Below are 192,892 nucleotides of genomic sequence, written 5' to 3' on the forward strand. Positions count from 1 at the left end.
CGCGTGGTCAGGGTGTGTTCATACAGGGAGATGGCACGATCGAGGTCTCCGGCGCTTTGGTAAGCGTGGGCGAGGTTGTTGCGTGTGGTCAGGGTGGCGGGGTGGTCGTCACCGAGCACTCGTTCCTGCGTGGTCAGGGTGTGTTCATACAGGGAGATGGCACGATCGAGGTCTCCGGCCAGTTCGTAAGCGCCGGCGAGGTTGTTGCGTGTGATTAGGGTGGCGGGGTGGTCGTCACCGAGCACTCGTTCCTGCGTGGTCAGGGTGTGTTCATACAGGGAGATGGCACGATCGAGGTCTCCGACGCTTTGGTGAGCGGAGGCCAAGCTAATGCGTGTGTTCAGGGTGTCGGGATGGTTATCGCCGAGCAGTCGCTGGCACGCGGCATGCGCGCGTCTATGGCAATCGATGGCGCGGATGAGGTCACCTTGGTTGCCAAGGAACAGTCCGAGCTGGTTGAGCAAGTGGGCTGTGTGGAGGGTATCGCTATCGGGGGATGAGTGGATGGTCAGGTCGGTGATGTGCGGCAGGAGAGCCCGCCAAGTGGGCCAGCCGGTTGGATCGGCATAGGGGGTCGTGGGGCGGGCGGCGTCGAGAAGGGCTGTGGCCTGTTGAAGGGCGGTGCGGATGTCGGTGCGTTGACGGTGCGGATCATCAGGGTCTGGGGTGCGGGCGATGGTTTGAACCAGGCGGTGGACGGTGATGCTGGTGTTGTCCAGGGTGATCATGCTGTAGGCGGCCAGGGTGCCAAGGGCCTGCTGTAGCTGCGGAGGCTCGGCGAAGCCACTGAGGATGCCGCGAGGGATCGCCTCTGGGGCATACCAAGCCAGGATGCGTAGCAGATCAATCCCCAAGGGCGTGTCGGTGAACTGTGAGAGGGTGAGCCGCCAGATTCGCGCGATGGTGCGATTGGCCTCGGTACCAGGGGCGGCCTGGCCGTACATGGCCGCCGGGTGCTCGGTGAGCAGGTTCAAGTAGGCGCGGGGGGACAGCGAAGTTTGGTGCAGGTAGGCCCCCGCCTGCTCGATGGCGAGGGGCAGGCAACCCAGTTCCCGTACCAGTTCGGCCGCGCCGTCGAGGTCGGGGCTGTCGTTGCCGTTGGCGGCGAGCCGGGTCAGCAGGTCGATCGACTCGTCCTCGGTCAACACGTCCAGGCGTAGTAACGAGGCGTTCAGTTGGTGCCAGCCGGTGCTGAGTCTGCTGGTCACCAGTACGTGCCCAACCAAGGTACGGCCCAGCAGGTCGGTGATGTGGTCCGGGTGGGTGACGTTGTCGAGCACCAGTAGCCAGTCGGGATGACAGGCCAGCCAGCGGACCGCCCGTTGGGCCAGCACGGGCGAGGGTAGCGCCGCTGCCAGTTCCGGCTGCAGCTCGGTTGCGAGGGCGGCGAGTCCGGCTTCGATCGAGGCAGGTGTGTCGGCAGTGATCCACCACACCGGGTTGAACCTTCCGGTCTGGGCCTGCTCGGCGGCGTAGTGGGCGGCCAGCGTGGACTTGCCGATGCCTCCCAGCCCGTGTACGGCCGCCACCACCACTCGTCCGGAACCGGCCAGCGACCGTTCGAGCTTGGACAGTTCCTCGCCGCGTCCGACGAAAACCTGCTCGTGCTTGGGCACATTTACCAGGCGCGGCGGGGCGGTCACCTGTTCAAGCGGCCGTAACGCCTCCGCCGGTAGCACCGTCTGCTGATTGATCGTGTGGTCGCCGGTGGAGATGATGCCGGGGTTGTTTCCGCCCACTTCGACCGAGCGGGGTCCGGACGTGGGCGCGGCCTCCCGAGCCACTGGAGGCGTTTCGTGTGTGCTGGTGGATGGCGCATCCGCCGGTTTGGCATCTGCGGTGTCGTTCGGCGCTGATCGACGCCACCATCGTTTACGTGGTTTCACCGCAGTTGAGTGTTGGTCGTGTCGTCTCCGGTGGAGACGATTCCGGTGTTGTCACCGCCAATTGCGATCGACCGCTCGCCCGAGGCCGTGACGTTCGGCCTGTCCTGCGGGCTGGGCGCTTCGTGGCCGCCGTTGCCGCTCTTCCGGTCCGTGACCAGCCCGTATATCGTCACGCCGAGTCCGGCCACCCCCACGAACAGGCTGAGCACGCTGGCCAGCTTGTCCGCATCGTCGAGGCCGACCCAGGCGAGGTGGACAGCCAGGCCCGTCAGAGCCGCCATCGTGACCGTGGCCCCGACCCATATCCACATGCGCCCTCGCATGATGGTCATCATCGGCCGCGTACGAGGATCACGCAATGTGAATGCCTAATGGCGTATCGAATGTATCTTTCTGTCCTGAAATAGGGGTATGTGGCCCTGGGATGGGGAGACGCTGGTGGGCGCGTCGTAGAGAGACCCGTCGTGGCGGTGGTTCCTTTTCTTGGTGTGGGTGGGGGCGTAGGCTCGCTGGTCGTGAATCCGGACTTGGACTTTGTGAGCAAGCACTCGGGGCGGCCCGTGGGTGAGCTGACTCGGCGGGACGTGGCGCGGGCGTTGCTGGCGGTGCCGTCGGGGCAGGCTTTGGTGGCGTTGCCCGGGTTGCGGCGGGAGATGGAGGACGCGGGGCGGGCGTTGACGCCGGTGTTCTGGGAGTCGGCGCGGGAGGCGTTGCGGAGTATCGAGTCCGGGAAGGCGACCGTTGGGGATGTGCAGCGGTGGCTGGAGTCGACGGGGACCGAGCCGATGTTGCTGACCCGTGGGTACTTCGTGTGGGCCGATGAGGATGAGCGGGGGCCGGTGGCCCGCGAGATGCATGAGCGGCTTGTGCGGTACCTGGAGGAGCAGGTGGCGGCCGGGGTGGTGGATCCCGATCGGCTGGCCGCGGGGGACGCGGACGCGCGGGCCGTGTATGAGCAGTTGCAGGAGCGGTGGTTGCGGACGGCGCTGCCGGATGGGCGGGTGCCGGGGGTGGCGGTCACCGACGAGCAGGATGATGAGCTGTTCGCGGAGCGGGACGAGCAGGAGGCGTTCGCGCTTGCCGAGTTGCGGCGCATTCTCGCCGAGTTGCCGCAGCCGGTGCGGCCGGACGCGGAATTGAGGGAGGCGGCCGTACGGCTGCGCGCCCTGCTGGGCGAACCGGGGTATCCGGGGAACGTGTTGCGGGCCTGCGCGGGGTTTGACGACGAGCCGGTGCCGGAGGGCGACGAGGAGCTGTGGCTGGCGGTGGCCGCGGGGATCGCGGGGCCGATCTCGGATCTGCCCGAGGATCAGGACACCGTGGAGGAGTTCACCGACCTGGACGCGGAGCTCAGCACGGAGGACTCGGTGCTGGCCTCGCTGTGCGCGATCGACTACCCGGACTGGCTGGCGGCGGTGGCCGCGCTGGCGCGGCGGGGGCCCGGGGTGCTCGCGTCGCCCGAGCGGATCGCCCGGATGATCGCCGAGTCCGAGGATGTGGACACCGACATCGACGAAGTCGGCGATGATCTGGACGGGTTGGGCGATCTGGACGCCACCGAGACGCTGTTCGCCGCCGTCACGCCCTTGTGGCAGGTGCTCGGCGTCGTGGACGACAACGAGGTGCTCACGCCGCTCGGCTGGTGGGGTCTGCCGAAGGCGCTGGAGCGTTCGTGGTCCTCGTAGTCGGGGTCGGCGCAGGAGGGAGGTAGTGGGCGGCTACCCGGCAAGGGGGACGGGAAGCACATCCGTGCTGCTTGGGAGTCGTGCGGGTCGATGGTGGGGCGTGCGCATTTCGTGCGCATTTCGTGCCGAGGTGTCTCCTTGGCTTTGATCTTCAGGACTCGCTTGTGGAGTCCTTGGCGGAGCGGGCGAGGAGGTCGGCGTATTCGGGGTGGCGCTCGATGTAGGAGGCGATGTACGGGCAGCGGGGGATGACGGTGAGGCCGGCGTCGCGGGCGGCGTCGAGGGCGGTGCGGGCCAGGCGGGCGGCGAGGCCCCGGCCCTCGAACTCGGGCTGCACTTCGGTGTGGGTGAGGATGATCGTGCCGCCCTTGAGGATGTAGTCGGCGAAGCCGACGACCTTGCCGTTGAGTGACAGCTCGAAGCGGGTCGCCTGCGGGTTGTCGGCGACCTCGATGGCGTCGGACATGTCTTTCTATTCCTTCTTGCCCGGCGCGACCGGCCGGTCATGGTTGCCGGTGGCGGCTTGGCGGGCGGCCTGGTTCTCGCGGGCGAGGTCGGCCTCGTGCGGAACCTCGATCTTCGAGATCTGCTTGTTCATCGACTTGATCAGGAAGTACAGCGCCAACCCGATCGCGGCGACCACCAGGAACCCGAGGACTCCCGGGGTCACCAGGTTGGTGTCGAGGTTGTATGCGGTCACCCCTCAAGTCTGCCACCAGCCACCGGTGGTGCCGCCGCCGAGCCGGTCAACGGCAAGTCCGTAAATGCCGGGAAACGGCAGATGGAAACGGTGAACCCAAAACGGCAGATAAAACGGCAAGTGACGGTATGGGGGGGTCTCGCGGCGGTCGCCGCCGGGCTCGTGGAGCGGGCGAGCCCGGCGGGTCGTCCCTGTTTCGCCGACGACCTGCGGGCCGTCACGGCGGCGGCCGACGCCCGGCTGCAGTCGTCGCCGTGTCGTCCCCGTGGCGTCGCCGTGTCATTGCTGTGGCGTCGCTGTGGTGTCGCTGTGTCGTACCGCCGCAGGATCAGTGGCAGGCGGGGGACACCTCGTCGGCGTGGATGCCCGTGAACAGGTCGTCCTCCGGGAGTTCGGTGTCGACCAGCGAGCGGGCCAGGTGGTAGTCCTCGGTGGGCCAGATCTCCTGCTGCAGCTCGCGCGGGCACACGAAGAAGAAGCCGTCGGGGTCCACCTGTGTGGCGTGCGCGAGCAGCGCGCGGTCGCGGACCTCGAAGTACTCCTCGCACCGCACCTTCGTGGTGACCGGCCACTTCTGCGGGCGGTCCTCCCAGCGGGCGATCCAGTCCCCGTACGGCGAGCCCATGCCGCGCTCGGTCATCGCCGCGTGCAGCGCCTCGAAGCGCTCCTTGCTGAAGCCCATGTGGTAGTAGAGCTTCAGTGGTTGCCACGGCTCGCCCAGGCCGGGGTAGCGGTCGGGGTCGCCCGCCGCCTCGAACGCCTCGACCGAGACGCGGTTGGTCATGATGTGGTCGGGGTGCGGGTAGCCGCCGTCGTCGTCGTAGGTGAGGATGACGTGCGGCCGGAACTCGCGGACCGCGGCCACCAGCGGCGCGGCGGCCTTCTCCAGGGGTTGCAGGGCGAAGCAGCCGTCGGGCAGCGGCTCGGACTCGTCCTCGGGCAGGCCCGAGTCGATGAAGCCGAGGAAGCGCTGCTGGACGCCGAGGATCTCGCGGGCCCGCTCCATCTCCTGGCGGCGGATCTCGGTGATGTTCGCGGCGATCTCTGGGCGATCGAGTTTCGGATTGAGGATCGAGCCGCGTTCCCCGCCGGTACAGGTGGCGACCAGGACCTCGACGCCTTCGGCCACATAACGCGCCATGGTGGCGGCGCCCTTGCTCGACTCGTCGTCGGGGTGCGCGTGAACGGCCATCAACCTCAGTGGTGCACTCACGCCTGGTGTCTCCTGTCCTGGGCATCGCCCGGAGCGGCTACGTTTGCATGTGGGGGTGTGTCGTCCCCCGTGGGGGACAATTGTCTCTGACAACACCGACAGACCACAGGGAGATTCCACCATGGCGGCGGAGGAGTCCGACTCGCAGATGATCACGGGTCCGATCCTCGGCAGGCCCGAGGATTTCCCCGAGCGTCCGCGCCGCGAGCGGAGTGGTGGGCGTTTCCTGGCATATGCCGCCATCGGGGCAATCGTCATCGCGCTCAGCGCGGGCTGGGGGTACGTCATGGTGCTCGGCCGCGGCAATCCGGACGTGCGTGGCCAGTTGATCAGCTTTGATCTCGGCGACCCGCATGCCCTTCCGATGACGTTGCAGGTGAGCAAGCCCGCCGACCGTACGGCGGTGTGCCGGTTGCGGGCGGTGGACGCCTCCGGGGCGGAGGTCGGCAGCCGGGAGATCGAGATCGCGGCGGGTGAGGACAATGTCACCCTTACCCAACGGCTGGAGACGAGTGCACCGGCCGCGAACGGCCAGATCCAGTACTGCTATCTCGTACAATGAGTCTTTTGAAATAGTCGCCGAGGGGTTAGCCTCTCGGCAATCGCATGACCCGCAACCCTGAGTGGCAGCAAGGAGAACCCGTGGCCGACTCCCACACCGACAACGTCACCTGGCTGACCCAGGAGGCGTACGACCGCCTGAAGGCGGAGCTGGAGTATCTTTCGGGCCCGGGGCGCACCGACATCGCCAAGAAGATCGAGGCCGCCCGCGAAGAGGGCGACCTGAGGGAGAACGGCGGCTACCACGCCGCCAAAGAGGAGCAGGGCAAGATGGAGGGGCGGATCCTCCAGCTTCGGCAGCTCCTCGACAACGCCAAGGTCGGTGAGGCGCCCCGCACGGAGGGCGTGGTCGGTCCCGGCATGACGGTGACGATCCGGTTCGAGGGCGACGACGAGGAGGTCACGTTCCTGCTGGCCTCGCGTGAGGAGAGCGGCGCCCCGATCGACGTCTATTCGCCGAAGTCGCCGCTCGGCGCCGCGATCAACGGCAAGAAGATCGGCGAGAAGGCGACGTACACCATGCCGAACGGCCGACAGAACACCGTGGAGATCCTCCTCGCGGTGCCGTACGTGGGCAACTGAGCCGATCGGGACGACCGGTCGGGCCGGGAATTCCCCTGGTGCCGCGCGTCTCGCGGCGTGCGAGGCGGCTCACATTCCGGATCACATCCTGACTCGTTCGACGATCCGTCGGAGCATGCGCTCCGGCGGATCGTTGTTGTGCGGTAGCGATTCGATGACAACCGTGGACGGATCCGGGTGATCTACGGCAGTCTCGTTGGGCGGTTCCTTACCGGGCGAAAGGGGTGGTGTGGTGCTCGATCCGCGAGCGCGCATCTCCCCCGATTCCCCGCAGGAGCCGACGCCGCAGCAGTTTGCCGGATTTGTGCTTCAAAGCGGATATCCGGCGCATATCGCGTATCCGCATCCGGGGTATCCCCCCGGCGCCTTTCCGTCGTACGTCTATGACGAGCACGGGTTCCTGCGCGTCGCCTATCCGCAGCAGGCGACGCCGCCCGCCCGCAGACGGTGGCCGACGCCGCGCAGGCTCGTGCCGGCCCTCGCCGTACTGCTGGTCGGCGTGCTGACCGCCGATCTGATGGTGCTCGGCGAGTTATCGGCCCGTGAGCGGCCCCCGGCGGCGGCCGACGGCGTCGCGGTGCGCCAGGAGGCGGAATCCAACCGGTACGTGGCCTCCGTGCGGCAGGACCCCGGCGGCACCGTGCCCTCCGGAGACGGCACGGGGGCCGCCGGATCGGCGGGAGGCGCGGGAGCGGGGGCAGGGGCGTCGGCGGCGGGGAACGCGTCGGCTTATGTGGCGCCGCTGGAAAGGCAGCGCGAGCCGCACCTGTTCGTGGTGGCCAACCGCCCGCTGTCCCGCGCGGCCGTGAAGCGGGTACGCCGGGTGCGGGGCGTGACGGCGACGGAGGTGGTCGACGCCGCCGAGGTGACGATCGACGGCAAGCGGGTGCACACGATGGGCGTGAACCCCTCCACGTTCCGGTCGTACACCCCGAAGATCACCGCGACGGCGGACGGGTTGTGGCGCAACGTGGCCGGTGGCGACGTGGCCGTCTCGTTCGTGCTCGGCAGGGACGGCGGGGTCAAGCTGGGGTCCACGGTGGACGCGGGCGGGCGGCGGCTGCGGGTCGGGGCCTGGGCCACGGTCGGCATCGGCTCGATCGACGCGGTCGTGTCCCGGCAGACGGCCCGGTCGCTCGGCATCCCCGAGGGGAACGCGCTGATCGTGAGCGCCCCCAAGACCGACTCGGCCCGGCTGCGGCTGCGTCTGCTGCGGGTCCTGCCCAAGGGCACGCAGATCGTCACGATCAATCCCGTGCTCATCGAGCCGCGGCGTCCGGCGGGGGACGGCACCGGGGACGCGAACGGGAACAACCCCGCGGGCGGCGGCGGAACCGGTGGCGGGGGAAGCGGGAACGAGGGATCCGGGGGCGGGGGATCCGGCGGCGTCGCGCCGGAGCAGCGCACGGACTGGCCGACGGATTCGCTGATGTCGGCCGATCAGATCCGCACGGCCCTGACCGCCGCCGCCGGGAAGATCGGCAGCCCGTACGTGTGGGGCGCCGAGGGGCCGGACGCGTTCGACTGCTCGGGGCTCGTGCAGTGGGCCTACGCCCAGGCCGGGGTGCGGATGCCGCGCGTCACCAACCAGCAGTGGGCGACCGGGCCGCAGGTCCCGCTCTCCGAGGCGCGGCCGGGCGACCTGCTGTTCTGGCGCGGCGACCCGACCAACCCCGGCTACATCTCCCACGTGGCGATCTACTGGGGCGATGGCAAGATGCTGCACGCCCCCCGCACCGGCGACGTCGTCAAGATCGCGCCGATCTACACGACCAATCTCGCCGGCGTGGTCCGCGTCAGTCCGGAGGTCGCGGCCCGAGTGCGCTGATCGGGTGCGTCGGTGTCAGCCGCCGAAGCCTTCGACGAGGTGTTTGAGGGCCTCGTCCACCATTTCGCCGAGGGGGCGGTGGCCGTCCTGGTTGACCCAGGCGAGCAGCGTGGTCACCAGGACCCCCATGATCGCTCCGCAGAGGGCGCGGATCTCGGGATCGTGCGGCTCGCGCCCGGAGCGCTCGGCGATTCCCGCCGAGAGGGTGGCCACCGTGCTGAGCAGGTTGTCGAGGGTGCGGGCGCGTAGCGCCGGGATGGACATCTGGAGCCGGGCCCTGGTGAGGATGTCCTTCTCCTCCTCCGCCGAGATCTGGGCGAAGGACTGGCGGAACATCTCGCGGAGGGCGACGCCCAGGGGGGCGTCGGCGGGCTGCCCGGCCAGTGCGGCCTGCAACAGGACGTCGTAGTCGTCCTGAAGGACAACGTCTTCCTTTGTCGGGAAATAGCGGAAAAAGGTGCTAGGCGATACCTCCGCCGCCTCCGCGATCTGCTCGACGGTCGTCGCGTCGTACCCCTGCTCGGCGAACAACCGCAGCGCCTGCTCCTGAATCGTCCGCCGCGTCTTGGCCTTCTTGCGCTCACGCAGCCCGTCAGGGCGCCCGGCTGACACGGGTGTGGTCATATCCGCCATTCTCCCGTCTCGTTCGAGCAGGTCACACGGTCGGCCGACGTGCCGCGCGGCCGACGGCAGCGTCGGCGGCAGCGGCAGGAAATGACTCTATCACACAAAAGAGAGTATCTATCAAAAAGGAGCGAAGGGATCGTTCGTTCTGGGCGAAGGCCGACGGGTGGATCGCGCCGTGCATTGCTGTAATCATGATTACATGACAAATGACGAAGAGATCATCAAGGGCTGGTTCAACGGGCGGTTGCCGGAGGAGTGGTTCGGCGGGCGGCACGAGATCGTGCTGGACCGGGAGGAGATCACGATCCTGGGCACGCTGCCGGAGCCCGAGTTCGCGCAGGACGCGTCCGAGGCCGAGCGGGCGGCGACGATGGAGGGGCTGGTCGCCCGGTTCCGGGAGGAGACGCGGCAGCGGCGGATCGAGATCGCCCGGGAGGCCGAGCACCGGTTCCGCCGCAAGGTGTCCTGGGGCGTCGTCGCGGGCGGGGAAACTGTGATGTTCACCACCCTGTCGGTGCCGGTGATGACCCGGTTGCGGCAGCCCGAGCGACGCGTTCTCGACACCTTGGTCGCGGCGGGGGTCGCGCGCAGCCGCAGCGACGCGCTCGCCTGGTGCGTACGCCTGGTCGGCCAGCGCACCGACACCTGGCTCGCCGACCTGCGCGATGCCCTGCACCACGTGGACCGGGTGCGCGCGGCCGGGCCCGATCTGACGGACTGAACCGCCCGGTCCAGTGGACTAAACCAATCGCCCCGGCGGACTAGACCAACATCATTGGCCTATACCAATCATCCTCCCACCGGCAACCGAGTGTAGCCCAAATCACTGGGAGAAGTTTTTTTAAGAATCATTCCGATGGGTAGGCTCCACCGAAGCCATCGCGGCCCCGAGCCGCTGTGCCGTCACCGGAATGCCGCTTGACGTGCAGGTGGTCGGGGTCACGACAGGCACCGTGCCGCTCAAATTTACCGGTCTGGAACATCTGCGAAACAGCTCCCGCACGGCGGCTCGATCGCCGTCGGAGAGACTCCATCCAAACTGGTCTAAGCCAATTGGATTCGGTGCGGGTTCTTCGATGAAATGTTTTTGCCGGAGAAGCTTAAGGAGCCGCCGTCGTGTCCGTGACCGCAGAGGCAACCAGCAAGACGACCCGCGCCGACCTGGCCGCATGGGTCAACGAGATCGCCGAGCTCACCCAGCCCGACAGGATCGAATGGTGCGACGGGTCCGAGGCCGAGTGGACGCGCCTCACCAACCTGCTGTGCGACCAGGGAACCTTCACCCGCCTCGCCGCACGGCCCAACAGTTTTCACGCCTCCTCGGACCCGAGCGACGTGGCCCGGGTGGAGGACCGCACGTTCATCTGCTCGCGTGACCCCGAGGACGCCGGTCCGACCAACAACTGGATCGACCCCGACGAGATGCGCCGCACCTTCGGCGAGCTGTTCAAGGGCTGCATGCGCGGCCGGACCATGTACGTGGTGCCGTTCTGCATGGGCCCGCTGGGCGGCGAGATCTCCCAGTTGGGCGTCGAGATCACCGACTCGGCGTACGTGGCCGTGTCGATGCGGATCATGACCCGGATGGGCGACGACGCACTGCGCCTGATCGAGGAGGGCGGCGAGTTCGTCAAGGCCGTGCACTCGGTGGGCGCGCCGCTTGAGCCCGGCCAGAAGGACGTGCCCTGGCCGTGCAACTCCACCAAGTACATCAGCCACTTCCCGGAGACCCGCGAGATCTGGTCCTACGGGTCCGGGTACGGCGGCAACGCCCTGCTCGGCAAGAAGTGCTACGCGCTGCGCATCGCCAGCGTGATGGCCCGCGACGAGGGCTGGCTCGCCGAGCACATGCTGATCCTCAAGCTCACCCCGCCGAAGGGCGAGGCCCGCTACATCGCCGCCGCGTTCCCGTCGGCGTGCGGCAAGACGAACCTGGCGATGCTCCAGCCGACCATCCCGGGCTGGAAGGTCGAGACGATCGGCGACGACATCGCCTGGATGCGCTTCGGCGAGGACGGCCGCCTCTACGCGATCAACCCCGAGGCGGGCTTCTTCGGCGTCGCCCCGGGCACCGGCATGTCGACGAACGCCAACGCGATCGAGACGTTGTGGGGCAACAGCATCTTCACCAATGTTGCCCTCACCGAGGACGGCGACGTGTGGTGGGAGGGCCTCACCGACGAGCCCCCGGCGCGGCTCACCGACTGGAAGGGCCGCCCGTGGACGCCCGACTCGCCCGAGCCGGCCGCGCACCCGAACGCCCGATTCACCACCCCGGCCGGGCAGTGCCCGACGATCGCCCGCGAGTGGCAGGACCCCAAGGGCGTGCCGATCTCGGCGATCCTGTTCGGCGGACGCCGCGCCACCGCCGTGCCGCTGGTCACCGAGTCGTTCGGCTGGGAGCACGGCGTGTTCATCGGCGCGAACGTCGCCTCGGAGAAGACCGCCGCGGCCGAGGGCAAGGTCGGCGAGCTGCGCCGCGACCCGTTCGCGATGCTGCCGTTCTGCGGCTACAACATGGGCGACTACTTCGGCCACTGGATCAAGATCGGGCAGTCGGCCGACCGGGACAAGCTGCCCCGGATCTACTACGTCAACTGGTTCCGCAAGGACGCCGAGGGCCGGTTCGTGTGGCCGGGCTACGGCGAGAACAGCCGCGTGCTGAAGTGGATCGTGGAGCGGCTCAACGGCGAGGCCGAGGCCGTCGAGACGCCGATCGGCCTGCTGCCCGCCGAGGGCGCGCTCGACGTCGAGGGCCTCGAGCTGTCGAGGGAGGACCTGGACCTGCTGCTCACGGTCGACCGTGACATCTGGCGGCAGGAGGCGGCCCTGATCCCCGGGCACTTCGAGACCTTCGGCGACCATCTGCCCAAGGAGCTGTGGGAGGAGTACGACCGGCTGGTCAAGCGACTGGGCTGATTCCGCAAGGCCGGCGTGCCCGCCAACGGCGCCGGGCACGCCTTTGCGTGTTCCGCCTGGCCCGGTCCGGCTCGTTCCGTTCTCGTCGCGCGAGCCGTACCGGGCCGGGGGAACGCGGTGTCCGGCGGGCCCGGAGACGCGAGCGCGCCCTGGGATCGGATGTCACAGACGCGGGACGAGCCGGAACCGAACAGCAACCTGGTTCGGGGCCACCACACGGGCCCGAGGCGGTGATAATGGCTCGTTGTGTTCGGACGGGGAGGAAGGGAACCCATGGGCCTGCGTGATCTCGTCTACCGCTTGTACGAGCGCCGGCTTGAGGCCAAACTCGCGACCGCCCCGATCCCCAAGCACGTCGGCGTGATCGTGGACGGCAACCGGCGCTGGGCCCGCGCGATGGGCATGCAGGACGTCAGCCGCGGCCACCAGAAGGGCGCCGACAAGATCTCCGAGCTGCTCGTGTGGTGCCGCGAGGCGGGCGTCGAGATCGTCACCGTCTGGCTGCTGTCGAGCGAGAACATCAGCCGCGCCAAGGAGGAACTGGACCCCCTCATCGAGATCATCGAGAACACCGTGCAGCGCCTCGTCGACGGAGGCTGGCACATCAACCCCATGGGCGCCCTCGACCTGCTGCCCGATCACACCGCCCGCGTTCTCAAAGACGCAAAGGAACTCACTTCCCATCGTCCAGGCCTGATTGTGAACGTTGCGGTTGGGTATGGAGGAAGACGTGAGATCGCTGATGCGGTGCGCTCTCTCCTTCAGGAGCACGCCAGCACGGGCGCGAGCATCGAGGAGCTTGTCGAGGTCCTCGATGTGGAGCACATCGCCGAGCATCTCTACACGCGCGGTCAGCCCGACCCCGATCTGCTTATCCGGACCTCCGGCGAGCAGCGTCTGTCGGGATTCCTGCTGTGGCAGAGCGCTCACTCGGAGTTCTACTTCTGCGAGGCCTACTGGCCCGACTTCCGCAGGGTGGACTTCCTGCGGGCGCTTCGCTCGTACGCCGCACGTCACCGGCGGTACGGTTCCTGATCAGGCCGGTAAACACCCCGTTACGGCCACAATCGGACACTGGGCAACTTTTCCTTCAGGACGTACCGTAAGAAGTAGGCATGACCTATCGCCTACCTCGGGAGAGGGCCCGTCCTTGCGCTACGTCCCAGCGAGGAGGGCCGGACCCCGGCGCCGCCTCCTGGTGCGGGCGCCGAGCGGGTCCGGTCCGATAAGCACCTCATCTGGCAGGGCGTCCAGCGAAGGCGCCCGGGGGAGAACGCGTGGCAGTGTCCTCGATGTCCTTCGACCCATCCGACCCGACCTACCCGCCCACCGGAGCGCCTGACACCCGGCGCACCTATGTGGTGGACACCTCGGTCCTGCTGGCGGACCCGGCCGCGATGACCCGGTTCGCCGAGCACGACGTGGTCCTTCCGATCGTCGTCATCACCGAGCTCGAGGCCAAGCGCCACCACCCCGAACTCGGCTACTTCGCGCGCAAGGCGCTGCGATTCCTCGACGATCTGCGGACCAGGCACGGGCGGCTGGACGAGCCGATGCCCATCGGCGAGGGGACGATCCGGGTCGAGCTCAATCACAGCGACCCCACGATCCTGCCGGCCGGGTTCCGGCTGGGCGACAACGACACCCGCATCCTGACCGTGGCGAAGGCGCTCGCCGTCGAGGGACACGACGTGGTGCTGGTGTCGAAGGACCTGCCGATGCGGGTGAAAGCCGCCTCGATCGGCCTGTCCGCGGAGGAGTACCGCGCCGGGCAGGTGATCGAGTCCGGCTGGACGGGCATGGCCGAGCTGCAGGTGGCCACCGAGGACATCGAGCGGCTTTTCGAGTACGGCGGCGCCGACATCGAGGAGGCCCGCGACCTGCCCTGCCACACCGGCCTGCGGCTGCTGTCGGCGAAGGGCTCGGCGCTCGGCCGGGTGCTTCCCGACAAGTCGGTACGCCTGGTGCGCGGCGACCGCGAGGTGTTCGGCCTGCACGGCCGCTCGGCCGAGCAACGCATCGCCCTCGACCTGCTCATGGATCCCGAGGTCGGCATCGTGTCGATGGGCGGCCGGGCCGGCACCGGAAAGTCCGCCCTGGCGCTGTGCGCGGGCCTGGAGGCCGTGCTGGAACGGCGGCAGCACCGCAAGGTCATCGTCTTCCGGCCGCTGTACGCGGTCGGCGGGCAGGAGCTCGGCTACCTGCCCGGATCCGAGAACGACAAGATGGGGCCGTGGGCGCAGGCCGTCTACGACACGCTCGGCGCGGTCACCACGCCCGAGGTGATCGAGGAGGTCCTCGACCGGGGCATGCTGGAGGTGCTGCCGCTCACGCACATCCGCGGCCGGTCGCTGCACGACGCGTTCGTGATCGTGGACGAGGCGCAGTCGCTGGAACGCGGCGTGCTGCTCACCGTGCTGTCGCGGATCGGGGCGAACTCGCGGGTGGTGCTCACCCACGACATCGCCCAGCGCGACAACCTGCGGGTCGGGCGGCACGACGGCGTGGTCGCGGTGGTGGAGAAGCTCAAGGGGCATCCGCTGTTCGCGCACGTCACGCTCACCCGCTCGGAGCGTTCCCCGATCGCCGCGCTGGTGACCGAGATGCTGGAGGACATCACGCCATAGCGTGACCCCTGAAATGTGATTTCGGACGCCGGGTCGTGCCTTTTCGGTACGGCCCGGCGTCGTCGTCTCCGGGGTCACGGCGGCAGTTGCACGTCCTTGGCGGCGAGCGGCCAGTACTCGCGGCAGGTGTGCTCCCCGGCCGCCACCGGGCCGTCCGGGGTGGTGTGGGTGAGTTTGACGGCCCAGATCTCCTGGCGGAGCATCGCCGTACAGGTGATCTGGGCCTTGGCCGTCTCGGTGAGCTTCGCCGAGCCGTTCACGATCACATGCAGGCGCAGGCCGAGCGGGTTGTCCGGCCCGTTGCGCCCGCCCGCCTTGACGTCGTAGCGGGTGACGTAGGTCTGCTCCAGGCGCAGGCCGGTCAGCGCGGTGGTCACCCCGTCGTGGGAGCGCTCGCCGGCCTGGAACAGCGCCTTGACGGTGTCCTCGACCGAGCCGGAGGCGACCACGATGTTCTTCGGCGCCAGCCGGTCGTCGCGCAGCAGGTAGACGGTGGTGAGCGTGGACCTGGCTCTGATCACCGGCGCCGGGCCCTCGTCGATCACGTCGGTCGGCTCGATGCCGCACCCGGCGAGCAGGACGAACGGGACGGCGAGCATGATCGGGGCGAGCAGGGCCGCGGCGGCGACCTTGAGTCGTCCGCCGGCGCGCGGCCCTGGCGTGGTCTGGTTCGTCATCTTCGTCGTCATGATCACGGCCAGGGGATCCAGAGGGTGAACCGGGCGCCGGGGTTGGCGTTGCGTACGGTGAGCGTGCCGTGGTGCAGTTCGGCGTTGGCCTTGGCGATGGCGAGGCCGAGGCCGCTGCCCTCGCTGCGGCTGCGGCCCGCCTCGGCCTTGTAGAAGCGGTCGAAGACGTGCGGCAGGGCCTCGGCGGGGATGCCGTCGCCGTGGTCGCGCACGGTCACCTCCAGCCCGTCGGAACGCTGCCGCGCGTTGATGATCACCGGGGGCGCGCCGTGCCGCAGCGCGTTGCCGACGAGATTCGCCATGATCACGTCGAATCGGCGGGGGTCGAGCGAGAACGCCAGCCCGAACGGGACGTTGAGCTTGACCTGGTCGCTCCAGCCGCGCGCCCGCAGGCACTCGGCGAGCGCGTCGCCCACGTCCACGGCATCGGTGCTGAGCACGGCCGTGCCCGAGTCGAGCCTGCTGGTCTCGATCAGGTGCTCGACCAGCACCCGCAGCCGGTCGATCTCCTGCACGACCAGGCGTACCGCCTGCCCGGTGTCCTGCGGCAGCCGTTCCGCCTCCTCCGAGAGCATGTCGGTGACGGCCGTCATCGCGGTCAGCGGCGTGCGCAGCTCGTGCGAGACGTCGGCGACGAACCGCCGCGACATCGACTCCAGCGTGCGCAGCTCCGACACCGTCTGCTCCAGGGCCGCCGCCGTCTCGTTGAAGGTCGCCGTCAGCCCGGCCAGCTCGTCGCTGCCGTGCACCGGCAGGCGGGTGTCGAGCTTGCCCGCGCCGAGGTCGCGGGCGGCGGCGCCGAGCCGCCGCACCGGCAGCAGCACGCTGCGCGCCGACAGCAGCGCGACGCCCGCGGCGATGGCGAGGGTGATCGAGCCCGCCTGGAGCAGCGCGGTGCGCAGGTTCGCCAGCGTGCGCTCCTCGTCGAGCAGCGAGACGAACACGAACACCGCGATGTCGGTGGGGTGCTCCCTGCCGCGCGTCTCCCGCTGCACCTGGGTGCCGATCACCAGGTACGGCACGCCGTCGATGATCTGCCGCTGGTGGACCAGCCGGGTGACGGCCTGGCGGCGCAGGTCCAGGGGGATCTGGGAGACCCGGAAGGTGCTGTCGCGGGTGGCGCGCTCCTTGGTGCCGTACCGGACGACCACCTGGCGGTCGGGGGCGGCGAGGGACTCCACGATCGCGTTGAGGTCGGCCTCGGTGACCGAGGCGCCGCTCGGCCACAGCAGGTCGGTGGTGCCGATCGGCAGCGTGATGCGCTCCAGCACGGTCCGCACGCCGGTCACCTCGGCGTGTTCGGTACGGCGTAGCAGCTCTTGGCGTACGAGCTGGTAGGCGATGCTGGCGACGAGCACGGACGCCATCACCGCGACGACGGTGAACGTGATGACCAGCCGGCCGCGCAGGCCGGTCGGGCGGAGTTTGCGGAGGCTCACCTGGCTCATCACAGGCTCGCGGGGTTCATCGCGGCGTCACGGCGGGCTCATGGCGGGCTCACGGCGCGCTGAAACGGTAGCCGAAGCCGCGCACGGTGTGGATGTAGGTCGGCTCGGCCGGCACGGGTTCGATCTTGGCGCGGATGCGCTGCACGCACGCGTCCACCAGCCGGGAGTCGGCCACGTGGGTGTGGTCCCACACCGCGCGCAGCAGGTAGCGGCGGTTGAGCACTTGGCCGGGGTGGCGGACCAGCTCAAGCAGCAGCCGCAGCTCGGTCGGGGTGAGGTGGATCTCGCGTCCGGCGAGGGTGACCTTGAGCGCGCCGCGGTCGACGACGAGGTCGCCGAAGGAGATGCGGTCGGAGATGGCCGACTCCACGCGGCGCAGGATGGCCCGGATGCGCGCGTCGAGCACCCGCGGCTCGACCGGCTTGACCACGTAGTCGTCGGCGCCGGCCTCCAGGCCGACGACCACGTCGAGGTCGTCGCCGAGGGCGGTGAGCAGCACCACCGGCAGCATGTCGAGCTTGCGGATGCGGCGGCACACCTCGACGCCGTCGATGCCGGGCAGCATCACGTCGAGGATGACGATCTCGGGCCGCCGGGCGCGGATGTGGTCCAGGGCCTCCTCACCGGTCGCGTACGAGGTCACGGTGTGGCCCTGGCGGGTGAGCGCCAGCTCCAGTCCGGTGCGTACGGCGGGGTCGTCTTCGACGAGGAGAATGCCTGCCACTCGCACATTATGGGGTGATATAAGCGGTTTCTTGGCCACATGCCGGGACGGCGAGGCGGTCAGGCCGGGGACGCGGGGGCCGCCGACCGGGCCACGCATACCCGCTGACCGGCTCATACGAGCACTATTGTGGTGAAAATCACATCCCAGGGGTGGGTGTGGGAATGTCGCTGTAACCAGCGGGTTAGGTAAAGAGCGGCGTGAGAGGCCCTCGTCGCCCGCCCAATCAAATCTCCCGTTTCGGTTGCGGACCACCCCCCTGTTCACCAAGCTCGGAGACCGTGAGCATAGGCGAGCAGGTCCGGGAGACACGGGCAACCGACCAACCCCCAGCCCCCCGCCGTTCCCGTGGCCGGCGGCGTCCGCCCCGGCGTACCAACAAGACCCGGCGGATCCGGCCCAAGGTCGTGCTCGCCACCGCGGCCTCGCTCGCCTTCGTCGTCGGCGTGACGGCCTTCGTCGTGGACACCCACATCCGCAACTCCCAGTCCACGGTCACCCCGCTCACGCTCGAAGAGATGATGCGCATGGCCAAGGACCCCTTCGCCCCCGACCCCGAGGTCGACGCGCTCAAGGCCCAGGCCGCCCAGCGCGCCCGCGCGGCCCAGCTCGCCGCCGAACGCGACGGACGCAAGAAGCTCAGCCCGATCTACACCGAGGACAAGGCGCCCGGCGGCGCCGGCTTCCAGCCGCAGCCCTTCCCCGCGGGCTCCAACCCCGACCCGGGCAGCAACAAGGCCATCGGCAAGGAGCTGAACGCCGCCCGCGGCTGGGACGCCGAGTGGGGCTGCCTGGAGAAGCTCTGGATGAAGGAGAGCGGCTGGAACGAGCGGGCGGCGAACCGCTACAGCGGCGCCTACGGCATCCCGCAGGCGCTGCCCGGCTCCAAGATGGCGAGCGCGGGCGCCGACTGGCAGACCAACGCCGCCACCCAGATCAAGTGGGGCCTGGACTACATCGCCGGCCGTTACAAGTCCCCGTGCGGCGCCTGGGCGCACTCGCAGCAGACCGGCTGGTACTGATCGGCGTTTGACCCGTTACCTGCGATCGCCGGGGTACGGGCCGGATCGGGTCACGCCACGGGTTGGTAGCGGGAGAGTCTTGGTCAGTCTTGGCTGACCGTTCGGCAAGTCGCGTCCCCCCTGCCGGGACAGGATCGCACGCTGGGCTTCATGGGTGTGAAGGTCAGCGTTGTGGTGCCGGTGTTCAACCCCGGGGACGGGGACGACGCCTTCGACGCGTGCGTACGCGCACTGCTGGAACAGACCCTGCCGTCCGACGAGTATGAAGTGATCTTCGCCGACGACGGCTCGACCGACGGGACGCGGGCGCGGCTCGACGCCGTCGCCGCCGCCCGCCCGAACGTGCGCGTGCTCCATCTGGACCATCGTGGCGCGCCGGCGCGCGGGCGCAACGCCGGTCTGTCGGTGGCCAGGGGCGAGTACGTCTACCTGCTCGGCCAGCGGGACCGGCTGGAACGCGACGCGCTCGAGCACATGCACCGCATGGCCGTCGAGACCGACGCGGACGTGCTGATCGGCCGCCTGGTGTACGAGGACCGGCCGCCGCTGGCGGTGTTCGACCGCAACCGGGAACGCGGCGACCTGCTCAGGGACCACCTGCTCAGCCTGCTCACCGCGCACAAGCTGATCCGCCGCAGGTTCGCCGAGAGCCAGTGGCTGTCCTTCCCCGACCTGGAGGGCGAGCTCTCCGAGCACGCCTTCGTCGTACGCGCCTACCTGTCGGCCAAGGTCGTCGCCGTGCTGTCGGACCGGGTCTGCTGTCACGTCGGCAGGACGCCGGAGCGGCCGATCGATCCCGCCGCCTACGCCGACGGCGTACGCGTCGTCCTGGACACCCTCGACGACTTCACCGAGCCGGGCGAGCGGCGCGACCGCCTCTACGCCCACTGGCTGCGCGTGTGCGTGCTGCGCCGGCTGGGCGGGCGGCGGCTGCTCGCCATCCCCGCCGAGGACCGCGGGGCGCTCTTCGCCGAGCTGCGCGAGCTGGTCCTGGAGCGGTTCCCGGCGCGGCTCGACGTGCACCTGCCGGTGCGGATGCGCGCCAGGGCCGCCCTCGTCCGCACCCGCGGCCTGGCGGACCTGCTCGCCCTGGCGGAGGGCGGGCGCGGCACCCGGCTGCGCGCCGAGCTGCGCGGCCTGCGCTGGGACGGCGACGAGCTGCTGCTGGACTTCTCCGGGGAGATCGTGCGCGGGGACGGGTCGCCGGTCTACTACCGGCGGATGGGCGGGCGGGTGCTGTGGACGCCGCCGGAGGGCGTCACCGGCCCGGTGCTGAGCCCACGGCTCGCCGAGATCGCGGCGGACGCGCCGGGCACCGGCCTGAGCGTCTACATCCGCCACACCGAGTCCGGGGCCGTGTACGTGCTGCCGGTCAGCGGCGAGGTCACCCAGACCAGGGAGGGCGACCGGGTCCGCATGCGGGCGACGGGCACGGCCCGGCTCGACGTCGGCACGGCCGCGCTCGGACGGCCGCTGGGGGCGGGCCTGTGGGAGGTGCATCTGCGGCTGAACACCGGCGCGCACCTGGTGCGCGCCCGCGCCCGCGGGCCCCGGTCCCCGCTCAACTGCGTCGGCGGGCTCGCGGACGACGCGCGCCGGCTGGTGATGCCCTACTGGTCGGAGCGGGGCGAGCTCGGGCTGTGCGTCGAGCCGCGGTCCTTCGCCGACTCGATCGCGCTGGTCTCGGCCGGGGCGAACATGGCACGCCGCGACGGGCACGTGTTCGTGGCGCTGCCCGTGCCGTACGTGCCGCCGAGCGGCGGGCCCGCCATGGAGCTCGTCCTCGCCGGGACCGACGCCCGCGCGCGGAAGGTGAGCGCCCCGGCCCTCGTCGAACCCGGGGTGCCGGGGAAGCTGGCCGGGCAGCTCGTCGCCAAGCTGCCGGTGCGGCGGCTGCCCGCGCCGGGGGCGCTCAGCCCCGGCGCCTGGGCGCCCTACCTGCGGGTGGACGACCGGGAAGTGGAGCTGCGGTTCGGCCTGCAGGTGCGGTGGTCGGGGAGGCTGCGGCTGGTCCTGCCCGGGGAGCCCGGCGACGCGTCGCCCTCCCGGTTGTCGAGGCTGGCGGCCCGTGTCCCCGGGGCGCGGCTCGCCGTACGGCTGGGCAGGATGCTGCGGGACCGGTACGTCCCGTAGACCGGCCGCCCTCACTCCGCCTTGGGGGCCTTGGGGGTTTTGGGGGCTCTGGGGGCGTTCCTCGGACGGGTCATGGACAGGACGTCGAGGGCGGCGTCGAGTTCCTCCTCGGTGAGGGCTCCGGCGTCCACGTGGCCGCGTTCCAGGACGACCTGGCGGAGGGTCTTGCGTTCGGCGAGTGCCTGCTTGGCGATGCTCGCCGCCTCCTCGTAGCCGAGATGCCGGTTGAGCGGGGTGACGATCGAGGGGGACGACTCGGCGTACTCGCGCAGGCGCTCGACGTTCGCCGTGATGCCCGCGACGCACCGGTCGGCCAGCAGGCGGGACACGTTCGCCAGCAGGCGGATCGACTCCAGCACGTTGCGCGCCATCATCGGCATCATCACGTTCAGCTCGAACGCGCCCTGCGCGCCGCCGAAGGCCACCGCCGCGTCGTTGCCGATGACCTGGGCGGCGACCATGGCGACCGCCTCGGGGATCACCGGGTTGACCTTGCCCGGCATGATCGAGGAGCCGGGCTGCAGGTCCGGCAGGTTGATCTCGCCGAGCCCGGCGCGCGGGCCCGAGCCCATCCAGCGCAGATCGTTGGCGATCTTGTGCAGGGCCACCGCGACGACCCTGAGCTGGCCGGACAGCTCCACCAGCGCGTCGCGCGCGCCCTGCGCCTCGAAGTGGTCGCGGGCCTCGGTGAACGGCAGTCCGGTCTCCCGCGCCAGAATCGCGATCACCTCGCTCGCCCAGGACGGGCTCGGCGTGTTGATGCCGGTGCCGACCGCGGTGCCGCCCAGCGGCAGCTCGGCGACCCTCGGCAGCGTCGCGGCGAGCCGCTCCGCGCCCCGCTCGACCTGCGCCGCGTACCCGGTGAACTCCTGGCCGAGGGTGACCGGGGTGGCGTCCATCAGGTGCGTACGGCCCGACTTGACGACCTCGGCGAACTCCTCGCCCTTGGCGGCGAGCGCGCCGCGCAGCCGTTCCAACGCGGGCAGCAGCTCCCGCGAGACGCCAAGCGCGGCGGCCAGGTGGATGGACGACGGGAACACGTCGTTGGACGACTGGGCCGCGTTCACGTGGTCGTTGGGATGCACCGGACGCCCGAGGCGCTCGGCCGCGAGCGTCGAGATCACCTCGTTGGCGTTCATGTTCGAGGAGGTCCCCGAGCCCGTCTGGAAGACGTCCACCGGGAACTGGTCGTCCCACCGTCTCTCCGCGACCTCCTCGGCGGCGGTCGCGATCGCCTCGGCCATCTCCTCGTCCACCAGGCCGTATCGGGCGTTCACGCACGCGCACGCCGCCTTGATCAGGCCCAGCGCCGCGATGTGCGCCCCTTCCAGCCCGCGCCCCGACACCGGAAAGTTCTCCACGGCCCGCTGCGTCTGCGCCCGCCACTTCGCCGTGGCGGGAACCCGCACCTCGCCCATAGAGTCCCGTTCGATCCGAAATTCGCTCATATTTCCAGTGTCGCCCTGGCCGAAAATCGCGCTTTCGCGACCTCCTGCCTGGCATCACCGGGTGAGCGGGGCGAAGGGTCAGGAAAGGGTTAGGAGCCGCCGGGGGAGTCGGCGCGGGCGGGGGAGAAGGAGTCCAGGACCATGGCCCGCCCGGGGGCGTCGTCGTTCCAGGAGGCGTGCGGGGCGGACCAGTGGATGACGTAGGACTTGCCGGCGGGAACGGTCACCCAGCGGGTCAGGATGTGGAGGACCTGGCCGTCCGCGGTGTGGGTGAACTCCCAGTCGGCGACGTCGGTGCCGGGGTAGGGCGGGGGCGTGACGAGGCCGAGCTTGACGAGCCGGTAGTCGGGATAGGAGCCCTTCGCGATGGCGGCGTCCTCCGCCGCCTGCGCGGCTCGCAGGACGTCGGGCCGCGGCTTCGCCAGGGTTTCCACGGTGATCTGACGGCTCGGGTCGCCGGCGCTGAACGACAGCTTGCCGCCGTGGACGCTCGCCTTCATGCCGGTGGGGACGTCGATGGTGAAGCCGGGCCCGGTGTGCTTGCGCAGGCCGTCGGCGGTCGGGCGGTCGGACGGGTCGCCGGTTTCGGGGGAGCCGGACGCCTGGACGATCGTGCCGGTGGGCGAGGAGGTCGGGGCGACCGCCTTGGCCGAGGAACCGGCGGTGGGGGGCGCGGCGACCTGGCCCTTTCCGATGGACGCCGAGGATCCGGTGGGCTTGGCGTCTCCGCTGCTCGACAGGGCGGACGCGACCAGGATCACGATCACCGCCAGGCCGGCGAGGGCGATGCCCATCAGGAGGAACATGCCCGTCCGGCTCTCCACCCGGGCGGGGCGCTTCGGCTTGTCGCCGACGCCGGAGAGCTCGAAGATCTCCGTGCCCAGGCCGGGCGGGTCGGTGTCCGGGCCGCCTGGGCCGCCCGGACCGGTGCCCTGCCAGCCGAAGGGGGCGGCCTGCGGGGAGGACGCTTCGGGGTAGGGCATGCCCTGACCCGCGCCGGGGCCTGCCTGGCCCGGGGCCGCCATGCCCGGCCGCCCGGCACCTCCGCCGCCGATGCCCGGACCAGCCGCTCCCGGACCGCCTACTCCGGGACCAGCCGCTCCTGGACCGCCCACTCCTGGACCGGCCGCACCCGGTACGGCCACGCCGGGGAACCCGCCGCGTCGGTGGTCGATCGTGGCCTCGTCGAGTCCGGACGCCGACCGTTCCTGCCGTGCCGAAGCGCCCTGCGGCGGCTCGTGCGCGGGCCGGTCGAACAGCGACTCCGCATGGTCGTGCGGGCCGCGCCCGAGGTGCGGGTGTCCGGGCTGCCCGGCGTCCGGGCGGCGGGTGGGGCCGCTGGAGCCGCCCATGCCGTACGGGGCCGCGCCTCGGACGTGGCCGGGGCGGCCGGACTGGGCGGAGCCCGGCATTCCGGGCTCGTCCTGGCCGGGGAACGCGGGACCGTAGGGGGCTTGCCCTGGGCGGTCCTGTCCTGCCGGGCCCGGCCCGAACGCGGACGCCGGAGCAGGCCAGTCCTGCTGTTGCGCGCCGAATCGGCCCTGCCCCGGCTGGTCGTGGCCTGGCTGGGGCATGCCGTACCGGCCTTGCCCCGGCTGCTCTCGGCCCGGCTGCGATGCGCCGTACTGGCCCGGCCCGGACTGCCCCTGGCCGGAAGGCTTGCCGAACCAGCCCTCTCCGGGGGCACCCTGACCGGGCGGTGGGCCGAACGGATCCGGTCCCGCCTGGCCTGGCCGTGGCTGGTCCTGCCAGGGGTGACCGGGCTGCGGACGGTCCGCTCCGGCCGGGCCGGGGCCGAAGGCGCCCTGTCCGGGTCCGCCGGGGGCGAACCGGGAGGATTCGGGGTAGGCGTTTCCCGGCTGTCCGGCACCGGAGGCGGGGGAGCCGAAGTCCGCCCTGGGCGGATAGGGGCCGTCAGACTGAGATGCGGCGAAATGTCCCTGGCGTGCGGGGCCGGAAGCGCCGTCGGCGGGTCGGGGGCGGCCCGTGGGACCCGAGGACGGGCCCCGGGGATCGCCGCCGAAGACGTTGCCGGGCGGCACGGAACCGGCGGGCGGCTGCGCGTACTGCGGGGGCCGGGCGACGAACATGGTCTGGTCGCCGTCGATCTCCGCCTCGGCGGCCGGTCCGCGACCGGCGCCCGCCGCAGAGCCCGCGGGAGAGACGCTGGGCCGTCCGCTCTGCGCGCCGCGCCGCTCGTACGGCCCGCCGGGCTGGTCGTACGGCCCGCCGGGCTGGTCGTACGGCCCGCCGGGCTGGTCGTACGGCCCGCCGGGCTGGTCGTACGGCCCGCTCGCCTGACCGTGGCCACGGGCCTGGCCCTGGCCGCCCGGGCGGCCGTACGGGTCATCGGACCGGTCGTACCCGGTCTGGCCGTAGGGTTGATCGGCCTGGCCGCCGGGTCTGTCGCCTGGTGCGCCGGGGCGGTCGTCGCGTACCTGGGGACGGCCGAGCACGCCCCCCAGGGCCGCCGCGGCTCCGACCATCTTCGGGCCGGTGTCCGTGTCGCCTCGCCGCATCCTGAACGTTTCATCCGCCCGCGGCCCGTCCGACTGGTCGCCGAAGTGCACCGGCCGGGCCGTACCGGACAGGTCGGGCGCTCGGCCGGCGGCGACGGCGCGGAGCATGGCGTCGGCCTGGTCGGAGGTGAGGCGCAGCGTGTGGTCCTTCTCCAGCAGGCCGTCGAGGATGGGGCGCAGCGGGCCCGCCTGCGTGGGCGGGTCGGCGGTCTCGGTCATCAGCGCGGCGAGGGTCGCGGCGACGGAGCCGCGCTCGTACGCGGGCCGTCCCTCGACGGCGAAGTACAGGGTGGCGCCGAGCGACCACAGGTCGGACTCCGGGCCGGCGTAGTCGCCGCGCGCACGCTCGGGCGCGGTGTAGCCGGGGGAGCCGATCACCATGCCGGTCTTGGTGAGGTTGCTGTCGCCCACGCCCTTGGCGATGCCGAAGTCGGTGAGCACCACGCGCCCGGTCTCGGTGAGCAGCACGTTGCTCGGCTTCACGTCGCGGTGCAGGATGCCCTGCCCGTGGGCGGCGCGCAGGGCGCTGAGCAGGTCGACGCCGATCTCGGCCACGAGCCGGGGCGGCAGCGGGCCCTCCTCGTCGATGACCTGCTCCAGGGAACGGCCCTCCACCAGCTCCATGATGATCCACGGGCTGTCGTCGACCACGATGGCGTCGTGCACCGTGGCGACGGAGGGGTGGTTGAACCGTGCGGCGATGCGCCCCTCACGGATCATGCGTTCGCGCAGCTCGGTCTGCTGCTCGGGGGTCAGGCCCGGCTCTTGGCGGATCTGTTTGACCGCTACCTCGCGTCCGAGCGAACGGTCCCAGGCACGCCAGACGGTACCCATGGTCCCCCGGCCAACGGGGGCCGTCAGCTCGTAGCGGTCTGCGAGCAGCCGCGTGTGCTCTTCCGGCATGAGGAAGACGATATCGGCCGAACCTTGAGTCTGGCTTTCCGGTTACTTGCGGAAGTTGGGCGGCCAGAACCTCCGGGGGAGGATGGACCGGACAAAAGTAGACAATTGCCGCACTAGCGGATGACTTGGGCTATGTGGGGGTGCTTCGGTCGGGCGGCGGTGCACGCCCTCGGTCTGCCGCTTGCCGGCGCCCTCGGGACCGCGCCGCGGCCAGACGCGCCCGCCCGGTGGTTGATCGACCGACGGCCCGGGTTCCTGCGTCGGCCCGTACGGCAGGCGCAGCGGGTTCGCGCGATGCTGCCCGCGATGCTGCGGCCTGCGCTGGCTCGGCGTCGCGGCCTGCGGCAACCGCAGGGAACGGTGCGCCGGGCCGCCCAGCGGCTCCTCGGCCGAGCCGCCCGCCGCCACCCGGGCGAGCATGAGCGCCGCCCGCACGCCGTCGAGCCGCTGGCGTGGGTCGATCTGCAGCAGGCCGTTCAGCACCGGGGCCAGCGGCCCCGCCTTCGGCATCGGGATCGGCTCGCCGCTGGTCAGCGCGGCCAGGGCCGCGGCCGCCGTACGCCGCCCGTGCAGGCCGCGCCCCTCCACCGCCGTGTAGAGGGTGGCCCCGAGCGACCACAGGTCCCCGGCGGGCGAGGCCTTGTCGCCCAGCACCCGCTCGGGCGCGATGTACCCGGCCGAGCCGAGCACGATGCCCGCCTGCGTGATCGAGGCGTCGCCTTCCAGCGCGGCGAGGCCGAAGTCGGTCAGCACCACCCGGTCCTCGGTGACCAGCACGTTGCTCGGCTTGACGTCCCGGTGCAGGATGCCCTTGGCGTGCACGGCGCGCAGCGCGCCCAACACGTGACGGCCGATCTCGGCCACCCGGCGCGGCGGCAGCGGGCCGTCCTGCCGGATGACCTCCTCCAGGGACCGGGCCCGCAGCAGCTCCATGACGATCCACGGCCGGTCGTCCTCGGTGACCACGTCGTAGACCGTGATGACCGAAGGATGGGCCACCATCGCCGTCGCCCGGCCCTCGCGCTCGGTGCGGGCGCACAGCTCGGCCCGCAGCTCCTCGTCGAGGACGAGCGGGAGCCGTACCTCCTTGACCGCGACCTCGCGGCCCAGAAGCTCGTCGTACGCCCGCCACACGGTGCCCATGCCGCCACGCCCGACCTGCGCCAAAAGACGATAGCGCGCGGCAAGCTGGTATCCGGAGGGCGCACGCATGGGTGGCAGCTTACCGATTTGTTCCTTGCGGCCTGTAGGGACCGGGCCGAATCTTTGTTGGGATCTTCTGTCAAACCTCTGACTGTCGTCAGTCATGGGGCCCGCTGTCCCAATAGTTCAGCCTGATACGTCACGACAAGTCTCACCCCGGCCTGAACCTCGGGCCTCACCGCCCTCGAAAGCGATCCCCACCTTACCGACTGCGGCCGAGACGTCCAATGTTCGCAGGCCCTACGCCGTAGACGATGCGGCGTTTCCAGGGTGTCCAGGGCGTCTGCAGGGCGTCTGCAGGGGCGTCTTCAGGGCTTCCCGGACGTCTCCGGCACCCCCGCGCGGCGGCTCCCGCCGAAACGGCGGGCGGCGCGCGGGGGGCGGGCCGGGAGTCGGCTACACGCGCCGGCCGATGGTGAGGACGGGGCCGGTGGTGTCTTCGAAGAAGTCGTTGCCCTTGTCGTCTACGACGATGAAGGCGGGGAAGTCCTCGACCTCGATCTTCCAGACGGCCTCCATGCCGAGCTCGGGATACTCCAGCACCTCGACCTTTTTGATGCAGTCCTGGGCGAGGCGGGCGGCGGGGCCGCCGATGGAGCCGAGGTAGAAGCCGCCGTACTTCTGGCAGGCCTCGGTGACCTGGCGGGAGCGGTTGCCCTTGGCGAGCATGACGAACGAGCCGCCCGCGGCCTGGAAGCGCTCGACGTAGGAGTCCATGCGGCCGGCGGTGGTGGGGCCGAAGGAGCCGCTGGCGTAGCCCTCGGGGGTCTTGGCGGGGCCGGCGTAGTAGACGGCGTGGTCGCGCAGGTACTGCGGCATCTCCTCGCCCGCGTCGAGGCGCTCGGCGATCTTGGCGTGGGCGATGTCGCGGGCGACGACGAGGGGGCCGGTGAGGGAGAGGCGGGTCTTGACCGGATATTTCGTGAGCTCGGCGAGGATCTCGCTCATCGGGAGGTTGAGGTCGATCTTGACGACGTCGTCCGAGAGGTGTTCCTCGGTGGTGTCGGGGAGGAAGCGCGCGGGGTCCATCTCCAGTTGCTCAAGGAACACGCCCTCAGCGGTGATCTTGGCGAGGGCCTGCCGGTCGGCGCTGCACGACACGGCGATCGCGACCGGGCAGGACGCGCCGTGCCGGGGGAGCCGGATCACCCGCACGTCGTGGCAGAAGTACTTGCCGCCGAACTGCGCGCCGATGCCGAGCCTCTGCGTCAGCTCGAAGACCTTCGCCTCCAGCTCCAGGTCGCGGAACCCGTGCCCGTTCGGCGACCCTGCCGTGGGCAGCGCGTCCAGGTAGCGCGCCGAGGCGTACTTGGCCGTCTTCAGCGCGAACTCGGCGCTCGTGCCGCCCACCACGATCGCCAGATGGTACGGCGGACAGGCCGCGGTGCCCAGCGAGCGGATCTTCTCCTCCAGGAAGGCCAGCATGCGCTTCTCGTTGAGCACCGCCTTGGTCTCCTGGTACAGGAACGACTTGTTCGCCGACCCGCCGCCCTTCGCCATGAACAGCAGCTTGTAGGCGTCGGCGTGGCCGTCCGGGTCCTCGGCGTACAGCTCGATCTGGGCGGGCAGGTTGTTGCCGGTGTTCTTCTCCTCCCACATGGTCAAGGGGGCCATCTGGGAGTAGCGCAGGTTGAGGCGCGTGTAGGCGTCGTACACGCCCCGGGAGATGTGCTCGCCGTCGCGGCCGTCGGTGAGCACGTGCCGCCCGCGCTTGCCCATGACGATCGCGGTGCCGGTGTCCTGGCACATCGGGAGCACGCCGCTCGCCGAGATCGAGGCGTTCTTCAGCAGGTCGAGCGCGACGAATCGGTCGTTGCCGCTCGACTCGGGGTCGTCGATGATCTTGCGGAGCTGGGCGAGGTGGCTCGCGCGCAGGAAGTGGGAGATGTCGTGGATCGCCGTCTCGGTCAGCAACCGCAGCGCCTCGGGCTCGACCTCCAGGAACGTACGGCCCGCCGCCTCGACTTTCCGCACCCCCTCCGCGGTGATCAAACGGTATTCCGTCTCATCGGGTCCCAGCGGAAGCAGGTCGGTGTAGTCGAACTCGGGCATCGATCCTCCTAGGTTTTCCTAGAGGGTACGACTCCGCCGTTCAGGCCTATCACGATGCCCAGGATCACGAGCCCGGCCCCGGCGAGATCCGCGGGGCCGGGGACGCCCAGGCCCAGCACGGCCGTGGTGACGAGCGCGCCGACCGGGATCAGCCCGGCGAACAGGCCCGCCCGCTGGGGGCCGAGCCGGGGCAGGCCGGTGTACCAGAGCAGGAACGCGATCGTGGTGATCACCAGGGACAGGTAGGTCAGGCCCAGCGCCTCGGCGGCCGTCGGCATCCGCAGGAACCCGTCGCCGTCCACGGCCAGGCCGATGACGACCAGCATCGGCACGGCCAGCGCGCAGGAGTAGGCCGACACCCGGACCGCGCCGAGTTTGGGCAGCAGCGGGAGGGCCAGCAGGGAGAAGCACACCTCGCAGGCGAGCGCGACCAGCGCCCACGCGAGCCCGGCCGCGTTGCCGCTGCCGAGGCCGGTGGCGAGCGTGGTCCCGGCCACCACGACGGCCGCCGCGGTGACCAGGCGCGGCGACGGCCTGCCGCCGCCCGTCAGCGCGAGGATGAGCGGGACCGTGCCGAGCACGGTGCCGGCCAGCGTCGGCCCGGCCGCCCGCGCCGACTCGATCATCGCCACGTTGAAGATCACCAGCCCGGTCGTCGCCAGCGCGCCCAGCAGCGCCAGCTCCCGCGCCGTCAGCCGCTCGGCCCTCGTGTGCCGTTCACCTGCCGCGAGCCGACCACGTGCTCTGAGCCGTCGAAGGTGTGCCGTCAGCCGCCCACGTGCCATGCGCCGATTCGGCGCCGCCGGTCGTCCCCACGCTGATTCGGGTCCCTGCGCCGGGCCGGGCTCTGGTGCTGGGCCGGGCTCCCGTGCTGGGCCGTGCTCCCGTGTGGGGCCGTGCTCCCGTGTGGGGTCGGGTTCTCGTGCAGGGCCGAGCCTTCGTGCCACGATGAGCAGAATCGCCGCCGCCACGGCGTACCGCACCGCCTGCCCGCCGTATACCGGATAGTCCGTGATCAGCGCGGACACGCTCGCGAGCGTCCCCACCAGGAACATGGCCGCCGCGGCGTACACCACCCCGCCCACGAGCCATCCGCGGCCCCGCTCTTCCTGGATGTCCGGGGTCGTCCGGATTTCCTGGTCTACGTTCATGCGGGAGATGCTAGGAACGGAATGGCCCTTATCTTTGGTCCATTCAAGCGGCGAAATCGAGGACCAATGGTCGATCTCCATCTCCCCATCGACCGAGCCAAGGGCGGCCTCGCGGCGCAGGTGTCCCGGGCTCTGCGCGACTCCATCCGGTCCGGCCGGCTGCGGCCCGGCGAGCAGCTTCCCGCCACGCGTGAGCTCGCACGCGACCTTCGCCTGTCCAGAGGGGTGATCGTCGAGGCGTACGAACAGCTCGTCGCCGAAGGCTTCCTGGTGTCGCGGGTCGGCGCGGGCACGCGGGTGGCGGAGACGGTTGCGGGTGCCCGTGGCGGCGAGGACGACGACGGCGCGGACGCGAGCGGATTGGATGGCGGCCATTCGGGCGCGGAGGGCCGTGCGACCACGTACTACGGCTATCGGCCGACGTCGCCGGACCTGTCGATGTTCCCCCGGCAGCGCTGGCTGGCGGCGTTGCGGCACGTGCTGACCACGGTGCCGCACGACGCCTTGGACTACGGCGACCCGGGCGGGGCGCCCGAACTGCGGGAGGAGCTCGCGGCCTACCTGCGGCGGGTGCGGGCGGCGGACGCGTCGGCGACGAACCTGGTGATCGTGAGCGGCGTGGCGCAGGCGCTCAGCCTCACCGTGCGGGCGCTGGCGGGGGAGGGGCGGGTGCGGCTCGCCGTGGAGGACCCGACGACGCCTCGCCCGCTTCCGCTGCTCAGGTCGGCGGGCGCGGAGCTGGTCCCGGTGCCGGTGGACGAGGAGGGGATGGACGCCGGGGCGCTGCGCCGCAGCGGGGCCGAGGCGGTGCTGCTCACGCCCGCCCACAACTATCCGACGGGCGTGGTGCTGTCGCCGCGCCGCCGCGCGGAGATCGCCGCGTGGGCGGCCGAGACGGGCGCGACCGTGCTGGAGGACGACTACGACGCCGAGTTCCGCTTCGACCGCGACCCGGTCGGCTGCCTGCAGGGACTCGCCCCCGACCGCGTCGTGCTCGCCGGCAGCGTCAGCAAGTCGCTCGCCCCGGGACTGCGGCTCGGCTGGCTCGTCGCCCCGGCCCCGATCGCCGAGGCCGTACGGAACGCCCGCGAGGCCCAGGACCTCGGCTCGCCGGTGATCGACCAGTACGCGCTGGCCCACTTCGTCGCCACCGGCGCGTACGACCGGCACCTGCGGCGGATGCGGCGCGAGTACCGGACGCGGCGCGACGCGCTGGTCCGGGCGCTCGCCGAGCACCTCCCGCAGGTCCGCGTCCCCGGCGTCGCGGCGGGGCTGCACCTGTACGCGGAGCTGCCCGAAGGCTGGGACGAGCGGAAGATCGCCGACATCGCGTGCGCGGCCGGGCTCACGGCCGAGCCCGTCGCCCCGACGCGGCACGTCCCCGGCCCGCCCGCCGTCGTGATCGGGTTCGCCCGGCTTCCCGCCCACCGCATCGCCGAGGCCGTACACGACCTGGGCAGAAACCTAGGTCCGGATGTCCTGACATGAGCGTTGACGGCACGCCGCGCCTCACCTAGAACTGGACGAGCGGGGGTTTTCCCGACGGTGGAGGCCGATATGACACATATCCCGTTCGGCACGGCGCGGTCGGAGCCGTGGGCCGTGGAGATCACCCCGAAGTCCGCCGGGTGGTCCTACTGCGGCCTGCGCGTGCTCGACCTCGACGGCGTCGCGGAGTTCGGCACCGGCGAGGAGGAGATGCTCGTCCTGCCGCTGTCGGGCTCCTGCGCCGTCGAATGCGACGGAGAGCGGCTCGAACTCGCCGGACGCCCGTCCGTCTTCACCGCCGTCACCGACTTCGCGTACGTCCCCATCGAGGCGTCGGTGCGTCTCACCGGGCGGGGCAGGATCGCGTTGCCGTCGGCGTGCGCCACCCGCAGGCTCCCGGTCCGGTACGGCCCCGCCGACGCCGTGCCCGTCGAGATCAGGGGAGCGGGCCGGGCCACCCGCCAGGTCAACAACTTCTGCGCCCCCGACGCCTTCGACTGCGACCGGCTCGTCTCGGTCGAGGTGCTCACCCCGTCCGGCAACTGGTCCTCCTACCCGCCGCACAAACACGACGCCGAGGGCGAGAACGAGGCGATCCTGGAGGAGATCTACTACTTCGAGGTCGCCGGCGACGGCGTCGGCTACCAGCGCGTGTACGGCTCGCCCGGCCGGCCGATCGACGTGCTCGCCGAGGTGCGCGGCGGCGACGTGGTCCTGGTGCCGCACGGCTACCACGGCCCGTCGATGGCCGCCCCCGGCTACGACCTGTACTACCTCAACGTGCTGGCGGGCCCGGCGGACCAGCGGTCGATGGCGTTCAGCGACGACCCCCGGCACGCCTGGATCCGCGCCACCTGGCATGATCAACCGGTGGACCCGCGTGTGCCGATGACCTCGGGGAAGGAGCGGCCATGAGCGTGGGACGGTCCGGACGCACCGTCCGGCTCACGACGGCGCAGGCGCTGACGCGGTTCCTGCCACGGCAGTGGACCGAGCGCGACGGCGTACGGCGGCGGCTCATCCCCGCCTGCCTGGGCATCTTCGGGCACGGCAACGTCGCAGGGATCGGCCAGGCGCTCGCCGAGCAGGGGGCGGGCGTCGGGGACGCGCTGCCGTACCATCCGGTCCGCAACGAGCAGGCCATGGTGCACACGGCCGCCGCGTACGCGCGCACGCTGAACCGGCTGTCCACCCTCGCCTGCACCAGCTCGATCGGGCCGGGCGCGACGAACCTGGTCACCGGCGCGGCGCTCGCCACGATCAACCGGCTGCCGGTGCTGCTGCTGCCCGGCGACATCTTCGCCACCCGCGTCGCCGACCCCGTGCTCCAGCAGCTTGAGGATCCGCGCACGTACGACGTGAGCGTCAACGACTGCCTGCGTCCGGTGTCGCGGTTCTTCGACCGGATCCACCGGCCCGAGCAGCTTTCGTCGGCGCTGCTGGCGGCGATGCGGGTGCTCACCGACCCGGCCGAGACCGGCGCGGTCACGCTGGCGCTGCCGCAGGACGTGCAGGCCGAGGCGTACGACTGGCCGGAGGAGCTGTTCGCCCACCGGGTGTGGCACGTGCCCCGGCCGGTGCCCGAGCCCGGCGCGCTGGAACGGGCGATCCTGGCGATCAGGGAGGCGCGTCGGCCGCTGATCGTGGCGGGCGGCGGCGTGGTGTACAGCGAGGCGTGGGAGCGGCTGCGCGGCTTCGCCGAGAGGTACGGGATCCCGGTGGGGGAGACGCAGGCGGGAAAGGGCGTCATGCCGCACGACCACCCGCTCGCGGTGGGCGCGATCGGCGTCACCGGCACCGCCGCCGCGAACGCGCTGGCCCGGCGGGCCGACCTGGTGATCGGCATCGGCACCCGGTACAGCGACTTCACCACGGCCTCGCGCACGCTGTTCGCCCAGGCGGCCGGGTTCGTCAACGTGAACATCACCGCGTTCGACGCGGCCAAGCACGCGGGGCTGACGCTCGTCGCCGACGCGCGGGCCGCGCTTGAGGCGCTCGACCTCGGCGACTGGAGGGCCGATCCCGGCTGGACGGCCGGGGCCGTACGGCTCGCCGACGACTGGCGGTGGCGGGTGGACGCGGCCTATGCGGCGGAGGCGCTCACCCAGCCCGCGGTGCTCGGCGCGGTCAACGAGGCCGCCGGGGCCGACGGCGTGGTGGTGAACGCGGCCGGGTCGATGCCCGGCGACCTGCACCGGCTGTGGCGGGCGCGCGACCCCAAGGGGTACCACGTCGAGTACGGCTACTCGTGCATGGGCTACGAGATCGCCGGCGGTCTGGGGATCAAGATGGCCGCGCCGGACCGCGAGGTGTTCGTGCTCGTCGGCGACGGCTCGTACCTGATGATGGCCCAGGAGATCGTCACGGCCGTGCAGGAGGGCGTCAAGCTCGTCATCGTCGTCGTGGACAACCACGGCTTCGCCTCCATCGGCGGGCTGTCGGAGTCGGTCGGCGCCCGGCGTCTCGGCACGGCCCACCGGCTGCGCGGGCCCGGGGGCGGGCTCGACGGCGACCATCTCCCGATCGATCTGGCCGCCAACGCCGGGAGCCTCGGCGCGGACGTGCTGCGCGCCGACACCCTGGCGGAGTTCCGCGCGGCGCTGGCCAAGGCCCGCGAGGCGACCCGCACCACGGTCGTGCACGTACGGACGGTCGCCGGGGACGCGCCGGACTCGGAGGCCTGGTGGGACGTCCCGGTGGCCGAGGTGTCCGGCACGCCGGTCGCGCGGCAGGCCCGTGAGCGGTACGAGGAGGGCAAGAAGGAGCAGCGTCACTACCTTTGAGTCACCTGAGTCACCCGAGTCACCTGAGTCACCGCCTTTGAGGCGCCGCTTCCCCTTGCGCACCCGGGGCACGCGCCTGCGTCGGCTCGGTGGCGCCGCGGCCTGCCCTCCGCGGCGAGGCCGCCCCGGCGCGGCCGGGCGATGGCGGCGTCACCCCTGCGGGTCGGCGGGTTGCGGCGTGGCGGCGGGGCGGTCCTGCGGCGAATCGGGCGAGTCGGTTTTGGGCCGGAACGCGGGGGCCAGGGCGATGAGGACGGCGGCGAGCACGAGCGGGGCGAGCAGGCCGACGCGGAAGTTCCAGGCGTCGGCGAGGCCGCCGACCACGGCCGCGCCCACGATGAAGCCGATGTAGTTGAAGAGGTTGACGCGGGCCACGGCCACTCCGGTGCCGGCCGGGTCGAGCCGACCGGCGGCCGAGAACACCTGGGGCGCGATGACCGACAGGCCGACGCCGGTCAGGGCGAAGGCGGCGATGGCCACGCCCTCGTTGGGGCCGACCACCAGGCCCGTGAAGCCGAGCGTGGCCAGGGCGCCGCCGAGGCGGACGACGGCGGCGGGGCCGTACCGGCGGACGGCGAAATCGCCGAAGACGCGCACCAGGAGCGTGGTCGCCTGGTACGCCCCGAGCGCCAGCGGCACCACGGCGGCCGACGCGCTGAGGACCGAGTCCATGTAGACCGAGCCGAAGTTGGACACGGTGGCGTCGCCGACGTACAGGAAGGCCATCGCCAGGCACAGCGGCAGGATCGGCCCCCACGGGACGTGCGGACGCGCCGCGGGCGTGTCCGGAATCGCCTGGCTCGTGTGCTCCTCGGCGGCGGTGTACAGGCCGGGGACCGCGGAGAGCTGCACGGCCAGCGCCAGGACCATCGCCGGGACGATCGTCACCAGCAGGCTCAGCCCGAGCAGGCCCGCCAGCGACGCCCACCCCGATCCGATCACCGCGCCCACGCTCCACAGGCAGTGGAAGCCGTTCAGGATCGCCCGGCCGTACGCCCGCTCGGTGGCCACCGCCTGCATGTTCATGCCGGCGTCGACGGCGCCCAGGCACAGGCCGAACAGCGCGTTCCCCACCAGCAGCGTGGGGATGTTCGGGGCGGCGCCGACGAGCAGGACGGCCGCGCAGGCGAGCGGCTGGGCGACGCGCAGCACCGTGCGGCTGCCGAGCCGGGACGCGAGGGCGCCGGCGAGCACGCTTCCGACCCCGGCGATGACGGGTACGACCAGCAAAAGCAGGGTCAGCTCGCCCTCGCCGAGGCCGTGCTTGCGCTGCAGCGTGGCCACCTGCGTCAGGAGGGTGGAGAGGGTGAGACCTTGGACGAGGAAGACGGCGAACGTGGCGAATCTCGCGCGGAGGTCACGAGCGGTGGCCATCCGGACCTCCCCTGGGGGTGAAAGATGAGGAAGGTTCAGGTTCCGTCAGGCTAGGACGGGCGTCCCATGCGGTCAATGGCGAGCGTAGACGGACCTCGGCGGGAGGAGAAGATCATGCCGCACACGCATCAGCCGACGGGGGGCCTCCATCGCGTCCGCCGACTGCTCGCCGTGATCGCTCGGCGGGTGCTGGGTCCCCGGTCTCGGCGGTCGGGCTCTGCTCGCCGTTCGACGCGCGGTCGGATGGGGCGTGGGGCCTGACATGTACCGGTCACCCGTGAAGTGACCTACTGTCTGGGGTGTGGAGAGCAATCCTCGGCCCTCGTCGTCGCTCAGCCGTAACCTGTCCGCCCTGTGGTCGGCGTGGGAGCAACGTCGTACCACGACGACCTCCGGCCCGGTCACCCGGTCGACCGAGTTGCGCGCCGCGGACAGCGACCGTGAACTCGTCGTGTCCGTCCTGCAGGACGCCTGCGCCGACGGACGGCTGACGATGGAAGAGCACGAGGAACGGGTGGAGCGGGCCTACCAGGCCAAGACCCTGGGCGAACTCGCCGTGCTCACCGCCGATCTGCTGCCTCCGGACCAGCAGCCGGTCAACCTCGACGACAGCCCGGTCACCGCGCTGTTCCGCGCCGAGCGGCGGGAGGGCCGGTGGGTCGTGCCGCCGCGCTACTCGGCCGCCGCGATCGGCACGTCGGTCACCCTAGACCTGCGCGAGGCCCTGCTGCAGAGCAATCACGTGACGCTGGAGGTCACCGTGATCGGCGGGACGCTGACGCTCATCGTGCCCGAGGGCGTACAGGTGATCATGCCGGCGAACACGATGCTCGGCGGCAAGAAGAACCAGGTGCGGACGCCGCCGAGCCCGGAGGCCCCGCTGATCGAGATCACCGGGCGGGTGGTGCTCGGCAACATCATCGCCAAGTCCCCCAAACCCCCGAAGAAGGGTTTGTTCCGCCGCTCTCGGTAGGACGGCGGCGGACCCGGACGGGCGGGGCCGTCGCGGGTCCGCCGAGGCACGTCAGGCCCCTGTCAGGCCCTCGCCAGGTTCTCGCTAGGCCCCCATCAGACCGCAGTGTCGAAGTTGATGGCGCTGTAGGCGCGCAGCTTCCACAGGCGGTGCTCGCTCTCGATCTTGCGTACGGTGCCGGAGCGGCCGCGCATGACCAGCGAGTGCGTGACGGCGCTGCCGCCGCGGTACCGCACGCCGTGCATGAGCTCGCCGTCGGTGATGCCGGTGGCGGCGAAGAACACGTCGTCGGAGCGGACCAGGTCGTCGATGGTGAGCACCGCGTCCAGGTCAAGACCGGCGTCGAGGGCGCGGCGGCGCTCGTCCTCGTCGCGTGGCCACAGTTTGCCCTGGATGACGCCGCCGAGGCACTTGAGCGCGCACGCCGCGATGATGCCCTCGGGCGTACCGCCGATGCCGAGCATCAGGTCGATGCCGGTGTCCGCGCGAGCCGCCATGATCGCGCCCGCGACGTCGCCGTCGGTGATGAACTTGATCCGCGCGCCCGTCTCGCGGATCTCCTTGACGATCCGCTCGTGCCGGGGGCGGTCGAGGACGACCACGGTGACATCCTGGGTGGAGGACCCCTTCGCCCTTGCCACCGCCTCGATGTTCGCCGCCACGGGAGCGTTGATGTCGACGGCGGACGCGGCCTCCGGGCCCGTCACCAGCTTTTCCATGTAGAACACGGCCGACGGGTCGTACATCGAGCCGCGCTCGCTCACCGCGATCACGGAGATGGCGTTCGACATGCCGAGCGCCGTCAGGCGGGTGCCGTCGATCGGGTCCACGGCCACGTCGCATTCGGCGCCCTGCCCGGCGCCGACGCGCTCGCCGTTGTACAACATGGGGGCGTTGTCCTTCTCCCCCTCGCCGATCACCACGACACCGTCCATCGACACCGTATTGATCAACTGGCGCATCGCGTTCACGGCCGCGCCGTCGGCGCCGTTCTTGTCGCCGCGGCCCACCCAGCGCGCCGCCGCCATCGCCGCGGCCTCGGTCACACGTACCAGTTCGAGGGCGAGGTTCCGGTCGGGTGCGTGTTCGGCGGTGGCCAGCGGGGGAGGTACGGAAGTCTGGTCGGACATGATGAGCCCTTCTCTGCGAACTGCCGCCAACAAGAATCTCAGGCGCGTTACATACGACTTCAGGGTGGTACGTCCCTCCGCCTGGATCTCAGAATCCTTCCCCGCAGAACACTTCCCGGACCGTGTCGCGAGGAGCGGTTGCCCGATGGATGACGGACACTGAACGATGACCGACGTGAAATGGCAACGGAGGATAATGTCGCCACCATGAGCAGCGATACCCAGCGACCGGTCGTGCGCACCTCGGAGCGGGGGGCCGCCACGCGCGGCGCGCTCTTGGAGGCCGCCAAGGAGATATTCGTCACCAGCGGTTTCGCCGAGGCGGGCGTGACCGAGGTCGTGGCGCGCGCCAACGCCAGCGTCGGCAGCCTCTACCACCACTTCTCGGGCAAGGCCGAGCTGTACACGGCCCTGTTCGACGAGTTCCAGGACAGGCAGATCCAGCGCACCAAGCAGGCGACGCAGGCGGCCCGCGCCGCAGGCGTGACCGAGCCGATGCCGCTGCTCATCGCGGGCGCCCGCGCCTACCTGGAGGGCTGCTTCGAGGAGCGGGACCTGGCGGCCCTGTTCCTGCGCGGCGACGGCCCGCCCGGCTTCGAGGTCTACATGCGCGACCGCCTCGGCCAGTGGGTCAAACGCAACGCGGCGCTCTTCGAGGAGGACGAGGGCGCGCTCGCCATCGTCATCACCGGCGCGCTCGCCGCCGTCGTCCAGCGGGTCGCCCTCTCCGAGGACGTCACTCTCGCACGCAAGCTCGCCGAACAGGCGCTGGACATCATCGCCGGCATCCGCGCCCCCTCCACCTCTGACACCGCCTCCGGTTCCGGGGAGGCGGACGGCTGACGGTCCCAGGCGGGGGCGTTTCCGGTGTGCGCCCGGCCGTACCGGCGTGAGGTGGGCGGTGTGGTCGGGGGCGGGGGCCGCAGGCGGTAATCTCGCGTGTCGTGGGCCGATTCACCCAAGGATTTGTGGGATACGCGTTCGCGTTGGTGGTGTGCCTCGCCGCCGTCGGGCTGTTTCTGCTTGTGACGCCGCAGAGCCGTACCGAGCGGATTCCCGAGGTGAACTACTCCATCGACCTGGTGAACGCGCGCCGCCAGGCGGCGTTCGACGTGTGGGCGCCCCCGACGCCGCCGCCGAACTGGATTCCCAACAGTTCGCGGATGCCGCAGGACGGCGCGACCCTGACCTGGCGGCTGGGGTTCGCGACCGCGCAGCGCAAGCACGCCATGCTGGCCCAGAGCGACGAGAAGCCCGCCGCCGAGTTCGCCAACCGCATGGCCAACAGCGACAAGACGATCGGCACCGTGCAGGTGGGCGGGGCGACCTGGGAGCAGCGCTACCGCGAGGACAAGAACCAGCGCTCCCTGATCCGCTTCCTCCCCGACGTCACCCTGGTCGTCACCGGCTCGGCCGACTGGCCCGAGCTCACCACCCTGGCCGCCTCCCTCCAGCCGCACCCCAGGATCACCGGTACGCCCGGCCCAGCGGGGACGGTCACCCCATCGTCCTCGCCATCGTCCTCCCCATCGTCCTCCCCATCGGCCTCCCCATCGGCATCGCCGTCCCCCTCCTGACGATCGCTCCCAAGGGCTGCGGCGCGCTTGCGGCATTCGCCGATGCCGTCTACTCGGCCGTCGAATCTCAAGAACCTTCGCGAGCGGAGCCGCTGTTCGTCAGACGGTCGGCGTGATGCCGCTGCCACAGCGAATCGGGCTCCCGAGACAGTCGCCCTGGTCCATGCCGGGACGGCGCATGCCGTCGTTGTTCGTCCTGGTTCGTTCGTCATGGTTCCCCGGCCGCAGCGGGTCGATGATCGGCTCAGAAGGGGGCCTCGGCGGAGTCGCCGGGTTTCTCCTCGGCGCGTTCGCCGCGTTCGGCCATCGCCGCCGCGAGCCTGACGCGGGCGCCCTGCAGCCACTCCTCGCACACCGCCGCGAGCCGCTCGCCGCGCTCCCACAACTGGATCGACTGCTCCAGGGTGAGTCCACCGGCCTCCAGACGGCGCACGACCTCGGTCAGCTCCTCGCGGGCCTTCTCGTAGGAGGGCGCCTTCTCCTGCTCCGCCTTCTGCTCTGCCACGCAGCCAACCTTACGGCGGCGGGCGGACAAATTAAGTGGCCCGCCGGCCGGACAGCCGCTACTTGTTGGGGCATGAGGGTACGGACCGCGACCATCGACGACATCCCCGAGTTGGTACGGCTGCGCGAGGTGCTGGCGGCTCGCATGAGCGCCGACGCGAACGGATATCCGGCCGTGGCGGGATGGCAGGACTCCTACGCGCGCAGCCTGCGAGAACGGCTGGGTGCCCCGGATGTCGCGGTTTTCGTCATCGACCGTCCGGAGGGCGGAGGATTGGCCGCCTGTGGCATGGGCTTCATCTACGAGCGGTTCCCCGGCCCGGTCCTGCTCGACGGAAGGTTCGGCTACGTCCTGGGCATGGCCACGGATCCCGAATTCCGCCGCCGCGGCTACGGCAGGGCCATCATGGAGGCGTTGCTCGGCTGGTATCGGGACAACGGCGTACGGCGGGTGGACCTGCACGCCACCTCCGACGGGGAGCCGCTCTACCGCGAGTACGGCTTCACCGCCCGCTACCCCGGGCTCACCTGGGTGGATCCGTCGCCGTGACGGCCACCCCGGCGGGGCGGGGGCTCAGCTTGGCGGGTCGGTCACGGTGATGACGCGGACGCGGTCGTCGGAGAAGCGCACGCTCAGCTCCTCGCCCGGCTTCACGTCCGCGGCGAGCCGTACGACGCCGCCGGAGGGGCGCTGCACGATCGCGTAGCCGCGCTCCAGGGTGGCGGCGGGGGAGAGGGCGACCAGACGGGCGCGCAGGTGCCCCAGCGAGTCCTCGGCGCGGTCGAGCGAGGCGGCGAGGCAGCGGCGGGCCCGGTCGCGCAGCGCGTCCACCTGCTCGGCTCGGCGCTCGATCTCCCGCACCGGGTCGGCGAGCGACGGACGGCTGCGCACCGCCGCCAGCCAGGCGGTCTCCCGGTCGAGCCACCCGGTGATGACCCGGCGGCCCCGGTCGCGCAGTTGCCGTATCAGGGCGAGCTGCTCGCCCACGTCCGGCACGACCTTCTTGGCCGCGTCCGTCGGCGTCGAGGCCCGCACGTCGGCGACGAGGTCGAGCAGCGGACTGTCCTGCTCGTGCCCGATCGCGCTCACCACCGGCGTACGGCAGGCCGCCACGGCGCGCACCAGCGCCTCGTCGGAGAACGGCAGCAGATCCTCCAGCGAGCCGCCGCCCCGCGCGATGATGATCACATCGACCCGCGGGTCGGCGTCGAGTTTGCGTAGGGCCTCGGTGACCTCGCCCACGGCGTACGGCCCCTGGACGGCGACCTCCTCCACGGTGAACCGCACGGCGGGCCAGCGCCGCCGGGCGTTCTCCAGCACGTCGCGCTCGGCCGCCGACTCGCGCCCGCAGATCAGCCCGATCGTGCCGGGCAGGAACGGCAGCCGCCGCTTGCGGTCGGCGTTGAACAGCCCCTCGGCGGCGAGCACCTGGCGCAGCCGCTCCAGCCGGGCCAGCAACTCGCCGATGCCGACCGGCCGGATCTCCAGCGCGGTGAAGGCGAACGATCCCCGGTTGACGTAGAAATCCGGCTTTAGGTGCAGCACCACCCGCGCGCCGTCCGCCGGGCGCGGCACGGCCGCCTCGTACACGTTCCGGGGGCACATCACCCGCGCGGACACGTTCGCGACCGGGTCGCGCAGCGTGAGGTACACGGTGCCGCCGCGCACGCTCAGCTCGGTGATCTGGCCCTCCGCCCAGACCATGCCCAGCCTGCCGATCCACTGCGCCACCATCTGCAACACGCTGCGGATCGGCAGAGGTTGCTCAGGCGTACTCTTCGCGGCCATGCCGGGCAGCCTACCGAGGCCGCCCGACAGACAGCGGCTACTCGGCGGCCTCCAGCTTGGCCAGCCGGTTCTCGAACATCTTGATCACGACCGCGCGGCCCTGGGTCGCCCGCTCGTACTCCAGCAGCTCGCGCATCTGCGCGGCCGACTTGCCGCGCATGCGGGCGCGCAGCGAGGCCACGGTCAGCGTTTCGTACCCGGGCAGCGGCTCGACCGGAGCGGTCGTCTTCGGCGCGTCGGAGGTATCGGCGGCGGCGGTCACGGGCGTTATGTCCTCGTGCGGGGCCTCTTCGGTAACCTTGACGGCCTTGGCCAGCTCCCCGCCCTCAGCAGCGGCCGGCTGCGCACCCTCGGCCTCCTCCACCTTCTTCTTGGCCCGCGTCTTCCCGGGCGCGGCGACCTTCTCGGCCGTCACCGGCTCCTCGGCCTTGACGGCCTCCGCGGGCTTCGCGGGCTCCTCGACCTCGGCCGCTTCCGCGGGCTCCTCCGCCGTAACGGGCCCTGCGGGCTCCTCGGCCTTGACGGGCTCTTCGGTCTTGACGGCCTCCGCAAGCTCGGCCGCCTCCGCGGGCTTCGCGGGCTCCTCGACCTCGGCCGCCTCCGCGGGCTCCTCCGCCGTAACAGGGCCTGCGGGCTCTTCGGCCTTGACGACCTCCGCAAGCTCGGCCGCCTCCGCGGGCTTCGCGGGCTCCTCTGTCACCTTCGCCGTGGCCTCGCTCGCCTCTACTGCCTCTACCGCCTCCACCGTCGACTCGGCGGTCGCGGCCTCGACGGCGCTCGCCTCTGCCGGCTTCTCTACGGCGGGCTTCTCCTCGGCGACGGGCTCGCCGACCTCGGCCTCGACCGGAGCCGTCTCCTGAGCGACCTCCCCGGTGCCCTTGGCCTCTTCGGCGGCCTTCTTGTCCTCTTCCTTCTCCTTGCCCGTGGCCTTGGCCTCCTCCTCGGCCTCCTCCTCGGCCTCCTCCTTGGCCTTGGCGGGGGCGAAGATGACCGGCTCGGGCCGCGCCTTGCCGCCGTTGGCCTCGGGGGTCTCCGGCGCCTCGGCCGGGCGACGCGGGGCGAAGATGACCGGCTCACGCCGTACGGTCTTCTCCGGCTTCCCCGGCTCGGCGGTCGCGGTGCCCGCAGCGGCCGCGGCCTGCTCGTCGGCCTTCGCCTCGCGCGTCTCCTCCTCCTTCTCCTCCCCGCCCATCCGCTTGAGGTTGTTGCGGACGCGGTCGCCGAGCAGCAGCACCTGGCCGATCCCGCTCAGCGCCGTCTGCACCAGGTAGAGAGGAAGGTCCTTGGCCTTCTCCTTGAGCTCCTCGCGGTCCCCGAGCTTCTCACGGACCGCCTTGCCGATGTTTTTGACGATGTTTGGGAGGGACATCTCGGGCTCCTTGGGCGGACAATTAGACAGATTGTCTGGCAATTCGCAACTCTATGCGGTCAAGGATGACGTGAATGGCCAGCGTGGCGTTCCCCGTAGCATAGAGACATGACTGCAGAGATCCCCACGACACGACGTGTTCTCGTGGCCCGGCCACGCGGCTACTGCGCCGGCGTGGACCGAGCCGTCGTCACCGTGGAGAAGGCTCTGGAGCAGTACGGCGCGCCCATCTACGTGCGCAAGCAGATCGTGCACAACACCCACGTGGTGCGCACCCTGGAGAAGCGCGGCGCCATCTTCGTCGACGAGACCGAGGACGTGCCCGAGGGCGCGATCGTCGTCTTCTCCGCCCACGGCGTCTCGCCCGCCGTCCACGAACAGGCGGCCCGCCGCTCCCTCAAGACCATCGACGCCACCTGCCCGCTCGTCACCAAGGTCCACAACGAGGCCAAGCGCTTCGCCGCCAAGGACTACGACATCCTGCTCATCGGCCACGAGGGCCACGAGGAGGTCGAGGGCACCGCCGGCGAGGCCCCCGGGCACATCCAGCTCGTCGACGGCCCCGACGGCGTCGCCAAGGTCGAGGTCCGCGACCCGAGCCGCGTCGTCTGGCTCTCCCAGACCACCCTCTCGGTCGACGAGACCAAGCAGACCGTCGCCGCCCTCCGCGACCGCTTCCCCGACCTCATCGACCCCCCGAGCGACGACATCTGCTACGCCACCCAGAACCGCCAGGTGGCCGTCAAGGAGATCGCCGCCGACTCCGATCTCGTCATCGTCGTCGGCTCGAACAACTCCTCCAACTCCAAGCGCCTCGTCGAGGTCGCCAAGGACGCCGGCGCCTCCGCCGCGTACCTCGTCGACGACGCCTCCTACATCGAGGACTCCTGGCTCACCGACGTCACCACCGTCGGCGTCACCAGCGGCGCCTCCGTCCCCGAGGAACTCGTCGAGGGCGTCCTCGCCAAGCTCGCCACCCACGGCTTCACCGACGTACAGGAAGTCGAGTCCGTCCCCGAGCACATGCGCTTCGCCCTCCCCCACGAACTCCGCAAGGACCTCCGTACGCCGACGGTCGCCTGATCCTCCGGTGACACGCCGAGGTCATGGCGCGGCTCCGCGCATGATCACACCCACCAGATGATCGTCAGCGTCATTCCCTTTCGCCTGCCGGCCCAGGACACCGACGGACGCTGACAGAGCCACTCCCGCTGCTCAGGGGAGAGGAACGCGGCGGCGACCGAGCTGAATTGTCCGTGCCACGCGTCCGCTTCGAACAACGCGCCGCTTCCAGTTAGCGGCTTGCTTCACGGCGGTGCGCATGCAGCGGCGTTTAGCTGATCACTGTGTCCTCTCGATCCTGATCTCGATGTCGGCCGGGGTAGGGGTACCGGGGCGGCAGCAGTTGTCGGAGCATTCGGCTTGCGCCGGTGCGGCGGCGGTATCGGCGAAGAGCGTGGGCCGGCAGCAGGTGTCTCCTCGCCAGGCTTCGCGGCCTTCCTTGACCGCGACGGCGGCGATCACCAGAGCCGTGATCGGGTCGGCCCAGGACCAGTCGAACAGGCTGTTGAGCGCCAGGCCCGCGAGCAGTACGGCTGACAGGTAGGTGCACAGCAGGGTCTGCTTGGAGTCGGCCACCGCCGACGCGGAGCCGAGTTCGCGGCCGGCGCGGCGCTGGGCGTACGAGAGGAACGGCATGATCACGAGGGACAAGGCGGCCAGGATCAGCCCGGGGGTGGAGTGCTCGGCCTCGTCGATGCCCAGCAGGGAGCGAATGGCGTCGAAGGTGACGTAGGCGGCCAGGGCGAAGAACGAGATCGCGATGATCCGGAGCGCGACTCGTTCCCGCTTCTCGTGGTCGCTCGCGGCGAACTGCCAGGCCACCGCGGCGGCGGAAGCGACTTCCACTATGGAGTCCAGGCCGAACCCGATGAGCGCGGCTGAGGAGGCGGCGGCTCCGGCGGTGAGGGCGACTGCGGCTTCGACGACGTTGTAAGTAATGGTCGCTGCCACTAGGAGCCGGATTCGGCGCCGCAGCAACGTGCGGCGGGCGGCCATGGGCAGGTTCAGGGCGGTCACGACACCGCCTCTCCTTCGATTTCCGGCTGGAGGCGGTCGTGACCGGGGTCAAGAATGGGGCCAAGAACGCTGCGGGCGGTGCCCAGGTCGGCGGGTGCGATGTCGAGGGCGGGGCGTAGCGCCACGATGTGGCCGGTGGCGGCCAGGAGTTGCTCGGCGGAGGCGAGCAGGTCCATCAGTTCGGGTCTGGTCAGGCTGTAGAAGGACTGTCGGCCCTCCGCCCGGAACTCGACCAACCCGCAGCCGCGTAGGCAGGCCAGATGCTTGGACACGGTGGACTGGGCCAACCCGAGTGTGCTGGTCAGATCCACTACACGGGCCTCACCCTGGGCGAGACGCTGCACTATGCGCAGGCGGGTCTCATCGGCCAGGGAGTGGAACAGTGCCGCAGCCGGGGTGACGCCGGCGGCGATGTTCGCGCTGACGCATCGGTCGCTCTGGTCAACAATCGCCATTTGGCGATGTTATCCTATTTCCAGAATTTTGCGTCAGGCTCGTGTGCTGAGCAGGCCGACGTTGTACGCGGCAATCGAGCCCAGAGGGTGACCAGCGAAGACCGGAGCGGTGGTGTTCCTGTTGAAGGGGTGATCCACGTCGGGTGGCTCGAAGCGGCAAAGGTGCAGAGGTGCCTGTGGTGCGGCGACACCCTGGAGTGCCTGGGCGTTCAGTCTTCGAGGAAGACGGAGGTGTCGAGGGTGAAGTTCACAGGCTCGGGGATGGGGAGTTTGTCGCCCATTTCGACGGTGGTAGTGGTCTGGTAGCCATCTTCGGTGGGGTTGCTGTAGATCGTCACTGTTTTGGGGTTCGCTTCGGGATCGACGACGAGGAGAAGTGGAAGCCCGCCTCGGGCGTACATCAGGGGCTTGTCCTCGCGGTCTTCGCGGATGCTGTTGCTGGAGACGACCTCGGCTCCGAGGACCAGGCCGTTGGACAGCAGTTCGCGGTCGCCCCATCGAGGGGCGTCCTTGGGTCCCATGGAGAAGTCGGGGATTACCGGTTCGCGGGTCCAGGCGATACAGACGTCGACCTCGGGCCAGACCCGCCAGTCGTGGTCGTCGGCAACGGGCCCGAAGACTCTCACCAGTTGGCCGATCATCCACGACTGCCGGGGGTTGCTGCGTGGGCTCACTATGACTCTCCCATTGATGATCTCTACCTTGAGATGCGGCATTTCGGGGAGCCAGTCATAGAACTCCCGAGTTGTCGTGGGCAGCCTGCGCGCACGCTCGGGGGTTGATCCACTGGGTGGTGTCTCTGTCTCTTGGGGCCCGCTCTCTTCGTCGACTTTCGTCTCTTCGGCGTCCCCGGCCTCCTTGATCGGCTCCGCGCTTCGGGCGACTCGCCTGGATGTCATGACCATTGGTCTACCCCGTTCCGCTTGGGCGGCTGGTGCCACGGAAAGTATCGCATGCATCGCTCATAGTGATGATAGGCAATCGAAAGTCTGTTGCACCTTGTCGGCGGATCGGGGAAGACGGTCCGCGACGTTCGGGCTAGCGGCCCTGCCAGTTAGGCTCGCGGCGTTCGAGGACGGCTCGAATACCTTCCTTCTGGTCTTCGGAGAGGTAGACGCCGGGGTCGGCGTCGAGGCGGATGGCGGTGTGGCCGCGTGGCGGGGCCGCTAACCGATCAGGTAGGGCTCGGTGATGTGGACGCCTTCGATCAGGCCACGGCTCTTGAGCTGCTGATCCGCGGTGAACAGAACCTCGGCCTCCGCATACAGTGCCGATGCGATGTGAATGGCGTCAGGGTTCTTCAGCCGATAGGTGTGAGCGATCTTGCGAGCTTTCAGCGCCACCCCGCGGCTGAACTCGACAAGGGTAAGACTTGGGCTGTCCAGCAGCTCCGTGGCAATCTTGTCCCGCTCCGCAGGGTACGGTTCGTCGTTGCCGTATCCCCGAACCTCGACATAGCTCAACGTCGAGATATAGAGATTGAGCTTGCCGTCCATCGCCAACGCCAATGCATGCAGCACATCCCCATGGCCCGGCCCTCCCTGCAGGAGGTAGATCAGGGCGTTGGAGTCCAGGTAGACCGACGAGGGGTTGCTAGGAGGCGTCATGTAGCCGCCTCACGTGTTCGGCGGCTTCAAGTCCTCCGGTCAGATCGGGATCGGCTCCGGCGATCCCCTCCAGCGGCAGGTGCTGTTCGGGGAGTTGCTCGATACGCCTCATTTTGATCGATATGGCGCGGTCCCGCGCGTCACGTGTCAGCATGCCGGATATCTCGACACGCTTGCCGAGGGCGTGTTGCACCGACTCCTTCTGCTCCCGGGTGAAGCCGACCTCCACTCGGCGGCCACCCCGTTCCGTCCATAGGCCCGCCTTGAGGGTGTTGTGGACGGTGATGCTTTCCAGCCTGCCGATGACGGATCCGATGGACGTGCGCCTGCGCCGTACCACTTTCTGGAGGTTGTCGGCGCTTCGGCGGGTGACGACGACCCGCCGTCGTGTCCGGCCGTCGGTCAGCAGTTCCAGCGTCATGCCGTCGCTCTCCAGCAGACCAAGCTGCTTCGACAGCTCCACTCCGGTGTCTATCGCCGCCGGCGGCCAGTGTTCCGGAAGTGACTCGCCCTCTTCGGTGGCGGAGAATCCGCTGATGGCCCACTCGGCGAGGTCGGCCATCAGATCGCCCGTCGCGTCTTCGGCGAGACGGTTCGGCGTGAGGACGGTCATCACGCTGCCGAGTTGGAGCCGCTCGATGCCCCAGGTGCTGCCCGCCGAACCGAGGGCCCCGGCCTCCAGTTGCGCCAGCAGCGTCATCAGCCGTTCCAGGAGGGTGAACGAGCGTCGTGCGTCGGTGGTGCCGCCTTCCCCCGGAATCATGACCTTGAGCTCGATGTGCGGAATCCTGCCCGCCACGCCGACACCTCCCTTCCGACAAGGTCCATCAAGGTCCATCATTGCCCATCCTCAAGGGACGCGCATGATGACCGGCGTCTTGAGATTAAGGAGTCATTCGAACGGCTGACCAGGCTGTTCCGCAGTGCGGGATATTTCACGTTATTTCAGTAGTCCGCCTCGAGCTCGGCGGCGAGGTCCGGCCGAACGTGAGCAGGCTGGGGATGACGGCGTCGAGGTCGGCGTCGTCGGGGACGACGGCGGCGGGCTGGGCAAGAAGATCACCCCTGACCCAGCGTTCCGCGCTTGCCGAGGAGCTGCAGGTGGAGCTGACCAAGTGGCTGCCGACGGTACCGCTGATCGAGTACACCGGGGCGTACCTCGTGGGCCCGAAGATGGGCGGCTTTTCCGGCCAGGGCTCGGGGGCACCGTCTTCGACGCCCGGAAGGTGTGGGTGGCCCAGAGCTGATCCGCCACCTGGGCGCGCCGAGGGTCCTTTGTGGGGGACCCCCTTCTTGTGCCGTGAGCTGCACGGGTTTTCGGGATATATGCGCTTTGGTACTGTTTCGGGTGATCGACACTACCTCTGCGAAAAACAGGCAACACCTGGCGGCCATCCCATGGAGCGGCCAGGCCGCCTGCGGCGCTCGGCCGCACGCCGAGGAGCCCGCGCGTCGGCCCGTCGCACGCTCCGCCCACCGAAGGACGCGCAGATGACCGAGACTCCCCAGATCGATCCGTCGACACCGCATTCCGCGCGGGTCTGGAACTACTGGCTCGGCGGCAAGGACAACTACCCCTCCGACCGCGAGGTCGGCGATCAGATCGCCGGGTTCTTTCCCGACATCATCGACTCCGCCCGCGCCGACCGGGCGTTCCTGGGTCGCGCCGTCCGCTATCTGGCCGGCGAGGTGGGCATCAGGCAGTTCCTTGACATCGGCACCGGGCTGCCTACCGCCGACAACACCCACGAGGTGGCCCAGCGGGTGGCTCCGGAGTCGCGGGTCGTCTACGTCGACAACGACCCCCTCGTTTTGATCCACGCCGAGGCGCTGCTCACCAGCACTCCGCCGGGCGTCACCGAGTACATCCAGGCCGACATCCACGACCCCGGCACGATCCTGCGCGAGGCCGCCAAGACCCTGGACTTCGACCGGCCGGTCGGGTTGATGCTGCTGGCCATCGTGCAGTTCATCCTCGATGACGACGAGGCGGCCCAGGTGATGCGGCGACTCATCGACGCCCTCGCGCCGGGCAGCCATGTGGCGATCAGCCACGGCACCAACGAGATCAACACCGAGGCGTCCGACGCGGCCGTGGCCTATTGGAACCAGTACGCCAAGCCCCCGATGGTGCTGCGCGACGCCCGGCAGATCGCGAAGCTCCTCGACGGGCTGGAACTGCTGGAACCCGGCGTCGTCAGCTGCTCACGTTGGCGTCCCGAGGCCATCCCCTGGGGGGAGCCCACGCCGGTGCCGCACTACTGCGCGGTGGCCCGCAAGAATTAGGCGCTGCGCGGGCGGCGGCGTAGGGCCGGAAAGGCGCGGAACCCGAAGGGCACGGCGCAGGAGAACGCGGGGCCGGAGAACGCCGCAGGGGCCGGAAGATGGTGCCCCTCCGGCCCCCGTCCCCCACGGGCGCGATCGGTCACACGGTGATCAGACCTCGGGCTCGTTCGGGTCGGAGGGCTTGTGGCCGCAGAAGGCCACGCGCCGAAATGGTCGCGTAGCCGAGGCCTCTCACGGCGGCCGTGACATCCCCTCCTTCGTTCTCGTCCCCGGTGCGATGCCCGGTCAGTTGTGCGTGATGAAGTCGTCGACCAGGCGGTTGAACTCGTCGGCGTGCTCAAGCTGCGCCCAGTGGCCGCAGCGGTTGAACAGCACCAGGCGCGAGTTCGGGATCACGGTGACGAGCTTGAGCGAGTGCTCGAAGTGAACGACGCGGTCGTCGCGGCCGTGCACGAGAAGCGCCGGGATCTGGCAGCGGCTCAGGGCGTCCATGTCGATGAACGGCCGCATCCGGTCCAGCCCGGCCAGGAAGTTGGCCAGGTGCTCGGGGTTGGCTGCGGCGGCATCGGCGCGCTGCCGTACGACCTCCTCGCCGGCATCGCCCGCGCTGTACGACATGATGTCGACCAGTTTGCGCATGGTCTCCGGGGTCGGGTTGCGGTAGCCCTCGACGAGGATCTTCAGGCCCTCGCTCGGGCCGTCGCCGGCGCTGAAGATGCTCGGGCCGCCGGAGCCGGGGCCCATGGTGATCAGGTGGGACATGCGGTCGGGGTGCTCGCAGGCGAACCGCAGCGCGGTCATGCCGCCCATCGAGTTGCCGACGAAAGCGGCCTTTTCGATCCCCAGCTCGTCCATGAGGTCCACGGCAGCGGCGACGTGGTCGCGCTCCTCGGCGCTCACCGGGTCCGACTTACCCCAGCCCGGCATATCGACCGCGAGCACCCGGTACTTCTCGGCCAGCACCTTGAGGTTGGGGCCGAAGTTGCTCCAGCCGGTGGCCCCCGGACCGCTGCCGTGCAGCATGATGATCGGGTGGCCCTCGCCGGCCTCGTTGTAGTGAATTCTCCACCGCTTCGTCTGCGCGAAGCGGCTGGTGCCCTCTTCGGTCAGGTCCAATGCCATCGTCGTCCTTCCGCCGCGCCTCGCCGGCGCCTGTGTTCCGAGACGGCCCCGGCCGCCCGTACGCCGGCGAGATCGGCGCACGGCGGCATGGGCCGACTCCTAGCAGGTTCTCCTGTCGGCGTGTGCTGCGGAAACGTCCCGGTTCCGCCTGACGGCACGCGTCAGGCGCCGTGGTAGTCGGCGGCGATGCTCTCGGCCGTACGGCGGACCAGCGGGATGTTGGTGACCGGGTCGAAGCGGTTGCTCGGCAGCGAAAGCGACACCGCGCCGATCATCCGGCCCTTGACGATGATGGGCGCGGCCACGCAGGACAGCCCCAGCACGGCCTCCTCGCGGTCGAAGGCGATGCCGCTCTCGCGCACCGCGGCCAGCTCGGTAGCGAGCCGGTGCGGGTCGGTGATGGAGTACGGCGTGCGCCGGGCGAGCCCCTCCCTGAGCACCTGCTGCACGACCTGCCGGTCGCTCAGCGCGAGCATCGACTTGCCCAGCCCGGTGCAGGCCGCGGGGACCCGGCCGCCCACGTTGGTGGGGGTGCGCACGGAACGCTTACCGTGGATCTTCTCCAGGTAGATGATGTCGTTGCCCTCCAGCACGGCGAGGTGCACCGTGTGACTGGTACGCGCGTGCAGGTCGCTCATGTGCGGGACGGCGACGTCCCGCAGGCCGCGCGGCCGGCAGTGCTGGACCCGGTTGCCGAGCTCGAACAGACGCCAGGCCAGCCGGTAGTTGGTGCCGGCACGCTCGACGTACCCGCCCTGCTCCAGGTAGGCGAGCAGGCGGAAGGCGGTGGACTTCGGCACTCCGGCGCGGCGTGCCAGCTCCGTGACGCCGAGCGTGGGCCCGGCGTTGCGGAAGGAGTCGAGCAGGTGCAGGGCCTTGCCGACCGAGGTGCTTGACAGGTCCCGGCCGGCCGGGCCGAAGTTGAGGGATTCGCGGTCCGGCGTGCCCTGAGTGCCGGGAAGAGCGGTGGGGTTGGTTCGGGTTGTTGCGCTCATTCGGGCTGCCCTCTCGTTCTGGGGCGCGGTGGTGCGTGGCCGCGTCCCACCCTTCGACGCACGCTCGTGATCTAGATCACAGATGTACGCGCCCCTTCACTGTAGTAATCGCTACAGAAATTTGTCACCTGGACTACGGGCACGTAAAGGACACATTTCAAGTGTCACGGGCGGAGCCGTACACGCGGGGCTCGAAGTAGCCCTCGGGCTCGGGCGCGTAGCCGGTGCGCCCGCCGCGCCGGGGCCGGGGCACCTCGGGCGTCTCGGGCACCCGCTGCCCGCGCCCGCGGGACGGCCGGGAGGGGGGACGCTCCGGGCGGGCGGCGCGCAGCTCGTCGCGCAGCTCGCGGACGTTGGCGGGCAGGCCGCGGAACCAGGCGACGGCGAGCACGAGCGCCGACCCGGCGAACAGCCACGGCGCGCCGCCCGACAGCGAGGTGAACATCCCCAGCCCGAACGCCTGCAGGAACGACGCCGCGCCCAGCGACCGGATCAGCTCGTTGACGAGCATCGCCACGAAGAACGTCAGCGGCGGGGTGACGACGAGCGCGAGCAGCTCTCGCGGCTGGATGAGCATCACCCCGGCCAGGCAGGCCACGACGAACGCGGCGCCGATGACGGCCGACGAGCCGGTGACGCAGGCGACGAGGGTGACCGTGAACACCAGCGCGATCGCGCCGCGTGCCGTCAGCCTGATTCCACTCACCGCTCGCTCACCACCCGCCTCGGCCTACCTGGACAACTTACCGTTCACAGGGTTGGCGGGGAGGTTACTTCCCTGCTCCTGACCGAACCGCTCGCCCACGGCGTCGTGCTCGACCGTCGCATGGGCCGCGGAAGACCTGTCGAGGGAGCCGAGCAACTCGGGCGTGACCAGGCCGCGGGGGTGGTCCTCGACCAGGTCGGGCCCGTGCAGGGGGCGGTCGACGAGGCCGAGGTCGTGCAGCTTGCGCGCGGTGACCAGGACGCGGCTCTCCAGGGAGCCGACGGTGGTGTTGTACGAGGTGACGGCGCGGGACAGCGCCCGCCCCAGGGCGTCGATGTTGCGGCCCATGCCGCCGAGGCGCTCGTACAGCTCCTTGCCGAGGTCGAACACGGCGCGGGCGTTCTCGCTGAGCGCGGCCTGCTGCCAGGCGTAGTGCGCGGTGCGCAGCATCGTGATCAGGGTGGTGGGGGTGGCGATGTGCACGCGGCGGCTCATCGCGTACTCCAGCAGGCCGGGGTCGCGCTCCAGCGCGGGGGCGAGGAACGCCTCGCCGGGGATGAACAGCACGACGAACTCGGGGGCGGGGGAGAACGCCTGCCAGTACGCCTTGGCCGCCAGCCGGTCCACGTGCTCGCGCAGGTGACGGGCGTGCGCGTCGAGGCGGGCCGTGGTGAGGTCGCCGTCGCCCGACTCGGCCGCCTCCAGGTACGCCGCGAGCGAGACCTTCGAGTCGACGACGATGTTCTTGCCGCCGGCGAGCCGTACCACCATGTCGGGGCGAACCGCGCCGTCGGCGGTGACGGCGCTCGCCTGCTCGTCGAAGTCGCAGAACCGCGCCATTCCGGCGATCTCCGCCACCCGCCGCAACTGCAGCTCGCCCCACCGGCCGCGCGCCTCCGGACGGCGCAGCGCGCGCACCAGCGCGGCGGTCTGGTCACGCAGCTCGTGCGAGCTCTTCCGGACGAACTCCATCTGCGTGGCCAGCTCGGCCTGCGCCACCCGCCGCGCCGACTCGGCCTGCCGGAGCTGCTCCTCCACCTTGCCGAGCGTCTCGCGCAGCGGCGTGATCAGGTGCTCGACCGCCTGCTTGCGCTGCTCCAGCTCCCCGGCCGCCTCGGCCCGCGTGGCGGCGAGCCGGTTCTCGGCCAGCTCAAGGAAGCGCAGGTTGTTGACGTCGAGCGCCCGGGTGGCCAGCGACTGGAAGCGGTCGGCGAGCTGCTCCTCGACGTACCGGACCTTCTCCTCGGCGGCCTGCGCCCGCGCCTCCGCCGCCGCGACCCGCGCCGCGGCCTGGGCCGAGTCGGCGGCCGTCCTCGCCCGCGCGAGCGCGAAGCCGATGGCGATCCCGGCGGCGAGACCGATGACGAGCAGCACGAGTGCGAGGACATCCACGTTCGGATGATCCCAGGAGGCCCGTGCGCGGGCGGTTCGACACGCCCGGTGCCGCGCGGCACCTAAAATCGTGCTACGTGAGCCTCAGCATCGGCATCGTCGGCCTGCCCAACGTCGGCAAATCCACTCTGTTCAACGCGTTGACCAAGAGCGGCAACGCCCTCGCGGCGAACTACCCGTTCGCCACGATCGAGCCCAACGTGGGCATCGTCGGCGTGCCCGACGCCCGCCTGGCCAAGCTGGCCGAGATCTTCGGCTCGGCCCGCATCCTGCCGGCGAAGGTCGAGTTCGTCGACATCGCCGGACTGGTCCGCGGCGCGTCCGAGGGGCAGGGCAGGGGCAACAAGTTCCTCGCCAACATCCGCGAGACCGACGCGATCTGCCAGGTGATCCGCGTCTTCTCCGACCCCGACGTCACCCACGTGGACGGCGAGGTCTCCCCGGAGCGCGACATCGAGACGATCAACACCGAGCTGATCCTCGCCGACCTGCAGACCTTGGAGAAGGCCACCCCGCGCCTGCAGAAGGAGTCCCGCTTCGACAAGGACCGCAAGGTCGTCCTCGACGCCGCCGAGGCCGCGGTCAAGATCCTCGACGGCGGCACCACCTTGTACGCGGCGGGCAAGCAGGGCGCGATCAACCTCGACGACCTGCGCGAGCTCCACCTGCTCACGGCCAAGCCGTTCCTGTACGTCTTCAACCTCGACTCCGACGAGCTGACCGACGCCGACCTGCGCGAGCGTCTGTCCGCCCTGGTCGCGCCCGCCGAGGCGGTCTTCCTCGACGCCAAGATCGAGTCCGAGCTCGTCGAGCTCCCCGACGACGAGGCGCTGGAACTGCTGCAGTCCATCGGCCAGGAGGAGTCCGGCCTGTCCCAGCTCGCCCGCGTCGGCTTCGAGACCCTGGGCCTGCAGACCTACCTCACCGCCGGCCCCAAGGAGACCCGCGCCTGGACCATCCCCAAGGGCGCCACCGCCCCCGAGGCCGCCGGGGTCATCCACACCGACTTCCAGCGGGGCTTCATCAAGGCCGAGGTCATCTCCTTCGACGACCTCGTGGCCGCCGGATCCGTCGCCGCCGTCCGCGCGGCGGGCAAGGCCCGCATCGAGGGCAAGGACTACGTCATGCAGGACGGCGACGTCGTCGAGTTCCGCTTCAACGTGTAGACCACCCACGTATCCACAGCTCGCCGCGCGGATCGGATGGGCGGATCGGATGGGCGGATCGGCCGGTAGGCCCCGGCAGGCGATCGCAGCGCCATGCCGGGGCCGCGTCGCGTCTGGACACACAGTCCGCGGACAGTCCGCAGGAAGTCCGCGAAATGACCGTCTGAAGTCAACACCAGCCAACGGCCATCAACGGATGAACCCGCAGGTCAGATGGGGTTGTCTGGGTCGCCTTCGCAGGGATGATCGGCGCAATGGTGGGCGACGGCCCCCGCGTCGCCGCCCACCGATGCGCCGGGAGCCTCACCCGCCCGATGGGGCACCTCCCGCTCAGTACCAGCGCTGGAAGTTCAGGCCGTTGCACGGGAACGAGCGCAGGCCGACGTTGCTGTCGTCGACGCAGCGCTTGGTCTCGTGGTTCGCCAGGGTGATGCCGTTGGCGTGGTGGGTGACGTTCCACTTCTGGAAGGTGAGCCCGTTGCAGGGGAACGTGCGCAGCCCGGCGCCGCTGTCGTCGAGGCAGCGCCCGGTGTTCTGGTTCTGGATCGTACGGTGGCCGAAATCATCCACGGTCACGTTCCACTTCTGGAAGCTCAGGCCGTTGCAGGGGAACGAGCGCAGGCCGGCGCCGCTGTCGTCGAGGCAGCGCCCGGTGGCCCGGTTCCTGAACGTGTTGATGACGCGCTGGGCGCTCGACGTCTCGGCGGACTTGGTGACCGTGGCCGTCTTCGCGCCCGTCTCGGTCGCCGGCGCGACCCCGTCCGACGCCGCCGTCGCCGGGAGCCCGAAGGCCAGCAGCGACGCGGAGGTGAGGATGACGCTCCGGAGGGTGATTCGCTCGCGCATGGTGAATCCATCCTTGTCTTGATTGATTTGGGTCTTGATCGATCAGGGCTTTTGATCGATCACGGCCGGCGTCCGCGGTACGTGGACCCCGGTGGGCTGTCTCCGCCCCGGCGGCCGGTGCTCAGGTCCGGATGAGGTGACCGTCACGGTCGATCCCTCCGGCCGTTTCACCTGCTCACCGCATCGAGAGCAGCTAAGCCGGGTGATCGGGGTGTCCAACAGGGCCTCGGACGGACTCGGCCGAAGTCGATCCACTTCCTGGCCAAGCGCGGACGCGAACCGTAATGGCTCGTACGCTTTCAGACGTGATCAGGTCGGCGTCGGACGGGCTCCGCTCGGAAGAGGACGGGATCCGAGTGGCGATGAATACGGGCCCGGAAGGCGACGAGGGGCTTCAGGCCGCCGGGGAGGCATGTGGGGCCGGGCTCGAGGGGGTGCGATGCCCGGGGTACGGCTGACCCGCCGCTTGGACGTGGGTGTTCCCCTGCAACACGCCACCATCACCGTGAACGGTTCCGCAGCGGGCGTGTGGCGACCGCTGCTCGGCGACACCGTCTACAAGTGGCGGAACCAGGTCGTCGCGATCCCACGGGCCCTGACCGCGAGGAAGAGCTCGCTCTCCGAATGGCGAGTTCGGACGTGACGTCTCGGTCCCCCTTCCCCCGTGCCGCCGGTGAGGGCGCTCTTCAATCCGCGCGTTGCGACGTCCGCCCGCGTCTATGACTGGCTGCTGGGCGGCAAGGACGACTTCGCGGCGGACCGGGAGGTGGGTGCGCGACTCCTGGAAGTGAGGCCAGAGGCGCGATGGCTGATGGCCGCCGATGGTTCGGAGGCTGCTTCGCAGGTTTCAGTTGGCGGATCGTGTGCTCGGGCGGTGACCGTTGGGGATGCCGGGCCGAGACGGATAGCGGTGGGAATGACTACGGTGCGTAGTCAACGGGGGTGGGTGTGAGCGGTCTCACGGGGGTGTTGGGAGGGTGACCGTGGTCGCTGTGGGGGCGTGTTGTGCCTGCCAGTGGTGTAATTCCGCACACCTGCGAATCCCTGGGGATAGGTAGGTCTGACTCTCAGGTAACCGGGGACTGCTGCTGACCGGGCGTAATGTGCATTGGCCGCCGCGGGAGAGCGGCCGGATAGGTGAGTGTCCGGCGAAGACGCATACCCGGTTTGCGTGGTTGCGGCGATGCTTGCAGCATGGGGCGTGGCTTTCCTGTAACAATTGGCGAGGCCGCTAGGGTGAACACTTCCACGGGCATAACAGGATCGAAAGCAGTAGGACTACACCGCGCCGGCCCCGGGGACAGGCGCGAGCGGAGGCATGATGGCTCGCAGGTCGACCGTCCAGCACGTGGCTGGCGACCCCGAGCTCTCGGCGTACTCGTCGCCGGATCTTGATCAGATGGCTCCCCCGCGCCGGGGCGCGCCCCGGCGGTGGCGCTGGAGCGGCGGCGGCGGGCGGTGGCTCGTCTGGGTCGGCCGGGCCGTGCTGTGGGCGCTGATCATTGTGATCGTGGTTAACGGCGTGCGCGCGCCGTTTGAGAGGTTCACCCAGGGGGAGCAGACGGGAGCGCCGCCGGTCACCCCCACGGGCGCCGGTTTCCCAACGGAGCAGGCGGCGTCTTTCGCCGCTCAATTCGCCGCCGTGTATCTGAATTTCGACGCCGCGCAGCCGCAGCTTCGCGCCCAGCGATTGAAGCCGTTTCTTCCCGAGGCCGCGGACGACCAATTCGGCTGGAACGGATTCGGTCGGCTGCAGGCCGGGGCCATTCAATTGTCCGGGGTCGAGGTCACCGACGCCAACAATGGCGTGGTGACGCTGATGGTGCAGTCGGGGGATCGGCGGTGGCTGTTCTCCGTGCCCGTGTACGCGGAGAACGGCAGGTTCGTGGTCTCGCGGCGGCCCGCGCTGCTCCCGGCCCCCGGGCCCGCGCCGCTGCCCGCCGTGGCCGATCCCGAGCACGACGAGGCCACCGCGGCCGAGCTGACGCCGCAGTTGAAGGGCTTCTTCGAGGCGTTCGCGTCGGGCGACCCCGAGCAGTTGCGGCGCTACGTCGCGGCGGGCGTCGACATCCAGGGCTTCAACGGGGCGTTCACGCTGGCCCAGCTCAAGCAGGTCATCGTGCCGCCCGGCGGCGCCACCCGGACGGTCACGGCGGTCGTCGTGTGGGCGGTTCCGGCCCCCGCGCCCACTCCGGATCCGGCCGCCGACGCCACGCCACCGCCGGTGGACCCGGCGGGCGCGCTGGAGCAGGCCTACCAGCTCACGGTGGAGAAGCAGGGTGACAAGTGGTTCGTCAGGGACGTCCGCGGTGCATCCCGGTCCGCGGAGTGAGGCCGGTGGCCGGGCCGGTGGTCGTGACGGCCATTGAGCAGGAGGACGTACATTGATCGTGCAGACCCTTGTGCAGCAGGCGCTGGAAGGTCTTGCCTCGCCGTCCCCGACCCCCACCGGGGTGGACACCCAGGGGCTCGCCACCTTCCTGCGTAATTTCTTCGGGCCGCTCTTCCTCGTGGTCGTCTCGGTGGTCGCGATTTTCTTCCTCTTCACCCGTGAGATCACCAGGTTCGTGCAGTTCATCATTCTGGCGATCGGGATCGGCATCATTTTCTACGTGCCCAACATCATCGAGGTGACGGCGAGGGCGATCGCGGGAGCGCTCGGGATCAGGTGACCGGGCTTCGAGCCGCAGGAAGGGAGGGATTAGGTGGATCTGCCCACGTATACCAATATTTGGCGAATTGAGAAGCGGCTCTACAAGCTGTACGACCTCCGGCTGCCGATGCCGCTGCCCATCGTGTGGATCGGCGTGTTCCTCGGCGTGCTGGCGGTGTGGACGGTCTTCCTCCGCATCCTGCGGGTCCCCTTCGAGACCCCCTGGCACGTGCTGTTCCTTGTGCCGCCCGGCGTGGTGACCTGGCTGTCCACCCGCCCGGTCATCGAGAGCAAGCGGCTGACCGAGCTGCTGCAGTCGCAGGTCCGCTACCTGGGCGAGCCGCGTACCTGGTGCCGCATGGCCCCCGCCGCCGAGCCGGACGAGATCCGGTTCGAGGCCCGGATCTGGCGGCTGCCCCCCGGCGCCGCCACGGCCTTGGCCGCCAAGAGGGCCAAGCACGCCGCCAAGCGTCCGTCGCGGGCGAACGCGAGGGCGAAGGCGACCGCGAGAGCCGCGAGGCTCGGCGCCGCCGCTGCCGCCCCCGCAACGGGAGCCACGACGGGAGCTACGGTGGGTGGCACGGTGGGTGGCACGGCCCAACGTCCAGCGCCGTCGCCTGCCGCGCTGCCGATCGGCCGGTCACGCGCGTCCGCCGACACCTCGCTCAGGGCGGCGGTACGGCCCGCGCCCAAGCCGACCGCGAAGTCCCCCGCGACGACGGGAGAGCGTGCCCGCGCCGGGGCCGCCGCCGAATCGGTCGCCGAGCCGGCGTCCCGGCATGTGCCTCAGCCGCCCGCGCCGACACCGCACCCGTCCACGCCGACACCGTCCACGCCCACACCGTCCACGCCGCGAGAGGACGCCTCCCGGCAGGGTGTCGGCGAGATTCGTCCCGCCGTGGCCGCAGCGGCAGCCGCCGTGCCCGGCGCGAATTCCGACCTCACGCCCTCGAAGGGGGACGATGAGGGCACGCACACCCCGGCGGCCACGCCGGAACGCACGGGCCTGGCCTGGGGCGACGTGACCACCCCGCCCGAGAGGCGCAAGTCCCGCCGCGTTCGGCCGGTCGGTTCCTCGTCCGGAACGCCTCCCGCCGCTTCTGCGGTCGAGAAGGGCGCGTCGGAGGCGGAAACGTCCGGCACGCCCGTGGCGGACGGTGTGCTCCGCGTTTCGCCCATGCCCGAGCCGGACCCGAGTCTGGGCAAGCCGGTGGCGGGTCCGGGCGTTCGGCCGGTCGCGAAGCCTTCCGCCGACGTCGCGGACGGGCAGACCACCGAGACCACTGAGACCACTGAGACCACCGAGAGCGGAGCGGGTGACGGGCGCCTTCCGGCTCCGGGCAGCGTTCCCGCGCCGACCGGGATCGGGACCGAGGCGCTGCGGCGCCTGCGCAGGCTTGCCGCGTCGGCGGAGGGCGGCACGGCGCGGACCGGCCCCGCCCTGCGGCCGTCGCCGCCTCCGGAGCCGCTGCCGACGGCGGCCGAGGCGGCGATGCTCGATGCCGCCCGGCCGACACCCCATGAGACCGACGAGCCCGAGGACGCTCCGGCGGTGCGGGAGACGCGCGCCGGATCCTCGGCCGATTCCGTCGGCGACCCCGAGAACGGCCGTACAGACGACCCCGCGAACGGCCGAGCGGCATCCACGGTGGCCGACCGCCCGATCGACCCCTCCGCCCCGCTCGCCGACGAGACGGCGGACCCGGCGGCCGACGCGCGTGAGCAGCATCGCAAGGGCAGGCCGCCCCGGCTGTCCCGGCCTTCGGAGCGGCGGCGCGGCCCGGCGGCTCCCGTGTCGATCAGGGCAGTGCCCGCTCCCAACCCCGCCGAGGCCACCAACCCCGCCGCCCCTGCCGTGCCCGCCCCCGCCGCCCGCCGCCTCCCCGAGCCCAAGGTGCGCCGCGTGGAGTCCGTGGTCGGCCGCGACGCGGGCGGCTGGCGGCGGCTCGCCCAGGTCGTCGTCGGCACCGGTACGACGCGTACCGACGGCACCGAGATCGACGAGGCGCGGGCCCGTTCGGCGATCGGCGCGAGCAAGCGCGTCGTCGTGCTCGGCTGCACCGGCGGCGCGGGACAGACGACCACGGCGCTCATGCTCGGCCACACCCTGGCCACCTACCGCGAGGACCGGGTGCTCGCCATCGACGCCAACAACGGAGAGCGCACCCTGTCGCATCTGATCGCCGCCGAGTCGCCGGAGACGCTGACGTCGCTGCTGGCGGGTCTCGACGAGGTGAGCGGCTACCTGAGCATGCGCGCCTACACCACGCGGTGCGAGTCCGGCCTTGAGGTGATCGCCGCCGACGGTGACGAGCACGCCACCCAGCGCCTGGCCGACCGCTCGGCGCTGTCGGACCAGCGGCTCGCCGAGGCGATCCGCATGCTCGACCGCCACTACAAGCTGATCCTCATCGACCCGGCCGCGGCGGTGGCCGCCCGCGTGCTGCCGTACGCCGACCAGCTCATCCTGGTCGCCCCGGCGAGCGCGGACGCCCCGGACGCGATCGCGATGACGTACGAGTGGCTCGACGGCCACGGCTGCTCGGACCTGCGTCGCCGCGCCGTCATGGTGGTGAACGGCGTGAGCCGCCGCAGCCTGGAGGACGTCGAGCAGGCCGAGGCGGTGGCGAGCGGCCGGTGCCGGGCGATCGTCCGGGTGCCGTGGGAGGAGGAACTCGCCCCCGGCGGCCCGGGGCCGATCGCCCTCGGCCACCTGCGTACGGCGAGTCGCCGCGCGTACGTGGCGCTGGCCGGCGTCGTGGCGAGCGGCCTCGGGGCCGAGCGGCTGCAGGACCGTCCGGCGCGTGTGGCGAATGAAGACCGATAACCGGCCAGGGAAGTGGGGCGACCGGTGAGCAGGGCGTCGAGGGCACGAAGCAGGCTGGCCGTACGGTATTTCGACGACCGCATCCTGCTGACCGAGTCGGCGGCGTGGGCGTACTTCCGGCTGCCGACCGTGAGCTACGAGTTCATCACCGCCGAGGAGCGCGAGGCGCTCGCCAACAACATCACGATCGCGCTCGCGGCGATCCGCATGCCGGACGCCGAGGTGCACCTGCGCGTGGCGCACCGCACCTACCCGGCGGCCGAGTGGGCGATGCGGCTGAACGAGACCTCCGACGAGGGGCCGGGCTGGCGCGACTACCTGGAGGAGATGTACCGGCACGTCTGGGCGAAGGACTTCTGGACCAAGGAGGTCTACCTCGGCGTGCGGCTCGGCCCGCGCGGCGCCCAGCTCGGCACGGGCGTGTTCGCCCAGCTCTTCGGGGCGTACCGGCGCGGCGAGAAGGCGCTGGGGCTGGAGGACGACCACGTGCCGGACCGGGAGATCGCCCGGTGGACCGACGCCGCCGAGCGCCTCGGCCGGGCCCTCGGCACCAGCGCCCTGTACGCCCGGCACGCCACCTCCGCCGAGCTCGCCTGGCTGTTCCAGCACGCGGTGCACGGCTCGATCGGCGACCCGCCGCGCTCGGCGTCGCCGACGCGGGGCTGGGGCAAGGGCGAGATCGAGTCGCTGATCGAGGGCCAGATCCACAACGGCCGCTCGCTGCTGCGCGTCGAGCAGCCCGCCGGCGAGTCGTACGTCGCGCACCTGTCGTTCGCGCGCTTCCCCGACCTGATGCCGTTCCCGGACGGCGAGCCGTGGCTGCACTTCGCCGACCAGCTTCCGTTCCCGGTCGAGGTGTCGAGCCGGATGAAGCTCATCTCGCCGGTGCGGGCGAGCCGCGACGTGGCGCGCAAGCTCGCGCACGCCCGCGACATGGACATCCACATCCGGGAGGCGGGCGCGGAGGCGCCGATCGCGCTCGCCGAGCAGATCGACGCCGCCCGCATGCTGGAGCACGGCATCACCAAGGAGCGGCTGCCGTTCGTGTACGGCTGGCACCGCCTGATCGTGTCCGCGCCCACCGAGGAGATCTGCAAGCAGCGCATCGAGGCCGTGGTCGAGCACTACCGCGACATGGGCATCGACGTGGTGAACTCCACCGGCGACCAGTGGTCGCTGTTCTGCGAGTCGCTGCCGGGCGAGCGGGTGCGGGTGAACGCGTACGCGCAGCGGCAGCCGTTGCGCACGATCGCGGGCGGCATGGCGACGGCCACGGTGGAGCTCGGCGACCGGATCGACGAGGTCGGGTGGGCCGGGCCGTACATCGGGGAGACCCTCGGCCGGGCCCGCTCGATCGTGCACTTCGACCCGCTGGTCGCGGCGGTGCGCAACCGTCCCACGGCCATCGCCATCACCGGCGAGCCGGGCGGAGGTAAGACGACTCTGGCCCTTCTCCTCATCTATCAAATGGCGCTCCGAGGTGTCACCATCGCGGTGATCGACCCGAAAGGAGACGCCGAGTCGCTGGTGCAACTGCTGAAGCGAAGAGGCCGCAAGGCGCGCACCGTCCCGCTGGGGTCGGCCGCGCCGGGTCTGCTCGACCCCTTCTCCTTCGGCGACGACCTCGCCGCGAAGAAGACGATGGCGACCGAGACGCTGCGACTGCTGCTGCCGCGCATGTCCGAGGAGCGGGAGTCGGCGATGATCCAGGCCGTGGCGGCGGTGGCCAACGGGCCGTCTCCATCGCTCGGCAAGGTCGTCGAGTATCTGGAGCGCTCCGAGGATCCGGCGTCGAAGAACCTCGGCGCGGTGCTGCGCTCGATGTCGGAGATGCACCTGGCCCGGCTCTGCTTCGACCCCTCCGGCGGGGACCGGTTCGACACCGCCGGGTGGACGACCGTGTTCACGCTGGGCGGTCTCACCCTGCCCGACGTGACGACGAGCCGCGACGACTACTCCTACGAGCAGCGGCTGTCGGTCGCGCTGCTGTACCTGGTCGCCCAGTTCGCCCGGGGGCTGATGAACGGTCTCGACCGCCGCGTCCCCAAGGCGATCTTCCTCGACGAGGCGTGGGCGATCACCTCCACCCCCGAGGGCGCCAAGCTGGTGCCCGAGGTCAGCCGCATGGGCCGGTCGCGCAACACCGCGCTCGTGCTGGTGTCCCAGAACGCCGGCGACCTGCTCAACGAGCAGGTGACCAACTGTCTGTCGTCGGTGTTCGCGTTCCGTTCCACCGAGCGCTCCGAGGTCGAGCACGTGATGGCGCTGCTCGGAGTGGATCCCGCCGAGGAGCACAAGGCCGTGCTGCGATCTCTCGGCAACGGCGAGTGCGTGTTCCGCGATCTCGACGGCCGGGCGGGCCGCATCGGGGTCGATTTGATCTCCGAGGAGTTGCTGCGTTGGCTCGACACGAACCCGACGCATGAGAAACCCGCGGACGAGGGCCATGATCTGTACAGCGCGATGGACGCTCGCCTGAGCGGCACGGACAGTGGGGGCACCGGCAAGGCGGGGGCGGTGACGCAGGAGGTGCGGTCATGAGGGTTCCCGTAAGGGGACGTAATAGGCAGTCGCCGGGCAAAACTGGCAAACAGCTCAATCGGCGTAAGCGCCTGCTCCGGCGGCTGGCGCTGACGCTGGTGACGGCCGTCGGCCTGGTGCTGCTGCCGCTCGCCTTCCCCGGGTCCACGGCGATCGCCGCGCCCTGCGACATGTCCGGGGACCTCACCCCGGCGGTGGTCGGCAGCGGCGTGGACGGCCTGATCAAGCCCCCGCCCCCGGCGATCGCCGCGCCCGGCGGCGAGGGCGCGGCCAAGCCCGACCCCTCCGGCACCGGCCCGCAGGAGGCGACGGCCGGCCGCCCGGAGCCCAAGACCAACTACGAGCGGTACGGCATGGCCGGCCAGTTCTGGCACACCTACGAGCTCGGCTGCACCGACATGGGCGCGGTGCTCGGCAACGCCTGGGCGAACACGATCTTCTCCACGGCGAAGGCGCTGGACCGGCTGACCATCTCCACCTACCAGGCCGCCGCCACCGAGGGCCCGCTGACCGCGATCAAGGACGTGGTCGACGACCTCGTCACCAACCTGGCCAACGCCGTCTACTGGCCGTTCCTCCGGGTGATCGTCATCCTCGCGGCGATCTGGCTCGCCTGGTACGGGCTGATCCGCAAACGGGCGACCACCACCACCGAGGGCGTCATCTGGATGGTGTGCGCGGTCACCGTCGCGGTGTGGTTCTTCAGCCGCCCGGCCGACTTCACCGGCATCGGCACCACGGTCACCAACAAGACCGGCGAGATCGTCAACTCGGCGTTCGCGGGCCTGCCCGGCGGCGGGGGCTCCTCCTGCCTCCCGCCGAAGGGCCAGGCCGGGCCCCAGGCGGTGCCCGCGAGCTACGAGGGCGTGCCGGTGGTGGACCGCAACGCCGACGCCCTGTGGTCCACGTTCGTGTGCAAGCCGTGGCTGATGGGCCTGCTCGGCACCGCAGACCCGGCCACCACCCAGGTGAAGAACCTCGGCTCCAAGGCGCTCGACATCCAGGCGATCGACGCCCAGGAGCAGGGCGCCCAGGCTCCCAACGCCGCCGCGCACCAGGCGAGGTACGTCGAGGAACTGGCCACCCCCATGCAGGGCACGCCGTCGTTCTTCCTCTTCCAGGGCAAGGACTGGACGAGCCGGCTCGGCATCGCGTTCGGCGCGCTGATCGCCGCCGTCGTCGCCGGGCTGCTGATCTTCCTGGTGGCGGTGTCGCTGCTGGTCCTGAAGATCGGCTTCCTGATGCTGCTCATCCTCGGGCCGATCTTCCTGCTCATCGGCGTGCATCCGGGCACCGGCCGCATCATCGCGATGCGCTGGGTGGAGATGCTCATCGGCACGCTGCTGCGGCAGGCCCTGCTCGCGCTCATCCTCGGCGTGCTCGTGTACGGCTACGGCCTGATCATGTCCACCGCGTTGCCGTGGGGCATGCAGATCACGTTCATGGCCTTGCTGACGATCGCGATGTTCTTCTACCGGCGGCCGTTCCAGCACCTGTTCGCCTCGATGGACGGGCACACGATCACCACCCGGATGCTCGGCGAGGCGACGACCGCGCCGACGCTGTCGCGGGCCGCGAACATCCTGCCGCCGGTCGTGGGCTACCGCGTCGGCAAGTGGGCGATGCGCCGCACCGAGCCGCTCATCTCGGCGGCGGTGCGCGGCTCGGGGGCCGGAGCGGCGGCCGCGGCCGCCGCGGGCGTCGCCCAGGGCAAGGTCCGCGGCGAGGAGGGCGCGCCCGGCACGGGCGTCGGCACGCGGGTGCCCGTGGGCGCGCAGCCCGCGCCGCTGGAGACCGACGCGGCCGGGCGGCGCAAGCTCGGCGGTACGGTGCCGCGCACCGGGTCGGCCCCGCCGCTCAAACTCTCCGGCGCGTCCGGCAACGGGTCGGCGACGCGCATTCCGCGCCCGTCGGGCGGTTCGTCCGCGGCCGGTTCTTCCGGTAACGGTTCGCCGGTGGGCGCGGGGGCGAGGACCGGCGGCTGGTTCGGCGGCTCCGGCGGCGGCTGGGCGTCGCGCGGGCCGTCTGGCGGCGGTGCGTCCCGGCCGTCCGGCGGCTCGTCCCGAGCCTCCTCGGGCGGGCGGTTCGGCGGCCTGTTCGGCGGCGGCTCCGGCGGCTCCGGCGGGTCCGGCGGCTCTGGCGGGTCCGGTGGCTCGCGGAACGGGCGCTCGGGCGGGTCGTCCGGCGGCGGCTGGTTCGGCGGCGGCTCCCGGGGTTCCGGCGGCTCCGGCGGCAACGGCAACGGGCGGGCGCGCGGCTCCTCCGGGATCTTCGGCGGCGGCTCGTCCTCCGGGTCCACGCCGCGCCGCCCCGCGCCGTCGCGGCCGAGCGGGCCGTGGGCCGGCAACGGGTCGCGCTCCGAGCCCCCGCCGCTGTGGCTGCCGAGCCGTTCGGACGGCGATTCCGGCGGCGACGGGCCGTTCTGGCTGCGTCCCGCCAGACGGGACTCCGACGACTAGGGACCGGCTTCGATGACGCAGGGATTCGACGGCAGGAGGGGGATCGTCTTCGCCGCCGTGGTGATCGTGCTCGCCGCCGTCGGCATCTACCTGACCCTGCCGTCGTCGCCCGATCCGGGCGGCGAGGCGGGCGGGGCGACGACGACCCAGGGGAAGGCGGCGCCGACGTCGGCGCCGCGCGCCTCCGGCTCCGCCGCGCCGTCCGCGGGTCCGCCGCTCGATCCGGAGAAGTTCGACGTCTACGCGTTCCTGCCGCTGACGCGGGAGCAGTTCGCGGGGGCCGCCGACGTGGCCCGGCGGTTCCTCGCCCAGTACGCCACCCACCGATACGACGAGGACCCGGTGTCGTACGCCGAGCGGCTGAAGTCGTTCACCACCGCCGAGATGGGCGCCTCGCTCACCCGTACGGTCACCGATCCGGAGCGGGTGCGGCAGGAGCAGGCCGACAAGGTGGTGTCCGAGGGCACCGCCAAGATCAAGTCGATCCGGGACTTCAGCCCCAACTCGATCACCTGGGTGGCGACCGCCACCGAGCGGATCACCGCGGCGAGCGGCCCCCGGGAGGTCGTCGAGGAGTACGCGGTGACGGTGATCCAGGTCGGCGACGCCTGGCGGGTCTACGACCTCAACCCGGCCGACGCCGGGCAGGAGGGCGACCCGTCCGAGGGCCAGGCGGCGGCCGGGGCGCAGGCGGAGGAGGAGTAGGCGGGTGAGCGTCCGGTGAACGGCGGCACGGGTTCGGGCGGCTCGCGCACCCGCCTGCTGGTGGTGGTGCTCGCCCTGGCGGGCGTGCTGATGGTCGCGCTGGTCCTGGCGCCGATGTTCCTGACCACCTTCACCACGCCGCTGGGCGGGTTCGGCTTCGGCTTCGGGGCCGACTGCGCCGAGGCGGCGACCGCCGACGCCAAGGACCTGTCGCAGACCGCCCGCGACGACATCCCCGAGGACTACCTGCGCCTGTACCAGGAGTACGGGGCGAAGATCGGCGTGCAGTGGAACGTGCTCGCGGCGGTCGGCAAGCGCGAGACCAACCACGGCCGCTCCACCCTGCCCGGCGTCAAGAGCGGCACCAACTACGCCGGGGCCGCCGGGCCCATGCAGTTCCTGATCAGCACGTGGGGCGGCAAGCCGCAGATCAAGATTCCCTCGAAGTTCAACGGGTACGCGAGCGACGGCGACGGCGACGGGATCGCGGACGTCTACAACCCGGCCGACGCGATCCTCGGCGCAGCCAAGATGCTCAAGCGCAACGGCGCGCCGGACGACCTGACGCGGGCGCTGTTCACCTACAACCGCGCGATGTGGTACGTCGAGCAGGTGCTGGACATCGCCCGGCGGTACACGGCCTCCGGCGAGGTGGGCACGCCCCCGGAGGCGAACCCGGCGTGCGACCCGGCGTTCGTCGAGGGCGTGTCCAGCAAGATCGTGGCCGACATCCTGGACTTCGCGCTGGCCCAGCGGGGCAAGCCGTACCGGTGGGGCGCGGTCGGGCCGGACGCCTACGACTGCTCGGGCATCATCTACATGGCCTACCGGCACGCCGGGCTGACGATCCCGCGCACCACCTTCGGCCAGTGGCCGTTCGGCGTGCGCATCGAGCCGGGGCAGGAACAGCCGGGGGACCTGGTGTTCTTCAACAGCGGGCCGGGCACCTCGCCGGACAGCCCGGGGCACGTCGGGCTGGTGGTGTCGCCGGGCAAGATGGTCGAGGCCCGGTGCACGTTATGCGGGCCGATCAAGGTGACCACGTACCGGGACCGGCCCGCGATCGTGGGGTTCACCCGCCCGCTGCAGAACCCGGACGTGATCGAACAGGTGAAACGGCTGGGTGTCCTGTAGCGCCTCCGGCCTTTGCCGCCCGCCTTTACAACGGCCGACGGCGGGCGGAACGGCCGGCGGACGCAGAGTAACAAATGATTACGGAAAAGAATTGAAGCGCTCGCGGGCGGCCGGGCGTGCCCTAGTGTCTTTTGCCATGGGCATTGTGGTGGGGGCCGCGATCGTCGCGGGCGGCAGGTTGCTCGCCGCGCAGCGCGCCGCGCCCGTCGAGCTGGCGGGAGGCTGGGAGTTCCCGGGCGGCAAGGTGGACCGGGACGAGAGCGACCACGAGGCGCTGATCCGCGAGTGCGAGGAGGAGCTCGGGGTCGTGGTGGCCGTCGGCGAGCGGATCGGCGGCGACTGGCCGCTGCGCGGCGACCTGGTGCTGCGGGTGTGGTTCGCCACGGTCGTCTCCGGCACCCCGGTCGCCAGGGAGCATCTGGCGCTGCGCTGGCTGGGCCGCGACGAGCTGTTCGACGTGCCCTGGCTGCCCGGCGATCTTCCCGTGGTACGGCTGGTGCGGGAGATGCTGCCCGGGCTGCTCGATCCGGCGCAGGACTGACGGCCGCCCCGCGACCCGCCATTAAGGCAGGCATTGCCCGTTTTGTGGTTATTCACGCCGCGTTTGCGCGGCGGATTCGCGGGCTTCTTTACTGCCGGGCTTCTCGGCGGCGGGTGACCGCTTCGCCGGATACGGCGGCTGTTTGACTGTGAAAGCTGACGACTCATGGCGTCATGGGGGCTTTGCCGTTACTTTGCACAACTAGTATTTCCCTCGAACTGAGTTGCCCAGCGGACACGGCGGAGGCGGCGGTGACCGGACACACCCGGCGGACGGCGGTGACCGCGGTGGCGGCCTCCCTGGGCCTGACGGGTGTGGTCCTGCTCGCGGCGGCGCCGATGTTCACCGCGAGCGCGTCGAGCCGGACGGTGACGTTCGCGAATCCGGGCGGCGGGGGCGCGATCGAGCCGGTCGATCCCACGGTGGACGTCACCCAGACGGTCACGGTGACGGCGGGGCCGACGGAGACCGCCGACCCGGTGGTGACGATGACCATGACGGTCACCCCCCAGCCGACCGTGACCCGCACCAAGACCGTACGGCCGAGCCGTCCCGCGACCAGCAGCCCGCCGGCCGACCGGCCCGCGGCGAGCCAGCCCCCGGTGCTGCCGACCAGCGGACCGGTCACCTCGCCCGACGCGGGCCAGAACACGGGCACCGGGACCGCCGCGTCGCCCACCGAGTCCCCGCTCACGCTCGCGCCCGCCTCGACCGACACGCCGGCCGCGTCCGCCGGGGTCTCCACCGCCTTCGAGGAGCCCGCCCCCAAGACGGTGCCGTACGAGATCCGCAACGCCTCGCCCGAGTACGACCAAATCGCGGTGAGCAGGCAACTGGCCGTGCCGGGCATCCTGATGGTGCTGCTGGTGATCTTCGCCGTGTTCCTCTTCCACGGCAGGCTGCAGCGCATGGCGCACGCCGCCGCCGTCCGCAAGGCCGGGCCGCGGCCCGTCGGCAAGCCCGGGGCCGCCACGACCTACCCCGCCACCCCGGCCTACGCGCCGATCATCAGCTTCGTGCCGCTGCAGCCGTACCCGATGCCGGCCGCGCACGGGACGTACCCGCCGGGCTACACGATCCCGCAGCCCACCCAGCCCTTCGCGCCGGGGCAGGCGTTCCCGCAGGGCCAGACCTTCCAGCAGGGTCAGACCTTCCAGCAGGGGCAGCCCGCCCCGGGTTTCGGCGGCTACGCGTTCCCGCAGACGGGGCCGCAGGCCGCTTCCCCGATGGGCGGGCCGCAGCCGGGGCAGGCGTTCCCGCAGACGGGGCCGCAGGCCGGTTCCCCGATGGGCGGGCCGCAGCCGGGTCAGGCGTTCCCGCAGCAGCCGTACCAGACCGGCCAGTGGTCCGGCCCGTCGCACCCCTGGGGCGGCGCCCCGACGGACGCCTCCCTCGGCGGCGTCGGCCCCGCGGGCGGGCCGGGAACCTTCCCCGGGGCGTCCGTTCCCGCCGGGGGCCTCGGAGCCCATCAGGGCGAGGGGTTCGGGCAGCGGCCGTCGTCGCCGCACGGGCCGGGGGAGCGCCTGGGCGAGAACGACCCGCGCCACGGCGGCGTCGGCCGTGACGATGACGACGAGCCCACGTCGCTGTTCTACGACCCGCCGCCGAGGCGCGAACTGGAGCCCGGCCCCACGTCCATCCCCGGGCCGCCGGTCGAGACGGTGTCGGTCGAGCGCATCGGCCCCGACGGCGAGCCGATAGATCGCCCGCCTCAGCGCGGCGGCAGCGTCTTCCCCGTCCAGGACGACCCCGACGGCCCGTACGCGTCCGGGCAGGGCGAGGCGGGGCCGTCCGGGGCCTGGGATCACACCCTGACCTTCCCCGCGTCGGACGGCACGCCGACCGAGCCGGATCCGGGCGCGGGCGAGGGCGAGGACTCGCCGTCTTGGCCCGAGGGCGACAAGAAGCGCCGTCCCTGGCACCGCTCGCGATAAGCCCCCGGCACGGCTCGTGACGAGCCCCTGGCGGCGCTTGCGCCCGCGACAGAACAGAACAAAGCCGAACGGGCGCGACCCCCGCCCTCGACGAGGTGCCGCGCCCGTTCCGGAGGCTTGATCGGCCCGGGGTCAGCGGGTCTTCTCGGACCGCTTGAAGATCTTGTTGCCGAGCCAGACCAGCGGGTCGTACCGCCGGTCCACGACCCGCTCCTTCATCGGGATCAGAGCGTTGTCAGTGATCTTGATGTGCTCGGGGCAGACCTCGGTGCAGCACTTGGTGATGTTGCAGAAGCCGAGCCCGTGCGTGTCCTGCGCGAGGTCCTTGCGGTCCTCCACGTCGTACGGGTGCATGTCCAGCTCGGCGATCCGCATGAGGAACCGCGGACCGGCGAAGTTGGTCTTGTTCTCCTCGTGGTCGCGGATCACGTGGCACACGTTGTTGCACATGTAGCACTCGATGCACTTGCGGAACTCCTGCGAGCGGTCCACATCGATCTGCTGCATGCGCATCTCGCCCGGCTTGAGGTCCTTCGGCGGCGTGAAGGACGGAATCTCCCGGGCCTTCTGGTAGTTGAATGACACGTCCGTCACCAGGTCCTTGATGACCGGGAACGTGCGCATCGGCGTGACCGTGATGACCTCGTCCTGGTCGAACGTGGACATCCGGGTCATGCACCCCAGACGCGGCTTGCCGTTGATCTCCATGGAACACGAGCCGCACTTGCCCGCCTTGCAGTTCCACCGTACGGCGAGGTCGGGGGCCTGAGTGGCCTGCAGGCGGTGGATGATGTCGAGGACGACCTCGCCCTCGTTCACCTCGACGGTGTAGTCCTCCAGCCTGCCTTCGCCCGCCTCGCCGCGCCAGACGCGGAACTTCGCCTTGTAGCTCATCTCAGTCCTTCCCCGCCACGGCGTCGTAGTCGGCGAGCTCTTCGTCGGTCAAGTACTTGCTCAGCTCGTCCCGTTCGAACAGGGTGATCAGGTCGTCGCGCATCGGGGGCTGCTCCTGCTCCACGACGGTGACCTGGGAGCCGTCGGGGGAGGACGAGCAGACCAGGAGCTTGCGCCGCCACTCCGGCGACATCGTGGGGAAGTCGTCGCGGGTGTGCCCGCCGCGGCTCTCCTCGCGCAGCAGCGCCGCCTTGCCCACGCACTCGGAGACCAGCAGCATGTTGCGCAGGTCGAGGGCGAGGTGCCAGCCCGGGTTGTAGATCGTGCTGCCCTCGGCGCCCGCGTTCGCCGCGCGCTCCTTGAGCTTGGCGACGACCTCCAGGGCGTCCTTGATCTCGTCGGCCTTGCGGATGATGCCCACCAGCTCGTGCATCGTGCGCTGCAGCTCGTGGTGCACCTCGTAGGGGTTCTCGCCGCCCTTGCGCTGCAGCGGCGCGACCGCCTCCTCCTGGGCCTGCCGTACGGCCTCCGCCGCCGCCTTGGGCCGGCTCTTCAGCGCGTCCACGTACGCCGCCGCGCCCGCCCCGGCCCGGCGGCCGAACACCAGCAGGTCCGACAGCGAGTTGCCGCCGAGCCGGTTGGAGCCGTGCATGCCGCCCGCGACCTCGCCGGCCGCGAACAGACCCGGCACCGAGGCCGCCGCCGTGTCGGCGTCCACCTCCACGCCGCCCATGACGTAGTGGCAGGTCGGGCCGACCTCCATGGGCTCGGCGGTGATGTCGACGTCGGCCAGCTCCTTGAACTGGTGGTGCATCGACGGCAGCTTCTTGATGATCACATCGGCGGGCAGCCGGGTGGACACGTCGAGGAAGACGCCGCCGTGCGGGCTGCCCCGCCCGGCCTTCACCTCGGCGTTGATCGCCCGGGCCACCTCGTCACGCGGCAGCAGCTCCGGCGGACGGCGGTTGTTCGCCTGGTCGGTGTACCAGCGGTCGCCCTCCTCCTCGGTGGTGGCGTACTTGTCCTTGAACACCTCGGGGATGTAGTCGAACATGAACCGCCGGCCCTCGGAGTTGCGCAGCACCCCGCCGTCGCCGCGGACCGACTCGGTGACGAGGATGCCGCGCACCGACGGCGGCCACACCATGCCGGTCGGGTGGAACTGGATGAACTCCATGTTGATCAGGTTCGCGCCCGCGCGCAGCGCCAGCGCGTGCCCGTCGCCGGTGTACTCCCAGGAGTTGGAGGTGACCGAGTAGGACTTGCCGATGCCGCCGGTCGCGAGCACCACGGCCGGGGCCTCGAACAGGATGAACCGGCCGGTCTCCCGCCAATAACCAAAGGCCCCGGCGATGGCGCCCTTCGCGCCGAACCCGGGGTCCTCGTCCTTGAGCAGCGTGGTGATCGTGCACTCGGCGAACACCTTGATGTACGCCTCGGCGTCGCCGTGCACCCGCTCGTCCTCCTGCTGCAACGCGACCACGCGCTGCTGCAGGGTGCGGATCAGCTCCAGGCCGGTACGGTCGCCGACGTGGGCGAGGCGGGGATACTCGTGGCCGCCGAAGTTCCGCTGGCTGATCTTGCCGTCCTTGGTGCGGTCGAACAGCGCGCCCCACATCTCCAGCTCCCAGACGCGGTCCGGGGCCTCCTTGGCGTGCAGCTCGGCCATCCGCCAGTTGTTGAGGAACTTGCCGCCGCGCATGGTGTCGCGGAAGTGCACCTGCCAGTTGTCGTTGGGGTTGACGTTCCCCATCGCCGCCGCCGCGCCGCCCTCGGCCATGACCGTGTGGGCCTTGCCGAACAGCGACTTGCACACGATGGCCGTGCGCTTGCCCTCCTGACGGGCCTCGATCGCGGCCCGGAGTCCGGCTCCGCCCGCGCCGATGACGACGACGTCGTACTCGTGACGCTCGATATCCATGATCCCTGTTTCCTACGCGAACGGAAAGGCGACGATGCCCTTGGCGACGAGCCGGACGTACACGTCGGCGACCACTACGGAGATCATCGAGGCCCAGGCGAGCTGCTGGTGCTTGGCGTTCAGCTTCGAGATGAAGGTCCAGGCCTTGTAGCGCAGCGGGTGCCTCGAGAAGTGGTTGAGCCGGCCGGCGGTGATGTGCCGGCAGGAGTGGCAGGAGATCGTGTACGTCATGATCAGAATTGCGTTGACCACGAGGATGATCGTGCCGAGCCCCACGTGGCCCCAGTTGCCGTTCTCGTCGCGGAAGGCCAGCACCGCGTCATAGGTGAGGATGAGGCCGATGACGATCGCGGCGTAGAAGAAGTACCGGTGCACGTTCTGGATGACGAGCGGGAACCGGCGCTCACCGGTGTACTTCGAGTGCGGCTCGTTGACGGCGCAGGCCGGCGGCGACATCCAGAACGAGCGGTAGTACGACTTGCGGTAGTAGTAGCAGGTCAGCCGGAAGCCTCCGGGCAGGGCGAGGATCAGCAGACCGGGCGGCAGCGGCCACCAGTCGCCGACGGGGGCCCAGCCGAGGAAACGCGCCCCCTCGTCACAAGCCGTCGTGAGACACGGTGAGGAGAACGGCGCGATGTACGGTTCGACGAAGTAGCTGTCATCGAAGGCGGCCCAGACGCCGTAGATGACGAATGCCGTGAGAGCGGCGAAGGTGAGCGCCGGAGCCAGCCACCATCGATCCGTCCTCAGCGTCCGTGCCTTGATCTGAGCTCGCTGCTTCCTCTGCGTCGCAGGTTCACCGGCCGGCGGTCCGGCCATAATCTGGGTCATCGGGGACCTCTCCACCTCCCACGGAACCCACTCGCCGAACGAAGGGACCGGGTGAGTTTCACTGAATGCCTTCTCGTCGTCGCAGACCGCACTGCGTGGTCGGCGCGCGTCTTGGTGGGGCATACGTTACGACGCCCACTTCCCTCATAGTGAGGAGGGGGGTTCACCTTTTCGCAGCACCCGGTGTGATTCCTGTCACGTCGCCTGTGAGGCCGCGGACGGGCGGCTAAAGACGCTGCCCGGCGTGGGGCAACTTGACGACCGTGACGAAGAGGTCATCGATCTGGCGTACTACCCGGATGAACTGGTTGAAGTCTACCGGCTTCGTGACATAGGCGTTCGCATGCAGGTGGTAACTCCGAAGGATATCCTCTTCGGCGTCCGAGGTGGTGAGAATCACAACGGGAATCACCCGGAGATCCGGATCCGCCTTGATCTCGGCGAGGAGCTCGCGGCCGTCCTTGCGGGGCAGGTTGAGGTCGAGCAGGATCAGGTCGGGGCGGGGGCGTCGGCGTGATCGCCCTCGCCGCGGAGGAAGGCCATCGCCTCCTCGCCGTCGTGGACCACGTGCAGGCGGTTGCTCACCTTGTTGTGCTCGAACGCCTCGCGGGTCAGCAGCACGTCGCCGGGATCGTCCTCGACGAGGAGCACCTCGATCGGGTGCGGGTTCGGACAGCAGCGACACCGGGCGCAGCACGGCGAACCTGATGAGCAGCGCGAAGGCGATCGCGGTCGCCACCAGGACGAGGGCGAGGATGGCGAGCACGAAGTAAAAGGTCCGCCAGCCGTACTCCAGATGTTCCTTGCCCATCGCGTGCAGGCGTTGCAGCTCGTCCTGCCGCCGCTTCAGGGTGTCGAGGGTCGGCGCGAACAGCCGCTCGCCGGCCGCCAGGTCGGCGCGCATCGTCCCGTTGATCACCGGGTCGGCGTAGTCCCGGTGCCATCGGGCGCCGTACTCGCGTAGGAGCGCCGCGTCCTGTTTGGTGGGGCCGGCGGGCAGCCCAGGGAGGAGCCTGGCGATGGCGGCCATGGCGGCGTCCTCGTCGCGCCTGGCCTCGGCGCACAGCCGCCGGTAGCGCTCGTCCCCGGCTTGAGCGGCCGCCCACGTCGTCGTCCTGGCCGGTGGCGGGCTCGACCGGCACGCTCAGGTGGTGGCGAGGGCGATCGTCGGGGAGAGGCGAGCGGCGCGCATCGCCGGGTAGAGACCCGCCGCGGTGCCGATCAGCAGGGTGGCGCCGACGGCTCCGGCGAGCGCCCACGGCGGGACGACCGGCGGCCAGTCCCGGAAGACCGCGAAGCCGATGGTGGCGATGGCGCCCAGGGCCGCCCCGGCCGTGCCGCCGAGGGCGGACAGCAGCAGCGACTCCGACAGGAACTGGATCCGGATCTGGCTCCGGGTGGCCCCCAGGGAACGTCGCAGCCCGATCTCCTTACGGCGTTCCAGCACGGAGATGACCATCGTGTTGGCGACGCCGACGCCGCCGACCAGCAGCGCCACCGCGCCGAGGCCCAGCAGCAGGTTGGTGAACGCGCCCGCGGCGGCGGCGCGTGCGGCCAGGGCGTCGGAGGGGCGGCTCACCTCGACCTCCTCGGGGTTCTCCGGGTTCACCGTACGGGGGAGCACGTCGCGCACGACCTCCACCGACGTCTCGGTGGACCGCTCGTAGATCGTCGTCGGGTGGCCGTCGAAGCCCAGGTACTTCTCCGCCGCCGGGAAGCCGACGAGCGCGGAACGCTCGATCTCCTCGGCGAGCGGCATCGGGCCGAGAACGCCGATCACGCTGAACCAGCGTTCGCCCAGCCACACGCGTACGCCCGGGTTGGTGATGCCCAGCCGTTCGGCGGCCTTGCTTCCCAGCACGACGGTGGGCAGCCGGGCGGTCGCCTCGTTCAGCCAGACGCCCTTGACGATGGCGCCCTCCAGCGTGCGGGTGAGCGTGAGGTCGGCGGCCTGCACGGTGATGCCGCCGGTGACGGCCTCCGAGATGTGGTCGGTACGGCGGACGCTGACGTCATCCACCGCGCCGGTGGCCGCCGCCGTCCGCACCGGGCCGATGCGGCCGACCATCGCGGCGGCGTTCTTCGGCAGCTTGGCCTCCTCGCCGAAGACCGTCCGCCCGGCGGTGACGGTGAGCAGGTTGGTGCCGAGCCGGTCGAGTTGCCGCAGCAGCTCCTCCCGCGACGAGGACGAGATGCCGATCACCGCGACCATGGTGGCGATGCCGATGGCGATGCCGAGCGCGGACAGGATCACCCGGGCCGGTCGGGTCCGCAGCCCGGCGGCCCCGACCCGCAGCACGTCACCGAGGCCGAGCCGAGCGGGGGTCAGCGGCCGGTCGCCGGTCATGTGCGGACCCTTTCCGTGATCTCGGCCGGGGTACGGTGCCCGTGGCCCTGGCCGTCGTCGGCGACGATGCGTCCGTCGCGGACCCGGACGCGTCGCGGGCACCACTCGGCGATCTCGGTGTCGTGGGTGATGATGGCGATCGTCGTTCCGGCGGCGTGCAGGTCCCGCAGCACGCGCAGCACCTCCGCGCCCGCCGACGAGTCGAGGTTGCCGGTCGGCTCGTCGGCGAGCAGGAGCGGCGGGTCGCCGACGACCGCGCGGGCCACCGCCACCCGCTGCTGCTCGCCTCCCGACATCTGGTTCGGCCGATGGCCGAGCCGGTGAGCGCGGACGGCGAGTTGGTGACGTCCGGCGATCTGCGCCGACGGGTCTGGGACGAGTACGCGGACGCCGACACCGGGGTGCTGCGGGTTACCATCACCTCGCTGCGCAGGAAACTCGGCCCGCCTCCGCTGATCGAGAACGTGCCCGGCAAGGGGTATCGGCTGTGACCGCCCCCGGGCTGCTGCGCCGCGCCCGGCGGGAGCGTCGCCGGGAAGGGCCAAGGGAGGAGCCCGTGAGACGATCGGCCGGCAACGGGCGATCGGCGGCCAACCGGCCGGGACGTGCGTCGGGACCGTCGGCGCCGCCCGTCCCGCGCGGGCCGTTCTGGAAGCGGCTGGGGCTGCGCGCACGCCTGACCCTGCTGTACGGCGTGCTGTTCTTCCTTGCCGGATCGACGCTGCTGGGGATCAGTTATCTGTTGACCGCGCGGGCGCTCAACCAGCGGTTCGCCGTGAAAGTGAACAGCGCCAAGGTCATCGGGCTGGACTCGACCAGCGTGCCGACCGCCGTGCCGACCAGCGTGCCGACCACCCAGCCGACCACGCTGTCCACGCAGACGCCGCTGCCGGGGGAGCTACCCACCGAGTACACCCGCGACATCATCACCGCGTACCAGGAGCGGGCCGACACCGTGCTCGACGACGTGCTGCGGTACTCCGTGCTCGTCATGATCCTGGTGGGCCTGGTCGCGCTGGCGCTCGGATACCTGGTGGCCGACCGCGCGCTGCGCCCGCTGGACCGGGTCACCGAGACGGCCGAGCGCCTGTCGGAGAGCAACCTGCACGAGCGGATCGCGCTGAGCGGGCCGAACGACGAGGTCAAGCGGCTGGCCGACACCTTCGACGCGATGCTCGACCGGCTGCACCGGGTGTTCGACGCGCAACGCCGCTTCATCGCCAACGCCTCGCACGAGCTGCGCACCCCGCTGGCGATCAACCGTACGGTGCTGGAGGTGTCGCTGGAGGAGCCCGACGCCTCGCCGGACCTGAAGGCGATGGCCCGCGCGCTGCTCGGCACCAACGCCCGCTACGAACGGCTGATCGAGGGATTGCTGCTGCTCGCCCAGTCCCAGCAGGAGTTGGTGGTGCGCCGCTCGGTGGACCTGCGGCCGGTCGTGCTCAGCGTGCTGGAACAGCTCGACCTGCAACCACGCAAACGGAACGTCACCGTGCACCGGGACCTCGCACCGGCGGTCGTGCAGGGGGATCCGCTGCTGCTGGAACGCTGCGTGTACAACCTGCTGGAGAACGCGATCAAGTACAACGTGCGCGGCGGCGACGTGTGGGTGACCCTGCGGGACCTCGGCGCGCTCCCTGCCGCCGCCGCGAACAACGGCCTCGGCACCGGCGCGGGCGTTCCCATGGTCGCGAAGTCGGGCGCCGTCGGATGGGATGCGCGTACGGACGCCGGTTCGGGCCCTGGTCCGGGCACCGGTTCGCGCGCCGAGCCGGGAACCGCCGCGATCGTCCCGGCGGGCGGCCTGCCGACCGCCGGATCGAGCGTGACCGCCGCTTCGGACGCGCCGGGCGATCGCGTGGTGGTGCTGAGCGTGGAGAACACGGGTCCGCTCGTGTCGCCGCACGAGGTGGAGGATCTGTTCGAGCCGTTCCACCGAACCCAGGGGGAGCGGGTCCGCTCGGCGAAGGGCGCCGGCCTCGGCCTGTCCATCGTGCGCGCCATCGTGGACGCCCACGCGGGAACGGTCGAGGCGCGGGCCCGAGCCGATGGCGGCCTCGCCGTCACCGTGCGGCTGCCCGTGGCCTGACCCGCACTCGCCCCACCCTCGGCCGCGACCCACGCCCGCCCGGCCCGCTAGTCGAACTCGTCGATGATCTCGCGGCGGAGGGCGTCGAAGTCGAGGCCGTGCTCGGCGATGATGCGACCGCCGAGGCCGTCGCGTTCGCGGAGCAGGCCGAGCAGGATGTGGCCGTCGGCGATGTGGTTGTGCTTGAGGGCGACGGCCTCGCGCAGCGCGAGTTCCAGCGTCTTCTTCGCCCGCCTGGTGAAGGGGATGTGGCCGATCGGGGATCTGCCGCCGCGCCGCCCCGCACGGTCGAGGGCGCCGGGACCGAAGGCCGCCTCGACCTTCTCCTTCACGGCGTTCAGGTCGATGCCGATCTCGCCGAGCAGGTCGGCGTCGAGGTCGTCGCCCTCCTTGAGGAGGGTTCGCAGGGTGGTGGCGGCGGCATCGTGGGTGAGCCCGTGCCGGGTGAGCACCCGGCAGGACGCGGAGTCCGGCGTGGCGAGCATGGCGAGCAGGACGTGTTCGGTGCCGATGTGGCCGTGGTCGAGCTGCCGGGCCTGTGTCTGGGCCTCGATCGCCACTTTCCTGGCCTCTTTCGTGAAGCGCTCGAACATCCTCAGTCGTCCTCCGATCGCCGTAGAATTCCGCGTTTCGCTGCGTACTTTTTGTGCACCGCCTGACGGGTCACGCCCAGCAGCGTGGCGATCTCCTGCCACGTCCAGCCCTGGGCGCGTGCGTTGCGCACCTGCAACTCCTCGAGACGCTCGGCGAGGTCCCGCAGAGCCCGTACGGCGCGCAGCCCGACGGCCGGATCCCGGCTGCCCGCATCGGCGGCCACCTGCGCTGTATCTGCCATGCTGTCAATCTAGGTTGCTTTTTCTCGCATGTCAACCAAGGTTGACGGCGCAGGGCCGCCAGGCCCCATCCCGGGCCGCCGGAAAATGCTTTGCCGGGACACGACCGCGTTTGCCAATGTGAGCAGATATGCGCTCACTACCTGCCGCCGATCCCGGCGTGCCCGATTCCCGGAGCGCCGTGCGATATCTGCTGTGGGTGGCGCGAAAACAGGGGCTTCCGCTGCCCGCCGGAATCGCCTTCGCGATCCTGTGGTGGCTCGGCCAGGCGCTCGCGCCCGCCGCGCTCGGCAACGGCATCGACAGCCTCACCGCTCACGATCCCGCCGCCCTGGTGCGCTGGTCGCTGGCGCTGCTCGCGCTGGGCGTCCTCCAGGCGTACGCCGGGATCATGCGGCACCGCAGCGCCGTGTACGTCTGGCTCTCGGCCGCCTACCGCACCGTCCAGGTCACCGTACGGCAGGCCACCCGCCTCGGGGCCACCCTGCCCAGGCGGCTGTCCACCGGCGAGGTCGTCGCCGTCGGCACCTCCGACATCGCCCACATCGGCAACGCCATGGACATCCTGCTGCGCGGCACCGGCGCGGTCGTCACGATCGTCACGGTCACGGTCATCATGCTCACCACCTCCGTGCCGCTGGGGCTGACGGTGCTGATCGGCGTGCCGCTGATGGCCGCGGCGATCGGCCCCCTGCTGCGGCCGCTGCACCGCCGCCAGCACCGGCACCGCGACCTGGAGGGCGACCTGACCACCCGTGGCGCCGACATCGTCGCCGGACTGCGCGTGCTGCGCGGCATCGGCGGCGAGGACGTCTTCGCCAGGCTCTACCGGGCCGAGTCCCAGCGCGTACGGCACGCCGGGGTGCGGGTGGCGTCGGTGGAGTCCACCCTCGAAGGCGCCCAGGTGCTGCTGCCCGGCCTGCTGATCGCCCTGGTCACCTGGCTGGGAGCGCGTTTCGCGCTGGACGGCGGCATCACGGCCGGGCAACTGGTCAGCTTCTACGCGTACGCCGTGTTCCTCATCGCGCCGCTCCGCACGCTGACCGAGGCCGCCGACAAGCTCACCCGGGGCCTCGTGGCGGCCCGCCGCGTCGTCCACATCCTCAACCTCAAGCCCGACATCGAGGACGCGGCCCCCGGCGCCGTCCCCCGGGCGAACGGCGTGCCAATGGGCGATTTGGCCGATCCCGCCTCGGGCGTGCGCCTCCGGCAGGGCGTCCTCACCGCGCTGGCCGCCGCCGTCCCCGAGGACGCCGCCGCCATCGCCGACCGCCTCGGCCGCTACACGCCCGGCGAGGTCACCATCGGCGGCGTGCCGCTCGCCGACCTGCCCCTCGCCGAGGTACGCCGCCGGATCCTCGTCGCCGACAACGACGCCCGCCTCTTCACCGGCTCCCTCCGCGAAGCCCTCGACATCGCCGCGGGGAGCGTCACCTTGGCGAACACCGGCCTCGACGAGACCGGCGCGAACGGGACCGGCCCCACCGGGGCGGCCTTACCGGATATCTCCCCTGAAGAAGCCCAAGCCGACGAAATCAGCTCCAGGGGCAACACCTCCCTCGCAAGCACCCACGTTGCGGCCGACGCGAACGGAAACACGGCGAGCCGGGACGAGCGCGTCGGATCCGGCGTGAGCGTCGCGGCCCGCGACCGGGACGGGCGCATCCGGGAGGCGCTGCGCGTCGCCTCGGCCGAGGACATCGTCGAGGCGCTGCCGAACGGCCTCGACGAGCACGTGGCCGAGTCCGGCCGGGAGTTCTCCGGCGGCCAGCGCCAGCGGCTGCGCCTGGCCCGCGCCCTCCTCGCCGACCCCGAGGTGCTGATCCTCGTCGAGCCGACCAGCGCGGTGGACGCGCACACCGAGGCCCGCGTCGCCGAGCGCCTCGCCGCCGCGCGGCGGGGCCGTACCACGCTGGTCTGCACCACCAGTCCGCTCGTGCTCGACCGCGCGGACCACGTGATCTACGTCGAGGACGGCAGGGCGCGCTCCGAGGGGCGGCACCGGGACCTGCTTGCCCGCGATCCCCGCTACGCCGCCACGGTGACCCGAGGAGAGGACTGATGACGAGCAGGAGGATCCTGCCGGTCGCCGACCGGGCGCAAGTGCGCGCCTACGCGCGACGGCTGACGCTGAAGTACCCCTGGGAACTGGGGCTCGCGCTCGCCCTGCACGGGCTGGCGGCGATCACCGGGCTCGCGGGCCCCTGGCTGCTGGGCGATCTCGTGCAGGCGGTCGCGGACGGGCGCGAGGTGAACGTCGACCTGGTGGCGCTGACGATCGCCGGCTTCGTGCTGGCGCAAGGCGTCCTGATCCGTTTCGCGGTGTACATCTCGTCCCGGCTGGGCGAGAAGGTGCTGGCCGAGCTGCGGGAGGAGTTCGTCGAACGGGTGCTGGCCCTGCCGCTGTCCACGGTCGAGCAGGCCGGCTCAGGCGACCTGATCACCCGGACGTCCCGCGACGTGAGCGCGTTGTCCCGCACCGTGCGCCACGCCGTACCCGAGACGCTCATCGCCCTGGTCACGGGGGCCTGCGTCGTCGGCGCGCTGATCATCGCCGGGCCGCTGATGGCGCTGCCCTGCCTGATCGCCGCGCCGCTGCTGTGGATCTCCACCCGCTGGTACCTGGCCCGCGCGCGGGACGGCTACCTGCGGGAGAACGCCGCGTACGCGCTGATCACCGAGGGCCTCGCCGAGACCGTCGAAGGCGCTAGGACCGTCGAGGCGCTCGGCCTGCAGCGGCGGCGGCACGAGCGCACCGACGGCGACTGCGCCCGCTCCTGGGCGGCCGAACGCTACACGCTGGGCCTGCGCACCGTCTGGTTCCCGTGCGTGACCATGGGCTACGTCATCCCCGTGGTGGCCACGCTGCTCGCCGGCGGCCTGTTCCACCTGTCCGGCTGGGTGTCGCTGGCCCAGGTGACGGCGGCCACCCTGTACGTCCAGCAGCTCATCGACCCGCTGGACCGGCTGTTGTCCTGGGTCGACGAGCTCCAGGTCGGCGGCGCGTCCCTGGCCCGGCTGCTCGGCGTGGCCACCGTCCCCGACGACCGCACCCCCGGTACGGCCCGCCCCTCCGGCGAGACCATCGAGGCCGAGGGCGTCCGCTACGCCTACCGCGAGGGCGCCGACGTGCTGCACGGCGTGGACCTGAAGGTGAGCCCAGGGGAGCGCCTGGCCATGGTCGGCCCGTCGGGGGCCGGCAAGTCCACCCTCGGACGCCTGCTGGCGGGCATCCACGGCCCCCGCACCGGCTCGGTGACGGTCGGCGAGGTGCCGCTGGTGGACCTGCCGCTGGGCGAGCTGCGCGGCCACGTCGCGCTGGTGACGCAGGAGCACCACGTGTTCCGCGGCACGCTGCGCGACAACGTGCTCATCGGCCGCCCGGAGGCGGACGACGCGGCGGTACGCGCCGCTTTGGAGGCCGTCGAGGCGTGGGAGTGGGCGGCCGCGCTGCCGGACGGCCTCGACACCGTGGTCGGCTCGGGCGGCGCACCGGTGTCCCCGGCCCAGGCCCAGCAGGTGGCACTGGCCCGCCTGGTGCTCGCCGACCCCCACACGCTCGTCCTCGACGAGGCCACCTCCCTCCTCGACCCGAGGGCCGCACGCCACCTGGAGCGCTCGCTCGCCGCCGTACTGCGCGGCCGTACCGTGATCGCGATCGCGCACCGTCTCTACACGGCGCACGACGCCGACCGTGTGGCGGTCGTGGAGGACGGCCGAGTCGCCGAACTGGGTTCACACGACGAGCTGGTCGCGGCGGACGGGGCGTACGCGGCCCTGTGGGAAAGCTGGCACGGAAGCCCGGCGGGCACCGGAGCGACGCCGTCGCCGATCCACACGCCGTGACGGAGAAGCGAGCGAAACATCTCGGCCGAACAACCCGCCCCCCATAAGGCGCCGACGAAGGTCACCGAGAAGCGCGGCACGATCACCGGGTCACGCGGTCTGAAGCGACAAGGGTGGCCCAAACCACCTTCCCACCGGTTCTGGGCCACCCGTAGCCCTAACTGGCCGCGAGCTCGTTGATCAGAGTCAGCCCGCGGCCACCGACGTCGCCCTCGTCGGCCTCCCTCAGCCGCGGGGGAGTACGGAGCCGGTCCCACACCGCCAGGCCGATCGCGTCGGATGACCTGTACACGTCCACCTCGATGCTCTCGTCCGAGGCCGTGAGCATCTCGTGAAGTAGCGCGTGCTCGTCGCCGGAGTCCACGCCGGTCAGCGCGTAGAACCCGACCGTGGCCTTGGCTGCGTTGGTCATCAACTCGGTGAGGACGAGCTGAGCGGTCTCCGTCAGGTCGCCGTGGCCCCACTCCTTCAGCAGCCTCGCCAACCGGTTGCGCGCGATGGCGGCCGAGGAGGGTGAACCGACAGGCGGATGCGCACACTCCTGCAACTCAGGAGAGGGGCCGGACCACCGCGCCGCTCCTCCGGCCGCCTCCCGAACGCTCACCTGACCACCTGCGCGATGCGTCTGGCCGCCGCGCTCTCGTCGCGAGCCGAAACCCACTGGTCGTCCCCCTGCCCCCAGCGGAACAGCCACGTCCTGTGGTCGACGGGAACCGCCCAGATCTGGTGTCCTCCCGCCTCGACGACGGGCGGTCTACCCGGAGCGACGCGTAACGCCCCTTTGATCCCGAGGTACGTGCCCAGCAGCCAGGCCAGGCGAGCCAGGCAGACGTACTGCTCCCACTGTTTCTCGCCGCTCCACACCACTTCCATGTCGTCCCTGTCCGGGCTCACGCGCTCACCGCCCTGTCTCGATGTGGCGGAGGTGACTATCTCGGCATATCCGGACACATGCCCCCACCTGCGCCTATGACTTTTTGCGATTTATTCACTACGGAGCGCATCCAAGTGTTGAATGTCAGTGTCCACAGGGGCGCGGACAAACGCAAGCCTCTATTTGAAGCCGGTCAAGATTCTTTGTCGGGAGAGGTCGATGACACGCAGCAAGCACATCCCCACCGTGGCGAGCGCTCGCCTGGCGAGGGAGCTTCGCAGCCTGCGGGACCAGGCGGGCCTGAGCCAGGAGATCGTGGCGGAGGAGATGGGCTGGGCCGGGAGCAAGCTCTACCGGATCGAGAACGATAGGAGCCGGGTCCTGGTACGCGACGTCAAGCGCCTTCTCCGGCTGTACGGCACGGACGAGAAGCAGGCCGAGGCCGTCATCGAGTTGGCCCGGCTGGCAGGGGAGCCGGACTGGTGGCATCAGTACTCAGGGGCGATCCCTGAGTGGTTCCAGGTTTACGTGGTGCTGGAGGCGTCCGCGTCGCACATCTTCGGATACGAGTCCGAGCTGATCCCAGGCATCATGCAGACGGAGCGTTACGTCCGAGCCATCATGTCCACCGCACCCGGCGCCGACTCCGACGAGGAGATCGAGAGAAGGATCAAGCTCAGGGTGGACCGGCAGGCCCGCCTGACCGAGAAGCACGCGCCCAACTTCTGGCTCGTCATCAACGAAGCCGCCATCCGACGTGTAGTCGGTGGACGGGAGGTGATGTGTGACCAGATTGAGCACCTGATCCATCTCACGCAACTGCGTAATGTCACCCTGCAGGTGCTTCCGTTCGAGGTCGGCGCGCACAGCGCCATGGCCGGCTCGTTCAGCCTTTTGAAATTCCCGGCCGCCGATGATCCGGACAAGGTGTATGTGGAGCAGCACATCGGCGGCCTTTACATCCAGAAAAGCCAGGACGTCAGTTGGTACAGCCGCGCATTCGACTACTTGCGCGCACAAGCCCTCGGCCCTGCCCAGACGCTGGCCATGTTGCGTTCGGTGATGGCAGAGTTAACCTGAGTAGGGATACAAAATAGGAGGGAAGTACTCAGAGTGAACCTTACTGCAGCAATCTGGCATAAAAGCACTCAGAGTAACAACATGGGCGGGAACTGCGTCGAGGTCGCCGTGGTGCGCGGCCGAGACGCCGGGGTCGCGAACAAGGCCGATGAAGAGTTCGTGGTGGTCGTCCGTGACACCAAGAACCGAGAGCATGAACCACAGGTGTTCACGATCCCAGAGTGGGATGCCTTCCTCGCGGGCGTGAGGGAGGGCCAATTCGATTCGACAGCCATGATCGAGGATTTGAGAAGATGAGAGGAGCGATCATCGGGGTGTGCTTGTTGGTATATCCACACCCAGAGTGACGGCGATCTACGACTGAAGGAATAAGGGTGCGCGCCGATCTTTCCAAAGCGACCTGGCGAAAGAGCAGCTTTAGCGGCGACGGAGCAAGCTGCGTCGAGGTAGCGGCCACCAAGGATGTCATCGCCATCCGAGACACCAAGAATCGAGCGGGAGGGATACTCACATTCCGGCCGGACGAGTGGCACGCCTTCATCGTCACCGTGAAGCAAGCCAGCTGCAACCTTGGCGGTAGCCTGCGGTGCAGCCTGCCCCCGGGCGCGGCCTCGACTCCTTTGCCCGGCAGATCGCGAGCGCGGGGGCCCTGAGACGGGCGTGGGGGAAACGCTGCACTCGGCCGTGGCAGAGTTGATCAGAGAGCCGGTCATGAGGGAGGGTCCACCGTGGATCTCACTGCCGCAAGCTGGCGTAAAAGCACCTTGAGCGGCAACACTGGCGGCAATTGCGTCGAGGTCGCCGTGGTGAACGGCCGGGATGCCGGAGTCGGAAATAAGGCCGACGAAGAGTTCGTGGTCGTCGTCCGTGACACCAAGAACCGAGACCGTGAGCCGCAGGTCTTCACGATCCCAGAGTGGGATGCCTTCCTCGCGGGCGTGAGGGAGGGCCAGTTCGATTCGGCGACCATGATCGAGGAGTTGCGGGGCTTCCCGGTCTGCTGATTTCGATATGTGAGACGCGTATCTTGGATCGCGAGATGCCCTGTTATGGTGTTCGGCACCTGGAACAGGGAGGTTCGAGATGTCCAAGGCCATCTACACCCACGGTCACCATGAGTCGGTGCTGCGGTCGCATCGCTGGCGTACGGCGGAGAACTCGGCCGCCTACCTGCTGCCGTACCTGGCGGCGGGGATGAGTGTGCTTGACGTCGGCTGCGGGCCGGGCACGATCACGGCCGACCTGGCGGCGCGGGTCGCTCCGGGGAAGGTGACGGCCGTTGAGGTCGCGGCGGATGCGTTGGAGGCGGCGCGGGCCGAGGCGGATTCACGGGGTCAGGACAACATCGAGTTCACGGTGGCCGATGTGCATGCCCTGGACTTTCCCGATGACGTTTTCGACGTCGTGCATGCGCATCAGGTGGTGCAGCATCTTGGGGATCCCGTGCAGGCGCTGCGGGAGATGCGCAGGGTATGCCGGCCGGGGGGGATCATCGCGGTGCGGGACAGCGACTACTCGGGGTTCACGTGGTTTCCGCGGTTGCCCGAGCTGGACGAGTGGATGGCGCTGTACCAGCGGGTGGCACGGGAGAACGGGGGCGAGCCGGACGCGGCGCGGCGGTTGCTGTCGTGGGCGAGGCAGGCGGGATTCACCGACATCACGCCCACCGGGTCGCTGTGGTGCTTCGCGACGCCGGAGGACCGGGACTGGTGGGGCGGCATGTGGGCCGACCGCATCCTGCACTCCGAGATGGCCCGTCAGGCGCTCGAACGCGGGCATGTGACCGCCGACGATCTGCGGCGGATCTCGACGGCGTGGCGGGCGTGGGCGGACGACCCCGACGGGTGGCTGGCGATCCCGCACGGCGAACTCATTTGCCGGGCCTGACGACGGCCGGTCATCGGTCGGGTCGGCCGTACCTTGCCCGACCGGTTTAGTCTGACCGGTTTGGGCGGACCGGTTTGGGCGGGCGGCGACGGGCCGTCTGGATCTGCCACGGGGAGCGCCTCCCGGTCCGCCTCGGCACGGTTCGCTGGAACCTGTGGTGGGTCGAGCCCGCCGGGAGGCGCTCAGCCGCTTCGTGGTGTCAGATCGACAGGGCCTTCTTCAGGAAGTCCACCTGCAGGAGCAGGAGGTTCTCCGCCACGACCTCCTGCGGAGTCATGTGGGTGACCCCGGATAGGGGCAGTACGGTGTGCGGGCGGCCCGCCGCGAGCAGGGCCGAGGAGAGCCGCAGCGTGTGGGCGGCGACCACGTTGTCGTCGGCGAGGCCGTGGATGAGCAGCAGCGGGCGGTGCAGTTTCTCGGCGTCGGCGAGCAGTGAGGATTGCTCGTAGGGGGCGGGGTTGTCGCGTGGGTCGCCCAGGTAGCGCTCGGTGTAGGCGGTGTCGTAGAGGCGCCAGTCGGTGACCGGGGCGCCTGCCACGGCGGCGTGGAAGACGTCCGGTCGGCGCAGTACGGCCAAGGCCGCCAGGTAGCCGCCGAAGGACCAGCCGCGGATGGCCACCCGGTCGAGGTCGAGGTCGTCGGGGTGTCGGCGGGCCACGGCGTGGAGGGCGTCCACCTGGTCCTCCAAGACGGGGGTGGCCAGGTCGAGGTGGACTTCGCGTTCGAAGGCCGGGCCTCGGCCGGGGGTGCCTCTGCCGTCGGCGACGATGACCGCGAAGCCCTGCTCGGCGAACCACTGCGAGGTGAGGAAGATCTGCCGGGAGGCGAGGACGCGCTGGGCGTGCGGGCCGCCGTACGGGTCCATGAGCACCGGCAGGCGGGCCGAGCCCGGGGTGTGCCAGGACGGGAGCAGGAGGGCGGTGGGCAGTTCGCGTTCGCCCGCCCGGAGCAGGGAGACGCGCAGGTCGAGGCCGGGGCGCTCGGCCAGGGAGGGGATCGGCAGCGCGGGGCGGTCCTTGGGGTGGACGCGGACCGCGACGCCTTCGTCGTCCAGGTTCTGGGCGCTGACCAGCAGGGTGCCGCCGGCGAGCCGTCCGGTGTGGACGCCGGGTTCGGTGGGGCCGACCTGGACGGGGTCCCCGCCGGGGGACCACGTGTACAGGTGGATCTCGGTCGGCTCGGCGCTGGCGCGGAACAGGATCGTGTCGCCGTCCACGTCGCAGACGCCGCGTACCTGCAGGTCGGGCGGGGTGACCGGGGCATCGCCGACGAAGAGACGGTTGGCGCCGTCGGCGGCGGCGATCCACACGCGGGCGCCGTCGGACAGGCGGGCGGGCACGCTCGGGTGCGCGTCCACCCACGCCGGGTCGGTGTCCTCGCGGACCAGGGTGGTCGCGCCGGTGGCGGGATCCACGTCGAACAGGCGGATCGTCCGCTGGTCGCGGGGCATGGTCACGATCGACAGGCCGTGCCGGCTCCAGTGCGCGTTCACCAGGTACTCGTCGTCGAACGGCACCTCGACGCGGGAGCCGTCCAGGCCCAGCACGACCAGCGTGACCTCGGCGTTGGCCGTTCCGGCGGCCGGGTAGCGCACCTGGACCGGGTCGCGGTCGGGGTTGGCCGGGTCGGCGATGTGCCAGCGGGTCACCGGGGCCTCGTCGGCGCGCTCGGCCAGCAGGGCGGTGCCGTCGGGGGACCACCAGTGGCCGCGCAGGCGGTCCAGTTCCTCGGCGGCGATGAACTCGGCCAGGCCGTATGTGACGGTTTCGGACTCGGGCTCGGCGAGTGCGCGGTCCTCGCCGGTGGTCAGGTCCTGTACGCGCAGGGCGCCGCCGGTGACGTACGCGACATGCCGGCCGTCGGGGGCGATGCGCGGGTCGATGACCGGGCCGGGCGTCTCCAGGGCGCGGACCGCGCCGTCGCCGGTCACGGCGGCGGCGTACAACGCGCCGGACAGGGCGAAGACGGCCGTGGTCACCTGGCGGTCGGTGGCGTACGCCACGATGCCGCCCGCCTGCTCGCGGGCGCGCTCCCGGCGGGCGCGCTCCTCCGGGGGAAGGTTCTCGTCCGCCGCGCCGAGGCCGCGCGGATCGACGAGCACACGCTCGGCGCCGGTGCTGACGTCGAGTTCCCACAGGCAGGTCACCGGGTCGGTGCCGGAGGCCGTGCGCAGGAAGATGACGCGGTCGCCCTGCGGGCTGATCGTGAAGTTGCGTGGCACCCCGAGGGTGAACCGGCGGGTCCTGGCGTGCAGGCGTGGAAAGCTCTCGGTCATGGACACCCATCCTGCCAGTGCCGATACCCTCAGATCATGAGTGATCGGCGGTTGCTGCTCGTGCATGCCCACCCCGACGACGAGAGCATCGGCACCGGGGCGACGATGGCCAAGTACGCGGCCGAGGGGGCGCACGTCACCCTGGTCACCTGCACGCTCGGGGAGGAAGGCGAGATCATTCCGCCCGAGCTGGCCCATCTCGCCGCCGACCGGGAGGACCGGCTCGGCGAGCATCGCATCGGCGAGCTCGCGGCGGCGTGCGCGGCGCTGGGGGTGAGCGATCATCGCTTCCTCGGCGGGGCCGGGCGCTGGCGGGACTCGGGCATGATGGGCGTGGCGAGCAACGACGATCCCCGCGCGTTCTGGCGGGCGGATCTGGACGAGGCGGCCGGAGAGCTCGTGAAGATCATTCGCGAGGTGCGGCCGCAGGTGCTCGTCACCTATGACGAGAACGGGTTCTACGGGCATCCCGATCACATTCAGGCGCATCGTGTGGCGTGGCGGGCGTTCGAGCTCGCCGCGGATCCCGGGTTCGGGGACGGCGATCCCTGGCCGATCGCGAAGTTCTACCACACCGCGCTGCCGAAGTCGGTGATGAAGCGTTCGGCGGAGGCGCTGCGGGAGAGCGACGTCGGGTTCCTGCCCGCGGACACGTTCGACGATCTCTCCTTCGGGTGCCCGGACGAGGACGTGACCACGGAGATCGACGCCCGTGAGTACGTCGAGGCGAAACTGGCGGCGATGCGGGCGCACGCCACCCAGATCGTCGTACGCGGGCCGTGGTTCGCGCTGTCCAACAACATCGGGCAGGAGGCGCTCGGCGTGGAGCACTTCATCCTGCGTGCCGGGGTTCCGGGGCGGTCCCGGGGTGGCGCGCCGTACGAGACCGGCGGGATCGGCGAGCCGTACGACCGGGAAGACGACCTGTTCGCCGGGGTCCACTAGTCTCGGGAACATGCGGGAGACGCCTTCCGAGCTGCCCGGATCGGGCGAGCCGTCCAGAGCGGCCAATCAGGTCGTGCCGTCTGGGCGCGCGGAGTCCTGGGCACCGCCTGACGCCGACACTCCGCACGGGTCGGCTGAGCCGGACCGTACGCACGGATCGGCGGGGCCGGCGGATCCGGGGGATTGGGGGGATTCGGCCGATCGGCCGGGCCTGCGGAGCGACCCGGGGCTGGAGAATCAGCCGCGTCCAGAAGGCGAGCAAGGTCCGGAAGGCGAGCAAGGGCGGCCGGACGAGCAGGGGTTCCCGGCCGGGGCCGAACGCCACGTGCCCGAGGAGGGCGCGTACGAGGACAATGAACTCGGCCGGGCCATCCTCACCGGGGCCACCTACGGCGTGCTGTTCGTGCTGGGGGCGTTCCTCGGCGTGCTCGGGGCGCTGGAGCACTCCTGGGCCCTGGTGGACATCCCGGTCGCCGCGGTCGGGTGGCTCGCGGTGTTGTTCGCCGTGCCGTACGGGATGGGCCGGATGATGGGGTCCCGGGTCGGGGCGCTGGCCACCGCGGTCGGGTGGGGAATCATGTCGGCGGTCTTCGCCGTGCAGCGCAGCGAGGGGGACCTGCTCATCGCCGGCACCACCGCTGGATACGCCTACCTTTACGGCGGCATGGCGGCGGTGGCCGTCGCCGTGCTGCTGGTGCCGTCGAGCGGCTCGTGGCTGCTCACCCCGAGGTACGGGGCGCCCCCGCCCGGAGAGGCCCAGAGCCTGCACCGGTAGCTTCCCCCGGCGCGCTCGCGCCCCGACAATCGGAGCATGCGTCCCTGGTACCGCGTCCGGCGGGTGGTCAACTGCCTGAACCTGTCCACCCCTCTCGGCCTGGCCGTCGCCGTCGCCGGGCGGGCGCGCCTCAGCCGGGGCGAGTACGGCCTGATCTACGCGCACGGGTTCCGCATCCCCATGAAGGCGGGCGCGTTCACCCTCGGGAACGTGATCGTGACCGGCCGCCGGGACGGCTACCTGGAAGGCAGGCTGCTGGAGCACGAGTCGCGGCACGCCACCCAGTACGTCTGGTGCCTCGGCCTCCCGATGCTCCTGCTGTACCTGCTGGCGGCGCTGCTGTCCATCTGCGCCTGCGGCAACCCCGGCTCGTGGAACGTCTTCGAACGGCGCGCGAACCTCGCCGACGGCGGATACCCGGAAAAGGACCTCTGGTGGCGCGCGTCACGACGCCGCGCCGGAGGCGATCCCGGCCAGACGTCCGCCTGACGGACGAACGGCTCCGTGCCGGGCGGGCGATCCCCTGGCGTCATCTCCGCCCCGGCCCCGGCGACAGGACCGCCGTCTTTCTACCGCGAGCGCTGAATCTCCGGCCACGTTGTCATCAATGAGAAGGACATCCGGGATACGCCGCCTGGCCGACGCATGTTTTCCGTCAAGTGGGCATGATCGAAGTGGGTTGACTTGTTCCGTCCCCCAGGGAAAGCAGCGCCACCCGCAGGAGCGTTCATGTCGCAGATCGTTCGCCCGCAGATCCCCGCTCCGAGTACGGCCCCGCCCCGCCGGCGCACCTGGCCGTCCCACTTCAAAGACCGGCTCAGCGACCCGCTGCCCGACTTCCGCGAGGTCGTGTACGTCCTGTGGTACGGAGCCTTCCGCCAGGACATCGGCGATGTCGATCGAATCCCGGTGCGTCGTGACGGGCTTCCCGCGATCAGCCCGACCGACACGGCGATCACCTGGGTCGGCCACTCCACCTACGTGGTGCGGATCGGCGGCCTGACGGTGCTCACGGATCCCGTCTGGTCGCGGAAGATCCCCGGCGTACGGCAGCGCCACACCCCGCCCGGCGTCGCCTGGAGCGACCTGCCCAAGGTGGACGCGATCGTCATCAGCCACAACCACTACGACCACTTGGACGCCCCCACCATCCGACGCCTGCCCAAGGACGTCGCGGTCTTCGTCCCGGCCGGGCTCGCCCGCTGGTTCGACCGCCGGGGCTTCAAGAACGTCACCGAGCTCGACTGGTGGGAGAGCGCCGAGATCGGCGACGTGAGCTTCGACTTCGTGCCCGCCCACCACTGGAGCCGCCGCAGCCTGTTCGACACCTGCCGCACGCTCTGGGGCGGCTGGATCCTCAGCGCCCAGGGACACCGCGTCTACTTCGCCGGCGACAGCGCCTACGGCGACCGCTTCAAGCAGATCGGCGCCCGCTACCCGGGCATCGACCTGGCGCTCATGCCGATCGGCGCGTACGAGCCCCGCTGGTTCACCCGCGTCGCCCACGTCGACCCCGCCCATGCCGTGCAGGCCTGCCTGGACGTCGGCGCGCACCGCATGGCCACCATGCACTGGGGCACGTTCGCCCTCTCCGGCGAACCCGTCCTCGCCCCCGTCCACGAGGTTCGGGAGGCCTGGGCCGCCCGCGGCCTCGACCGCGCCGACCTCTGGGACCTCGCCGTAGGCGAAACCCGCCTGCTACCCGCCCATTGAGCAGTAGGGCCGTGAAAAAACAGTGAAAAGGCCGCGAGAAGCTCAGTCGCGGACCACCCGCTGCCCCTCCGGAGTGTCGGCGACCTTCACGCCCAGCTCGGCGAGCTCGTCCCGCAGCCTGTCCGAGGCGGCCCAGTCACGGGCGGCGCGGGCCCGTTCACGCCGCTCAAGCAGCTCGGCGGCGCCCGGTGGCAGCGTCGGCGTGGTGCCGATGTCGCGCGACAGGTCGAGGCCGAGCAGATGATCCAGATCGAGGACGGTCTCGAAGCGGGAGCCGGGCGGCACCGCGTCGTCCTTCTCCAGCTCGCGCAGCACCCGCAGCGCCGCCGGGGTGTCGAGGTCGTCGTCGAAGGCCGCCCGCGCCCGCCCGGCGTACTCGGCGGCGATCGGCCGGCTGGGATGCTCGGCCCAGTCCGCCACCCGCCGCCGCCAGCGCCGCAACGTCCGGTCGGCGGCCCGCAGCGTCTCCCAGGTGAGGTTCATCTGCTGCCGGTACCGGTGCTCCAGCATCGCCAGCCGTACGGCCAGCGGGTCGAGCCCGGCCTCGACGACGTCGGAGAGCAGCACGACGTTCCCAGTCGACTTGGCCATCTTGCGCCCGTCGAACAGCAGATGCTCGCCGTGCACCCAGTGCGCGACGACCTCGTGCCCCACCGCCGCGTTCGACTGGGCCCGCTCGTCCTCATGGTGCGGGAAACGCAGGTCGATGCCCCCGGTGTGCACGTCGAACCGCTCGCCCAGATAGCGCAGCGACATCGCCGAGCACTCCACGTGCCACCCGGGAAAGCCGCGCCCCCACGGCGCCTCCCAGGTCAGCTCCCGATCCGAGCCCTTCCACAGCGCCCAGTCGGCGTGGAACCGCTTACGCGGATCGGGTGCCTCGAACCGATGGGCCGGCTTCAGCGCGTCCAGCCGATTCCCTGAAATTTCGCCATACGTTGGGAACGACTCGACGGAGAAGAACACCGACCCGTCGTCCACGACGTACGCGTGCCCCTTCTCGATCAGCTTCGCGATCAGCTCGATCATCAGGTCGATCGTCTCGGTGGCCCGCGGCGTGTGCTCCGGCGGCCGGATGTTGAGCGCGCCGATGTCCGCCCGGAAGGCGTCCTCATAGAACCGCGCGATCTCCGCCGCCGACCGCCCCTCCGCCCGCGCCTGCCGCAGAACCTTGTCCTCCCCGGACGGGTCGATCTCCGCGTCATCCACCAGATGCCCGACATCGGTGATGTTCACGCACACCACCGTCCGCAGCCCCTGCCGCTCGCACACCCGCCGAATCATGTCCGACAACAGGTACGACCTCAGGTTCCCCAGATGCGCGAACCGATACACCGTCGGCCCGCACGAGTACATGCGCAAGCCCCGCGCCCCCTCCGGCACGACCTGCTCCACCCGCCTGGCCCGCGTGTCATACAGCCGCAGCATGCCCCTGAGCCTAGACCACGCCTCCTTACCGGGGCGCTTCGCGTCAAGTTGGACAGGAAGGCCGAACGTTGAGCATTCGGGACTTAATTCAATTACTTTACGTCCTCGAATAAACGCGAAAAGTGTTCAATCCGCTGGTGGCGATGCCGTCTAACCCCTATGCTCGGCGAAGCCGTCCCCCTCGCAGGAGTGCCATGTCAAGGAAACTTCCACTCCGACAGTCAGGTCTGAAGGGACGGTGAGCACGGTGAGCGCAGACGCGACGACCTATACCGTCCAGATTCACGTCGAACAGGACGGTTACTGGGCCGAGGTGCAGGAGCTTCCGGGCTGTTTCGCGTCCGGCGAGAGCATCGAAGAGCTGCGGGAGGCCCTCGCCGAGGCCATGAGCCTCTACTTGTCCGAGCCGGGGAAACCGGTCAAGGTCGCTCTGGGCAGGCCGGAGCCGTTCGAGGTGAAGACGGTCGTGGAGCTCATCGCCTGCTAGACAGGGCGCAAGTAGCGCGGAAGTAGCAGGGACCAAGGGCCCGCGCGTGTGGGGCGATCGGCCGTACCGGGGGGAAGTCCCTGGGCCGCAGGCTGGGAGGAGGCCGACGGACGAGGAGACGCTGTGTGCGATCACTGCGGATGCCGCGAGGTTACGCCGATTCAGAGGTTGATGGCGGAGCACGAGCGGCTGCTTGATATGGCCGGAGAGATCCGTGACGCGCTGCGTGTGGGGGATTCGGCCATCGCGCGAGGCATATTCGGTGATCTGGCCGCGCTGCTGATGCCGCACGTACGGGCTGAGGAACGGGGTCTGTTCGCGGTGATGCGTGAGCGGGGCGAGTTCATCGACCACATCGACACCCTGGAGTCCGAGCACGGCGAGCTGGCCGCCCGGCTCGCGGCGACGCTTGATGACGAGGCGATCCTCCAGATCTGCGATCAACTGCGTGCGCACATCTACGCCGAGAACTTCGGTCTGTTCCCGGCGGCCCTGGCCAGTCTCGGCGGCGACGACTGGGCCGACATTGAGGAGCGGGAGGGCCGGACCACGGCCGGAACCGGCGAGGTTGGGCAGCCGGTGGGCTGAAGTTTTCATCCCGCTCGCCGGTCGGGGGCTCGGGTGGGCGTGACGGCGGGGGTTCGGGTCAGCCGATCGGGTTCGCGGTGGAGGACGGGTCGAGGAAGGCGAGGATGTCGCGGTCGCCGCGTTCGCGGAGGGCGGCGAGGATCTCCTCCTTCGAGGTGCCCTCGGGGAGGCCGATGCGGGCGCCGATGAGGCGCAGGCCCTCGGCCTCGGAGGCGACCGGGGCGGTGTAGCCGATCAGGTGGAGGGCTCGGTTGAGCGGGGGGATCTGGGGGGAGGCGGAGGGCAGGAAGCGGGTGAGGAGCTCGCCGCCGTCGGAGACGGTGAGGAAGACGTGGTCGCCCTCCATGGCGTTGTACTCCTGCAGGATGTTGCGGATCGAGCCCATCGTCGGCTGGTTGTGCCAGGAGATCACCACGTCGCCGCTGGGGGCGGAGGTGGTGAGCTGGCCGCCGGGGGCCATGCCGAGGTGGGCGGCGAAGCCGGTGGGCAGGGGGGAGCCGGAGCCGCGCAGGTGCTCGGCGTTGACGTCGACGCGGTGCCACCAGCGGCCGTCGCGGCTGCGGAAGCAGCGGCGGGTGAGGGAGACGTCCTTGCGCGGCTGGTAGCTCTCGGGCTGCTCCTGGGCGACGCGGATCCAGCCGCGCTGGGTGCGTTCGAAGCCGGGGCCGCCCGCGTAGGCGCGCACCGAGCTCTCGCTGACGCCGTAGCGCTGGGTCAGATCGTTGACGATGGAGTTGACCGAGGCCTCGCCGCCGGACTTCTCCACCTCGCGGGCGATCATCTCGCGGATGCCGAGGTACTCCTCGCCGCCCCAGCGGCGCAGGCCGTACTTGTTGCGGTCCACCCGCAGGAACCGCTCGTCGGAGGTGAGCTGGTTGCGGATGCCGACCAGGCTGTAGTCCTCGCCGATGCGCTCCTGGATCTCCTCCGGCGACAGCGGGCCGCCCGCGACGGCGAGCACGGCCTCGGCCTTGTCGCCCGCGCTGCGCGGCCACGGCACCACGTGCCCGTCGAGCACGCGCAGGTTCGGCACCGAGGCGAGCCAGCGCTCGGCGACGTCCTCGCGTACGCCGAGCTGGGCGACGAGCGCGACCGCCTCGGCCATCTTCACCGGGCCCTCGGTGAACAGCTGCCGGGTCTTCTCGCGCAGCTCGTCCACGCCGCCGGCGACCAGCCAGCCGTCCACCTGGTCGTAGCCGGTGAGCAGGGTGCGCACGAAACGCCAGGCGGGGATGCCGAGCGTGCGCAGCTCGGTCCGGTGCCAGGGCACCGCCGCCGCCAGGTCGTCCGCCGGTACGGCGGAGCCCAGTCGGCCGCGCAGCCATGAAAGGTGCGCGGCGAGCGGCGCGGCGTCCGGCCCGCGCAGCGACTCCTCGACGTGGTCGCGCAGGTCGCGCTCGATCTGCCGGATGCGCTCGCGGGTGACCGAGAACCGCTGGGCCAGCTCGTCCAGGGTGACGCGGTGCTCGGCGTACACGCGGTCCTTGGCGATGGCCCGCTGGCGCTCGTCCAGCTCGGCGAACAGGTCGTCGATGAGATCGGGCAGCGGGCGATCCGGCCGGGCGGGCCGCGCGGGCGCGGCGGCGTCGCCGGAGGTCTGGCCGGACGTTTGCGTCGCCTGGCCCGACGATTGGCCGGTGGATTGGCCGGTGGAGCGGTTCTGGGCGCCGGGCTCGGTGGCCATCAGCCGGTCGAACACGCCGGTGAACAGCCGCTGCACCGCGTCCCGGTCGCCGGGGGTGCGCAGGCTCTCCTCCGGGTCGGTGAACCTGAGCAGCGGCAGCACGTCGCCGAGCACGAGGTGCCCCCAGGAGGCGACCGTCAGGTCCGCCAGCCTCGCCGCCACCTGGGCGGTGCCGACCAACGCGCACGCGCGATCGAGCGGAAGCGCCTGCCACCACGCGTCGGGCAGCCGCGGGTCACTAGCGATCGGCTCTACCTGGCTGGGTGCGGTCCAGCGCAGGGGGGGCACGACGTCGCTCAGACTCAGGTTCATCGGTTCCAACCGGCAACGGAGGTTAGGGATAAAAATTCATCAGATATAGGACATGCGCGGTTCAGCGTAGGGGATCAGGGGGGCAGAAAGGGACTCGCCCTTCCGGTGTAGGACACATAGAGCAACTCGCTCGTCCTCGTACAAGCCGTATAGAGCAGCCCGCGCTCCCGCTGCATGTCGTGCGCGCGGGCGGCGGCGTCCTCCTCGACCGGAGTCAGCGCCTCCGGTGCGGGAACGACACCATCCGCCACCCCTATCACGGCCACCCGGCTAAGCTCCAGCCCTTTCATGCCATGCAGGGTCGTCACCTTGACATCCAGGCCCGCCGCGCGCAGCGCCGTGCGGGCGGCTCGCACCAATTCGCCCGATCGTGCCGCGACCGCGACGCTCTCGGCGGGCACGCCGTCCGCCAGCCACTCACGCACCTGGTTCACCAGCCCGGCGAGCTCGGCCTCCGGTGAAACGTACCGCAGCACCGCCGGACGCTCGCCGTTCCGCGTGGAACGCAGCCCGTCCAGGCCGATGCTGCCCTCGACCAGCCCGTCGGCCGGGCCCCCACCGCGCAGCCGTACCGCCCAGGACAGGATCTCCTGCGGCAACCGGTAGCAGACCCGCAGCCGGCTCTCCCGCGCCGGAATGCCCACCTCCGCCAGCGCCACGTGCGTGTCGAACACGCGCTGGTGCGGGTCGCCGACCACGAACACGTCGTCGGGCGCGGGCGGCACCGCCGCGCGCAGCAGCCGCCACTGCGCCGGGTGCAGGTCCTGCGCCTCGTCCACGATCAGATGCCGGTACGGCTCCCGCCGCGGACCGCCGCCCTCCAGCAGATCCCCCGTGGTACGGCCGAGCAGCAGCGACGCCTCGGCGGCGAGCTGCAGCAGCGTGCGCCGCCCGGTCGCGCGCAGCCGCTCAAGGAAGTCCTGCACGCACGCCCACACCGCCCGCCGCTCGTCGGCGTCGAGCTCGACGCCCCGGCCGACGCGGGAGGCGGCCAGGTACTCGTCCAGGTCGCGCAGGTTCTGCGCGAGCACCACCTGCTCCCACTCGCGCATCAGGAACGCCGGCCCGTGCCCGGTCGCGCACGCCTCGGCGGCCTGCCGCCACAGCTCGGCCAGGTCGCCCGGCGAGGCCAGCTTGGGCGGCCTGCCCTCGGCCTCGCCCACGATGCGGTGCGCCAGCCGGTCGATGTTCACCACGTCGACGCGCTTGCGTACCACCTCGTCCTCGATCAGCACGTCGAGCCGGGCCGACAGGTCGGCGGCGAGCCCCTGGGAGAAGGTCACGAACAGCACGCCGCCGGTGGCGCGCCGGGCCAGGTGCGCGGCCCGGTGCAGCGCGACCAGCGTCTTGCCGGTGCCCGCGCCGCCGGTGACCAGCACCGGGTACGGGTAGCCGTCGCGGTGCGCGAGCCGGTGCTGCGGCGGGTCGAGGAACGTGCACCACTCCGGCGCGGTCAGCAGCCGCTCCAGCGCCGGCGGGCCGGAGACGAACGCGGCCTGGTCGGGGCTGCGCTCCAGCGCGGCGGCGAGATCGTCCGGGTCCACGGACTCGGCGAGCACCGCCCGCCGGGCGTCGAGCGCCCGCCACGCCTCGGCCATGCCGCCGCCCGCGGCGAGCGCGGCCAGCGGCGCGTACTGGCTCTCCGGGATCAGCGGCTCGGCCGCCGTAAGGTGCGCCTCGGTGGCCATCAGCCGTACCAGGCGCAGCAGCCGCAGGTCGATGCCGAGGTGCAGCAGGTCGCCGTCGCAGATGTGCGCGAGCAGCCGCCGGTCCGTCGACGCGGCCGAGCGGCGCAGCGCGGGCTCGATGGCCTCAAGCGCCTCGGCGTCCCAGCTCTCCACGACGCCGATGGCGGCGTTGACGGTGAACCGGTGCCGTCGCGCGTACTCCCACGCCTCGGCGTCCTGCAGGACGGTGACCAGCCAGTAGAGGTCGCCCAGCCGCACCGCGACGGCCCGGCGGCCCTCGGCGAGCCGCAGGGTGACGGTCCGGGGGTCGCGGGCGTGCCGTACCCGCTCGGGGACCGGCGCCTCGGGGTCGCCGACGAGGAAGCGGCGGATCGCGACCAGCACGTCGGCGCGCACCGCGTGCGCCAGAGCGCTCAGTTCCCGGGGGAACTCTGGGGAGATCGCGAGTCGCGGCACGGACACCTCGGGTGGCGGGGTACGGATATCAGTAAATAGCAGTCATCGTCGGAGGAGGGACGTCGGGGTGGGGTCACCGCGCGCCGACCGTCAGGGCTGATGTCGGTGCTCGGCGGACGTGGGGGACATGGGGGACACGGCGGTGCTCACGGGGCGGGTCGGTGCGGGCATCGGACGGACCAGGCAATCGGGATCGGTTGAGCGGCGGGGCAGGGTCAAGGGGCAGGGGCAAGGGGCAGGGTCAATGGGCCACGGGCGTGGCCAGCAGCGACAGCAGATCTCGATCCCCACGCTCGCGGAGCCGGGCGAGCAGGTCGCTCCGGGACACGGACCCGATCATGCCGACACGCGTGGCGATCACGCGCAGCGCCTGGTCCATGGTGCCTCCCGGTGCCGTGTATCCCACCAGCCGCAGTGCCTGGGCCGTCTTGTCGGTTCCGCTCGCCGCGGGAAGGTGCCTGGCCCGCAGCGTGCCCTCGTCGGAGAGCGTGACGAACAGGTGCCCGCCCGCCCGCGCGCCGGCCTCCAGCAGCAGCGGGCGGATCGCGTCCAGCGCCGGGCGCGGCTGCCAGCTCAGCGTCATCTCCCCGATCGCGCACCGCACGGTACGGCTCTCGCCGGGCGTCAGCCCCAGGTACGCCGCGAACCCGCTGGGCAACGCGCACGGCCCACCGGCCAGATGATCCTCGGTGACGTCCACCCGGAACCACCAGCGCCCGTCCGGCTGCCGGAAGCACCGCCGCGTCAGCGCCACATCCTTCAGCTGCCCCACGCTCGCCCCGCCGGACTCGCCGTCCCGCACCACGGGACGTGACGGAGTGGAGGGGAGGTCGAGGCGAGGCTCGCCCGGCGCGCCCAGGCCCGTGACCGCGCCCTCCCGCGCGGCAGGGCGTGACGGCGTGGAAGGAAGATCGAGCCGTGGTTCGCCCTGCTGCTCGGCCTCGCCCACAGGCATGGCCGCAGCGGTGGGCGAGGCGTTGACGCCGCCCGGCGGGATCGGACGGGAAGGCGTGGACCCCCGGTCGAGCCGGGGCTCGCCCGGACCGCCCTGCTGCTCGGCCTCTCCCACAGGCATGGCCGCAGCGGTGGGCGGGGCGTTGACGCCGCCCGGTGGGATCGGACGGGAAGGCGTGGACCCCCGGTCGAGCCGGGGCTCGCCCGGGCCGCCCTTCGGCTCCGCCGCACCCGCGGGTCCGCCCGCCGCCGCTGGGGCCGCGCCCGGGATGTCCGCCGGGGCGTCCCCCGCCGGGGACCGGCGCTCCTGGGCCGCCGGGACGACCGGCTCGGCCCCGTACGGCGGGCGAAGCGGTTTGGGCGGCTGTGCGCCGGGAGCCGGCTGCGCGTCCTCGGGCCGCGGACCGTCCACCGGCCGCTCCGGTTCGGCGACCGGCGAGGCCGCCCCGAAGACGCCCGCTCCCGGTGCCGCTTCGGCTTCCCGCCGCTGAGGCTCGCGTACCTGTTCGTGATCGGCCGGGGAGACGCGGTCGCCCGGCCGCGCACCGGCCGCCCCTGCCTCGTCTTCGCCCGTCGCCGCGGGTACGGCCGCGGCAGGGACGTCGCCGGGCTCGTCCGGCGTGGGTTCGTGCGGGACAGGCTCCTGCGGGCCTGACCGCCCCAATTCGGAATCTTGCGGGCGCGCAGGTTCGGCCTGAGAGGATTCGGCCTCGGCCTGGTCGCGCTCGGACGGCTCCCCGTCGGCGGGGTCCCGGTCGGGCCGCTCCGGCTCGGGTACGCCCGCGTCCGGCCGATCCTCCCGAGCCCGGTTCCCGTCGGCCGCCAGGTCCTCGTCTGGCCGCGCCAGATCCTCGGCGACGGCCGCCCCGTCCTGGCCGGGCTGATCGCCGCGCCCCTCGATACGGAGCTGCGGAACGCTCTCCAGCCACTCCTTGGCCACCTCGGGGTGGATGCCCAGCGTCGAGACCAGTTCGAGCGCACGGGCCACGGTCGGGCGCTCGGCCCCGGCGATCAGCCCGCGCGTCTTCTCGTGCAGTTCGGCGAGGTCGCCGGCGACCAGCCAGTTGTCCGCGAGCTGGTAGCCGGGCAGCGTCGCCAGCACGAACTGCCACGCCGGAATGTCCAGGGACCGCAGCTCGCGTACGTGCCAGTCCGCGGCCTCGATCAGGCGCGACTTCGGCGCGGCGATCCCCAGCGTCTCGGCGACGGCCTCCAGATGCCGCCGGTACGGCTCGGCCTCCTCCCCGGCCAGCCAGTCCGCCAGCCGCTCACGCAGCCGCTCCTCCTGCTCCCGGATCTGCTCCGGCGGTACGGCGAACAGCTTGGCGAGCTGATCGACCTCCGAGGGGTCGTCGGTGAACAGCCGGTTCTGCGCCACCGCCCACGCCTGGTCGTCCAGGTCCGCGAACGCCGCGTCGATCAACGCGGGCAGGTCGGCGGGGTCGCGCCTCCTCGGCGATCCCGACGGCCCCGACGACTCCGACAGCCCCGACGACGCCGACAACCCCGATGACGCCGATGACGCCGATGACGCCGCCGCGGCCTCCGGCTCGGGGCCCTGCGGCTCGGGGCTCTCCGGCTCGGCGGCGGCCTCCGGGCGCTGCGCCCGAGGCGCCACGATCGACGGCGGGAACGACGCGGACGCCGGGGGGAACGAGGCGGGCCCGGCGGGCGGGAACATCGCCGGAGGCAGCCCCATCGGCTCCGGCGGCGCGGCGGCCTCGGCCCTGGGGCGCTCCCGGACGGTGCCACGCGCCTCGGCGAGCCGCATGAACACGGCGCCGAACAGCGCGCTCAGCACCGGGCGGGCCTGGATGAAGGGCTGGTCGAGCAGCTCCCGCCCGGTGAGCGCGAGCAGGCCGGTCCACGACCCCACCCGGTCCAGGGCGATCGCGACGTGCGGCTCGTCGGCCTCCTCGGGGTCGAGCACGTGCAGCGCGGGCAGGATGTCGCCGATCGCCGCCGCGTACCAGTGTTCGAGCGCCAGCTCGGCCAGGAGCTCGGCGAGCTGCTCGGGGGTGAGCACGGCGAGCACGTGCCCCATCGGCAGCGCCCGCCACCAGGCGTCGGGCAGGCCGTCGCGTTCGACCGGCTCGTGCAGGCCCCGGATGCGGGCAGCGTCACTCCAGCGCAGGGGTGGCACAAGGTCACTCAGGCAGAAGTTCATCCGATCCCCATCCGGCTGTTCACTCTTGACCCACGGGTGACAACCCGCAGACCAGACCATAGTCTGGCAAATCCGGCGTCGGCGCGGAGCGTCGTCCCCCGCTCAGTCCAAGACGGCGGCGAAGCGAAGCCGGACATAGTCGGCCATCCACTCCGACCCGCGGCGCAGGGCCGGTGCCGCGAGCTCGTTGACGCGGCGCAACAGCGGCTCGACGGCCGCCGGGGGCACCTCGTCGAGCAGCGAACCCGCGAACATACGCACCCAGTCGGCCGCTCCGTCCGGACACTCGTCGAGAGGGGTGGGACGATCGAAGTATTCCAGGAGTCGCACCGTGAAGCCGCCCTTTTCCAGGCGGAGAGCGTATTCCGCGGGCGAAGGAAAATACCACGGCAGCTCGGGCTCACGCAGGCCGTACTCGCGCCAGGCCGTCGACATGGCCGCGGTGAGCGCCGCGCAGTTCCCCGCGCCGCCCATCTCGGCCACGAACCGGCCGCCGGGCCGCAGCGCCTCGCGCACACACCGGATCACCGCGTCCGGATCTCGGCTCAGCCAGTGCAGGGCCGCGTTGGAGAACACCGCGTCGTACGGCTCGGCAACGGAGAAGTCGTGCCCGTCGGCGACGATGAAGTCCAGCCCGGGATAGGTGGAGATCGCGGCCTCGATCATCGGCGGCGACCCGTCGATGCCCAGCACCCGCACGCCCCGCGCGGCGATGTCGGCCGTGAACACTCCGGTGCCGCAGCCGAGGTCGAGGATCCGCTCGCCCGGCTGGGGGTCGAGCAGTTCCACCAGGGGAGCGCCTTGCGCGGACACGTAGCCGAAGGAGCTGTCATAGGCGCGAGCGTTCCACCGAGTCAGGGCCGGAGTGTCGTATCGCAGCATGATCAGCTCACATTCTGGACATCACGGGCCTATGGCAGTGGTCTGTGACACTGCCACTTTAGGGCTCCGCTATTCCTTCCGCTGCTGTTGACCACGACAGCCCCGCGCGCACCTCCCGCCACCCACGCCGCCACCCGTCACCATCGGTCATCGCCCTTCGCGCCGCGTCCCGTACATCGCGATTCGGGGCGGGTTTCGGGATGCTCAGCCGACCGCGGCCGTCCAGTGTCCGCGCAGATACGTCCGCCCCTCGTCGGTCTGCGGGACCGTGAGGATCACCGGCTCGCCGTTCGCCTTCGGCAGCTTGGCCGCCGCCTCGGCGTCGAGCGTGCCGTGCATCTCCATCGCCTCCATCCGCACCGGCCGCGCGTACCCCTTCAGCAGCAGGTTCTGCGCCGTGTCGGAGAAGAGGAACTCCTGCCAGAGCCGGGCCGCCGCCGGATGCGGCGCGTTCTTGTTGATCGCCTGCACCTGGTAGCCGGCGAGCACGGCGTCGCGCGGCACGACGACCTTCCACGCCGATGTGCCGGCCCCGGCCGTCGCGCCCCGGGTGAGGTTGGCGTGATCCCAGTCGATCAGTACGGTGGCCCGCTCCGGCGTGGCCAGCCGGTGGCGCTTCTTGAGCTCGGTGAAGAACTCCACGCCGTGCCGCACCTTCGGCCACCCGTCGATCAGCGCGGAGGCCATCACCCCGTCGAAGGCCGCCGCGACCTGCCGGGGGTCGCCCGGCAGCGCCACCCGGACGGCCTTGCCCGCGTTGGGCCGCAGCAGGTCGTCGAAGCTCGCCGGGGCGTGCACCTGGCGGGAGTCGTAGCCGATCGAGATGTAGCCGCCGTAGGCGGCATACCACGCGCCGCCCGGCTCCTTCAGATCGTCGGGGATCTCGTCCCACGCGGCCACCCGGTAGGGCGCGAAGTGTTTGGCGTTCGCCACGGCCACGTCGAGCCGCAGGTCGAAGACGTCGGGTTTCACCCGCTTGGCCGCCTCGATCTGGCGCCCGCTTGAGGCGTCGGGCTCGGCGAGCCGTACGTCGATGCCGTACTCCTCGCTGAAGCGGCTCACCAGCGCCCCGAAGTTCAGCCGGTCGCGCGACACGCCGATGAGGGTGAGCTCGCCCTCCTCTTTGGCGGCGCGCACCAGCCCGTCCAGGTCGGTGAATCCGTCACGCAAGGTCGTGGCGTGCGGGTTCACCTTCGCGGGCGGCTTGGCGGCCTGCTCGGCCTTGGAGCAGGCGGCCAGCGGGCAGGCGGCGAGGGCGGCGAGCGTCAGGGCGGCGATGCGGGCACGTCTGGTCACGTAAGAAATACTCAGCGTGACCAACGGTTTGGTCGAGGAGACACGCGGTCAGGGGTCGCGAAAGCCGCGTAACTGATCGGTATGGGGCGTCGCGCGGCTCCTGACGCGCCACGCCGGAGTCAGCGTCGTTCAGCGTGGTCCTAGCGTGGTCCCAGCGTGATCCCAGCGTGGTCCTAGCGTGGTGCAGCGCGGTTCGAGCGCGGTCTAGCGTGTGGGCGGGTCCGGTACGACCTTGGCGGCGACCATCGCGGCCTCCTCGAATTCGACGACCGTGCCGTCCCTGCGACGCACGCGCAGCATCCCGTCGCGCCAGGATTCCAGCACGCCCACGACGTCGCGGAAGCCCTCCGGGACGCGACGCCGCACGGTCACGCGCCGCCCAACGTCACGCGGAGCGATCCGGACCACTAGTCTTGCGCCGTAGTGGGGGGACACGACCTTCACCCCCCTCACGTTCCAGTCACATGGCCTGCACCGCGATACTAGGGCTATGACCCGCGGTCGAGTCGTGCCGAGGCGCAGGAGAAGGAGCCCGAGGTGACCTACGTCATCGCGCAGCCTTGCGTGGATGTCCTGGACAAGGCGTGCATCGAGGAATGCCCAGTGGACTGCATCTACGAGGGCGAGCGCATGCTCTACATCCACCCCGACGAGTGCGTGGACTGCGGCGCGTGCGAACCGGTGTGCCCGGTTGAGGCGATCTTCTACGAGGACGACCTCCCCGAGCAGTGGAAGGACTTCTACAAGGCCAACGTGGAGTTCTTCGACGACCTCGGTTCGCCCGGCGGCGCGTCGAAGGTGGGCAAGATCGCCAAGGATCACCCGGTGGTGGCCGCGCTCCCGCCGCAGGGCGAGGGGCACTAGCCGCGGTGGCCGCCCTTCCGGACTTCCCGTGGGATCGGCTCGCCCCGTACAAGGCGACGGCGGAGGCCCACCCGGGCGGCATCGTCGATCTGTCGGTGGGCACGCCGGTCGACCCCGTGCCCGCCGTGGTGCGCGAGGCGCTCGCGGCCGCGTCGGACAGCCCCGGCTATCCGCAGACGTACGGCACGCCCGAACTGCGCGAGGCCGCCGCCGGGTGGATGCAGCGCCGCCTGGGCGTGCACGTCGACCCGGCGGCCGTGCTGCCCACCATCGGCTCCAAGGAACTGGTCGCCTGGCTGCCGACCCTGCTCGGGGTGGGGCCGGGCGACCGGGTCGTGTTCCCCGAGCTCGCCTACCCGACCTATGACGTGGGGGCGCGGCTGGCGGGGGCGGAGCCGTACGCGGCCGACGGCCTGCTCGGGCTCGGGCCGGAGCGGGTGCCGCTGGTCTGGGTGAACTCGCCGTCGAACCCGACCGGGCGGGTGCTGCCCGTCGAGCACCTGCGCAAGGTCGTCTCATGGGCGCGCGAGCGCGGCACGATCGTGGCCTCCGACGAGTGCTACATCGAGCTCGGCTGGGAGGAACAACCGATCTCGATCCTGCATCCGGACGTCTGCGGCGGCTCACACGAGGGGCTGCTGGCGGTGCATTCGCTGTCGAAGCGGTCCAACCTGGCGGGCTACCGCGCGGGTTTCGTCACCGGCGACCCCAAGCTGGTGCGGCAATTGCTGGAGATCCGCAAGCACGCGGGCATGATGATGCCGGCCCCGGTGCAGGCCGCGATGACGGCCGCGCTCGGCGATGACGAGCACGCCGAGGAGCAGCGAGCCAGGTACGCGGCGCGACGGCGCGCCCTGCGCCCCGCGCTTGAGCGGGCCGGGTGGCGCATCGAGCACTCCGAGGCCGGGCTCTACCTGTGGGCCGCGAACGGCTCCGACTGCTGGGAGCAAGTGCGAATTCTCGCCGAGAATGGCATATTGGTCGCGCCCGGTGATTTCTATGGTGTCGCAGGCCGGGCACATATTCGCATAGCTGTTACCGCAACCGACGAACGTATCGACGCGGCGGTAAGCCGCCTCCAGTAGGATCGCGCGCCATGACAGCAGCGGTAGTGCTCGCCCTGAGCATCGCCACGCTCGTCGTCGTGCTGGGCGCGTACATCGCGACCACACGCCAGGACCGCCGGCTCAGATCGGCTTCGTCGGCTCATGAGGAGCCGGTCGAGTTCATGGTCCCGAGCCCGGCGCCCGTGCCCGAGCAGATCCCGGCCGACTACGTGGACCCACGCACCATCAAGGTGGGCGATCTCATCGAGTGCCAGGGGACGCGGTCGCGCGTCCTCGGCGCCTTGCACATGACGTCCCCACAGGGCGATCAGTGGACCGAGTACCTCCTCGACGACGGCAGCCGGGTCTACCAGTGGCTGTCGGTGAAGGAGAAGGCGGGGCTGGTCTCCACCGATTCGGCCCACCTGGAGGTCATGCTGTGGACCTCGGTGCCCACCCAGGGCATGGTCCCGGCGAAGAGCACGCTCATCATGGAGGGCGTGGAGTTCGCGCCGTTGGAACGCGGCACCGTGCACTTCCGCTCCGAGGGCACCACCGGGCATCCCGACCGTGGGCTCATCGACTACGCCGACTACCTCGCGGCGGACGGGCGGCGGCTGTCGTTCGAGCGCGTGCAGGGCCGGCCGTGGGTGGCCTCGTACGCGCTGCCGCTCCCTCCGGGCTCGATCAAGATCGAGCGGCTGCTCTAGACCTGCGCCTCCCGGCCGCCGATGACGCCCTTGTCGAGGCCGCCGGAACGCGGGCGGGCGGCCCCGCCACGGCCACCTCGATCCGGCGGGATGTCGCGGCCGAGTCGGTCCGCCAGCCGTCGTCGCCCTGGTCCGCCCGCCACACCACGCCGTCGTAGCGCACGTGGCTGAGGCCGTACTGCTGGGCGTGCGCCACGGCGAAGGTCGCGATCAGCCAGCCGCGCCTGCTGTTCGGCGCGTCGATCCGCAGCCCGGATCCCGTGGAGCGTTCCCCAACCTGATCGCTGCGCACCCCCGCCTCGCCCAGGACGCGGACGAGCAGGCGGCGGGCGGCGTCCACGCGCGCCGGGACGGGCGTCGCCGACTGCGGGTAGACGCAGTGCACGGCCCGGGGCACGCGGCCGGTGAAGGCGGCGGAGAGGATTTCGGCGTCCCGCTGGTGGCCGGCGTACGCGGAGCCGTCGGCCGAGCGCTGCACCGCCTGGGCGGCCTTGTCGAGCGGCATCTTGCGGTAGCCCTTGACCTTCTCCAGGGCCGCGAAGAACTTGCGGGTGGCGTAGACGGTGTCGAGCAACTGCTTCTTGGTGCCCCAGCCCTGGGAGGGCCGCTGCTGGAACACGCCCACCGAGTCGCGGTCGCCGTACGGCAGGTTGAAGATCTTGGACTCCTGGATCGCGGTGACGTAGGCGATCTGCACGGCGCGCTCGGGCAGGCGGCGGCGTGCCGCCACCCCCGCGATGATCGACGCGATGCGCGCCTGCTCGATGTCGAGGTCAAGGCCGCCGAGCGGCGTGGTCACCGAGCACTGCTCGGGCATGACGAGCGGCTCGGCCCGCTTGAGCAGGTAGTACAGACCCGCGTAGATCCCGACGCCGAGGAGGGCGACGATGATCACGACTGCCAGGACGCCCCGGGAAACACGCAGTGTCACACTACAGACCGTACCCGGCGAACGCTCCGTCCCGTCCCGCTAGGCTCGCCTGAACGGCGCGCGGATCCGGCGGGGCGGGGCCGACCGGCGCGTCCGCACCGATCACGAACACCGATCATGAACACGATCATGAACATGCATGGGGTGGGGGCATGGGTATTTCACTCGACCTGTCAGAGGACGTCGGCACGCTGACCGCGCGGCTGGTGGACGCCGAGTCGGTCAGCGGCGCGGAGGGGCCGCTCGCCGACGCGATCCAGGAGGCGCTCGCCGCGCTGCCCCATCTGACCGTGCACCGCGACGGCGACGCGATCGTGGCCCGCACCGACCTCGGGCGGGCCGAGCGGGTCGTCGTCGCCGGGCACATCGACACCGTCCCGGTCGCGGGCAATCTGCCCTCCCGCGTCGAGGGAGACCTGCTGTACGGCTGCGGCACCGCCGACATGAAGAGCGGCGTGGCCGTGGCGCTGCGCCTGGCCGCGCACCTGCCCGCGCCGAACCGCGACGTCACCTACGTCTTCTACGACTGCGAGGAGATCGAGGCCGAGCGCAACGGCCTGCTGCGGCTCAGCCGGCGGCGGCCCGACCTGCTCGCCGGGGACTTCGCGGTGCTCATGGAGCCCACCGACGGCGAGATCGAGGGCGGCTGCCAGGGCACCCTGCGAGTGGAGATCACGGTGCGCGGCAAGCGCGCGCACAGCGCGCGGTCCTGGCACGGCGTCAACGCCATCCACCGGGCCGGGCCCGTCCTCGCCACGCTCGCCGCCTACGAGCCGCGGCGGCCGGTCGTGGACGGGCTGGAGTTCCACGAGGGGCTGAACGCGGTGTTCATCCAGGGCGGGGTCGCCGGAAACGTCATCCCCGACGAGTGCGTGGTCACGGTGAACCACCGGTTCGCCCCCGACCGCTCGGTGGAGGAGGCGCTGGCGCACGTGCGGGAGGTCTTCGACGGCTACGAGCTGCGGCTCACCGACGCCGCGCCCGGCGCACGCCCCGGGCTGACGCATCCGGTGGCCGCCGCGTTCGCCGCCGCCGTCGGCGGGACCCCGCGGGCCAAGCTGGGGTGGACGGACGTGTCGCTGTTCTCGCGGCTGGGGGTTCCGGCGGTGAACTACGGCCCCGGCGACCCCTCGCTCGCCCACCAGCAGGCCGAGCACGTCTCCCTGGCGGCGATCGCCGACTGCGAGCGGCGGATGTTCGCCTGGCTGGGGTAGGCGGGCCGTACCGGGGCCATGAGCCCTGCCGCACGGGCCTGCCACATGGCCACAAAGAGAAAGTGGCTTTCCTCGCCGGCCATTTGGCGGGGAAAGCCACTTTCAGTCCCGAGCAGCACCCTCGGTTCTTAGACGCAGGCTTGAGCTTCCCCGGTTCCGGGCTTCGATGAAGATTTTTTAGAGAATCTTCGAGTCGCGTCCCCCGGGCGTCGAACAGCCCGTGACCTGGGACGATGCCTCCAGCAAGGCGGCGGGTTCGCCCGGGAGGGCCGCCGCCGGAGGGTATTTTTCCGGCCAGGAGTGGGCAAAGGCCCGCACCTTCACATCCCCAAAGGTTCACCAGGATCTCTCCGTCCGCACGCGATCGAACCGCAGCGGCCGGATCCGCACACCCACTAGCGTGACGAACATGAGCAACAGGCGACGTGAACGACGCCAGGGCCCCGCACTGGTCCGCGGCAGGCTCGTTCCCGAGTCCACACATGACGAACGGCTTCTCGACCGCCGGGGCCCGGCCGAATGGCTGCACATGGACCCCTGGCGGGTGTTGCGCATCCAGGCGGAGTTCGTGGAGGGCTTCGGCGCGCTGGCCGAGCTGCCGCCCGCGGTGACCGTCTTCGGCTCGGCCCGCACGCCGCGCGACTCGGCCGAGTACGAGATGGGCGTACGGCTGGGCCGGGTGCTGTCCGAGGCCGGGTACGCGGTCATCACCGGCGGCGGGCCGGGCTGCATGGAGGCGGCGAACAAGGGCGCGCGGGAGGCCGGCGGCATCTCGGTCGGGCTCGGCATCGAGCTGCCCTTCGAGCAGGCCATGAACGAGTACGTGGACCTCGGCGTGGAGTTCCGCTACTTCTTCGTGCGCAAGACGATGTTCGTCAAGTACGCCTGCGGCTTCGTGGCCCTGCCGGGCGGCTTCGGCACGCTGGACGAGCTGTTCGAGGCGCTGACGCTGGTGCAGACGAGCAAGGTCACCTCCTTCCCGGTGGTGCTGCTCGGCACCGCCTACTGGGGCGGCCTGCTGGACTGGATCAAGGGCACGCTGGCGGTGGAGGGCAAGATCTCGCCGCAGGACGTCGATCTGATCGACCTGACCGACGACGTGGACGAGGCGGTGCGGATCATCGTCGAGGCCGACCGCCGGCGCTCTCGGCGCCCGACCGAGGAGGAGCGGGCGGTTCGCGAGAACGTCGGCGGAGCCGAGTAGCGTGACGGGGGTGGCCTTCCGACGGGCCTGGCGCGAGCGGACTCCACGGCACGGGCGGGTGTGACCGGCCGGCGGCGCCGGGAGGCGCCGCGCCCGGACGGCGGCCGGCCGAACCGGATCCGGGTCAGGGAGCTTGTGTGCACATCTGCGTGTTCTGTTCGTCCAGTCAGCGCATCGACAGGAAGTACCTGGAACTCGCCGACGAGGTCGGCACCGAACTCGCCGCGCGCGGCCACACGCTGGTCAGCGGCGGAGCGGTCGTCTCCTGCATGGGCGCGGTCGCCTCGGCCGTACGGCGGGGCGGCGGGCGCACCGTCGGGGTCATCCCGCAGTTGCTCGTCGACGTCGAGGTGGCCGACCGCGACTCCGACGAACTGGTCGTCACCGACGGCATGCGCGAGCGCAAGGCCGTCATGGACGCCCGTTCCGACGCCTTCCTCGTGCTGCCCGGCGGCATCGGCACCCTGGAGGAGCTGTTCGAGATCTGGACCACCCGCGTGCTCGGCGCGCACGACCGCCCGCTGGTCCTGCTCGACCCGTGGGGCATCTACAAGCCGCTGCGGGCCCTCGTGCAGGGCATGTACGACGAGGGGTTCACCCGGGCGGACGTGTTCGACGCGATCTCCTGGACCACCACCGTGGCCGAGGCATTCGAGCACCTGGAACGTCCGGGCCGCCCACTGACGCCCACGCCCGGCGAGGTCGGCGAGGCCGCGCCGTGACCTGCCGATGACCCCGCCGACCCCGCGCCCGTTCGGTGCCGAGGCCGGGCGCGGGCCGTGAGGCGGCCGGATCCGGACGGGGTCTCGCCGGGTCCCGCGGGAACGCGGACGATCCGGGTCGGTGGCGAGTACCGGCCTGCGACTTGTGGCACGATTCCTATGTGCTGGTCGTACTCGCCGTTGCCGCGCTCGCCGTCCTGGGCTGCGTGGTCGCGGTCGCCTTGGGCCATGGTGGTGAGATGACCGAGTTTCCCCCAGATGTGCCGCCGCTCGACCTCCCCGAGGCCGGGCAGCTCACCGCGGTCGACTTCATGTCGCTGCGGCTTCCGGTCGCCCTGGTCGGTTATCACACGCAGACCGTGGACGAGACCCTGCGCCGGGTCGCTACCGCGCTGAGCGAGCGCGACACCCGCATCGCGGTCCTGGAGCAGCGGGTCGCCGAGCTGCTCACCGGCCGCCTCCAGGCCCGCCAGGAGGTCTACGCCAAGCCCGCCAAGCCGCCGCGTACCGAGCACCTTCCGCAGCCGCCGCGCGGCGAGCCCACCGAGGCCCTGACCGAGGTCCCGAGTGGTGTCGCCGGTGATGTCCCCCGTGATGTCGCGGAGGGCTCGCGGGACGACGTGCCGACCGACGAGCTGCCCGAATCGACGGGCGGCGCGTCGGGGCGGGCCGCCGGCGCCGAGTGGGAAGCCACTGGGGACAAGCCCGGCGATCCGGAAAAGTCCGGCAAAGGCAAGGACGGCGCGAAGGACGCCACCCTGGCGAAGGTTCCCCGGGTGATCAGCAGCTACGACGAGGAGTCCTCGTGACCGCCCCCTTCACGCCCCCTCGCGAAGGGCCACGCCGATGGGAACGCCGCCGATGGAAATGCCGGTGACCGAGGCCCCGGACGGCCGCATCCGGTGCGCCTGGGCGACCTCCGCCCCCGACTACCTCGCCTACCACGACGAGGAGTGGGGGCGTCCGGTGCGCGGCGACGACGGCGTCTTCGAGAGGCTCACCCTGGAGGCGTTCCAGTCCGGCCTGTCCTGGCTGACGATCCTGCGCAAACGGGAGAACTTCCGCGCGGCCTTCGCGGGCTTCTCCATCCCGGCCGTCGCCGCCTTCGACGCCGCCGACGTCGAGCGCCTGCTCGCCGACCCCGGCATCATCCGCAACCGCGCCAAGATCGAGGCCGCGATCGCCAACGCCCGCGCCGCCCTGCAGGTGCCGGGCGGGGTGTCGCAGCTGGTGTGGAAGTACGCCGACCCGAGCTCCCCGGCCCCCAGAACGCCCCAGGACGTGCCCGCCACCACCCCCACCGCCAAGGCCCTGGCCAAGGAACTGCGCGCGCACGGCTTCCGATTCGTCGGCCCCACCACCGCGTACGCGCTGATGCAGGCGATCGGCTTGATCAACGACCACCTCGCCGACTGCTGGGTACGCGACCGCGTCGGCGTCGCCGCCGCCTGAGGCACCCTGCGGCGCGTCCGCCACGAGAACGCAAGCGGTCTCCGAAAAGATCCAAAAGTGCGACGCGGGCGTCCGGTCGCCCCGGTTTGGCTGGGGTCGTGGCCGCCGACAACGCATCTTGGGAGGAGATCGTTACCTACCTAGGTGTCGGACGCGGGATAATAGGACATCACAGAATGACGTGTATACATGAGGCCGGTCTCACTGACGGTCCCGGTTGCGACACGCAGTCCAGAAGCAGGAAGGGATTACACGCATGGCGGCGATGAAGCCGCGGACTGGCGACGGTCCGCTGGAGGTCACCAAGGAAGGACGGGGCATAGTCATGCGGGTCCCCCTGGAGGGTGGCGGCCGGCTCGTCGTCGAGCTCTCGGCGGATGAAGCCAGCGCCCTCGGTGACGCCTTGAAAAAAGTCGTCGGCTGACACCCGGACTCGGCCGGCTTCGTTCTAGTTTTCACGACGGCCCTGGCTGCGCGGCTCCCTCGGGCGCTGGTCACGCCGGGGCCGTCGGCATGTTCGCGCCTCGACATATTCCTGGAGATGCAGTGCCAATAGACACCTCGACGATCTTCGAGACCGTTCACGCGGCGGATCCGGCCGCGGAGTACGGGGCGGCCGGGCCGGTCGCCGTGCCGTACGACGCGGGGCTCGCCCCCGGCGTGCCGCTGCCGGTGGCGGCGGAGGCGCTGCTGCGCGAGTACGACGCCAAGGGCGAGGCGGGCGAGATCGTCGAGGTGCCGGTGCCGCGCGGCGACGGGGTCGGCCGGGTGCTGCTGTACGGCGTCGGCGACCGCGGGCCGCGAGCGCTGCGCAAGGCCGCCGCGGGCCTGGCCCGCCGGGCGCGGGGGCGCGAGGAGCTGACGATCACGCTGCCGGACGCCGCCGCGGACGCCTGGTCGGCGCTGGCCGAGGGCGCCCTGCTCGCCTCGTACGCCTTCCGGATCCTGGGCTCGGGAGGCTCGACGCCGGGCACCGGCGAGGGCCGCGCCAAGCCGGCGGGCCGCATCCGGTTCGTCGGGCCGCAGGCCGCCGGCGAGCCCGTACGGCGCGGCGAGGTCACCGCCCGCGCCACCGCGCTCAACCGCGACCTGGCCAACACCCCCTCGTCGATCAAGAGCCCCGCCTGGCTGGCGGACCGGGCCGTCGAGATCGCCCGGGAGGCGGGCCTCGACGCCGAGGTGTGGGACGCCGAGAAGCTGGAGGCCGACGGCTTCGGCGGCATCCTCGCCGTCGGCCGCGGCTCCGCGTACCCGCCCCGCCTGATCAAACTGGAGTACCGCCCGAAGGACGCACCCGCGGACGGTGGGCATAGGCATGTCGTCCTGGTCGGCAAGGGCATCACCTTCGACTCCGGCGGGCTGTCGCTCAAGCCGAACGACAACATGAAGTTCCAGAAGACCGACATGGCCGGCGGCGGCGCGGTGATCGCCGTGATGAGCGCCCTGGCCGAGCTCGGCTGCCGGGCCCGGGTGACCGGCCTGATCGCCGCCGCCGAGAACATGCCCTCGGGCGGCGCCCAGCGCCCCGGCGACGTCATCACCCACTTCGGCGGGCGCACCGTGGAGGTCCTCAACACCGACGCCGAGGGCCGCCTGGTGCTCGCCGACGCGCTCGCCTACGCCGACGCCCGCCTCGACCCCGACGTGATCGTGGACGTCGCCACGCTCACCGGCGCGATCGGCATCGGGCTCGGCCGCGAGTACGGCGCGGTGTTCGCCAGTTCCGACGAGGTCGCCGCCGACCTGGTGCGGGCGGGGGAGTCGAGCGGGGACCGGGTGTGGCGCATGCCGCTCGTCGAGGACTACCGCCCCGCGCTCGACTCGACCGTGGCCGACCTGGCCAACATCGACACGGGCGGGGAGTTCGGCGCGGGCTCGATCACGGCGGCGCTGTTCCTGCGCGAGTTCACCGGCGGGCGGCCGTGGGCGCACCTGGACATCGCGGCCGTGGGCCGTACCACCTCCGACGAGGGGATCCACTCCAAGGGCTCGACCGGGTACGGCGTGCGCCTGCTGCTGGACTACCTCACCCGGTCTTGACGGCGGCGAGCAGCCCGTCGCCGAGCGGGATCAGCAGCGGCCGGAGGCGCTCGTCGTCGCGCATCAGCCTGCCCAGCTCGCGCATCGCGACCGTGTCCGGGTCACGTCGGGTGGGATCGGCCACCCGGTGACCGTGCAGCGCGTTGTCGAAGGCGACGATGCCGCCCGGCCGCAGCAGCCGGATCGCCTCGGCGAGATAGTCGACGTACTCGTGCTTGGCGGCCGAGCAGAACACCATGTCGTAGCCGCCGTCGGCGAGGCGCGGCAGCACGTCGAGCGCCCGCCCGGAGATGAGCCGGACCCGGCTGCCGGAGAACCCGGCCTCGGAGAAGGCGATCCGGGCCAGGCGCTGGTTCTCCGGCTCGATGTCGACGCTGGTGAGCGTGCCGTCCGGGCGCATGCCCCGCAGCAGCCACAGGCCGGAGACGCCGCATCCGGTGCCGACCTCGACGATGGCGCGGGCGTTGATGGCGGTCGCGAGGAAGCACAGGGCCGCGCCGGCGCCCGGCAGGATCGGATCCGCCGCCCACTCGATGCCGCGTTTCCTGGCCTCTTGGAGGATCTCGTCCTCCACGTGGAACCCTTCGGCGTAGGCCAGGCTCGCCTCCACCGGACCGGTTGGCGTCGGGGCCATCTGGTCCATCTCCTCCCCGCTTCGCATGGCTCGCAGCCTAGGGGAGTCGGCTGCGAACGGGAACTCACGCCACATCGGGGACGTTGCACGCTTTGAACGGGTTTTATACAGGCAAGGTCAGGTCGTGGCCGCGCACGAGGGGACGAAACCAGGCACTATGGCAGTAGCGGTGGTCCCGGAGAGAGGAGTGCCGGTGGATGGCTCCCACCCGGCGGGTGCTCCCTATGACGCGTATTCCACGGGGGAGTGGACGCCGCCTACCTGGGAAGAAGTCGTCCGCACCCATTCGGCGCGGGTGTATCGTCTGGCCTTCCGGCTGACCGGGAACGTGCACGACGCCGAGGATCTCACGCAGGAGGTCTTCGTCCGGGTCTTCCGGTCGCTGTCGAACTACACGCCCGGCACGTTCGAGGGCTGGCTGCATCGGATCACGACCAACCTTTTCCTCGACATGGCGCGGCGCAAGCAGCGCATCCGCTTCGAGGGGCTGGCCGACGACGCCGCCGAGCGCCTGAAGGGGCGGGAACCGACCCCCGCGCAGGCGTACGACGATGCCCATCTGGAGCCCGACATCCAGGCGGCGCTCGACTCGCTCGCGCCGGAGTTCCGCGCCGCGGTCGTGTTGTGCGACATCGAGGGATTGTCCTATGAAGAGATAGCGGCGACGCTCGGCGTGAAGCTGGGCACCGTACGCAGCCGCATTCATCGCGGTCGCGCCCAGCTCCGCGAGGCGCTGGAGCACCGGGCGCCCCGCGACTCCGAGCGCGGCGACCAGCTCCCCCCGTCGATGACCCGTGGGGAGGAACGATGAGCCATCTGGGAGAACTCGCCTCGGCACTGGTCGACGGCGAACTGGGGCACCGCGAGCGCGAGCGCGCGCTGGCGCATCTGACGTTCTGCGCCGACTGCCGCCGGGAGGTGGAGGCGACGCGGGCGATCAAGGCCCGGCTGCGATCGCTCGACTCGCCCGCCGTGCCCGCCGATTTGACCATGTCGCTGCTGCGCATGGCCGAGCCCGGCGGCCCGATGCCGCCGCGCGTCCGCCCTTTCGAGCCCGCTTACGGCCTGGCGCCGCTCGACAACCGGCCGCGCCGGGGCGGTCCGTCGTCCAATGGCGCGGCCACGGGACCCGGGCGTCCGGGCCGTTCCCGCCGGATGGGGTACGTGGCCGTGGGCATGGCGTCGGCGGCGGTGGCCCTCGGCACGTTGTTCATCACCGCCGGGACCGATAGCGGCCCGACGGTCACCCCGCCGGTGGAGATGTTCGCCAACCAGCACAAGAACATGCAGTACGGCTACCACACGCCGCTTCCGGTCTCCGCGACCACACAGCCGGGGCGGCCGACGCCGTGACGTCGCCGCACAGCAGGCCGTCCGCACGGCGGGCGGCCACGATCCGCGCGGGCGGCGCCGGGAGCGGCAGCGTGGTGATCCTTCTCGCCGTGGTCGCGCTGTGCCTGCTCGCGGGCGGGTCGGCGCACGCGGGCGGCCCGGTGGCGCACGCCGAGGGCGGGCCCGACGTGAGCCATCTGCGCGACCGCGGCTGGATCGTGCCCGGCGTCCTGCCGCGCCGCCTGAAGCTGTTCATGGCCGAGGAGCACCGGCGGGACGGCACGCCGGTGACCGGCGACGAGGAGGCCGCGTACATCCATCTCGGCTACACCGACGGCACATCCGTGGTATCCGTTTTCATCCAGAAAGGCCAACTGGACGCCGCCCGACTGGTGAATTGGCATGTACGTGAGCGATTCGGGCATACGATCTGGGTCCAGGGGCCCGAAGGGAAGAACGCGATCTGGTCGAGCGGGGATTATGTCTACACCGTGTTCGCCGACGCGTCGGCGGACGTGGTCGACTCCGTCGTCGCGGCGCTGCCGCACGAGTCCGAGTCCGGATTCTGGGAGCGGCTCACGCGGGGCGTCGACCGCGTCATCGCCTGGGCGAACCCGTTCGGCTGACCGTTACCCCGTTACGGCCCTCTTTACGGCCCGCGTATGCCGCTGCGAGCAGCATGGCAGCGGAGACGACGGTTCGTTGCCGGATGACCGTGTTGTGGTGCAGGGAGTGACGCATTGATGACCGACGAGAACCGCACCTTCGGCATGGAGGGCGCGCCCGTCCGAGCCGGAAGCGTTCAGTCGAGCTCCCCCCGCGAGGACGGGCCCGAGCGGCTGGGCCGTCCAGAGTTCTTCCCGCCGGAGGGCGGCACCTCGATCACCCGCGTTGAGTCGTCCCGCGTTGAGTCACACCGCCGGGACGCCGACTGGGGCGACCCCTACGACGCCCGGCAGGGATCGCACGGCTCGCACCAGGGCCCCCGGGAGGGCTTCCCGCCGGCCCCGGCCGAAGGGCACCGGCAGCAGCACGAGCCTCAGCCCGGCCCCCCGCAGGGCGGCGCCTTCACCCGGCAGCCCGCGCCGTGGGAGGATTCCGGCGGCACCCGCCCGATATCCGGCCCGGCCGGCGGACCGCATCCGTTCGGGCCGCCTCCGCCGCAGCAGGCGACGGGCATGGGCCCCGGCTGGGCCCCGCCGCCGACCATTCCCGGCGGCGCCGTCGCCGGCGCGCGGAACGGTCCCAGCACGGGCCTCCTGGTGGTGATCGCGCTGGTGATCGCGCTGGTCGCGGGCGGCTTCGGCAGCATCGGCACCTACGTGCTCACCCACGACGACGCGTCCTCGACCACCGACCCGTCCTACTCCCTCGGCGAGGCCCCCACCACCGGCACGGTGGACCGCGCCCCCGACTCGGTCGCGGGCGTGGCCGCCCGGGTGCTGCCGAGCGTGGTGTCGCTGGAGGTGCGCGGCGTGCGCGAGGGCGGCACCGGCTCCGGCTTCATCATCCAGGGCGGGTACATCGTCACCAACAACCACGTGGTGGCGGCGGCGGGCCCCAGCGGCGAGATCACCGTCAACTTCAACAACGGCAAGTCCTCCCCGGCGAAGCTCGTCGGCGCCGACCCGAGCTCCGACATCGCCGTGGTCAAGCCCGACCAGGTGTTCGGCATGCCGGTGATCACCCTGGGCAACTCCGACAAGGTCGTCGTCGGCGACCCGGTGATCGCCATCGGCTCGCCGCTCGGGCTCACCGGCACGGTCACCACCGGCATCGTCAGCGCGCTCAACCGCCCGGTGCAGGCCGGCGGCGAGGGCGGCTCCGACTTCGCCTGGATCAACGCCATCCAGACCGACGCCGCGATCAACCCGGGCAACTCCGGCGGCCCGCTGGTGAACGCCTCCGGCCAGGTCATCGGCGTCAACTCGGCGATCGCCTCGCTCGGCTCCTCGGCGCAGTCCGGCAGCATCGGCCTCGGCTTCTCGATCCCGTCCAACCAGGTACGCCGGATCGCCCAGGAGCTGATCACCACGGGCGTGGCGAAGACCTCGCGCATCGGCATCAGCATCGACACCTCCTACACCGGCGACGGCGTACGCATCGCCACCCAGGCGAACCCGGGCCAGGAGGCGGTGGAGAGTGGCGGCCCCGCCGACAAGGCCGGCCTGAAGCCGGGCGACGTCATCGTCGGCATCGACGGCAAGCCGGTCATCAGCGGCGACCAGCTCATCGTGACGATCCGCAGCAAGGCCCCCGGCGACAAGATCAAGGTCACCTACCGCCGCGACGGCGAGGAGAAGACGACCACGGTCACGGTCGGATCCGCGCCGGCACCTCGGCCGCAGCCGTCCTGACCAAGCCGTTCGAGGGTTACGCTGGGGAATGGCCGCGCGCGGCGCGCGGCCATCGGCACACCCCGTAGGAGATCACGGTGTTCGGACTCGGATGGCCTGAGGTCTTGGCGCTCGTGGTCATCGCGCTGCTGGTCTTCGGCCCGGAGAAGCTGCCCCAGGCGGCCCAGCAGGCCGGGCGCACGCTGCGCCAGCTGCGCAACATGGCCAACAACGCCAGGGCGGATCTGCAGACCCACCTCGGCCCCGAGTTCCGCGACTTCGACCCGGCGGACCTCAACCCGAAGCGCTTCGTCCGCAAGCACCTGCTCGACGACATCGAACGGGACTGGTACCGCCCGTCCACGCCGAGCCTGCCGTCCTTCGATGACGACGACTATTACGACGACCCGGTGCCCTACACCCCCGTGAGCGGGGGCGTCCTGGCCTACGGCGAGGTCCCGCCGTACGACAACGAGGCGACCTGAGCGCGCGGCCTACTCCGGCGGCGTGAACTTCCTGGTACGGCTCAGCCCGGCCGCCCGCCCCTTGGCCGCGATCACCAGCGCCATCTTCCGCGAGGCCTCGTCGATCATCTCGTCGCCGAGCATGGCCGCGCCGCGCCGCCGTACCGTGGTGTGGTACTCGTAGGCGTCCAGGATCAGCTCGGCGTGGTCGTAGTCCTCCTGCGCCGGGGAGTAGACCTCGTTGATCGCCTCGATCTGGCCGGGGTGCAGCACCCACTTGCCGTCGAAGCCCAGCGCCGCCGACCGCCCGGCCACCCGCCGCAGGCCGTCGATGTCGCGGATCTGCAGGTACGGCCCGTCGATGGCCTGCAGGCCGTGGGTGCGGGCGGCGATCAGCAGGCGCATGAGGATGTAGTGGTAGGCGTCGCCCTCGGTGTAGCCGGGCGGCTGCTCGCCCACCACCAGCGTGCGCATGTTGATCGACGCCATGAGGTCGGCCGGGCCGAACACGAGCGTCTCCAGCCGCGGCGAGGACCCGGCGATGGCGTCCACGTCGGCCAGTCCCTTGGCGGTCTCGATCTGCGCCTCGATCCCGATGCCGCCAACCGGCAGGCCGAGGGCCTTCTCGATCTGGGTGAGCAGGATGTCCAGCCAGGTGACGTGCGCGACGTCCTGCACCTTGGGCAGCATCAGGCAGTCGAGGCGGTCGCCGGCCTGCTCCACCACGTCGATGACGTCCCGGTAGGCCCAGTGCGTGGTGGCGTCGTTGATCCGCACCGCCCGCACCTTGCCCGACCAGTCGCCTTCGCGCAGCGCCGCCACCACGTTGCGCCGGGCCTCCTGCTTGGCCAGCGGGGCGACGGAGTCCTCCAGGTCGAGGAAGACCTCATCGACGGGGAGCCCCTGCGCCTTCTCCAGGAAGCGGGGGTTGCTGCCGGGGACGGCGAGGCATGAACGCCGGGAACGCATCATGGGGCAACCGTAGCGGAGGCCGGATCCGGCATTACAGTGCCACTATGAGCGCGCCCGCCGACGCGACCGTGAACGCGACCGTGAACCCGACCATGAACGCGGCAATGGACCCGGCCGTCCGCGCCCGGCTGATCGCCGAGGGGGCGAAGAAGTCGGGCGTGTGCTGGGTGCATCTCGACCGCCCCAGGCTCGCCTGGCACGTGTGGCACGACGACGCGATCTACCTGGTGACCGGCGGCCCGGAGCAGGAGCTGCCCGGCCTGACCGAGGCGTCCCGGGTCACGGTGACGCTGCCGAGCAAGGACAACGGCGGCGCGCTCGTCGCGTTCGACGCCGAGGTGCGCGTGGTCGATCAGGCGTCGGAGCCGGAGGCGGTGGCGGTGCTCGTCAAGGATCGGCTCAACTCCGCCGACGGGGCCGGGCTGTCCGCGCGCTGGTCGGAGGAGTCCACCGTGGTACGGCTGACGCCCCTGGCGGCCGACTGAGCCAGCAGGGCCCCGGCGATGACGACCGCGCCCCCGATGATCTGGAACGGCCCGAGCGCCTCGCCGAGCAGCACCCACGCGATCAGCGCCCCGGCGATGATCTCCAGCGAGGCGACCGTGGAGCCGACGGCGGCCGACAGCCTGCGTACCGCCGTCACGCCGGTGATGTAGGCGGTCACCGTGGCGACGACGATCAGCCACGCGGCGGCGAGGCCGACGGGCAGGGTGGTGCCGCCGGTCGTCGCGGTGCCGCCGAGCAGGGACCAGGGGATGTCCCACGGCCGGCTGATCGGGACGAGGGCGACGGCGGCCCCGGCGAAGCCCCAGGCGATCAGGCCGAGCGGGTCCATCTCGTCGCCGAAGCCGTCGCTGAGCAGGAAGTAGCCCGCGCATCCGGCCGTGGCGGCGATGGCGGCGAGCAGGCCGAGCAGGTCCAGGCGCATGCCCTGCCAGACCTCGACGACGACCGCGAGGCCGATCACGGTGATCAGCGCGCCGAGGTACGCGGCGCGGCCCGGCCGCTTCTTGCGGACCAGGCGCACCCACGCCACCACCAGCACCGGCGAGGTGAACTCGATCAGCAGCGCGACGCCGACCGGGATGCGGGTGATCGCCACGAAGAACAGCGCCTGCACGCCCGCGATCGCCACCAGCGCGTACGCGGCCACCAGGCCGAGCCTGGACCGGGGGATGCGCAGGGCGCGGGGCCGCAGGAGGGCGAGGGAACCGAGCAGCAGCACGGCCGAGCCGGCCATGCGCACCCATACCGACTCCAGCGGCGAGAACCCGGCGGCGCCCAGGAACTTGGCCATCGGCCCGGAGAACCCGAAGCAGCACGCGGAGACGACGGCGATCGCCAAACTGGTGCGTCGCATACCCCACCATCCCGTAATGACCGTCAGACCTTTTGGATGCTGTCACACGGCGTCTGATGGAATCAACCCGGTTATTCGCGGCGTAGCGGGCATGAGACTGCGCACCGGGACGGACGCCCTACCGGGGAGGTGAGATGGTCTCCTACGCTGCGAATGTGAGGATCTTTATCGCGCGGCTCGCCGGCACGCCCGTCTTCGACCCGGCGGGGGACCAGATCGGGCGGGTGCGGGACGTGGTGGTCGCGCTGCGCGGGCCGCGGCCGCCGCGCGTGCACGGACTGGTCGTCGAGGTCCAGCCGCGCCGCCGGGTGTTCATGCCGATCACCCGGGTGCGCAGCATCGAGGCCGGCTCGGTGGTCTTTCCCGGCAAGCTCAACCTCCGGCGGTTCGAGCAGCGGGCGAGCGAGACCCTCGTCATCGGCGAGCTGCTCGACCGCGCCGTGACCGTGGACGGCGTCCGGATGACCGTGCTCGACCTGGCGATGGAGCGCGAGCGCTCGGGCGACTGGCTCGTCACCAAGGTCGCCGTGCTCAAGCCCGGCCGGGGCCTGCGGCGCGGCGAGACCATCGTGGTCGACTGGGCGGACGTCACCGGGTTCGAGAGCGTCCAGCAGGACCAGGGGGCGGCCAACCTGCTGGCGGCCTTCGAGATGATGCGCCCCGCCGACCTCGCCAGCGCCCTGCACTCGCTGCCCGCCAAGCGGCGCGAGGAGGTGGCGGTCGCCCTCGACGACGACCGGCTCGCCGACGTGCTGGAGGAGCTGCCCGAGCGGGACCAGATCGGCATCCTCGGCATGCTCGCCGCCGAGCGCGCCGCCGACGTGCTGGAGGCGATGGCCCCCGACGACGCCGCCGACCTGCTGCAGGACCTGCCCCATGAGCGCGCCCAGGCCCTGCTCGAGCTGATGGAGCCGCGCGAGGCCGCCCCGGTGCGCCGCCTGCTCACCTACGCCGAGGACACCGCCGGCGGCATGATGACCAGCGAGCCGGTGATCCTGCCGCCGGGCGCGACGGTCGCCGAGGCGCTGGCGCGCATCCGGCAGGAGGACATCACCCCCGCCGTGGCCGCGCAGGTGTACGTCACGCGCCCGCCCCACGAGACCCCGACCGGGCGGTTCCTGGGCGTGGCGCACTTCCAGCGGCTGCTGCGCGAACCGCCCTCCACCCTGGTCGGGGTGGCCATCGACAAGTCGATCGACCCTATTCGCCCGGAGTTCACCCTGGCGGAGGTGGCGTCCTACCTCGCGACGTACAATCTTGTCGCCGCCCCCGTGGTGGACGAACTCGGGCGCCTGGTGGGCGCCGTGACCGTTGACGACGTCCTCGACCACCTCCTGCCGGCGGACTGGCGCGAGCGCGAGCCGGTGACCACGACGGACGCGGAGGTTTCCGCGGCCGGGACGCGGGCGTCGGGATCGAAGGCGCAAGGAGCGACCGATGGCGGCTGACCGGCTCGACCTGCCCAGACAGCCCCGTGCGGTACGGCTGCGCCCGCACTACGACCCCGAGGCGTTCGGGCGGCTGTCGGAGCGGATCGCCCGGTTCCTCGGCACGGCCCGGTTCCTCGTTTACATGACGGCGTTCATCACGATCTGGATCGGGTGGAACGCGCTGAGCCCGTGGAAGTTCGACCCCTATCCGTTCATCTTCCTGACGCTGGTGCTGTCGCTGCAGGCGTCCTACGCCGCGCCGCTGATCCTGCTGGCGCAGAACCGGCAGGCCGACCGGGACCGGGTGCAGGGCGAGGAGGACCGGCTCAGCGCCGAGCGCAACCGGGCCGAGATCGAGTACCTGACGCGGGAGATCGCCTCCATCCGCCTGGCGCTTTCGGAGCTCGCCACCCGCGACTACCTGCGCTCGGAGCTGCAGCACGTGGTGGAGGAGCTGTGCGAGCGCGTGCCGGAGAGCCGCTCCTGACGGCGTCGCGTCGGCCCGCGGCGAACGCCGATCAGCCGGGGACGCCGGTCAGCCAGGGACGTCGGTCAGCCAGGGACGTCCGTCGGGCGGGGCCGCTGGTCGCGGGGCGGCGGGCAGGCGACCGTCCGCTCGAACACCCGGGTCAGCAGCGCCGAGCAGTGGCGCAGTTCGGTCGCGTCGAGCAGGTCGAGGAACCGCTCGCGGATGGCGCGCAGGTAGGTGGGCATGGCGGCGGCGAGCCGGGCCGCGCCCGGCTCGGTGAGCACCGCGTACAGGCCGCGGGCGTCGCTCGGGCAGGCCTCGCGCTCCACCAGGCCCTCGCCCTGCAGGCGGTCGATGAGCCGGGTGAGGCCGCTGCGGGACAGCAGGACCCGGTCCGCCAGGTCGTTCATGCGCAGGCGCCGCCCGGGAGCCTCGGAGAGCCGCGCGAGCACCTCGTACGCGGCCAGCGAGAGGTCGTGCTCCACCAGGAGATCCGCCTCAAGCACCCGGGTGACGCGCACCTGGACGCGCTGGAGCAGCCGCCAGAAAGTGAGCTCCTCGGGCGTGATGGCGGACCCGCCGCCGGCCAACACCGTCACAGTCGGCATCCTAGAACCTTTGGTGCATCTGGCACATACTTCTTGGTCGCGCCGTCCGCCGTCCGTGGCGGCGTACCCGCGTGTTCCCGGCACTCCGGCAGGTCCATACCATGGAGCCATGGCTCCCACTCCCGAAGCGGTCACGGCGGCGCTGGCCACGGTCAACGACCCGGAGATCCGCCGCCCGATCACCGAGCTCGACATGGTCAAGAGCATCGACATCTCCCCCAAGGGAGTGGTGCGGGTCGGCGTCTATCTCACCGTCGCCGGCTGTCCGCTGCGCGACACCATCACCCGGGACGTGACCAACGCCGTCGCCAGGGTCGACGGGGTGAGCGCGGTCCGCGTCGAGCTGGACGTGATGAGCCAGGAGCAGCGCAAGGCGCTGCAGACCAAACTGCGCGGCGACCGCGGGCCGGAGAAGGAGATCCCCTTCGCCAAGCCCGGCTCGCTCACCCGGGTGTTCGCCGTGGCGAGCGGCAAGGGCGGCGTCGGCAAGTCCTCGGTGACGGTGAACCTCGCGGCGGCGATGGCCTCCTCCGGCCTCAAGGTCGGCGTGGTCGACGCCGACATCTACGGGCACAGCGTGCCGCGCATGCTCGGAGTGTCCGAGCGGCCCACCAAGGTCGAAGACATGATCATGCCGCCGGTGGCGCACGACATCAAGGTCATCTCGGTGGGCATGTTCAAGCCGTCCGGCAACACGCCGGTGGTCTGGCGCGGGCCGATGCTCGACCGGGCGCTGCACCAGTTCCTCGCCGACGTGTTCTGGGGCGACCTCGACGTCCTGCTCATGGACCTGCCGCCCGGCACCGGCGACATCGCGATCTCGGTCGCGCAGCGCATGCCGACCGCCGAGATCCTCGTGGTCACCACCCCGCAGCTCGCCGCCGCCGAGGTGGCCGAGCGGGCCGGGTCGATCGCCGCGCAGACCCACCAGCAGATCGCCGGCGTGATCGAGAACATGGCGTGGCTGGCCTGTCCGCACTGCGACGAGCGCATCCCGGTGTTCGGCGAGGGCGGCGGGCAGTCGGTGGCCGACGGGCTCACCCGCATCCTCGGCACGCGGGTGCCGCTGCTCGGGCAGGTGCCGATCGACACCCGGCTGCGCGAGGGCGGCGACGAGGGCAAGCCGCTGGTGCTCACCGACCCCGATTCGCCGGCGGCGGCGGAACTGCGGCGCATCGCGGAGAGGCTGTCCAAGCGGTCGGCCAGCCTGCTCGGGCGTCAGCTCGGGCTCTCCCCCGTGGGTCGATAGTTGATTCTCCCCGTATTTCGGGGAATGTGGTTCATTTCGCGGTCGCGCGGAATGCGGCGATGCTTTGTCGGGTATTGCGATTTGCTTTGCCCGGGTGCTGGGCGGCGCCGTACCGGCTTGGGGAAAAGTCACGTGTGCTATATCCCGGCTATTCTCGCGTTCTGACTACGCTGCAGGAATGGATCGCAGGAAGTTCTTTCGCGCGGAATCGTCGGTGTTACGTGGGAGGCCGTTGGCCGCCGCGCTGGCGGTCGCCGGTGTGGCGGCGTTGGGGCTCGCGGCCCCCGCGGCCACCGCGGCCACCGCGGCCGCGAGGGGTCCGGTCATCCTCAGCTACAACGTCTGCGGCGGGAGCTGCGCGAATCGGCTGTCGCTCGCCGACTGGACGAGCCGGATGGTCCGGCGGGCGGACCTGGCGAACGCCGACGTGATCCTGTTCCAGGAGCTGTGCCGGGGACAGTACGACACCCTCAGGCGGGAGCTGGCCGGGCGGTACGACGCGCGGTGGGTCGGCACGATGAGCGACAACGAGGGCTGCGGCAAGCAGTGGGGGAGCGGCGCGGACTCCTCGGCGCAGCGGCGGGGGTTCGGGCTGGGCGTCTTCGTCAAGGGCGTCGGGTCGATCCGCGAGGAGCGCGTCTGGTGGCTGCCCAATCAGGATCGGCACGAGCCGCGGGCGCTGCTGTGCGTGGACGCCGTGCTGCGGGGGCGGGCGGCCCGGGTGTGCGACACCCATCTGGACTGGCACGACGACACCCAGGAGGTGCAGGCCGCGTTCGTCGCGCGGCTCGTCACGCCGTGGGCGCGGCGCATCCCGGTCGTGCTCGGCGGGGATCTCAACGCCGAGCCCGACCGGCCCTCGATGGCGCTCTTTTACGATCATTCCGGCGGACGAGGTGTGTTTCAAGAAGTCGATGAAACGGATAAGTCCTATTTCGGGAAGTTGTGTCCGCAGTCGGCGAGCCGGTGCCGTTCGGGGGAGGGCACCGACGGGGAGAGAAAGCTCGACTACGTGTTTCTGAGCCGGCGGCATTTCACCGCCGTCGAAGGCGACGCGATCGGGGACGAGCAGGTCTCCGATCACGACCTGCTGCGCGGGGCGGGCTCGTGGCGCAAGCTCGCGCCCCACGCCGACTTCTCGTGGAGCCCGTAGGGCCCCACGAGGCCCATGAGGTTCCAAAAAGCTTTGTCAGAACTGGAATCCGAACGTGGTGAAGAACCACAGCGACGAGGTCAGCCACAGCACCACCAGGCCGGTGAAGACCAGGCCGCCGAGCAGCGGGAGGGCCCAGCCGGGCAGGCCGCGCCTGGGCAGCGACACCATCTTGGCGACGAACGCGCCGTAGAAGAAGCAGCCCGTCAGCGAGTGGACGATCACGCGCGGGGCGTCGAACGACATGCCGAGCGCGTACAGGCAGTGGAAGGCCACCGGGATCGTCGCGAGGAAGGCCAGCCGTCCCGACCAGCGGTGCAGCGTGCCGATCCAGGGCGGCGCGACCAGGCCGGGCAGTTTGCCGTACATGATCAGAGCGGAGACCAGTTGGACGATGGCGAGAACGAAGGCGGCGGTGGTGAGCCACGTCTTCATCGTCAGCGTGCCGGAGAACCCGGCCAGGCCGATGGCGAAGTTGGTCGGCGTGTGGAGCCGGCCGTAGACCCCGAGTCCGACGGCGACCAGCGCGCCCACGGCGAGAGGGAGGGCGACGGGGGCGGCGCTCGGTTTGCGGGGAAGGGTGACGGTGCCCGAGTGGGGGTCCGCGTGGGGGTTTGTGAGGGGGTTCGTCATTTTGTGCTCCTGGATGACCTTTGATGACCTTTGTGACCCTTATGAGGCGGCCTGGTCGTCGAACCAGGAGTCCACGTTCTTCGTCACGAGCCGGGTGCCGTAGACGGTGACCTCGCCGTCGGGGCCGAGCACGGGCGCGGCCTCGGCGTTGCCGCCCACGAGCACCTGGCCGACCTGCCGTCCGTCGGACAGCCGGATCCAGGTGCCGCTGACGCGGGCGCCGCGCACGATCGCGCTGGCCCGGTACAGGCCGGAGGGCTTCTTCACCACGGGGGCGACGAAACGCCACCGGTCGTCGCCGACCTGCACCCGGCCCTGGGCCTTGCCGTTCTGCAGCGCGGCGGTGATCACCGAGTTCTTGCCCTCCAGCGTGAGGGTGTCGTTCTTGGCGATGCCCTTGAGCCAGGCCTCGATGCGGCCGTCGCAGAAGTAGGCGATCGCCTTGCCGTCGCGAATGGAGAGCGCGATGAGGCCGCCGTTGCCCTGGACGACGCCGGCGAAGTCGGCCTTCTTCGGCGTCGGGTCGGCCTGCGCGGTCGGCCGTGCGCTCGGCTGTGCGCTTGGCCGTGCGCTCGGCTGTGCGCTCGGCTGTGCGGTGGGGTTGGCGGTCGCGTTGGTCGTGGGGCCGGTCGTGGGGGCGGCGCTCGCCGACGGGGTCGGGTCGGCGGCGGGCTCCTCCGCTGCGGGGCCGGCCGCCGCGGCGACCTGGACGGTCGCGGGGCCCGAGGTGGCGCTCAGCACGCCGAGACCCGCGACGAGAATCGCTCCGGCGGCGAGCGTATGGAATGGCCCAAGCCGCTGCATGGTGTGCTCCTGAGGGATATGTCGCCCGCCCCGCGCCTGCGGTAGGCGGGGGCGGGCTTGTGGCGGTGTTCCCGTACCTGAGTGTGGGCGCGGCGGCGGGAAATGTCTGTGGACTAATGCGCATATCAACGGCTCGCCTTTCGTGCCTGTTAGGACAGGGCATGACCGTGCACGACAATGGCGGTATGCACGAGCCACCCTCACCCGGCGATCCGTCCCCAATGACCTGGGGCGCGCAGGCCCCGGCGCCGAGGGTGGCGTCCGCGCCGCCCGGCACCACCTACGACCGGCTGGCCCGCACCCCGCTGCATCGCTGGTGGCGTCCGCTGGTGGGCACGCTGCTGGTCGCGGTCGGGTTCGTGGTGATCGGCGTGGTCGTCCTGCTCGTGGGCGCGATCGCCGCGATGATCGTCGGGATTCCGCTCGTGACCGACGGCACGTCCATCACCCGGGACCCGCTGTTCGATCTGGCGGTGCTGCTGCTGTCGATCGCCTTGGTGCTTCCGGTGACGTACGGCGTGGCGCGACTCGTGCAGCGCCGCCCGCCCGGGACCCTGTCGTCGGTCGCCGGGCGGCTGCGCTGGGGGTGGCTGTGGGCGTGCATGGCGGTGGCGCTGGTGGCGGTGCTGCTCGGACACCTGGCCACGGCGGCGGCCTTCGCGGTGACCGGGGAGGGGACCGACGAGCTGTTCGGCTGGGTCGGCTGGGGGACGTTCGCGCCGGCGCTGGTCATCACGCTGCTGCTGGTGCCGTTTCAGGCGGCGACGGAGGAGTACATCTTCCGGGGGTGGGTGCTGCAGGCGTTCGGCGCCTATCTGCGTACGCCGTGGCCGGGCATCGTGCTGGGGTCGGCGGGGTTCACCGCGCTGCACGCGTACACTGGCTGGGGCGTCCTCGACGTGTTCGTCTTCGGGCTGGTCATGGGCTGGATCTCGGTGCGCACCGGCGGGCTGGAGGCGGCCATCGCCATTCACACCCTCAACAATGTTCTCGCCTTTCTGGTCAGCGCGGCGTCCGGCGATCTCGACGAGGCGCTGCGGCAGGGGGCGGTGCCGTGGCAGTCACTTGTCGGCACCGCCGTACAACTGACGATATTCACCGTGATAGTGGTCATTCTTGCCAAAAGTCGGGCAATTCAGACAGTCTCTCGATAAATCTCACTAGAGAGGTCTCGCCAGAACGGTCTGTGGCATGTTGCTCTGGTCTGGTCCGGGTAAACTGCCGACAAGGAGGTGCTGAGCGTGGCCTCGGGCCCCCAAGACCCGCGCTCGGAAGAGTGGTCGCCGCAGGACGCCGCCGACCACCAGGGAACGTCACGCGAGAGCGCCTCACACGCGCCCCGCACGTCTCCGCCGACACTGCACCACTTACCGCCGGGTCCCACCGAGTACGCGCCCCGCACCACGCCTTCGGCCTCGCCCTGGGCGCTGCCCCCCTTCGCGGCCCCCATTCCGGAGGACGAGGAGCCACGCGCGTCCGACGAACCGCTCCCTGCGGGCGGCTCGGCTGAGCCGCCGGACGAAGCGCCCGGCAAGCAGGTCTATCCGCCCGTGACGCCGTCGGCGGGAGGCCGGAATCCGTATCCCCGGCCGGATGCGCCGGATGCGCCGGATCGGCCGCAGGGGCAGGAGGGTTCCCCTTTCACCGGGAGCACGCCCGGCGCGCCACCGTACCGGCTCGTGAATCGGCCCGACAAGCTCGTCGCCTCCGGGCCGCCCCGGCGACCGGTCTCGCCGCCGTCCCCGAGCGAACCCGTGTCCGCCCCCTTCGCGCCCGCCACGTCGGAACCTCCGGTCACGGAACCTCCCGCCGCGCCGGACGCCGCCGAGCCCCGGCCCGTGGGGGACAGCGGGGGAGGCACGACCTGGAACCCCACCCCGGCGACCACAGGCGACCAGATCGCGTCCGGGCCCGGCGAGGGGGCCCGCGAAGCGGAAGGGGACGCCCAGCGGGTCGCCGGGGAGGGGTCCGGCCGCAGGCACGGCCGCCGGCGGCGGCCCGATGGGGACGAGTTCGCCAGGCCGGGGGACCGCCTGCGTCCCTACGAGCAGAGCGGCGACGCCGGTCGCCCGGCCGAGGGGTCGGCATCGCCGTACGAAGACGGATACATCCGCGCGGTGTGGCCCCCTCCCGGACCGGGCGTCGGCGACGACCCTGCCTCACGTGCCGGGCGGGACACGCCGTCCGGGTCGGACGCGGAGGCCGCGCGCCACGAGGGCGGCCCGTCGGACCCGGACATCCCGTCGGACCCGGACATCCCGTCGGACCCGGACATCCCGTCGGACCCGGACATCCCGCCGGACTCGGACATCCCGCCGGACGACCCGGACGACGAGGCCGGGCGGGGCTCGCCGGTCGCGTGGGGGGACCGCGAGCGACCGGAGCCGGACGACGAAGAGCCGATACGGCGGATCGGGGCGCCGCCGGGCGGGCGGCCCGCCCGCCCCGCCGTGCTGGCGGGACTGGGGCCGCCGCGTCGCCGCGGCGGGCAGCGGGGGACGCAGCGTCCGGCGCAGCGCGGAGGCCGGGGGCGGCATCACCGTGAGGATCCCCGGGCGCCTCGGCGGCGCGGCGGGCGCGGGCTGTTCACGCCCGTCCTGGCCGTGCTGGTGCTGGTGATCGCCACCGGGCTCGGGTTCGTCGTGGTGAGCTGGTTGAACTCGCCGGCCGCCACCGGGGTACGGCTCGCCGCGGGCGACGGGGCGTCGGCGGACGGGGTGTTCCTGGCCCATCCGGGCGCGGCCGGGAGCGGCTCCAGCCAGGTGCTCAACGCCGTCACGTCGGTCGGGTCCACCGTCGTCGCGGTGGGCGGCGACACCACCAGCCCGGTGCCCCGGCCGCTGTTCCTGGTCTCCGCCGACGGCGGATCGACGTGGGAGCTGGGCCGGGTGAGCGGGTCGGCCGGGTACGAGGCGCGGGTCGGCTCGGCGGGCCTGGTGACCGGCGGCGGCGGGCGCTGGCTCGCCGCGGCCACCGACGCGGCCGCGGGCGGCGGCGTCCGCGGCGCGGGCCTCGGGCTCGCCGCGGGGACGGGCGCGGGCGCGCGCGGCATGTGGACCAGCGCCGACGGCCGCACCTGGACCGCCGTCGATCCGGCGAAGCTGTCGATGTTCTGGCCCGGGGATCGGATCGCCGACCTGGCCCGCACCGCGTACGGATTCGTCGCCGTCGGCACCACGACGCTGAGCGACGGCAGGACCGGCCCGGTGGCCTGGGCGTCCCCCGACGGCCTGAGCTGGACGCGCGTCGACAGCCGGGACATCGCCCAGGACGCGGGCGTGCGCGGCATCCGCGCTGCGGTGGCCAAGGGCGACCAGGTGGTGGCGCTCGCCGACCCGGGCACCGGCGACGGATCCTCGGTCATCCTGCGCTCCCCCGACGGCGGCAGGCACTGGCAGCGCGCGCCCCAGCCCTTGGCCCAGGTACGGCCCGAGCCGGGCGCGCTGGCGGTCGCGGGCGCGGAGTTCGTGCTGGTGCCCACCCGCCAGAACGCCCCCGGCGGGAAGGTGACCGTGCGCTGCTCGGCGGACGGCGCGGCCTGGCGCGCGTGCGGCAGCATCGGGCCGCTCGGCCCCGACAGCACGGGCGTGCGCGGCCTGGCCTACTCGGCGGCGGGCGTGGCCGCGGTCGCCGAGACGAGCTGGCAGAAGTACACGGTGTTCACCAGCGAGAACGGCGCCGACTGGGCCAAGGGCGCCGAACTCGGCACGGTCAACGGCATCCTGCGCGGCCTGGCGATCACCGATCAGGGCGTGCTGGTCGCGGGCGGCGACGCGCCCGCGGGCGACGTGGACAACCTGCCGATCCTGCTGACGGCGCGGCAGGGCGAGAAGGCGCGGGCCGTACCGCTGGACGGCATCACCGGGCTGAGCAGGTCGGCGCGGGAGACCGCCCGGGTGGCGGCGGCGGAGAAACTGTTCGTGGCCGTGGGCGCGGCCCAGGGCGACGCGGGCATCTGGACCAGCGCCGACGGCACCGGCTGGACGACGATCGGCGGCGAGGCGCTCGGCGGGGCCGGCCGCCAGGCGCTGGTGGACGTCGCACACGGGCCCAAGGGCTGGATCGCCGTGGGCAGCACGATGAGCGACCCGATCGTCACCGCCCCGCTGCTGGTGACCTCGCGCGACGGCGATCAGTGGCGGCGGGTCGAGGGCTCGGACGCGATGGCGGTCCCGCAGGGCCGCCAGCACCTCGCGCCCCAGTCCGTCGCCGCCGGTCCCAAGGGCTACGTGATCGCCGGCGAGGAGCGCGGGGGCGGCGACGCCACGCCCGTGCTGTGGTTCACCGCCGACCTGCGCCGCTACCAGCGGGTCGGCAAGCTCCCCGCGGGCGGGGCCGGGGTGCGGCTGTACGACGTGGCCGCCACCTCCGCCGGATACGTCGCCGTCGGCGGATCCGGTACGGCCGAGCGTGAGGCCGGCGTGGTGTGGACCTCGGACGACGGCCTCAACTGGACCGCCCGCCCCCGCGTCGTGCCCGACGGGGCGCGCTCGGCGGGCCTGCGCCGCGTGGTGGCCACCGCGACCGGCCTGGTGGCCGTCGGCACCGCCGTCACCGAGGACGGCCGCCGCCCCTTCGCCGCCGTCTCCGCCGACAACGGCCGCACCTGGGAGCACTCCTGGCTGCCCGCCGACGAGAACGCCACCGTCACGGACCTCACCGCCGCCGGGTCCGCGCTGATCGCCGTCGGCGCCTACGGCTCAGGCGGCGGCGACAGCGTGGCCTGGACCTCCGGCGACGGCCGCGAATGGCACCGCCAGTCCCCGGAGGAGGCCGGGCTCACCGGCGAGGGCGCCCAGTGGTTCTGTGCGGTCGCCGCGCTCGGCGACCGCGTCGTCGCCCTGGGGCGCTCCACCACGTACACCGATGATCACCTCACCCTCTGGCGTACGGCCGTGGACCGCTGACCTACGCCTCCTCCCCGCCGCTTACGGGGCCGGGAGGACCCGCCACTCGGTGAGGGCGTCGAGCAGGCCCGGGGTGAGGGGGAGACGCGCGAGGTCGCCCGGGGTGCACCAGCGGGCGTCGGAGGCGTCGTCGTCGGCGGCGAGCCGGCCGGCGGTGACGGAGGCGAGGTAGTCGTTGATCTCGTAGACGGCGTCGCCGGGGGCGGGGCGGTCGACGGTGCCGGCGAGGGGGCCGACGGCGACGGTGAGGCCGGTCTCCTCGCGGACCTCCCGGACGACGGCCTCGGCGTCGGACTCGCCCGGCTCGACGCGCCCGCCCGGCAGCGACCACAGGCCCTCGCCGGGCGGGTGGGCCCGCCGGATCAGCAGCAGGCGGCCCGCGTCGTCGAACACGATCGCCCCCACACATTTGATGCGCACGGGGTCAACATTACGACGGGATAACGAATGGGACCTTGACTTGTGGGCAGGAGGCCGAGCACGGTGATGAATTGTGAGAGCTGCGCCTGTCTGTCCGAGGTGCTTCGGGTCGTTGCACGGCCCCAGCGCCTGGTCGAGTGCCTGGCGCTGCGGCGTGCACGGGGACGTCCCCCCGCTGCACACCCATCGCCCCTCCGACGCCGCGTTCGACGCCGTACGGCGTGACGCGCGGGTCCCGGTGTGGACGCCCTGGCCGTTACCGTCCGGGTGGCTGGTCACCGGGTTCGGCGCGGCGGGGGACGATCGGACCGGCGCGCGGGCGACCGTGGTGGCCGTGTCCGGGCCGTCGGTCACCTGGGGGCCCGCCGACATGCTGCTCGTCGCCGAGGAACCCGGCATCGGCCTCGGCGCGGCGTACGCGGGGCTGAACGGCCCCGACCCGGGCGACGGCCTGGGCATGGGCCCGCCGCACGCCAAGGTGGACATCCGAGGTCATCCCACCGCCTTGTGGTGCGTGGACTCGGTGCCCGGCGACCGCGCCGCGTACGTGGGCGAGGCGCTCGGGAACTGGCTGTGGGCGATCGCCTGGCCCGCCGAGGTGGGGTGCCTGATCGCGCTCGCCGAGTTCTCGCTGCGCGACCTGAGCGACCCGGACCAGGTGTTCGATCTGCCGTACGGGGCGCTCTCGCCGCGCCTGCACTGGGATCCGTGAGGGCTTCGGGACGGCCCTGTGGCGGGCGTACGGCGTGAGCGCGACCACGGACGGCACCGCAGTCGGTAGGGTTTGTTGTCGTGACAGCGCGTATCGAGCGAGTGGTGACGTCGGGCGTCGTGGAGATCGACGGCGCCGAGTTCAAGGTGGAGAACAACACCTGGATCGTGGGCGACGACGACGAGGTCATCGTCATCGACCCGGCCCGCGACGGCGAGAAGATCCTGGAGAAGGTGGGCGAGCGCGAGGTGCTCGCCGTCATCTGCACCCACGGTCTCCCCGACCACGTCGGCGCGGCCATCGAGGTCGCGATCCGTGACGAGGCCGCGGTCTGCCTCCACCCCAAGGACAAGAAGCTCTGGCGGGAGACCTGGCGGGAGACCTGGCCGGACATCGACGTCGAGGACGAGGGCGTCTTCGAGGTCGCGGACGTGCGGTTGGAGGTGCTGGAGACCCCCGGGATCACGCAGGGCGGCATCTCGCTGTACTGCGAGGAGCTGGAGGTCGTCTTCACCGGCAAGTCGCTGCAGGCCGACGGGCCGGGCAGGCTCGGCGGGGAGTACCCGGCGCTGCCCGACCAGCTCACCGCGATCGGCGGGCGGCTGTTCACGCTGCCGGGGAACACCCGGGTGCTGCCCGCGCACGGCGAGGAGACCACGATCGGGGACCTGGAGCCGAACTTCGACGACTGGGTGTCGGGGTCGCTCACCCGCACGGCCGACACGCCCGGCGAGGACGTGCCCGTCGTGGACGGCACCCGCGCCGCCGGCATCAAGCTCAAGCTCGACGACGAGTAGCCCGCGCGTGCAGCTTCCCCTGGAGGGCATGCCGCGGCGCCTGTACTCGTGCACGCCGTCGCGGCTGAACGCCTGGCTCGACTGCCCGCGCCGCTACCGCTTCGCCTACCTGGACCGGCCGGCGCCCGCCAAGGGGTCGCCGTGGGCGCACAACAGCGTGGGGGCGTCGGTGCACAACGCGCTGGCCGCCTGGTGGCGGGAGCCGTACGAGCGGCGCACCCCCGCCGTGGCGGGCATGCTGCTCGGCAGCGGCTGGATCACCGAGGGCTTCCGCGACCAGGAGCAGTCGGCGCGATGGCGCGACCGCGCACGGGAGATGGTGATCGAGTACGTCGCCGGGCTCGACCCGTCCGACGAGCCGCTCGGCGTGGAGCGCACGGTGGCGACCCGGACGGCCGTCATCGCCGTGTCCGGGCGCGTGGACCGGCTCGACCGCCGCGGCGGCGAACTGGTCGTCGTCGACTACAAGACCGGGCGGCGCCCGCCGACCTCCGACGACGCGCGCTCCTCCCTGGCGCTGGCCGTCTACGCGGTCGCCTCCGCGCGCATGATGCGCATGCCCTGCCGCCGGGTCGAGCTTCACCACCTGCCGAGCCGTACGGTGGCCGTCTGGGAGCACACGGAGGAGTCCCTCGCCCGCCACCTGGGCCGCGCCGAGGACATCGCCGCCGAGGCGGCCGAGGCCGACGAGCGCTACCGCGCGTGGGCCGGCGCGTCCGCGGACGCCCGCCGCGCCCCGCGATCCGCGCGGACGGCCACGGGGACGGCCACGGGGACGTCCGGCCGGTCCGGGGAGCCGCCCGAGGTCCCCGCGGAGATCGACGCGCATTTCCCGCCGCGGCCGAGCCCCCTCTGCTCCTGGTGCGACTACCGCCGCCACTGCCCCGAAGGGCAGGCCGTCGGTACGGCCCGGCAGCCCTGGGACGGCCTCCAGGAGGACCTGGTCGCCGACTGAGGCGCGGGTAACCCGCGCGTTCAGGCGTGGTGGGCCAGGCGCTGCTCGGCGGCGTTCCAGAAGCGCGTGAGGGCCGCCGCCGTGGTCTCCGGGGCCTCGACGGCCGGGCTGTGCAGGGCTCCCGGGACGACCACGCATTCGGCGTTGAGGCGGGCGGCCATCTCGGCCTGCAGGTGCGGCGGCCAGCCGTCGTCGTGCTCGCCGTACAGGACGAGCTTGGGGACGTCGGCGTGGGCGAGCTCCGCGACCCGGTCGGGGCAGGACAGGACCTGCTCGCCCATGGTGCGCAGGCCGACGAGGTTGTTGGACAGCAGCCGCTTGCGCAGGAAGGCGAGGACCTCGTCGCCGACGCCGGCGTTGAGCGCCTCGGGCTCCAGGCGCTTGGTCCACAGGTGTTCGAGGCCGAGGGCGGGCAGCTCCTTCAGCAGGGCGCGTCCGCCGATCTCGCGCGGGCCCACGATGTTGTGCGGGCCGGAGCTCATCAGGGTGAGCGAGGCCGGCTTGGCGGCCCCGGCGAGGACGGTCTCGCGGACCACCAGCCCGCCGAAGGAGTGGCCCAGCAGGTGGACGGGCTCGCCCTCGCCCACCACCGTGGCCACCGCGCCCACGTCCTCGCCGAGGCTGGCGCAGGTGTACGCGGCGGGGTCGTCCGGGCCGGGCGTCTCGTACTGGCCGCGCAGGTCGATCGCGATCACCCGCCGACCGGCGTGGGCGAGGGTCTGCAGGATCGCGATGAAGTCCTCTTTGCTGCCGGTGTAGCCCGGCACCAGCAGCGCGGGCCATCGCTCGGCGACCCCGCTGACGGGCAGCGCCTCAAGAGCGGCGAACCACCCCACGCGCGTCTCGATCCGGATCGGGCTGACCCCAGGAGGCAACGTCAGGAAGCGCGGCGTACTCACGTGGCACCACAATACCGTTCCCGGCGTTGTTGGCCATTGTCGCCGGAACGCTGCGAAGCGGACGTGTCCGGCGCTTCACCGGCACCTGTGCGCCGTTTGAACAGGTCCCCGGGCCTGTGTCCCGTGTCAAGGGCCGGACCGGGAACGGCGCGGCCCTTGACGAAAACCATCAGCCGTTGTTGCGGCGGGAGCGGGAACGGGAGGACCTGCCGCGGCGCTGGGTGCGCTCGGTCGCGGCCGACGGGGCGACGTAGTCGTCGTCGGCGGCAGGGCCCAGGTCCGGCGCCTGGAAGATCACCGTGAACGGGCTCGGCGGGATGATGCGCTCCGGCTCCGGCCTGGGGCGCGGCGCCGGCGCCACGTCGTCGGGCTCGTAGAACCCGTCGGCGTCGGCGTCGTCGTAATCGCCGTGATCCCCGTGATCCCCGTAATCGGCGTAATCGGTGCGGTCCGCGTGACCGGCGCCCGCGAAGGCGCTCGCACGGGAGTCCGCCATCGGCTGTGCGTCGGCCAGTGCCTCGGCGAGGGCCGCCTTGTCGGCCCCCCGGCGTGTGCGCTTGGGCGGCAACGCCTCGACCTCCTCGGTGACGACCGGCACGGGTGATTTCTCGTTGATCGAGCCGCCGGGAGCGCCTGCGACGGCGGACCGGCGGGTTTCTGCGACGGTACTAACGGTATGAGCGGTGGCGGCGTGAGCGGCGGAGGCATCCGCGCCGTCGGCGGGGCGGCCGCCACGGGTGCGGCGACGCTGCCGTTCGCGCCGGGGACGCTCCGCGGAGCCGTCCCGGCGGTCGTCGCGCCGCCGGGAGCGCACCCGCCCGGTCTCGCCGAGGTCCTCGAGCTCCTCGGCCTCCAGGCCCGCGCGGGACCGCAGCGCACGCGGCAGCACGCCCTTGGTGCCCGCCGGGATGCCGAGGTCGGCGTACAGGTGGGGCGAGGTGGAGTAGGTCTCGGCCGGCTCGGCGAAGCCGAGGCCCAGCATGTTGTTGATGACCTTCCAGCGGGTGAGCTCCTCCCACTCCACGAAGGTCACCGCCGTGCCGGTACGGCCCGCCCGCCCGGTGCGCCCGATCCGGTGCACGTAGGTCTTGTCGTCCTGCGGGCAGTCGTAGTTGATCACGTGCGTGACGTCGTCGATGTCGATGCCGCGCGCCGCGACGTCGGTGGCGACCAGCACGTCGACCTTGCCGTTGCGGAACGCCCGCAGGGCCTGCTCGCGCTGCCCCTGGCCGAGGTCCCCGTGGACGGCGGCGGCGGCGAAACCGCGGTCGACGAGCTGCTCGGAGACCATGTCGCAGGCGCGCTTGGTCTCGCAGAACACCATCGTCAGGCCGCGGCCCTCGGCCTGCAGCAGCCGTCCCACGATCTCGATCTTGTCCATCCGGTGCACCCGCCAGACGTGCTGCACGGTCTGCGGGCGGGCGTCCGCCTCCTGCACCGGGTCGTCCGCGGCGACGTGGGTCGGCCGGTTCAGGTACCGGCGGGCGAGGGCCACGATCTCGCCGGGCATGGTGGCCGAGAACAGCATCGTCTGCCGCTCGGCCGGGATGAGCTTGATGATGCGCTCGATGTCGGGCAGGAAGCCCAGGTCGAGCATGCGGTCGGCCTCGTCGAGGACCAGCATGGTGATCTGGCCGAGGTCGAGGTGCTTCTGCTTGACCAGGTCGAGCAGTCGGCCCGGGGTGCCCACGACCACGTCGACGCCGAGCTTGAGCGCCTCCACCTGCGGCTCGTAGGCCCGCCCGCCGTACACCGACAGCACCCGGGAGCCGAGCTTGCCGCCGGCGATGACGAGGTCTTCGGTCACCTGCAGGGCGAGCTCGCGCGTCGGCACGACCACCAGGCCCCTGGGCTTCTTGCGGTTCTTGCGCGGCTTGCCCACCCGCTGCAGCATCGCCACGCCGAAGGCGTAGGTCTTGCCGGTGCCGGTGCGGGCCTGCCCGATGACGTCCTGACCGCTGATCGCCAGCGGCAGCGCCATCTCCTGAATCGAGAACGGTGTCGTGATGCCCTCGGTCGCGAGGGCATCGGCTATCTCCGGTATGACTCCGAGGTCTCGGAACGTCGTCAGCTTGGCCTGCCTAATCCTCTGCGAAGGCGGGCCTCCGGGACCCTGCACCGTGATGTCCCCCTGTGGGGTCCGCGCGGAGTGACGCCTTCAACTGTTCCAGCGACCGCCGTGGAGTCGAGCCATTCCTTGGGGCTCCGGGAGGTCCGCGGGGGGCCGGGGAACAGTCCCCGGGATGACGCGAACCCCGGATTAACACAGTGCGGTCGCACTTTCACATTGCAGTGTACTCGATACCACAACAGCGGACCGATGTCTTTATGTTCCCCTCTCATGTTTAGTCTGCACCCATGAGTGATACCCCAACCGGCGTCGTGGATCTACTGGGCGTGCTCGCCTACGCGGAGTTGACCGCCTTCCTCAGGCTCGCGGAGGACGCGGCCTCGCTCGCCCCCTCGCTCACCGACCGGGCCGCGCTCAGCGACCTCGCGGCGGTCGAGCACCGGCACTTCCGGCTGCTGCGCGACCGGCTCGCCGAGGTGGGCGTCGACCCCGAGGAGGCGATGGCGCCGTTCGTGGACGCCCTGGACGCCTGGCACGCCCAGACCCGGCCGGCGGACTGGCTGGAGGCCCTGGTCAAGGCGTACGTGGGCACGGGGATCTCGATGGACTTCTACCGGGAGGCCGCGCGCCGGGTGGATCCCGGCACGGCGGCGCTGGTGGAGGAGGCCCTCGCGGACGAGGGGCGGTCGGAGTTCGCGGTCGAGCGGGTGCGGGCCGCGCTGAAGACGGACCCGAAGGTGAGCGGGCGGCTGGCGCTGTGGGCGCGGCGGCTGGTCGGGGAGGCGCTGAGCCAGGCGCATCGGGTGGCGGCGGTGCGTCCGGCGCTGGCGGCGCTGCTCGTCGAGGCCGGCGACGGGGAGGACCTGCCGGAGATCGGCCGAATGTTCGCCCGGCTCACCGAGGCGCACGGCAAGCGCATGGCCGCCCTCGGCCTGACGCCGGGGCCGTGAGCCGGGGCGGTAAGCCGGACCATAATCGGACAGATCGTCTGTGGGATCGTGCGGCGCGAAGGCACGTCGCGGTTGTAGCGTGCTGTCATGAGGGCCTCGTGCCGCTACGGCAATTCCTTCAGCCGTTGTACGACCGAATATCGGCGGGACCGCCGACGGACGCGCGCCATTGTGCGAAGGGGGAGCACGCTCTGCCCGGACGTCGATCCGGGGCGGGGCGACGGGCACGTCGCCCGTCGCGTCCGCCGCCCGCCCGGATGTTCCTACCGGTCCGGCTGACCGGGCGGGTCTAGCGCGCGCCGAAGCCGACGGGGCGCTGCTCGTCCTCTCCGATCTCCACGAATCCCAGTGCGCTCACGGGGACGATGACGCGCCTGCCCTTGGAGTCGGTCAGGGCGAAGACGCCCTGACCGCCGAGCGCGTCGCGTAGTGCCGTCTCCACCTGGTCGGGCGTGAGGTCGGTCTCCACCACCAGCTCGCGATGTACCGAACGCACACCGATCTTGACTTCCATCGTGCTCCTTCTCTTCGCAGCGCTGATACCGCCATGCTCATCGCACCCGGCGCGAGCGGGCGGCGTGATCGCGCCAAGCGAAAACGGCCTGTGGGGTGCCGGTCAGGTCGTGCGGGGGAAGCCGCTGATGCCGCGCCAGGCGAGGCGGGCCATGAGCTGCTCGGCGGAGTCCTTGGGGATGGAGCCGTGGGTGCTGATCCAGTACCGGGCGCTCACCTCGGCCATGCCGACCAGGCCGACGCCCAGCAGGTGGGCCTCGTCGCTGGAGACGCCGGTGTCCTCCTGGATGACCTGGCTGATCATCTCGGCGCAGTCCTGGAGGGCCCGCTCGACGCGCTGCCGTACCGGGGCCGCGTTGCGCAGGTCGGACTCGAACACCAGGCGGAACGCCTCGCCCTGGGTGGAGACGAAGTCGAAGTAGGCGCGGAAGGTGTTGCGTACCCGCTGCTTGTTCTCGGTGGTGGAGGCGAGCGCCTCGCGCATGCGGCCGACCATGTCCTCCACGTGCAGGTCGAGCAGCGCCAGGTAGAGTTCGAGCTTGCCCGGGAAGTGCTGGTAGAGCACGGGCTTGCTGACCCCGGCCCGCTCGGCGATCTCGTCCATGGCGGCCGCGTGGTATCCGTGCTCGACGAACACCTCCTGCGCGGCGGAGAGCAACTGGCGGCGCCTTGCCATGCGGGGCAGCCGCGTGCCCCGGGGTCTGGCGTCCGGGGTAGCTGTCACGACGGTCTCCTTGCGAGAACGGGGCGTACGGCGGGGCCCTCGCACAGGATCCTGCGCGGAGGCTCCGCGCGGCCCCACGAGGACCAGGGTGCCCGGCCACGCGGACCGCAATCACAGGGTCGCGACGGCGATGTCGGCGATGTCACCGTCGTGACCTCACGATCTCAGGTTCCCCCCACGAGTGCGCGAGCGCGGACGCGGTCAGGGCGCCCGGCGCAATCCTACGCGCCGGTAATCGCCTGGGTAATCCTGATCAGCGATAATCGTCCTCATCGAGGTCCACGGTCCGCTCCTGCTCGGCCGCGTCGGCGGGATCCACCTCCAGCGGGATGCGCTGAGGCCAGGTTCGGTCCTCCTCGCGCAGCGACCGCTGCTGCTCGGCCGCGTCCGCCTCCGGAGCCTCGATCGAGAGCTCTTCGGACGTGGTCTCGCCGATGGAGGAGTCTCCACGCACATCCATCTCCGACATGTTGTCGTCCCTCTCGCTCGGCTTCGGGCTCGTTCGGTCTCGGGCTCGCCTCGCCACGGGCACCCCGGGCGCCCTTGGTGGACTCCGCACCAGAGTACGGCCATTCCCGGCCGCCGCCGATGAGCACACCCGTACCCACGATCAGGCGTCGGCCACGGCGGCGAACAGATCGCCGTGGCGGGCCACCCGGTCCAGCACGTCCGCGGCGGTGAACATCATGGCGCGCGGGTCGTCGCATCCGCCGGCCTCGTCCCACCGCAGCGGGGTGGAGACGGTGGGGGCGGAGTTCGCCCGCAGCGAGTACGGCGCGACCGTCGTCTTGGCCGGGTTGTTCTGGCTCCAGTCGATGAAGACCTTTCCGGGGCGCTCCTTCTTCGCCATCACGCTGGTGACGCGGTCGGGGTGCAGGGCTTGCAGGTGGCGGGCGATCGCCTTGGCGAACGCCGAGGTGTCGGCGATGCCGGAACCTTTCAGCGGGACGTAGAGCTGCATGCCCTTGCGGCCGCTGGTCTTGGGCAGCGGGTCGAGGCCCTCGTCGCGCAGCAGGTCGCGCAGGAGCCCGGCGACCCGGCAGCAGTCCACGATCGTGGCCGGGGCGCCCGGGTCGAGGTCGAAGACGAGGGTGTCGGGGGCGAGGGGGGCGCCCGCGAGGTCCACCCGCCACATCGGCAGGTGCAGCTCGATGGCCGCCAGGTTGGCGTAGTAGACCAGCGTGGACAGGTCGTCGACGAGGGCGAAGTCGATGGTCTCGCGGTCCTTGGTGCTGCCGGGCACGGCGATGGTGGCGCGCCGTACCCAGCCGGGGGCGTGGTCGGGCACGTTTTTCTCGAAGAAGGAGCCGCCGGCGACGCCGTTGGGGAAACGTTTGACGGTCAGCGGACGCCCGGCGAGGTGGGGGAGGAGCACGGGGGCGATCCGCGAGTAGTAGTCGATCACCTCGGCCTTGGTGAATCCGGTATCGGGATAAAGAACCTTTTCCAAATTGCTGAGCGTGAGATCTCGACCATCGACGTTCACATGTACCCGTTTGGTCATGACTCCCCCTCTTCCGGTATTGCCCGGGTCATATCGGGTACCTGCCCAGTAAGCGGGGGCGCGATCAGGCGGGAGGAACGATGCGCAGCATATGGAAGGGCGCGATCTCGTTCGGGCTGGTCACGATCCCCGTGAAGCTGTACTCGGCGACCGAGCAGAAGGACGTTGCCTTCCACCAGGTGCACCGGGAGGACGGCGGGCGCATCCGGTACCGCCGGGTGTGCAGCCTCGACGGCGAGGAGGTGCAGTACGCCGACATCGCCAAGGGCTACGAACTGCCCACCGGCGAGATGGTCGTGCTCACCGACGATGACTTCGAGCAGCTTCCGCTGTCGAGTTCGCGCCGTATCGACGTGCTGCAGTTCTGCCCGGCCGAGCAGATCGACCCCATTCTGTTTAACAAGTCCTACTACCTGGAGCCCGAGGCCACCGGGAGCAAGCCGTACGTGCTGCTGCGCGACGCGCTTGAGGCGTCCGGGCGGGTCGCCATCGTCAAGGTGGCGCTGCGTCAGCGCGAGTCGCTGGCCGTGCTGCGGGTGCGCGACGGCGTGTTCGTGATGGAGACCATGCTGTGGCCGGACGAGGTCCGCGAGGCGGAGTTCGGGTTCCTCGGCGAGGACATCGACGTGCGCGCCCAGGAACTGCAGATGGCGAACTCGCTGATCGACACGATGACGGCGGACTTCGACCCCGAGCAGTACCACGACGCCTACCGCGAGGCGCTTGAGGAGATCATCGAGGCGAAGGTCGCGGGCAAGGAGGTCGTGCAGCCCGAGCGGGCGCCCGAGGAGGGGCCCGCCGTCGACCTCATGGCCGCGCTGCGGGCGAGCGTCGAGGCCGCGAAGAAGGGCAGGGCCGCCGAGGAGGGCGAGCGGCCGGTCAAGGAGGCCGCCAAGGCCGGGGCGAAGGAGGCCGGCAAGGCCAAGGCGGCCAAGGCGGAGAAGGCCGAGAAGGCGGAGAAGGACAAGGCCGCTCCGCGGCGCCGTACCCGCAAGACGGCCTAGGCCGCCGCCGCGACGCCGCGCGGGCTTGCGGCGGACCGACCCCGGGGCGAGCCCGACCGGTCCCGATGCAGCGGTACGCCGAGAGCCTCGGGATCATGGCTCTCGGCGTACCGGCCGTCGGGAGTAGTGATCGGACCGTGCGGATCCGCGTAGATCGGCGCGGGCGCGTATCGCCTGGTCGGTGGCGAAGACGCCCGGAAAGATGAACGTCGTGGCGCCGTCGTCGGGCGCCACGACGTTGGTGCTCAGGGTCGCCGGGCCTGGTGGCCGAGGGACCCGCTCACATCGGGCTCAGCGCGTGCGCCGGTCACCAGTCCCAGTTGTCGAAGCCCTTGTGCCCGAAGCCCTTGTGCCCGAAGCCCTCGTGATCGAAGCCCTTGTGGTCGAACCCCTTGTGGTGGCCGAAGAACCTGTGGTGGCCGAACCTGAAGTGCGCGCTGTGGTGGCGACGGTGCCAGGAGGCGCACCTGACGTACCTCTTGGCGACCTTCCTCACCACGAGGCCGCGGTGTCCGCCGAAGTAACGGCCGAACTTGCCGCCGCCGCGCTTCTTGACGTACTTCTTCACGGCCTTGGCGACGCAGAGGTTCGCGCCTCCCGCGAACGCGTGGTGGTGGCCGAACCCGTGGTGGCCGAAGGAGCCGCCGCCGTCCGCGTAAGCGGGGGCGGCCGTCACGGCGCCCATCGTGATCGCGCCACCACCCGCGAGGGCCGCGGCGGCGAGCGTGCTAGCGAGACGCTGGAATTTCATCGTCACTCCTCGTGTTCGAGGGGGGCTATGTGCGTAATGTCCGTACTCGTGTAGAAAAAAACCGATACGCCCTGAGATCTTCTGAATACGGAGAGTTGTTGAGAGGTGGGTGGCGTGGCGGCGATCACTGCTTGACCTGGCGGCGCGTGCGCGCCCTCGGCGAGCCACGCGGGCGGGGACGCGCCGTCGTGGTCGCTTGCCCCCGTGCCGCCCATTAGGTACGGCTTATGACAGAACCAGCCACCGAACCGGAGGGAAACGGGCGATGAACGAGCCGATCGCGCACTGGCCGGGCAAGGTTCTCGAACTTGACGGCACGGCCGTCCATGTGCGATCGACTCCCGCGGGCCCGGACGAGGCCGGGGTCTTCGTGCACGGCCTGGCCGGCTCGGCGACCAACTGGACCGACCTGATGGGCGAGTTGTCCGGGACCATGACCGGATACGCCCTCGACCTGCCCGGCGCCGGATACTCGCCCGCCCCGGCCGACGGCGACTACTCCATCTCGGCGCACGCGCGGGCCGTCATCGCGCTCGTCGAGCACGTCGCGCTCAAGCAGGGCGCCGGGCCGGTGCACCTGTTCGGCAACTCCCTGGGCGGCGCGGTGTCGGTGCGGGTGGCCGCGACCCGCCCCGACCTGGTGCGCACGCTCACCCTCGTCTCGCCCGCGCTGCCCGATCTCACCCCCCGGTACGGCCCCGCCCGCGTGGCCTTCTCCGCCACCCCCGGCCTGGGCGAGTGGGTCGTCGGCCGGCTGCGTCACCTGCCCGCCGAGCGGCGGATCAAGGCCACGATGGCGATGTGCTACGCCGACGCCACCCGGGTGCACCCGCTGCGCCTCAAGGACGCCGTGGCCGAGCTGATCCGCCGCGACGAACTGCCGCACACCGGCGCCTCCCTGGTCGGCTCGGCCCGCGGCCTGGCCAGCGAGTACATCCGGGCCTACCTGGAGGAGTACCGGCGGCGCGGCGACGGCGGCGACTCGCTGTGGCGTCAGGCCGCGCGCGTGCAGGCCCCCACCCTCGTCGTGCACGGCGTACACGACCGGCTCGTGCACGCCCGCACGGCGATCCGCGCCGCCCGCACCTTCCCCGACGTGCGCCTGGTGGTGCTGCCGCACGCCGCGCACGTGGCGCAGATGGAGTACCCCGAGGTGGTGGCCCGCGAGGTCCGCGCCCTGATCGACCACGCCCGCGCCCGGGACGCCCGCCAGGACGCCGTACGCCAAGACGCGTAATGAAAAATCGCCCAGACGGCTAGTAAGGGGATGTGGCGTACGTCGCATACCCTCGTGGGGAATGCCAAGCAGGCAGGGTTAGGTTGTCTCTCATATCGGCCCGCCGTGCCCGCGCGGCTGGTCGATTCACGAGGGATTCCCCCGAAACGGGAGCGTAGAACAGTGTCGTTGCCACCGCTGGTAGAGCCGGCCGCAGAGCTGACCGTTGACGAGGTCCGCCGCTACTCACGTCACCTGATCATTCCCGATGTCGGCATGGCCGGGCAGAAGCGGCTCAAGAACGCCAAGGTCCTGTGTGTGGGCGCGGGCGGCCTTGGATCGCCGACCCTGATGTATCTGGCGGCGGCGGGCGTCGGCACGCTTGGCGTGATCGACTTCGACGTTGTCGATGAGTCCAACCTCCAGCGCCAGGTCATCCACGGCCAGTCCGACGTCGGCAAGCTCAAGGCCGAGTCGGCCGCGGCGACGGTGCGGGAGATCAACCCGCACGTCAACGTGATCATTCACAACGTGGCGCTCACGACCGACAACGTCATGGACATCTTCTCGGGCTACGACCTCATCGTCGACGGCACCGACAACTTCGCCACGCGCTACATGGTCAACGACGCGGCCGTGCTGCTCGGCAAGCCGTACGTGTGGGGGTCGATCTACCGTTTCGACGGCCAGGCGAGCGTCTTCTGGGCCGAGCACGGGCCGTGCTACCGGTGCCTCTACCCCGAGCCGCCGCCGCCCGGCATGGTGCCGTCCTGCGCGGAGGGCGGCGTGCTCGGCGTGCTGTGCGCCTCGATCGGGTCGATCCAGGTCAACGAAGCCATCAAGCTGATCACCGGGGTCGGCGACCCGCTGGTGGGCCGGCTGATGATCTACGACGCGCTGGAGATGAAGTACCGCGACGTCAAGGTCCGCAAGGACCCCGAGTGCGTGCTGTGCGGCAAGAACCCGACGGTGACCTCGCTGCTTGAGAACTACGAGGCGTTCTGCGGCGTGGTGTCCGACGAGGCGCAGCAGGCGGCCCAGGGCTCCACGATCACGGCGCTGGAGCTGAAGGAGATGCAGGACCGCGGGGACGACATCTTCCTGGTGGACGTGCGCGAGCCGAACGAGTACGAGATCGTCAGCATCCCGGGCGCGGTGCTGATCCCCAAGGGCGAGTTCATCAACGGCTCGGCCCTGGAGAAGCTGCCCCAGGACAAGAAGATCGTGCTGCACTGCAAGTCCGGCGCGCGCAGCGCCGAGGCGCTCGCGGTGGTGAAGAACGCCGGGTTCTCGGACGCCGTGCACGTGGGCGGCGGCGTGCTGAGCTGGATCAAGTCAGTGGACCCGAGCCTGCCGACCTACTGACGGCGGGCCCGCCGGGCGAAAACACATCGACCCCGCGCCGAGATCTCTCGGTGCGGGGTCGGTCGTGTTCGGGCTGTGGTGTCTGAGCTGGGGTGTCGGGGCGGTGGTGCCGGGGCGGTGGTGTCGGGGCGGTGGTGCCGGGGGCGGCGTCTGTGGGGGTCTCACTTGGGCAGGACCGTGAGGCCGGAGCCGGTGACGATCGCCTGGAGGGCGGCCACGTGCCCGGCGTACGCCGCTCGTCCCTCCTTGGTGAGGCTGAACCAGGTCTTGGGTCGTTTGCCGACATGTCCCTTGCGCACCCTCACGTATCCGGCGGCCTCCAGCGCGGCGGCCTGCTTGGACAGCACCGAGTCGCTGACGCCGACGCTGTCGCGGACGAGGGCGAACTCGGCCTCCTCCGTGGCGGCGAGCAGCGCCACGATCCGCAGCCGGGTCGGGGCGTGGATCACCGGGTTCAGCTCGTGTGCTTCGGGCTCAGGTGTCTCGATCATTGCGCGGCCGGCTCCGTGTCGACGGGTCCGGTGGTCGTCTGGGGCGTCGCCAAACGGCGAGCGGTGCGCATCGTCATCCAGCGCGGGAGCCACGGGGCGGTGAACAGGACGACCACAGCGGTCAGCAGCGTACAGCCCGTGCGGGGATAGGGGAAACCGACCGCGATGAAGGCGGCGAGCAAGGCGAAGGACAGCCCGATCGTGGCGATGAGCCAGGCGCTGAAGCCGACCCACGCCCACGGATCGACGATCGAGCGGTGCGGCCGCAGGGACATGGTGTTGACGTCGCGGATGAACTTGATCACGGACGCGAAGAGGGCGATCAGCGCGACGATGACGCCGATCACGGCGGCGGGCCCGGACAGGACCTCGGTGGCGAACTGGATCCCGGTCACGACGATCCATACGGCGCCGAGGTACCACGAGGGGAACATCGGGGGCGCGGAGCGCAGGGCGGTGTGTTGGGTGTGCTTGACGTCGGCCAGCGCGCGGGCCGCGTCGTCGGGGCTGATGTTCATGGGGTCCTCCCTTGCTTTTTCCGTCTTGGAAAGTACTTTACTTTCTTGACTGGAAAGTACTTTCCGCACTCCGTGGTGTCAAGCCTCTTGGGAACAATCGGGACGGATCGCCAGATGACGAGCGGCAAGCGCGGTTAGAGTCGTGCAGGTGGGCGAGCAGAGCGGGCAGATCGGGGGGTTTGGCGTTCGGCCACCCGCCGAGCCGCGCCTGCCCCCGGGCGGCAGGGCGTCCGCGGCCGCGCACGGGCCGTACGACCAGGTGACCGTGGGGGCGCGCGGGCCGTACCCGCCGTCGTTCGAGCCGCCCCCGCGATCCCGCGAGGGCTTCGCGCCGTTCGAGCGGACCGTCGCCTCGCCCGGGCTCGTCGAGCCGAACGGCGCGATCGTGGAGCCGCGCGGACCGTACGACCCGCCGGACTTCGCGCGTGAGCCGTACCCGCCACCGCCGTACCCGCCACCGCCGGAGCCTCCCGCGCCGGATAAGCCGGGCGGCGCTCCGCCGCGCCCGGCGCGGGGCGGGTCGCGGTCCCGTTCGCGCGCCTGGCCCGCCGTGGTGGTGTCCGCCGTGCTCGCGTTGCTCTGCGCGGTCGTCGCGGGGATCGCCGCCAGCACGGCCGGGGCGGAGATGACCCGCGGGCCGGACGCCGCCGAGATCCAGCGCGCCACCGCCGACGAGATCGCCCGGCGATGGCAGGTGTGGCCCGCCGACCGCATCTTCCCGCCGACGCTGTCGTACGTCACCGAACAGGGGGGCTCCGAGCGGGCGCGGCGGGTCGGCGTCTCCTCCCGCACCGAGTGCGCGGCGGCCGTGGACGCCCGGCTGCGGGCGCCGCTGCGCGCCGCGCACTGCCGCGCCGTGCTGCGCGCCACCTACCTCGACGCCCTCCAAGGGGTGGTCGTCACCATCGGCGTCGCGGCCTTCCCCGACTCGGCGTCCGCCGCCGCGGCGTACGCCGCCTTCCCCCGCGCCGGACGGCCGTCGCCGGGCCTGCGCGCCCTCGCCTTCCCCGGTACGGTGACCGACCGGTTCACGGCGGCGGGACGTCAGCACGGCTACGCGCGGCAGGCCGGGCCGTACGTGGTGGCGGTGACGGCCGGGCAGGTGGACGGCCGCCCGGCGCGGGCCGTCGGACGGCAGCGGGCGACCCTGTTCGCCTTCACCACGGACCTCGCCGACGGGGTGCTGCGCACCCTGGTCACCCCGGCGCGGCTCGACTGCGCGGCCGAGGAGTGGCTGTGCTGACCCGCGAGACGACCGGACCACGCGAACGGCGGGCGGCCGTGCCCCAGGTGGTGCCCGCCCGCAGCGCCACATGCCCCGCGCGCTCAACCATGCGCTCGGTCACGGCCCTGGCGACGGTTCTGGTCGCGCTCCTGACGGCGGTGACCGCGTTCACGCCGGGGACCGCGCGGGCCGACCAGGTACGCGGCAGCCAGGCGGAGGTGCTGCGCACCCTCGGCGTGGAGCAGGCCTGGCGCGTCACCCGGGGCAAGGGGGTGACGGTCGCCGTCCTCGACTCGGGCGTGGACCCCCGGCACCACGACCTCGCGGGCTCGGTCGTCACCGGCAGGGACTTCACCGTCGGCGCCAACCCGCCCGGCGTCGCGCCGCGCCGGCTGCACGGCACCTACATGGCCTCGCTGATCGCCGGGCACGGTCACGGCCCCGGCCGCGGCGACGGCGTGATCGGCGTGGCGCCGCAGGCCCGGATCCTGTCGGTGCGCGTGATCCTGGAGGACGAGGAGCCGGGCTTCCGCGTCTTCAACTCCGAGGCGCGCTACGAGCGGGTCGTGGCGCGCGGCATCCGCTACGCCGTGGACCGGGGCGCGGACGTCATCAACATGTCGATCTCCAAGGACCAGCCCACCCGGGCCGAACGCGCCGCGATCAGCTACGCGATCTCCAAGGGCGTGGTGCTCGTCGCCGCCGCAGGCAACGAGGGCGCGGGCCGCCGCAACGCGCCCTACTCCTATCCCGCGTCCTTCCCCGGGGTGATCTCGGTGGCGGCGGCCGACAAGGGGCTGCACCGTGCGTCGTTCTCCAACCGCAACTCGCTGGTCACGGTGGCCGCGCCGGGCGTGGACATCCTGGGCGCGGGCCCCGGCGACGAGTACTGGGTCGGGCGCGGCACCTCGCAGGCGACCGCGCTGGTCTCCGGGGTGGCCGCCCTGATCAAGTCCCGGTACCCGCGGATGTCCCCGGCGCTGGTCGTGCAGGCGATCACCGCGGGCGTGAGCCGCCGACCGGCCGGCGGCTACGACCCCGGCACCGGGTTCGGCGTGGTGAACGCGGCGCTGGCGCTGCGTCAGGCGGCCGTGCTGGCGCGGCACCGGCTCACGGCCACAGGTCCGGGCGTACAGGACCCGGCCAAGCCGGTGAAGCCGGGCGCGGGCGTGCCGCGGCTCGACACCGGCCCGATCCAGGTGGTGCGGCGCGACCAGCGGGAGATCACCTTTTACACCGGCGTCGCGGCGGCTGCGGGGGTGGGCGCGCTCGTCTGTCTGAGCGTGATGTTCATCCTGTTACGCCGCGTAAAACGAAAAGAAGAACAAATACCACAAGAGGTACCGGAACCACATCGAGCCGCGTTAACGACGTAGCATCATAGTTATGAAGCCTGAGCCGCCCGGCAAGCGCACGGGGAAAGGCCCGGCGCCCAGGGCGGCGGGCACCGGCGCAAAGGCCAGACGAGGCGCGCCCTGGCCCGTGCGCGCCTCAGGAGTCAGGACACCCAATCTGGGCGCGTCCGCCGGGCCGCGCGCGGGCGCGGCACGGGCAGGCGCGGGCACGGCCGGTCGGTCCTGGCTCGGCGGGCGGCGCTCGGCCGCCGCCGCGCAGGCCGCCCGCGAGCAGGAGGAGCTGCGGCAGGGGGTGCGCCGCCGCGGCCTGTTCCTGTCGCTGGTGAGCGTCGTCCTGGTGATCGCCGCGACCAACGTCCTGCTCGGCGCCGTCGGCCTGCTGCAGGAGACCAGGTCCCGGCCGCTCACCGACGCCGAGCGCGCCGAGTACGTCCGCCAGGACGTGGCCCGCCGCTGGCACTCCTGGCCGGCCACCATGGTCTTCCCCGACGAGGTGGAGTACATCGGCCTGGGCCGCTCCCAGCGCCTCGCCCGCCGGGTCGGCATCGCCCCCGAGGCGAGCTGCCGGGCCGGGCTCGACGCCCCGGTCGCCAAGGTGCTCGAGGGGTACGGCTGCCGCACCCTGCTGCGCGCCACCTACGTCGACCAGTCCGCCACCTACGCCATCACGGTCGGCGTGGCCGTGCTGCGCGATGAGGAGTCCAGAGTCGTGGCGGCGGCCAAGCTGCCGGTGGACGACCGGGTCGGCGTGCGCCCGGTGTCCTTCCCCGGCACCGTGACCGAGTCGTTCGGGGCCGCGCAGCGGCAGCGGACCGCCTGGGTGGGGGCGGGGCCGTACATCGTCTTCACCGCCTCCGGCTACGCCGACGGCCGCACCCGCCAGCAGGTGCCCCCGGAGGAGATCCTGCACAGCGAGCTGTGGCCGGTGGCCCAGTCGATCGGCGGGCGGATCGCCCGCGCCCTCGGCCAGCCGCCCGACGTACCGCGCTGCACCCAGGGGAACGTGTGCTGAGACGACCGCCCGGATCATCGCTTTCAGGACCGCTCGCCGGACCGCTGGCCAAACCGCTGGCCGTCCTGGCGGCGTGCGCCCTCGTGCTGCTCCCGGCCGCCGCCCCCGCCTCGGCGGACGCCGCCGAGATCCGCAAGGAGCAGCGGTGGGTGTTCGACGCGCTCAACGTCGAGAAGGCCTGGGAGTCGACCAAGGGCGCCGGCGTGACCGTGGCGCTGCTGGACACCAAGGTGCAGCCGTCGCTGAAGGAGCTCAAGGGCCGCCTCACCGAGGGCCCGGACCTGTCCGGCTTCGTCTTCGGCGACCTGGAGTCCCCGGTGGGCGCGCACGGCACCCGGATGGCCTCGCTCATCGCCGGGTCGGGCCGCGACGGCGCGCTGTCCGGAGTGGCGCCCGAGGCGCGCCTGTTGTCGATCCCGGTGACGGTCGAGGTGACCGGCCGGATGATGCCGCCGGGCCTCGGCGTCGAGGACAGCGCGATGGCCCGCGCGATCCGCTACGCGGTGAACCACGGTGCCACCGTGATCGCCGTCCCCGGCGGCCGGTACGGCGCGCAGCGCCTGGACAGCGACTCGGTCGCCTACGCCCTGTCCCGCGGCGTTCCGGTGGTGGCCGCGGTGGGCGACGACGGCGCGAGCGAGTCCAGCCGGTCGACGGGCACCTCGTACTGGCGCTTCCCGGCCGGCTACACCGGCGTGGTGGGCGTGGGCGCGGTGGACAAGAGCGGCGCGGTGGCCGAGTTCAGCAGCGACAACCTGTCGGTCCTTGTCACCGCCCCCGGCGTCGAGGTGCCCGCGGCGCGGCCCGGCGGCGGGTACGACAAGGTCTCCTCGACCGACGCCTCGGCCGCGCTGGTGGCCGGCGTGGTCGCGCTGATCAAGGCCAAGCACCCGACCCTGCGTCCCGAGCTGATCTCCCGGGCCCTCACCTCGACGGCGCGGGGCCGTCTGGAATCCGGATACGACGACCGGTCCGGCTTCGGCGTGGTCGACGCGGCGGCCGCCCTCGACCGGGCCGCGACGCTCGCGGCCTACCGGGACGGCGTTCCGGTGGACAAGGAGTACCGCTTCGGCGACCAGCCGCCCTCGCAGGGACCGTCCCGCCCCGGGCCCGACCCCTTCCGCATGTGGGCCTACGGCGTGGGCGTGGCGCTCGGCCTGGTCGCCTTCTCCGGCGCGCTGATCATCCTGATGCGGCGTACCGACCGTCGTTGATCACGCGTCGGATGCGATTCGGGCGCGATTTAGACGCTGTTTGGGAGCGTTTCGGCTGCTTCTCGTCGATCGGGGCTTTTCCGGCACCGGCGGGCGCGGATGGTTCGCTAAGGTCGCGGCTCATGGGGTACGAGCTGCGCGTTGAGCGTGAGTCGCCGCTCGCCTACGCGGAACTCGCCGAACCGTCGGTGGCCGAAGCGGGTTTCGGGGTGCGCGGGTCACAGGAGTCCGGCGAGATCGTCGCCCGCCACGAGGACGGGGTACACGTGGTCGCCGCCTGGCGTCAGGCTGGCGCAGGGGCCACGGGAGCGCTCACCGGCGAGCCGCTGTCGGACTGGCAGGTGGCCCAGCTGGTCCGCCTGTCGGACGTGCTGGGCGCGCGTCTGGTGGGCGAGGACGGGGAGGTCTACCGCGTGCGTGACGGCGTGGTGGAGCAGGTGAGTGGTTCCTCGGTGTTCGAGTTCGGCAAGATGGAGGAGATCCTGGCCATCGGCCCGGCGCAGTGGAGCGAATAAAAGGGACCCGATGAGGGGCCCCAGTGAGGGGCCTCAGTGAGGGGTGGCGGTGAGACCGGACTACGTCGAGCGGGTGCTTGAGGTGGTCGAGCGGATCCCGCCCGGCAAGGTGATGTCCTACGGCGACATCGCCGAGTACCTCGGTGAGGGCGGCCCCCGCCAGGTGGGCCGCGTGATGTCCACCTACGGCGGCGCGGTCCCCTGGTGGCGTGTCATCCGCGCGGACGGAACGCCTCCGCCCGGTCACGAACGGCAGTGTCTGGCCAGGTGGCGGGAGGAGGGAACGCCGTTACGCGGAGAGCGGGCGGACATGCGTGTGGCACGCTGGGACGGAAGCTCACGCTGAACGGCATTACCATCGTTGGAATACCGGTATAGCCGAGCCTTTCCGGAAAGGTGGTGCCTCTCCATGCCCACCGGCGCGACGTCCGCGCGCCCAGGCGACGTGTTCGCCGAGCGCTTGCGGGCCGTCCAGGACCTGTTCGACCGGGGAGAGGCGCTGGAGGGGCTCGCCTCCGCGGTCGACGCCTCCGGTCTCTCCCGCGGGCAACGCCGCCGGCTGCACGCCGAGGTGCTCGCCGGGCCGCTCGGCGCGCGGCTCGACAGCGCGGCCAAGCGCGGCCCCGAGCGGCGGCGGGAGGCGATCGACGCGCTGCGCCCCTTTCTCGCCACCGTCGAGCCCCGGGTCAAACTCAACCTGCCCGTCGGGCGCCGCCTGGCCTACCACCTGATCGAGACGCGCGACCCGACCGAACTCGCCGAGAGCGAGGACCTGGCCAAGCTCGCCGCCGCCGAGGCCGAGCCGTCCCGCCGGGTGCGCCGCGGCCTGCGCTGGTACGCCGAGCTGCCCGTGCCGGCCGAGCCCCGGCTGCTGCGCCTGCGCCGCGCCGACCTGGTCCCGGTCACGCAGGTGGACGACATCTCGTGGGGCGAGGACGGCCGGCTGCGGATCACCGGCCACGCGTACCTGGCCGGTTTGTCGGTGCGCAGCCGCCGCTTCAACCGGGCCACCGTCGTCCTGTACGGCCCGCGCTGGCTGCCGCCGATCGCGCTGCGCACCACCCGCATCCACCGCCCCCAGGCCACCCACGGCGCCGCCGAGCCCGGCTGCAACTACGACTGGGCGGGCTTCACCGCCGAGCTGCGGCCGTTCTCGCTGCGCTGGCGGGCTGGGATCCGGGCGGTGGTCCGCGGCGCGAAGCGGCTGCTGCGCGGGCGCGCGATCGTCCGCGACACCACCACCTGGCGGACCGAGATCGTGATCTGGAGCCGGATGGCCCGCGCCACCGGCCCGCTGCGCGGCCCGACGCCGGGCCGTACCGAGCGCCCCGACGGCCTTGAGCTCAAGCCCGGCCTCTGGGTGCGCCCGGTGTGGACCTCCGACCGGGCGCTCCAGGTCGTGCTGCAGCCGACCCGGGCGGAGCTGCTGTCGGCCCGCCTCACCGGCGGCGAGGACGACTCCGACACCGTGGAACTGGTCGGCTTCCTGCCGGGCCGTCCGTTCGAGAAGGGCCGGGCCCGGCTCGGCGGCTACCGCGTGGCCGCCGACTTCACCCCGGTCGACGGCGGCACCCGGTTCCGCCTGACGCTTCCCGCGCAGACCCTGCTCAAGGAGCGCGAGGTGCGCCGGCTGTGGGTGGAGCCCAAGGGCCTGCCCGCCGCGACGGTGCAGCTCACCGGGGACGCCGAGGCCCGCCTGACGATCGGCGAGCGCGAGATCACCGTGCTCCGCGACCGCCGCGACCGCGTGACCATCGCCGCGCACCGCATCCGCCCCTTCATCACCTCGGCCACCTGGCGGGACGGCACCCTCACCCTGGAAGGCGACTACCCCGACCCCGACCCCGGCCCGCGCGAGCTGGTGCTGCGCCACACCTCCGGCCTCACCTTCCACATCCCGCTGGAACGCCGCGGCCCCCGTTTCTCGGCACGGCTCGCCCCCGGCGCCATGCCCCGCTTCGGCGGCACCGTGCCGCTGCCGTCCGGCCCCTGGAGCCTGACGGTCAACGGCCTGGCCAGGGGCCGTCCGATCAGCGTGCCGGTGCGCTTCGACCACGCCGCGCTGGCCACCCTGGACGAGTCGCCGGTCGAGGTGGACGGCCGTACCTACCAGGTGGAGTCCACCCGGTTCGACGTACCGATGATCGTGGCGGCCGAGCGCATCCCCGACGACGAGAAGGGCGCGGCGGGCAACTGGGCGCTGCGCCGCGTCTTCTACCCGGCCGAGCGCACCCGCGAGCCGCGCGACGCGACCGTCTACGTCAGCTTCGACGGCCGCTTCTACGCCGACAACCCGCGCGCGGTGTACGAGGAGCGGCTGCGCCGCGGCGACGACCGCGAGCACATCTGGGTGGTGCGCGACGGCGCGTTCATCCCGCCGGACTCGGCCATGCTGGGCTCTGGGCCCGGGATCACCCCGCGCGTGGTCCGCGAGGGCGGCCGGGAGCACTACGAGGCGCTGGCCCGATCCCGGTACATCGTGACCAACTCCGCGCTGCCCACCTGGTTCCGCGCCCGCGAGGACCAGGTGGTGGTGCAGACCTGGAACGGCACGCCGCTCAAGCGCATCGGCAACGACCAGGCGCACATGGCCCGCGACCCCAAGCCGCCGGTCTGGCACCGGCAGGCCGCCGAGGTGCGCAACTGGGACCTGCTGGTCGCGCAGAGCCCCTGGGCGGGGGCGATCCTGCGCCGCGCGTTCGCCTACGACGGCGAGATGCTGGAGAGCGGCCTGCCGCGCAACGACCTGATCGCCGTCGGCGACCGCGACGACCTGGCGGCGGCGATCCGGCGCAGGCTGGGCGTGCCCGAGGGCAAGAAGCTCGTGCTGTACGCGCCCACCTCGCGCGACAACGACCGCAAGAACAGCTCGGTGCGCTTCGACCTGGTCGAGATGCGCAAGGCGCTCGGCTACGACCACGTCCTGCTGGTACGCGGCCATCCGCTGCAGGCCTACCCGTCGGCCCCGGGCCTGGCCGCCCCCGACTCGGCCGCCGCCAGGGCGATGGCCGCCGAATCCCTGCCGGTCGCCCCCGCGCCCGCCACCACCGGCAAACCGACCCCCAAACTGCTCGCCCGCCGGGCCGCCGTGGCGAAGGCCAAGGCCAAGTCGAGCGGCTCCGGCCACGGAGCCTTCGCCCTCGACGTCACCACGTACCCCGACATCGCGGAGCTGCTGCTGGTCGCGGACGTTTTGATCACCGACTACTCGGCGGTCATGTTCGACTTCGTCGTCACCGGCAAGCCCGTCATCCTGTTCGCCCCCGACCTGCAGCGCTACGACGCCAACCGCGGCCTCTACCTCGACCTGGCCACCGAGGCCCCCGGCCCGCTGCTCTTCGAGCAGTCCGACGTCGTCGACGCCCTCCGCTCCCTGGACACCGTCACCGCCGAGTACGCCGACCGCTACGCCGCATTCGTCCGCCTGCACGCCCCCCACGACGACGGCAAGGCCACCCTGCGCCTGGTCGATCACGTCTTCGGGCAGCCCTGACGGATTTGTCCGGCGCGGGCGTTCGAGGGGCCAAAGGCGGCGATTCGCGGGTAATCGGCCTGGTCGTCGGGCGGCGTGTCGTCCCGGTACGCAGGTGATCGCGGCGATAACGTGATCCGCAGCTCGTTGGATGTTGCACGATCAACGGCTGTGATCTGCTGGAATAGTGAGCCGTGAGTGGTCAGACCTACCGCCTGGTGCGGCCCGGGGGCATGGGGCGGGGGCCCGCTCCCGTGCTCGACGAGCACCAGCGGGCGGTCGTGGAGCATCCGGGCGGCCCGCTGCTCGTGCTCGCGGGGCCCGGCACCGGCAAGACCACCACGATCGTGGAGAGCGTCGCGCATCGCGTCGAACGGCGTGGCGTGGACCCCGGGCGCATCCTCGTGCTCACCTTCAGCCGCAAGGCGGCGGGCGAGCTGCGCGATCGCATCACCGCTCGCATGCGCCGCACCACCAAGACGCCGCTGGCGCTCACCTTCCACAGCTACGCGCACGCCCTGCTGCGCCGCCGGGCCGTACTCGCCGGCGAGCCCCCGCCCCGCCTGCTCACCGGCCCCGAGCAACTGCTTGAGGTGCGTCGGCTGCTGCACGGCGAGCTGGAGGAGGGCGCGCCGCACTGGCCCGCCGACATGCGCGAGCTGCTCAAGACCCGCGGGTTCGCCGAGGAGCTGCGCGACTTCCTCGCCCGCGCGGCCGAGCGCGGCCTCGACGGCAACGATCTGATCGAGCTGGGCCGCCGCCACGGCCGGGAGGACTGGGTGGCGGCGGGCGAGTTCTCCTTCCGCTACGCCACCCGGTTCGACCTCGACCCGGTGCCGACGCTCGACTACGCCGAGCTGATCCGCGCCGCCGTCGCCCACCTCGACGACCCCGAGGTGCTGCGGCGTGAGCGCGCGGCGTACGACGTGGTGTTCGTCGATGAGTACCAGGACACCGACCCGGCCCAGGAGCAGCTGCTGCGCCGCCTCGCGGGCGACGGCCGCGACCTGATCGCCGTCGGCGACCCCGACCAGTCGATCTACGGCTTCCGCGGCGCGGACGTGCGCGGCATCATGAACTTCCCCGAGCGCTTCCGGACCCGCGCGGGCGAGCAGGCGCCGGTCATCGCGCTGCGGGTGTGCCGCCGCAGCGGCGCAGAACTGCTCGCCGCCTCCCGGCGCGTGGCGCGCAGGCTGCCCGTGCCGCCGGGCCACTCCGAGGACCGGGCCGGTCATCGCGACCTTGAGCCCGTGCCGGGCACCGCGCCCGGCGAGGTGCGGGTGGTGCTCGCCGACAGCGAGAGCCAGGAGGCCGCCGTCGTCGCCGACACCCTGCGCCGCGCCCACCTGCTCGACGGCGTGCCGTGGTCGCGCATGGCGGTGCTGGTGCGGTCGGCGATCCGCCTGGTGCCGGTGCTGCGCCGGGCGCTGCTCAGCGCGGGCGTGCCGGTCGTGGTCGCGGGCGACGAGGTGCCGCTCATCCGCGAACCCGGCGTACGCCCGCTGATCACCGTGCTGAGCGTGGCGGCCCGGCCACAGCGGCTCGACGTCGGCACGGCGGAGGAGCTGCTCATCGGCCCGATCGGGGAAAGCGACGCCATCGGCGTGCGGCGGCTGCGGCGCGCCCTGCGGGTGGCCGAGCAGGAGGCGTACGCCCAGCACGCCGCAGGGAGCCGTCGCCACGGCGACGACACGCGGGCCGGTGAGACGGTCGGCGATGGGCGGGCGGTCGTGGATGAGCTGCCGCTGCCGCCCCGTACGCCCGACGAACTGCTCGTCGCCGCGCTGCGCGACCCGCGCGAGCTGATCACGATAGAGCCGCACGTGGCCGCGCCCGCCCAGCGCGTCGCCAAGCTGATCGCCACGGCCCGCGAGGCGATCCGCGGGGGCGCGACCGCCGAGGAGGCCCTGTGGATCACCTGGCAGGCGAGCGGCCTGTCGGAGCGCTGGATGGAGGCGAGCCTGTCCGGCGGGGCGCGGGGGGCGCAGGCCGACCGCGACCTCGACGCGGTGGTGGCGCTGTTCGACCACGCGGCCCGGTTCGTGGACCGCATGCCCCGGGCGGGCGTGGAGGTGTTCCTCGACGACCTGACCTCCCAGGAGATCCCCGAGGACACGCTGGCCGAGCACGCGCCCGACGGCGAGGCGGTGCGCATCCTGACCGCGCACCGGTCCAAGGGCCTGGAATGGGACGTCGTGGTCGTGGCGGGCGTACAGGAGGGCGTCTGGCCCGATCTGCGGCTGCGCGGCTCGCTGCTCGGCATCGAGGCGCTCGTCGAACTGGCGGCCGGGTCCTCGATCGGCGTGGGTCCCCGCCGGATCCCCGACGCCCTCTCCGGGGCCGGAACGCTGCCCGCCGCCGACGGCCCCGGCGTACCGCCCCCGGAGAACCTGACGGTCCGCCCCGCCCGCCGCGGACGGACCCCCGCGTCCCCCGCCTCCGCGGACGCCGAGGCCGCCGCCCTGATCTCGAAAATGCTCGCCGAGGAACGGCGGCTGTTCTACGTCGCCGCGACCCGCGCCCGCCGCCGGCTCGTCGTCACCGCCGTCGGCGGCGAGGACACCGAGGAACGCCCCTCCCGCTTCCTCACCGAACTGCTGCCCGGCGAGGTCGAGGCGGCCACCGTGGACGAGCGGGCGCGCTGGCTGAACATGTCCGCGCTCGTCGCCGACCTGCGCGCCGCCGTCTGCGACGTGGACCGCCCCGAGCCGGTACGGCGCGCCGCCGCCGGTCACCTGGCCCGCCTCGCCCGCGCGGGGGTGCCCGGCGCGTCCCCGTCCGAGTGGTACGCGCTCACCACCATCTCCGACGACCGGCCGCTCGCCTGGCCCGGAGGCGTCGTGACGATCTCCCCCTCGGCGGTAGAGAGCTTCACCAAGTGCGGGCTGCGCTGGCTGCTGGAGAACGCCGTGGGCGCGAGCGGCGCCGACATGGCCCGCGGCCTCGGCTCGGTGATCCACGCGATCGCGGCGCTGGCCGCCGTCGACGACGCCCCCGACACCCTCGTCAAACGCCTCGACGAGATCTGGAGCGAACTGGACTTCGGCGGCCTGTGGTACAACCGCAAGCAGCGGGCGGTCGCCGAGCGGATGGTGGCGCGTTTCCTCGACTGGCACGAGCACAACCAGCGCGAGCTCGTCGCCTTCGAGGAGGCGTTCACCGCGATGGCGGGCGAGGGCGTCCAGATCCGGGGCCGCGTGGACCGCGTCGAACGCGACCGCGACGGCCGCGCCGTGATCATCGACATCAAGACCGGCGGCGCCAAACCATCCGAAAGCGACCTCGACCGGCACCCGCAACTCGGCGTCTACCAACTCGCCGTCCTCCTCGGCGCGTTCGAACGCCACGGCCTCACCCGCCCCGGCGGGGCCGCGCTCGTCCAGGTCGGCAAGGCGGCCGGCAAGGATGCCAAGGAGCAGGCCCAGCGCGCCCTCACCGACGACCCCGACCCCGGCTGGGCCAAGGACCTCGTCGACACCGTCGCGACCGGCATGTCCTCCCCGGTCTTCACCGCCAAGGTCAACGACGGCTGCCGCACCTGCGCCGTGAAGGCGACCTGCCCCGTCAACGACAACGGCGGCCAGGTCACCTGACTCTGCTCGGATCGGCGCCCCTCAACTCGGCGCCCCTCAACTCGGTGGCCCCTCAGCCCGCTTGCCGCGATCAGGCGCGGACATCGGCGGCGGGATGTCGGAGTCTTGTGGTTCGCTTGTCCTTCCGGGGGCGCGGCAACGGGAGGGGCGCATGGTGAGGCCGGGGGAGCTGGCGGAGCGGCTGGGGATCCTGCCGCCCACTCCCGAGCAGACGGCGGTGATCGAGGCGCCGCTGGAGCCCATGGTGGTGATGGCGGGCGCCGGGTCCGGCAAGAGCGAGACGATGGCCGGGCGGGTGGTGTGGCTTGTCGCCAACGGGCTCGTACGGCCCGAGCGGGTGCTGGGGCTCACGTTCACGCGGAAGGCCGCCGCCGAGTTGGCCGCCCGGGTGCGCAAGCGACTGGCCGGGCTCGCCGAGGCCGGGCTGATGGAGCGCGACGCCCTCGACGGCGAGCCGACCGTGTCCACCTATCACGCGTACGCGGCCCGGCTGGTCACCGACCACGCGCTGCGTGAGGCGCTGGAGCCGACGATGCGGCTGGTCAGCCCGGCGGTCGCGTGGCAGCTCGCGTCCCGGGTGGTCGGGACGTACGACGGGCCGATGGACCGGATCGACCTGGCCCCGGCCTCGGTGACGGCGGCGGTGCTTGAGCTGGCGGGGGAGATGGCCGAGCACCTGTGCGGGGCCGACGACGTGCGGGCCGTCGGGGAGTGGCTGGAGCGCATGCTCGCGGCCGTTCCCGGACGGGCGACGCTCCTGCAGCAGCGGTCGCTGCGGACCCAGGCGATGCGCGAGCAGCTGCTGCCGCTGGTCGAGGAGTACGTCCGGCTCAAGCGCGCCCGCGAGGTGATCGACTACGGCGATCAGATGGCGCTCGCCGCCCGCATCGCCTCCCGCCATCCCGAGGTGGGCGAGATCGAGCGCGGCCGGTTCTCGGTGGTGCTCCTCGACGAGTACCAGGACACCAGCCACGCCCAGCTCGTGCTGCTGCGCTCGCTGTTCGGCGGCGGCCACCCGGTGACCGCCGTCGGCGACCCCTGCCAGTCGATCTACGGCTGGCGCGGCGCGTCCGCGGGCAACCTGCGCCGGTTCGCCACCGACTTCCCGGCCGCGGACGGGTCCCCGGCGAGCGTGGCCCGGCTGTCGATGAGCTTCCGCAACGGCGAGCGCGTGCTCGACGTGGCCGCACGCGTCCAGGAGCCGCTGCGCCGCGAGGCCGCCGCGCCCGACCAGCAGGTGCCGGTGCTGCGGCCGGGCGAGAACCGGGCCGGGCGCGGGCGGGTGATCGCCGCCTTTCACGAGACCGCAGAGGACGAGGCCGCGTGGATCGCCGAGGGCGTGGCCGCGCTGCTCGGGCACGAGCTCGCCCCCGACGGCCTGCCCTGGTCCGAGAACGAGCGCGACCGGACCGTGCGGGCCCGCGACATCGCGATCCTGGCCCGCAAACGCGCGCAGTTCCCGGCGCTGCGGCGGGCGCTGGAGGCGCGCGGCATCCCGGTCGAGGTGGTCGGTCTCGGCGGGCTGCTGACGGTGCCCGAGGTCGCCGACATCGTGGCGACGCTGCGCGTGCTGTACGACCCGGGCGCCGGGGACGCGCTGGTCCGCCTGCTCGCCGGGGCCCGCTGGCGCATCGGGCCGCGGGACCTGCACCAGCTCGGCGAGGTCGCCCGCGAGCTCGACCGGCAGCTGCGCTCCGGCCCCGACGGCACAGAGGGTCCCGATGGCGGCCCCGACGGCCGCTCCGATGGCGGCTCCGGCGGCGCGGCGGACCCCCTCGACCAGGCGTTGGCCGAGCTCAAGGCGGAGCGGGGAAGCCTGATCGACGCCTTGGACGAGCTGCCCGACCGGCCGGAGTGGCTCGCCCGGTTCTCCCCGGCCGCCCAGGAGCGGCTCCCGAGGCTCGCCCTGGAGCTGCGGGTGCTGCGCGCCCACGCGGGCCAGCCGCTGCCCGACCTCATCACCGAGGTCGAGCGCAGGCTCGGCCTGGACATCGAGGTCGCCGCCCGGGGCGGCGGCCCGCTCGCCGCCCGCGCCGACCTCGATGCGTTCCTGGACGCGGCGGCGCGGTTCGCCGGCGACTCCGAGGACGCCACGCTCGGCGCCTTCCTCGCCTACCTGAAGGCCGCCGAGACCGAGGAGTTCGGCCTGGAGGCCGGGCGGGTCGGCGAGACCGACAGCGTCAAGCTGATGACCGTGCACGCCTCCAAGGGCCTGGAATGGCCCGTGGTGATCGTCCCGGGCCTCTCCCGGGCGACCACCCAGAAGGGCGCCCTCGCCAAGGGCAGCATCTTCCCGGCGACCCCGGTGACCAACTCCCGCTGGACCGAGAACCCCCGCAAACTGCCGTACCCGCTGCGCGGCGACGGCGCCGACCTCCCGGTCCTGCGGAGCCTGACCAAGGAGGACCTCGCCGACTTCGAGGAGCAGTGCCGCGAGCGGGACCTGCTGGAGGAACGGCGGCTCGCCTACGTGGCCGTCACCCGCGCCCACTTCCTGCTGATCGCCTCCGGCTACCGCTGGGGCGCCTCGTCCAAGCCCCTGGAGCCGTCGGAGTTCCTGCTGGAGATCAGGGACGCCGGCGCGGAGGTGCGGCGCTGGGCCGACGACCCCGTGGCGGGCGCGGAGAACCCGCTGCTCGCCCGCCCGCCCGAGGCCGCGTGGCCGATGCGCCCCGGCGGCCCCCGATACGAGGCCGTGCTCGCGGGGGCGCGCATGGTCGAGGAGGCGATGGCCGACGACGTGGTCGCCGTCGCCCCCGTCGGCCAGGAGGCCGAGCGCATGCTGGCCTGGGCCAGAGACGCCGAACTGCTGCTGCGCGAACGCGAGCAGTTCGCGCGGCGCGGCGGCGGCGCCGTCGAACTACCCGCCCACCTGTCGGTGTCGTCCCTGGTCACGCTGGCCTCCGACCCCCGAGCGCTGGCCCGGCAGATCCGCCGCCCGGTGCCGAAGAAGCCCGCGCCGCTCGCCCGCCGGGGCACCGCCTTCCACCGCTGGCTGGAGACCCGCTGGGGCCAGCAGCGGCTCATCGACGACTTCGAGCTTCCGGGCATGACCGACGAGCCGACCGACGCCGAGGTCGAGCTGAGCGAACTGCAGGCCCGCTTCGAGGAGAGCGAGTGGGCCCGCCGGCGGCCCATCGACCAGGAGGTGCCCTTCGAGACGACGATCGGCGGCCAGCTCGTCCGCGGCCGCATGGACGCCGTCTTCCGCGAGGGCGACGGCTACGTCGTCGTCGACTGGAAGACCGGCGAACGCCCCCGGGGTGAGGCCGCCCGCGCCGCCGAGGTGCAGCTCGCCGCCTACCGCATCGCCTGGGCCGACCTCGCCGGCGTCCCCCTCGACCGGGTGAGCGCCGCCTTCCACTACGTCCGCCACAACCAGACCGTCCGCCCGGTCGACCTCCTCGACGCCCGCGGCCTGGCCGCCCTCATCGAAACCGTGCCGATCGCTTAAATGCCGATCGCTCAACCGAGGTGGTGGAACCCGGGCTTGGGGTGCATCAGGAAGTCGTGGTGGGAGATGTTCCAGGCGTAGGCGCCGGCCATCGAGAAGGCGATGACGTCGCCGACGGCCAGGCGGGCGATGGGGATGTTCCGGGCGAAGACGTCCTTCGGCGTGCAGAGCTGGCCGACCACGGTGACGGTCTGGTCGTGGATACGAGGGTGGTCGTCCGTGGTGCGGCCCGGGATGACCGTGAAGGGCTGATCGTGGCCCTTGGTGACGGGGGTGCGCAGGTGGTGGGTGCCGCCGGTGACGATCGCGAAGGTTTCGCCGTGGACGCGTTTGATGTCGATGACGCCTGTGAGGTAGTGGCCGCAGTAGACCGTCAGGGCGCGTCCCGGTTCGATGCGCAGGACCTCGCCGGGGCGGCGCAGCGCGGCCAGGCCGCGGCCGTAGGCCGCCCAGTCGAACATCTGGGCCGGGTTCCGGTAGGAGACCGCCATGCCGCCGCCCAGGTTGATCTCGGTCAGGCCCAGGTCGCGGGCGTACCCGAGCACCTCGGCAGCGAGGGCGAGCAGGGCGGGGGCGTCGAGGCCGCTGGCCAGGTGGGCGTGGATGCCGCGCAGGCGGAGGCGGTCGTCGCGGTCCAGGAGCTTCAGGCATTCCTCCACTCCCGCGTGGTCCATGCCGAACGGGGTCGCCCCGCCGCCCATGGTCAGCGCCGCGCCCTCGATGGCGGCCTCCAGGTTGACTCTGAGCAGGATGTCCACCGGGTCGCCGCCGTCGAGCAGACCGGCCAGGCGGCGCAGCTCGTACGGGCTCTCCACGTGCAGGCGGGAGACCTTCGGGGCAAGGGCCAGCTCGGCGTCGGTCTTGCCGGGACCGCCGAAGGCGAGCCGTGCGTCCGGGAGGATCGACAGCACGTGCGCCACCTCGCCGCCCGAGGACACCTCGAACCCGTCCACGTACGGAGCCAGGACCCGGAGCAGGGCGGGGTCGGGGTTGGCCTTGACGGCGTAGTACAGCTCCACGCCGTCCAGCGCGGCCCGGACCGCCGCCGCGTGGCGGTCCAGCGCGGCCAGGTCGTAGACGTAGGCGGGCAGGCCGTCCGCGGCGGCCAGCCGTCCGGCGAGTGCCGCGAGAGCGTCGTCTGTCGTCATGCGCTTGTTCCCCTGTTCGTCGCCGTGCTTGTTTCCGGTCGAGGCGCCGGGATCAGGCCGGGCCGGCGAGCGGATTGGCGATGGGGACGTACCCGGCCGCGCGGTCGGCGGCGGCCACCCAGCGCACCGACAGGTTCGCCTTCGCCGGGAGCGGTGCACCGGCGAGCAGGTCCGACAGCGGCAGCGGCCATCCGGCCCGCTCGGCGTAGGCGGACAGGCGCTCGCGGGCGATCGCCCACAGCGGGGCCGTGTCGGCGTCCGGGCCGGTCCCGGCGAACGGTCCGGTGAGGGACCCGGCGGCGATGGTGGCGGCGATCTCCGTCAGATGGTTGACGATCAGGCAGTACACCACGCGCTTCCAGCCGCGCTCGGCGTCGTAGGTGAGAGCGTCGGCGACCCGGCCGGGCAGCCCCGACAGGTCGTGCCGCCCGGCGACGAGCTTGGTGCCCTCCAGGTCGCGAAAGACCGCCTCCGCCGGGAATCCGTTCGCGTCCACGCCGATCAGCACGTTCTGCACGTGCGGTTCGAGCACCACCCCGTGCCGGAAGTACGCCTCAAGGACCGGTGGGGCCACCCGGTCCACGTACGCGGCCCACCAGCCCTCGGGGTCGTGTCGCCGCGCCTGCGTCACCACGTCCGGCACGGCCGTACCGGCAAGGCGGAGCTCCTCCTCGGAGAGGGCGAGCGCGCCCGCGAGCAGCGGGGTGACGCCGGGGCCGCACGCCGGCCGGGGGTCCGCGCGGACGATCACACCCAGGCCCTCGAACAGGCGTGGGGTGATCGCCGCCGACCGGTAGCCGGGCTCGGGCAGCCATCGGGTGCCGGGGAACGCGTCCGCCAGCTCGGCGAACACGGGCGTGAGCCGGCGGGTGAGATCGACCGCGCCGATCAGCTCGTACCAGGAGTTCTTCCGGACGCAGTTGGTGATGCGCACGTTCAGGCTGAACTTCAGGCAGTGGCCGGTGACGGGGTCGTGCACGGTGCGCACCGAGGACGTGGGGGCGACGGTGCCCGGCGCGTCCCCGAGGTCGAGCAGCCGCCCGTCGGCCAGCGGCCCGGCCAGGTCGTCGGCGAGCAGCGTGAGTTGCCAGGGGTGGGCGGGCAGCAGCGTGTAACCGGCGGGGGCGTCGCCTAGGCGGTCGAGGACGGCGGTGTCGCCCTCGCTGGCGGCCAGATCGTCGCGTACGGCGAGCAGCCGCAGCGGGAAGCGGGCGTGCACCTCCGGCGCGTACGGCAGCCAGCCGGCGTCGCCGCGTGCCTTCGGTGCCGGATGAAAGGGGTGGCCGAACAGCAGCGACTGCTCGGAGGCGAGCCAGGGGTCGGCGGGCGCGCCGGCCGCGTCGCGTTCCTTCAGCAGGGTCGCCGTGGCCTCGCGGCTGTCGGCGACCTGGGCGGCGAACTCCTCGTTGTGCCCGCCGAGCTCGGCCTGGATCAGCCGGGTGAGCAGGTCGGCGCCGAGGGGCCGCCACGCGCCCTCGGCCAGCCACTCGGGCGTGCCTTCGACGCGCATCGCCTGGCCGCCGTGCACGCGGGCCCGGATGAGCGTGCCGGCGACCTGGAAGAGCAGGTGCGGCCGGGCCGGCCACACCCGCCCGCGTGGTCCGGCGACCTCGCGGACGCAGCAGCGCAGCAGGGCCGCGAGCGACGCTCTCTCGGCGACGCCGACGGGTGAGTCGAGCACAACGCTGTCCATAGGTGTAGGGCCCCTTTGAGGTATCAGTAAATGACGGTTATGGATGGCTGAAAAGCGCCGGTGCGGCGTTGCGCGTCACGGCGTCGCGGACGGCGGGTGGCGCAGGTAGTTCGGCCCGCTCGTGCCGTAGAACTTGTTGACGTCGCGGGCCCCGGTGCGGGACTTGTCCACGAGGGTCCCGGCGGTGACCATCGACTTGCCCGACAGGCGGGCCGCGTCGAGCGTGCGGGCTCTCAGCAGGCGCGCCATCGGGTGGTCGCCGTGCTCGTCGAGCGCGGCGGCGAGGATCTCGCGGACCAGGCGCAGGCCCTGTCGCCCGGCGACGCCGAAGGCGATCGCGGCGGCGGCGAGGTGCAGGGTGATGGTGACGAACACGTCGGCCAGGGCGTGCGGATCGTCCGTGAGCATGCGCTCGTCCCGGAACGGCGGGGGCGGGCCGAGACCGGCGGCGCGCAGGGCGCTCGGGGAGGCGAGCAGGCCGTCGTTGTCCTTGATCAGCAGGCGCAGCGGGCCGCGGCCGAGGACGAGGGCCAGGTTCTGCTGGTGGGCTTCGAGGGCTACGCCGTACCGGACGAACAGGCGGACGTTCCAGGTGAGCAGGACCGTCAGGTACTCGTGCAGCAGGGCCGCGACGTCGCCTCCGTGGTGGCGGGCGGCCACCTCGTCGATCACCCGGCCGGAGCCGGGGAACGGGGCGGGCAGCGCCGCCACCGAGACGATCTCGCCCGGGGGGTGGCGGCGCAGCATCCAGCCGAGGTACTCGTGGTCCGCGTGCGCGTAGGTCTGCTCGTCGGCCAGTTCCACGGGCAGGGGCTCCCGGCTCAGGATCGCCCGCAGCAGGCGTTCGGCGGCGGCGCCGTCGTCGAGCGTGAACGGCTTGATCGAGCGCCGGTTGCGCAGGCCCAGCGTGCTCGTGGTCAACGGCAGCTTCAGGTGAATCGGCCCCGCCTCGCTTGACGCCCTCTCCGGGCTCGCCGCGCCCGATTCGCCGAGCCCGACGATCTCGACGGTGCGCATCGACAGCGTCGGCCGCACCGCCAGGTGCTCGACGTCCCCGATGCGAACCCCCGGCATGTCCCGCACGGCGGCGACGGTCAGCGGGTGGACGGGAAACAGCGTGTGAGAGCGGGCCAGCCCCGCCGGGAGCCCCACGTCGGCGAACGACGGCCACCAAGGCTCGTCGCGGCGCGACGCCGGACCGTGCGTCACCCGCTCGGCGGGCACCGCCGCCCAGCGCAGGCGGAACTCCGGCGCGAATTCCGGCGCGTACGCCCGCAGGTCGGCGTCGGAGAGGCCGAACCGGCAGCGGGCCGTCGGATACACCGGGTGGTCGAGGAAGGCCGCGAGCGCGTCGTATCCGGCGAGGCCGAGCGGCGATCGGCGCGTCAGCCGGTCCAGCACCTCGTCGCGGTGCCGTTCGTGCAGGTTCTGCGCGCGCAGGGCGCGGCGGCACTCGTCGGCGAAGGCGGCCACGCCCGCCGCGTCGGCCGGGTCGGCGATCTTCCTCAAGGTATGCAGCGCCTCGGACAGGCGCGGCGACTCGGACGGATCGACCACGAAGTCCTGAAACAGGCCGCCCGGAGCGAGCCGCACCCGCCGTCCGCCGGGCAGCGCGAGCGCGACGCCGGTCCGATCGCGGACGACCCGCCGGGCGAGGCCGCCGTAGTCCTCCCTGAGCAGGGCGTCGAGCACCCGGCGGGCGAGGTAGGCCTCCCCTCCGGGCAGGGGACCGCGGTCGACGGCCGTGGTCACCGGATCACCCACGGATGCGCCCGGCGGAAGCGGGAGATCTCCGCCTCGACGGCGGCGCGGTCGGGGCCGACGGCGCGGATCACGCCGAGGTAGTCCCGGTTGGTGTTGGTCACGGTGATCTGGTCGCCCACGGACCGCAGGGGGCGGTGCCACAGGCGGACCTCACCCGCGAAGCCCGGCTCGGCGGGCCGCGCGGGGTTCGCCGTGTCGTCCGTCGCGGGCGCCACGGGTGGCGGCGCCTGCCGTACCACGCCCTCCTGGGCGGCGATCACGCTGACGGCGGTGCCGTACCGGGGGGAGGGCACGGGCGACGGGGCGGGTTCGCCCGCGTGGACCCGCAGGATCCACTCGTGCAGGGGGACGCCGAGCACGTCGGCGAGCAGGAAGTCGCAGTTGTCGCCGATCACCCGGTAGTTCACCTCGATGATTCGTGGCCCCTCGCCGGTCACGACATACTCGGTGTGGCAGGCGCCTAAGCCCACGCCCAGGGCGTCGAGGGCGCGCAGCACGTGCGCGGCGTCGCGCGGCGGGTCCCAGTCCAGCCGCTCCTCGACGAAGTACGGCGGCGGCCCCAGCCCGGTGCGGAAGCCGCCGATCACCCGTGTGACGCGGTCGTCGCCGAGCGTCTCCAGCGTGCGCAGCGGGCCCTGGAGATACTCCTCGGCCACCAGCGTGTCGCCCGGCCGCCGCGCCCAGATGGCCGAGGCGACCCGGATGAGCTCCGCCTTGTCGTGGCAGAGCACCACGTCCTCGCTCGCCACGCCTTCGCGGGGCTTGACCACCACCGGGTACGGCAGGCCGTCCGGCGGCGGCGTGTGCGGGCGCAGCCGTGCCGAGCGGACCGTCTCGACCCCGGCGGCGGCGAGCGCGCGGCGGGTGAGCGCCTTGTTCTTGGCGCTCAGGCACGCCCGCCAGTCCTTGCCCGGCAGGCCGAAGTAGGCGGCGGCGAGCGCCGTGGCGGCCTGCAGGTGGTCGGAGTTGGAGAAGATCACGTCGGGCGCGTGGTGGCCGGCGATCGTGTCGATCACGGCTGTGGCGTCCCGGACGTCGGTCTCGATCACGTCGTCGGCGTGCTCGCCGTACCGGGCGGGCTGGTCGGTGAGGATCGTCACGTCCCAGCCCAGCCGGGCGGCGGCGGGCAGGAAGCCGTCGATGACCGAATCGGTCGGATTGAGCGTGGTGAGGTACAGCCGCAACGCAGGTGCTCCCGGTGCAGGTAAGGCTTACCTAACCCGGTGAATCTTAGCTCGAATGGAGATCAGGTGAGGATCCGACATCCAAAAACACCGTCACGGGGAGTCACGTGAGAGCGGTGCGGTTCGCCGGGCGGCACTCCCGAAGCGACAGCGTCCCGGCGCGTAGGGGAAGATGGGCAGGTGGAGGCCACCGAAGGACTGCTGGGGCCGCTGCTGCTCGCCCGCGGCAACATCGACCGCTCGGCCGCGCTGCGGCAGAACCCCGAACGATTGAAACAAGCGTGGGCCGACGACGAGCGCACCCGGGTCGTGCTCGTCGACCGCGGCCGGGCACGAGTACGGCATGACAGCGAGACCGTCGAACTGGCGCTGCTGCGGCCCTCCGAGGCTCCCGGCGGCGACCGCTACCTGCTCGGGGTGGACGAGGAGGGCGTGACCTACTTCGCCGTGCACGCCCCCGGCGCCGCCCAGGCGGACTGGCAGGATCTGCGCCGGGCGGGCGGGCTGCTCGGCGACCGGGACGCGGGGCTGCTGGTCAACGCGGTCGCGCTGGAGGCCTGGCACACCACCCACGAGCACTGCCCGCGCTGCGGGGCGCGCACCGAGATCACCGCCGGTGGGCACATGCGCGTCTGCCCCGAGGACCAAAGCCAGCATTTCCCCCGCGTGGACCCCGCCGTGATCATGCTGGTGCACGACGGCGAGCGGTGCCTACTCGCCCGCGGGCCGCAGTGGCCGGAGAACCGGTTCTCGGTGCTCGCCGGATTCGTCGAACCCGGCGAGTCGCTGGAGCAGGCGGTGGCCCGCGAGGTCGCCGAGGAGGTCGGCGTCACCGTGACCGCGCCGCGCTATATGGGCAGCCAGCCGTGGCCGTTCCCGCGCAGCCTCATGCTCGGCTTCTTCGCCCGCGCGACCTCCACCGACCTGCGCCTCGACCCCACCGAGATCGCCGACGCGCGCTGGCTGAGCCGCGCCGAGCTGCGGGAGGCCGTGGAGAGCGAGGAGATCCTCCTCCCCGGCCAGGTCTCGATCGCCCGCCGCCTCATCGAGACCTGGTACGGCGGGCACCTGCCGGGAGACTGGTTCGGCAGCCCCCGGCCCTCATGACGGCCCGTCCCGAAACCTGGCCCCCGCGCCGCGACGGCGTGGGGGCCGCGGGTCGGGCTATCCGGTGACGGCCGTGCCGTTGAGGCGGGCCTTGACCTCCAGGACCGAAGGGTTCGTCACGGCCGTGCCGTCGGGGAACACCACGGTGGGCACGGTGCGGTTGCCGTTGTTCACGCTCATGACGAACGCGGCGGCCTCGGGATCCTGCTCGACGTCGATCTCGCGGAAGCTGATCCCCTCGCGGGTGAGCTGGGTCTTCAAGCGCCTGCAGGGGCCACACCAACTGGTGGTGTACACCGTGAGTGCCATCGGGGTGATATCCCTTCGCGTCCCTTTTGCCTTCTTTTGGCGTTCGTTGGCAACACGCGGGACATCACGGATGTTCCCGAGGATTTACTGCTGCCCACCCCCGGCGCTCGGGATCCGGCCGAGCCGTGTGGCCAGCCACTCCTGGATGCCCTCGGCCACGCCGGGCTCCCGGTAGAGCGCGGAGCTGTGCTGGAAGCCGGGGACCACCCGGATGTTCATCGCCACCCCGGCCCGCGCGAGCTGCTCCTTGAGCAACTCGCTGTGGTACGGCGGCACGAACTCGTCCTGGGAGTGCACGGTCAGCATCGGCGCGTCGCCCCGGCTGGCGTGCCAGGGCACCTCCATGCTCGCCCACATCTTCGAGCACCGGGCCTGGGTCGGCAGGCAGCCGCCGGCCAGCGCCACCGCCGCCTTGCGCAGGCGCTGCTGCTCGGGCGCGGCCCCCAGGTCGCCGTCGACGAAGGCGGTCATCGGGGAGATCACCGGGGAGACGCCCACCACGGCCCGCAACCCCGGCAGGCCGTCGCGGTAGGTGCCCACCGAGGCGGCGATGTGGCCGCCCGCGGAGAAGCCGACGATCGCGTACCGGTTGGGGTCGAAGCCGAACAGCTGGGCGTGCCTGCGGGCCGTGAAGATCGCGTCGAGCGCGTCGACGCGCTGCGCGGGCCAGGGCGCGTCCTGGGACCAGCGGTAGTTGATGTTGAAGACCGTGTAGCCCAGTTCGGCGTAGCCGCGGACGATCGAGTTCATGCTGTGCTTGTCGCCGCTGTTCCACCAGCCGCCGTGGATGATGAACACCGCCGGGCGGGCCACGCCGTCCCTGCGGTACCAGACGTCCATGCGCTGCCGCAGGTGCCGGCCGTACCGGACCGTCCGGATGTAGACGCCCGACAGGTTGTCGTTGAAGCCGGGGTTGGGGGTGGCGGTCGCGGTGACCGAGGGGTCGGGGCCGGTACGGGCGGAGACGTCGGATGCCTGCGCCGGCGCGGATAGCCCCGACAGCATGACGGCGGCTAGCGCCAGCGACCCCACAGTCATCGCCGTTCGCACGGGCCCATTTCCTCTCCAGAGTATCGTTTGGTCCACATTGTGGCGGAAAATGATCGCTCTTGGGTACGGGCAGCAGGGCATGTCTTGACTCGGGCGTGGGATCCCCATGACCGGCTGCTGGAAGGATGATGCCAGCAACCCTCGCCCAGGCGCACGTTAGGAGCCGTAGTTGGACCCAGACGACCTCCTGACCGGCCTCGATCCCGAGCAGCGAGAGGTCGCCGTGTCGGTGCGCGGGCCCGTGTGCGTGCTGGCGGGCGCCGGTACCGGCAAGACCCGCGCGATCACCCACCGGGTCGCGTATGCCGTGCTCAGCGGCGCGGTGGACGCGCAGAGCGTGCTCGCTGTGACGTTCACCACTCGCGCGGCGGGCGAGCTGCGGCAGCGGCTGCGCGGGCTCGGCGCCCCCGGCGTACAGGCCCGTACCTTCCACGCCGCCGCGCTGCGCCAGCTCACCTACTTCTGGCCGAAGGTGATCGGCGGCGAGACGCCCCGCGTGATCGAGTCCAAGCTCCCCCTGCTGGTCGACGCCTGCCGCCTGGTACGGCGCGGCCCCGACCGGGCCGAACTGCGCGACATCGCCGCCGAGATCGAATGGGCCAAGGTCACCCAGACCGGGCCGGAGGACTACGCCGAGGCGGCGGCGAAGGCGGGCCGCGCCGCCCCCGTCCCGGTCGCGGACGTCGTGCGCCTGTACGAGGCCTACGAGCGGCTGCGCCGCGAGCGGCACCTGGTCGACTTCGAGACGATCCTGGAGCTCATGGCCGCCGTGATGGTCGAGCACCCGGAGGTGGCCGGGCAGATCCGCAAGCAGTACCGGTACTTCGTCGTCGACGAGTACCAGGACGTCAACCCGCTGCAGAAGATGCTGCTCGACACCTGGCTCGGCGGGCGCGACGACCTGTGCGTGGTCGGCGACCCGAACCAGACCATCTACTCCTTCACCGGGGCGACCCCGCACTATCTCACCAACTTCGCCGTCGAGCACCCGTCGGCCACGGTGATCCGGCTGGTCCGCGACTACCGGTCCACGCCGCAGGTGGTGACCCTCGCCAACCGGGTGATGTCGTCGGCCCGCACGCCCAACCGGCTGCGGCTGGTCGCCCAACGGCCCGACGGCCCCGAGCCGGTCTTCACCGAGTACGACGACGAGCCGGCCGAGGCCGAGGGCGTGGCGCGGGCCGTCGGCAAGCTGATCTCCGAGGGGGTGCCGCCGCGCGAGATCGCCGTGCTGTTCCGGGTGAACGCCCAGTCGGAGACGTACGAGCGGGCGCTCGGCGACGTCGGCGTGCCGTACGTGCTGCGCGGGGTCGAGCGGTTCTTCGAGCGCCCGGAGGTACGGCAGGCCGTGGTGCTGCTGCGCGGCGCGGCGCGGTCGGCGTCGGCGGGCGATCCGCTCGTCCCCGCGGTGCGCGACATCCTGTCCGGCGTCGGCCTCACCGCCGAGCCGCCCGGCGGGGGGAAGGCCCGCGAGCGCTGGGAGTCGCTCAAGGCCCTCGCCGCCCTCGCCGAGCAGTACGCCGAGCAGCACGACGAGACCGGGGGCGATCAGGCCGGTCTGCCCGGTTTCGTCGCCGAGCTTGAGCGGCGGGCCTCCGAGCAGCACGCGCCCGCCGTCGAGGGCGTGACCCTCGCCTCGCTGCACGCCGCCAAGGGCCTGGAGTGGGACGCGGTCTTCCTCGTCGGCCTCACCGACGGCATGCTGCCGATCGTCTACGCCCAGACGCCGGACCAGGTGGAGGAGGAGCGCCGCCTGCTGTACGTCGGCATCACCCGGGCCCGCGAGCACCTGCGCCTGTCGTGGGCGCTGGCACGTTCCCCCGGGGGCCGCCGGGTCCGCCGCCCGTCCCGCTTCCTCGACGGCCTCGTCTCCGGCTCCCGGTCGGAACCCCGCACCGGCCCCTGGAACGACTGGAACGCCGAGGGGGAGTCCCGCGCCCCCCGGCGGCGTCGCCCCGTCGCCGTGCCCGTCACCTGCCGGGTGTGCGGCAAGACCCTCGCCGCCGCCCGCGAGCAGAAGCTGGGCCGCTGCGCCGGCTGCCCCGCCGCCTTCGATGAGGACCTGCTCGACCGCCTCAAGGCGTGGCGGGCCGCGGAGGCCGCGCGGGCCAAGGTGCCGACGTTCGTCGTCTTCACCGACGTCACGCTGCAGGCCATCGCCGAGCGCGCCCCGGAGACCGACCAGGAGCTGCTCGCCATCTCCGGCATCGGTAAGGTCAAACTCGACAGGTACGGCGAGGCCGTGCTGACCATCTGCCGGGGTGGGGAGGTGCGGTGAACGAGGCGCTGAAGGAAGTGCTCGACCTGCTGGACCTGGAGCAGATCGAGCTGGACATCTACCGCGGGCGCAGCCCGGCGGAGCGGATCCAGCGGGTGTTCGGCGGCCAGGTGGCCGCGCAGGCGCTGGTGGCGGCGGGCCGTACGGTGCCGGAGGGGCGGCAGGTGCACTCGCTGCACGCCTACTTCATCCGGCCGGGCGACCCGAGCGTGCCGATCGTCTACAACGTGGACCGCACGCGGGACGGGCGCTCCTTCACCACCCGGCGGATCACCGCGATCCAGCACGGCAAGGCGATCTTCACGATGTCGGCGTCGTTCCACATTCCCGAGGGCGGCCCCGGGCACCAGGCGTCGGTCATGCCCGAGGTGCCCCCGGCCGAGTCGCTGCCGACGTACGCCGAGCGGATGAGGAACGCGGCCGGCGACGATCCGGGCATGCGCGAATGGCTGGCCAGGCCCCGGCCGGTGGACTTCCGCTACGCCACGCCGCTGACGTGGGAGGCGCACGCCGACCCGCAGTTGCGCAACGCCTCGACCCGGGTGTGGTTCCGCTACGACGCCGACCTGCCCGACGACCCGCTGCTGCACATCGTGCTCGCCGCCTACGCCTCCGACTTCACCCTCGTGGACACCGTGCTGCTGGCGCGGGGCCTGGCGTGGGGCGCGTCGAGGGTCACCGCCGCCTCGCTCGACCACGCCATGTGGTTCCACCGGCCCTTGCGCGTGGACGACTGGGTGCTGTACGCGCAGGAGGCGCCCTGGTCGGGCGCGGCCCGCGGGCTGGCCCGGGGGGAGATGTTCACCGCCTCCGGAGAACTCGCGGTGTCGGTGGTGCAGGAGTGCTTGATTCGCGAGGCGAACGGGTAAAACTGCAGGTAGAAAATATGTTGCCCCATCGGCCCGACCCGGTTTAGGGTCTAGGTCAAGTCAGTCGGACCATTCCGTCCCTCTCTGTCCTGAGAAATGAGGTGAGTCCCCGGTGAGGACGATCACTCTCCTGTCCGCCACGCCGTGGCTCGCCTCAGCGTGCCCGACGATCGCCGCCAAGGCCGTCGTCGTGCCGTCGGTTGACGCTTGGGGCAAACTGTCCGGTTCCGCTGCCGCCGAACTCGTGCCTGCCCAGGCTGCCTTGGGCCGGTCGGCCGTGCGGGACCGTGGCGAGAGCGGCTTCGGCGCTGCCCGACCGATGTACGCCCACGACCAGCTGACCCAGCTCATCCCCAATGGGGGAGAGGTGCGTGGTCTGCTTCCCTGGAGAGAACCGGTTACGACCTGACCGGCCAACCGCCTCCAGGGCCGCGGATCCGCACCAGGATCCGCGGCCTTCTTGTTGTCGGCAGCAGATCCAGATGAAGAGGTACCCAACAAGATCAACCAGAACGACCAGAGAGGTGACGCAGATGGCGGCATCGATCATGGACCTGATCGACGAAGCCGAGATCCCCTGCCGTACCGACCCGGACCTGTGGTTCGCCGAGTCCCCGGAGGACGTGGAGTTCGCCAAGGCGCTCTGCGGTGGCTGCCCGATCCAGAAGGGCTGCCTGGCCCGCGCTCTGGAGCGTGAGGAGCCCTGGGGTGTCTGGGGCGGCGAGTTGATCATCCGCGGCGCGATCGTGCCCCGCAAGCGGCCGCGTGGCCGTCCGCGGAAGAACCCGGTCGCGGCCTGACCACTATCCGCCTCGAATCTATCCGCCTCGAATCCCAGCCCCGCACTCACAGATAGGACGAGTTACAGTGACCAACTTCTCATTCCGGAGCGCTGAAATGCCGTTGTTCAGCCAAGACCTCGCTTATGACCGAATACATACCCTCCGTCGCGAGGCGGAGGCCGAGCGTATCGCCCGCCGAGTAAGGAGCGTGCAGAAGGCACGCCGGCGGGTCGAGCGCGCGACCGAGCGCCTCCGTTACGCCCTCGCCCGGATCTGACGACCCACTGGCGTAACGAGACAACCAACGAGACAAGCGAAAAGACAGGGGGCGGATCCTCACCAGGATCCGCCCCCTTCACGCACCTGAACACCCCCCGGCGATCAGCCGCTGAGGGCGAGCGCGACGTCCTCCTCCGGGTCGTCGTCGGCGAAGCCCGGCACCCAGCGGATGACCTCGTCGCGGAACCGGGCGGTCGTGCCGAGCTGGCACAGCACGCCCACCCCGGCCGCGTGCACGCGGTTGATCAGGACGTACGACGGGGGCAGGTTGAGCTGGCGGACGATGTTGTTGGGGCGGAAGTCGGCGACGCTGGCGGCCTGGCGCTGCAGCCACTCGCGGCTGAAGGTGAACTCCTCGACCTGGGTGGGCTCGACATAGGGGGCGAGGAACGCGCGCAGGGCGTCCACGTCCACGTTGATGTGCGGGCGGATGAACCCCTCCTCGCGCAGCCCGCGAACGACGGTGTCCATGTCGCCCTGGTTGAAGATGCGGAGCAGCGCGCCGAACACCTTGGGATACCCCTCCGGCAGGCGGTTGACCGCGCCGAAGTCGAGCACGCCCATGCGCCCGTCGGGCAGCATCCGGAAGTTGCCCGGGTGCGGGTCGGCGTGCAGCATGCCCGCGCGCGACGGCGAGCTGAACAGGAACCGGGTGAACAGCAGCCCGGCGCGATCCCGCTCCGCCTTGCTCCCCTCGGCGATGATCTTCGAGAGCGGCAGGCCGTCCATCCATTCGCTGACCAGCACCTGCTCGTTCGCCGCCACCACGTCCGGGACGTAGAAGTCCGGATCGTTGTGGTATTCGAGCGCGAACGTGTGCTGCGCCTCGGCCTCGCGCAGGTAGTCAAGCTCCTCGGCGACCCGCTCGCGCAGCTCGGCCAGCACCGCCTTGGTGTCGAGCCCCGGCAGCAGCACGCCGAACAGCTTGCCGAGCCTGGCGAGCTGCTTGAAGTCGGCCATCAGCGCCTTGCCCGCGCCGGGGTACTGGATCTTCACCGCGACCTGCCGGCCGTCCCGCCAGACCGCCCGGTGCACCTGGCCGATCGACGCCGCGGCCGTCGGGTGCTCGTCGAACTCCCGGAACATATCCCGCCAGCCGTCGCCGAGCTGCTCGCTCAGCACGCGCTGCACGGTCGCCGTCGGCAGCGGCGGAGCGGCGTCCTGCAGCTTCGTCAGGGTGGCCCGGTACGGCCCGGCGATCTCCGAGGGCAACGCCGCCTCGAAGATCGACAGCGCCTGCCCGAGCTTCATCGCGCCGCCCTTCAGCTCCCCGAGAACCTTGAAGATCTGCTCGGAGGTACGCTGCTGAATCTCCTCGGCGACGAGCTCGGCGGGCCGGCCGCCGATGCGTTTCCCGAGGCCCAGGGCGGTACGACCGGCAAATCCAAGGGGAAGGGCGGCGAGTTTCGCCGAACGCGTGAACGCTAGCCGGGGAAGGTCGCCCACCGTGTATTCACGGCCGCGCTCGTTGCTTGGCTCGCTCAGCTCGCTGCCGGTTACATCGGCTTCAACGGCTTGATCGGGTTCGACGGGTTCGTTGAGTCGCCCGCCACGTCCGTCAGTTCGCTCGCTTCGCTCGCTCACGCGACCATTCTCCGCGAACCTCTCTCGTTTCGACAGCACTCACAGTGGGGGTGTGGATTCCAGGACCGCCGTCGCCAACGCCAATCGGGAAGGACGTCAAACGAGGCACCGATCACGCGGCTCTCGCGACCGTCGGCGAAAGCAAGCGCATGTCCCGAAGTATAGGCGGCCACCAGCGCGGACAACACCGTCCCGCAGGCGATCTCACCTGCGGGAAAACCGCCGGCCGACGCGGTCACCAGCGGCCAGCCCGGGTCCCGGTCCCGCCGCACGAGATCGAGACATGCCAGACACGCCGTACGGCCCGGCACCACGAGCGGCCCCACCGTGCCGACCCCCTCGGACGCCGCCGCCAGCAGATGCGGGACGCCCAGTTCGGTCAGCTCGCGCGCGAGCACCGCGTCCAGCGGCTCCACCGGGGCGAGCACCACCAGATCGGGCCGCCGCGCGCCGTCACCCAACTGCGCGGCCTCGCGCCCCGACCAGGCGTTGACACCGGGCGCGACGCGCCGGGCGAGCTCGACCGCGCCCTCGTCGCGCCGCCCGCCCACCTGCTCCCACCCCAGACCGCCGGGCGCCAGGTCGCGCCGCCGGGCCGTGCCCGGATCGACCACGCACAGGTGCCCGACGCCCGCGGCGGCGAGCAGCGTGACGACCTGGGTGCCGACCCGCCCCGCGCCGTACACCCGGATATGGGCCGACCTGCGGCGCCGCATCACGCCCTGCCCGCCGTCGGCCGTGCCGCGCAGGAGGGAGATCTCGTCGAGGTCGGGCGCGAGCCGATCGCGCTCGGCGAGGGACAGACCGCTGATCGCGTCGGGACGGATCGAGGCGTCGTCGAGCGCGCCGCAGCGCGCGAGCAGGCCGACCAGCTCATGCACGTCGGCCTCGCTCAGCCCGTGCCGCCGCGCCCGCTCCACGACGTCGCGCATGGTGGCCGTGCCGTCCAGCCCATCGATCACCTCCCGCACGGTGGGCTCGACGTCGGCGAGCACGACCGCGCGCAGCGGATGGACGCCGAACTGGAGGGTGCGCCCGCCGCGATTCACGCGGCGCAGCGCCGGTTTGACTCGTGGCCTCATGGACCCGTGACCCTGCCACACCTCCGCACGGCCCGAAGCCGCCCCCGCACGGGCTGTGGATAACCCTCGGCGCTCCGGCCTCCCCGACGTCCGTGACGGCCCTCGCCTGTGGATAACACCGGTGATCGCCGGAACGGGACCGTCCGAGCGTGGCAGGCGTCTCGCCCGGAAAATCCAGTGTGATTTACGTCACACTCCTGGCGGGAGAATGCACGCCACTCGGACACCTCGGCCCCCATGACTGCACGGCATTCCCCGTAGTGGGCGCGGTGAAGGCGTAAGTTCGCGCCGTCGTCGTCCAACATCGCTTATATAGGGATTGACCAGCGAAAACGTGATCTCCCCCCTGTGGAATTCCGCCGGACTGGGCTACCGTTCGTATGTGCCCCCCGAGACAGTCGAGGTTCGACGGAGCGCACGGCGCCGACGGACCGTATCCGCGTATCGCGATGGCGACAAGACCATCGTGCTGCTCCCGGCCGGGTTGAGCAGGACCGACGAGGAACAATGGGTGCGCCGTATGCTCGATCGGCTGGCGGCCAAGGAGCAGCGAAGACGCCCCACCGACGACGATCTGCTGGAACGGGCGAAGGACCTCTCCGCCCGCTACCTCGACGGCAAGGCGATCCCCCAGAGCGTGCGCTGGGTGGAGAACCAGCAGCACCGCTGGGGCTCCTGCACCCCCGACCAGGGCACCATCCGCATCTCCACGCGGATTCGCGGAATGCCCGCCTGGGTCGTCGATTACGTCCTCATGCACGAGCTCGTGCACCTGCTCGTGCCCAGTCACGGCCCTCGCTTCTGGACGCTGGTCGAACGTTACCCCAGAGCCGAACGCGCGCGAGGCTTCTTGGAGGGATTTTCCATGGCGGCCAGCGCCGCCGCGGAGGAGTGCTGACCCGAGGCCGACGACCGACCGTACCGCGCCGATCTCAGCCGATCTCAGCCGACCTCGGCCGATCTCGGCCGACCCCAGCCGACCTAACCGTGCGGGTCGCGCACCGTTAGTCTCGCATCGTGCCGTCCTCAGACAGTATGCCGCCCCGCCCTCCGCAGCCGCACACCGCCCCCACCCGGCGTGTCGTGGGCGTGCTTATCACCCCCGGCATCGCCGGCGCCGCGCCGCCCGGCGTGGACCCGGGGGAGTTCCTCATCGCGGTCGCCGAGGACACCTACGAGGTCGCGGCCGGGCTCGATCTCGTCCGGCCCGTCATCCTGCACACCGGCGTCGCAGGCGTGGAGGACATCGCCTGGCCGGGCACCCCCGTGATCGCCCTGCCCCCGGCGACCCCCGTCCTGCCCCACGCCTTCGCCGCGCTGGAGCCGTACGGGGAGGCGGGCGTCGTGATCTCCGGCGACGCCCCCGATCTGCCACCCCTGCTGATCGGCAAGCTCTTCCGCGAGCTGGGCCGCGCCCCCGTGGCCGTCTGCCCGTCCGAGGACGGCTCCGCCGTCGCGATCGCCGCGAGCCTCCCCCTGCTCTCCTGGGCGACCGCCGACCTGGACGACGACGACGTCGTCAAACGACTGCGCGCGCTCGCCCCGGGCCGCCGCATGGTCGCCACCGGTCCCGGCTGGCACCGCCTGCGCGCCCCCGTCGACATCCACAGGCTGGACCCGGGCCTGGAAGGCTGGGAGAACACCCGGGCCCTCCTGGAGGCCTGACGCCGATTCCGCCGATCCCGCCGACCCCAGCCGGCCGGTCGCCCGTCAGTTCCCGCCCGGCAGCCGCAGCTCCGCGAAGATCGCCCGATGGTCGGTGCGCGGCAGGGTGTGGACCTCGTAGGAGGTCACCGCCAACCGCTGGTCGGCGAGCACATGGTCGATCGTGATCAGCGGCGGCACCCGCTTGTTCGCCGGCCACGTCGGAATCAGCCCCTTGCCGGTCACGTCGCCCGCGTCGACGTACCCGCGCTCGACCACCTTGCGGAGCTCCCCGTGGTCCAGGCTCGCGTTGAAGTCCCCCACCAGGACCCGGTACGGCCCGCTGGACATCGCCGACGGCAGGTTGCGCAGCCCGTCGGTCCACGCCGTCACCTGCCGCCCGAGCGGCGGATACGTGTGCACGTCCACGATCTGCACCTGCGCGCCGCCCGGCAGCGTCATGCTCGCGGCCGGCATGTTGTGCCCGATCACCCGGAACAGGCCGGGTATCTCGGTCAGCGGATACCGCGCGTACAGCCCGCTGCCCCTCGCGCTGTACTCGTCCTGCAGGATGCGATAGGGCATCAGTTCCTTCAGCCCCGCGTCATCGAGCTCCAGCACCGCGGAGGGCGTCAGCTCCTGGGTGCTCACCACGTCCGGCCGCAGCCTGCGCACCAGCTCCACCACCGCGTCCGCGTCGGCGTGCCCGAACAGCAGGTTGGTGCTGAGCACCCGCAGCGTCGGCCCGTCCGCCGCGGCCTGGGCCGACGGCGCCACCCGGGGCAGCACGCCCACCGCGAACGCCGCCGTGGTCGCCACCGCCACCGCCAGCACACCCCGCCTGCGCGACAGCACCGCCAGCAGCAGGGCCCCGAGCGACCCCGCCGCCGCGTACGGCGTCGCCGTCATGATCTGCGTGAAGAACGACCCGCGCTCCAGCCCGGCCACCCGGGCCGTCGCCCACGCCGCGAACGGGGCGACCACGATCCACGCGAGTTTCCCGGAAACCCGCCGCCGCCTCCGCTTCGCAGCGACGATCACCCCGCCGACGGCAGCCTGCGATGTCGTGATGTCCACCCTGTCCCGCTCCACTCCCCGGCCCACCCCAACCCGGTCAGACTTTACCGAGGCTGCTATAAAGCCCACGCAAGGACCGAGCCCGCCGGGCCAGCCTGCGGGTCGCCTCGTCGGACGGCTCGGGGATCTCGTCCACCGGGAACCAGCGCAGGTCCAGCGACTCGTCGCTGATCACCGCCTCCGCGCCGGGCGGCGCGAACGCGCCGTACTCCAGGTCGAGATGCCAGCTGTGCGGCGGGTGACACCACACCCGGTGACGGTCGAGCGCCAGCGGCCCCGGCAACAGCCACAGCCCGGAGATGCCGGACTCCTCCGTCGCCTCCCGCAGCGCCACCTCCGCCACCGTCGCGTCCCCGCGCTCGCAGTGCCCGCCCATCGGCAGCCACATGCCCGCCTTCGGATGCAGCGTCAGCAGCACGCGCTCGCCGTCGTGGGACAGCACGGCCGTGGTGGCGGTGAGATGACCGGGCGCGCACTCGCGCCACATCCCGTCCTCGTGCGCGCGAAGGTGCCGCAGGAACTCCGCCCGCAGCTCCTCCTCCGCCGGCGTCGGCGCCACCCAGGCGTCGAGCACCGCCAGCGCGTCGCCCCGCAGGTCCGGCAGGTCCGGCGTCGCGGGCGTCACGCCGAGGGGGCGGCGTCGCCGCCGCCGGAGGACCCGCCCTGGTCGTCGTCGAGTGCGGAGATGTCCAGATCGGCGTCGCCCGCCACGAAGCCCATCGGGTCGTCGAGATCGTCCGCCGTCGGCATCAGGTCCGGGTGACCCCACACCGCGTCGCGGCCCTCGATGCCCCGGTCGGCCTTGAGCGCCTGCCACAGCGAGGCCGCCTCCCGCAGCCGCCGCGGGCGCAGTTCGAGCCCGACCAGCGTGGCGAAGGTCCGCTCCGCCGGGCCGCCGGTGGCGCGCCGCCGCCGTACCAGCTCCGACAGCGCCGCCGCCGCGGGCAGCTTGCCGGTGGCGGCGTCGTCCACGACGGTGCTCACCCAGCCCTCGACGAGCGCGAGCAGCGCCTCAAGACGCACCAGCGCGGCCTTCTGCTGCTCGGTCTCCTGCGGCTTGATCAGCGCGCCGCCGTTGAGCGCCTCCTGGAGCGACTCGGGATTGGTGATGTCGAGATTGCCGAGCTGCTGCTCCAGCGCGGACACGTCGATCACGATGCCCCGGGCGTACTCCTCGACCGCGCCGTACAGCCGCGAGCGCAGCCAGGGCACGTGGTGGAAGAGCCGCTGGTGCGCCGCCTCGCGCAGCGCCAGGTAGAGCCGGATCTCCTCGGCGGGCGTGTCCAGGCCCTGGCTGAACTTGGCGACGCCGCCGGGCAGCAGGGCGGCGTTGTCCGACAGCGGCAGCCCGATGTCGGAGGAGCCCACCACCTCGCCGGCGAGCGTGCCGAGCGCCTGGCCGATCTGGCTGCCGACCATCATGCCGCTCATCTGCTTGAGCATGCCCATCAGCGGCCCGGCCATCGCCTTGGCCTCCTCGGGCAGGCCCGCCGAGCCGATCGTGCCGCCCATCGTCTCGACCATGCGCGCCGCGACCGGATCGCACAGCTGCTTCCACACCGGTACGGTCTTCTCGATCCACTCCGACCGGCTCCACGCCTCGGGCGCGTTCACGCCGCTGGGCAGCGTGGTCACCTCGTTGAGCCAAAGGTCGGCAAGCTGGAGCGCGTCGACGATCTGGCGTCGTTCGCCCTCCATTACGCTGGGATCGCCTTCGGCCGCGACCGCGTGACGGGCGATGTTCTTGGCCATGTCCCAGTTGACCGGCCCGGAGGCGGGAGCTGACAGCATGTCGGCGAACTGCCGCATGGCCGCCGCCATCTGCTCCCGGTCGCCGAACATGGCGAACGGATTGTCGTTGGGGTCGTTTTCGCGACCTGGCAGGTCAGTCACCGCGCTACCTCGTGCAGGATGGAGGAGTCCACACCCGCCACGTTAGTCGCCGTACGCCGGATCAGTGTAAAGCGAGGACCTCGTGCCCACCTCGAAACGCCATCGCCGCCCGGTCGTCGCCGTGACGGGCGCGGCCACCGGACTCGGCCGGGCGTTCCTCGCCCGGGTGGCCTCTTCTGCGGATTTCCGCCGTGTCGTGGCGATCGACGATCACCGTGGGGACGTGTCGGAGGTGACCTGGCGCGTCCTCGACATCCGCGATCCGCTCTTGGCGAACCGCATCTCCGACGTCGACGTCATGGTGCACCTGGGCGGCGACTTCGCCCTCGACTCCGACCCCGCCGAGCGCCGCGCCTACAACCGGCGCGCCGCCGAGACCGTGCTCACCGCGTGCGCCGCCGCCCGCGTGCGCCGCGCCGTGCTGGTCACCAGCGCGATGGTGTACGGCGCGGCCCCCGACAACCCGGTCCCGCTGCCGGAGGACTCGCCCGTGGCCGCCGAGCCCGACTCCGGCATCGTCGGCGACCATCTGGAGGTCGAGGCCCTGGCCCGCCGCTCGCTGCGCAGCCACCAGGGCCTGGAGGTGACCGTGCTGCGCCCGGCGGCCGTCGTCGGCCCCGGCGTGGACACGGTGATCACCCGGCATTTCGAGTCGCCCCGGCTGCTCACCGTCAAGGGGTGCTCGCAGCGCTGGCAGTTCTGTCACGTGGACGACCTGGTGTCGGCGCTGGAACTGGCCGCGCTCGGCGTGGTCTCCGGGGTCGTCGCGGTCGGCGGCGACGGCTGGCTGGAGGTGGAGCAGGTCGAGGAGATCTCCGGCCTGCGCCGCTTCGAGTTGCCGCCCGGGCTCACCTTCGGTACGGCGGAGCGGCTGCACCGCCTCGGCATCACCCCCGTGCCCGCCACCGACCTGCACTACACCGTCTACCCCTGGGTCATCGACTGCGCCACGCTGCGCGCCGCCGGGTGGAAGCCGAGCTGGTCGAACGAGGCGGCGCTGCGGCAGCTCATCGACCTGCGCGAGGGCAGGCACGCGGTGGTGGGCCGCCGGGTGTCCGGCAAGGACGCCACCCTCACCGCCGCCACCGCCGCCGGCGCCACCGCCGCGCTCATCGGCACCGCCGCGATCGTCGCCAGGGCCCGGCGCAAGCGCCGTACCTGAGCGCCCCGGGACCGGTCTGCGGTGGCATGATCCGGCATGACCCGGCGGAACCCGGGCTGACCCCCCGGAACCAACCTGGACCAACGCACAGGGGCGCGGAGTAGGCTGCACCCGTGGACGTCATCCGGTTGCTTGGCATTCGCGACACGCCGCTGTCCGTGGACGAGGTGGTCGCCGCCGTGTCCGACCACGCCGCCGGCGGCACGACCCTGTTCATCGGCACCGTGCGGCAGGAGGATCACGGCAAGCCGGTCGCGCGCCTGTCGTACGAGGCGCACCCGAGCGCGGAGGACGAGCTGCGCAGGGTCGCCGAGAAGGTGGCCGCCGATTTCCCGATCACCGCGCTCGCCGCCGTGCATCGCGTCGGCGACCTGGGCCTGGGCGACATCGCGGTCATCGTCGCCGTGGCCGCGCCACACCGCGGCGAGGCGTTCGATGCCTCCCGGCGGCTCATCGACGACCTCAAGGCCGAGGTGCCGATCTGGAAGCACCAGGTCTTCACGGACGGCACCGCCGAGTGGGTCGGCGCCTGTGAGACCCCGTAGCGTCGGCTCGCCGCGTCGCCGGCACTGACGTCGGCCATATGCGATCAGCGCATAGAGTTCCCTCATGTCCCGACGCGCACTGACCTTGATGGTGGCGGGCCTGCTGACGCTCATCCTCGGGGCGATCGGCACCTGGATGCCCGTGCCGTACGTCGTGCTCAGCCCCGGGCCGACCGAGAACACGCTGGGCGAGGTCCAGGGCAAGCCGGTGATCAGCATCGAGGGACGCCAGACCTACCCCACCTCGGGCGAGCTCAGCCTGGTGACCGTGGCCTACCAGGGCGGCCCCGGCAGCAGGATCGACCTGCTCACCGCGCTGCGCGGCTGGGTGGATCCGACCACGGCCGTGGTGCCGGAAGAGACGATCTTCCCCAAGAGCACCAGCGTGGACCAGGTGGAGAAGCAGAACACCCAGGAGATGATCGGCTCCCAGCAGCTCGCCACGGCCGCCGCGCTGAACGAGCTGAAGATCCCGATCCGGACCGTGATCGCGGTGCAGGGCACCGAGCCGGGCTCGCCCGCGCACGGCAAGCTGCTGCCGGGCGATGAGATTCTCACCGTGGACGGCGGGGCGGTCACCACCACCGACCAGATCGCGGCGGCGGTGCAGCGGCACGAGCCGGGGCAGCAGGTGCGCTTCGTCGTCGAGCGCAACGGCAAGCAGATGCCGGTGAACCTCAAGGTGATCGCGGCGGGCGACGGCAAGGTCATGGTCGGGGTGGTGATGGGCCCCCGGTTCAAGTTCCCGTTCAAGGTGAACATCACCGTCGGCGACGTGGGCGGGCCCAGCGCGGGCCTGATGTTCTCGCTCGGCATCTACGACAAGCTCACACCGGGGCCGCTCACCGGCGGCAAGATGATCGCCGGCACCGGCACCATCGACGAGCACGGCAGGGTGGGCCCGATCGGCGGCATCCAGCAGAAGATGGTGGGCGCCCGCAACAGCGGGGCGACGATCTTCCTCACGCCGAAGGACAACTGCGCCGAGGCGGTCAAGGCCGTCCCGGACGGCCTGCGCCTGGTACGGGTCGAGACGATGCACGAGGCCCTCGACGCGATCGCCGCCCTGAACAGCGGCGCGAAGGACGCGGCGGACAAGGTGCCCACCTGCTCCTCGGTCCCGCTGAACTGAGCACCCGCGAAACCCCGTTGAACCACGGCGGCGGCGGTGCCGTCAGAACCGTGACGGTACTCGATCAACGCACGGGACCACTCCGCGAATGCACGTAACATTCACCGTATATCTGAAAACGGAAGGTAATCCGGGAACCACGGCTGCCGGTCAGCCGTTGGGGAGCGTGAATGGTGCTCCCGATCCCGGCCGGCGGGCGCGCCCGAGCGGTGGAGCGCACCCCCCAGTCCGCCGGTGTAGGTTGCCACTCACGGACCGTTGCTCTGAGACAAGGGGTGGGCGTTGAGCTTCCGGACCCCCGGAGCCGGCCGGGCGATGCGCTTGCCCCGCCGGCCGAGACTGCTGCTTCCCGTCCTGATCGCCCTGGTGGCGATCGTGGTCGCGTTCTTCATCTTCACCGGCGTCTACACCGACTACCTGTGGTTCGAGTCGGTGAACTACACCACCGTGTTCTCCACGGTGGTGTGGACCCAGGTGCTGCTCTTCGTGCTCGGCGCGCTGCTCATGGCGGGCATCGTCGGCGGGAACATGTGGCTGGCGCACCGGGTGCGGCCGATGTTCGGCATCGGCATGTTCGGCAACGCCACGGGCGCCGACCGCTACCGGATGGCGGTCGACCCGCACCGCAAGGTCATCTTCCTGATCGGCATGGGCATCCTCGGCCTGTTCGCCGGATCCTCGACCTCCGGCCAGTGGCGCACCTGGCTGCTCTTCTTCAACGGCACGCCCTTCAAGCAGAAAGACCCGCAGTTCGGCCTGGACGTGTCGTTCTTCATGTTCACCTATCCGTTCATCCGGATGCTGCTGAACTTCCTGTTCACCGCCGCGATCCTGTCGATCATCGCGGCGGCGATCGTGCACTACCTCTACGGCGGCTTCCGCATCCAGCAGCCCGGCGGGGTGCACGCCTCCCGCGCCGCCCGAGCCCACCTGTCGGCCCTGCTCGGCGTCTTCGTCCTGCTCAAGGCCGTCGCCTACTGGGTGGACCGGTACGGCCTGGCCTTCTCCGACCGCGGCTTCGTACACGGCCCGTCCTACACCGACGTCAACGCGGTGCTGCCGGCCAAGACGATCCTGGCGATCATCGCGCTGCTGTGCGCGGCCCTGTTCTTCGCCGGCGTGGTACGGCCCGGCGGCATGCTCCCCGGCGTCTCGCTCGGCCTGCTCGTGCTGTCGGCCGTGCTGATCGGCGGCGTCTACCCGGCCCTGGTCGAGCAGTTCCAGGTCAGGCCGAACCAGCAGGCCAAGGAGGCCCCGTACATCCAGCGCAACATCGAATCGACCCGAGCGGCGTACAGCGTCAAAGACGCCCAGGTCGAGGAGTACAGCGCGGCGACCAACACCCAGCAGGCCACCCAGCCGCAGGAGGAGAACGACACCATCCCGGGCGTACGCCTGCTCGACCCGGCCCTGATCTCCTCCAGCTACCAGCGCTGGCAGGGCTTCCGCGACTACTACCAGTTCCCGCCGCAGCTCGACATCGACCGCTACACCATCAACGGCGTCGAAACCGACACCGTCGTCGCGGTCCGCGAGGTGAAGGCCACGGAGACGAACAACTGGATCAACCGTCACCTGGTCTACACCCACGGCTACGGCGTGGTCGCGGCCCCCGGCAACAAGGTCGCCGAGGGCAACCCCGACTTCGTCGAGGAGAACATCCCGCCGACGAACGCGCTCGGCAAGTACGAGCCGCGCATCTACTTCGGCGAGAACTCCCCCGATTACTCGGTGGTCGGCGGCAGCAAGATCGAACTCGACTACGTCGACGACAAGAACCACCAGGTGAGCACCCAGTACACCGGCAAGGGCGGCGTCCCGGTCGGCTCGTTCTTCAACCGCCTGCTCTACGCCGCCAAGTACGGCGAGCCGAACTTCATCCTCTCGGGCGCGATCAACTCGAACTCGAAGATCCTCTACATCCGCGACCCGCGCGACCGCGTCCAGCAGGTGGCCCCGTTCCTCACCCTGGACGGCGACCCCTACCCGGCGGTCGTCGGCGGCCGGGTGCTGTGGATCGTCGACGGCTACACCACCTCCAACGAGTACCCGTACTCGCAGAGCAACAGCCTGCGCGACATGACCCGGGACACCTCCACCGAGGCGCACCGGGTGGTCGGCCAGCCCGCGGACCAGATCAACTACATCCGCAACTCGGTGAAGGCCACGGTCGACGCCTACGACGGCACCGTCCGCCTGTACGCATGGGACGACCAGGACCCGCTGCTGAAGACCTGGCAGAAGGCGTTCGGCGGCAGCATCATCGAGCCCCGCTCCGCGATCAGCCCGGAGCTGAAGGCGCACTTGCGCTACCCGACCGACCTGTTCAAGGTCCAGCGCGAGATCCTGTCGAAGTACCACGTCACCGAGGCGCAGGCGTTCTTCAGCAACACCAACGTGTGGAACGTCCCGGACGACCCGAACGCCAAGGGCATCCGCCAGCCCCCGTACTACGTGACGCTGCGCATGCCCGGCACGCAAACGCCCACCTTCTCGCTCACCAGCACCTTCACCAAGGGTGAGGCCCAGCTCGCGGCGTTCATGGCGGTCGAGGCGACCACCGGCGACGCCAACGCCCGCATCCGCATCCTGCAACTCCCGGCCGGAACCCCCATCCAGGGCCCGGTCCAGGTGCAGACGAACTTCAAGGCCGCGGTCGCCAACGACCCGACGTTCCAGCGAAGCGGCTCCACCGAGCCCATCTTCGGCAACCTGCTCACCCTCCCCTACCGAGGCGGCCTGCTCTACGTCCAGCCGATCTACGTCCAGGTCAAGGACGCGGTGAAGCAGTACCCCGTCCTCACCCGCGTCATGGTGATGTTCGGCAGCGGCCAGGTCGGCAACGGCGCAACCCTCGAAGAGGCGCTCCAACAGGTCTTCGGCGAGGGACAGCAAGAGCGCCCCCAGACCGAAAACCAGCCCAACACCTCAACCGAGCAGACGGCGGTCTCCAGCGCCGCCGACAAGGTCAAGAAGGCCTACGAGGACGCACAGGCCGCCTTCAAGGCCGGCGACTGGACCAAGTACGGCGAGGCCCAAAAGGCCCTCGCCGAGGCGATCGCCGAGATGGAGGCCGCGGTCAAGGGCCAAAACGCCCCCGCCTCGCCCTCGGCATCACCGTCCGCGTCCCCGTCCGGTTCCCCGTCACCCACACCGTCGACAACCCCGACGACGAGCACCTCACCCACGTCCACACCGATATCAGGCGCTTGACCCGGCGACGGCCTGACCCGACCGCCCGAACGGCCCCACGCACTCCCCGGAGGCGTGGGGCCGTCCCACGACCGCCACGATCACCGCCGCCCCCAATTGATTTGCCTCCCGCACCGCAAGCCGGATAACCTTGAGACATCGCCGCGGGGTGGAGCAGTTCGGTAGCTCGCTGGGCTCATAACCCAGAGGTCGCAGGTTCAAATCCTGCCCCCGCTACCAAGAGGAAGGCCCGGACTCCCCAGACGGAGCCCGGGCCTTCGATCACTCCACAGCCCCAAGGCCACCCCCCTATTCGTCGATCTCGACAGGCGATTGCCCGCCCCCCATGATCTTCGCGGTCTTCTCGGCTCCGTTGAGCCTCCAGAACACCAGGAGGTACCCGAAAAAGCCGACCGCGAGCCCGATGGCGTACAGACCGAACAGCCCCGCCTCATCGAACAGCCCGACCACGGCCGCCCCGCCAATGGCGCCAAGCACGGTGGCGATGTCAGACAACGCCACCGCCTCCGCCCGCCGCGCCAGCGTCCGATAGATGATCCACCCGACGACGATCCCAAAGCAGACCGCCCCCACCGCAGCCGTGTTCATGGTTCACCTTCCGATCCATAGCGTGGGTTGCGCCCTCAGGATGGCCGTCGCAAGGTGAGATCCATCCAGCAGGGCGGCGCGTTGACCAGGCCGCCGATGTTCCCCTTGCGAAGCAGGTCGATCCGGGCGCGATGTAGCGCGGTGCCGACGGACATGGCCGGAATGGCGACCGGCGAAACTCGGTGTACCCATCATGGGGGAGTTGCCCTCCACAACGGGGTGAAAGACCGTTTCTCCAGTACGTACCGCCAGCGAGCCGTTCGTAGTTCGAGGCCGTCCCTTGACAAGGTGAGGCGATCCGCCTCGCGGTAGGCGGGTCATCGCGAGCGCGCGCTCGGGCCGCTGGCCGGACACATCGCGGCTCGGGCTTCCGTCTCGGCGGCGTCTCCCCGTACCCGGTCGCATGGCCGTGGTCGAAGTAACCCCCGACACCAGGTAAACTTGAACTACACGACCGACGCGGGGTGGAGCAGCTCGGTAGCTCGCTGGGCTCATAACCCAGAGGTCGCAGGTTCAAATCCTGCCCCCGCTACTAAGAAGCACCAGGTCAGAGGCCCGGACTCCGGAGATGGAGTCCGGGCTTTTGATCATTGTCAACGGACCCGCCGACCTTCTCATGGCCGCCGTCAGTTGTCATTCCGCATGCCTGGCACGTCACCCCGGGCTGTGTGGCAATGAAAGGCCCAATATGCTCCTTGTCGCACGGCCCCTTCAGAGCCCTTACCGCAAATCGGCGATTGTCACGGGCGTCCGAGACCCACAGGTAAATAACAAACGCGTGCCCGAGACCGAGGATGACCACGGTTGCAACGTCCAGCAGGGAATACATTGATGCCAACTCTCCAGGTCAGAAGTCGTGATGATTACCGCTGCCCGGCGGCGGCCACAGGAAGAGAAGCACAATCGCCACCACAATCACCAAAAGGACTGAGCCCAAGGCAATGATGGTGGCGGACATGGGCACTCCTAAGCCTGAAGGGCCTTCGCCCTCCCCGGACGAGGTAGCTCTGCGGGTTCTTGTGGAATGGAGGTGAAACCGCAGGAAGGGGCGAAGACATTGGAGTCACCTCCCCACGGGGTTTTCCCACGGCTACAGCACTCGGTAAGGCCTGGTGTGCTGAAATCCACCGCCGTGGGGAGGGACGTCTGCAGCGGCTAGAACCAGCCTCGTGCGGGCTTGGCGGGCGGGCCGGGGTGACGGTGCTTCCCCTCCACTACCTCGTCCACGAACCTGCTCCATGTCCGCTCGTCGATGATGAGCCCGGGGCTGTCAAGGGGGGCGTCTCCGATGTCGATGACGACTGCTTCCCCTCGCCGCTTCGGGCTGAAATCGCCCCCGGCGACCTTCAGAAGGAATGAATTCCAGTCCGACAGGCTAACCCTTATGGATGCTCTCGGGTTCGCATCGTCCCTCAGCATCACCCAGGTCGACCGGGGGTAACGGCTAGATTTCAGCACGACTCCCCCTATCCCGCGCGGTTGATAACCGCAGCGACATCCTTGGCCATCGCGACCAGCTCCGCGCCCCTCTTGTTGGACTCGATGCCGTCGGGCTCATCCGTGGAGGTATTCGTGCCCATCCCCCAGACACTCCACTGTCCGTCGCTCAATGGCCCGATCTGAAAGGGACGGTTCCTCACCGGTTCGACGGCGCCGACAAGACGCGGCGGCTCGCTCTCTTCTGCCGACCCGGCGGACTGCGCGATTCCCATCGCATTGGCCTCCCTCACATGACCTTGCTGATTGGTAAGACCTAGAGTGCCCATGCTCGACTACGATCGGTAGGGGATTGACCTACACGATTGCACTCCTTTTACTGTGTAGGCGTGTAGAGGAACGTGTAGCTGCGTGGAACGGGGACAGATATGGAAAAGCTGCCCAACCCCGAAGATTCCGCCCGTGCTCGTCTGGCCTGGGAGATCATCAAGCACAGGAAGGATCGCGGACTCTCCCAGGGGGGTTTAGCCAAGCTGCTCCAATGTAGCCCTTCCAAGATCAGCGCGATGGAGCTTATGAATCGAGGGGTGGACGATCAGACGGCGGCCGACCTAGACCGGGCCTTCGGCCTAGACGGCTACTTCCTTGAGTTGGCTCGTGCCGTCCGGTTCGATGCGGTAACGCCTCCTCATTACAGGGACTTCAGAGCAGCGGAGGAGAAGGCCGACGAGGTGCACACATGGGACCCGCTTCTGATCCCCGGCTTGTTCCAAACCCAGGCGTACGCTCGTCACGTCTTCGAGGATGAGCCAGGGATCACTTCGGAAGAGGTTGAGAAGAGGGTCCAGGCCCGAATGCGGAGGCAGAGCCTACTGACCGGGCCCAATCCGCCGCTGATCACCAGCTTGATCGACGAGGGTGTACTCCACCGGCCGTTAGGAGGCGCGGCCGTGATGCGTGAGCAGCTAGAACGACTCCTAGACCTCGCGAACATTCCGGGGATCACCATCCAAGTTGTCCCTTACGAGTCATGGTCCGCTGTGGGGTGTCTGGGCGCTTTTTCGGTGGCGCTAACTCGTATGCGTGCTACTACCGTGTACGTGGAGTGTCGCCGGATCTTGAAAGCTGACCCCCTGGGGTACTTTGAAAGTTAACCCCCCTCCGAGATCTTGGAGGGTGCTGAAAGTGGAGGACTGGGCCG

General features: G+C 71.4%; 170 protein-coding genes, 2 tRNA genes and 2 pseudogenes. 97 read left to right on the top strand and 77 right to left on the bottom strand.

The genetic code is table 11. The features are described from left to right. Positions 1-1,739, bottom strand: a 1,739-nt coding sequence (gene fxsT, locus AB0K60_RS22195) for an FxSxx-COOH system tetratricopeptide repeat protein (protein ID WP_364057953.1), incomplete at its 3' end; no start/stop codon positions are given. 143 nt (positions 1,740-1,882) lie between these two features. After that, entirely contained in the window at positions 1,883-2,221 is a 339-nt protein-coding gene (locus tag AB0K60_RS22200; protein WP_364057956.1) for a hypothetical protein, read from the bottom strand. A gap of 225 nt (positions 2,222-2,446) precedes the next feature. Here AB0K60_RS22200 and AB0K60_RS22205 point away from each other — a divergent pair, with 225 nt between their 5' ends. Further along, a complete protein-coding gene (locus tag AB0K60_RS22205; protein ID WP_364057959.1) occupies positions 2,447-3,571 on the top strand; it encodes a hypothetical protein in 1,125 nt (374 codons plus the stop codon). A 151-nt stretch (positions 3,572-3,722) separates the two neighbouring features. Here AB0K60_RS22205 and AB0K60_RS22210 read toward each other — a convergent pair whose 3' ends face one another. From AB0K60_RS22210 to mca, 3 genes are all read right to left on the bottom strand, one after another. Further along, positions 3,723-4,037, bottom strand: a complete 315-nt coding sequence (locus tag AB0K60_RS22210; RefSeq protein WP_364057962.1) for a GNAT family N-acetyltransferase — start codon at positions 4,035-4,037, stop codon at positions 3,723-3,725. A 6-nt stretch (positions 4,038-4,043) separates the two neighbouring features. Continuing rightward, a complete protein-coding gene (locus tag AB0K60_RS22215; protein WP_364057965.1) occupies positions 4,044-4,271 on the bottom strand; it encodes a hypothetical protein in 228 nt (75 codons plus the stop codon). Positions 4,272-4,599: 328 nt separating this feature from the next. Beyond that, positions 4,600-5,484, bottom strand: a complete 885-nt coding sequence (gene mca, locus AB0K60_RS22220) for a mycothiol conjugate amidase Mca (protein ID WP_364057968.1) — start codon at positions 5,482-5,484, stop codon at positions 4,600-4,602. A gap of 121 nt (positions 5,485-5,605) precedes the next feature. Between mca and AB0K60_RS22225 the strand changes: the two genes are divergently transcribed. The 3 genes from AB0K60_RS22225 to AB0K60_RS22235 all read left to right on the top strand — a co-directional run bounded on the left by AB0K60_RS22225 (position 5,606) and on the right by AB0K60_RS22235 (position 8,455). After that, the gene (locus AB0K60_RS22225; protein ID WP_364057971.1) at positions 5,606-6,046 is read left to right on the top strand and encodes a DUF4307 domain-containing protein; all 441 of its coding nucleotides are present in this window, start codon (positions 5,606-5,608) and stop codon (positions 6,044-6,046) included. Between the two features lie 80 nt (positions 6,047-6,126). Continuing rightward, on the top strand, positions 6,127-6,627 hold the full coding sequence (greA, locus tag AB0K60_RS22230) for a transcription elongation factor GreA (protein ID WP_364057974.1): 501 nt from the start codon (positions 6,127-6,129) through the stop codon (positions 6,625-6,627). 232 nt (positions 6,628-6,859) lie between these two features. Further along, positions 6,860-8,455 (top strand): C40 family peptidase, encoded by a 1,596-nt coding sequence (locus tag AB0K60_RS22235; RefSeq protein WP_364057977.1) that lies wholly within the window; start codon positions 6,860-6,862, stop codon positions 8,453-8,455. A 15-nt stretch (positions 8,456-8,470) separates the two neighbouring features. Here the strand turns inward: AB0K60_RS22235 and AB0K60_RS22240 are convergent, their stop codons facing one another. Next, on the bottom strand, positions 8,471-9,079 hold the full coding sequence (locus AB0K60_RS22240; protein ID WP_364057980.1) for a TetR family transcriptional regulator: 609 nt from the start codon (positions 9,077-9,079) through the stop codon (positions 8,471-8,473). A 202-nt stretch (positions 9,080-9,281) separates the two neighbouring features. Between AB0K60_RS22240 and AB0K60_RS22245 the strand changes: the two genes are divergently transcribed. The 4 genes from AB0K60_RS22245 (at position 9,282) to AB0K60_RS22260 (ending at position 14,628) form a co-directional block, all read left to right on the top strand. Beyond that, positions 9,282-9,803, top strand: a complete 522-nt coding sequence (locus AB0K60_RS22245) for a hypothetical protein (RefSeq protein ID WP_364057983.1) — start codon at positions 9,282-9,284, stop codon at positions 9,801-9,803. Positions 9,804-10,198: 395 nt separating this feature from the next. After that, positions 10,199-12,001: a phosphoenolpyruvate carboxykinase (GTP) gene (locus AB0K60_RS22250; RefSeq protein WP_364057986.1), complete on the top strand. Its 1,803-nt coding sequence runs from the start codon at positions 10,199-10,201 to the stop codon at positions 11,999-12,001. Positions 12,002-12,274: 273 nt separating this feature from the next. Further along, positions 12,275-13,036: an isoprenyl transferase gene (locus tag AB0K60_RS22255; protein WP_364057989.1), complete on the top strand. Its 762-nt coding sequence runs from the start codon at positions 12,275-12,277 to the stop codon at positions 13,034-13,036. A gap of 257 nt (positions 13,037-13,293) precedes the next feature. Further along, on the top strand, positions 13,294-14,628 hold the full coding sequence (locus AB0K60_RS22260) for a PhoH family protein (RefSeq protein WP_364058450.1): 1,335 nt from the start codon (positions 13,294-13,296) through the stop codon (positions 14,626-14,628). Positions 14,629-14,702: 74 nt separating this feature from the next. Here AB0K60_RS22260 and AB0K60_RS22265 read toward each other — a convergent pair whose 3' ends face one another. The 3 genes from AB0K60_RS22265 to AB0K60_RS22275 are packed head-to-tail and all read right to left on the bottom strand — an operon-like array spanning position 14,703 to position 17,489. Further along, positions 14,703-15,305, bottom strand: a complete 603-nt coding sequence (locus tag AB0K60_RS22265; protein WP_364057992.1) for a hypothetical protein — start codon at positions 15,303-15,305, stop codon at positions 14,703-14,705. A gap of 14 nt (positions 15,306-15,319) precedes the next feature. Further along, positions 15,320-16,765 (bottom strand): ATP-binding protein, encoded by a 1,446-nt coding sequence (locus tag AB0K60_RS22270; protein WP_364057995.1) that lies wholly within the window; start codon positions 16,763-16,765, stop codon positions 15,320-15,322. Positions 16,766-16,814: 49 nt separating this feature from the next. Next, positions 16,815-17,489, bottom strand: coding sequence for a response regulator transcription factor (locus AB0K60_RS22275; protein WP_364057998.1), 675 nt, complete (start codon positions 17,487-17,489; stop codon positions 16,815-16,817). Positions 17,490-17,770: 281 nt separating this feature from the next. Between AB0K60_RS22275 and AB0K60_RS22280 the strand changes: the two genes are divergently transcribed. Then, positions 17,771-18,511: a lytic transglycosylase domain-containing protein gene (locus AB0K60_RS22280; RefSeq protein ID WP_364058001.1), complete on the top strand. Its 741-nt coding sequence runs from the start codon at positions 17,771-17,773 to the stop codon at positions 18,509-18,511. Between the two features lie 150 nt (positions 18,512-18,661). After that, positions 18,662-20,644, top strand: coding sequence for a glycosyltransferase family 2 protein (locus AB0K60_RS22285; RefSeq protein ID WP_364058004.1), 1,983 nt, complete (start codon positions 18,662-18,664; stop codon positions 20,642-20,644). Positions 20,645-20,655: 11 nt separating this feature from the next. Here AB0K60_RS22285 and AB0K60_RS22290 read toward each other — a convergent pair whose 3' ends face one another. The 5 genes from AB0K60_RS22290 to AB0K60_RS22310 all read right to left on the bottom strand — a co-directional run bounded on the left by AB0K60_RS22290 (position 20,656) and on the right by AB0K60_RS22310 (position 29,920). Beyond that, positions 20,656-22,092, bottom strand: a complete 1,437-nt coding sequence (locus tag AB0K60_RS22290; RefSeq protein ID WP_364058007.1) for a class II fumarate hydratase — start codon at positions 22,090-22,092, stop codon at positions 20,656-20,658. Between the two features lie 89 nt (positions 22,093-22,181). Beyond that, positions 22,182-25,514: a protein kinase gene (locus tag AB0K60_RS22295; protein ID WP_364058010.1), complete on the bottom strand. Its 3,333-nt coding sequence runs from the start codon at positions 25,512-25,514 to the stop codon at positions 22,182-22,184. 42 nt (positions 25,515-25,556) lie between these two features. Beyond that, positions 25,557-26,726: a serine/threonine-protein kinase gene (locus AB0K60_RS22300; protein ID WP_364058013.1), complete on the bottom strand. Its 1,170-nt coding sequence runs from the start codon at positions 26,724-26,726 to the stop codon at positions 25,557-25,559. Between the two features lie 387 nt (positions 26,727-27,113). After that, the gene (locus AB0K60_RS22305) at positions 27,114-28,769 is read right to left on the bottom strand and encodes a fumarate hydratase (RefSeq protein WP_364058016.1); all 1,656 of its coding nucleotides are present in this window, start codon (positions 28,767-28,769) and stop codon (positions 27,114-27,116) included. Between the two features lie 8 nt (positions 28,770-28,777). Next, the gene (locus AB0K60_RS22310) at positions 28,778-29,920 is read right to left on the bottom strand and encodes a DMT family transporter (protein ID WP_364058019.1); all 1,143 of its coding nucleotides are present in this window, start codon (positions 29,918-29,920) and stop codon (positions 28,778-28,780) included. A 66-nt stretch (positions 29,921-29,986) separates the two neighbouring features. Between AB0K60_RS22310 and AB0K60_RS22315 the strand changes: the two genes are divergently transcribed. From AB0K60_RS22315 to iolD, 3 genes are all read left to right on the top strand, one after another. After that, positions 29,987-31,408 (top strand): PLP-dependent aminotransferase family protein, encoded by a 1,422-nt coding sequence (locus AB0K60_RS22315; RefSeq protein WP_364058022.1) that lies wholly within the window; start codon positions 29,987-29,989, stop codon positions 31,406-31,408. A gap of 69 nt (positions 31,409-31,477) precedes the next feature. After that, positions 31,478-32,323: a 5-deoxy-glucuronate isomerase gene (gene iolB, locus AB0K60_RS22320; RefSeq protein WP_364058025.1), complete on the top strand. Its 846-nt coding sequence runs from the start codon at positions 31,478-31,480 to the stop codon at positions 32,321-32,323. Beyond that, complete coding sequence (gene iolD / locus AB0K60_RS22325; RefSeq protein WP_364058028.1) at positions 32,320-34,191, top strand: 3D-(3,5/4)-trihydroxycyclohexane-1,2-dione acylhydrolase (decyclizing); 1,872 nt, start codon at positions 32,320-32,322, stop codon at positions 34,189-34,191. The genes iolB and iolD overlap by 4 nt, the downstream gene beginning before the upstream one ends. 150 nt (positions 34,192-34,341) lie before the next feature. On the opposite strand, the gene AB0K60_RS22330 is transcribed toward iolD, so the two are convergent. After that, positions 34,342-35,565, bottom strand: a complete 1,224-nt coding sequence (locus tag AB0K60_RS22330; RefSeq protein ID WP_364058031.1) for an MFS transporter — start codon at positions 35,563-35,565, stop codon at positions 34,342-34,344. Positions 35,566-35,866: 301 nt separating this feature from the next. Here AB0K60_RS22330 and AB0K60_RS22335 point away from each other — a divergent pair, with 301 nt between their 5' ends. After that, positions 35,867-36,538 carry a DUF1707 domain-containing protein gene (locus AB0K60_RS22335; RefSeq protein ID WP_364058034.1) on the top strand — a complete coding sequence of 224 codons (672 nt, stop codon included), beginning with the start codon at positions 35,867-35,869 and terminating at the stop codon, positions 36,536-36,538. A gap of 95 nt (positions 36,539-36,633) precedes the next feature. Here the strand turns inward: AB0K60_RS22335 and glpX are convergent, their stop codons facing one another. Further along, positions 36,634-37,668, bottom strand: a complete 1,035-nt coding sequence (gene glpX / locus AB0K60_RS22340) for a class II fructose-bisphosphatase (protein WP_364058038.1) — start codon at positions 37,666-37,668, stop codon at positions 36,634-36,636. Between the two features lie 207 nt (positions 37,669-37,875). Here glpX and AB0K60_RS22345 point away from each other — a divergent pair, with 207 nt between their 5' ends. Together AB0K60_RS22345 and AB0K60_RS22350 are read left to right on the top strand one after the other, a co-directional pair. Further along, entirely contained in the window at positions 37,876-38,511 is a 636-nt protein-coding gene (locus tag AB0K60_RS22345) for a TetR/AcrR family transcriptional regulator (RefSeq protein WP_364058041.1), read from the top strand. Positions 38,512-38,612: 101 nt separating this feature from the next. Next, a complete protein-coding gene (locus AB0K60_RS22350) occupies positions 38,613-39,245 on the top strand; it encodes a DUF4245 domain-containing protein (protein ID WP_364058044.1) in 633 nt (210 codons plus the stop codon). A 244-nt stretch (positions 39,246-39,489) separates the two neighbouring features. Here AB0K60_RS22350 and AB0K60_RS22355 read toward each other — a convergent pair whose 3' ends face one another. Continuing rightward, positions 39,490-39,750, bottom strand: a complete 261-nt coding sequence (locus tag AB0K60_RS22355) for an exodeoxyribonuclease VII small subunit (RefSeq protein ID WP_364058047.1) — start codon at positions 39,748-39,750, stop codon at positions 39,490-39,492. A 72-nt stretch (positions 39,751-39,822) separates the two neighbouring features. Here AB0K60_RS22355 and AB0K60_RS22360 point away from each other — a divergent pair, with 72 nt between their 5' ends. After that, a complete protein-coding gene (locus AB0K60_RS22360; protein ID WP_364058050.1) occupies positions 39,823-40,299 on the top strand; it encodes a GNAT family N-acetyltransferase in 477 nt (158 codons plus the stop codon). A 24-nt stretch (positions 40,300-40,323) separates the two neighbouring features. On the opposite strand, the gene xseA is transcribed toward AB0K60_RS22360, so the two are convergent. After that, the gene (gene xseA, locus AB0K60_RS22365) at positions 40,324-41,538 is read right to left on the bottom strand and encodes an exodeoxyribonuclease VII large subunit (protein WP_364058053.1); all 1,215 of its coding nucleotides are present in this window, start codon (positions 41,536-41,538) and stop codon (positions 40,324-40,326) included. A 37-nt stretch (positions 41,539-41,575) separates the two neighbouring features. Next, a complete protein-coding gene (locus tag AB0K60_RS22370; protein ID WP_364058056.1) occupies positions 41,576-42,907 on the bottom strand; it encodes a hypothetical protein in 1,332 nt (443 codons plus the stop codon). A gap of 108 nt (positions 42,908-43,015) precedes the next feature. Between AB0K60_RS22370 and AB0K60_RS22375 the strand changes: the two genes are divergently transcribed. Continuing rightward, positions 43,016-43,990, top strand: coding sequence for a 4-hydroxy-3-methylbut-2-enyl diphosphate reductase (locus tag AB0K60_RS22375; RefSeq protein WP_364058059.1), 975 nt, complete (start codon positions 43,016-43,018; stop codon positions 43,988-43,990). Between the two features lie 258 nt (positions 43,991-44,248). On the opposite strand, the gene AB0K60_RS22380 is transcribed toward AB0K60_RS22375, so the two are convergent. The 5 genes from AB0K60_RS22380 to AB0K60_RS22400 form a co-directional block, all read right to left on the bottom strand. Next, positions 44,249-44,986 (bottom strand): cation transporter, encoded by a 738-nt coding sequence (locus AB0K60_RS22380; protein WP_364058062.1) that lies wholly within the window; start codon positions 44,984-44,986, stop codon positions 44,249-44,251. Next, positions 44,983-45,441: a metalloregulator ArsR/SmtB family transcription factor gene (locus tag AB0K60_RS22385; protein WP_364058065.1), complete on the bottom strand. Its 459-nt coding sequence runs from the start codon at positions 45,439-45,441 to the stop codon at positions 44,983-44,985. Before AB0K60_RS22385 ends, AB0K60_RS22380 begins: the two co-directional genes overlap by 4 nt. A 209-nt stretch (positions 45,442-45,650) precedes the next feature. Beyond that, complete coding sequence (locus tag AB0K60_RS22390) at positions 45,651-46,340, bottom strand: Uma2 family endonuclease (RefSeq protein WP_364058068.1); 690 nt, start codon at positions 46,338-46,340, stop codon at positions 45,651-45,653. Between the two features lie 267 nt (positions 46,341-46,607). Next, on the bottom strand, positions 46,608-47,048 hold the full coding sequence (locus AB0K60_RS22395) for a type II toxin-antitoxin system VapC family toxin (protein WP_364058071.1): 441 nt from the start codon (positions 47,046-47,048) through the stop codon (positions 46,608-46,610). Beyond that, on the bottom strand, positions 47,035-47,889 hold the full coding sequence (locus tag AB0K60_RS22400; RefSeq protein WP_364058074.1) for a hypothetical protein: 855 nt from the start codon (positions 47,887-47,889) through the stop codon (positions 47,035-47,037). The genes AB0K60_RS22395 and AB0K60_RS22400 overlap by 14 nt, the downstream gene beginning before the upstream one ends. A gap of 650 nt (positions 47,890-48,539) precedes the next feature. On the opposite strand from AB0K60_RS22400, the gene AB0K60_RS22405 reads away from it, so the two are divergent. Beyond that, complete coding sequence (locus AB0K60_RS22405; protein WP_364058077.1) at positions 48,540-49,334, top strand: SAM-dependent methyltransferase; 795 nt, start codon at positions 48,540-48,542, stop codon at positions 49,332-49,334. Between the two features lie 285 nt (positions 49,335-49,619). Here the strand turns inward: AB0K60_RS22405 and AB0K60_RS22410 are convergent, their stop codons facing one another. From AB0K60_RS22410 to AB0K60_RS22425, 4 genes are all read right to left on the bottom strand, one after another. Beyond that, complete coding sequence (locus AB0K60_RS22410; protein ID WP_364058080.1) at positions 49,620-50,456, bottom strand: alpha/beta hydrolase; 837 nt, start codon at positions 50,454-50,456, stop codon at positions 49,620-49,622. Between the two features lie 161 nt (positions 50,457-50,617). Beyond that, positions 50,618-51,451, bottom strand: coding sequence for an IclR family transcriptional regulator (locus tag AB0K60_RS22415; RefSeq protein ID WP_364058083.1), 834 nt, complete (start codon positions 51,449-51,451; stop codon positions 50,618-50,620). 157 nt (positions 51,452-51,608) lie between these two features. Continuing rightward, the gene (locus tag AB0K60_RS22420; protein ID WP_364058086.1) at positions 51,609-52,157 is read right to left on the bottom strand and encodes a DUF6542 domain-containing protein; all 549 of its coding nucleotides are present in this window, start codon (positions 52,155-52,157) and stop codon (positions 51,609-51,611) included. 24 nt (positions 52,158-52,181) lie between these two features. After that, the gene (locus AB0K60_RS22425) at positions 52,182-53,549 is read right to left on the bottom strand and encodes a DNA recombination protein RmuC (RefSeq protein ID WP_364058089.1); all 1,368 of its coding nucleotides are present in this window, start codon (positions 53,547-53,549) and stop codon (positions 52,182-52,184) included. A 77-nt stretch (positions 53,550-53,626) separates the two neighbouring features. Here AB0K60_RS22425 and ychF point away from each other — a divergent pair, with 77 nt between their 5' ends. Continuing rightward, the gene (ychF, locus tag AB0K60_RS22430) at positions 53,627-54,715 is read left to right on the top strand and encodes a redox-regulated ATPase YchF (RefSeq protein ID WP_364058092.1); all 1,089 of its coding nucleotides are present in this window, start codon (positions 53,627-53,629) and stop codon (positions 54,713-54,715) included. 330 nt (positions 54,716-55,045) lie between these two features. Here ychF and AB0K60_RS22435 read toward each other — a convergent pair whose 3' ends face one another. After that, on the bottom strand, positions 55,046-55,561 hold the full coding sequence (locus AB0K60_RS22435) for an RICIN domain-containing protein (protein WP_364058095.1): 516 nt from the start codon (positions 55,559-55,561) through the stop codon (positions 55,046-55,048). A gap of 439 nt (positions 55,562-56,000) precedes the next feature. Between AB0K60_RS22435 and AB0K60_RS22440 the strand changes: the two genes are divergently transcribed. From AB0K60_RS22440 to AB0K60_RS22490, 11 genes are all read left to right on the top strand, one after another. Next, positions 56,001-56,204, top strand: coding sequence for a hypothetical protein (locus AB0K60_RS22440; protein ID WP_364058098.1), 204 nt, complete (start codon positions 56,001-56,003; stop codon positions 56,202-56,204). A gap of 30 nt (positions 56,205-56,234) precedes the next feature. Continuing rightward, positions 56,235-56,513 (top strand): SAM-dependent methyltransferase, encoded by a 279-nt coding sequence (locus AB0K60_RS22445; protein ID WP_364058101.1) that lies wholly within the window; start codon positions 56,235-56,237, stop codon positions 56,511-56,513. Between the two features lie 396 nt (positions 56,514-56,909). Next, entirely contained in the window at positions 56,910-57,893 is a 984-nt protein-coding gene (locus AB0K60_RS22450) for a conjugal transfer protein (RefSeq protein ID WP_364058104.1), read from the top strand. An 82-nt stretch (positions 57,894-57,975) separates the two neighbouring features. Next, on the top strand, positions 57,976-58,233 hold the full coding sequence (locus tag AB0K60_RS22455; RefSeq protein ID WP_364058453.1) for a hypothetical protein: 258 nt from the start codon (positions 57,976-57,978) through the stop codon (positions 58,231-58,233). A 33-nt stretch (positions 58,234-58,266) separates the two neighbouring features. After that, positions 58,267-61,041, top strand: a complete 2,775-nt coding sequence (locus AB0K60_RS22460; protein ID WP_364058107.1) for a TcpE family conjugal transfer membrane protein — start codon at positions 58,267-58,269, stop codon at positions 61,039-61,041. Between the two features lie 24 nt (positions 61,042-61,065). After that, positions 61,066-63,582 carry an ATP-binding protein gene (locus AB0K60_RS22465; protein WP_364058110.1) on the top strand — a complete coding sequence of 839 codons (2,517 nt, stop codon included), beginning with the start codon at positions 61,066-61,068 and terminating at the stop codon, positions 63,580-63,582. After that, a complete protein-coding gene (locus AB0K60_RS22470; protein ID WP_364058113.1) occupies positions 63,579-66,041 on the top strand; it encodes a type IV secretion system protein in 2,463 nt (820 codons plus the stop codon). The genes AB0K60_RS22465 and AB0K60_RS22470 overlap by 4 nt, the downstream gene beginning before the upstream one ends. 12 nt (positions 66,042-66,053) lie before the next feature. Beyond that, positions 66,054-66,746, top strand: coding sequence for a hypothetical protein (locus AB0K60_RS22475; protein WP_364058116.1), 693 nt, complete (start codon positions 66,054-66,056; stop codon positions 66,744-66,746). A 15-nt stretch (positions 66,747-66,761) separates the two neighbouring features. Beyond that, complete coding sequence (locus AB0K60_RS22480) at positions 66,762-67,880, top strand: bifunctional lytic transglycosylase/C40 family peptidase (RefSeq protein WP_364058119.1); 1,119 nt, start codon at positions 66,762-66,764, stop codon at positions 67,878-67,880. A 136-nt stretch (positions 67,881-68,016) separates the two neighbouring features. Further along, positions 68,017-68,421, top strand: a complete 405-nt coding sequence (locus AB0K60_RS22485; protein ID WP_364058122.1) for a (deoxy)nucleoside triphosphate pyrophosphohydrolase — start codon at positions 68,017-68,019, stop codon at positions 68,419-68,421. Between the two features lie 251 nt (positions 68,422-68,672). Beyond that, positions 68,673-70,355, top strand: coding sequence for a hypothetical protein (locus AB0K60_RS22490; RefSeq protein ID WP_364058125.1), 1,683 nt, complete (start codon positions 68,673-68,675; stop codon positions 70,353-70,355). Between the two features lie 132 nt (positions 70,356-70,487). On the opposite strand, the gene AB0K60_RS22495 is transcribed toward AB0K60_RS22490, so the two are convergent. From AB0K60_RS22495 to AB0K60_RS22520, 6 genes and pseudogenes are all read right to left on the bottom strand, one after another. Next, the gene (locus AB0K60_RS22495) at positions 70,488-71,249 is read right to left on the bottom strand and encodes a succinate dehydrogenase/fumarate reductase iron-sulfur subunit (protein WP_364058128.1); all 762 of its coding nucleotides are present in this window, start codon (positions 71,247-71,249) and stop codon (positions 70,488-70,490) included. Between the two features lies 1 nt (position 71,250). After that, positions 71,251-73,170: a fumarate reductase/succinate dehydrogenase flavoprotein subunit gene (locus AB0K60_RS22500; RefSeq protein WP_364058131.1), complete on the bottom strand. Its 1,920-nt coding sequence runs from the start codon at positions 73,168-73,170 to the stop codon at positions 71,251-71,253. A gap of 12 nt (positions 73,171-73,182) precedes the next feature. Beyond that, complete coding sequence (locus AB0K60_RS22505) at positions 73,183-74,001, bottom strand: hypothetical protein (RefSeq protein ID WP_364058134.1); 819 nt, start codon at positions 73,999-74,001, stop codon at positions 73,183-73,185. 226 nt (positions 74,002-74,227) lie between these two features. After that, positions 74,228-74,658: pseudogene (locus AB0K60_RS22510) on the bottom strand (response regulator). Between the two features lie 487 nt (positions 74,659-75,145). Then, positions 75,146-76,348, bottom strand: a complete 1,203-nt coding sequence (locus AB0K60_RS22515; protein ID WP_364058137.1) for an ABC transporter permease — start codon at positions 76,346-76,348, stop codon at positions 75,146-75,148. Beyond that, positions 76,345-76,671, bottom strand: a pseudogene (locus AB0K60_RS22520) (ATP-binding cassette domain-containing protein); the annotation flags it as partial. The pseudogene AB0K60_RS22520 and the gene AB0K60_RS22515, both read right to left, overlap by 4 nt. On the opposite strand from AB0K60_RS22520, the gene AB0K60_RS22525 reads away from it, so the two are divergent. Further along, positions 76,657-76,839, top strand: coding sequence for a helix-turn-helix domain-containing protein (locus tag AB0K60_RS22525; protein ID WP_364058456.1), 183 nt, complete (start codon positions 76,657-76,659; stop codon positions 76,837-76,839). The pseudogene AB0K60_RS22520 and the gene AB0K60_RS22525 sit on opposite strands and share 15 nt — an antisense overlap. A 431-nt stretch (positions 76,840-77,270) precedes the next feature. Further along, positions 77,271-78,437 carry a HAMP domain-containing sensor histidine kinase gene (locus AB0K60_RS22530; RefSeq protein ID WP_364058459.1) on the top strand — a complete coding sequence of 389 codons (1,167 nt, stop codon included), beginning with the start codon at positions 77,271-77,273 and terminating at the stop codon, positions 78,435-78,437. A 47-nt stretch (positions 78,438-78,484) separates the two neighbouring features. Here AB0K60_RS22530 and AB0K60_RS22535 read toward each other — a convergent pair whose 3' ends face one another. Both AB0K60_RS22535 and AB0K60_RS22540 read right to left on the bottom strand, forming a co-directional pair. Beyond that, entirely contained in the window at positions 78,485-79,030 is a 546-nt protein-coding gene (locus AB0K60_RS22535; protein ID WP_364058140.1) for a Clp protease N-terminal domain-containing protein, read from the bottom strand. A 2-nt stretch (positions 79,031-79,032) separates the two neighbouring features. Beyond that, positions 79,033-79,272, bottom strand: a complete 240-nt coding sequence (locus AB0K60_RS22540) for an RNA polymerase subunit sigma-70 (RefSeq protein ID WP_364058143.1) — start codon at positions 79,270-79,272, stop codon at positions 79,033-79,035. Between the two features lie 128 nt (positions 79,273-79,400). On the opposite strand from AB0K60_RS22540, the gene AB0K60_RS22545 reads away from it, so the two are divergent. Together AB0K60_RS22545 and AB0K60_RS22550 are read left to right on the top strand one after the other, a co-directional pair. Next, on the top strand, positions 79,401-81,332 hold the full coding sequence (locus tag AB0K60_RS22545; protein ID WP_364058146.1) for an ABC transporter ATP-binding protein: 1,932 nt from the start codon (positions 79,401-79,403) through the stop codon (positions 81,330-81,332). After that, positions 81,332-83,116, top strand: a complete 1,785-nt coding sequence (locus AB0K60_RS22550; RefSeq protein WP_364058149.1) for an ABC transporter ATP-binding protein — start codon at positions 81,332-81,334, stop codon at positions 83,114-83,116. Before AB0K60_RS22545 ends, AB0K60_RS22550 begins: the two co-directional genes overlap by 1 nt. A gap of 157 nt (positions 83,117-83,273) precedes the next feature. On the opposite strand, the gene AB0K60_RS22555 is transcribed toward AB0K60_RS22550, so the two are convergent. Further along, positions 83,274-83,720 (bottom strand): ATP-binding protein, encoded by a 447-nt coding sequence (locus AB0K60_RS22555; protein ID WP_364058152.1) that lies wholly within the window; start codon positions 83,718-83,720, stop codon positions 83,274-83,276. Continuing rightward, positions 83,717-84,010, bottom strand: a complete 294-nt coding sequence (locus AB0K60_RS22560; RefSeq protein ID WP_364058155.1) for a hypothetical protein — start codon at positions 84,008-84,010, stop codon at positions 83,717-83,719. The genes AB0K60_RS22555 and AB0K60_RS22560 overlap by 4 nt, the downstream gene beginning before the upstream one ends. A gap of 199 nt (positions 84,011-84,209) precedes the next feature. Here AB0K60_RS22560 and AB0K60_RS22565 point away from each other — a divergent pair, with 199 nt between their 5' ends. The 5 genes from AB0K60_RS22565 (at position 84,210) to AB0K60_RS22585 (ending at position 86,957) form a co-directional block, all read left to right on the top strand. Beyond that, positions 84,210-85,070 carry a helix-turn-helix transcriptional regulator gene (locus tag AB0K60_RS22565; RefSeq protein WP_364058158.1) on the top strand — a complete coding sequence of 287 codons (861 nt, stop codon included), beginning with the start codon at positions 84,210-84,212 and terminating at the stop codon, positions 85,068-85,070. A 33-nt stretch (positions 85,071-85,103) separates the two neighbouring features. Beyond that, positions 85,104-85,367: a DUF397 domain-containing protein gene (locus AB0K60_RS22570; RefSeq protein ID WP_364058161.1), complete on the top strand. Its 264-nt coding sequence runs from the start codon at positions 85,104-85,106 to the stop codon at positions 85,365-85,367. A gap of 77 nt (positions 85,368-85,444) precedes the next feature. Next, positions 85,445-85,723 carry a DUF397 domain-containing protein gene (locus AB0K60_RS22575; RefSeq protein ID WP_364058164.1) on the top strand — a complete coding sequence of 93 codons (279 nt, stop codon included), beginning with the start codon at positions 85,445-85,447 and terminating at the stop codon, positions 85,721-85,723. A 75-nt stretch (positions 85,724-85,798) separates the two neighbouring features. Beyond that, on the top strand, positions 85,799-86,074 hold the full coding sequence (locus tag AB0K60_RS22580; RefSeq protein WP_364058167.1) for a DUF397 domain-containing protein: 276 nt from the start codon (positions 85,799-85,801) through the stop codon (positions 86,072-86,074). Between the two features lie 79 nt (positions 86,075-86,153). After that, positions 86,154-86,957 (top strand): methyltransferase domain-containing protein, encoded by an 804-nt coding sequence (locus AB0K60_RS22585; protein WP_364058170.1) that lies wholly within the window; start codon positions 86,154-86,156, stop codon positions 86,955-86,957. A gap of 199 nt (positions 86,958-87,156) precedes the next feature. Here AB0K60_RS22585 and AB0K60_RS22590 read toward each other — a convergent pair whose 3' ends face one another. Next, a complete protein-coding gene (locus AB0K60_RS22590) occupies positions 87,157-89,232 on the bottom strand; it encodes a prolyl oligopeptidase family serine peptidase (protein WP_364058173.1) in 2,076 nt (691 codons plus the stop codon). A 36-nt stretch (positions 89,233-89,268) separates the two neighbouring features. Here AB0K60_RS22590 and mshB point away from each other — a divergent pair, with 36 nt between their 5' ends. From mshB to AB0K60_RS22610, 4 genes are all read left to right on the top strand, one after another. Continuing rightward, positions 89,269-90,177, top strand: a complete 909-nt coding sequence (gene mshB, locus AB0K60_RS22595) for an N-acetyl-1-D-myo-inositol-2-amino-2-deoxy-alpha-D-glucopyranoside deacetylase (protein ID WP_364058176.1) — start codon at positions 89,269-89,271, stop codon at positions 90,175-90,177. A gap of 10 nt (positions 90,178-90,187) precedes the next feature. Continuing rightward, the gene (locus AB0K60_RS22600; RefSeq protein WP_364058179.1) at positions 90,188-90,952 is read left to right on the top strand and encodes a DUF6113 family protein; all 765 of its coding nucleotides are present in this window, start codon (positions 90,188-90,190) and stop codon (positions 90,950-90,952) included. A gap of 36 nt (positions 90,953-90,988) precedes the next feature. Next, the gene (locus AB0K60_RS22605) at positions 90,989-91,441 is read left to right on the top strand and encodes a hypothetical protein (protein WP_364058182.1); all 453 of its coding nucleotides are present in this window, start codon (positions 90,989-90,991) and stop codon (positions 91,439-91,441) included. A gap of 240 nt (positions 91,442-91,681) precedes the next feature. Then, positions 91,682-92,665: an MBL fold metallo-hydrolase gene (locus tag AB0K60_RS22610; RefSeq protein WP_364058185.1), complete on the top strand. Its 984-nt coding sequence runs from the start codon at positions 91,682-91,684 to the stop codon at positions 92,663-92,665. Positions 92,666-92,707: 42 nt separating this feature from the next. On the opposite strand, the gene cysS is transcribed toward AB0K60_RS22610, so the two are convergent. After that, positions 92,708-94,093, bottom strand: a complete 1,386-nt coding sequence (gene cysS / locus AB0K60_RS22615) for a cysteine--tRNA ligase (RefSeq protein WP_364058188.1) — start codon at positions 94,091-94,093, stop codon at positions 92,708-92,710. A gap of 247 nt (positions 94,094-94,340) precedes the next feature. On the opposite strand from cysS, the gene AB0K60_RS22620 reads away from it, so the two are divergent. Both AB0K60_RS22620 and AB0K60_RS22625 read left to right on the top strand, forming a co-directional pair. Next, positions 94,341-94,580 (top strand): type II toxin-antitoxin system HicB family antitoxin, encoded by a 240-nt coding sequence (locus tag AB0K60_RS22620; RefSeq protein WP_364058191.1) that lies wholly within the window; start codon positions 94,341-94,343, stop codon positions 94,578-94,580. A gap of 123 nt (positions 94,581-94,703) precedes the next feature. Next, entirely contained in the window at positions 94,704-95,168 is a 465-nt protein-coding gene (locus AB0K60_RS22625) for a hemerythrin domain-containing protein (protein WP_364058194.1), read from the top strand. 58 nt (positions 95,169-95,226) lie between these two features. Here the strand turns inward: AB0K60_RS22625 and AB0K60_RS22630 are convergent, their stop codons facing one another. The 6 genes from AB0K60_RS22630 to AB0K60_RS22655 all read right to left on the bottom strand — a co-directional run bounded on the left by AB0K60_RS22630 (position 95,227) and on the right by AB0K60_RS22655 (position 104,979). Next, positions 95,227-97,164 carry a sigma factor-like helix-turn-helix DNA-binding protein gene (locus AB0K60_RS22630; RefSeq protein WP_364058197.1) on the bottom strand — a complete coding sequence of 646 codons (1,938 nt, stop codon included), beginning with the start codon at positions 97,162-97,164 and terminating at the stop codon, positions 95,227-95,229. A gap of 74 nt (positions 97,165-97,238) precedes the next feature. Beyond that, positions 97,239-99,308, bottom strand: coding sequence for a UvrD-helicase domain-containing protein (locus AB0K60_RS22635; protein ID WP_364058200.1), 2,070 nt, complete (start codon positions 99,306-99,308; stop codon positions 97,239-97,241). Positions 99,309-99,549: 241 nt separating this feature from the next. Next, positions 99,550-102,429, bottom strand: coding sequence for a hypothetical protein (locus AB0K60_RS22640; protein ID WP_364058203.1), 2,880 nt, complete (start codon positions 102,427-102,429; stop codon positions 99,550-99,552). Positions 102,430-102,531: 102 nt separating this feature from the next. Next, positions 102,532-103,311: a methyltransferase domain-containing protein gene (locus tag AB0K60_RS22645; RefSeq protein WP_364058206.1), complete on the bottom strand. Its 780-nt coding sequence runs from the start codon at positions 103,309-103,311 to the stop codon at positions 102,532-102,534. Positions 103,312-103,515: 204 nt separating this feature from the next. After that, the gene (locus tag AB0K60_RS22650) at positions 103,516-104,607 is read right to left on the bottom strand and encodes an ABC transporter substrate-binding protein (RefSeq protein WP_364058209.1); all 1,092 of its coding nucleotides are present in this window, start codon (positions 104,605-104,607) and stop codon (positions 103,516-103,518) included. Between the two features lie 204 nt (positions 104,608-104,811). Further along, the gene (locus AB0K60_RS22655; protein ID WP_364058212.1) at positions 104,812-104,979 is read right to left on the bottom strand and encodes a hypothetical protein; all 168 of its coding nucleotides are present in this window, start codon (positions 104,977-104,979) and stop codon (positions 104,812-104,814) included. Positions 104,980-105,144: 165 nt separating this feature from the next. On the opposite strand from AB0K60_RS22655, the gene fdxA reads away from it, so the two are divergent. Genes fdxA through AB0K60_RS22670 form a run of 3 tightly spaced genes read left to right on the top strand, consistent with a single transcriptional unit; the run spans position 105,145 to position 107,227 of the window. Continuing rightward, the gene (gene fdxA / locus AB0K60_RS22660) at positions 105,145-105,471 is read left to right on the top strand and encodes a ferredoxin (RefSeq protein WP_364058214.1); all 327 of its coding nucleotides are present in this window, start codon (positions 105,145-105,147) and stop codon (positions 105,469-105,471) included. Between the two features lie 5 nt (positions 105,472-105,476). After that, a complete protein-coding gene (dapC, locus tag AB0K60_RS22665; protein WP_364058217.1) occupies positions 105,477-106,556 on the top strand; it encodes a succinyldiaminopimelate transaminase in 1,080 nt (359 codons plus the stop codon). A gap of 11 nt (positions 106,557-106,567) precedes the next feature. Then, the gene (locus AB0K60_RS22670) at positions 106,568-107,227 is read left to right on the top strand and encodes a DUF4178 domain-containing protein (RefSeq protein ID WP_364058220.1); all 660 of its coding nucleotides are present in this window, start codon (positions 106,568-106,570) and stop codon (positions 107,225-107,227) included. Here the strand turns inward: AB0K60_RS22670 and AB0K60_RS22675 are convergent. Beyond that, entirely contained in the window at positions 107,205-108,158 is a 954-nt protein-coding gene (locus AB0K60_RS22675) for a hypothetical protein (RefSeq protein WP_364058223.1), read from the bottom strand. The genes AB0K60_RS22670 and AB0K60_RS22675 overlap by 23 nt on opposite strands. Positions 108,159-108,310: 152 nt before the next feature. Between AB0K60_RS22675 and dapE the strand changes: the two genes are divergently transcribed. The 7 genes from dapE to AB0K60_RS22710 all read left to right on the top strand — a co-directional run bounded on the left by dapE (position 108,311) and on the right by AB0K60_RS22710 (position 114,790). Then, positions 108,311-109,372 (top strand): succinyl-diaminopimelate desuccinylase, encoded by a 1,062-nt coding sequence (dapE, locus tag AB0K60_RS22680; RefSeq protein WP_364058226.1) that lies wholly within the window; start codon positions 108,311-108,313, stop codon positions 109,370-109,372. 409 nt (positions 109,373-109,781) lie between these two features. After that, positions 109,782-110,576, top strand: coding sequence for a TIGR00730 family Rossman fold protein (locus AB0K60_RS22685; RefSeq protein ID WP_364058229.1), 795 nt, complete (start codon positions 109,782-109,784; stop codon positions 110,574-110,576). Between the two features lie 137 nt (positions 110,577-110,713). Next, positions 110,714-111,298 carry a TIGR00730 family Rossman fold protein gene (locus AB0K60_RS22690; protein WP_364058232.1) on the top strand — a complete coding sequence of 195 codons (585 nt, stop codon included), beginning with the start codon at positions 110,714-110,716 and terminating at the stop codon, positions 111,296-111,298. A gap of 161 nt (positions 111,299-111,459) precedes the next feature. Continuing rightward, on the top strand, positions 111,460-112,107 hold the full coding sequence (locus AB0K60_RS22695) for a hypothetical protein (RefSeq protein WP_364058235.1): 648 nt from the start codon (positions 111,460-111,462) through the stop codon (positions 112,105-112,107). Positions 112,108-112,171: 64 nt separating this feature from the next. Continuing rightward, positions 112,172-112,750, top strand: coding sequence for a DNA-3-methyladenine glycosylase I (locus AB0K60_RS22700; RefSeq protein WP_364058238.1), 579 nt, complete (start codon positions 112,172-112,174; stop codon positions 112,748-112,750). A 256-nt stretch (positions 112,751-113,006) separates the two neighbouring features. After that, positions 113,007-113,174 (top strand): DUF3117 domain-containing protein, encoded by a 168-nt coding sequence (locus AB0K60_RS22705; RefSeq protein WP_076433904.1) that lies wholly within the window; start codon positions 113,007-113,009, stop codon positions 113,172-113,174. A 122-nt stretch (positions 113,175-113,296) separates the two neighbouring features. After that, the gene (locus AB0K60_RS22710) at positions 113,297-114,790 is read left to right on the top strand and encodes a leucyl aminopeptidase (RefSeq protein ID WP_364058242.1); all 1,494 of its coding nucleotides are present in this window, start codon (positions 113,297-113,299) and stop codon (positions 114,788-114,790) included. Here AB0K60_RS22710 and AB0K60_RS22715 read toward each other — a convergent pair. Beyond that, positions 114,777-115,451, bottom strand: coding sequence for an O-methyltransferase (locus tag AB0K60_RS22715; RefSeq protein WP_364058245.1), 675 nt, complete (start codon positions 115,449-115,451; stop codon positions 114,777-114,779). The two genes, AB0K60_RS22710 and AB0K60_RS22715, sit on opposite strands and share 14 nt — an antisense overlap. A gap of 130 nt (positions 115,452-115,581) precedes the next feature. On the opposite strand from AB0K60_RS22715, the gene sigE reads away from it, so the two are divergent. The 5 genes from sigE (at position 115,582) to AB0K60_RS22740 (ending at position 119,577) form a co-directional block, all read left to right on the top strand. Next, the gene (sigE, locus tag AB0K60_RS22720) at positions 115,582-116,235 is read left to right on the top strand and encodes an RNA polymerase sigma factor SigE (protein WP_364058248.1); all 654 of its coding nucleotides are present in this window, start codon (positions 115,582-115,584) and stop codon (positions 116,233-116,235) included. Beyond that, positions 116,232-116,777, top strand: a complete 546-nt coding sequence (locus AB0K60_RS22725) for an anti-sigma factor (protein ID WP_364058251.1) — start codon at positions 116,232-116,234, stop codon at positions 116,775-116,777. Before sigE ends, AB0K60_RS22725 begins: the two co-directional genes overlap by 4 nt. After that, positions 116,774-117,382: a hypothetical protein gene (locus AB0K60_RS22730; protein ID WP_364058254.1), complete on the top strand. Its 609-nt coding sequence runs from the start codon at positions 116,774-116,776 to the stop codon at positions 117,380-117,382. The genes AB0K60_RS22725 and AB0K60_RS22730 overlap by 4 nt, the downstream gene beginning before the upstream one ends. Positions 117,383-117,499: 117 nt before the next feature. Next, the gene (locus tag AB0K60_RS22735; protein WP_364058257.1) at positions 117,500-119,113 is read left to right on the top strand and encodes a trypsin-like peptidase domain-containing protein; all 1,614 of its coding nucleotides are present in this window, start codon (positions 117,500-117,502) and stop codon (positions 119,111-119,113) included. 77 nt (positions 119,114-119,190) lie between these two features. Further along, entirely contained in the window at positions 119,191-119,577 is a 387-nt protein-coding gene (locus tag AB0K60_RS22740) for a sec-independent translocase (protein WP_364058260.1), read from the top strand. A gap of 9 nt (positions 119,578-119,586) precedes the next feature. Here AB0K60_RS22740 and AB0K60_RS22745 read toward each other — a convergent pair whose 3' ends face one another. Beyond that, the gene (locus AB0K60_RS22745; RefSeq protein WP_364058462.1) at positions 119,587-120,525 is read right to left on the bottom strand and encodes a CoA ester lyase; all 939 of its coding nucleotides are present in this window, start codon (positions 120,523-120,525) and stop codon (positions 119,587-119,589) included. 355 nt (positions 120,526-120,880) lie between these two features. Continuing rightward, positions 120,881-121,888 carry a DMT family transporter gene (locus AB0K60_RS22750; protein ID WP_364058263.1) on the bottom strand — a complete coding sequence of 336 codons (1,008 nt, stop codon included), beginning with the start codon at positions 121,886-121,888 and terminating at the stop codon, positions 120,881-120,883. A 134-nt stretch (positions 121,889-122,022) separates the two neighbouring features. On the opposite strand from AB0K60_RS22750, the gene AB0K60_RS22755 reads away from it, so the two are divergent. Beyond that, positions 122,023-123,336: a CBS domain-containing protein gene (locus AB0K60_RS22755; protein ID WP_364058266.1), complete on the top strand. Its 1,314-nt coding sequence runs from the start codon at positions 122,023-122,025 to the stop codon at positions 123,334-123,336. Beyond that, positions 123,326-123,805, top strand: a complete 480-nt coding sequence (locus AB0K60_RS22760) for a DUF1003 domain-containing protein (protein ID WP_364058269.1) — start codon at positions 123,326-123,328, stop codon at positions 123,803-123,805. The genes AB0K60_RS22755 and AB0K60_RS22760 overlap by 11 nt, the downstream gene beginning before the upstream one ends. Positions 123,806-123,870: 65 nt before the next feature. Here AB0K60_RS22760 and AB0K60_RS22765 read toward each other — a convergent pair whose 3' ends face one another. Continuing rightward, entirely contained in the window at positions 123,871-124,395 is a 525-nt protein-coding gene (locus AB0K60_RS22765; RefSeq protein WP_364058272.1) for a MarR family transcriptional regulator, read from the bottom strand. Positions 124,396-124,504: 109 nt separating this feature from the next. Here AB0K60_RS22765 and AB0K60_RS22770 point away from each other — a divergent pair, with 109 nt between their 5' ends. Beyond that, a complete protein-coding gene (locus AB0K60_RS22770) occupies positions 124,505-125,644 on the top strand; it encodes a P-loop NTPase (RefSeq protein ID WP_364058275.1) in 1,140 nt (379 codons plus the stop codon). A gap of 232 nt (positions 125,645-125,876) precedes the next feature. After that, a complete protein-coding gene (locus AB0K60_RS22775) occupies positions 125,877-126,797 on the top strand; it encodes an endonuclease/exonuclease/phosphatase family protein (RefSeq protein WP_364058278.1) in 921 nt (306 codons plus the stop codon). A 36-nt stretch (positions 126,798-126,833) separates the two neighbouring features. Here AB0K60_RS22775 and AB0K60_RS22780 read toward each other — a convergent pair whose 3' ends face one another. Together AB0K60_RS22780 and AB0K60_RS22785 are read right to left on the bottom strand one after the other, a co-directional pair. After that, positions 126,834-127,430, bottom strand: coding sequence for a DUF6529 family protein (locus tag AB0K60_RS22780; protein ID WP_364058281.1), 597 nt, complete (start codon positions 127,428-127,430; stop codon positions 126,834-126,836). Between the two features lie 39 nt (positions 127,431-127,469). Then, positions 127,470-128,234, bottom strand: a complete 765-nt coding sequence (locus AB0K60_RS22785; protein WP_364058284.1) for a PT domain-containing protein — start codon at positions 128,232-128,234, stop codon at positions 127,470-127,472. Positions 128,235-128,395: 161 nt separating this feature from the next. Here AB0K60_RS22785 and AB0K60_RS22790 point away from each other — a divergent pair, with 161 nt between their 5' ends. Together AB0K60_RS22790 and AB0K60_RS22795 are read left to right on the top strand one after the other, a co-directional pair. Further along, complete coding sequence (locus AB0K60_RS22790) at positions 128,396-129,388, top strand: type II CAAX endopeptidase family protein (protein WP_364058287.1); 993 nt, start codon at positions 128,396-128,398, stop codon at positions 129,386-129,388. A 525-nt stretch (positions 129,389-129,913) separates the two neighbouring features. Next, positions 129,914-133,141: a hypothetical protein gene (locus AB0K60_RS22795; protein ID WP_364058290.1), complete on the top strand. Its 3,228-nt coding sequence runs from the start codon at positions 129,914-129,916 to the stop codon at positions 133,139-133,141. A 21-nt stretch (positions 133,142-133,162) separates the two neighbouring features. Here AB0K60_RS22795 and AB0K60_RS22800 read toward each other — a convergent pair whose 3' ends face one another. Beyond that, positions 133,163-133,561, bottom strand: coding sequence for an NUDIX domain-containing protein (locus tag AB0K60_RS22800; protein WP_364058293.1), 399 nt, complete (start codon positions 133,559-133,561; stop codon positions 133,163-133,165). Positions 133,562-133,634: 73 nt separating this feature from the next. Between AB0K60_RS22800 and AB0K60_RS22805 the strand changes: the two genes are divergently transcribed. The 3 genes from AB0K60_RS22805 (at position 133,635) to AB0K60_RS22815 (ending at position 136,025) form a co-directional block, all read left to right on the top strand. Further along, positions 133,635-134,273, top strand: coding sequence for a DUF6758 family protein (locus AB0K60_RS22805; protein ID WP_364058296.1), 639 nt, complete (start codon positions 133,635-133,637; stop codon positions 134,271-134,273). 80 nt (positions 134,274-134,353) lie between these two features. Beyond that, positions 134,354-135,070: an MBL fold metallo-hydrolase gene (locus AB0K60_RS22810; protein ID WP_364058299.1), complete on the top strand. Its 717-nt coding sequence runs from the start codon at positions 134,354-134,356 to the stop codon at positions 135,068-135,070. Between the two features lie 7 nt (positions 135,071-135,077). Continuing rightward, complete coding sequence (locus tag AB0K60_RS22815) at positions 135,078-136,025, top strand: PD-(D/E)XK nuclease family protein (RefSeq protein ID WP_364058302.1); 948 nt, start codon at positions 135,078-135,080, stop codon at positions 136,023-136,025. A gap of 20 nt (positions 136,026-136,045) precedes the next feature. Here AB0K60_RS22815 and AB0K60_RS22820 read toward each other — a convergent pair whose 3' ends face one another. Continuing rightward, the gene (locus AB0K60_RS22820; protein ID WP_364058305.1) at positions 136,046-136,924 is read right to left on the bottom strand and encodes an alpha/beta hydrolase; all 879 of its coding nucleotides are present in this window, start codon (positions 136,922-136,924) and stop codon (positions 136,046-136,048) included. Positions 136,925-137,093: 169 nt separating this feature from the next. Then, entirely contained in the window at positions 137,094-138,905 is a 1,812-nt protein-coding gene (locus AB0K60_RS22825; RefSeq protein ID WP_364058308.1) for a DEAD/DEAH box helicase, read from the bottom strand. A gap of 377 nt (positions 138,906-139,282) precedes the next feature. On the opposite strand from AB0K60_RS22825, the gene AB0K60_RS22830 reads away from it, so the two are divergent. After that, on the top strand, positions 139,283-139,945 hold the full coding sequence (locus tag AB0K60_RS22830) for a ferritin-like fold-containing protein (protein ID WP_364058311.1): 663 nt from the start codon (positions 139,283-139,285) through the stop codon (positions 139,943-139,945). Positions 139,946-140,234: 289 nt separating this feature from the next. Here the strand turns inward: AB0K60_RS22830 and AB0K60_RS22835 are convergent, their stop codons facing one another. The 4 genes from AB0K60_RS22835 to ligD all read right to left on the bottom strand — a co-directional run bounded on the left by AB0K60_RS22835 (position 140,235) and on the right by ligD (position 142,686). Next, positions 140,235-140,459, bottom strand: a complete 225-nt coding sequence (locus AB0K60_RS22835; protein WP_364058314.1) for a DUF3107 domain-containing protein — start codon at positions 140,457-140,459, stop codon at positions 140,235-140,237. Between the two features lie 102 nt (positions 140,460-140,561). Continuing rightward, on the bottom strand, positions 140,562-141,182 hold the full coding sequence (locus tag AB0K60_RS22840; protein ID WP_364058317.1) for a TetR/AcrR family transcriptional regulator: 621 nt from the start codon (positions 141,180-141,182) through the stop codon (positions 140,562-140,564). Positions 141,183-141,435: 253 nt separating this feature from the next. Beyond that, a complete protein-coding gene (locus AB0K60_RS22845; protein ID WP_364058320.1) occupies positions 141,436-141,642 on the bottom strand; it encodes a hypothetical protein in 207 nt (68 codons plus the stop codon). A 150-nt stretch (positions 141,643-141,792) separates the two neighbouring features. Further along, on the bottom strand, positions 141,793-142,686 hold the full coding sequence (gene ligD / locus AB0K60_RS22850; RefSeq protein WP_364058323.1) for a non-homologous end-joining DNA ligase: 894 nt from the start codon (positions 142,684-142,686) through the stop codon (positions 141,793-141,795). An 80-nt stretch (positions 142,687-142,766) separates the two neighbouring features. Here ligD and AB0K60_RS22855 point away from each other — a divergent pair, with 80 nt between their 5' ends. Continuing rightward, positions 142,767-143,690: a Ku protein gene (locus AB0K60_RS22855; protein ID WP_364058326.1), complete on the top strand. Its 924-nt coding sequence runs from the start codon at positions 142,767-142,769 to the stop codon at positions 143,688-143,690. 307 nt (positions 143,691-143,997) lie between these two features. On the opposite strand, the gene AB0K60_RS22860 is transcribed toward AB0K60_RS22855, so the two are convergent. Further along, positions 143,998-144,441, bottom strand: coding sequence for a hypothetical protein (locus tag AB0K60_RS22860; protein WP_364058329.1), 444 nt, complete (start codon positions 144,439-144,441; stop codon positions 143,998-144,000). A gap of 265 nt (positions 144,442-144,706) precedes the next feature. Between AB0K60_RS22860 and AB0K60_RS22865 the strand changes: the two genes are divergently transcribed. Both AB0K60_RS22865 and moeZ read left to right on the top strand, forming a co-directional pair. Next, positions 144,707-145,678 (top strand): alpha/beta fold hydrolase, encoded by a 972-nt coding sequence (locus tag AB0K60_RS22865; protein WP_364058332.1) that lies wholly within the window; start codon positions 144,707-144,709, stop codon positions 145,676-145,678. Between the two features lie 162 nt (positions 145,679-145,840). Beyond that, positions 145,841-147,022 carry an adenylyltransferase/sulfurtransferase MoeZ gene (gene moeZ, locus AB0K60_RS22870; RefSeq protein WP_364058335.1) on the top strand — a complete coding sequence of 394 codons (1,182 nt, stop codon included), beginning with the start codon at positions 145,841-145,843 and terminating at the stop codon, positions 147,020-147,022. 161 nt (positions 147,023-147,183) lie between these two features. Here moeZ and AB0K60_RS22875 read toward each other — a convergent pair whose 3' ends face one another. Together AB0K60_RS22875 and AB0K60_RS22880 are read right to left on the bottom strand one after the other, a co-directional pair. Next, positions 147,184-147,513 carry a transcriptional regulator gene (locus AB0K60_RS22875; RefSeq protein WP_364058338.1) on the bottom strand — a complete coding sequence of 110 codons (330 nt, stop codon included), beginning with the start codon at positions 147,511-147,513 and terminating at the stop codon, positions 147,184-147,186. After that, positions 147,510-148,031 carry a hypothetical protein gene (locus AB0K60_RS22880; RefSeq protein ID WP_364058341.1) on the bottom strand — a complete coding sequence of 174 codons (522 nt, stop codon included), beginning with the start codon at positions 148,029-148,031 and terminating at the stop codon, positions 147,510-147,512. The genes AB0K60_RS22875 and AB0K60_RS22880 overlap by 4 nt, the downstream gene beginning before the upstream one ends. A gap of 148 nt (positions 148,032-148,179) precedes the next feature. Here AB0K60_RS22880 and AB0K60_RS22885 point away from each other — a divergent pair, with 148 nt between their 5' ends. The 9 genes from AB0K60_RS22885 to AB0K60_RS22925 all read left to right on the top strand — a co-directional run bounded on the left by AB0K60_RS22885 (position 148,180) and on the right by AB0K60_RS22925 (position 163,871). After that, positions 148,180-149,274 (top strand): hypothetical protein, encoded by a 1,095-nt coding sequence (locus AB0K60_RS22885; protein ID WP_364058344.1) that lies wholly within the window; start codon positions 148,180-148,182, stop codon positions 149,272-149,274. Beyond that, positions 149,268-150,632 (top strand): S8 family serine peptidase, encoded by a 1,365-nt coding sequence (locus AB0K60_RS22890; RefSeq protein ID WP_364058347.1) that lies wholly within the window; start codon positions 149,268-149,270, stop codon positions 150,630-150,632. The genes AB0K60_RS22885 and AB0K60_RS22890 overlap by 7 nt, the downstream gene beginning before the upstream one ends. A gap of 10 nt (positions 150,633-150,642) precedes the next feature. Continuing rightward, positions 150,643-151,623, top strand: a complete 981-nt coding sequence (locus AB0K60_RS22895) for a hypothetical protein (protein WP_364058350.1) — start codon at positions 150,643-150,645, stop codon at positions 151,621-151,623. Next, positions 151,617-152,837 (top strand): S8 family serine peptidase, encoded by a 1,221-nt coding sequence (locus AB0K60_RS22900; RefSeq protein ID WP_364058353.1) that lies wholly within the window; start codon positions 151,617-151,619, stop codon positions 152,835-152,837. The genes AB0K60_RS22895 and AB0K60_RS22900 overlap by 7 nt, the downstream gene beginning before the upstream one ends. A gap of 122 nt (positions 152,838-152,959) precedes the next feature. Then, a complete protein-coding gene (locus AB0K60_RS22905) occupies positions 152,960-153,352 on the top strand; it encodes a hypothetical protein (RefSeq protein WP_364058356.1) in 393 nt (130 codons plus the stop codon). Positions 153,353-153,395: 43 nt separating this feature from the next. After that, entirely contained in the window at positions 153,396-153,698 is a 303-nt protein-coding gene (locus tag AB0K60_RS22910; protein ID WP_364058359.1) for an MGMT family protein, read from the top strand. A 63-nt stretch (positions 153,699-153,761) separates the two neighbouring features. Then, entirely contained in the window at positions 153,762-156,845 is a 3,084-nt protein-coding gene (locus AB0K60_RS22915; protein ID WP_364058362.1) for a CDP-glycerol glycerophosphotransferase family protein, read from the top strand. 212 nt (positions 156,846-157,057) lie between these two features. Further along, positions 157,058-160,417, top strand: a complete 3,360-nt coding sequence (locus AB0K60_RS22920) for an ATP-dependent DNA helicase (protein WP_364058465.1) — start codon at positions 157,058-157,060, stop codon at positions 160,415-160,417. A gap of 151 nt (positions 160,418-160,568) precedes the next feature. Continuing rightward, the gene (locus tag AB0K60_RS22925; RefSeq protein WP_364058365.1) at positions 160,569-163,871 is read left to right on the top strand and encodes a UvrD-helicase domain-containing protein; all 3,303 of its coding nucleotides are present in this window, start codon (positions 160,569-160,571) and stop codon (positions 163,869-163,871) included. An 11-nt stretch (positions 163,872-163,882) separates the two neighbouring features. Here AB0K60_RS22925 and AB0K60_RS22930 read toward each other — a convergent pair whose 3' ends face one another. The 4 genes from AB0K60_RS22930 to AB0K60_RS22945 form a co-directional block, all read right to left on the bottom strand. Further along, positions 163,883-165,019, bottom strand: a complete 1,137-nt coding sequence (locus AB0K60_RS22930) for an alanine racemase (RefSeq protein ID WP_364058368.1) — start codon at positions 165,017-165,019, stop codon at positions 163,883-163,885. Positions 165,020-165,071: 52 nt separating this feature from the next. Continuing rightward, entirely contained in the window at positions 165,072-166,712 is a 1,641-nt protein-coding gene (locus AB0K60_RS22935; RefSeq protein WP_364058370.1) for an IucA/IucC family protein, read from the bottom strand. Positions 166,713-166,787: 75 nt separating this feature from the next. Further along, the gene (locus AB0K60_RS22940; RefSeq protein WP_364058372.1) at positions 166,788-168,464 is read right to left on the bottom strand and encodes an IucA/IucC family protein; all 1,677 of its coding nucleotides are present in this window, start codon (positions 168,462-168,464) and stop codon (positions 166,788-166,790) included. Then, positions 168,461-169,660 carry a siderophore biosynthesis protein gene (locus tag AB0K60_RS22945; protein WP_364058375.1) on the bottom strand — a complete coding sequence of 400 codons (1,200 nt, stop codon included), beginning with the start codon at positions 169,658-169,660 and terminating at the stop codon, positions 168,461-168,463. Before AB0K60_RS22945 ends, AB0K60_RS22940 begins: the two co-directional genes overlap by 4 nt. Before the next feature lie 180 nt (positions 169,661-169,840). Here AB0K60_RS22945 and nudC point away from each other — a divergent pair, with 180 nt between their 5' ends. After that, a complete protein-coding gene (gene nudC, locus AB0K60_RS22950; RefSeq protein ID WP_364058378.1) occupies positions 169,841-170,767 on the top strand; it encodes an NAD(+) diphosphatase in 927 nt (308 codons plus the stop codon). Between the two features lie 57 nt (positions 170,768-170,824). Here the strand turns inward: nudC and AB0K60_RS22955 are convergent, their stop codons facing one another. Together AB0K60_RS22955 and AB0K60_RS22960 are read right to left on the bottom strand one after the other, a co-directional pair. Continuing rightward, entirely contained in the window at positions 170,825-171,076 is a 252-nt protein-coding gene (locus AB0K60_RS22955) for a mycoredoxin (protein ID WP_364058381.1), read from the bottom strand. An 84-nt stretch (positions 171,077-171,160) separates the two neighbouring features. Further along, entirely contained in the window at positions 171,161-172,126 is a 966-nt protein-coding gene (locus AB0K60_RS22960; RefSeq protein ID WP_364058384.1) for an alpha/beta hydrolase, read from the bottom strand. Between the two features lie 169 nt (positions 172,127-172,295). Between AB0K60_RS22960 and AB0K60_RS22965 the strand changes: the two genes are divergently transcribed. From AB0K60_RS22965 to AB0K60_RS22980, 4 genes are all read left to right on the top strand, one after another. Beyond that, the gene (locus AB0K60_RS22965) at positions 172,296-174,404 is read left to right on the top strand and encodes an ATP-dependent DNA helicase UvrD2 (RefSeq protein WP_364058387.1); all 2,109 of its coding nucleotides are present in this window, start codon (positions 172,296-172,298) and stop codon (positions 174,402-174,404) included. Further along, entirely contained in the window at positions 174,401-175,273 is an 873-nt protein-coding gene (locus tag AB0K60_RS22970) for an acyl-CoA thioesterase II (protein ID WP_364058390.1), read from the top strand. Before AB0K60_RS22965 ends, AB0K60_RS22970 begins: the two co-directional genes overlap by 4 nt. 112 nt (positions 175,274-175,385) lie before the next feature. Continuing rightward, entirely contained in the window at positions 175,386-175,682 is a 297-nt protein-coding gene (locus AB0K60_RS22975; protein ID WP_364058393.1) for a hypothetical protein, read from the top strand. A gap of 124 nt (positions 175,683-175,806) precedes the next feature. Continuing rightward, positions 175,807-176,073 (top strand): WhiB family transcriptional regulator, encoded by a 267-nt coding sequence (locus tag AB0K60_RS22980; protein ID WP_364058396.1) that lies wholly within the window; start codon positions 175,807-175,809, stop codon positions 176,071-176,073. Positions 176,074-176,436: 363 nt separating this feature from the next. On the opposite strand, the gene AB0K60_RS22985 is transcribed toward AB0K60_RS22980, so the two are convergent. Together AB0K60_RS22985 and AB0K60_RS22990 are read right to left on the bottom strand one after the other, a co-directional pair. Next, entirely contained in the window at positions 176,437-177,780 is a 1,344-nt protein-coding gene (locus tag AB0K60_RS22985; protein WP_364058468.1) for an AarF/UbiB family protein, read from the bottom strand. 134 nt (positions 177,781-177,914) lie between these two features. Continuing rightward, positions 177,915-179,000 carry a ThiF family adenylyltransferase gene (locus AB0K60_RS22990; protein ID WP_364058399.1) on the bottom strand — a complete coding sequence of 362 codons (1,086 nt, stop codon included), beginning with the start codon at positions 178,998-179,000 and terminating at the stop codon, positions 177,915-177,917. Positions 179,001-179,382: 382 nt separating this feature from the next. Between AB0K60_RS22990 and AB0K60_RS22995 the strand changes: the two genes are divergently transcribed. Both AB0K60_RS22995 and AB0K60_RS23000 read left to right on the top strand, forming a co-directional pair. Further along, positions 179,383-179,898 (top strand): M48 family metallopeptidase, encoded by a 516-nt coding sequence (locus tag AB0K60_RS22995; protein WP_364058402.1) that lies wholly within the window; start codon positions 179,383-179,385, stop codon positions 179,896-179,898. A gap of 185 nt (positions 179,899-180,083) precedes the next feature. Continuing rightward, positions 180,084-180,665 carry a hypothetical protein gene (locus AB0K60_RS23000; protein WP_364058405.1) on the top strand — a complete coding sequence of 194 codons (582 nt, stop codon included), beginning with the start codon at positions 180,084-180,086 and terminating at the stop codon, positions 180,663-180,665. Between the two features lie 45 nt (positions 180,666-180,710). Here the strand turns inward: AB0K60_RS23000 and AB0K60_RS23005 are convergent, their stop codons facing one another. From AB0K60_RS23005 to AB0K60_RS23015, 3 genes are read right to left on the bottom strand one after another with little or no spacing between them, the layout of a single operon-like run. Next, entirely contained in the window at positions 180,711-181,721 is a 1,011-nt protein-coding gene (locus tag AB0K60_RS23005) for an endonuclease/exonuclease/phosphatase family protein (protein ID WP_364058408.1), read from the bottom strand. A 37-nt stretch (positions 181,722-181,758) separates the two neighbouring features. After that, entirely contained in the window at positions 181,759-182,346 is a 588-nt protein-coding gene (locus AB0K60_RS23010; protein ID WP_364058411.1) for an NUDIX hydrolase, read from the bottom strand. Further along, positions 182,343-183,614 (bottom strand): zinc-dependent metalloprotease, encoded by a 1,272-nt coding sequence (locus AB0K60_RS23015; protein ID WP_364058414.1) that lies wholly within the window; start codon positions 183,612-183,614, stop codon positions 182,343-182,345. Before AB0K60_RS23015 ends, AB0K60_RS23010 begins: the two co-directional genes overlap by 4 nt. An 82-nt stretch (positions 183,615-183,696) precedes the next feature. On the opposite strand from AB0K60_RS23015, the gene AB0K60_RS23020 reads away from it, so the two are divergent. From AB0K60_RS23020 to AB0K60_RS23040, 5 genes are all read left to right on the top strand, one after another. Continuing rightward, positions 183,697-184,776, top strand: coding sequence for an NAD-dependent epimerase/dehydratase family protein (locus AB0K60_RS23020; protein ID WP_364058417.1), 1,080 nt, complete (start codon positions 183,697-183,699; stop codon positions 184,774-184,776). Positions 184,777-184,889: 113 nt separating this feature from the next. Further along, complete coding sequence (locus tag AB0K60_RS23025) at positions 184,890-185,321, top strand: molybdenum cofactor biosynthesis protein MoaE (RefSeq protein WP_364058420.1); 432 nt, start codon at positions 184,890-184,892, stop codon at positions 185,319-185,321. A 64-nt stretch (positions 185,322-185,385) separates the two neighbouring features. Next, the gene (locus AB0K60_RS23030) at positions 185,386-186,453 is read left to right on the top strand and encodes a PDZ domain-containing protein (protein ID WP_364058423.1); all 1,068 of its coding nucleotides are present in this window, start codon (positions 185,386-185,388) and stop codon (positions 186,451-186,453) included. A gap of 315 nt (positions 186,454-186,768) precedes the next feature. Further along, complete coding sequence (locus AB0K60_RS23035) at positions 186,769-189,666, top strand: UPF0182 family protein (RefSeq protein ID WP_364058426.1); 2,898 nt, start codon at positions 186,769-186,771, stop codon at positions 189,664-189,666. Positions 189,667-189,808: 142 nt separating this feature from the next. After that, a tRNA-Met gene (locus AB0K60_RS23040) sits at positions 189,809-189,885 on the top strand. Positions 189,886-189,954: 69 nt separating this feature from the next. On the opposite strand, the gene AB0K60_RS23045 is transcribed toward AB0K60_RS23040, so the two are convergent. Next, positions 189,955-190,254, bottom strand: a complete 300-nt coding sequence (locus AB0K60_RS23045) for a hypothetical protein (protein ID WP_364058429.1) — start codon at positions 190,252-190,254, stop codon at positions 189,955-189,957. A gap of 458 nt (positions 190,255-190,712) precedes the next feature. Here AB0K60_RS23045 and AB0K60_RS23050 point away from each other — a divergent pair. Beyond that, positions 190,713-190,786, top strand: a tRNA-Met gene (locus AB0K60_RS23050). 934 nt (positions 190,787-191,720) lie between these two features. On the opposite strand, the gene AB0K60_RS23055 is transcribed toward AB0K60_RS23050, so the two are convergent. Then, positions 191,721-191,966, bottom strand: coding sequence for a hypothetical protein (locus tag AB0K60_RS23055; RefSeq protein ID WP_364058432.1), 246 nt, complete (start codon positions 191,964-191,966; stop codon positions 191,721-191,723). A gap of 153 nt (positions 191,967-192,119) precedes the next feature. On the opposite strand from AB0K60_RS23055, the gene AB0K60_RS23060 reads away from it, so the two are divergent. Then, positions 192,120-192,845 carry a helix-turn-helix transcriptional regulator gene (locus AB0K60_RS23060; protein WP_364058435.1) on the top strand — a complete coding sequence of 242 codons (726 nt, stop codon included), beginning with the start codon at positions 192,120-192,122 and terminating at the stop codon, positions 192,843-192,845. Positions 192,846-192,892 lie beyond the last annotated feature (47 nt).

This window comes from Thermopolyspora sp. NPDC052614 (genome assembly GCF_040678635.1).
In the GTDB taxonomy this organism is placed as follows: Bacteria; Actinomycetota; Actinomycetes; order Streptosporangiales; family Streptosporangiaceae; genus Thermopolyspora.

Bases quoted from the DNA above. Each gene is read 5' to 3' on its own strand.
- AB0K60_RS22200 (WP_364057956.1), bottom strand. From the start codon at position 2,221: ATGATGACCATCATGCGAGGGCGCATGTGGATATGGGTCGGGGCCACG.
- AB0K60_RS22210 (WP_364057962.1), bottom strand. From the start codon at position 4,037: ATGTCCGACGCCATCGAGGTCGCCGACAACCCGCAGGCGACCCGCTTC.
- AB0K60_RS22225 (WP_364057971.1), top strand. From the start codon at position 5,606: ATGGCGGCGGAGGAGTCCGACTCGCAGATGATCACGGGTCCGATCCTC.
- AB0K60_RS22240 (WP_364057980.1), bottom strand. From the start codon at position 9,079: ATGACCACACCCGTGTCAGCCGGGCGCCCTGACGGGCTGCGTGAGCGC.
- AB0K60_RS22245 (WP_364057983.1), top strand. From the start codon at position 9,282: ATGACAAATGACGAAGAGATCATCAAGGGCTGGTTCAACGGGCGGTTG.
- AB0K60_RS22255 (WP_364057989.1), top strand. From the start codon at position 12,275: ATGGGCCTGCGTGATCTCGTCTACCGCTTGTACGAGCGCCGGCTTGAG.
- AB0K60_RS22260 (WP_364058450.1), top strand. From the start codon at position 13,294: ATGTCCTTCGACCCATCCGACCCGACCTACCCGCCCACCGGAGCGCCT.
- AB0K60_RS22265 (WP_364057992.1), bottom strand. From the start codon at position 15,305: ATGACGAACCAGACCACGCCAGGGCCGCGCGCCGGCGGACGACTCAAG.
- AB0K60_RS22270 (WP_364057995.1), bottom strand. From the start codon at position 16,765: ATGAGCCAGGTGAGCCTCCGCAAACTCCGCCCGACCGGCCTGCGCGGC.
- AB0K60_RS22285 (WP_364058004.1), top strand. From the start codon at position 18,662: ATGGGTGTGAAGGTCAGCGTTGTGGTGCCGGTGTTCAACCCCGGGGAC.
- AB0K60_RS22290 (WP_364058007.1), bottom strand. From the start codon at position 22,092: ATGAGCGAATTTCGGATCGAACGGGACTCTATGGGCGAGGTGCGGGTT.
- AB0K60_RS22295 (WP_364058010.1), bottom strand. From the start codon at position 25,514: ATGCCGGAAGAGCACACGCGGCTGCTCGCAGACCGCTACGAGCTGACG.
- AB0K60_RS22300 (WP_364058013.1), bottom strand. From the start codon at position 26,726: ATGCGTGCGCCCTCCGGATACCAGCTTGCCGCGCGCTATCGTCTTTTG.
- AB0K60_RS22305 (WP_364058016.1), bottom strand. From the start codon at position 28,769: ATGCCCGAGTTCGACTACACCGACCTGCTTCCGCTGGGACCCGATGAG.
- AB0K60_RS22310 (WP_364058019.1), bottom strand. From the start codon at position 29,920: ATGAACGTAGACCAGGAAATCCGGACGACCCCGGACATCCAGGAAGAG.
- AB0K60_RS22315 (WP_364058022.1), top strand. From the start codon at position 29,987: ATGGTCGATCTCCATCTCCCCATCGACCGAGCCAAGGGCGGCCTCGCG.
- iolB (WP_364058025.1), top strand. From the start codon at position 31,478: ATGACACATATCCCGTTCGGCACGGCGCGGTCGGAGCCGTGGGCCGTG.
- iolD (WP_364058028.1), top strand. From the start codon at position 32,320: ATGAGCGTGGGACGGTCCGGACGCACCGTCCGGCTCACGACGGCGCAG.
- AB0K60_RS22330 (WP_364058031.1), bottom strand. From the start codon at position 35,565: ATGGCCACCGCTCGTGACCTCCGCGCGAGATTCGCCACGTTCGCCGTC.
- glpX (WP_364058038.1), bottom strand. From the start codon at position 37,668: ATGTCCGACCAGACTTCCGTACCTCCCCCGCTGGCCACCGCCGAACAC.
- AB0K60_RS22345 (WP_364058041.1), top strand. From the start codon at position 37,876: ATGAGCAGCGATACCCAGCGACCGGTCGTGCGCACCTCGGAGCGGGGG.
- AB0K60_RS22360 (WP_364058050.1), top strand. From the start codon at position 39,823: ATGAGGGTACGGACCGCGACCATCGACGACATCCCCGAGTTGGTACGG.
- xseA (WP_364058053.1), bottom strand. From the start codon at position 41,538: ATGGCCGCGAAGAGTACGCCTGAGCAACCTCTGCCGATCCGCAGCGTG.
- AB0K60_RS22370 (WP_364058056.1), bottom strand. From the start codon at position 42,907: ATGTCCCTCCCAAACATCGTCAAAAACATCGGCAAGGCGGTCCGTGAG.
- AB0K60_RS22375 (WP_364058059.1), top strand. From the start codon at position 43,016: ATGACTGCAGAGATCCCCACGACACGACGTGTTCTCGTGGCCCGGCCA.
- AB0K60_RS22385 (WP_364058065.1), bottom strand. From the start codon at position 45,441: ATGGCGATTGTTGACCAGAGCGACCGATGCGTCAGCGCGAACATCGCC.
- AB0K60_RS22390 (WP_364058068.1), bottom strand. From the start codon at position 46,340: ATGACATCCAGGCGAGTCGCCCGAAGCGCGGAGCCGATCAAGGAGGCC.
- AB0K60_RS22395 (WP_364058071.1), bottom strand. From the start codon at position 47,048: ATGACGCCTCCTAGCAACCCCTCGTCGGTCTACCTGGACTCCAACGCC.
- AB0K60_RS22400 (WP_364058074.1), bottom strand. From the start codon at position 47,889: ATGATGGACCTTGATGGACCTTGTCGGAAGGGAGGTGTCGGCGTGGCG.
- AB0K60_RS22405 (WP_364058077.1), top strand. From the start codon at position 48,540: ATGACCGAGACTCCCCAGATCGATCCGTCGACACCGCATTCCGCGCGG.
- AB0K60_RS22410 (WP_364058080.1), bottom strand. From the start codon at position 50,456: ATGGCATTGGACCTGACCGAAGAGGGCACCAGCCGCTTCGCGCAGACG.
- AB0K60_RS22415 (WP_364058083.1), bottom strand. From the start codon at position 51,451: ATGAGCGCAACAACCCGAACCAACCCCACCGCTCTTCCCGGCACTCAG.
- AB0K60_RS22435 (WP_364058095.1), bottom strand. From the start codon at position 55,561: ATGCGCGAGCGAATCACCCTCCGGAGCGTCATCCTCACCTCCGCGTCG.
- AB0K60_RS22440 (WP_364058098.1), top strand. From the start codon at position 56,001: ATGCCCGGGGTACGGCTGACCCGCCGCTTGGACGTGGGTGTTCCCCTG.
- AB0K60_RS22470 (WP_364058113.1), top strand. From the start codon at position 63,579: ATGAGGGTTCCCGTAAGGGGACGTAATAGGCAGTCGCCGGGCAAAACT.
- AB0K60_RS22475 (WP_364058116.1), top strand. From the start codon at position 66,054: ATGACGCAGGGATTCGACGGCAGGAGGGGGATCGTCTTCGCCGCCGTG.
- AB0K60_RS22485 (WP_364058122.1), top strand. From the start codon at position 68,017: ATGGGCATTGTGGTGGGGGCCGCGATCGTCGCGGGCGGCAGGTTGCTC.
- AB0K60_RS22495 (WP_364058128.1), bottom strand. From the start codon at position 71,249: ATGAGCTACAAGGCGAAGTTCCGCGTCTGGCGCGGCGAGGCGGGCGAA.
- AB0K60_RS22500 (WP_364058131.1), bottom strand. From the start codon at position 73,170: ATGGATATCGAGCGTCACGAGTACGACGTCGTCGTCATCGGCGCGGGC.
- AB0K60_RS22505 (WP_364058134.1), bottom strand. From the start codon at position 74,001: ATGACCCAGATTATGGCCGGACCGCCGGCCGGTGAACCTGCGACGCAG.
- AB0K60_RS22515 (WP_364058137.1), bottom strand. From the start codon at position 76,348: ATGACCGGCGACCGGCCGCTGACCCCCGCTCGGCTCGGCCTCGGTGAC.
- AB0K60_RS22525 (WP_364058456.1), top strand. From the start codon at position 76,657: ATGGCCGAGCCGGTGAGCGCGGACGGCGAGTTGGTGACGTCCGGCGAT.
- AB0K60_RS22535 (WP_364058140.1), bottom strand. From the start codon at position 79,030: ATGTTCGAGCGCTTCACGAAAGAGGCCAGGAAAGTGGCGATCGAGGCC.
- AB0K60_RS22540 (WP_364058143.1), bottom strand. From the start codon at position 79,272: ATGGCAGATACAGCGCAGGTGGCCGCCGATGCGGGCAGCCGGGATCCG.
- AB0K60_RS22545 (WP_364058146.1), top strand. From the start codon at position 79,401: ATGCGCTCACTACCTGCCGCCGATCCCGGCGTGCCCGATTCCCGGAGC.
- AB0K60_RS22550 (WP_364058149.1), top strand. From the start codon at position 81,332: ATGACGAGCAGGAGGATCCTGCCGGTCGCCGACCGGGCGCAAGTGCGC.
- AB0K60_RS22565 (WP_364058158.1), top strand. From the start codon at position 84,210: ATGACACGCAGCAAGCACATCCCCACCGTGGCGAGCGCTCGCCTGGCG.
- AB0K60_RS22585 (WP_364058170.1), top strand. From the start codon at position 86,154: ATGTCCAAGGCCATCTACACCCACGGTCACCATGAGTCGGTGCTGCGG.
- AB0K60_RS22590 (WP_364058173.1), bottom strand. From the start codon at position 89,232: ATGACCGAGAGCTTTCCACGCCTGCACGCCAGGACCCGCCGGTTCACC.
- mshB (WP_364058176.1), top strand. From the start codon at position 89,269: ATGAGTGATCGGCGGTTGCTGCTCGTGCATGCCCACCCCGACGACGAG.
- AB0K60_RS22600 (WP_364058179.1), top strand. From the start codon at position 90,188: ATGCGGGAGACGCCTTCCGAGCTGCCCGGATCGGGCGAGCCGTCCAGA.
- AB0K60_RS22605 (WP_364058182.1), top strand. From the start codon at position 90,989: ATGCGTCCCTGGTACCGCGTCCGGCGGGTGGTCAACTGCCTGAACCTG.
- AB0K60_RS22610 (WP_364058185.1), top strand. From the start codon at position 91,682: ATGTCGCAGATCGTTCGCCCGCAGATCCCCGCTCCGAGTACGGCCCCG.
- cysS (WP_364058188.1), bottom strand. From the start codon at position 94,093: ATGCTGCGGCTGTATGACACGCGGGCCAGGCGGGTGGAGCAGGTCGTG.
- AB0K60_RS22630 (WP_364058197.1), bottom strand. From the start codon at position 97,164: ATGAACCTGAGTCTGAGCGACGTCGTGCCCCCCCTGCGCTGGACCGCA.
- AB0K60_RS22640 (WP_364058203.1), bottom strand. From the start codon at position 102,429: ATGAACTTCTGCCTGAGTGACCTTGTGCCACCCCTGCGCTGGAGTGAC.
- AB0K60_RS22645 (WP_364058206.1), bottom strand. From the start codon at position 103,311: ATGCTGCGATACGACACTCCGGCCCTGACTCGGTGGAACGCTCGCGCC.
- AB0K60_RS22670 (WP_364058220.1), top strand. From the start codon at position 106,568: ATGACAGCAGCGGTAGTGCTCGCCCTGAGCATCGCCACGCTCGTCGTC.
- dapE (WP_364058226.1), top strand. From the start codon at position 108,311: ATGGGTATTTCACTCGACCTGTCAGAGGACGTCGGCACGCTGACCGCG.
- AB0K60_RS22685 (WP_364058229.1), top strand. From the start codon at position 109,782: ATGAGCAACAGGCGACGTGAACGACGCCAGGGCCCCGCACTGGTCCGC.
- AB0K60_RS22705 (WP_076433904.1), top strand. From the start codon at position 113,007: ATGGCGGCGATGAAGCCGCGGACTGGCGACGGTCCGCTGGAGGTCACC.
- AB0K60_RS22715 (WP_364058245.1), bottom strand. From the start codon at position 115,451: ATGCGAAGCGGGGAGGAGATGGACCAGATGGCCCCGACGCCAACCGGT.
- sigE (WP_364058248.1), top strand. From the start codon at position 115,582: ATGGCAGTAGCGGTGGTCCCGGAGAGAGGAGTGCCGGTGGATGGCTCC.
- AB0K60_RS22725 (WP_364058251.1), top strand. From the start codon at position 116,232: ATGAGCCATCTGGGAGAACTCGCCTCGGCACTGGTCGACGGCGAACTG.
- AB0K60_RS22735 (WP_364058257.1), top strand. From the start codon at position 117,500: ATGACCGACGAGAACCGCACCTTCGGCATGGAGGGCGCGCCCGTCCGA.
- AB0K60_RS22745 (WP_364058462.1), bottom strand. From the start codon at position 120,525: ATGCGTTCCCGGCGTTCATGCCTCGCCGTCCCCGGCAGCAACCCCCGC.
- AB0K60_RS22750 (WP_364058263.1), bottom strand. From the start codon at position 121,888: ATGCGACGCACCAGTTTGGCGATCGCCGTCGTCTCCGCGTGCTGCTTC.
- AB0K60_RS22755 (WP_364058266.1), top strand. From the start codon at position 122,023: ATGGTCTCCTACGCTGCGAATGTGAGGATCTTTATCGCGCGGCTCGCC.
- AB0K60_RS22760 (WP_364058269.1), top strand. From the start codon at position 123,326: ATGGCGGCTGACCGGCTCGACCTGCCCAGACAGCCCCGTGCGGTACGG.
- AB0K60_RS22765 (WP_364058272.1), bottom strand. From the start codon at position 124,395: ATGCCGACTGTGACGGTGTTGGCCGGCGGCGGGTCCGCCATCACGCCC.
- AB0K60_RS22770 (WP_364058275.1), top strand. From the start codon at position 124,505: ATGGCTCCCACTCCCGAAGCGGTCACGGCGGCGCTGGCCACGGTCAAC.
- AB0K60_RS22780 (WP_364058281.1), bottom strand. From the start codon at position 127,430: ATGACGAACCCCCTCACAAACCCCCACGCGGACCCCCACTCGGGCACC.
- AB0K60_RS22785 (WP_364058284.1), bottom strand. From the start codon at position 128,234: ATGCAGCGGCTTGGGCCATTCCATACGCTCGCCGCCGGAGCGATTCTC.
- AB0K60_RS22790 (WP_364058287.1), top strand. From the start codon at position 128,396: ATGACCGTGCACGACAATGGCGGTATGCACGAGCCACCCTCACCCGGC.
- AB0K60_RS22825 (WP_364058308.1), bottom strand. From the start codon at position 138,905: ATGGCGCTGCCGCTGGCGATCAGCGGTCAGGACGTCATCGGGCAGGCC.
- AB0K60_RS22830 (WP_364058311.1), top strand. From the start codon at position 139,283: ATGAGTGATACCCCAACCGGCGTCGTGGATCTACTGGGCGTGCTCGCC.
- AB0K60_RS22835 (WP_364058314.1), bottom strand. From the start codon at position 140,459: ATGGAAGTCAAGATCGGTGTGCGTTCGGTACATCGCGAGCTGGTGGTG.
- AB0K60_RS22845 (WP_364058320.1), bottom strand. From the start codon at position 141,642: ATGGATGTGCGTGGAGACTCCTCCATCGGCGAGACCACGTCCGAAGAG.
- ligD (WP_364058323.1), bottom strand. From the start codon at position 142,686: ATGACCAAACGGGTACATGTGAACGTCGATGGTCGAGATCTCACGCTC.
- AB0K60_RS22855 (WP_364058326.1), top strand. From the start codon at position 142,767: ATGCGCAGCATATGGAAGGGCGCGATCTCGTTCGGGCTGGTCACGATC.
- AB0K60_RS22860 (WP_364058329.1), bottom strand. From the start codon at position 144,441: ATGAAATTCCAGCGTCTCGCTAGCACGCTCGCCGCCGCGGCCCTCGCG.
- AB0K60_RS22865 (WP_364058332.1), top strand. From the start codon at position 144,707: ATGAACGAGCCGATCGCGCACTGGCCGGGCAAGGTTCTCGAACTTGAC.
- AB0K60_RS22875 (WP_364058338.1), bottom strand. From the start codon at position 147,513: ATGATCGAGACACCTGAGCCCGAAGCACACGAGCTGAACCCGGTGATC.
- AB0K60_RS22880 (WP_364058341.1), bottom strand. From the start codon at position 148,031: ATGAACATCAGCCCCGACGACGCGGCCCGCGCGCTGGCCGACGTCAAG.
- AB0K60_RS22895 (WP_364058350.1), top strand. From the start codon at position 150,643: ATGAAGCCTGAGCCGCCCGGCAAGCGCACGGGGAAAGGCCCGGCGCCC.
- AB0K60_RS22905 (WP_364058356.1), top strand. From the start codon at position 152,960: ATGGGGTACGAGCTGCGCGTTGAGCGTGAGTCGCCGCTCGCCTACGCG.
- AB0K60_RS22915 (WP_364058362.1), top strand. From the start codon at position 153,762: ATGCCCACCGGCGCGACGTCCGCGCGCCCAGGCGACGTGTTCGCCGAG.
- AB0K60_RS22920 (WP_364058465.1), top strand. From the start codon at position 157,058: ATGGGGCGGGGGCCCGCTCCCGTGCTCGACGAGCACCAGCGGGCGGTC.
- AB0K60_RS22925 (WP_364058365.1), top strand. From the start codon at position 160,569: ATGGTGAGGCCGGGGGAGCTGGCGGAGCGGCTGGGGATCCTGCCGCCC.
- AB0K60_RS22930 (WP_364058368.1), bottom strand. From the start codon at position 165,019: ATGACGACAGACGACGCTCTCGCGGCACTCGCCGGACGGCTGGCCGCC.
- AB0K60_RS22935 (WP_364058370.1), bottom strand. From the start codon at position 166,712: ATGGACAGCGTTGTGCTCGACTCACCCGTCGGCGTCGCCGAGAGAGCG.
- AB0K60_RS22955 (WP_364058381.1), bottom strand. From the start codon at position 171,076: ATGGCACTCACGGTGTACACCACCAGTTGGTGTGGCCCCTGCAGGCGC.
- AB0K60_RS22980 (WP_364058396.1), top strand. From the start codon at position 175,807: ATGGCGGCATCGATCATGGACCTGATCGACGAAGCCGAGATCCCCTGC.
- AB0K60_RS22990 (WP_364058399.1), bottom strand. From the start codon at position 179,000: ATGAGGCCACGAGTCAAACCGGCGCTGCGCCGCGTGAATCGCGGCGGG.
- AB0K60_RS23030 (WP_364058423.1), top strand. From the start codon at position 185,386: ATGTCCCGACGCGCACTGACCTTGATGGTGGCGGGCCTGCTGACGCTC.
- AB0K60_RS23035 (WP_364058426.1), top strand. From the start codon at position 186,769: ATGCGCTTGCCCCGCCGGCCGAGACTGCTGCTTCCCGTCCTGATCGCC.
- AB0K60_RS23045 (WP_364058429.1), bottom strand. From the start codon at position 190,254: ATGAACACGGCTGCGGTGGGGGCGGTCTGCTTTGGGATCGTCGTCGGG.
- AB0K60_RS23055 (WP_364058432.1), bottom strand. From the start codon at position 191,966: ATGGGAATCGCGCAGTCCGCCGGGTCGGCAGAAGAGAGCGAGCCGCCG.
- AB0K60_RS23060 (WP_364058435.1), top strand. From the start codon at position 192,120: ATGGAAAAGCTGCCCAACCCCGAAGATTCCGCCCGTGCTCGTCTGGCC.